Raw genomic sequence first — 224,680 nt, 5'->3', positions numbered from 1 at the left:
GCAATCAGGTGACGGCCGAGGGTGAAAGCCACGGCTTGGATCGCCTGCGGACAGATTGGATCGGCACGGCGAGCGCCTGATCATCCCGCCCGAAGGTTGAGGATGCGGCCACCTGCTTTTAACTGGTCCAGATGATCGCTCCACCATTGGGCCATGCGCACCCGTTCGTCCCAGTGCTTTCCTCGGTGGTAAACACCCCGCACCGCACTGCTGTCGCCATGGGCAAGCGCCCGCTCAATCGCATCCGGATTCCAGAGGCCGGATTCGTTCAAAAGGGTGGAAGCGGTCGCTCTGAGGCCGTGTGCAGTGACTTCGTCCTTCGAATAACCCATCCGGCGAAACGCCGCGTTGAGGGTGTTCTCGCTCATTGGCCGTTTGGGCGTCCGCGCCGAAGGAAAGACGTAACCGTCATAGCCGAGCATTTCAGCCAGATCGGTCAGATGATTGACGACCTGCTTTGACAAAGGGACGGCGTGGGCTCGGCGGGCCTTCATCTTGCCTGCGGGTATCTTCCAGATTCCTTCGATCAGATCGAATTCGTGCCATTCGGCGTGCCGAAGTTCACCAGGCCGGACGAACACGTGGGGGGCGATCTGCAAGGCGAACTTGGTGATCGGATAGCCCGTATAGTCGTCGATCGATCTGAGAAGGCCGCCGAGCTCAGTCGGTTCAATGATCGCCGCGTAATGCGTTGCTCGCGGCGTCACCAACGCTCCTTTCAGCATACTCGTCGGGTCAGCCTGGCAGCGCGTCGTGGCCACGCCATAGCGGAACACGCGACCGGCGAATGATCGACACTTTTTGGCTGTCTCGTGCTTTCCCTGCGCCTCAAGCCGCTTGAGCGGGGCGAGAATTTCAAACGGTTCGATCTGATCGATGGGCCGCTTGCCGATAGCCGGAGCAAGCTGGTCCAGAAAATAGTTCGCCTTGACGACCGTGCCTTCGGCCCGGCCGTTCCGAACCATCATCTGTTCGATGTACTCGCGGGCGACCGCTGCGAAAGTTTGCGCCGACAGGAACTCGGAGCGAATCTTCTGCTTGCGCTTCTCCAGCGCTGGATCGCCTCCCCGTGCGACGGCCTGCCGCGCCTCGTAGGTGGCTTGGCGCGCATCCTTGAGGCTGATGTCTGGATAGTTTCCAATTGAAAGCTTCTTCTCGAGCTTGCCGATGCGGTAGCGAAACCGCCAGAGCTTCCCGCCCGAGGGAGTGACCTCTACGTAGAGGCCACGTTCGTCAGCGACCTTGTAGGGCTTGTCCTTGGGTTTGAGGGCGCGAAGCCGAGTCTCGGTCAGAGGCACGTGCGGGCCTTTTCTCAATGCGGTTTTTGCAAAGCCCGCAAAAGGCCCGCAAAAATGTGCGGAACCCCCGGGAAAACGCGGGACGGTCCGGCACTATCCAAGGGCCAATTCCCTAGGATTTCTGCGGTTTTTATAGACTATTTGGGAGAACGTGAGAAGAACAAATGGTGCCCAGAAGAGGACTCGAACCTCCACGACCTTGCGATCGCCAGCACCTGAAGCTGGTGCGTCTACCAATTCCGCCATCTGGGCACGTTTTTGCAGCAAGCCGGTCGTCTTGGTCCGGTGCCGTCGGTAGGCGCGGGCCACTAGCGAAGGCGGGGGACCCTTGTCAATCGACTTCACGCCGCCTCCCTCTGTTCCCGCCACTCGCCGACCTGCGGTGCGGAACGCTTGCGAGGGCGGCGTGCTTGCGGCTAGAGGCGAGCGCGTCAATCCAACGAAGGACGAGCATGGCGAGCAAGAGCGCGTTGAACGGTAAACTCGTGGTGCTGATGGGCGGGAGCGGCTTCATCGGCAATTACGTCGCGCAGGCGCTGCTTGCACGCGGAGCGCGGCTGCGGATCGCCAGTCGCCATCCCGAGCGCGCCTTCAATCTCAAGCCGCTCGCCAATCTCGGGCAGCTCCAGTTCGCCCGCTGCGATGTCACCGATCGCCGGAACGTCGATGCCGTCATCGCGGGCGCGGATGCGGTGGTGAATCTGGTGGGCAGCTTCTCGGGCGATCTGAAGCGGATCATGGGCGAGAGCCCGGGCTGGATGGCCGAGGCCGCCGCAGCCACCGGCAGCGCCGCCTTCGTCCATGTCAGCGCGATCGCCGAGCAGCCGGCGGGCGCCCGCGAAATCGAATACGCCACGGCCAAGAAGCTCGGCGAGCAGCGCGTGCAGGAGGCCTTCCCGCAGGCAACCATCCTCCGGCCCTCGATCCTGTTCGGCAAGGACGACGCCTTCCTGTCGATGTTCGCCGGGATGATTCGCTTTGCGCCGGTGCTGCCGGTGTTCGGGCCGGATGCCGAGCTGCAGCTGGTCTATGTCGACGATGTCGCCGAAGCGGTTGCGGTGGCGCTGGAAAACCCGGCCGCGCACGGCGGCAGGACTTTCGAGCTGGGCGGGCCCGAGACGCTGACCATGATGGAGATCAACCGCCGGATTGCCGCCGCCCAGCGGCGCAAGCGGCGGTTCCTGGCGATGCCCGACGGCGTCTCGGGTGCCTTTGCGGCGCTCCCCGGCACGCCGCTGGGCAAGGACCAGTGGGAATTGCTCAAGCAGGGCAGCGTGGTCTCGGGCCAGCATCCCGGCTTCGAGCAACTGGGGATCACGCCCAAGCCGCTCGACCTGTTCCTCGACAAATGGATGGTCCGCTATCGCCGCCAGGGCCGCTTTTCGGACCGCGCCCTGCCCTGAACTGCGGCTCGTCCGCTACGGGCGTGAGGCGTCCTCTGGCGTGTTCCCGCCTGTCGTGCCCCCGTCCGTCGGGCTGGAGGGCGAAATCAGCGCAACCGGTTCGACCAGCAGTTCCGAGCCGTCGCTGCCGGTGATCCGCACCCGCTCGCCGACCGGCGTATCGGGGCCGCGCGCGATCCATTCGCTGTCGCCGACCTTGACCCGGCCGCTGCCCGAGACGATCGCCTGCGTGACCAGCGCGGTCTGGCCGGTCATCCGCCCACCCCGGTTGTTGAGCAGCGGGTCAGAGCTGACGATTGGTCGGTCGCGCAGCATCCGCCGCGCGGAGAAGGCGAAGATCAGCGACAGGAAGATGAAGCTGGTGACCTGCACTGCGAGCGAGGGCAGCGCCACCAGTGTAATCACCCCGGTCGCCAGCGCGGCCATCGCCAGCCACATCAGATAGACCCCAGGCACCACCATCTCGAGCCCCGCCAGGATCAGACCGGCGGCGAACCAGAACCAATGGGCCTCGATCCCGTCCACTTGCCCCTCAGCCCCGCGCAGGATCGTTGGAGGAAGGAACGCTGGCGCGCCGGACCGGCTGCGGGCGCTGCGGGCGCGGTTCGTGGATGGGCGTTCCGGTGTTGCCCGAGCCCTGACTGTCGCCGAAACTGCCGCGTACCAGTTCGCCGATTCCGCCCAGCGAGCCGATCAGCTGGGTGGCCTCGACGGGGAACAGGATGGTCTTGGCGTTGGGGCTGTCGGCGAACTTGCCGACAGCCTTGGTGTATTCCTGCGCGACGAAATAATTGATCGCCTGACTGCCCGATTCCGCGATGGCGTTGGAAACCAGCTCGGTGGCTTTGGCCTCGGCCTCGGCGGCACGCTCGCGCGCTTCTGCGTCGCGGAAGGCGGCCTCGCGCTTGCCCTCGGCCTTGAGGATCGCCGACTGCTTGTCGCCCTCGGCGCGCAGGATGTTGGAGGCGCGGTCGCCCTCGGCCTCGAGAATCTCGGCGCGCTTGAGACGTTCGGCCTTCATCTGCCGCGCCATAGCCTCGGAAATGTCGAGCGGCGGGCGGATGTCCTTGATCTCGACGCGGGTGATCTTGACCCCCCAGGGCGAGGTCGCGTGATCGACCACCGAGAGCAGCCGCGCGTTGATCTCGTCGCGCTTGGACAGCGTCTCGTCGAGATCCATGCTGCCCATCACCGTGCGCAGATTGGTCGTGGTGAGCGCCATGATCGCCTGGTAGAGATTGGAGACCTCGTAGGCGGCCTTGCCCGCGTCGAGCACCTGGAAGAACACCACCGCATCGACCCCGACCATGGCGTTGTCGGCGGTGATGATTTCCTGCCCCGGGATGTCGAGCACCTGCTCCATCACGTTGATCTTGCGCCCGACGCGGTCGATCAGCGGGATGATGAGATGGAGGCCGGGCTCGGCCGCGATGGTGTATTTGCCAAGCCGCTCGATGGTGTAGACATAGCCCTGTTTGACGACAGTGACCGCCATCACCAGAAAGATGAACAGCACCAGCACCGCCAGCGCCATGAATATCAGACCACCCATTTGTCTTCGCTCCCCTTGCAGGAGGCAAGCCTACCCCATGCGCCGCGCCTCGCACAATTGAAAAGCCGACCCTGCCCCAATGGACATATCGCGCATCGCGCGGCAGGATGCTCGCCGAGGCAGCCGGGCACCGGCGCCCGGGGGAGAGGGGTGACATGCGAAAGTGGGGATATGCCGCGCTGGCGATGCTCGCGCTGGCCGGCTGCGGCGAGATGGCGGCGCAGGAAGCAGACAGCGGGATCGACGCCATCGAACTGGTCAACGCGGGCGACGACTGGGCGAACTGGATCACCCATGGGCGCACCTATTCCGAACAGCGCTTCTCGCCGCTCGACCAGGTGAACCGCGACACGGTCGGCGGGCTCGGCCTCGCCTGGTTCGCCGACATGGACACCGCGCGGGGGCAGGAGGCGACCCCGCTGGTGATCGACGGCAAGCTCTACGTCACCACCGCCTGGAGCAAGGTGAAGGCCTATGACGCGGCGACCGGAGAGCCGCTGTGGGAGTACGACCCGCAGGTGCCGGGCGAGACCGCGGTCAAGGCCTGCTGCGACGTGGTCAACCGCGGGCTCGCCGCCTGGGGCGACAGGCTGTTCCTGGGCACGCTCGACGGGCGGCTGGTGGCGCTGAATCGCGACACCGGGGCGGTCGAGTGGGAAAAGGTCACCGTCGACCGGGAGCAGTCCTACACCATCACCGGCGCGCCGCGGGTGATCGACGGCAAGGTGCTGATCGGCAATGGCGGCGCCGAATTCGGGGTGCGCGGCTATATCGCCGCCTATGACGTAGCCGATGGCGAGGAGCTTTGGCGCTTCTACACCGTCCCCGAAGGCAATGAGGACGAGGACGAAGCGGCGCCCGAATACCTCAGGGCCGCCGCCGCCACCTGGAGCGGCGACGTGCTAGGCGGCGAGAACGGTATCGGTGGCGGCGGCACGGTGTGGGATTCGATGGCCTACGACCCCGAGCTCGACCTGCTCTATATCGGGGTCGGCAACGGCAGCCCGTGGAACCGCGCCTATCGCAGCCCCGGCCCCGATGGCCGCGGCGAGGGCGACAATCTCTACCTTTCGAGCATCGTCGCGATCCGGCCCGATACGGGCGAATACGTCTGGCACTACCAGACCACCCCGGGCGAGACCTGGGACTATACCGCCACCCAGCACATCATCCTCGCCGACATCGCAATCGACGGCGAGGAGCGGAAGGTGCTGATGCAGGCGCCCAAGAACGGCTTCTTCTACGTGCTCGACCGCGTGAGTGGCGAATTCATCTCCGCCAAGGCCTATATCCCGCAGAACTGGGCCTCGGGGATCGATGCCGAGGGGCGCCCGGTCCAGAACGAGGAAGCGCGGATCGACGTGACGGGCGAGCCGGCGCTGGTGATGCCCGGCCCGCTGGGCGGTCACAATTGGCACCCGATGGCCTTTCACCCCGGCGAGGGGCTGGTCTATATCCCCGCCTTCGAGGCGGCCTCGATCTACGCCCCCGAGGCGGGCTGGAAGCCCGACCGCGCGCGCGGCTTCAACGTCGGCTTCGATCTGGGCGCGGGCGACCTGCCCCCCGATCTGGGCATCCGCCGCGAGGTCTATGGCACGGTCAAGGGCAAGCTGCTGGCCTGGGATCCGGTGAAACAGGAAGCGCGCTGGGAGGTGGAATTCCCCGGCCCGTGGAACGGCGGGCTGCTCGCCACCGGCGGGGGTCTGGTGTTCCAGGGCAATTCCTCGAGCGAGTTCAGCGCCTATGACGCCGCCGACGGCAGCAAGCTGTGGAGCTTCGCGGCGCAGACCGGGATCGTCGCCCCGCCGATCACCTACACCGTCGCGGGCGAGCAATATGTCGCGGTGCTCGCCGGCTGGGGCGGCGCCTATGCGCTCGCCGCCGATGGCGGGCTGGTGAACGACCAGGGGCCGGTGCGCAACGTGAGCCGGCTGCTGGTGTTCAAGCTGGGCGCGGATGGCGCGCTGCCGCCCATGCCCGAGCTCGCGCAGCTGCTCCTCGACCCGCCCCCCAGCCGCGCTAGCGCCGCCACGATCGCCGAGGGCGGCACGCATTACGCGCGCTATTGCGCGGTGTGCCACGCGCCCGCGGCGGTGGGTTCGACGGTGCTGCCCGACCTCAGGCGCAGCGGCACGCTGTCCAACCGCGACGCATTCCTGGCGGTGGTCCACGACGGCGTGCTCTCGCGCAACGGCATGGCGGGCTTCGCGGAATCGCTGAGCAAGGAACAGATCGATGCCGTCCGCGCCTACATCGTCTTTCGCGCCAATCAGGATCGGCAGATGGAGGCGGAGGCGGCTGAGCGCCGGACGGTAGCGGTGCGCTAGCCCGGACCCTTCGGCCACGCGCGCAATCGCCGGCGTCAGCTTAGCTCGGCAGTATAGAGCTCCATTAGCTCCATCCAGGCGCGTTCCGCCGCCGCACGGTCATAGGCAGGCGAGTCGGGTACGGTCCAGCCGTGGTCGGCAGGATAGACCTCGATCTCGGCGCGCACATCCGCAGCCTCGGCCGCCCGGCGCAGCACGGTCTTGACCTCGGGGTCCTTGGCGTCGTCGTTCTGCGCGATCGCGATCAGATAGGCGGTGTCGGGGGTCTGCTCGAACAGATTGTGCGGGCTCAGCGGATTGCCTTCGTCGACCAGCCCGCCACCGTGGAAGCTCGCCGCCGCCGCGACCCGCGAGGGCACCGCCGCCGCGGTCCACACCGTGAAAGGACCGCCCATGCAATAGCCTTGCGTCCCCACGCCGCGCGCGGTGTCGACGCTCGCCTGCCGGTCGAGCCAGCCGATCAGCGCGCGTGCATCGCGCATGATCGGTTCGGCGGTCAGCTTGCCGCGCCACGGCCCGACTTTGTCGAACCCGCCGCCGGCGCGGAACGCGGCGAAGTCCTCGAACTGCTCGCCCGCGACATCGCGGTAATAGGGATTGACCACCAGCACCGCGTAGCCGCGCTCGGCCAGCCGCCGCGCCATCATCCGGAAGGCATCGCGCAAGCCCGCGATATCGGGCCACAGCAGCACTGCAGGATGGCGACCGCTGGCGGGGTGGACGAAGAAGGCGTCGGCCTGGCCGTCCGGGGTGGCGATCGTGACCGAGCTTTCGGCCAGGCTGGGACCGCGCGAGACCTCGCCCATGCTGCCGTTCACCCCGGTACAGGCGGCCAGCGCCGCAGAGCCGCTCAGCACGGCGAATTGCCGCCGGTTGAAGCGCGGCAGGTCCCGCCCGTCGAATTCACCGTCCTTGCACATGCATTCTCTCCCTCGACTAGCTCCGGCCCCTATCTCCGGCTCAGGGCACTTTCGCTCTGTTCCATCAGCTTGGCCATGATGTCAGTCACCGGCTCCTCTTCCTTGAGCATGCCGACCGACTGGCCCGCCATCAGGCTGCCGTTCTCGACATCGCCGTCGATCACCGCGCGGCGCAGCGCGCCGGCCCAGTAATGCTCGATCTGCAATTGCGCCTCGGCCATCGCGATTTCCTCGCGGTCGAGCGTGCCCGCCACCTCGCGCTGCTTGTCGGTGAAGGCCTCGCTGCCCTTGTTCTTGAGCGCGCGCACCGGGATCACCGGGAGGCGCGGGTCGAGCTGGACGCTGGCGACCGCATCGCGCGCATTGGCGCGGAAATAGGCCTTCTTGAAATCGGGATGCGCGATGCTCTCGGTGGCGCAGGAAAAGCGCGTGCCGAGCTGGACCCCGGCGGCGCCCATCTCGAGATAGCCCGCGATCGCCTGTCCGCGCCCGATCCCGCCGGCGACGAAGACCACGTGGTCCTCGGCCAGCTCAGGGAGCATTTCCTGCGCCAGCACGCTGGTCGAGACCGGACCGATATGGCCGCCTGCCTCCATCCCCTCGATCACCAGCGCATCGCCGCCCGAGCGCAGCAGCTTCTTGGCCAGCGCCAGCGTGGGGGCGAAAACGATAACCTTGGCGGGGTTCTTGCCGCCCTTGATCGCCTCGACGCTGCCCTTGGGCGGGATCCCGCCCGCGAGTACGATATGGCCGACCCCGTGACGTTCGCAGACTGCGATCAGGTCGAACAGAGCGGGGTGCATGGTGATGAGATTGACGCCGAAGGGCTTGTCGGTGCGCTTCTTGGTCTCGGCGATCTCGGTGTCGAGCAGCTCGGGGGTCATCGCCCCGCAGGCGATCACCCCGAAGCCCCCGGCGTTGGAGATGGCGGCGACGAGATTGCGCTCGGAAACCCAGCTCATCGCGCCGCACATAATGGCGTATTCGCTGCCGAGAAATTCCGCGCCGCGCTTCATCAACCGGTTCGTTCTGGGATAATCGTTCATGGGCAAGGCCCTAGTGCGGGCCGCCGGGCCTCGCAAGCGTGGGGGCGCGGGATTGCCGGGTGGACCGCCTGCCTACCCGTTCGATCCCCCTTCGTCATTGCGAGCGTAGCGAAGCAATCCATGGACCTGCGCCTTGGATTGCCGCGTCGCCTGCGGCTCCTCGCAATGACGAGGGGGTGGGCGGTGCACCCAACCCGTTCGTGTCGAGCGAAGTCGAGACACCCCGCACCCGCCTCTCGACTGCGCTCGAGGCGACGGATGAGGGAGCAGTCCCCTCCCCCCTCAATCGTAGTGGATCTCCACCAGATCCGCGGCCTTGCGCGCAGCCTGGCGCGCTGCGTCGGTGTCCGCGCTGGTGGCCAGCGCCACGCCCATGCGGCGGTAGGGCCGCGCGTCGGGCTTGCCGAAGATGCGGATGTCGGCGCCCTCGGCCATCGCCTCGGCCAGCCCGCTGTAGCGCAGGCTCGCGCTGTCGCGGTCGGCGAGGATCACCGCGGAGGCGGCGGGGCGCGCACGGATGGGTTCCGGGATCGGCAGCCCCATCACCGCGCGGGCATGGAGATCGAATTCGGAGAGGTTCTGGCTGAGCAGCGTGACCATGCCAGTGTCGTGCGGGCGCGGCGAGAGCTCGGAGAAGATCACCTCCTCGCCCTTCACGAAGAACTCGACCCCGTAGAGCCCGTAGCCGCCCAGATCGTCGACCACCGTGCGCGCCATTGCCTGCGCGCGGGCGATCGCGGCATCGGCCATCGGCGCGGGCTGCCAGCTCTCGCGGTAGTCGCCGCGTTCCTGGCGGTGGCCGATCGGCGGGCAGAAGCTCACACCGTGTTTGTGGCGCACGGTGAGCAGCGTGATCTCGTAGTCGAAATCGACGAACTGCTCGACGATCACCCTGGCGCGGTCGCCGCGCATGTTGGCGACCGCATAGTCCCACGCCGCCTCCAGCCCCGCCTCGTCCTGCACCGTGGTCTGCCCCTTGCCCGAGGAGGACATCACCGGCTTGACCACGCAAGGGAAGCCGGTGTGCGCGGCGGCCGCGCGGACCTCCTCGAGGTTCTTGGCGTAGAGATAGCGCGAGGTCGTGAGCCCCAGCTCCTGCACGGCGAGATCGCGGATCGCGTCGCGGTTCATCGTCAGCTGCGCGGCGCGCGCCGAGGGGACCACGGCGAAGCCCTCAGCCTCGAGCTCGGCGAGCACCTCGGTGCGGATCGCCTCGACCTCGGGGACGATGTAATCGGGCCGGTGGCGCTCGACCGCCTCGCGCAGCTTCACCCCGTCGAGCATCGAGAACACCTCGCGCGCATCGGCCATCTGCATCGCGGGCGCGTGGTCATAGGCGTCGCAGGCGATCACATGGGCGCCCAACCGCTTGGCCGAGATCACGAATTCGCGCCCCAGCTCACCCGAGCCGAGCAGCAGGATTTTGGCGGTGTGGCTCACGTCTGACTCGCCCAGTGACCGAGGGCGAATGCCGCTCGATATACGAAATAGCATAACACTGCCGTACCGAGCAGGCCCACCATCCAATAGACCGCTCGCTTCATCACGCCGCCTCGTCGGGCGCATCCAGCCCGTAGGCGGTGTGCAGCACGCGTACCGCGAGCTCGGTCTCGTCTTCGTCGATCATCACGCTGACCTTGATCTCGCTGGTGGTGATCGCCTGGATGTTGATCCCGCGATCGGCGAGCGAGCGGAACATGGTCGCCGCGACGCCCGCATGGCTCTTCATGCCCACCCCCACTACCGAGATCTTGGCGATCTTGCTGTCGGTGATGATGCGGTTGAAGCCGATCTCGCCGCGGCGGTCCTCGAGCAGCGCCTGCGCGCGCGCCAGATCGGATTGCGGCACGGTGAAGGTGACGTCGGTCTCGCCCTTGTCGCGGCCCACGTTCTGGATGATCATGTCGACATTGATGCTCGCCTTGGCGAGCGGGTCGAAGATATGCGCCACCGAGCCGGGCCGGTCGGGGACGCGGGTCAGGATGATCTTGGCCTCGTTCTTGTCGTGCGCGATCCCGGTCACGTGCTGGCGTTCCATTTCGCCCTTCTCCACCAATGCGTTCATTTCCTCCTCGGAGACGATCATCGTCCCGGGGTAATCGTCGGCCGAGGCCGCATCGTCGTCGACGAAGCTGGAGAGCACCTGGACGCGGACGTTCTCCTTCATCGCCAGCCCGACCGAGCGGGTCTGGAGCACCTTGGCCCCGACGCTCGCGAGCTCGAGCATTTCCTCGTATGTCACCGCGCGCAGCTTGCGCGCCTTGGCGACGATCCGCGGGTCGGTGGTGTAGACGCCGTCGACATCGGTGTAGATGTCGCAGCGATCCGCCCCGACCGCCGCGGCCACCGCCACCGCCGAAGTGTCCGAGCCGCCGCGCCCCATGGTGGTGATCCGGTTGTGCTCCGAAACCCCCTGGAAACCGGGGATGACCGCGATCTCGCCGCGCTCCATCGCCGCGATCAGCCCCTCGCCGTCGATGCTCTCGACCCGCGCGCTGGCGTGGCTCTCGATCGTCCTGAGCGGCAATTGCCAGCCCAGCCAGCTGCGCGCGGGGCAGCCGATCGACTGCAGCGTGAGCGCCAGCAGCCCGGCGGTGACCTGTTCGCCGCTGGCGACCACGACGTCGTATTCCGCCGGATCGTAGAGCGCGTTGGCCTCGCGGCAGAAATTGATCAGCCGGTCGGTTTCGCCCGCCATGGCGGAGACGACCACCGCGACCTGGTTGCCGCCCGCGGCCTGCTTGCGCACGATATTGGCGACCCGGCGGATCCGCTCGGTCCCCGCCATCGACGTCCCGCCGAATTTCATCACGATCCGTGCCAAGCGCGCACCTCTTGCTGGTAAGCTTCGTTGCGCGCTGTTACGGTTCGCGCATGAGCGATGCAACAGCGCGGACGCGAAGCAATCCTATCGCCGCGGCAACGATCCGCCCCGAAGAGGCGGCGCATTTCGGCCGGCTGGCCGAGGACTGGTGGAACCCGAGGGGGAGTTCGGCGATGCTCCACCGGCTCAATCCGGTGCGGCTGCGCTTCATCCGCGACGGGATCGACCTGCACTGGGGCGGCGACATTACCGAGCGGCGCCCGCTGGCGGGTAGGAGCGCGCTCGATGTCGGCTGCGGCGCGGGGCTGCTGTGCGAACCGCTGGCAAGGCTGGGTGCGGCGGTGACCGGGGTCGATGCGGCACCCGAGAACGTCCGCGCGGCCGCGCTTCACGCCGAGGGCACGGGGCTCGATATCCGGTATCTGTCCGGCGAGCTCGCTCAGCTCGATCTCGGCCAGTTCGATCTGGTCACCTGTCTCGAAGTGCTCGAGCATGTCGCCGACAAGCCCGCTTTCATCGCCGAACTCGTCTCGGCCCTGGCGCCCGGCGGGCTGCTGGTCCTGTCGACCCCCAACCGCACCGCGCAATCGCGCGTGCTGCTGGTCGAGGGCGCGGAGCTTCTGGGCATGGTCCCGCGCGGGACGCATCACTGGGAGGATTTCATCACCCCCGAGGAGCTGGAACCGCTGCTGCGCGCTGCCGGGCTCGAGGTGGTGACCACCAGCGGGATCGGCTTCCGCCCCGACCGGGGGCTGCACCTGTCCGAAGACAGGGCGCTCAACTACATCCTCACCGCGCGCCGCCCGGCGTAGCGCAGCCCGGCTGCGCCGCCCCTGCGCGCCAGCCAAGCGCGCGCGCGGGATCGTCGGCAAAGACCCCCTCGACCCCCGCCGCGGCGAGCAGCGCATAGAGCGAAGCATCGCAGCCGATCGCGCTTTCGTTCGTGCCGAGCCGCAGGGATGCGGGCAGAAAGACGTTCTCCTTGCGCAGCGTCCAGGCGTGGACCGCCAGCCCGGCCGCCTTGGCGTCGGCGATCACCGAAGTCGCGCTGCCATCGGGTGCCAGCAGCAGCGGGATCGCCGCACCGATGCCGTCGGCATAGGTCGCGATCTCGGCCAGGCCCGCGGGCGAGACCATGTCGGCATAGCGCATCGCGGGCTCGTCTGCGGGGCCGCCCTCGCCCGCGACCAGCTGGATCAGCCGGAAATCGGTCCGCTGCGCCAGCCGCTTGAGCGGGGCGATCTCGAAGCTCTGCAAGAACACTGGCGCATCGGCACCCGCATAGCCCGCCTCGCGCAGCGCCAGCACCAGCAGGTCGACCGTGTCGATGCCTTCGTACTGGAGCAGGAAATTAGGATGCTTGAGTTCGGGATAGAGCCCGATGGTTCGCCCCGTCTCCGCCTCCTTGGCGCGCACCAGCCGGACGATCTCGGCGAAGGTCGGGATCTGGTAGAGCGTGTCGTAGCGCGTGTTGCCCGGGCGCACCGAGGGCAGCCGCTCGACGACGCGCAGCGTCCGCAGTTCGGCGAGCGTGAAATCCTCGGCGAACCAGCCCGAGACCATCTGTCCGTCGATCTCCTTGCTCCGCCGGCGATCCTCGAACTCCTCACGCGAGGCGACATCGGTGGTGTCGGACAATTCGTTCTCGTGCCGCGCGACCAGCACCAGATCGCTGGTCGCGACCAGATCGGGCTCGATGTAATCGGCGCCCGCATCGATCGCGCGCTCATAGGCGGCGAGCGTGTGCTCGGGCCGCTCGCCGCTCGCGCCGCGATGGGCGATGACGAGCATATCGTCCTGCGCTTGCGCGGAGGCCAGAGGCGGCGCGGCCAGCACGGCCAGCGCGACAAGCTCTGCCGCGGCGGCGATCAGAAAGCGGCGTCCCATTCATCCTCCTTGAATCCGACCAGCAGGACTTCGCCATGCTCGCCCCCATGTTCGACTATCGGGCGCTTGATCATGCTCGGGTGGCTTTGCAGCAATGTGACAGCCTTCGCCGGGTCGATATCGGCCTTCTCGGCCTCGCCGAGCTTGCGGAAGGTCGTCCCGCGCCGGTTGAGCACCGTGTCGACGCCCGCGGTCTCGATCCAGCGCGCGAGCCGGTCGGGGTTCGCGCCCTCTTTCTTGAAATCGTGGAACACATGGTCGAGCCCGCGCGCGTCGAGATATTTGCGCGCCTTCTTTACCGTGTCGCAATTGGGAATGCCGTAAAGATGGATGGTCATGCGTGCTCCGTCAGCCTGGCCGGGTCAGATGCGCGTCGGCGATCGCCACCGCCAGCGCGTCGGCGGCGTCGGCGCCCGCGATCTTGGCGCCTGGCAGCAGGATCTTGAGCATCGCCTGAACCTGCGATTTTTCCGCCGCCCCGGTGCCGACCACTGATTTCTTAACCAGCCGCGCGGCGTGTTCGTTCACCGCCAGCCCCGAAGCCCCGCAGGCCGCCAGCACGCAGCCGCGCGCCTGCGCCAGCTTGAGCGTGGATTGCGGGTTCTTGTTGACGAAGACCTCCTCCGCCGCGGCGCGGTCGGGGGAATGCGCGGCGATCACTTCGGACACTTCGCGATAGAGCTGCGCCAGCCGCTCGGCCATCGGCGCCTTGGGATCGGTCTTCACCTGACCGTTGGCGAGATGCACCAGCCGCGAGCCCTCGGTGCGGATCACGCCCCAGCCGGTGCAGGACAGCGAGGGGTCGAGACCGAGGATGATCATGGTGCCATCCCCGCGTCTTGGTCATGCTGAACTTGTTTCAGCATCCATCCCGCGGAATTGCACTTCAGGCGCAGGTGGAGAAATGGACCCTGAAACGAGTTCAGGGTGACGATTAGCCGGGAGCTCAGCACGAAGGGGCGCTTGCAGTTTCCGTGCAGTCGCTCACCCCACGCGTCACCCTTCGAGCTTTTCCATCACCTCGTCGGAAATGTCGTAATTGCCCCACACCGTCTGGACGTCGTCGTCGTCGTCGAGCGCGTCGATCAGCTTGAGCAGCGTGCCCGCGCTCTTTTCGTCCATCTCGACGGTGAGATTGGGTTTCCACGCCAGCTTGACCGTCTCGGCCTCGCCCAGCGCCTTTTCGAGGTCGGTGGCAACTTGGTGGAGATCCTCCGCCGCGGTCCAGATCTCGTGGCCGTCCTCGGTCGAGGCGATGTCCTCCGCGCCCGCTTCCATCGCCGCTTCGAGGACCTTTTCCTCACTACCGGCATCGACCGGATAAAAGATATAGCCGAGCCGTTCGAAACCGTGCTGCACGCTGCCCTCGGTGCCCAGATTGCCGCCATGCTTGCTGAAGGCGGTGCGGACCGAGGTCGCGGTGCGGTTGCGGTTGTCGGTCAGCGCCTCGACGATGATCGCGCTGCCGCCCGGGCCGTAGCCCTCGTAGCGCACTTCCTCGTAATTGTCCTCGTCGCCGCCGCTGGCCTTGTCGATCGCGCGCTGGATATTGTCCTTGGGCATGGACTGCGACTTGGCAGCGTTGACCGCCAGCCTCAGCCGCGGGTTCATGTCCGGATCGGGCGCCCCCATCTTGGCCGCCACGGTGATTTCGCGGCTGAGCTTGGAAAACAGGTTGGACCGTTTCTTGTCCTGCGCACCCTTGCGGTGCATGATGTTCTTGAATTTGGAATGGCCTGCCATGGGTATCGCTTGATAATTGTGGGAGGGATCAGAAGGTCGCAATAGCCTCATGACAAGCGAGACGACAAGCCTTGGCGAGGCGAATTCCGCCCGCGAGGAATGGCAGCGCTATGCCGGTTTCATCGCGCGCCCCCGGCTCCCGGCGCGCGCGCAGCCGATAAGCGGCGCGAGCCTGCGCGCGGTGCTGCGCATGCTCGGGCTCGATTTCGCGATGATGGCGGTGCTGATGGCGCTCGCCACGCTGGTGGTCGCCGCCGGGGTCGACCTGCCCGAAACCGCGCTGGAGAACATCGATCTCACGCTGGGTATCGTCGCATTGGTGGTGATCGGCGCGCCGCTGCTCGAGGAGGTCGCCTTCCGCGGCTGGCTCTCGGGCCGGCCGGGGCATGTTTTCGGACTGGTGGTGATCGTTATCGGCCTGGGTGCCATCGCCGCGATGGTGGCGTTGGGCAACGCGACCGGCGTCGGAATGGGCATCGTGATCATTGCATGCCTAGTGTTTTTCCCCGGCCTCGCCCTGCTGATCCTGTGGCGCTGGCGGCGACGCCCGGCAATGCCCTGGTTCACCCGCGCCTTCCCGCTGTTCTTCTGGCTGAGCACCGCGGGTTTCGCCTGCATCCACCTGTTCAATTTCGCCGAGGGCAGCCTCTATGTCCTGCTGCCGCTGGTGCTGCCGCAATTCGTGACCGGGTCGATCCTTGGCTATTTGCGCGTCCACTACGGCCTGTGGGCAGCTATGCTGCTCCATGCGCTCCATAACGGCGCGATCATGGCAGTGGCGCTGGGGGCGATGCTGCGCGCCGGCTGATCAGATCTTCACGGCGGTCCCGCTGGCGCTGACCATGAGCATCGAACCAGTGTCGCCGATCACCTCGTAGTCGAGATCGACCCCGACCACCGCATTCCCGCCGCGGCTGCCGCATTCGGCCTGCAGTTCCTGGATCGCCTTCTCGCGCGCCTCGGCAAGGATCCGCTCGTAACTGCCCGAGCGCCCGCCGACGATATCGCGGATGTTCGCGAACAGGTCGCGAAACAGATTTGCGCCGACGATCACCTCGCCGGTCACGATCCCGAGATATTCCTCGATCGGACTGCCTTCGATGGTCGGGGTGGTGGTGACGATAATTCCGCGAGCGTCTTTCCAGGGGCTTGCCATGATCCAATTTCCTCTCGTTTCGCAGTGGCCGACCTGCCGTTAGGCGTGACGGCGTGCACTGTATTGCTATGGCAAACCACGTGGGCGATCAAGATCACCCGTTGACCACGATCCCGCCGTTGGGGTGCAGCACCTGCCCCGACATGTAGGAGGAATCCTCGCAGGCGAGGAACAGGAAGGCGGGTGCAACCTCGTTGGGCTCGCCCGCACGGCCCATCGGCGTGCCTTCGCCGAAATGCTCCATCTTTTCCTCGCTCGATCCGCCGAAGGGGTTGAGCGGCGTCCAGATCGGCCCCGGCGCGACGGCGTTCACGCGAATTCCGTCCTCCGCGAGATTGGCGCTCAACGAGCGGGTGAAGGCGGTGATCGCCCCCTTGGTCGCGGAATAGTCGAGCAGCTCGCCCGCACCCCTGTACATCGTCACGCTGGTGCAATTGACGATGGTCGAACCCTTTTGCAGATGCGGCCGGACCGCCTGCGCCAGATAGAACATCGAGAAGATGTTGGTCTGGAAGGTGCGCTGCAGCTGCTCTTCGGTGATGTCGGTGATGTCCTGATCGGGGTGCTGTTCGCCCGCAATCTGGATCAGCGTGTCGATCCTGCCGAAGGTCTCGAGCGTCTGCGCGGCGAGCTTGTCCGCCTCGCTCTTCTGGCCGAGGTCGCCAGCGAGCGAGAACACCTTCGCGCCTTCGGCCTCGCACAATTCGCGGGTCTTCTTCGCGTCGTCGTGTTCGCACAGATGGGACATCGCGATATCGGCGCCCTCGCGCGCGAACAGCACCGCCGTCGCACGGCCGATCCCGCTGTCGGCCCCGGTGACGATCACAACCTTGCCCTTCAACCGCCCCGATCCAGGGTAGCGGGGTTGCCATTCGGGCTTGCGCTCGAGATCGGATTCGCGGCCCGGCATTTCGGGCTCCTCCGCGATCGGCGGGATGTAGCTCGCGCCCTGGGTGCGTTTGAGTTCGTCGGCCATGGTCGAATTTCCTTTGCAAAGAGAATGCTTTGCAAAATCCAACCTATCGGCCTGCGGGCCGGTTCCGCGGCAGGGCGATGCCGCGGAACCGTTGGTCGCATCAAGGCCGGCGCATCAAGTCCGGCGCATCAGGCCATTCCGAGCGCGTTCTTGTAGGTCTCGAGAATCGTTTCCTGTTCGGAGCGGTCGTCGGGCTTCATCTTCCTGAGGCGAACCACCTGGCGCATGATCTTGGGATCGTAGCCCACCGCCTTGGATTCGGCATAGACGTCGCGGATATCGTCGGCGATGCCCTTCTTCTCCTCTTCGAGGCGCTCGACCCGCTCGATCAGCAGGCGCAGGCGGTCGTCGGTGGCTTCGGCCATGGTTGAATGCTCCAATAAATTGAAATGAGAATCGGTTGGCCGCCTGCTAGCCGACCGCGCCGGATGGGTGAAGGCGCGGCCGCGCTATTCCACGCGATTCTTCGCCACGCTCTCTTCCATCCGCCGCAATTGTTGCTCGGTCGCGGGTGTCTGGCGAGTGGCTTTCCAATCCTCCGCCGGCATTCCGTGGATCAGCGCGCGCGACTGCGCCTTGTGGCCCTCGTAGCCCGCATCGCGGATCCAGTCGGCCAGGCAATTGCGGCAGAAGCCCGACAGCCCCATCAGATCGATGTTCTGCGCATCGTGACGGTGCTGCAAGTGCCGCACCAGCCGGCGGAAGGCGGCGGCGGCGACATCGTCGGGCAGAGCATCGAGGGGATCGTTATTCGTGGTCATAGCGCGGCTTGGTCCTTGAGTTGCAACGGCGCCCTGTCATAGCAAGGCGCATGAGAAAATTCGATCCGCGCGGCCGCAAGGTCAAGATCCTCGCCACCCTCGGCCCCGCCTGCACCGACCCCGACGTCATGCGCCGGCTGTTCGAGGCCGGGGCCGACGCCTTCCGCGTCAACATGAGCCATGGCGAGCACGAGACCCACGCCGAATCCATCCGCAACATCCGCGCGCTGGAAAAGCAGTTCGGCCGCCCGATCCCGATCTTCGCCGATCTCCAGGGCCCCAAGCTGCGGGTCGGCAAGTTCAGGGACGGCAAGGCGGTGATCCGCCATTCGGGCCACTTCACCCTCGACCGCGATCCCACCCCCGGCGACGAAACCCGGGTGGAGCTGCCGCATCCCGAACTGTTCGGTCTGCTCGAGAAGGGCCAGCGGCTGCTGATCAACGACGGCAAGATCCGCCTGCGGGTGATCCGCGCCGATGCGGACGCGATCCTGTGCTCGGCCGAGGTCGGCGGGGTCATTTCCGATCGCAAGGGCGTCAACGTCCCCGATGCGGAGATCCCGATCCCCGCCTTGACCGAAAAGGATCGCCGCGACCTCGCCTTCGCGCTGTCGCAGGGGGTCGACTGGATCGGGCTGAGCTTCGTCCAGCGCCCCGAGGATATCGCAGAAGCGCGCAAGCTGATCGGCGGCAAGGCGGCGCTGTGCGCCAAGATCGAGAAGCCGATGGCGATCCGCCGGCTCGACGAGATCGTCGAGCTCTCCGACGGGATCATGGTGGCGCGCGGCGACCTCGGGGTCGAACTCGAACCGCAGGAAGTCCCGCCGCTGCAGAAGCGGATCGTCAACACCGCGCGGCTGGTCGGCAAGCCGGTGATCGTGGCGACGCAGATGCTCGAATCGATGATCGAGAGCCCCGCGCCGACCCGCGCCGAGGTCTCCGATGTCGCCAACGCAGTCTATGACGGCGCCGATGCGGTGATGCTCTCGGCGGAAACCGCTGCGGGCGAATGGCCCGAGGAAGCGGTCACCATCATGCACCGCATCGCGGTCCAGGTCGAACGCGACGAGGGCTATATCGAGCGGGTGCGCTTTCTCGACACCCCGCCCGACCGGACCACGGCGGATGCGCTGGCGCATTCCTGCATGACCGTGGCCGACACGGTGGCGATCAAGGCGATCACCGTGTTCACCGGCTCGGGTTCGACCGCGCGCCGCGTCGCCCGCGAACGCCCCTCGGTGCCGATGATGGTGCTGACGCCCTCGCACGACACCGCGCGGCGGGTCGGGCTGCTGTGGGGCGCGCATGCGGTGGTCACGCGCGACATCGGCAGCTTCGAGGAGATGATCGCCAAGGGCAAGCGGATGGCGCTGCGCCACCGTTTCGCCACCGGCGGGGACAAGCTGATCGTGCTCGCCGGGGTGCCCTTCGGCACGCCGGGTTCGACCAATCTGCTCCATGTCGTCACGCTGACGGGCAACGAGCTGGAGAAATACGAGAGCTGAGCCGCGCCGGGCGCTAGCCTCGCGCGGCGCGCTCCAGCCTCGCGCGCGCTTCGCTCTCGCCGATCAGCGGCAGCAGCTCGCCCATGTCGGGGCCGTGGCCCTTGCCCGTCAGCGCCAGTCGCAGCGGCAGGAACAATTGCTTGCCCTTGCGCCCGGTGCCCTCCTTGAGCCGCGCAGTGAGCGCCTGCCAGGGATCCTCGCCCCACTCGAGCGCCTGAGCCGCCTCGGCGAGAAACGCCCGGTCCTCCGCCGAGAATTCGCCCGCCTCGATCGGTCCGGTGACCAGCCGCCACCAGTCGCCCGCCTGCGCCAGGGTTTCGAGATTGGGGCGGATCGCGTGCCAGCCCGCCTCGTCCATTCCCGCAGGCAGGCGATCGGCGATCCGCTCGTAGGGCAGCTGGTGGACGATGGCCGCGTTGACCCTCTCGAGATCCGCCTCGTCGAAACGCGCCGGGGCGCGGCCGAAGGTGCCGAGATCGAAGCCCGCGATCAGCGCCGCGCGGTCGGCGATCGGCTCGACCGGGAGCGAGGTTCCGAGCCGGGCGAGCAGCGCGATCAGCGCCTCGGGCTCGATCCCGCGCTCGCGGAAGGCATCGCATCCCAGCGAGCCCAGCCGCTTGGAGAGCTTGCCCTCTTTGCCGACCAGCAAGGCCTCGTGCGCGAAGGCGGGATGCTGCAGATTTGCTGCAGCATCGGCGCCTGTCGTCCCTGCAGCATGGAGCGCAGCAAAGATCTGGATCTGCACCGCGGTGTTGGAGACGTGATCCTCGCCGCGCAGCACATGGGTGACCCCCATCTCGATATCGTCGACCGCGCTGGGCAGCATGTAGAGCCACGAGCCGTCGGCGCGCCGGACCACCGGGTCCGACAGCTGCGCGGGATCGAATTTCTGCCTGCCGCGGACCCCGTCCTCCCATGCGATCGGAGCTGAATGGTCGAGGCGGAAGCGCCAGTGCGGCGCCACGCCCCCGGCCTCCTTTTCCGCGCGCTGCGCATCGGTCAGAGCCAGCGCGGCGCGGTCGTAGACCGGCGGCAAGCCCCGCCCGAGCTGGATCTTGCGCTTGAGATCGAGCTCTTGCGCAGTCTCGTAGGCGGGATAGACCCGGCCGGCCTCGCGCAGCCTTTCGAAAGCCGCCTGGTAGATCGTCAGCCGCGCCGACTGGCGCTCCTCGCCATCGGGATCGAGCCCGAGCCAGGCGAGGTCCGCGCGGATCGCCTCGACATACTCCTCGCGGCTGCGCTCGGCATCGGTGTCGTCGATCCGCAGCAGGAAGCGCCCGCCCGCCTTGCGCGCCAACATCCAATTGTGGAGCGCGGTGCGGATATTGCCGACGTGGAGGCGGCCGGTCGGCGAGGGAGCGAAGCGGGTGATCACGGTCATGGCGGTGCGATTAGCCGAGCCCGCGCGCTATTGCGAGAAGAGCGTCACGCTATGCCCCCCGCCCGATAGCTCGATGCCATTTGTCGGCGTCCGCGTGATCTGCTGCGGGTCGTCGAACACCGCCATTATCGCTTCCTCGGCGGGATGGAGCCCTCGCTCGCAGATGGGCTCGGCGGTCGCTTCGGTGCGGAGCCGGCCATCGACATAGCGATAGGCCCAGCGGGGCGTGACGCATTGCGAGGCGAGAGCGATCGTGTCTTCGCTGACCGACAGGCTGATCCCGTGCCCGAGGTCGATATCCGCGCCATCGGCACCCGCCACGCGGTATTCGCCAGCCGGCAGAAGCTGCTGCCGTTCGCCACCGGGCGGCGCAGGTGCCGGGTTAGGTGTCGGAACCGGGGCACCGGCAGGCGGCGCGGGTTCTTCTCCAACAACGGCGGTCGGCTCATTGTCAGGGCCCGGCTGACAGGCGGCGAGCGCCAGAGCGGCAATGGAGGCGATACTCTTTCTCATGACGCTGCCAACGCATGAGGCAACAAAAAGCCCCGCCGGAATCTCTCCCGGCGGGGCCTCTCGTTTCGCATCGGAGCGCGATGAAGGAGAGAACTACTCCTCCTCGTGCTTCACGATCGCCTCGGGCGTATCGGCTTCGTCGCTGCGCAGGTAATCGCCCGCATCCGCGTCGGTGCCATGCGTCTCGCCTTCCATCGTGGCCAGCGGCGAATCGCCGGTAGCAGCCTCCGCCCCGCGTGCGAGTTCGGCCTTGTGCTCTTCCTCGGCGGTCTGGGCGGCGATGATCGCATCCTGCGCCTTCTTCCACTGCGCCCGCAGCGCGACATCGCGACCCGAAGCGGTAACCCGCATCCGGTTCATGCCCGCGCCGGTGCCGGCGGGGATGAGACGGCCCACGATCACGTTCTCCTTGAGACCGACCAGCGTGTCTTTCTTGCCCTCGACCGAAGCCTGGGTGAGCACGCGAGTGGTTTCCTGGAAGGACGCCGCCGAGATGAAGCTGCGGGTCTGCAGCGACGCCTTGGTGATGCCCAGCAGGATCGGAACGCCCGCGGCCTTCTTCTTGCTGCGCGTCAGCTTCGCATTGGCCTCGTTCATCTCGTCCAGATCGACCTGCTCGCCCGGCAGCAGCGTGGTGTCGCCGCCATCGGTGATCTCGACCTTCTGCAGCATCTGGCGAACGATCACCTCGATGTGCTTGTCGTTGATCTTCACGCCCTGGAGCCGGTAGACCTCCTGGATCTCGTTGACCATGTATTCGGACAGCGCCTCGACGCCCATGACCTCAAGGATGTCGTGCGGGTTGGGCGAGCCCGAGATGAGCGTATCGCCCTTCTTGACGAAATCGCCTTCCTGCACGTCGATCACCTTGGTCTTGGGGACCAGATATTCCACCGGTGCGCCCTCTTCCGGGACGATCGCGATCTTGCGCTTGGCCTTGTACTCGCGGACGAATTCGATTCGGCCCGAGATCTTGGCGATGACCGAAATGTCCTTGGGCAGACGCGCCTCGAACAGTTCCGCGACGCGCGGCAGACCGCCGGTGATGTCGCGGGTCTTGGCGGCTTCGCGGCTGGCACGCGCGAGAATGTCGCCCGCATCGACCCGCTGGCCGTCCTCGACCGACATCGTCGTGCCCGGAGCGAGCATGTAGCGCGCCGCCTCGGTCTCGTCGCCCGCATCGTTGAGCAACGTAAGCCGCGGACGCAGATCCTCGTTGCGCTTGCGACCGGTGGCACGGTTCTCGGTCACCACGCGCTGGGCGATGCCGGTGGCATCGTCGACGCGCTCTTCCAGGGTCGTCCCTTCGACCAGATCCTGGAAGCGGACCACGCCGCTCTGCTCGGTGATGATCGGCAGCGAGAACGGATCCCATTCCGCCAGACGATCGCCCTCGGTGACCTTGTCGCCATCCTTGTGCATCAGCACGGTACCATAGGGCACCTTGTGGATCTCGCGCTCGCGGCCTTCGGCATCGATCACCGCCAGCTCACCGTTGCGGGCGAGACTGAGGATCCGGCCCTTCTTGTCGACGATCGTGGGCATGTCGCGATAGACGATGTTGCCCGAGGAGATCGATTCGAGGTGGCTAGTCTCGTTGAGCTGCGCCGCGCCGCCGATGTGGAAGGTCCGCATCGTCAGCTGGGTGCCCGGCTCGCCGATCGACTGCGCCGCGATGACGCCGACGGCTTCGCCGATGTTGACCGGCGTGCCGCGGGCGAGATCGCGCCCGTAGCACTTGCCGCAGACGCCCTGATCGGCCTCGCAGACCAGCGGCGAACGAATCTTGGCGACCTGCGTTTCGGCAGCCTCGATTTCCTTCACCATCGGCTCGTCGAGCAGCGTGCCCGCCTTGACGATCACTTCGCCGGTGGCCGCATTGACGATGTCCTCGGCAATGGTCCGGCCCAGGATGCGCTCGCCGAGCGAGGCGATGACCGAGCCGCCCTGGACGATCGCACGCATGTCGAGCGCGTTCTGCGTCTTGCAGTCCTCCTCGACGATGACGCAGTCCTGCGACACGTCGACGAGGCGGCGGGTCAGGTAACCCGAGTTCGCCGTCTTCAGCGCCGTATCCGCGAGACCCTTGCGGGCGCCGTGGGTGGAGTTGAAGTATTCGAGGACGTTGAGGCCTTCCTTGAAGTTCGAGATGATCGGGTTCTCGATGATCTCGCCCGAAGGCTTGGCCATCAGCCCGCGCATACCGGCGAGCTGCTTCATCTGCGCCGGGCTACCACGCGCACCGGAGTGGCTCATCATGTAGATCGAGTTGATCTGCGCCTGCTTGCCGTCGTCGCCGATCGGCTGCGAGCGGATTTCCTCCATCATGGCCTCGGCCACCACGTCGCCGCAACGGCTCCAGGCGTCGATCACCTTGTTGTACTTTTCCTGCTGGGTGATCAGGCCATCCTGATACTGCTGTTCGTAATCGGCGACCAGGTTCTTGGTGTCCTCGACCGTCTTGATCTTGGAATCGGGGATGATCATGTCGTCCTTGCCGAAGGAGATGCCGGCCTTGAACGCGTGGCGGAAGCCCAGCACCATGATGGCGTCGGCGAACAGCACCGTGTCCTTCTGACCGGTGTGGCGATAGACCTGATCGATGACATCGCCGATTTCCTTCTTGGTCAGAAGGCGGTTGACGATGTCGTAGGGAACCTTGTGGTTCTTGGGCAGGCATTCGCCGATCAGCATCCGGCCCGGAGTGGTCTCGAAGCGGGTCATCGACACATTGCCCTTTTCATCGGCCTGCGGAACGCGGGCGATGACCTTGGTGTGCAGCGTGACCGCTTTGGTCTCGAGCGCCTGGTGGACCTCGGCCATGTCCGAAAACATCTGCAGCCGCTCGACCTTGGTGCCGTCCTCGTTCTCGATGAACTCGGGGGTCTTCTCCTGCCGCTCCATCGAGAGATAGTAGAGACCCAGCACCATGTCCTGCGAAGGCACGATGATCGGCTTGCCGTTGGCGGGCGAGAGGATGTTGTTGGTCGACATCATCAGCACGCGCGCTTCCAGCTGCGCCTCGAGGCTCAGCGGAACGTGGACGGCCATCTGATCGCCGTCGAAGTCGGCGTTGAAGGCCGAGCAGACCAGCGGGTGCAGCTGGATCGCCTTGCCCTCAATCAGCACGGGCTCGAACGCCTGGATGCCCAGGCGGTGAAGCGTCGGGGCGCGGTTGAGCAGCACGGGGTGTTCGCGGATGACCTCGTCCAGGATATCCCAGACTTCCTTGCGCTCCTTCTCGACCCACTTCTTGGCCTGCTTGAGCGTCATCGACAGACCCTTGGCGTCGAGCCGGGCGTAGATGAACGGCTTGAACAGCTCGAGCGCCATCTTCTTGGGCAGGCCGCATTGGTGCAGCTTGAGTTCGGGACCGGTCACGATCACCGAACGGCCCGAATAGTCGACGCGCTTGCCGAGCAGGTTCTGACGGAAGCGGCCCTGCTTGCCCTTGAGCATGTCGGACAGCGACTTGAGCGGACGCTTGTTGGCGCCCGTGATGACGCGGCCGCGGCGGCCGTTGTCGAACAGGGCGTCAACGGCTTCCTGCAGCATGCGCTTCTCGTTGCGGACGATGATGTCCGGCGCGCGCAGCTCGATCAGCCGCTTGAGGCGGTTGTTGCGGTTGATGACCCGGCGATACAGGTCGTTGAGATCCGAAGTCGCGAAGCGGCCACCATCGAGCGGCACCAGCGGGCGCAGCTCGGGCGGGATCACGGGGATCACCTCGAGGATCATCCACTCAGGGCGGTTGCCCGAATCGATGAAGCTCTCGACGACCTTCAAGCGCTTGATGATCTTCTTGGGCTTGAGCGTCGACTTGGTGGTCTCGAGCTCCTGCAGCAGATCGGCGCGCTCCTGCTCGAGGTCGAGATCCATGAGCATGGTCTTGACCGCGGCAGCGCCGATATCGGCGGTGAAGGCGTCCTCGCCATATTCGTCCTGCGCGTCGAGGAGCTCATCCTCGGTCATCAGCTGGAACTTCTCGAGCGGGGTCAGGCCCGGCTCGGTGACGATGTAGCTCTCGAAATAGAGCACGCGCTCGAGCTGCTTGAGCTGCATGTCGAGCAGCAGACCGATGCGGCTAGGCAGCGATTTCAGGAACCAGATATGGGCGACCGGCGCGGCGAGCTCGATATGGCCCATGCGCTCGCGGCGGACCTTGGTCACGGTCACCTCGACGCCGCACTTCTCGCAGACGACGCCCTTGTATTTCATGCGCTTGTACTTGCCGCACAGGCACTCGTAATCTTTCACCGGACCGAAGATGCGCGCGCAGAACAGCCCGTCACGCTCGGGCTTGAACGTGCGGTAGTTGATGGTCTCGGGCTTCTTGATCTCGCCGAAGCTCCACGAGCGGATCCGCTCGGGTGAAGCGATCCCGATCTGGATCTGGTCGAAGGTTTCCGGCTTGGCGAGCTGGTTGGTGAATTTGGTCAGTTCGTTCATGACAATTCCCTAGCGGGTGAATTTCTTAGCAGCGGCAAGGAGTTGGGTCGGCCCGGAAGCCGACCCCGTTCCTATTGCGCCGCGATCTGCAGCCCGTCGTCGTCGTCCTCGTTGATCGAGGAGAGTTCGACATTGAGGCCCAGGCTGCGCATTTCCTTGACGAGCACGTTGAAGCTCTCCGGAATGCCGGCCTCGAACGTGTCGTCACCCTTGACGATCGCCTCGTAGACCTTGGTCCGGCCGATCACGTCGTCCGACTTCACGGTAAGGATCTCCTGCAGCGTGTAGGCGGCGCCGTAGGCCTGGAGCGCCCAGACCTCCATCTCGCCGAAGCGCTGGCCGCCGAACTGCGCCTTACCGCCCAGCGGCTGCTGGGTGACGAGGCTGTACGGCCCGATCGAACGCGCGTGGATCTTGTCGTCCACGAGGTGGTGCAGCTTGAGCATGTAGATGATGCCCACGGTGACCTTGCGGTCGAAGGCCTCGCCGGTGCGGCCGTCGTAAAGGACCGACTGGCCCGAGCTGTCGAGACCGGCCTGCAGCAGCTGACTGGTCACGTCACCCTCGCGGGCACCGTCGAACACCGGGGTACCCATCGGGACGCCCAGATAGAGATTGCTGGCGAGCTCGACCACTTCCTCGTCCGACCTGGTGTCGATCGTCTCGTGGTAGTTCTCGCCGTAAACCTCCTTCAGCTTGTCGCGGACCGCCTCGGGGGGCTGCGCCGCCTCGGGATCCGGATTGGCTTCGCGCCACTGCGCCAGCGAGGCGGTGACCTGCTGGCCGAACGCACGCGCCGCCATCCCGAGATGCGTCTCGAAGATCTGGCCGACGTTCATGCGCGAAGGCACGCCGAGCGGGTTGAGCACGACATCGACCGGGGTCCCGTCCTCGAGGAAGGGCATGTCCTCCTGCGGCAGGATCCGGCTGATGACGCCCTTGTTGCCGTGACGGCCGGCCATCTTGTCGCCCGGCTGAAGCTTGCGCTTCACCGCGACGAAGACCTTGACCATCTTGAGCACGCCCGGGGCGAGTTCGTCGCCACGCTCGAGCTTCTCCTTGCGGTCCTCGAACTTGGCATCGATGATCTTGACGGCTTCGTCGTATTGCGACTTCACCGCCTCGATCTGCGTCTGGCGCTGATCGTCGGCAACCGCGAACTTGAACCATTCGTGCTGCTCGATCCCGTCGAGCAGTTCCTCGTCGATCTCGACGCCCTTCTTGACGCCCTTGGGCGCGGCGGAAGCGGTCTGGCCCATCAGCATGTCGCGCAGGCGGTTGTAGGTCGCCCGGTTGAGGATGGCGCGTTCATCGGCGGCATCCTTGCGCAGATGCTCGATTTCCTCGTTCTGGATCGCGCGGGTACGGTCGTCGATCTCGATGCCGTGACGGTTGAACACCCGCACCTCGACCACCGTGCCGGCGACGCCGGGGGGCAGACGCAGCGAGGTGTCGCGCACGTCGGAGGCCTTCTCGCCGAAGATGGCGCGGAGGAGCTTTTCTTCCGGCGTCATCGGGCTCTCGCCCTTGGGCGTGATCTTGCCCGCCAGAATATCGCCCGGGTGCACTTCGGCACCGATGTAGACGATGCCCGCCTCGTCGAGGTTGCGCAGCGCTTCCTCTCCGACATTGGGGATGTCGCGGGTGATGTCTTCCGGGCCCAGCTTGGTGTCGCGCGCCATGACTTCGAATTCCTCGATATGGATCGAGGTGAAGACGTCGTCCTTCACGATGCGCTCGGAGATGAGGATGGAATCCTCGTAGTTGTAGCCGTTCCAGGGCATGAAGGCGACGAGGCTGTTCTTGCCCAGCGCCAGCTCGCCCAGATCGGTCGAGGGGCCATCGGCGATGACGTCGCCCGGCTCGACCGCCTCGCCCACCTTCACCAGCGGACGCTGGTTGATGCAGGTGTTTTGGTTCGAACGCTGGAACTTCTGCAGCGTGTAGATGTCGACGCCCGACTGGCCGGGTTCGACATCGCCGATCGCCCGGATGACGATACGCGTGGCATCGACCTGATCGACCACCCCGCCGCGCACGGCGGCGATGGCGGCGCCGGAATCGCGCGCCACGGTCTCTTCCATGCCGGTGCCCACGAAGGGCGCCTCGGCCTTGACCAGCGGCACGGCCTGGCGCTGCATGTTCGAGCCCATCAGCGCGCGGTTGGCGTCATCGTTTTCCAGGAAGGGAATGAGCGATGCGGCGACCGAAACGAGCTGCTTGGGGCTGACGTCCATCAGCGTGATGCTCTCGCGCGGCGCCATGAGGTTGTCCCCGTTCTGGCGCGAGGAGATCAGCTCTTCGGCAAAGCTGCCGTCCTCGTTGAGTTCGGCCGAGGCCTGCGCAACGGTATGCTTCTGCTCTTCCATCGCGGACAGATAGATCACCTCGCTGGAGACCTTGCCGTCCTTCACGACGCGGTAGGGCGTCTCGATGAAGCCGTATTTGTTGACGCGGGCAAAGGTCGAGAGCGAGTTGATCAGACCGATGTTCGGGCCCTCAGGCGTCTCGATCGGGCAGATCCGACCGTAGTGGGTCGGGTGAACGTCGCGGACTTCGAAGCCCGCGCGCTCGCGGGTGAGACCGCCCGGGCCCAAGGCCGAAACGCGGCGCTTGTGCGTCACTTCGGACAGCGGGTTGGTCTGATCCATGAACTGCGACAGCTGCGACGAACCGAAGAACTCGCGCACCGCAGCGACCGCAGGCTTGGCGTTGATCAGATCGTTGGGCATCACGGTCGAGACATCGACCGAGCTCATCCGCTCCTTCACGGCGCGCTCCATCCGGAGCAGGCCGACGCGGTACTGGTTCTCGAGCAATTCGCCGACCGAACGCACCCGGCGGTTGCCGAGATTGTCGATGTCGTCGACGTCGCCCTTGCCGTCCTTGAGGTTCACCAGTTCCTTGACGACCGCGAGGATGTCTTCCTTGCGCAGCGTGGTGACGGTGTCCTCGGCATCGAGCTCGAGCCGCATGTTGAGCTTTACGCGGCCGACGGCGGAGAGGTCGTAGCGGTCGGCGTCGAAGAACAGGCCTTCGAACAGAGCTTCGGCGGTTTCCTTCGTCGGCGGCTCGCCCGGACGCATCACCTTGTAGATGGCTTCCAGGCCTTCTTCGCGGTTCTCGGCCTTGTCGACCTGGAGCGTGTTGCGCATCCAGGGGCCGACATTGACGTGGTCGATGTCGAGCAGTTCGATGCTGTCGATCCCGGCCTTGTCGATCGCCTCGAGGTTCTCGGCAGAGACTTCCTCGCCCGCCTCGATGTAGATGCGGCCGGTCTTCTCGTCGATCAGGTCGTGCGCCGAATAGCGCGCGAAGATTTCCTCGGTCGGCAGCAGCAGCGTCTCGAGACCATCCTTGGCGGCCTTGTTGGCGGCGCGCGGGCTGATCTTCTGGCTGGCGGGGAAGACTTCCTCGCCGGTCTTGGCGTCGATGAGCGGGAAGGCCGGCTTCTGGCCGCGCCACTGGTCGGGCTGGAACGGAATTTCCCAGCCGTCCTTGGCGCGCTTCCACGTCACCTTGTCGTAGAAGATGTCGAGGATTTCCTCGCTGTCGAGGCCCAGGCCGAACAGCAGCGAGGTGACGGGCAGCTTGCGCTTGCGATCGATCCGGACGTTGACGACGTCCTTGGCGTCGAACTCGAAGTCGAGCCAGCTACCGCGATAGGGAATGATCCGCGCCGCAAACAGCAGCTTGCCCGAGGAGTGGGTCTTGCCGCGATCGTGGTCGAACAGCACACCGGGCGAACGGTGCATCTGGCTGACGATGACGCGCTCGGTGCCGTTGACGATGAAGGTGCCGTTGCCGGTCATGAGCGGCATATCGCCCATGTAGACGTCCTGCTCCTTGATATCGAGCACGGAGCGGGTCTCGGTTTCCTGATCCACCTCGAACACGATGAGGCGCAGCGTCACCTTCATCGGCGCGGCATAGGTGATCCCGCGCTGGCGGCATTCGGTGGTGTCGTATTTCGGCGGCTCGAGTTCGTAATGGACGAAGTCGAGTTCGGCGGTGCCGGCGAAGTCGCGAATCGGGAAGACCGAGCGCAGCGTCTTTTCCAGACCGGAGACGTAGTCCTTCTCCTTGTCGGAGCGCAGGAACTGCTCGTAGCTCTCGCGCTGGACCTCGATCAGGTTGGGCATCTCGACGACTTCGTGCGCATCGCCGAAGATCTTGCGGATACGGCGCTTGGCCGTGCCCGAGGTTGCCGAACGGGTCGTGGTCTTGCCGGCGCGCTTCTGGGGCGCATTCGCCTGGGTAGCCATAAGGGGGGTATCACCTTTGCCTGGATGCCGGACCTGCGCAGGATGCGCGGCGGCCGATTTCATGTCTCGTGGGCGTTGAGAACCATAGCGACGTCATGCGGCCGCAGCGAAGGCGCACCGGCTCGCGGTGCTGCTGCAGCTTCCTTGTGGACGTCGCGATATGGAAACGCCGCTTCCAATCCCGTGGCCGATCCCCGCGCAAGAATCGGCCCTGCTCGAAGCGGGCGGTCGAGGGTGCATATAGGGGCGGAGGGGGGCAGGGTCAACTCCGCGATTGGGCCGGGGCTCCGGACCGGGGTTGACTATGTTGACGCCGGATCGCGTCGCTTTTCGATGCGACGCACATCGTTTTTCGATATTATCGATTGACAATAAGATTGACCGCTCATATTCGCTCCTTATCGAATAACGATAATGCTGTTCGGTGAGCCCACTTCGCTGAGCCCACAAGGAGACCGACCATGAACCACCCTCTCGATAACGTCCTCGCCGGACTGGCTGCCCTGATGATCGTCGGGACGGCGATGACCGCGGTGGTCTCGGTTCCGCCCGCACCCGCGCCCGCGCAAACCGGTGCCGCCGCGCTCGCCGTACCGGTTCTCGCCTGACACCTTCGCCAGAGCCGAAGTGTCACCTTTCTAAGTGTCACCTTCTCCAACATCACTTTAGGAGCCTCGCCATGTCCACCGATACACCACGCGCACCTGCGCGCGACCCGCTGCTCGCTGCCGCCAAGCTCGTGATCGCCCTGCTGATCGGACTCCTGATCCTCGTCATGACTGCGGTCGCGATAGCCTTGGGCGCCGCGCTCGTGTTCGGCCCCGCGGAGGTGCTCGCAGAAATCGGCGGAACCGATGCGCCATTGCAGGCCTATTGGGCGATCCTGGCGCTGATGCTGCTGTTGGAAGGCGCGCTGTTCCTCGGCATTCGATTCCTGCTCGAGCTGCGCCGCATCGTGCTGTCGGTCGAGAAGGGCGACCCGTTCCACCCCGCCAACGCCGAACGGCTCGGGCGGATGGGCTGGCTCGCGCTGGTGATCTGGCTTGCGGACATTCCCATCGCCCTGACGGGCGCGTGGCTCACTCCCTATCTTACCGCTGCGGAAGAGGATTTGCAGATCTCGGGCGATTTCGGGGTCGAAAGCCTGTTCCTAATCCTCACCCTGTTCATCCTCGCCCGCGTGTTCCGCCAGGGCGCGGCGATGCGCGACGATCTGGAAGGGACGGTCTGATGGCGATCCATGTCAAGCTCGACGATCTGCTCCACGAGCGGCGCATGACGCTGACCGAGCTCGCCGAACGGGTCGGGCTCACGCTCGCCAATCTGTCGATCCTCAAAACCGGCAAGGCGCGCGCGATCCGCTTCTCCACCCTCGAGGCGATCTGCCGCGAATTGCAGTGCCAGCCGGGCGATCTTCTCGCCTACGAGGAGGGAATTCGCTAGATTTCGGGAACCATCGGAAATTGTGGCCATTTTGTGTTGAGTCACAAGGAGCCAAACCCATGAAGAAGATCGCAATCGCCGCCGCCCTGCCCTTCGCGCTCACGCTCGCAGCCTGCGACAGCAACGAGGAAATCGACGGCACCGACACCACCTCGATGGAAGCCGAAACTGTTAACCCGATGGATGTCGGCACCAGCGATCCGGTCGTCGCCGACGACACCATGATGGCCGACGATACCATGATGGCCGAAGAGCCGATGACCGATGACGTCGAAACCGATCCCATGACGATGGAACCCGTCGAAACTCAGTGACCCAAAGATGTGGGCCGGGCGCGCCCGCGCGTTCCCGGTTGACAAACCCCGGCAATCCCCTAGAGGCCCGCCATTGATCGGCGGGCCTCTTCGTATGTGCGCCGATCTTCCGTCCGAGACAGTTGGTGCTCCGGGGTTCATCCGGAGCTTAATTTCCAGCCGAGACGGGGAAACGAGATTTTCGCGCCGCCATCGGCGGCGTTCCGGCATGTTTCGCATGCCCTCCTTCCCCATCAACGGACTGCCCTCATGTCGATGTTCGGCATGGGGAAACGTGAGCCGGTCGCGGTGTCGCCTATGCGGCGCGCGGCCATAGTGAAGGAGTAAGGCATGGATCGTTCGCAGAAAGCCGATTCGGTCGCCCAGCTCAACGAGGTCTTCAACGAGGCAGGCGTGGTGGTCGTCACCCGCAACCTCGGGCTTTCGGTGGAACAATCCACCGCATTGCGGACGAAGATGCGTGAAGCCGGTGCGTCCTACAAGGTTGCGAAGAACCGCCTCGCCAGACTCGCCCTGAAAGACACCGATTACACCGGTATCGACGAATATCTCGTGGGCCCGACCGCCCTCGCCTATTCGGTCGATCCGGTCACGGCTGCCAAGGTCGCGGTGGATTTCGCCAAGACCAACGACAGGCTTGAAATCGTCGGTGGTTCCATGGGCGCGACTGTGCTGGACGAAGCCGGAATCAAGGCACTCGCCTCGATGCCCAGCCTCGATCAGCTGCGTGGCACGATCGTGGGTCTCGTCAATGCCCCGGCGACCAAAATCGCCCGGGTCGTCAACGAGCCCGCATCCAAGCTTGCCCGCGTCTTCGGCGTCTACGGCGCCAAAGAAGCGGCATAAGCGGTTCGACGCGATTGCACGAATTCAAATGGGGCCGATCCGGAATAGTCCGCGGCCCCGCCATATAATTGGAGTGAAACATCATGGCCGATATCGCCAAGCTGGTTGAAGAACTGAGCAAACTGACCGTCATGGAAGCCGCCGAGCTTGCCAAGGCGCTTGAAGAAGAATGGGGCGTTTCCGCTGCCGCAGCCGTGGCTGTGGCCGGTCCCGCCGCCGGTGGCGGCGATGCCGCCGCTGCCGAAGAGCAGACCGAATTCGACGTGATCCTCACCGGCGACGGTGGCAAGAAGATCCAGGTCATCAAGGAAGTCCGCGCCATCACCGGTCTGGGCCTGGGCGAAGCCAAGGCGCTCGTCGAAGGCGCTCCCAAGCCGGTCAAGGAAGGCGTCAACAAGGCGGAAGCCGACGAGATCAAGGGCAAGATCGAAGCAGCCGGCGGCACCGTCGAGCTCAAGTAAGCTTTTCAAGCTTTTGCGGGTGTCTTGAAGCATCCGTGATCGGGAGGGCGGTGCCGCAAGGCGCCGCCCTTTCTCGTGTGGCCGGGGCATGACCGGGGTCCCGCCGCCGCCGCGATGCGGTGTCGGGCCCTTCCTCCTCGTCATTGCGAGCCGCCGCAGGCGGCGCGGCAATCCATGAACCACCCTCGCTGCCTGACACCGCGCCAGAGCCGACCCGCGACGCTGCGCCCTGGATTGCTTCGTCGCTGCGCTCCTCGCAATGTCGAGAGGGGAAAGATTGCCGCCCCGGCCCCATTCGCGGAAGCCGGACCCAAATTCATTACTTCCCCGCCAGACCAAAGCCCGACATAATCACCCGACCGGATCGAAGCGCGAGGACGAGGCCATGGCACTGCCGCATTTTCTCAGGCGCAGCCCGCAGGGCGTCGGGGTTGCATGTGCTATCGGCGCGACCATGCTGGGCGGTGTGTATCTCGCCCTGGCGGGTGCCCCGGCGCAGCTAATCGGGGTCAATCTCGCCGCGCTGGTACTGGGGCTGACTGGCCTGGTTGCGCTGCGCCATTCGGCAAACGCGCTTCGCGGGATGGCGGGATTCGCGATGCTGCTGGCCGCGCTCGTCATGCTGGCGACACCGGCAATCGGCGAGACGGCGGAAGGGGCGAGCCGCTGGGTCGCGCTCGGCCCGCTGTTCGTCCAGCCGAGCCTGATCCTCCTCCCGCTCATGGTGGTGGGCTTCCTGCACCGGCGCAGCGTCGTTGCGACGCTGGCGATGCTGGTCGCGGCGCTGGCCATGGCGCTCCAACCCGATCGCGCGATGGCGGGCGTCCTCGTCGTCGGCCTGGCGGCGCAGGTGTTTGTCCGGCCCGATCGCCATGCGACGGTTGCGCTCGCCGGCAGCCTTGCGGCCTTCCTTGTCGCCCTAATCCGTCCCGATACCGTGCCGGCCATGCCCTATGTCGAGCAGATCTATTTCACCGCCTTCGAGGTCGGCCTGCTGGCAGGGTTCGCGGTGATCGGCGGAACGGTCCTGCTGCTGGTTCCTCCTCTGGCGATCGCGCATCTGGCTCCGGAGCAGCGTCCGACGGGCCTGGTATTCGCAGCGGTGTGGCTGGCGACGATAGCGGCTGCCCTGCTGGGGAACTATCCGACCCCGGTGGTGGGATATTCGGGCGCGGCGGTGCTGGGGTATGTCCTCAGCCTGTTCGCCTTGTCCGGCACGCCATCCCCCTCCACCGGCTTTGTGCCGGAACGGGATCAGGGACAGCATCGCGGCCAGCAAGACAGCGGCGATGAGGGGCTGAACCTCGCTCCAGTTTCTCCGTGACCCCCCGCGCGGTCAAGTTCTGCTGCGCGAATCCGCGATGCGGTAGAAGGTCTCGCCGTCCTCCTCGACCCGGTGGAGGATCACGTAGCTCTCGGGCAGGCGATCGTCGTCATTGCGAGCCGCCGCAGGCGGCGCGGCAATCCATGAACCACCCTCGCTGCCTGACACCGCGCCAGAGCCGACCCGCGACGCTGCGCCCTGGATTGCTTCGTCGCTGCGCTCCTCGCAATGACGAGATGTCTCAACCTGCGGTCCGCGAATCCGCGATTCGGTAGAAGGTGTCGCCGCCCTCCTCGACCCGGTGGAGGATCACGAAGCTCTCGGGCAGGCGGTCCCCGCCGACGCGGGCAAGCCCCAGCGCCTTCGCGGTCTCGCGGTCGGGATCGGCCAGCGCGCGCGATTCCAGCCCCTCCTCGTCCGCATAGACGATCGCCGCGGGGGCCGCGCCGTCTATCCGCGCCATGAAGGTCTCGAACGGCTCCGACTGCATATAGCCCGAGAGCTGGAGCATGCAGGTGTGGGCGTGATTGAAGGCCTCGTCGTCGCGCGCGGTGCTGTTGTGCCAGGAACACAGCGGCATCAGATAACATACGCCGCCCTTCTTCACCTTCCCGCTCGGATCCGTGGTCACGTGCCCGCCGACCGAGAACTTGGCGTGGCTCGAACCGGAATCCGCCTTGGGAGTATCGGCGTAGCAGGCCTGGGTGATCGTGCATCCGGTGGATTTCGCCGACATGGTGATCAGCAACTGCTTCCACTTCAACTTGTCGATCTTCGGATCGTCGGTGCTGTCCTTGACGTTGTACATGATGTCCGGAATGTCGAGGATCGCTGCACCGGTCGAGGTGATCCGCAAGGATGCGAAACGATCCGCAAAGCTAGCCAGCCGCTTGGCGTGGGATGCCATATCTCCGCCTGTCATGGCGGGTCCTCCATCTTGTCCAGACGTCGGGGAGTATCGCTCCCGCGCTCGAAACACGCCTCGAACCGGGTCCGTTTCGGGGCGATAGGACCGGGCCTGGACAGCCTTATCGTTTGCCAGGAATTGGCGCTGCCCCTATCCGGCCTGCGCCCGGTCCGGCTGCGAAGGCAGCCAAATGTCGGATCCGGACCAATTCGTATCGATGACCCAGGAACATCCCCCCAGGCCCCTGCCCACGGCACGCGAAGGCTGGAGCGGCGAGATCCGCGCCACGCTGCGGCTGAGCTGGCCGCTGGCGGCGGCGAACCTGTTGCAGATGCTGACTTATGCGGTCGACGTGATCTTCATCGCGCGGCTGGGCGAGGCGCAGCTTGCGGCCTCGGCGCTGGCGGTGGCGCTGTTCGGCATGGTGCTGTGGGCGCTGTCGGGGCTGACCGGCGCGGTCGCCCCGGTGATCGCCGCCGAGCTGGGCGAACGCGCCCCGGCGCTGCGCACGGTGCGCCGCGCGACGCGGATGGGGCTGTGGATTTCGGTCATCAGCGGGCTGCTGGGGATGGGCGTATGCCTGCTGCTGGGGCCGCTGATGCGCGTCACCGGGCAGGATGCGGACATCATCGCTCTGGCGAACCAGTACAACGGCGTGATCATCTTCTCGATGATCCCGATGCTGTTCAACAATGTGCTGCGCAATTTCGTCTCGGCGCTGGGGCGGCCGGTGTTCGCCACCGCGATCACCGCGCTGGGCATCGGGGTCAACGCGCTGGCGAACTACGCCTTCATCTTCGGCAATCTGGGCGCGCCCGAGCTGGGGCTGCGCGGCGCGGCGATCGCCACCATCCTCACCGCGCTGTTCACCTTCGGCGCCTATGTGCTGGCGATCAGGATGGACCGCCGGCTGCACCGCTACCATGTGTTCGGGCGCTGGTGGGCGCCCGACTGGCCGCGCGCCTGGACCATCACCAAGATCGGCACCCCGATCGCGCTGACCATCACCGCCGAGGCCGGGATCTTCGGCGCGGCCGCCTTCCTCATGGGCAATATCGGCGCCAGCCAGCTCGCCGCGCACACGGTGGCGCTGCAGATCGCCGCGCTCGCCTTCCAGGTGCCCTTCGGGATCGGCCAGGCAGCGACGATCCGCGTGGGCTATTTCTACGGCGCGCGCGACACGGTGGGGATGCAGCGCGCAGGCTGGTGCGCGATCGTGATCGGCACCGGCTTCATGGCGCTGACCGCGCTGGCGATGGTGCTGGCCCCCAAGCCGCTGATCGCGATCTATCTCGACCCTTGGGATCCGGCCAATGCGGTGCTGGTGGGGCTGGCGCTGCAATACATCGTCATCGCCGCCGGTTTCCAGCTGTTCGACGGGATGCAGGCGGTGGCCGCGGGCGCACTGCGCGGCCTGCAGGACACGCGCATCCCGATGTGGATCGCCGCCTTCTCCTATTGGGTGCCGGGCTTCGGAACCGCGATGGTGCTCGGCTTCGCCACCCCGCTCGAGGGCGTCGGCGTGTGGATCGGGCTCGCCATCGGGCTGACCTGCGCGGCGCTGCTGCTGACCTGGCGCTGGCACCGCCGCGATGCGTTGGGGCTGACCGAGCGGCCTCTGCGCGAGGCGTGACGGCCGCCTTCACCGGGGCCCGCAAAAACTCCGCACGGGCCGGAGTTTTTTACCTGAACCCCCGTTGACTAAGCAGGGGCGCATACACATATGCGGCTCGCTGGCACTCCGGCACCGTGAGTGCCAGCTTGCAATTCAACCCTCTTAAAGGAAGGTCACACTATGGCATTTCGTCCGCTGCACGACCGCGTACTGGTCCGTCGCATCGAAGCCGATGAGAAGACCGCAGGCGGTATCATCATCCCCGACAGCGCCAAGGAAAAGCCCAGCGAAGGCGAGATCATCGCCGTCGGTGAAGGCGCCTACAACGAGGACGGCGACCGCATCAAGCCCGACGTCAAGACCGGCGACCGCATCCTGTTCGGCAAGTGGTCCGGCACCGAGGTCAAGCTCGATGGCGAAGACCTGCTGATCATGAAGGAAAGCGACATCATGGGGATCATTTCCTGATCCGCTGCCCGGTGCGCTGATCGCACCGCTTTCCATTACGAAACCAAATTCCAGGAGAAAACACAATGGCTGCCAAGGACGTGAAATTCTCGCGTGACGCACGCGAAGGCATCCTCCGGGGTGTCGATATCCTCGCCAACGCCGTCAAGGTCACGCTGGGCCCCAAGGGTCGCAACGTCGTGATCGAGAAGAGCTTCGGCGCGCCGCGCATCACCAAGGACGGCGTCACCGTCGCCAAGGAAATCGAACTGGCCGACAAGTTCGAGAACATGGGCGCGCAGATGATCAAGGAAGTCGCATCGAAGGCGAACGACGCCGCCGGTGACGGCACCACCACCGCCACCGTGCTCGCGCAGTCGATCGTGACCGAGGGCATGAAGTCGGTTTCGGCCGGCATGAACCCGATGGATCTCAAGCGCGGCATCGATCTCGCGGTGACCAAGGTCGTCGCCGATCTCAAGAGCCGGTCCAAGGACGTCTCGGGTTCGTCCGAGATCGCCCAGGTCGGCATCATCTCGGCCAATGGCGACCGCGAAGTCGGCGAGAAGATCGCCGAGGCGATGGAGAAGGTCGGCAAGGAAGGCGTGATCACCGTCGACGAGAGCAAGGGCCTCGAATTCGAGCTCGAGACCGTCGAAGGCATGCAGTTCGACCGCGGCTATCTCAGCCCCTACTTCATCACCAACCCCGAGAAGATGTCGGTCGAGCTCGACAACCCCTACATCCTGATCTTCGAGAAGAAGCTCGCCAATCTCCAGGCGATGCTGCCGATCCTCGAAGCGGCGGTGCAGTCGGGTCGTCCGCTGCTGATCATCGCGGAAGACATCGAAGGCGAGGCTCTGGCCACGCTGGTGGTCAACAAGCTGCGCGGCGGTCTCAAGGTCGCTGCGGTCAAGGCTCCCGGGTTCGGCGATCGCCGCAAGGCAATGCTGCAGGACATCGCGATCCTGACCAAGGGCGAGATGATCTCCGAGGACCTCGGCATCAAGCTCGAGAACGTCACGCTGGGCATGCTCGGCGAAGCCAAGCGCGTCACCATCGACAAGGACAACACCACCATCGTCGACGGCGCCGGTGACGAGGCCGACATCAAGGCCCGCGTCAACGAGATCCGCACCCAGATCGACAACACTTCGAGCGATTACGACAAGGAGAAGCTCCAGGAGCGTCTTGCCAAGCTCGCCGGCGGTGTTGCCGTGATCAAGGTCGGCGGCGCCACCGAGGTCGAGGTCAAGGAACGCAAGGACCGTGTCGACGACGCGCTCCACGCGACCCGCGCCGCGGTCGAGGAAGGCATCGTCCCGGGCGGCGGTACCGCGCTGCTCTATGCCGCCAAGTCGCTCGACGGTCTCGAAGGCGAGAACGAAGACCAGACCCGCGGTATCGACATCGTCCGCCGCGCGCTGCAGGCGCCGATCCGTCAGATCGCCGAGAACGCCGGTCACGACGGTGCGGTGGTCGCGGGCAAGCTCAACGACGGCAACGACCAGTCGATGGGCTTCAACGCGCAGACCGACACCTATGAGAACCTGGTCACCGCCGGTGTGATCGACCCGACCAAGGTCGTCCGCATCGCGCTGCAGGACGCCGCCTCGGTGGCCGGCCTGCTGATCACCACCGAAGCGGCCATCGCCGACAAGCCCGAGGACAAGTCCTCGGGCGGCATGCCCGACATGGGCGGCATGGGCGGTATGGGCGGCGGCATGGGCTTCTAAGCCAGCCACGGCCTGCGCTCCCGCTCCGGCGGGACTGCACAAGAAACGAGGCCCGGCGGGAGCGATCCTGCCGGGCCTTTTTTCATGCAGGCCGTGTGCGCCGGCCAGCACTGCAGTCGAGCACCGCTCTTGGGCGCTGCTTGCTTGCAATACCCCTCACGGGTATCTAGATCGCACCTCCATGAAGCTCGATCCGATCCTGTCGCCGCAGTTTACCCGCCGCTCGCTGCTCGGATCCGCCGGTCTGCTGGCAGGCGCGGGGCTGATGATGCCTTCATGGGCGCGCGGTGCCTCGCTCAGCCATGCGCGCAATGGCTTCGGCGAACTTTCGGGCGACGTGATCGACCTATCGATCGCCGATCATCACTTCACCACCGGCGGGCGCAGCGGCCACGCGATCGCGGTCAACGGCAGTGTCCCGGGCCCCTTGATCCGGCTGCGCGAAGGCCAGAATGTCCGGCTCAACGTGACCAATCGGCTGGCGGAGGACAGTTCGATTCACTGGCATGGGCTGTTGCTGCCGTTCCAGTTCGACGGCGTGCCCGGCGTAAGCTTCCCGGGGATCAAGCCCGGTCAGACCTTCAGCTACGACTTCCCGATCCGCCAGAACGGCACCTATTGGTGGCACAGCCATTCCGGGCTGCAGGAACAGGCGGGGCTCTATGGTCCGATCGTGATCGAGAGCGCCGAGCCCGACCCGCGCTACGACCGCGACTATGTGGTGCTGCTGAGCGAGTTCTCGCCGCTGCATCCGCATGAAATCGCGCGCAAGCTGAAAGTCGGCGAGCATTATTTCAACCGCCAGATGCTGACCGCGACCGAGGGCGAAATGCCGGGCGAACAGCGGCGGATGTGGGCGCAAATGCGGATGAACCCGCGCGACATCGCCGATGTCACCGGGGCCACCTACACCTATCTGATCAACGGCCACGGCCCGGCGGAGGCGCTGGAATACCTGTTCACACCCGGCGAGCGGATCCGGCTGCGGATCATCAACGGCTCGGCCATGACCTTCTTCAATGTCCGCATCCCCGGCGTGCCGATGATTGTGATCGCCGCCGACGGGCAGGAGGTGACGGAGGTCGAGGTGGACGAGTTCCAGATCGGCACCGCCGAGACCTACGACGTGATCGTGACGCCCGGCGATGGCAGCCACGCGCTGGTCGCCGAAGCGATGGACCGCTCGGGCATGGGCGTCGCCAGCCTGACCTCGCACCCCGGCCATCGCGCCACGCCGCCGCCGCTGCGCGAGACGCCGACGCTGACGATGGCCGATATGGGCATGGGCCGTTCGATGGAGAGTGGTCCGATGGACCACGGCGCGATGAACCATGACGGCGTCGATCATGCCGCCATGGGGCACGATTTGGGCGGCACTGGTGCGGACGCAGGAGCGGGCGCGGCGATGGATCACTCCATGCGCGATCTCTCGAAACTGCCGCCCGACGTCAAGACCGGCCCCGGCATCGACATGGTCAGCCCCATGCCGATGGACCGGATGGATTTTCCCGGCCTCGGGCTCGACAAAGTCGGCCACCGGGTGCTGCGCTACACCGATCTGGCGGCGAAGACCGCCAATCCGCACCGCATGCCCGAGCGCCAGATGGAGATCCATCTCACCGGCAATATGGAACGCTACATGTGGTCCTTCGACGGGAAGAAGTTCTCTGCGGTGACCGACGATCCGATCCGCTTCGCTTTCGACGAGCGGGTGCGGGTGAAACTGGTCAACGACACGATGATGGCGCATCCCATCCATCTGCACGGCCATTTCTTCGAACTGGTCAACGGCGCGGGGATGATGAACCAGCCGCTCAAGCACACCGTCATCGTCCAGCCGGGCGGCACCGCCCCTTTCGACCTCACTGCCAACGAGCCGGGCGACTGGGCCTTCCACTGCCACCTGCTCTACCACATGCACGCGGGCATGATGCAGACCGTGACCGTGCGTCCCTTCCCCGAGCCGGGGTCCGAACGGGGGACGGGCGCATGATTGTGCGCGCGACATCGCTCGCCTTGGGTCTGGCTCTGTGGAGTCAGCCGCTGGCCGCCCAGGACCATTCGGATCATTCCGGCCACGAGACCCCGCCCACGCAGGCCGAACCGACCGACCATTCGCAGCACCAGATGCCGCCCGCTGCGACGCCCGCCGCCGCGCCCTCGGCACAGCCCGCGATGGACCATTCCGCCCATGCGACGGACCATTCCACCGATCCGATGGACCATTCGGCGCACGCCATGGCATCCGTCCCGGCCACTCCCCCGCCGCCTGCGGCCTTCGAGGGGCCGCGCCATGCCGCCGATGTCATCTTCGGCGAGCGTGCCATGACCGAGGCCCGCGCGCGGAACCACGCCACCCATGGCGCCATGAAGACCGGCATGGTGCTGATCGAGCGGCTGGAGGCGCGAATCTCCGACGGCCATGACGCCTACCTTTGGGACCTGCTGGGCTGGTATGGCGGCGATATCGACCGGCTGGCGGTCAAATCCGAAGGCGAAGGAGAGTTCGGCGGCGCGCTCGACGATGCCGAGGTACAGGCGCTGTGGAGCCATGCGATCGGTCCCTGGTTCGACCTGCAGACCGGTGTGAAGCTCGATATCGAACCCGAATTGCGCAGCCATCTCGTCCTCGGGGTGCAGGGGCTGGCGCCCTATATGTGGCATGTCGATGGCGCGCTGTTCCTGTCGGATCGCGGCGATCTCACCGCGCGGATCGAGGGCGAGCACGACTGGAAACTGACCCAGCGTCTCATCCTCCAGCCCCGCGCCGAATTCGAACTGGCGGCGCAGGACATTCCCGAGCGCGGCCTCGGTGCCGGGCCGACCAAGCTCGAAGCCGGGCTGCGGCTGCGCTACGAAATCGTGCGCGAATTCGCACCCTATCTCGGGGTCGAATACGAGACCAAGCTGGGCCAGACCGCCGATCTTGCGCGCAACGCGGGCGAGGACCCAGACGGAGTCGCCGTGCTGATCGGGTTGCGCGCCTGGTTCTGACGACGCGCCAAATTCAGAACGACGGTTAGGCCATGAAGAGCGCGATCCATGTGGCGAGCACGGTCAGCGCAACGAGGACGATTGCGATCCTGAGCTGCAGCGAACGGCGCCGGCGACGCTTTTCCGCGCTGCGCCGCTTGATTTCTTTTGTCATTTGAATGTCGTGCTTGGCCATGACGTATTTCTACAATTCAAACGCTTAGGGTCAAGCTGGCAAGGTCGGGTATGCACAAGACCCGCTCCATAGGACGGTCGCCGGAATGAACCGACCGTCGGTTCAGGGCGCCGTCTGCGCCGGGGTCGGGACGATGCCGGCGTCGTCGGGCAGATTGCCATGGGTGGGCATCGGAGCGACGCAGACCCGGGCGAGCAACGGACGGTGGTCCGAGCCGACATCCTCGCCGATGGTGAGGCTCTCCACCGTGACACCCTGTTTGACGAAGATCTGGTCGAGCGGCCAGCCCAGCAGGACATAAGGCGCAGGGAAGGTGGCGAAGCTGCCGCGGCCCGCGCGCGGATCGGCATAGCCGCCCTCGCGGATGAATGCCTGCGTCGTGCTCGACCAGGGGACGTCGTTGAAGTCGCCGATGGCAAGCACATTGCCCAGCCCTTCGGGCGTCTGCGCGCCGGCCCGGGCGATATTGGCATCGCGCGAAGCGGTGGACTGCCCCGGCAATGGCGGGTGCGGATGCAGGCCGACCAGCTCGAACCGGGCGCCCTTGTCGGTGCGCAGGGTTGCGTAGAGCGTGGGCGTATCTGCATCGATGGTGTCCACCATCTGCGCGCGCTCCACCTCCAGCCGGGTGGCGAAGGCCATCCCGTATCTGTTGTCGAGCGGACGGGTCAGCGTGTAATCATAGCGCGCCAATTGCGGCTCCAGCGCATCGAGCCACGCCTGATCGGTCTCCATCAGCAGCAGGATATCGGGGTCGCTCCGCTCGATCAGCGCCGCAGTCTCTGCGTAGCGATCATTGCTCTGCAAGACATTGAGCGACAGTACGCGCGCGCAATTCATCGCGTCTCCGGCATCGGCCATCGGAACGCTCGAACCGGCGAGGAAAGTATAGGGCCAGATCCGCCACAGGTTGATGGCGATGGTGGCAACCAGCATGCCGATCACCAGCAGGCGACGCGGCCTGGCCCAGAACAGCGCCAGCACCGCGAGCAGCGCGGCCAGATAGATCGTCGGCTCGCGGACGAAATCCAGCACCCGGACCACGCCGCGATTGGTCCCGATGAGCGAGACCAGCGTCGCGAGCAGCAAGATCGCGGCAAGGACGAGCAGGATCCACCCCGCCCAGGACAGGGATCGGGCTGACCGGCCTGCTCGTCTCCTGCGCATCAGCCGCCCTGGCGGCTCGCCACGGCGGCTTCGACCACTTCGGCGGGCCAGGTGACCTGCGTCTGGGTCTGCGGGTTGAAGACATTGCCTTCATATTGCGCGGCCTCGGCGGCGGCGATTTCCGCTGCGGTGAGGAATTCGCTCGGCTCGAGCGCGAAGATGTCGAGCCCGCGGCTGATCTCTGTCGCGTAGATCCGGCCGTTGTACCAATAGGCGGACCAGTAGCCGCCGGTGACCAGCTGGTCGGCATCGACCGGGCCGCGATCGAAATAGGCGATCTCGAACGGGTTTTCCGAATCGGTGAAATCGATCACGCTGATCCCGCCCTGATACCAGGCCTGGACGAAGATATCGCGGCCCGGCACCGGAATGATCGAGCCATTGTGCGCGACGCAGTTCTCCATGTCGCTCTGCGGTGCGGGCAGCTTGTAGAGGCTGCGGAACTCCAGATTGCCGTTCTCGATCTCGTAGATCGCATTGGCGCCCCAGTTCATCGGATCGCCCGCCTGACAGCGCGGCCGCCCGCCGCCGCCCCATTCATCGGTGAACAGCACCTTGGTGCCGTCGTTGTTGAAAGTGGCCGAGTGCCAATAGGCAAAGCCGGTGTCGGTGACATCGTCGATCCGGACCGGCTTGAGCGGGTCGGAGATATCGAGGATGATGCCATTGCCCGAGCAGGCGCCTGCGGCGAGCTGCTTGGCCGGGAAGACGGTGATGTCGTGGCATTGATCGGTGCGGCTGGTGTCCTGCGTGCCGTCGCCGTGATCGCCGCCGCGCCACAGCCCGGCGATCTGGCCTTCCGCGGCGAAGATGCGCGGGCGGTCGACGATCCGCGCTTCGGCGGGGTTCGCCACCGGGATCTCGATCACGTCGATGCTGAACAATGCGGTGCGATCGTCGCCCGGCGCATCGATGCAGCCGGCGAGTTCGTCGTCCTCGCGCACGTACGAAGTGCCCGAATTGTAGAGCACGATCCGGTCCGCATCGGCCGAGACGATCGAATGGGTGTGGCTGCCGCGGCAGGTCTGCACCTGGCCGACCTGCATCGGCCGCGCGGGGTCGGAAATGTCGAAGATGCGGATGCCGCGGAAGCGCTCCTCGCTGACCCGGTCGGCGACGCCCTGCAGACCGCAATCGATCCGCGCGCGGCTGTCCTGCACGCTCATCACCAGCAGCTCGCCGACGATCGAGACGTCGCCCTGCCCGCCCGGGCAGACGGTCGAACTGACCAGTTGCGGCACGCCGTCCTCGCCGAGGCGATAGGCGTTGAAGCCGTGGTAATTGCCCGCCACCAGCAGATCGCCCGAGAAGGCCATGTCGGTGTTGGCGAAGGACAGCAGCGAGCCGCGCTGGCCGAAGCGGGGTTCTTCTTCCTCGTCGCCATCGCTGCGTGTCGTGGCCGCGGCGTCCTCGTCCTTTTCATCCTCGTCCTCATCGACGATGACCGGCTGGAGCTGCGCGGGGTTCTTCGGATCGAAGAAGCCTGCGGGCTTGGGCATCGCGCTGACCAGCCGCAGATTGCTGATCGCCTCGCCCGCATCGCGGAAGCCCGCCGCCAGCGTCGCGCGCGGATCGGCCGAGAGCCCGGCGGCGACCTCGTTCATCCGCTCGATCTCGGTCTTCTGGTCGCTGACGATGTCGTTGGAGAATTCGAACATCACCGGATCGTAGGCGGTGCCCGGCTGGCGATGGAGCTGCTCGACCATGTCGATCGCGCCCATATGGTGGGCGATCATCAATTGCAGGAACTGGCGGTCGAACTCGGTCCCCTTGGCCGCCGCCAGCGCGTCCATCTGGGCGCGGGTCGCCATGCCCTTCATCATCGAATGGCCGGCATGCGGGTCGGCGCCGGGCGCCATGCCGTGCTCGGCGTGGTCGCCCATCGCCATCGCCGCGGCGGCTTTGGCGGGCTGGCCGCGCGCCACCAGCCAGTCGCGCATGAACTCGATCTCGTCGGCCTGGCTGGCATCGATCCGCCCGGCGATCGCGACGATATCCTCGTTGTTGGTCCGCCCCTCGACCAGCGCGGCCATTTCGACCGCCTGCGCGTGATGGATCATCATGTCCTGCATGAAGCGAACATCGCCCGGAGCATAGCTGGTGTCGGAGAGCTGCAGCGCCTCCTCCGCCCCGATCACCCGGCTCTGCTGGCCCGGCGCGCCCGGCAGCACGATCTGTGCTTCCTGCGCGAACGCCCCCGACGTGAACGCGACGGTGGATGTGCCGAGCAGCAGCGTAGCGCCCAAGGCGCGGGCGAAGGTCGATGTCATGGCTATCTCCGGAAAACCCCAATTCTTCTGGCGGCTATCGTCGCCATCCGGGTCGCCGGGTCAAGCCAAATCGCCGCGACGCGAAGTCACTGGTCTAGTTGAAAACGACCTTGGTCGATCCGGCCTCAACGGCAGCAGCCAGATTGCGGGCATCCCAATTGGTCAGGCGCACACAGCCGTGGCTGGCGTTTTTGGCGATCGAGGACGGATCGCTGGTGCCGTGGATACCGTAGCCGGCCTTGCCCAGATCGATCCAGACTCCGCCGATCGGATTGTTGGGGCCGGGCGGGATGATCAGCGTCTCGTCCCCGCCCCAATCCTGATCGGACGGATCGAAGGTGTAGTTCGCCTCCGGCGCGACCGCGTTCACCTCCATCGCTCCCGAAGGGGAGGGAAATTGCGAACTGCCGACCGTCGCCGGGAAGGTTGCGAGCAGATTGCCGTCGTCGCCGTAGGCGCGCACCTCGCTGGCCGATTTGTCGATCTCGATCCGTGCGACCTTGCCCTCCAGAGCCGTGTCTCCGGTCTGCGCGACGAGGATTTCGGTACCCGCAGTAAAGCTCTTGCCGGGGTTGAGCGCCTCGAGCAGCCCTTCGGTCATGTGGAACTTCTCGGCGAGCTTTTCCGCCGGGCTGGAATATCCGATCCAGTCGCGCTTCGCCATTTGCGCCATGCTGGATGGCACCGGGCGGAACGGTCCGGACACGTCTTCGCTGGTAACGGTATAGGTCCTCACCAGCGGGTCGGAGCCGAACCGGCTGCGCAGCGCCGACAGCACCTCGTCATCCATCTCGCCATCGGCATCCATTCCGTTCGCCTGCTCGAAGGCGGCGAGAGCCCGGCTGGTGTTGCCACCGCTGTAGCCATCGATGACGCCCGGCGAATGGCCGGCGCGATCGAGCAGGACCTGCACCGCCATGATCTGCCTGCTGCGTTCATCGGAAAACACGGCACCGGGTACATCGGCTTCGAAAGTCTGCGCGGTCGCGGGCATGGCGAGGGACAGGAGCGGGGCGCTGGCGAGCAGGCCGGCGGCGAGGGCAGGACGGAATAGAGCGGGCATGGAAATCCTCGGGTCGAGTAGTCTCGGAGACCGGCCCGACATCGTCGGGCCGGTCGGCTGTTCCTGTAAAAACCCCTGGAGCCCTGCCGTGTTCCGGAAATCCCTTAGCCGAACATCCCCTTGCGCGGGCCGAGATAGCCGAACAGGTAGGCCCCCACCTTGCGCATCTGGATCTCCTCCGCGCCCTCGGTGATGCGGTAGCGGCGGTGATGGCGGTAGATGTGTTCGAAGGGCTTCTCGCGGCTGTAGCCGATCCCGCCATGGACCTGCATCGCGCGGTCGGCCGCCTCGCAGACCAGCCGGTTGGCCCAGTAATTGCACATCGAGACCTTGTCCGAGAGCGCGCTCTCGATCTCCTTGTGCGGGAGCCGGTCCATCTCCCAGGCGGTCTTGTAGATCAGCAGCCGCAGCATCTCGCACTGGGTGGCGAGCTCGACCAGCGGGAACTGGATCGCCTGGTTGCGCGCCAGCTCCTGTCCGAAGGGTTTGCGGGTGCGGGCGTAGCGCACGCTCTCCTCCACGCAGAACTGCGCCGCGCCGAGGCTGGATGCCGCCTGCCGGATGCGGTTCTGGTGGACGAAGCTCTGCGCCAGCGCGAGCCCGCGGCCCTCCTCGCCCAGCAAAGCCTCATCGGGGACCCAGACCCCCTTGAGGAAGAACCGCGCGTGGTCGGTGGGCATGTTGAAGGTCCAGACGTATTCGTCGATCTCGAGCCCTTCGGCGGGGCTGGGGACGAGGAAGCAGCTGATGCCCTTCGCGTCCCCCGCCCCGCCCGAGGTCCGCGCGAACACCGCGACATGGGTGGCGTGGTGCATGCCGGTGATCCACATCTTGGCCCCGTCGATCCGCCAGCCGGGTGTGCCATCGCGGGTCTCGCGCACCGCGACGGTGTCCATATGGGTGGCGTCCGAACCGTGCTCGGGTTCGGTCAGCCCGAAGGCGACGCGCCGTTCGCGCGCGAAACCGCCCTTGATGAACTCCTCCTTCTGCGCCTCGGTGCCGAAGGTCTCGAACATGGCGACGAAGGGGAAATTGCCGACGATCGAATGCTCGTTCTGGAGATCGTTGTGCAGGCCCAGCCCGCGCTGCGCGAAGCGGTCGCGGATCACCGCCATCCACAGGTTGGAGCCGTCCTTCCCGCCGTATTTCTTCGGCGCCGAAAAGCGCCAGTGGCCAGCCTCGTCGGCGCGGGTCGCGGCCTCGACCAGCAATTGCTCCCATTCGCGGTTGGGCAGGCCCTGGCGCTCCCAGTCGGTGCGCGCATCCTCGCGGCGGTGGTCGAAGAAGCGGATGTTGTCGCCCTGCGCCACCAGCGGCTCGATCTCGGCCGCGATGAAGCGTTCGAGCTCGGCGTAATAGTCTTCCAGGTCCTGGGGTATCGCGAAATCCATCAGCTCTCTCCGGTCCATTGCGCCTTCGCCGATGCGAGAGCGGGGTATTTGGGTATGTCGGCGGCCAGCTTGACGAGCGCACGGCGGCGCAGCTTCGCCAGCAGCCTGGGTTCGGCCAGATCGCGCTCCCCCGCCAGCAGCGCCTGCGCGAGGTCGCGGTCGGCGACCGCGACGCCTGCAGCTTCCTCGCGCGCAATCATGCCCAGCGCGTTGCGCGCCACCGCCAGCTGGAAGCGGTCGTGGCCTTCCATGCGGTCCTTCACCGTGGCGAGGAATTCGGCAATGGCGGTGGCGATTTCGCCGGTGGAGGCTTCGCCCTCGCGTTCCCTAGCGGGTGTCTCGGGTGGCAGGGGCCGGTCGCGTTCTGCCTGCGGGGCCTCTTCTTCCAGCAGCATCAGCAGGTCGAGTTCCTGCTCGCTGGTCCGGCGCGAGATGACCACGCGTTCGAGCATCCGGTCGTGCCCTTCGCGCCAGACCCGCGCCATCCTCAGGCATCCCAGCGCCCACCACACCGTGCGATAGACCAGCCAGTAGCGGAAGCGGTCGCGGTCGACCGTCACGCCGCTTTCGGCCTCGTAGGCCGCGAACCAGTCCTCGAGCGACCCCAGCCCCAGCGCCGGGCGGTCAATCCGCGAAAAGCGCCAGACCGTCATACAGGCGAAGGCGAGATCCTCGTGGCGATCGCCCCGATGCGCCAGCTCCCAGTCGAGCACCCCGGTGAGCGCGCCATCCTCGACGAGGATGTTGCCCAGCCGGTAGTCGCCATGCACCAGTACCGGTTCGGCCCGCGCGGGCAGGTGGTCGCCGAGCCATTTCAATCCCAGCGCGATAATCGGCCGGTCGCCCCCCGCCTCTTCGAACTGGACGCGCAGGCCGTCGAGCGCCTCGGCATAGTCCATTTCGGGGATGTCCGCGGGCAGCGCCTCGGCGTCGAGCGCGTGGATCCGTGCCAGATCGCGCGCGCATTGCGAGAGCAGCTCTCCGGGGCGCTCCATCGCCAGGATCGCGCCGGGATCGGGAGTGCCGGGCAGCGCGCGCATCACGAAACCGCTGCCGATCGCGTCTTCGGGCTCGAGCTCGACCACCACTTCGGGCGCCGTCACCCCCGCGGCCTGCGCGGCGCGGATAATCGCCGCCTCGGTGCCGTGGCCGAAGGGCCGGTCGGCCATGAAGGCGAGGCTGGGGGCGCGGCGCAGCACGAAACTGCCCCCGCCGGACCCGCTGTCGCCCGCTTCGAAGCGCCAGCTTTCCATCGTCGCGCCGCCGGTCAGCCGCGCGAGTTGCTCTGGCGGCGGCAGGCCGACGCGCGCGAGCGCCCGCGCCAGCCCGGCGCGCAAATCCTCCATGTCCCTTGCCTCTCCCATCGCGCGCACTGTCGCACCGGTGCGGCTTTTGCTCAAGTCCCGGAGCAAAGCGCGGCGCGGCGCATTGATGGGGCAAGAATAACCACTCCAAGGAGATGCCGATGAAACTGCCGCACAAGGCCCATGTCGCCCTGATCGACGGAACGACTTTCACCGTGATGCGCAACACCGGAACCCCGTTCGAGCCAAAGCTCGAAGGTGCAAACAAGCCCGACCTGTCCGCGACCAATTTCAGCGCCGGCGTGCGGCATCAGGACAATGGTGGACGCGAGAGGGGCACCAGCACGCAGCTCGACGAACTGGCCCATGCGGCGGCTGCGACCGAATGGATCAACGCCAAGGCGATCGCCGGGGAGATCGACGATGTGCTCATCATCGCCGACCCCAAATCGCTGGGCGAAATGCGGCGCCATTATCACACCGAGCTCAAGCAGCGGCTGGTCGGCGAGATCGACAAGACGCTGACCGGCGAGACCACCCAGCGCATCGAACAGGCGATCGCCGCTGCCTGATTCTTCACCATGAGCAATGCGGGCCGGGACTTGCCGATCGCGAAAGCGCCGGCGGGTTCCCGGCCTGCGCAATCTTCTGTCGCTTCGTCGACACTTGTCGTCGCAAATCAGCTTGTTGCGCAATCGCGAGACGCGTTAAGCATCTGCCAACTCAAGACGTGATAGGCAGGTCGCATGCGGATCAGAACATTAGCAACGACTGTCGGCGCGGCCCTGCTGGGAATGGCAGCCCCCGCCCTCGCCAACACCGATTCGGCCCAGACCACGCCGCTCGAAGCGACCTTCGATGCGACATTGGGCACGCAGGTCCGCCCGCTCCCAACCTATCAGGCGGTCTACGAGACCGGGTTCGAGCGCCGAATCGCCCAGCTTGCGGATGGCAGCAACGGCCGGATCGGCGTAGCGGCGATCGACCTCACCACCGGACAGCAGATCGCAATTCTGGGCGACCAGCGGTTCCCGCTCGCCAGCACCAGCAAGATCGCCATTGCCGCCACCTTCCTCGAGGGCGTCGAACAGGGGCGCTGGAGCCTGACCAGCGAATTCCCGCTGCTGTGGGCGCGCAAATCGGCGCGCTTTTCCTCGCCCGTCGCGCCGGTGAGCGAGGGCAAGCACATGAAGGCGATCGATCTGATCGAGATCATGATCACCCGCTCGAGCAATCCCGCGACCGATGCGCTGCTGCGGGTGGTCGGAGGTCCCGATGCGGTGAATTCCTGGATGCGCCGCAACGGCATGACCGAGTTCAGCATCGACCGCGACATCGCCACGCTGGTGCGCGACGATGGCGAGTTCGACCCTGCGCATCATATCGACCGCCGAGACAGCGCGACTCCGGGCGAAATGGTCGAATTGCTGACCGGGCTCTATCAGGGCAAGTTCCTCACCGCCAAGAGCCGCCGCGTCATATTGAGCGCGATGAGCCGGACCCGGACCGGCACCCGCCGCATTCCGGCCATGATGCCCGCCGGCGTGCGGGTCAGCCACAAGACCGGCTCGCTCAACAACACCTCGAGCGATGTCGGTGTTCTCGAAATGCCCGACGGGCGCACCGTGGCGCTGGCGATCTATGTCACCGGCCAGGGTTCCCGCCCCGCGCGCGAAGCCAAGATCGCGGCGATCGCCCGGGCGATCCACGATGGCTACGATGCCCAGGCTAAGGTCTGGACCAACGCGCAATACGGCGGCCAGTAAGCCGGCGCGGCGCTAGCGTCGGCTCCTGACATCCACACACGAAAAAGGGCGGCACCTCGCGGCGCCGCCCTTCGTTTCAATCCGTTAAAGGGATCGAATTAGTCGACCTGAGCTTCAGTGACGGTTTCGTCCTGAAGCTCGGCTTCGGCGCCGGCAGCAGCGGCGTCGGCTTCGGTCACGACTTCTTCAGCACCGGCTTCCATCTCGGCACCCATGGTGTCGACTTCGGCGCCCATGGCGTCCATGTTGGTCTCGGTGTCGGCCACGGCGCTTTCGGTGGTGACTTCGGCGCTGTCTTCGGTGGCTTCCGAGCAAGCGGCGAGGGTCAGAGCGGCGGCCGAAGCGGCGGCGACGAGAGCGATCTTACGCATAGATGAATTCCTTGATCGGAGAGTTCTGAGCGGCCCTGCTAAGGCACCGCGCGAGACCTCAATGTGGCCTCACAATGTCCAAATAATGGCGACAATGTGACCGCGCAAGCGAATTCGACTCATTGCGGCCTTATTTGGCCGTGTTGGCCTAAACTTCCCTAAAGTTCCGTGCGCTCAAACCGCTCCCCAATCGGGCGACCCGCTGCTAGACCCCGCGCCATGTCAGCAAAGCAGCATCTCTATCTGGTCGACGGGTCGGCCTATATCTTCCGGGCCTACCACCGCCTCCCGCCGCTCACCGATCCGCAGGGGACTCCGGTGGGCGCGGTCTATGGCTACACCACCATGCTGTGGAAGCTGGCGCAGGATCTCGACGACGCCGAGGGACCGACCCATCTGGCGGTGATCCTCGACAAGGACAGCAAGTCGTTCCGCAACGACATCTACCCCGCCTACAAGGCCAACCGGCCGGAACCGCCCGAGGATCTGCGCCCGCAGTTCCCGCTGATCCGCGATGCCACCCGCGCCTTCAGCCTGCCCTGCATCGAGGAGCAGGGGCTCGAGGCAGACGATCTGATCGCCACCTATGCCCGCGTGGCGCAGGCGCAGGGCTGGGATGTCACCATCGTCTCCTCCGACAAGGATCTGATGCAGCTTGTGGGCGAGCGCGACGGCGCCCGGATCGACATGCTCGACACGATGAAGAGCCAGCGGATCTATATCGAGGAGGTCGAGGCCAAGTTCGGCGTCGCGCCCGAGCTGGTCGGCGACGTGCTCGCACTGATGGGCGATTCGGTCGACAACATCCCCGGCATCTACGGGATCGGTCCCAAGACCGCGAGCAAGCTCATCGCCGAACACGGCTCGCTCACTGCCGCGCTCGATTCGGCGGAAGGGATGAAGACCTCCAAGCTCAAGGAGCGGCTGATCGAGCATCGCGGCGATGCCGAGATGAGCCGCGTGCTGGTCACGCTCAGGGAAGATTGCGACCTTCCCCAGCCGCTCGCCGAGTTCGAGCTCGATGGCGTGCCCCCCGAACCGCTGGCCGCCTTCCTCGAGAAGCACGGTTTCACCAGCCTGCTGCGCCGGCTCGGCGCGGGCAGCGGCAGCCCCGACCGGCCCAACAATCTCGACCGCGAGAAGGCGCAGACTGCCGGCGCGCAGGGCGATGCCGGCGGCAATCGCCAGCCGCCCCCGGAATTCCCCGAGCTCGACCGCTCGGCCTACGCCACCGTGACCACCCGCGCCCAGCTCGACGAGTGGATCCACCGCGCCTTCGCCGCGCGGATCATCGCGGTCGATACCGAAACCAGCAGCCTCGACGCGATCCAGGCCGATCTGGTGGGGGTCAGCCTCGCGCTGGGTCCCAACGACGCCTGCTATATCCCGCTCGGCCACGGCGGCAGCGACATGTTCGCCGAGCGTCCCGAGCAGATCGACCGCGCCGAAGCGCTCGCCGCGCTCAAGCCGCTGCTCGAAAGCGATGCGGTGCTCAAGGTCTTCCAGAACGCGAAATACGATCTCAACGTGCTCGCCAAGAACGCTATCGACGTCGCGCCGATCGACGACACGATGATCGTCAGCTTCGCGCTCGACGCCGGGCGCTCCGAACAGGGGATCGGCGGCGGCCACGGGATGGACGAGCTGGCCGAGCGCCACCTCGGGCACACATGCCTGACCTTCAAGGAGTTGTGCGGCACCGGCAAGAAGGCGATCCCCTTCGGCGAGGTCCCGCTCGACAAGGCGACGCAATACGCCGCCGAGGATGCCGACGTCACCTGGCGGCTGCACAGCCTGCTCAAGCCGCGGCTCGCGGTCGAGGGCGGGACTCGGATCTACGAACGCGTCGACCGGCCGCTCATCCCGGTGGTGGCGCGGATGGAGCGCCGCGGCATCAAGGTCGATCGCGCCCAGTTGTCGCGCCTGTCGGATGAATTCGCCGGCGAGACCGCGCGGCTCGAGGGTGAGATCCACCAGCTGGCGGGGCGCGACTTCGCGGTCGGCAGTCCCAAACAGCTGGGCGACGTGCTGTTCGAGGAAATGGGCCATCGCGGCGGGCGCAAGGGCAAGAGCGGGCAGTATTCGACCGATCAGGCGGTGCTCGAGCGGCTCTCCGCCGAGGGCGCGCCGATCGCCGCCAAGGTGCTCGAATGGCGCCAGCTGGCCAAACTCAAATCGACCTATACCGACGCGCTGCAGCAGGCGATCAACCCCGACACCGGCCGGGTCCACACCAGCTACAGCCTCGTCGGAGCGCAAACCGGGCGGCTGTCCTCGACCGATCCCAATTTGCAGAACATCCCGATCCGCACCGCAATCGGGCGCCAGATCCGCGAAGCCTTCGTGCCCGAGGAAGGCCATGTCCTGCTCGCAGCCGACTATTCGCAGATCGAACTGCGGCTCGCCGCGCATATGGCCGATGTCGGCGCGCTGAAAGAGGCTTTCGCCGCGGGCGAGGACATCCACAACCGCACCGCGCTGGAAATGTTCGGCAGCGTCGACCGCGAGACCCGCGCGCGCGCCAAGACGATCAATTTCGCCATTCTCTACGGCATTTCGCGCTGGGGGCTGGCGGGCCGTCTCGGGGTCGAGCCCGACGAGGCGCAGGCGATGATCGACACCTATTTCCAGCGCTTCCCCGGGATCCAGCGCTATATTCTGGAGACGCTCGAACAGGTGCGCGGCTGCGGCTATTCGCAGACGCTGTTCGGGCGCAAGACCTGGTTCCCGCGGATCAACGCCAAGAACCAGGCCGAGCGTCAGGGTAGCGAGCGCGCGGCGATCAACGCCCCGATCCAGGGCACCAGCGCCGACATCATCAAGCGGGCGATGGTCCGGATGGAGCCTGCGCTCGAGGCGGCGGGCCTGGGCAGGGCCCGAATGCTGCTGCAGGTGCACGACGAACTGGTGTTCGAAGTGCCCGAGGGCGATGTCGAGGCCGCCTCGCCGGTGATCGAGCGGGTGATGGCCGAGGCCGCCCTGCCCGCGGTCGAGCTGTCGGTCCCGCTGGGGATCGATATCGGCAGCGGCATGAGCTGGGATGCCGCGCATTGAAGCGTTACGTTGCCTTCGCCCGCCAGGATCGCACCTTCCGCTGGGCCAATGTCGCGCTGCTCGGGATCACCGCTGCGGCGATGTTCGGAGTGATTTTTTCGGTCTACCAGACGGTAGAGAGCGAGCGCGAGACCCGCGAGCAGGTGCGGATGACCAACGAGGTGCTGACCGATCTGCGCAGCGTCAGCCAGGCGGTGCTCAACGCCGAGACGGGGCAGCGGGGCTATCTGATCACGCTCGATCGCCGCTATCTGGAATCCTATCTTGCCGGACGCGAGCAGATCGATCCCACGCTCGGGCGTCTGGAAGTCTCGCTGGCCGAGGACGCCACCGCGCGACAGAAGGAATTGTACGACCGGATCGAGACGCTGACCGCGGCCAAGTTCGCCGAGCTCGATTCCTCGGTGCGGCTGCTCGACAACGGCCAGTTGCTCGATGCGCGCCGCGCGGTCCTCTCGGACGAGGGGCACGAGACGATGGCTCGGCTGCGCCGTTCGATCAACGAGATGGAGCGGATCGAGCTCGAACTGCTCGCCCTCGCCACCGCGGAGACCGCGCGCGCCGAGGCCCGCGTCCTGCCGCTGCTGGGCGGGCTGGTGCTGCTGCTGATCCTCGCCATGGTCTCGACCGCACGGCTGGTGGCGCGCACCGCGCGCGCCGAGGCCGAAGCGGCGCAGGCGCTGGTGCTGGGCGAGGCGCGCGACCGTGCCGACCTGCTGGCACGCGAACTCAATCACCGGGTCAAGAATCTGTTCGCGGTGGTGCTGGCCATCGTCCAGCTCAGTGCGCGCGACAAACCCGAAGCGAAGCCGGTCACCGATGCCATCGGCGAACGCATCCGCGCGCTGCTGACCGCGCATGAGGTGTCGCAGGGCGAACTCGACCGTCCCGTGGCTTCGCTGCGCGCTCTGGTCGAGACCAGCCTCGCCCCCTATCGCTCCGAACGGCTGCAGGCGAAGATCGAAGGCGAGGAGATCCTGTTGCCCGCCGCGCAGGTCACCCCGCTGGGTCTGGTGCTGCACGAACTGACCACCAATGCGGTGAAATACGGGGCTTGGTCGCAGGGCGGCACGATCGAGGTTGATTGGAGGCGCGAGGGCAGTGAATTGCGGCTGGTCTGGCGCGAGCGCGGTGTCGCCGTGGAACAGCAGCCCGAGCGGCGCGGCTTCGGCAGCATGCTGATGATCAGCGCCGCCCGGCAGTTCGGCGGCTCGCTCGAGCGCGACTTCCACGCCGACGGGCTCGAAGTGGTGATTGTGCTTCCGGTCAAGGACTAGCGCGCTGCGTCCGGTTGTCTTCGCGCAGGCGGGCAGCTAGGCGGCGTGATGTTCGACCGCTACGATCCGCGCAATTGGGACCTTTCCTGGGAAGCAGTGGCCCACACTGCGATCGCGATCGGCGTCCCGGTGCTGATCGCGCTGATTCTCCACGCCGTCCTTTTCAAGATGCTGCGCCGCATCGCCCGCATGTCGAGCACCTGGCTGGACGATGTCATCCTCGATACGGTGCGTCGCCCTTTGCGCTGGGCGATGGCCGGCTGGGCGATCTCGATCGCAGTGCATGGCGACCCGCAGATCGAGGGCGGCTGGGAAACGGCGATGAGCTATATCACACCCGCCCTGATGGGCTGGGTGCTCTATGCGCTGGTCAAGGGCGTCGCCGCCGGCCTCGAACGAGAAGCCGAGGACGCCGCGGATCCGGTGGCGATGCGCACCCGGCGCACGCGCATCTCGATCCTCAGCCGCACGGTCGGTTTCGCGATCATACTGGTCACGATTTCGCTGATCATGCTCAACATTCCCGGTGTGCGCGATGTCGGGGTGACGCTGATGGCCTCGGCCGGCCTGGCTGCGCTCGCCGTCGGCGCAGCCGCGCAGCCGGCGCTCAAATCCTTGATCGCCGGACTGCAGATGGCGCTCACCCAGCCGCTGCGGCTGGGCGATATGGTCAAGGTCGATGGCGAGGTCGGGCGGGTGGAAGAGATCCGCATGAGCTTCGTGACGGTCCGGATCTGGGACGAACGGGTGCTGGTGGTACCGACGATCCGCTTCCTCGACGAGAGCTTCGAGAACTGGTCGCGATTGAGCGAAAGGCTGACCGGGCCCGTGTATCTGCATCTCGACCCCGCGTCCGAGGTCCAGCCGATCCGCGAGGAGTTCGAGCGCTTCGTCACGGCGCACGACCTGTTCGACGGGCGCAATCTGGCGCTTTTGATGACCGAAGCGCACCCCGAAAGCATGGAACTGCGGCTGTCGGTAAGTGCCGCCAGCATTGGCGACTTGTGGAACCTGCGCTGCGCCACGCGCGAGCACATGGTCTCCTGGCTGCAGAAGCACATGCCCGACGCGCTGATCCGCCACCGGCTGGAAGTCCAGGCGGCGAACGAGCGCGCCAACGCCTGACGAGCGGCGCTGGGGGGACCCGTGCCCCGCCCAGTGCGCCGTCAGTCGTGCTTGGCGTCCCGGGTGGAAGACACCATGCCGTCGTGGATAAAGCCGATCGGGATCCCCTCGGCCGCCCGCTTCTTGAGCTCGCCCTGCATCTTCTTGTATTCCTGCTCCATCTGCACCGTCACCGTGGCACGCGAATCGCCCAGCGCTTCCTCGAAATCGATCGCCGAGACCTGCGTCACGTCGTTGCCGACGCGGCGCAGCGCGTTGAGTCCAGCGCGGCGCACGACATCCTCGAGGTCCGCCCCGGTAAAGCGCTCGGTCTTGCCCGCGATCGTGGCCAGTTCGACATCCGCGGCCATCGGCATGTCGCGGGTGTGGATGCTCAGGATGTGCTCGCGGCCTTTCTTGTCCGGGGTGCCGACATAGACCAGTTCGTCGAAGCGGCCCGGACGCAGCAGCGCCGGATCGACCAGCGTCGGGCGATTGGTGGCACCGATTACCACCACCGATTGCAGCTCCTCGAGCCCGTCCATCTCGGCGAGGATGGTGTTGACCACCCGGCCGGTGACCTGGGGCTCGCCGCTACCGCTGCCGCGCGCAGGGACCAGCGAATCGATCTCGTCAATGAAGATGACGCAGGGCGCCACCGCGCGCGCGCGGCGGAACATACGCGCGATCTGCTGTTCGCTCTCGCCGTACCATTTGGACAGCAGGTCGCTCGACTTCATCGAGATGAAATTGGCTTCCGCCTCCTTGGCAACCGCCTTGGCGAGCAGAGTCTTGCCGGTGCCGGGCGGCCCGTAGAGCAGGAAGCCCTTCGCCGGGCGAATTCCGAGACGGTGGAACGCCGCGGGGTTCTTCATCGGCAGTTCGATGCCCTCCTTGAGCTTGTCGACCGCTGCGGAGACCCCGCCGATATCGCTCCATGCGACATTGGGCACTTGGACCATGACCTCGCGCATGGCGCTGGGCTGGACGCGCTTGAGCGCCGAGATGAAATCCTCTCGGCTGACGTAGAGATCGTCGAGCACTTCGGGTGGTATGGTGCGCTCGTCGAGATCGAGCCGGGGCATAATCCGGCGTACCGCATCGATCGCCGCCTCGCGCGCCAGCGCGGCAATGTCCGCGCCGACGAATCCGTGCGTGGTGCGCGCCAGCTCCATCAGATCGACCTTGTCGCCCAGTGGCATACCGCGGGTGTGGATGCCGATGATCTCACGGCGGCCGTTCTCGTCGGGGACGCCGATCACGATCTCGCGGTCGAAGCGGCCCGGACGGCGCAGCGCCTCGTCGATCGCATCGGGACGGTTGGTCGCGGCGATCACCACCACATTGGTCCGCGCCTCGAGCCCGTCCATCAGCGTGAGCAGCTGGGCGACCAGCCGCTTCTCGGCCTCGCCCGGCACGCGGTCGCGCTTGGGCGCGATCGAATCGATCTCGTCGATGAAGATGATCGCGGGCGCATTGCGGCTGGCCTCCTCGAACACCTCGCGCAGGCGCTTCTCGCTCTCGCCATAACCCGAGCCCATGATTTCGGGGCCGTTGATGATTGTAAAATAGGCGTCGCTCTCGTTGGCGACAGCCTGGGCCAGCCGGGTCTTGCCGGTGCCGGGCGGCCCGTGGAGCAGCACCCCCTTGGGCGGATCGACGCCGAGCCGGGTGAACAGTTCGGGATAACGCAGCGGCAGCTCGACCATCTCGCGCAATTGCTTGATGGTGTCCTCCATCCCGCCAACGTCGTCGTAATTGACTGTCGCGCGGCCGCCGGCAGGCTCTTCGAATTCGGCGCGCAGCTCGACCTCGGTGTTCTCGTCGATATGGACGATGCCCTTGGGCGCGGTCGAGACCACGGTGAGGCGGATCTGGGTGAGCGCGTAGGCGGGCGCATTGAACATGCGGCGCACTTCGGGCGGCATGTTCTGGACCGGCTGCTGCCCTGTGGTGGCGACCAGATCGCCCGCGACCAGCGGCTTCTGGAAGAAATTGCGTTTGAGCGCCTGGGTCGGCCCCTGCAGCCGCATCTCGCGGCTGGCGGGGGCGAACACCACCCGCGTGGCGGGGCGCGATTCGGCAACCGCGATATGGACATGCTCGCCCGAGCCGACCTCCGCATTGCCGCGCTGCAGCCCGTCGAGCCGGACCACGTCGAGCGACTGGTCCTCGTCGTAGGCGGGCATGGCGAGCGCGGCGGTCACGCGCTTGCCGGTGATCTGGACGACGTCGCCCTCGGTGATGCCAAGCGCCTGAAATGCGGTCCGCGGGATGCGGGCGATGCCCTGCCCGCTTTCCTCCTGCCGCGCCGCCGCAACCTGGAGCCGGACGGTCTTCTCGTCGATCGCTGCTTCCGCTTCTGCCATGCCCGGTCTCGTTCCTTTGCGTTCTGTCGACAAGGGGCAGATTGGGTGCGCCCTTCACAGATGCAACCGAGCAGGAGGCCGATGGGGTCCGAAAAGCTTGCGCGAGGAAGGCCCGGCATGCGGCCCTGCATGCGGAACGCGGGCAGAAAAAAGCCCGGCTGGATAAACCGGCCGGGCTTGGAAGTCTTGGGAGAGGATGCCTAAAAGGCAGGGAGGCATATGCAGTTGCAGCAATTTTTGTGCAAGTGCGAAAAGAACATTGTTAGTTGCAAGAAGCGCAATGATCCGTTGCAAATGGCGCCGTGCCAAGCGCCGCGATCGCCCCCGTGACAGCGCCCCCGCACCTCGCTAAGCGAGCGGCATGAACAAGCTCTATCCCGATGCCGCCGCCGCCCTCGAGGGGTTGCTCAAGGACGATATTTTGATCGCCAGCGGGGGCTTTGGCCTGTGCGGCCTGCCCGAACGTCTGCTCGACGCGATTCGCGACAGCGGAGTGAAGAACCTCACCTTCGCCAGCAACAACGCCGGGATCGACAATGAGGGCATCGGCAAGCTGCTGCGGACGCGACAGGTGCGCAAAATGATCTCCTCCTATGTCGGTGAGAACAAGGAGTTCGAGCGCCAGTTTCTCGCCGGCGAGCTCGAGGTCGAATTCTGCCCGCAGGGGACGCTGGCCGAACGGATGCGCGCCGGCGGAGCAGGAATTCCCGGCTTCTACACGAAGACCGGCGTCGGCACCCAGGTGGCCGAGGGCAAGGAGGTCAAATCCTTCGATGGGCCCGGTGGCACCGAGGACTACATCCTCGAGCACGGCATCTTCGCCGATCTCGCCATCGTCAAGGCATGGAAGGCCGACGAAACCGGCAATGTGGTATTCCGCAAGACCGCGCGCAATTTCAACGTCCCCGCGGCGACCTGCGGCAAGGTCTGCGTGGTCGAGGTCGAAGAGATCGTCCCCGCCGGAAGTCTCGACCCCGACTGCATCCACCTGCCCGGCGTCTATGTTCAGCGCCTGATCCTGGGCGCGCCCTACGACAAGCAGATCGAGTTCCGCACCGTACGCGAAAGGGAGGCGGCGTGATGCGCCTCTCTCGCGCAACCGCTGTCGCCACAAGCGCCGCGGCCTTGCTGCTCGCCGGTTGCGCCACCACTGCGAGCGAATACGCGGCACCGATCAGCGAAGCGCCGCTGCCGGCGACGCTGGCTGCCGAGGCGCCCGACAGTGTGCGCTGGCTCTATGGTTCGGGCGAAGCGGCAGGCGCCTCGATCCAGGCGTTCCGCGCGCTGGCCGATTATGCGATCACCAAGGCGCGCCAGCGCAGCGTTCCGCAATCGGTGCCGATGGGCCTGCCCGGGGCGAGCGGCGGGGTCGGCCAGCCGGCTTGTCAGGAGGACGACCGGATCAAACCGCTAGCGGTGGTCTTCGATGTCGACGAGACGCTGCTCCTCAACCTCGGGGCCGAATATCAGAAGATCATGTCGGGCGGCTCTTTCGATCCGGAGCTGTGGGACGAGTGGGAGCGCAGCGGTTCTCCGGGCGCGGCCCCCGTGCCCGGCGCCGTGACCGCTCTGAGAGCCTTGCGGGAAGCCGGAATTACGCCGGTCTTCAATACCAATCGCGAGGCCGCCAATGCCGAGCAAACCGAAGCGGCGATCGCGGCCATCGGACTTGGCCCGGCAGTGCACGGCGAGACGCTGTTCCTGCGCGGTGACGACGCGACCGGCGGCCGCAAGGACACCCGCCGCGCCAGGATCGCCGAGAGCTATTGCGTGATTGCACTGGCGGGGGACAATCTGGGCGATTTCGCCGATGTCTTCAACGAACCCGCTCTGGGCGTGCAGGAACGACGCCGGCTCGCCGGGCGCGGACAGTTCGCCACACTCTGGGGCAATGGCTGGTTCCTGCTGCCCAACCCGGTCTACGGCGCGTCGATCCGCGGAACATTGGGCGAGGTGTTCCCGCCCGAAGCGCGCTGGACGCCCATAGAAGAGCGGGCCGCGCCCGCCATCATGAACGAAGGCAATTGAGATGAGCGACACGAACACCGCCAGCGGGTGGACGCGCAACCAGATGGCCGCGCGCGCCGCGCAGGAGCTCGAGGACGGCTATTACGTCAATCTGGGCATCGGCATTCCGACGCTGGTCGCGAACCATATCCCCGAGGGCATGCATGTTACGCTCCAAAGCGAGAACGGGATGCTCGGGATCGGCCCCTTCCCCTATGAAGGCGAGGAGGACGCCGACCTGATCAACGCTGGCAAGCAGACCATCAGCGAATTGCCCCATTCGGCCTATTTCGACAGCGCCACCAGCTTCGGGATGATCCGCGGCGGGCATATCGACCTGACCGTGCTCGGCGCGATGGAAGTGGCCGAGAACGGCGATATCGCCAATTGGATGATTCCGGGTAAGATGATCAAGGGCATGGGCGGCGCAATGGATCTGGTCGCGGGGGTCAAGAAGATCATCGTGGTGATGGATCACACCGCCAAGGACGGCAGCCCCAAGTTCATCCCCCAGTGCACGCTGCCGCTGACCGGCACCGATGTGGTCGATATGGTGGTCACCAATCTCGGCGTGTTCCGCCGCCCGGACCATGCCAGCCCGTTCCGGCTGGTCGAACTCGCGCCCGGCGTGACCGAGGACGACATCGCCAGGAGCACCAGCGCGCATTACGAGGTCGCGCTCGAGGCGAACTGATGAAGGGAGCCATGGCGGTCGTCGCGCTGATCGCGATCGTGGCGCTTGGCGTCGCGATCGCCGTCACCTCGCCGCCCAGGCTTCTCTCGCTGTTCGATGCTGCGGCCGGGGGCGGCGCGGGCACCGAGCAGACGGGTTCCGCAATCGCGTTTGGCGAACACGGCCAGACACTGGACGTATGGGCACCCGATCGGGGGAGCGAAGCCGCGCGCCCGGTGGTCGTGTTCTTCCACGGCGGCGGCTGGGTGAAGGGCGACCGCGAGGCCTATGCCTTCGCCGGGCGGGCCTTCGCCAGGAAGGGCCTCCTCGTGGTCGTGCCCGATTACCGCAAGGTGCCGGACGTACGCTTTCCCGCCTTCATAGAGGACGGAGCCGACGCGGTCCGCTGGACGCGCGACAACATCGCCAGATTCGGCGGCGATCCGGAGCGGATCGCGCTGGTAGGCCATTCCGCCGGTGCGCATACCGCGGTCACGCTGGCGCTCGACCCCCGGTGGTTGCAGGCGGCGAATGTCGCACCCGACACCGTCAAGGCCGCGATCGGCCTGTCCGGCCCTTACGATTTCTACCCTTTCGACAAGAAGCGTTCGATCGATGCGATGTCCCGCTGGCCACAGCCGCGCGACACCCAGCCGATCGCGTTCGCGCGAGCCGACGCTCCGCCGCTGCTGCTCATCACCTCGAGCGAGGACGACGTGGTCAGGCCATATAACGCGATCAACCTCGCCGAGCGTCTGCGCGAGGTCGGCGCACCGGTCGAGTTCGAGAACTACCGGGGGCTCGGCCATGAAGACGTGGTCATGGCACTCTCCAAGCCGTTTCGCGACAAGGCGCCAGTGCTCGATCGCAGCGCCGCGTTCCTCGAGGACGCGCTGCGCTAGCTCCCGGGTTGACCGATGGAACGCTCTGGCCCAGCGAAGCGGCCATGTGGCTCGATCAACCCCGCAATCCCAATGCTCCGCTCGCCGGGCTCAAGGTCCTCGAACTCGCGCGCGTGCTCGCCGGACCGTGGACCGGGCAGATCCTCGCCGATCTGGGCGCCGACGTGATCAAGGTCGAGAGTCCCGAGGGCGATTCGACGCGCCAATGGGGCCCGCCCTGGGTCGAGCATGAGGGCGAGCGGACCGCCGCCTATTACCATGCCTGCAACCGCGGCAAGCGCGGGATCGTCGCCGATTTTCGCAACGCCGAGGACCTCGCGCGGCTCAAGAGTCTGATCGCCGAAGCGGATGTGCTGATCGAGAACTTCAAGCCGGCCACGCTGGACAAGTTCGGGCTCGATTACCCGGCGCTCGCCGCGGCGAACCCCGCGCTGGTCTATTGCTCGATCACTGGCTTCGGGCAGGACGGCCCGCGCCGTGACGAGCCGGGCTACGACTTCGTGGTCCAGGGGATGAGCGGGTTCATGGCGCTGACGGGAGAACCCGAGGGTGCGCCGATGAAGATGGGGATCTCGGTCAGCGATCTGTCCTGCGGGGTCTGGGCGGCCAATGCGGTGCAAGCGGCGCTGCTGATGCGGTACCGCACCGGCAAGGGCCAGTGGATCGACATGGCGCTGATGGACTGCTCGGTCGCGATGCTTGCCAACCAGGCGCTGAGCCATTTCGCCACCGGGGAGAACCCGGAGCGGATGGGCAATGCGCATGCACAGGTCGGGCCTTATGGCGTTTATCCGGTCGCGGACGGCCATGTGATCTTGGCCCCGGCGAACGACGGACTGTTCCACAAGCTGATGACGCTGCTCGGCCGCGCCGAACTGGCGCAGGATCCGCGTTTCGCCAGCAATGGCGGGCGGATCGAGCACCGCGCGCCGCTCGAAAGCGCCATCGCCGAGGCGACGTGCGGCTGGAGCCAGGCCGAGTTGCTAGCCGCCTGCCGCAAAGCGGGCGTCCCGGCAGGGCCGATCAACGATCTCGACGCGGTCTTCGCCGACCCGCAGGTTCAGGCGCGCGGGCTGAAGATCGAACTCGACGGGATGCCGGGCGTGCGCAGCCCGTTCAACTTCTCAGGAGCGGAACTGGCGCTCGATCGTCCCAGCCCTCGCCACGGCGAGCACCGAAGCGACTGACCCGACCTAGAGGCCGGGGCGGCCGCGTCAGGACTTCACCGCAGCCTTCAGCGCCTCGACCAGATCGGTCCGCTCCCACGGGAACAGATCGCCTTCGGGGGTGCGCCCAAAATGACCATAGGCCGCGCTCTGGCGGTAGATCGGCTTGTTGAGCCCCAGATGCGTACGGATCCCGCGCGGGGTCAGCCCGCCCAGCGTCTCGAGCGAGCGGATCGCGTCCTCGAGCGCGGGCTCGTCCACCGTGCCGGTGCCATGGGTGTCGACATAGAGCGACAGCGGCTGCGACACGCCGATGGCGTAGGACAGCTGGATCGTGCAGCGCGTCGCGAGCCCGGCGGCGACGATGTTCTTGGCCAGATAGCGGGTGATATAGGCCGCCGAGCGATCGACCTTGGTCGGATCCTTGCCGCTGAAGGCGCCGCCGCCATGCGGCGCGGCGCCGCCATAGGTGTCGACGATGATCTTGCGCCCGGTCAGCCCGGCGTCGCCATCGGGGCCGCCGATCTCGAAGGCGCCGGTGGGGTTGATGTGCCAGACGGTTTCGTCGCTCAGCCAGCCCTTGGGGAGGATTTCGCCCACCACGCGCTTCACGTAAGCTTTGAGTTCGGCTTCCTTGTCGCCCTCGTGATAACCCTTGGCGTGCTGAGTCGAGACCACCACCGCAGTGCAGGCGACGGGTTTGCCGTTGCGATAGCGCAGCGTCAGCTGGCTCTTGGAATCGGGCTCGAGGAAGGCAGCCTCGCCGCTCTTGCGATCGCGCGCGAGGCGGTGGAGGATCTTGTGGCTGTAGTCGAGCGGGGCCGGCATCAGATCCGGAGTCTCGTCGCAGGCGAAGCCAAACATGATCCCCTGGTCGCCCGCGCCCTCGTCCTTGTTGCCGCTGGCATCGACGCCTTGCGCGATCTCGCTCGACTGGCCGTGGAGCCGGTTCTCCAGCACCAGAGTTTCCCAGTGGAACCCGTCCTGGACGTAGCCAATCTCGCGCACGGTCTCGCGCACCACCCGCTCTATCTCATCGCGGGCGCCTTCAACCCAGTCGCCATTTTCGAACACGCCGCGGCAACGGATTTCGCCCGCCAGCACCACGCGCTGAGTGGTCGTCAAAGTCTCGCAGGCGATCCGCGCTTCGGAATCCTTGGACAATAGCAGATCGACCACGGCGTCGGAGATCTGGTCGGAAACCTTGTCGGGATGGCCTTCCGAGACGCTCTCGGAGGTGAAGAGAAAATCACTGCGCATTGAATTCTCGATATAAGGAAAGCTTTATGTCTGGCTTCCCACCTAGCCCCGCCGCCGCCGCGTCGCAACCAGCCAGATCAGGAAAAAGCCCAGCGCCCAGATTGCCGTCAGCCAGTGGTCCAGGCGCGCGAAGGGCGTTGCGGACAGGGCTTGCGGCACCTGGGTGTCGATCCGGTCGGCGCGGTTCATGCCGATATGGCTGCGCACCACGCCCCGGGCGTCGATCACCGCGCTGATCCCGGTCGTGGTCGAGCGCAGCACCGGCAGCCCCTCCTCGATTGCGCGCATCCGCGCCTGCGCGAGGTGCTGCGGCGGGCCCCAGAAGCCGAACCAGCCGTCGTTGGAGGGATTGAAAATATAGTCGGGGCGGTTCGCCGGATCGACCGTCTCGCCCGAGAACACGATCTCGTAGCAGATCTGCATCCCCGCCTCGCCCCAGGCGCCGAGGTCGACGGTCTGCGCGCCGGGACCGGGAATGAAATCGAGCGTCCCCGCCACCAGCCGGGTCAGGCCCAGCGGCTCGAGCAGCCCGCGCATTGGCAGATATTCGCCGCCGGGCACCAGATGGGCCTTGGCGTAAGAGCCGACGATGGCGCCCTCTTCGTCGATCGCGGTGATCGAATTGTAGGCGCCGAGGGCGCGCGGATAACCGGGCTGCTCCTCGCCGATCTCGAGATCGACCGCCCCGGTCAGCAACAGCGAATCGGGCCCGATCACCCGCGCGATCCGGCGGCGCGAGAGCAGCGGATCGCCGCCCGCGGTCATGCGGTCGTAATAGCGCTGCGGATAACCGGGTTCGAGATAGTCGGGGACTGCGCTTTCAGGCCACAGCACCAGCCGCTGCGCGAAGCTGCGCTCCGGGCGGCTGAGCCGCGCCAGCCGCAGAAACTGTTCTTCGTATTTGCTGGCGTCGTTCATCTCTTCCTGCCGCAAATCGGGCTGGACCAGCGTCAGCGCCAGAGGTCCAGGCCGGGCGGCGGGTTGCGGGAGATACATCGCCAGGACGGCAGCCAGAGCGGCCCCGCCCAGCGGCAACCACTTGCGCGTCGCCACCAGCCATAGCGCCAGCCCCGCGAGCAGGATGACCAGCCCCGATAGCGCGTAGGTTCCGGTGTAGGGTAAAAGCAGGGCGATTCCGGGCCGCTCGTAGGGTCCCAGCAGCATCAGTGACAGCGGCCCCCAGGCATAACCGGAGAACACCCAGCTTCTCAGCCATTCTCCCAAAATCCAGGCCGCAGCGAGCAACAGCGTGAAAGGGAGGGCGCCAGGTCTGCGGGCCAGCGCTTTTGCAACACCTGCAGCGAGCGCGGGATAGATGGCGAGATAGAGCGAGAGCAGCGGCACCGCGACCCAGCCGAGCGCCGCGGGCATCTCCGCCTGATGGGTGAAGGCGGTGGCTATCCAGTTGTTGGTAAGAGAGAAATGCGCGACGCCGAACAGCCAGCCGCGCATCGTCGCCTCGCGCCAGCCCTGCGCGCCGAGCAGCAGCCATACCAGCCCCGCCACTCCGGCGATCCCGACTGGCCAGAGGCCCAGGGGCGGATAGCCCAGCGCCGCGAGGACGCCGCACAGCAGCGCAGTCCAGCGCGGGTGTTCGCTCGAGATGCGGACGATCCGCTCCATCGCCCTGCCGGTCTTGCGAGGCGCCGGGCCTAGCCCGCCACGCTCAGCTTGGTGCTGCTGCCGTCGGCCGCCGGTTTGCGGCGGCGGCGCGGAGCCGGCTTGTCTTCGGACGAGGTGTCATCCTCGGCCGAGAAGGACGGCGGGAGCGCCGCGGCGTCGATTTCGCCGCCGCCAGTCTTGGCATCAGCCTTGGCCCCGGCCTCCGCTTCGGCAGCGGCTTCGGGCTTGCGGCGACGCGCAACGCGCTTCTTCGTGCGCTCGGCCTGCTCTTCCTTCTCGTCGCGGGAGAAGGGGTTGTCGTCCGCTTCATAGCGGTCGCCTTCATTGCCCTCGCTGGGGCTGCGGCCGTCGCGATCATTGTCGTTGCGATCGTCGCGATCGTTGTCGTTGCCGTCGCTGTTGCCGCGATCGCCGTCGTTGCGGTCCCGGCCGGAGCGCGGCGAACCGTCCTGATCGTCCCTGCGGGCCCGCGGGCGGCGAGGATTGCTGGCGGCATTGCCGCCCGCGGTGTTGCGGCGGCGGTTGTCGTTCTCGCTCTCGGAATCGTCGCTGTCGTTGTCGCTGTCGTCCGACTGGCTGCGCTCTTCGGAGCGCTTGCCGCGCGCCTCGTCCATACGCGCCTTGTTGTCGGCGATAACGCGGAAATAGTGATCGGCGAACTGGAGGTAATACTCCGCCTGGACGCGGTCGTCGTTATGCTGGGCGTCCTGGGCCAGCTTCTTGTACTTGTCGAGCATCTGCGGCGCGTTGCCGCGCGCGCGATTGTCGATCCGGTTGGACTGGTTGCCGCCGCCACCGCCGCCACCGCCCTGGCCGCGGTTGGGACTGTTGTTGCGACCGCGGCGCCGATTGTTGTTGTTGTTGCGGTTGGTGTTGTGATTGCTGTTCAAGGGTATCCGTCCTCAATTGTGGCGCGGCGCGAACCCCCGGGTTCGCCTATGGCCGCATGCCCCCTCGCGCACTTGCCCCGGGGCAAGCCGCCTGCTCCTTTCTCATGCATGGTATGCGGGGCCTGAACCTCGCACCAGAACTGCAATTTAGGAGCTTGGACCACCGGGACGGACATGCCGCGCTCCGGAGGTCTGGTCAGAGAGGTAAGGACTGCAGTCGGCTTTGCCAAGCCTTTTATGTCAACAACAGGGCGCGGGGTCGGTCGGCGAGATCGCGGTGGAGCGCAGCGGCGAATCCGGCGGCACCGGCAAGCTCCCCCACCGCAGCGGCCTGGCCCGAACCGATTTCGAGAATCGCGGGCGCTCCCGGGGCCAGCAACCCGCGCAGAGCGGGGATCAGCACGCGGTAATCGTCGAGCCCTTCCGCGCCGGCGAACAGCGCAAGCGCCGGTTCGTGGTCGCGGACCGAAGGCGCGAGTTCGGCATCCTCCTCGACATAGGGCGGGTTGCACAGCAGGAGATCGAAGTTGCCGAGACCCTCGGCCCAGCGCTCCTGGCGCCAGTCGGCCAGCCGCATCGCGGCCCTGTCGCCCATCCCCAGCGCCGCAGCGTTCTCCTGAGCGACCGCGAGCGCGGCTTCGCTCGCATCGATGCCGAGGCCCTCGGCCCCGGGCCACAGCGACAGCGCGGCGAGCAGCAGCGCGCCCGTGCCGGTGCCGAGATCGAGGATCCGCACAGGCTGCGGGCGATCCGCGAACCATTCGCGCGCCGCCTCGATCAGCGTCTCGCTGTCGCCGCGCGGGATCAGCGCGTCGCGGGTGACCTTGAGATCGAGCCCGTAGAATTCCTGCCGCCCGAGGATATGCGCCACCGGCTCGTGGCGCGCGCGGCGTTCGACCAGCGCTGCGAAACCCATCGGCGCAGGATCGCGCATATGGCGCAGCAGCAGGTCGGAGCGGGTGACCCCGAGCGCGTGGGCCATCAGCAGTTCGGCATCGAGCCGCGCGGTGTCCGAACCCGCCGCCAGTCCCTCGGCGGCACCGCGGATCGCCTCGCCCACGCTGGCCCCCTCTTGGTTCACTCGCTCATCGCCGCCAGCCGCTTGGCCTCGTCCTCGCCGATCAGCGCATCGATCAACTCGCCCAGACCCGGCCCGGCGATGATCTCGGGCAGCTTGTGCAGCGTCAGCCCGATCCGGTGATCGGTGACGCGGCCTTGCGGGTAATTATAGGTGCGGATGCGCTCGGAGCGGTCGCCGCTGCCGACCATCGCCTTGCGCGCCTCGGCCTCGGCCCCCTGCGTCGCCTCGCGCTGCGCCTCGTAGAGCCGCGCGCGCAGTACCTGCAGCGCCTTTTCCTTGTTCTTGTGCTGGCTGCGCCCGTCCTGGCAGGTGACGACGGTGCCGGTGGGAAGGTGGGTGATGCGGATCGCCGAATCGGTAGTATTGACGTGCTGCCCGCCCGCCCCGCTGGCGCGGTATGTGTCGATCTTGAGGTCCTTGTCTTCGAGATGGACATCGACCTCGTCGGCCTCGGGGAGCACCGCGACGGTCGCCGCCGAGGTGTGGATCCGCCCGCCGCTCTCGGTCTCGGGGACGCGCTGGACGCGGTGGACCCCGCTCTCGAACTTGAGCTTGGCGAAGACGCCGGTGCCCGCGACATTGGCGACGATTTCCTTGAACCCGCCGACCTCGCTGGCGCTCATGCTGACCGGCTCGACCTTCCAGCCGTTCTCGGCGGCGTAGCGCTCGTACATGCGGTAGAGGTCCCCCGCGAACAGCGCCGCCTCGTCGCCGCCGGTGCCGGCGCGGATCTCGAGCATGGCGGGCTTGGCATCGGCGGAATCGCGCGGCAGCATGGCGAGCGCCAGCTCGCGCTCGGCCTCGGGCAGCCGGGCGCGGATCGCCTCGAGTTCCTCTTCCGCCATCGCCTTCATCTCGGGATCTTCCAGCATGGCCTGCAGCCCGGCGATCTCCTCGCGCGCGGCGCGGACCTCGGCGGCGACCCGGGCGATCGGCTCGAGCTCGGCGTAGTCGCGGCTGGCGGCGACGAATTCATCGCCCGCCAGTGTCCCCGAGGCGAGCCGCGCCTCGATCTCGGCCAGGCGGCGACCGATCTGGTCGAGCCGTTCGGCGGGGATACTCATGCGCGGGGAGCCCGATGAGGGTAACACAGGGTGACAGCGGTCTCACCCGCATCCAACAGTGCCGGAGACTTGTAAAACAGGAACATAGGCGGGATTTTCATGGGTGTGGGTGACACATTGGGGGGTAGGAACTCCTGCACCAGCAAGCGCGGGCCGAACCGATGGACCGAAGAGCCGTCCGGTTCGGCATGCCAAAACTGCGGCCTATAGGAAAGGTCTTTCACCGCCTTCCGCATCATCCCCGGCCCTCGAGCGGGGATCCCGCTACCTTCGGTGCTGGGACGCAAGAAGCTGGGCCCGCGGACCAAGCCCGCGATGACAAGCGGGTTGGGCTGGAGAGGGATAGCAAAATGCGCATGAGGTGGGTGGCGTCGGGAAGCGCCCAACTCCGCCAACCCGTCATGCTGAACTCGTTTCAGCATCCAGCTTGCCCAACGCTCGGTTGGTGCGGGAGGAGAGATGGACCCTGAAACGAGTTCAGGTGACGGGTGGAAAGGAAGCGCCTCGTTCGCCCCTTTCGTCATCCCGGCCCCCGAGCCGGGATCCCGCTGCCTTCGGCGCTGCGCCCAGCGAAGCTGGACCCCGGATCAAGTCCGGTATGACGGTTGAAGGTTCAGGGTGACGCTCGAAAGCTCAAGCCGGCGGCCTGCCGATCGCCGCGAGGATCCGGGCGTCGTCGCCCTCGCCCGACATGCCGTGATAGCCGCGCTCGTCGACGCGCAGAATATGCTGCGGATTTTGCTTTACCGCTTTGTCGTAGCGCTTCTTCGGCGAGCCGGTCGCCATGATATCGGCGCTCACGCCGCTATTGCGCAGCCGCGAGAGCAGCTCGATTGCCGCCGCCATCCCAGCGTCGTTCTCGACCAGCACCATGGCTTCGAGAAGGTCTGGCGCCCTTTCCCCCACCAGCATCGCCAGCCGCTCGATCCCCGCGGCCCAGCCCACCGCGGGCGTCGCCGGGCCGCCGAGGCTTTCCATCAGCCCGTCGTAGCGCCCGCCGCCCAGAACCGTGCTCTGGCTGCCCAGCGCCGCTGCCGCCGCCGAGCCTGCGTCGGGGACGAATTCGAAGGCGGTGTGACGGTAATAGTCGAGCCCGCGGACCAGCGACGCGCTTCGCTTATAATTCACACCTGCAGCTCGAAGCCCATCGGTGACGTCGTCGAAAAATTCAGATGCGGCAATCGACAGGAAGTCGTCAATCCGGGGCGCATTTGCAGCTATAGTCTGGTCTCGTGGGTCCTTACTGTCGAGGATACGCAACGGATTCCGATCCAATCGATCCTGGCTGTCTTCTGACAAATCGCTGCGATAGCGGTCAAAATATTGAACCAGCGCGGCGCGCCAGGCGTCGCGGCTGTCGGCATCGCCGAGCGTGTTGAGCTGGAGCGTAACGCCGGCGATCCCGAGCTCGCGCAGCAGCTGGTCGGCCATCGCCAGCAGCTCGACATCGGCCTGCGGCTCGCCCGCGCCGACGATCTCGGCGTCGATCTGGTGGAACTGGCGGTAGCGGCCCTTCTGCGGGCGCTCGTAGCGGAACAGCGGGCCGTGGGTCGCGAGCTTGAGCGGGGCGTGCTGCTGCCAGCCGTTGGTGAGGTAGGCGCGCGCGATCCCGGCGGTGAATTCGGGGCGCAGCGTGAGCGAATCGCCGCCGCGGTCCTCGAAGGAATACATCTCCTTGGAAACGATATCGGTGGTCTCGCCGATCGAGCGGGCGAAGACCTCGGTCTTCTCGAACACCGGCATCTCGGCGCGGCGGAAGCGGTAGAGCTTGCGGACACGCTCGAAGGTCTCGGTCACGAAGGCGAAGGCTTCGGCGTCGGGCCCGAAGATGTCCTGCGTGCCGCGGATCGCCTGAGGAGTATTGGAAGATGTTTTCGCCATGGCGCGCGATTAGGCGGCGATTGGTTCTTTCGCAATCCCGCTGCGCCCGCTAGAGGCGCGGCGATTCAGCAGCCATGTCGGCTGGGGGGCGGCTCCGGCCCACTCCCCCCTCCCAATCATCCGAAATGGCCAGCCACCCGAGACGGTCCCGGTCGTGCGATCGGGTCGCCAGGCGGGCGGGCGGGCCGGTACCGAGCGAGCAGAACCATGCGTATCGACAAGATTTCCACCGGCGACAACGTGCCCGACAGCCTCAATGTTATCATCGAGGTGCCGACCGGCGGCGAGCCGGTGAAATACGAATTCGACAAGGATTCTGGCGCGCTGTTCGTCGACCGCATCCTCCATACGCCGATGCGCTACCCCGCCAATTACGGCTTCGTGCCGCACACTCTCTCGCCCGATGGCGATCCGCTCGACGCGCTGGTGATCGCGCGCAGCCCCTTCATCCCCGGCTGCGTGGTGCGAGCCCGGCCGATCGGTGTGCTCCACCTCGAGGACGAGCATGGCGGCGACGAGAAGCTGATCTGCGTGCCGGTCGACACCACCTTCCCCTATTACACCGATGTCGCCGAAACCAAGGACCTGCCCTCGATCATCTTCGAGCAGATCGAGCACTTCTTCACCCACTACAAGGATCTCGAGAAAGAGAAGTGGGTTCGGGTCGGCAAATGGGGCGATGCCGCCGAAGCCAAGCGGATCGTGCTGGAATCGATCCAGCGCGAGAAGGATGCCAAGACTGCGCAGGCCGGCAGCGAGAGCTGACCGGGCAGGCGGTTATTCGACCGGGCGGGAGGAATCCAGCAGGTCCGTCTCGCCCGCTCCCGCCGCGCGTTCGGCCTCGACCATCTGCGCGACCTCGTCTGCGGGGCGCAGATCCTCGTGGGGCAGCGCCGGCGCGGCGGCGGGTTCGCTCGCGGGGCCGGACGCCGGCGAGCGGCGCGGCTGTGCGGGACGCTCGGCGGCGTTGATGTTCTCGAACGGCACCGTGGCGGAGCGCGGGTCGAGGCGCAGCCGGTAAATCGGCTCGGGCAGTGCGAAGCCGCCTGCCTCCAGCGCCTGCTTGACCGCGGGGATCGCCTGGCTCTGGGTCTTGAACCAGTCGCTTTCGTTCTGGTCGATCCAGCCCAGGAAGCGGATCACCACATTCGATTCGCCGACCTCGACGATCCGCCCCTCGGGCGGCGGGTCCTCGAGCACGAAGGGCAGTGCCGCCAGCGTGTCGCGGCCCAGGATCCGCGCCGCGCTGGCATCGTCGTCGGCATCGACCCCGAGATCGAACTGGAACCGGCGCTGCGGGTTGCGGGTGAAATTGGTGATCACCGCCTTGAACACCTGCGCATTGGGAATGCGCAGATGGTTGCCGTCGAGCGTCATCAGCACGGTGGCGCGGCTGGTCAGGCGGATCACGCGGCCCTCGAGATCGTCGATCATCACCCATTCGTTGGCGCGAAACGGCTGGCGCAGGCTGAGCATCAGCGAGGCGACGTAATTCTCGATCGTGTCGCGCATCGCGAAACCCAGCGCGATGCCGATCACGCCCGCGCCGCCCAGCACCGCACCCATCAGCGTCCCCGCGCCGATCATGTCGAGCGCGACCACGATGCCGAGCACCACCGCGGCGAAGCGGATCGCGCTGGCGATCAGCTCGGCAAGAAAGGAATTGGGGGTGACCCGGCGCCACAGCGCGGTGAATCCCGCCAGCAGATAGCCGAGCGCGACGATCGCCAGCGCGACCCCGACCGCAATGGCGAATAGCGGAAGCAGGCCGGCCAGATCGTCGATCCGCTCGCCGATTCCCGCCAGTCCGTCCAGCGAGGCGCCGACCGAAACATCGCGCTCGATCGCATTCTCGACCGTCACCACACCCGAGACGCGTCCGGCGATCGCTTCGGCGCGGGCGATGTCCTCCTGCGTCGGGACCGTCCCCGAAAGCGCCACCACGCCCTGGCTGGCGGCGACATCGACGCCCGCGAAGGCGGGGAGTTCGCGAAAGATGCCGCGAATCCGCGACGCGATCCGTGCATCCGAGCCGCTGTCCTGCGTGTCCTCGATCGTCTGCGGCGGCGCGGAGGCCTCGGCGGCGGGGGTCGCAGGGGTCTCCAGCGTGGGCAGCATCGCCCAGGCCGGGTTTGCCGCCAGCAGCAGCAGCAGCGGCGCGAACAGCCGCGCGGGCAGCAGCTTCGGCAGGCGGCGGATCATCCGCCTGCCACCGTCATCCCGTCCACGCGCAGCGTCGGCACGTTGACCGAATGGATCATCTCGAGGTCATCCGCAGCCACCAGCGCGCGGAACATGGCGAGCAGATTGCCGGCGATGGTGATCTCGGCCACCGGCCCGGCGATTTCGCCATCGATGATCCGGAATCCGTTGGCGCCGCGGCTATAGTCGCCGGTAACCATGTTGACGCCTTGCCCGAAGACGCTGGTGATCAGCACTCCGTCGGCGATGTCGGCGATCAGCTCGCCGCGCGTGAGCTTGCCGGGTTCGAGATGGATATTGCTCGCCGAGACGCCGGGCGAGCCGCCCCCGCCGCGCGCGGCGTGGCCGCTGAGCGGCGCGCCGAGCTGGCTCGCGGAGGCCGAATTGGTCAGCCAGCCGAAGATCCACCCGTTCTCGACCAGCGCGCGCGGCACGGTGGGCAGGCCCTCGCCGTCGAAGGGGCGCGAACGCAGGCCCCGCAGGCGATGCGGCTCCTCGAGGATGCGTATCGCCGGATCGAACAGCTCGTCGTGCTCTTTGCCCAGCAGAAAGCTCGATTTGCGCGCCACGGAGGGCCCGCTCATCGCGCCCAGCAGATGGCCGATCAGTCCGCCGCCGACTCGCGGATCGAACACCACCGGGAGCGGCCCGCTGGGCATCGAGACCGGGTCGAGCTTGGCAACGGCGCGCCGCCCGGCCTCGGCGCCGATTTCGGCAGGTGCGGGCAGATCGGCGCGGTGGCGCGCGCTGCGATAGTCGTAATCGGTCTGCATCCGGCTGCCTTCGCCCCCGATCACGCTGGCGGAGAGGCTGTGCCCGGTGGCTTCGTAACCGCGCGCGAAGCCGTGCGAGGTGACCAGCGCGGCGACCGAATGCGAGAAGCCGGCGCTGCCGCCGTTGGAATTGGTGACCCCCGAGATCGCGCGCGCGGCATCCTCGGCCTCGAGCGCGGCTTCGCGCAGGGCCTCGGGGCTCGGCTCGTGGGGGTCTCGCAGATCGAGATCGGGGGTCTCGCCAGCAAACAGGCGATCCTCGGGTGCGAGGCCGGAGTAGGGGTCCTCGGGCGCCAGCCTTGCCATCGCCAGCGCGCGCTCGGCCAGTTCCGCGAAGCTGCCGGGCGAGAAATCGCTGGTGTTGATCGAGGCCGAGCGCTGCCCGACGAAAACCCGCAACCCGATCGACTCGCTCTCGGAGCGCTCGACCTCCTCGAGCTTGCCGAGCCGGATCGAGACGCTTTCGGACGCCTGGGCGCTTGTCATCGCATCGGCGGCATCGGCGCCCAGTCGGCGCGCGGTTTCGACTAGATCGGCGCAGCGCGCGATCGCGGTTGCGGCGTCGATCATGGGGTGGGAATTCCGGAACCTGTCATGCCGGTCCGGGTAGGTCGCCGCGCCGCGCTTGGCAATTGCGGGCGCGTTCAGCCCGCAGGGGGCACGGTCAGAAGACCGCCTTGAACGCCGCGGTCATCGCCACCGGCAGGCCGATCGCCAGCACCCACAGCGCGATCTGGTCGCGGCGGAACGCGCCGGAAAGCTGCGGATCGTGAGCATCGGCATCGCCGAGATTGATCCAGCGCCGCTCGAACCAGCGGCAGGCCGGGATGATCGCGGCGACGAGCACCACCAGCGCGAGATAGGGCAGGATCGAGGAGACCCCGGCCTTGAGCGCATTGACGGTCATGAAGATCTGCAGACCGGTGTAGACGATCAGCGCCAGCGCGACATTGTCGCTCATGGACTTGCGCCAGTCGCGCGCGTGTTCCGCCTGCTGGCCGGTGGTATGCGCGCGGACCTTGGGGTCCTCTGCGCGGTTCTCGATCGCCCTGTTCATCGTGCGACTCCCATTTTTTCCTGTCCCGCCGGGATTTATTCCAGAATTGCGGGCGCGGCGCAAGTTGTGGTGCCGCGCCCTGCCCCGTTCCGACACGATCTTGCGCGCGCGGTCGGGCGGCGCTGTCCGCAGGGTCGCTTTCCTGCCAAACGCGCCGCCCGCACGACCAGCGGGGTTTTCACCCCCGCCTGCCATGCTAAAGCTGTCCCATGGCCGCCGACACCGCCCCCCCCGCCCTGGAGCCCGACCACCTCGCCGAGGAGGCCGCGGTCGAGGCCGCACCGCCGCTGCCGAATGGCGGGCTCGAGGTGGTCTCGATCGCCAAGAGCTACGACAAGACCGTCGTGCTGTCGGATATCTCGCTGACCGTCGCCAAGGGCGAGGTGCTGGGCCTGCTTGGCCCCAACGGCGCGGGCAAGACCACCTGCTTCTATTCGATCATGGGCCTGGTGCGCCCCGATGCCGGGCGCATCCTGATGGATGGCGAGGACGTCACCAGGCTGCCGATGTACCGCCGCGCGATTCTGGGGCTGGGCTATCTGCCGCAGGAAACCAGCATCTTTCGCGGGATGACGGTCGAACAGAACATCGCCTGCGTGCTCGAGATGGTCGAGCCGGACAAATCCGTGCGCCAGCAGGAGCTCGAGCGGCTGCTCGACGAATTCGGGCTGGCCCGGCTCCGCTCCAGCCCCGCCATGGCGCTGTCGGGGGGCGAGCGGCGCCGCTGCGAGATCGCGCGGGCGCTGGCTGCCAAGCCGTCGATCATGCTGCTCGACGAGCCCTTCGCCGGGATCGATCCGCTGTCGATCAACGACATCCGCGATCTGATCAAGGACCTCAAGACCCGCGGGATCGGCGTGCTGATCACCGATCACAACGTGCGCGAGACGCTCGAGATCGTCGATCGCGCCTGCATCATCTACGGCGGGCAGGTGCTGTTCGCGGGCACCCCCGAGGCGCTGGTCGCCGACGAGAACGTGCGGCGGCTCTATCTGGGCGAGGGCTTCACCTTGTGAGCGCTTCATCGCCCCTTGAGCTTTAGGGCGCGGCCATGGCGTTGAGCCCGCGTCTCGATCTGCGCCAGACGCAATCGCTGGTGATGACGCCGCAATTGCAGCAGGCGATCAAGCTGCTGGCGCTGTCAAATCTGGAAATCGAGACTTTTATCGGCGAGGCGCTGGAGAGCAATCCGCTGCTCGATATCGGCGAGACCAGCCACGAGCGCGGCGATTCCGACGGTAGGGGCGATAACGGCGACGGGGGCGACGGCCCCGCCGAACCGAGCGAACACGGCAGCGACGGCGGCTTCGACGGCACCGAAGCACTCGATATCGCGCCGGGCGCGCTCGACCCCGATGCCGGGCCCGGCGACCCGGGCGATCAGGGCGACTGGGGCCGCGCGGCCAGCTCGGGCGGAATGTCCGAGGAAGGCCCGCCCGATCTCGAGAACCGCGCCAATGGCGACCCCACGCTGGCCGAATATCTCGCCGACCAGATCGGCGCGGCCGCGCATGACGAGCGCGAGGCCTTCGTCGCGGCGCGGCTGATCGGCGAGATCGACGAGGCCGGCTATTTCACCGGCGATCTCTTCGCGCTCGCCGAAGAACTGGGCATCGCGCCGGCAGAGGTCGAGCGCGCGCTCGAACTGATCCAAACGCTCGACCCGACGGGGGTCGGCGCGCGCACCCTGAGCGAATGTCTTGCGCTGCAGGCGCGCGAGGCGGATCGCTACGACCCCTGCATGGCGCGGCTGATCGACAATCTCGATCTTGTCGCGGCAGGCGAATTCGCCCGGCTCAAGCGGATGTGCGAGGTGGACGACGAGGATTTCGCCGACATGCTGGCCGAGCTTCGCAGCTACGACCCCAAGCCGGGCTGCCGCTTCGGCGGCGCGGCGCAGTCCTCGGTGGTGCCCGATGTGCTGATCGCTCCGGACGGCGCCGACGGCTGGACGATCCGGATCAACGAGGCGAGCCTGCCGCGGCTGGTGGTGAACCGCGAGTATTTCCTCGAATTGAAGGGCGGCGCGCGCGACAAGCGCTCGCAGTCCTGGCTCAACGAGCAATTGTCCGAGGCCGACTGGCTGATCCGTGCGCTCGACCAGCGGCAGAAGACCATTCTCAAGACCGCCGCCGAAATCGTGAAGCGCCAGGAAGGCTTCTTCCGCCGCGGGGTCTCGGCGATGAAGCCGCTGACCCTGCGCGAAGTGGCCGAGGTGATCGAAATGCACGAGAGCACGGTCAGCCGGGTGACCAGCAACAAATATCTCTCCTGCCCGCGCGGCACTTTCGAGCTGAAATATTTCTTCTCCAGCGGAGTCGCGGCGGCCGACGGCGAAGGCGCGTCCTCCGAGGCGATCAAGGCCCGCATCCGCGCGCTGTGCGACGGCGAGGACAGCAAATCGGTGCTTTCCGACCAGAAGCTGGTCGATCTGCTCAAGGCCGAGGGCTTCGACCTTGCGCGCCGCACGGTGGCCAAATACCGCGAGGCGATCGGCATCGGTTCGAGCGCGCAGCGCCGCCGCGCCAAGAAGCTGGCAAATTACTAGATGCACGCCGGTCCAGGGCGCCGCCGCGCCCGATCGCCTGCCTTCAAACCGCCTGCTTGCCGGGATAGAAGCAGTGCGAACGATACAGAAAAGTTAACGCGTTTTACCCCTCGTTAACCTTTTCCGTTCAGAGCTTGTGTGGTTAATGAGGCGCAACACACCTTACCGCCAGGTTGCGAAATCTTTGGGGCCAAGCCGGGGGACCACCCATGCGTGTATTGCTGATCGAAGACGAACCCACGACCGCCAAGGCGATCGAACTGATGCTCACCACCGAGGGGTTCAACGTCTATCAGACCGATCTGGGCGAAGAAGGCCTCGATCTGGGCAAGCTGTATGATTACGACATCATCCTGCTCGATCTCAACCTGCCCGACATGCATGGTTACGATGTGCTCAAGAAACTGCGCGTCGCTAAGGTGCAGACGCCCGTCCTGATCCTGTCGGGTGTCGCCGAGATGGATTCCAAGATCCGCAGCTTCGGCTTCGGCGCCGACGATTACGTCACCAAGCCGTTCCACCGCGAGGAACTGGTCGCCCGCATCCACGCCGTGGTGCGCCGCTCCAAGGGCCATTCCCAGTCGGTCATCCGCACCGGCAAGCTGGCGGTGAACCTCGATGCCAAGACCGTCGAGGTCGATGGCGCGCGGGTCCATCTGACCGGCAAGGAATATGCGATGCTCGAGCTGCTGAGCTTGCGCAAGGGCACCACGCTGACCAAGGAAATGTTCCTCAACCACCTCTATGGCGGGATGGACGAACCCGAACTCAAGATCATCGACGTGTTCATCTGCAAGCTGCGCAAGAAGCTGAGCCATGCCTGCGCCGGCGAGAACTACATCGAGACCGTCTGGGGCCGCGGCTATGTGCTGCGCGATCCCGACGAGGAGGCCGAAGCGGCCTGATCCGCCGCGCCACCGAATTTACATCGTCGCCTGGACGAGAACAGACGCCCGGAGCCGCAAGGTCCCGGGCGTTGCCCGTTGTGCCGGGCTGCCGTGCCCGGGCATGGATGGCGTCGTCGCTGCGCTCCTCGCCATGACGAGGCGGGGAGTGCGAGGGCTGCCCCTCCTTCGTCATTGCGAGCGAAGCGAAGCAATCCATGGTGCAACCCAGCCTCACTGGACGGCCCCGCCCCGACCCAGCTAGGGGGCGCGGCATGACGGCATTCAAGGAAGGCGACCCGACCACGTTGAAGCGGCTCTACGGCCGTTCGATCGGCAAGCCGCTGCGCACCCACCAGCAGAGTCTGGTCGACAATCTGCTCCCCCGGATCGCGGTGCCCGAGGAAGGACCGGTGACCGCCGAGCGCCTGTTCGGCGCGGATCGGCCGCTGCATTTCGAGATCGGCTTCGGCGGCGGCGAGCATCTCGCCTACCGCGCCGACCTGCTCCCCGACCACGGCTTCATCGGCGCCGAGCCCTATATGAACGGGGTGGCGCAGGCGCTGGCGCAGATCGACGAGCAGAAGATCGGCAACATCCGGCTCCACGCCGGCAATGCACTGGAAGTACTCGAGCGGGTCCCCGATGGCGCGCTGACCATGCTCTACCTGCTCCACCCCGATCCCTGGCCCAAGAACAAACACGCCAAGCGCCGGATGATGAACGACGGCCCGGTGCAGATGATCGCCGATAAGCTGAAGCCCGGCGGCGAGTTCCGTTTCGGCACCGATCACGCGATCTATCTGCGCCACGCGCTGATGGTGATGCGGCGCTTCAGCGATGTGTTCGAATGGGTGACCGACGGGCCGACCAGCTGGCAGCAGCGGCCCTCGGGCTGGCCCGAGACCCGCTACGAGAAAAAGGCCCGCAACGTCTTCGAGCACGAGGTGTGGTACTTCCGCTTTCGTAGGCGCTGAGACGGGGTTCTCGCGCCGGGAAGCCGGACAAACGGGTTTCCCTTGCGCGGCGAGGCGAGCGAAGGCACGATCCGCGCGGATCATTTCGGAAGGGATCGAAACAGTCATGAGCATGAGTTCGCGGATCGCGATCGGGGTCGCCCTCGCCCTGGCCGCACAGCCCACCCTCGCGCAGGAAACCCCCACCCCCATGGCCGACGACGCCGCAGCTTCCGAGCCCTTCGAGGGCGAAAACGACCCCTTCATCTGGCTCGAGGAGGCGCGCAGCGTCCCCGCGCTGTCCTGGGTGCGTTCCGAGAACACGCGGGTCGACCAGACGCTGGGCGCCGATCCGCGCTTCGCCGCGCTCAAGACCGAAGCGCTCGCCATTCTCGATAGCGAGGACCGCATCCCCTATGTCGGCTTCACCCCCTACGGGCTGGTCAATTTCTGGCAGGACGCGAACAATCCCAAGGGACTGCTGCGGCTGACCACGCTCGAGAGCTACCGCACCGACAGCCCGCAATGGGAGACGGTGCTCGATATCGACCAGCTCGCGCGCGACGAAGGTCGCGAGTGGGTGTATCACGGGATGAGCTGCCTGCCTCCCGAAGGGCGGCGCTGCATGGTCGGCCTTTCCGACGGCGGCAAGGATGCCGACGAACTGCGCGAATTCGACATGGAAAGCCGCAGCTTCGTGGAAGACGGGTTCTTCCTCGCCGAAAGCCAGGGCGGTGTCAGCTGGATCGACGAGAACACGCTGCTCGTCAGCCGCGATTTCGGCGCGGGCACGCTGACCGAGAGCCTCTATCCCTTCACCACCCGCGAATGGACTCGCGGCACCCCGATCGAGGATGCCCCCGAGGTGTTCCGCGGCGAGGCCTCTGACGTGTCGGCGGGCGCGATCCTGCTGCGCGATGCCAGCGGCACGATCCAGGCGCGCGCCGCCTATCGCGGGCTCTCGTTCCACGAACGCGCCTATTACCTGCAGCGCGGCGCGGAATGGGTGCGGCTCGACATGCCCGAGAAATCCGGCCTGTTCGGGATCGTCGACGGGCATATCCTGTTCAGCACCGATGTCCCTTGGACCACCGGCGGCACCACCTATCCCGCGGACTCCATCGTTGCCGCCGAGCTGGAAGCGTGGAAGGCCGATCCCAACGGCGCGGCCAAGTCGCTGGTCTGGGCGCCGGGCGAACGCCAGACCAAGCAGGGCGCGTCGATCACCGCCAATTCGATGTTCGTCAACCTGCTCGACAATGTGCGCGGTCAGGTGCTGCGGTTCGATTATCAGGATGGCGAATGGGTGAGCCGGCGCGTGGCGCTGCCCGATAATGCCACCGTGGGTGTCGCCGCCTCCGCCGACGACAGCGACGAGATCATGTATTCGGTCACCGACTTTCTGACCCCCAGCACGCTCTATTATTCGGACGGCAGCTCGGCGCCCGAGGTGCTCAAGACCAGCCCGGCGCGGTTCGACGGCGAAGGCATGGAGGTCGAGCAGTTCGAGGCGGTCAGCAAGGACGGCACGCGGATCCCCTATTTCCTCGTCAAGCCCAGGGGCATGGTGATGGACGGGACCACCGCGACGCTATTGTCCGGCTATGGCGGCTTCCAGGTCCCGCGCCTGCCCGGCTATCTGGGCACCACCGGCAAGCTGTGGCTCGAGCGCGGCGGCGCCTATGTGCTGGGCAATATGCGCGGCGGCGGCGAGTTCGGGCCCGAGTGGCACCAGACCGCGATCCGCGAGAACAAGCAGCGCACCTGGGACGATTTCATCGCCATCGCCGACGATCTGGTCGCGCGCGGGATCACCAGCCCCGAGCATCTCGGCATCCAGGGCGGCAGCCAGGGCGGTCTGCTGGTCGGCACCGCCTTCACCCAGCGCCCCGACCTGTTCAACGCCGCGATCGTCCAGATCCCGCTGTTCGACATGCTGCGCTATCACGAGATCGGCCGCGGCGCGTCGTGGATCGGCGAATATGGCGATCCGCGGATCGCCGAGCAGCGCGGCTGGATCGAACCCTATACGCCCTATCAGAAGCTGACCGCCGAGACCGACTTTCCCACGCCCTTCTTCATCACCAGCACCGCCGACGACCGGACGCATCCCGCCCACGGCCGCAAGGCGGCGGCGCGGATGAACCAGATGGGTCAGGCCTATTACTATTACGAGGACATGACCGGGGGCCATTCGGGCGGGGTCGACAACGACCAGCGCGCCAAGCTGCTCGCGCTGCAGAATGTCTATCTGATGCAGCAGCTCATGGATGACGACGGCGGCTACGACGAGGAATAGGCCGGTCTCGCATCAGAACCGGACCGCGACGAACAAGACCACCGTTATCACGAACCCCATTGCGCCGGAGCCGAAAGCGTCGCGGTTCCGGATCCACCAGTCCCGCCTTTTCATGCCGGATCCTCCGCCTGCGCGCTCCAGCCGCCGCCCAGGGCACGAAACAGGGCAATCTGGCGCTGCGAGACGATGGCGTCCTGCTGGGCGAGGTCCGCCTGCGTTTCGGCCAGCGTGCGTTCGGCATCGAGCGTCTGGAGCGAATCGACCAGCCCCTCGCGGTTCTGCGCCCGGACGATGCGCGCGGCGCGCGATGCCGATGCCAGCGCCCGATCGAGTTCGCGCCGCCGCTCCAGCGCCCGGGCATAATCCGACAGCGCGGTTTCCGTCTCCTGGAGCGCCGTTAGGATCGCACCGTCGAAGGCGGCGAGCGATTCCGCCGCATCCGCGTTCGCCGCATCGATCCTGGCGTAGACGGGCTCGCGATTGGGAAATGCCCAGTCGACCAGCGGGCCCAGCAGGAAGCCAAGCGGGTTGCCGGAAAACAGATTGCCGACGCTCGAGGCGGCCGTGCCGATCGAGCCGCCCAGCACGACACGCGGATAGAGATCGGCGCGCGCCACACCGATCCGGGCCGCATCGGCCATCACCCGGCGCTCCGCCGCGCGCACGTCGGGGCGGCGGGCGAGCAATTGCGCGCCGTCGCCGACCGGGATCGGGACCGCGATCTCGAGCGGAACCGTCCGCTCGCCGGTGATGGGAGGGAGCTGCGCAGGGGTTCGCCCCGTCAAGGTGGCCAGCGCGAAGAGCGCGGCGCTGCGATCGGCCGCGATGGCCGGGATCGTCGCGGCGCGCTGATCGCGCAGGGTCTCGATGCGGGCGACGGCAAGCCCGTCGGTCATCCCGGCATCGTGGCGAAGCCGGGTGAGGCGCAGGCTGTCGTCCAGCAGGGCGACGATCGACTCGGCGACCCGCAGGCGCGCCGCGGCGCTGGCCGCATCGGCATAGGCCAGCGTCGTATCGGCCACCACCATCACCCGCACGGCGTCGGCATCGGCGCGCGCGGCGGCCTCGTCGTTCGCTGCCGCCTCGATGCCGCCGCTGACCCGGCCGAACAGATCGACTTCATAGGCCAGATCCGCTCCGAGCGAGAACGAGCCGCCGCTTCGGTCCGCTCCGGGCAAGGTCTGGTCTGCGGGCGTGCGGCCGTATCCGCCCGATGCGCTGAGGCCGACCCGGGGCAGGCGATCCGATCCGGCACCCCGCAGGGCAGCGCGCGCGCGGTCGATCCGCGCCACCGCCTGGCGGATATCCGTGTTGGCGACGAGCGCGTCCGCGACGAGCCCGTCGAGCACCGGATCGCGGTACAGCCGCCACCAGTTCTCGGGAAGCGGGTTGGCGGTGACCACACCCGCTTGTGCGGAAGAAAAGGGGCCGGAACGCGCGTCGAGCGACGGGGGAGAGGACGAGACGCGATCCGGCCCCGCCGCGCACCCCATCAGGGCGAGCGCGGTAGCGGCGGAGATCAAGAAATTGCGGGGGATCATGGAAATGGCTCCTATTCGGCCGGCTGCACGGCAGGGGACCGCTGGTTCCCGCGCGGCGATCCGCGAAGCGCGGCGATGCGATCGCCGAGCGCGCGGCAGACGACGTAGAATGTCGGTGTGAAGGCGAGGCCGAAGCCGGTGACGCCCAGCATGCCGAAGCACACCGCGGTGCCGAGTGCCTGACGAAGTTCCGCACCCGCGCCGGTCGCCACCACCAGCGGGACCGAGCCGAGGATGAAGGCGAAGCTGGTCATCAGGATCGGGCGAAGCCGCGTCCGCGCTGCCTCGACCGCGGCATCCACGGGGGAAAGCCCGTGCAGCCGCTCGCCCTGGCGGGCGAATTCCACGATCAGGATCGCATTCTTCGCCGACAGGGCGATGAGGACGACGAGGCCGATCTGCGTGAGGACATTGTTGTCCATCCCCATCAGATTGACGCCTATCATGGCGGCCAGCAGGCACATCGGCACGATCAGGATGATCGCCAGCGGCATGATCAGGCTTTCGTATTGCGCCGCCAGCACCAGGAAGACGAGCAGGACCGCGAGAGCGAAGACGTAGATCGCGGTGTTGCCGGTGCCAGCCTGCTGGTACGCGATCCCGGTCCATTCGGTGGAATAGCTCTGCGGTACGGTCTCCGCCGCCACCTTTTCCATGGTCGTCAGCGACTGGCCGGTCGAACTGCCGGGTGCCGTATCGCCGTCGATCGCGACGGCCGGCGCGAGATTGTAGCGCGAGACGCGGTACGGACCGGTCGTATCGCTGAAACTGGCGACCGAACTCAGCGGTACCATCGAGCCATTGCCCGAACGGACATGGAGATTGCCGATATCGGCGACATCGTCGCGGTAATCCGCCTCGGCCTGCGCGGTCACGCGGTAGGTTCGGCCCAGCAGGTTGAAATCGTTGACGAAGGCGCTGCCGAGATAGACCGAGAGAGTGTCGAAGATATCGCCCGGCGCGACCCCCAGCATCTGAGCCTTTTCCCGGTCGATATCGCTGCGCACGCGCGGCGTTCCGGTGTCGAAGAAGGTGTAGACGCCCGCCAGACCCTCCTGCCCGTTCGCTTTGGCGATGACGCTGTTGGCGACCTCCTGCATCGCGCGATAGCCCTGCCCCGAATTGTCCTTGAGCATCATCCGGAAGCCGCCGGCGGACCCGATGCCCTGGATGACGGGCGGCTTGACGATCATGAGCCGGGCTTCGCTGATGTCCACAGTCGCGGCCTGCGCGGCGGCGATCAGCTCGTCCACCGACTGGCCCTTGCCCTGCCGGGCATCGAAATCGTCCAGGACCCAATAGGCGGCGGCCGAACTGGCCGATTGCGTCTGGGTCGTGCCGTCGAAGCCGGAGAGCATCACCGCGCCGGTGATCCCCTCGATCGGCAGGACGCGATCCGCCACCTTCTTCATCACGTCGTCGGTGCGGGTGGTGGCGGAGCCGGGGGGAAGCTGGATGACCGACACGAAATAGCCCTGGTCCTGCTGCGGGACGAAGCCAGTCGGAGTAACCGCCAGCGTTACTCCGGTGAGACCGATGAGGATGGCGTAGGCGACCATCATGCGCCGGGGCATGCCCACCAATGTCGCGGTCAGGCGCGCGTACCAGTCGCTGAAACGCTCGAAGGACGCATTGAAGCGCTGCCCCGCGCGGTCGATCCCGCGGCGCCAGGCCGGAGCATCGGCAGGCAGATCCTCGTGCGGCCGCAGGAGCAGTGCCGAGAGCGCCGGCGAGAGGGTGAGCGACACGAACAGCGAGATCACGGTGGCGGCCGAAATCGTCACGGCGAACTGCTTGTAGAATTCGCCCGACAGGCCGCCCATGAACAGCGTGGGCACGAACACCGCGCACAGCACCAGAACGATCGCCACCAGCGCCGAGCCGACCTCGTCCATCGAACGCCGCGCCGCCTCGAGCGGACTGTAACCCGCTTCCAGATTGCGCTCGACGTTCTCGACCACGACGATCGCGTCGTCCACCACGATCCCGATCGCCAGCACCAGTCCGAACAGCGACAGATTGTTGAGCGAATAGCCGAGCATCGCGAGCACCGCGAAGGTTCCGACCAGCGATATCGGGATCGCCAGCACGGGAATGAGCGAGGCGCGCGCCTTCTGCAGGAAGACGATGATCACCAGCACCACCAGCACCACCGCCTCGAGCAGCGTATGGAGCACCGCGTCGATGCTCTGCGCGATGAATTCGGTGGGATTGTAGACGATCCGGTATTCCATCCCTTGCGGAAAGGATGCCGACAGTTCGTCCATGGTCGCCTTGACGCCCTCGGCCGCGGCCAGAGCGTTGGAGCCCGGCTTCTGGAAGACCGGCAGGATGACCGAATCCATTCCGTTCAGATAGGCGGAGGTCGCGTAGTCGGCGGCGCCGATCTCGACCCGTGCGACGTCGTTGACATGGACCTGACGACCCTGGTCGTCGGTCCGGATCACGACCTCTCCGAACTGTGCGGGATCGGTGAACCGGCCCTGCGTCTCGACATTGAGCTGGAAGGCGGATCCGGGGCTCGGCTGCTGGCCCAGCGTGCCGGCGGCTACCTGGACGTTCTGCGCCCGCAGTGCGCGCACCACATCGCTGCCGGTGAGGCCGAGCGCGGCGGCCCGGCCGGGGTCGATCCACACGCGCATCGCCAGTTCGCGCTGGCCGAACATCTGGACGTCCCCCACGCCCTCTAGCCGGGCGAGCCGGTCCTTGATCCGGGTCTGGGCGTAATTCGAAATATACTCGCGATCGAGCGAGCCGTCCGGCGAGACGAGATTGACCACCATCAGGAAGTCGGGGGTGGTCTTGCGGGTGACGATGCCCAGACGCCGGACTTCTTCCGGCAAGCGCGCTTCGGCGATGGCGACGCGGTTCTGGACCAGCACCTGCGCCTCGTCGAGATCGGTCCCGGGGGCGAAGGTGACGGTGATGGTCATCCGGCCATCGCCGGTGGATTCGCTTCCCTGATAGAGCATCCCGTCGACGCCGTTGATCTCCTGCTCGATCGGATTGGCCACGGTATCGGCCACCGTTTCGGCAGAGGCGCCCGGATAGACGGCGGTGACGGTAACCGTCGGGGGCACGATGTCGGGATATTGGCTGATGGGCAGGAAGAAGTAGGAAATTGCCCCGACCAGCGTCACCAGCACGGCAAGCACGCTGGCGAAGATCGGGCGATCGATGAAGAAACGGGAAATTCGCATGGGCGCACTCCGGGCGTCGTTGGACGCGTGGAACTCGGGATCGGGCGGTGTCGGGTAGCGGCTAATCGGCCAGCGTGGCGAAGGCGGAGCGGCTGGCATCGGGCGCCTTTGCCGGCACCTCGCTCCGCTGCCGTGCCAGGGCGATCCGGCCCGCTTTGGCGGTGACCTTCTGGCCGGGCATCGCCATCTGGACGCCCTCGATCACCACCCGCTCGTTGGCCTCCAGGCCCTTTTCGATCACCCGCAGGCCTCCGACCAGCGGGCCGAGTTCGACGGCTCGCGCCGCGACCGTCCCGTCCTTCCCGACCACCAGCAGGAGCTTGCGCGTCTGGTCGGTGGTGACGGCCGCATCGGGCACCAGCAGCGCCTCGCGGGTGCCGCCGCTGGCCAGCCGCATCCGTCCGAACAGTCCCGAGGCGAGGAAACCGTCGGGGTTGGGGACGACGGCCCGGGCGCGGATCGTTCCGGAATCGCCGTCGATCCGGTTGTCGGTGAAATCGAGCCGACCGCGCCGGCTGTAGTCGGTCTCGTCCTGCAGCTTGATCTCGACCGCAGCGCCCTTGCCGAGCCCCTCGCGCCGCGACTTGAGGAACAGGGCTTCCGAACCGGCGAACTCGAAATGGACCGGATCGATGGCGTCGATGGTGGTCAGGAGCGTGGCGGCGGCACCGCCGCCGCCCGAAACCAGATTGCCCGCATCGACCCGGCGATCCGATATGCGGCCCGAAATCGGTGCGCGAACGGTGGCGAACTCCACGTCGAGCGACCGCGACGCTACGCGAGCCCTCGCCGCGGCGAGACCGGCTTCATCGTTGCGCACCCCGGCTCGCAGACGATCGATTTCGTTCGCCGCCACCGCGTCCTCCGCCACGAGCCCTTGCGCACGGGCGAGATCGGCGCGCGACAGAGCCAGGGCGCTCTGCGCGGCGGCGACCTCGGCCTTGGCCTCATCGAAGGACGCGCGGTAGGTGCGGGAATCGATGGTAAACAGCGGCGCGCCCTTCCGGACCATCTGCCCGTCGGTGAAATGCACCCGGGCGATCTGGCCGGAGACCTGCGGGCGCACTTCGACGCTGCTGCTGGCCTCGAAGCGCCCGATGAATTCGTCCCACTCGCTGATCGAACGCTGGAGCGGCTGCGCGACCGTCACCACCGCCATCGGGGGCGCGGCGGGCGCGGGGGTCGCCGCACCGAGGAACCACCAGGTCGCGGCGAGGGACAACACGATCAGCGCGCCAACCCAGAGCCGAAAGCGCTTCGGCTTCGCGGAAGGCTGGCTGGCTTGCTGCGGGGCGTAATCCGCGTCGTCGAAATGATCGTCGGCCCCGAATTCCACCCTCTCGCGGTGGTCGGCGGCGGGCGCGTCGTTCAGGCGGTCGATGGGCGTATCGAACATCGGTTGGGCTGACCTTATACTGGCGAGTGCCATCGCCTCCGGAAGCGCGGTGCTTTCGGAACCGGACAATCGGTTCATCACTGGCTGGACGCATCATGCGGCCGATCGAACCGGCTCCTGCCCGTTCGACCTTCTGTACCGCTAAGTATGTAATGCGCCGTTCAGGTCAAGCGCTTTTTGTGTACCGACCGATATTTATTACCCGGTCGGGCGAGCCACCTCTATCGCGAGGGCCAGGATCGCATTGCCGAATCAGCGACTTGCATGAGTTCGTCGCGCGTCGCGCCCGATTGGGCCTGGACCGACACGCCCTGCATGATGGCGAGCAGATATCGGGTAATCGCATTGGCTTCGGTCGGCGCAGTGAATTCGCCCGCGTCGATCGCGCGCTGCATCCGATCGACCATCGCCTGCTTGGACGATTCGGTCCGGCTGTTCACATCGTCGCGGATCGACGGCTCGACGCTCTGGCACGCGACCGAGGCGATCACGCCCATGCAGCCCCGAGCCACGCCCTGGGTCGCCACGTCGACCGCACCCAGCAACAGGTTCTCCGCGACCGCGCGAGCCGTGGGCGCTGCAATAGCCTCGCCGATATAGGCGAGCTTGTCCCTCTCGTAGAGATCCAGAGCCTGGCGAAACAGCGCCTCCTTGTTGCCGAAGGCGGCATAGAGACTCGGGCGGGTGATCCCCATCGCTTCGGTCAGATCGGACAGCGATGCGCCCTCGTAGCCCTTCTGCCAGAACACGCGCAGCGCGGCGGCAAGGGCATCCTCGAGATCGAATTCGCGCGGGCGTCCTCTGGTTGCGACTTTTTCCATACCATAAGGTATAGAACGGATGGGCGAATTTTCAAGCGAAGACAGCCCGCCGACGCCTACCTCTTCTCGCCTCGTATGGTCTCGCTCAGCCAAGGGGCTCAAAAAGGAGTGGCCCCCGTGGCCTCAAGCGGATTACGGGCAGCTATGCAAGACGAGCACCCGAACGGCGGATTGCAGGGGGTCCTGCTGGACAACCGCGACCGCGTGCTCCGGTTTCTGCTCGCGCGCGGTGCGGGGGAGGATGCCGAGGACCTCTATCACGAGCTCTGGCTGCGCATGGGCAGCCGCCCCGCGGGACCCATCGCCGCGCCGCTCTCCTATATCTTCAGCGCGGCCAACGCCCTGATGGTCGATCGCTATCGATCGGTGTCGCAGGCCCGGCGCCGCGAGCGGGACTGGGTCGAGACGACATCCGATGCGCGTTCGGGCGTGTCGGACCAGCCGTCCGCCGACCGGGTCGTCATGGGTCAGCAGCATGCCCGGTTGGTCGATGAAGCGCTGGCCGGGCTTTCGCCCCGCGCGGTTGCGATCTTCCGCCGCGCCCGGATCGACGAAATTCCGCAGGCACAGATCGCCCGCGAGTTCGCCGTCAGCATCAGCACGGTCGAAAGCGATCTGCGCAAGGCCTTTCGGCTGCTCAGCGGGTTCAAGGAGCGCTTCGATGAGGAATGAGCGCAATGTCTCCGTCATACTCGAAGGAGCACAAACCCATGGCGATTGACCCGAACATGCAAGAGGAAGCTATCGGCTGGTCGGTGCGGACGAGCGATCCCGCGTTCGACGATTGGGATGCCTTCACGCAATGGCTCGAGATCTCGCCCGCTCATGCGGAGGCCTATGATTTCGTATTGGCCGCGGTCGCCGACGGGGCGGACGGCTTGCGCGCGGCGCCCGAGGCGGCGAACGATGCGGCGCAAGAACCGGCTGCGACCGCCGCGCGCGGTCGCTGGCTGGGACCGGCGATCGCCGCCTGTCTCGTAGCATTTCTCGCGATCGGGTTCTGGCAGTTCCAGTCGCCGGGCCAAACCTATCAAACGGCGCCCGGCGAGATGCGCACGATCCAGTTGGACGATGGAAGCCAGGTCGCGCTCGCAGGAAACTCGCGGATCGAGATCGTCGGCGAACGCTCCGCTCGCCTTGAGGAGGGGCGCGCACTTTTCACGGTCATCCATGACAGCAGCAATCCCTTCGTGGTCGAGGTCGCCGACCGGACGCTGGTGGACGCCGGCACGATCTTCGACGTCGATCTGTCGCTCGCGAGCGTCGATGTCGCCGTCTCGGAAGGGCTGGTGATCTACGATCCGGCGGAGCAGCGGGTGCGCGTGGAGCCCGGACAAGTGCTGAGCTTCTCGCAAACCTCCGGCGATTACGTGGTGTCGCAGGTGCCCGTGGATCAGGTCGGCGAATGGACGAGCGGACGCCTGACCTTCCGCCGCGCACCGCTGGAAAAGGTGGCGATCGACCTGAGACGCGCGAGCGGGATCGACTACACCGTGGGGCCGAACAGCGCGTCGCATCTGGTATCGGGCAGCATCATGGTCTCCGCCCTTCGCCAGTCTCCCGCCGAGCTCGGCCCCCTGCTCGGCGTCGAGGTGAGCCGCGAAGCCGGCTCGTGGGTTTTGACGGCACCCTGACGATGCGCTTCGGGATCTACGCTCTGGCGCTGGGCTTTCTGGCGCTTCCGGTCTCGCTCGCGGCGCGCGATGTCGCGATCGACGTTCCGGCGGGGACCGTCGCCAATTCAGTGATCTCGATCGCTCGCCAGACCGGCAGCAGCATCGTCGTGTCCCATCCGGTGCTGGCCGAAAGGCGCTCGCCGCGCATCCGCGGCAGGATGGGCGCGGAGGAAGCGGTGCGACGACTGGCCCGGTCGGTCGGCGGCGAAGCCGTCCGGGTCGGGAAGTCGTCCTGGAAGATCGTGCCGCGGCCCAAGCGGTCCGCGCTTCGCCCATCCCGGCCCAAGCCCTTGCCCGCCCCCGCGCGCCCGGCCGCACCCGATCCGCTTCCGATCCCGGAGCCGGGGCCGCCCATCGTCGTGACCGCGAGCAAGCGCGACACGCGCCTGACCGAACTGGCAGCGCAGGTGGCCATCATCGACGGAGAATCGCTCGAACTGGGCGGCGTCGGCGGCACGGAAAAGATCACCCAGCGGATAGCGACGGTATCCTCGACCCATCTTGGCAGCGGGCGCAACAAGCTGTTCATTCGCGGGATCGCGGATTCCAGCTTTACGGGCCCCACCCAGGCGACCGTCGGGCAGTATCTGGGCGATCTGCGGCTGAGCTACAACGCTCCCGATCCCGATCTGCGGCTGTCCGACCTCGAACGGGTCGAGGTGCTCGAGGGCCCTCAGGGCACGCTTTACGGGGCGGGCTCGCTGGGAGGCATCATCAGGCTGGTTCCCCACGCTCCGGAACTCGATGTCGCCTCGATCCGGGGAATGGCGGGGGCCGCGCTGACCCAGCATGGTTCGCCCGGCGGCGATCTGAGCGCGACCGCCAATATCCCGCTGCGAAGGGAACGGGCCGCGCTGCGCGTATCGATCGATGCGAGCCGCGAAGGCGGTTATATCGACAAACCCAATCTCGGCCGGATCGACGTCAACCGGGCGGACATTCTGGCGGGCCGCGCATCCGTGCATGTCGAGCTGGACGAGGACTGGACGGTAGAGCTTCTCGGGCTGGCCCAGTCGAGCAAGGCCGAGGATAGCCAGTACGCCGATCGCGGCGGAGCACCGCTCGAGAACTCGGCGCAGGTCCAGGAAGGCTCCGAAGCGGAATATCTGCATGGCCAGTTCGTCGTCTCCGGCCTGTTCCGCGATATCGAGATCCGCTCCACGAGCGGTTTCGCTCGCCAGGAACTGCAGGAGCGTTACGACGCCACTGCCCCGAATGGCCCCGACCGGCTGTTCCTGCAGCGCAACGACACGCGCATGCTCGCCCATGAAACGCGGTTCTGGGTTCCCTTGTCGAAAAGGTTCGGCTGGCTTGCGGGGCTCAGCCTCATCGACAACCGCACGCGTCTGACGCGATCGCTCGGTTCCCCCGATAGCCGCAGCGCCTCGCCGGGCGTGCTCAACACCATCACCGAGGCCACGATTTACGGCGAAGCGAGCTATCGGCTCCGCGACGGCCTGATCGCGACTGTCGGCGCGCGCTATACGCACGCATGGCTGGGGGGCTCCGGGCAGGATGTCGCCGAGGCTTTCGTCCGCACGGAAATTACGGCCAGCCGCAAGCAGGGGGCGTTCCTGCCTTCGGCCTCGCTGCTCGCCGAAGTCGCACCGGCAACCAGCCTTTTCGTCCGTTATCAGGAGGGGTTCCGGCCCGGCGGTCTCGCGATCCAGGGCAATTTCGTCAGCCGGTTCGAACAGGATCGCGCCGCCACGCTGGAGTTCGGCCTGCGTCACGGCCGCCCCAAGCGAGATCCCTTCGATCTGACGCTGAGCGTGTCCCATACGAGGTGGTCCGACATCCAGGCAGATTTCATCGACGAGCTTGGCCTGCCCAGCACGGCCAATATCGGCGACGGGCGCGTCTGGACCGCCAGCTCGGTTCTCGGGGTCAATCTGCTGCCCGAACTTCGGCTCGATGCGGGCGTGACCTTCAACGAGAGCCGGATCGACGAACCGAGTCTGGCGCTCTTCTCGCGGACGAACCACGTCCCGAATATCGCCCGCTTCTCCGGCCGTCTGGGGCTCGAGTACTCCGCGAGAATTGCGCGCGATCTCGATCTGCGGATCCAGGCCTGGTCAAGCTACATCGGCAAGTCGCGCCTCGGTATCGGCCCGGAGCTGGGAGAGCTGCAGGGAGACTATCTCGACAGCGGGCTGATTGCGCGCATCGCTCGGGATCGGCTCGGCGCGACGATCTCGGTCACCAATCTCGCCGACGTGCGGGGCAACAGATTTGCGCTTGGCACCCCCTTCGTGGTGGGCCGCGACCAGGTCACCCCGCTGCGCCCGCGCACGATCCGGTTCGGGCTGGACTTCTCCTTCTAGGCCCAAGCAACCCCGGCGAAGCGGTTTTCTCGATCGCGCATCAAGGTCGCGGTCGATCGGCTCCGTCCTCCTCTTGATCCACGAGGAGGACTTTATGAATCGCTATTTGCTTGCCGGGACCGCCATCGCCGCATTGGCCACGCCGCTTGCCGCCCAGACCACCGTCGACAGCCGGCGGACCACACCGGTCGCCACATCGGCGCTCAAGAACGGCGCAGGCGATTCGGTGAGGGTCACGGACAAGGGCTCGGTCGAACTGACCTCCGGCGCGGCGATCACGCTCGACAGCAACCACGCGGTCGTCAACGAAGGCAAGATCGTGGTCACCAATGCCGAAGGAGGCAGCGGGATCGTGGTGGCGGGCGATCGTACGGGCAATATTACGAACTCGGGTACGATCACGGTCGATGAGACCTACGCCCCCACCGACAGCGACAACGACAAGGATCTGGATGGTCCCTTCGCGGTCGGAAGCAATCGCGCCGCGATCCGCGTCCAGGGCAAGCTTGCGGGGCAGATTTCCCATACGGGCACGATCTCGGTCGAGGGCAACAATTCGGCGGGCATCCTGGTGCAGGACACGCTGACCGGCGGACTGGTCCACGACGGCAAGACGACGGTCCTCGGCGACAACAGCGTCGGGGTCGATGTGCGCGCGGTCACGGGCGACGTGCGGCTTGCGGGCACCGTCGCAGCCAGCGGAGCGGGGGCGACGGGAGCGCGGTTCGGCGGCGACATCGGCGGCGGCCTCACCGTACAGGGCGAGATTGCCTCCACCGGATATCGCTACCCCGCGCCTCCAACCGACGCCTCGAAGCTCGACAGCGACGATCTGCTGCAGGGGGGTAGCGCTGTGCTCGTCGAGGGCAGCGTCGCGAAAGGCATCATCTTTGCCGTCGCGCCCAAGGATACCAAGCCCGACGATGCCGACGAGGACAAGGACGGGCTGGCGGACGCCAAGGAAGGCAGCGCCAAGGTCACCTCCTACGGAGCGGCTCCGGCCGTCCTGATCGGCGCGAGCGATCGCGATATCGTCATCGGCGCGGTGCCCGGTACGGGGACGGGCTTCGGCATCGTCGTCGACGGTGCGATTGCGGGCCATGGCGTCTACGCCGGCGTCGCGGGCAATGGCATGGTGATCGGCGGGCGCGGCGGTGCGGTCAGCGTCAACAACGGGATCGCCGTTTCCGGCACGATCACCGCCACCTCGAAGGATTCCAGCGCCACCGCGCTGCGTCTCGGCAGCGGCGCGGGCGTGCCCGAGCTGCGCAATTCGGGCACCATCAGCGCTGCAGGCGGCAAGGCGGCGGCAGCAAGTTCGATCGCCGTGCTCGTCGAAGCCGGGGCCGAGGTTCCGCTTGTCCGCAACAGCGGCACGATCAAGGCTACGGCAGGCGGCAATGATGCCTTCGCCGGCGCCATCGTCGATCGCAGCGGCTCGCTGAAGCTCGTCGAGAACAGCGGCAAGATCATCGCCACCGGCGCCAGCTCCGCCGCGGGGCGAAACGTCGCAATCGATCTGTCCTCGGCGGCGTCGGGAGCCACCGTCCGCCAGACGGCGGTCGGCGCGGGGATCGAGGCACCGCTGATCGAAGGCGACATCAGGTTCGGCGCGGGCGCGGATGTGCTCGAAATCGCCGACGGCGCGGTAAAGGGCGGCGTCACGTTCGGCGCCGGGGTCGACCGTCTGGCCTTGAGCGGCGATGGCCAGTTCGTCGGGACCGCGGTCCTCGGCGGCCAGGCGGATCTTCTTTCGCTTGCGGGGACTTCGACCTTTGCCGGCACCGCCGATTTCGGTGGCGGCAACGGTTCGCTGACGATCGCCGACAAATCGGTCTTCGCCGGAAAGCTGCAGGGCGGTCAGAACCTGGCCGTCGCGGTCAATGGCGGCCTGCTCGATATCACCGCCCCGACCGCAATCGGGTCGCTGGCGGTCGGCGCCAATGGCGTGATCGGAGCCACACTGAGCAAGCAGGCCAATGCCGCGACCGCCATCTCCGTCGCCGGTACCGCGAGCTTCGAGAAGGGCTCCAAGCTCAAGCTGCGGCTGACCGACATCGCGCAGGCCGAAGGCCTGTATCAGGTGATCGAGGCCGGCACTCTCGTGGGAGCGGGCAATCTCGCCGCCGACAGCGCCCTCGTTCCCTTCATGTACAAGGCTGCCCTGGCCGTGAACGAGGCGGCGGGCACGATCAGCGTGGATATCGATCGCAAGGAAACCAAGGATCTGGGCCTCAATCGCTCCGAGGGAGCGGCCTACGACTCGCTCTACCGCGCGCTCGCCGCTGACGCGGAGGTGGCGGGGGTCTTTCTCGGCATCACCGAGGCGAATGTCTTCAAGGCATCCGTCGCGCAGACCCTGCCCGATCACGCCGGCGGCGCTTTCGACGGCATAAGCCTCGGGCTCCGAACCTTTGCGCGCACCCTCGCCACTCCGGACACGCCGATCGAACAGGAAGGTAAGCTGAGCGTCCTGTTCGATTTCGCCGGCTGGGATTCGACCAGAGGCGAAGGCGACACCGCCAGCTACGATCTCGACGGCCTCGGTTTCTCGGGCGGACTCGAGCTTGCCACCGGGGTCGGCAAGCTCGGCGCCACCGGCACCTGGCTGTGGAACCGGCATGACTCGGGTATCGACAACAATGTCATCTCCAACACCTATGAAGCGGCCGCCTATTGGCGGGGCGACTGGGGCGCGTTCTCGGGCTTCGCGCGCGGTTCCTACGGCTTCTCCGACTTCGAGGGCTCGCGCTATTTTGTCGGAATGAACGGCGACAAGAAGATCGAGCGGACGATCGATGGCCAATGGTCGGGCAATGTCGTCTCCTTCGTCGGCGGGGCGTCGGTCGAGGGCGGCTCGCAATTCTTCTTCATCAGGCCCTCGATCACCCTCGACTATATCCGGCTCAGCGAGGACGGCTACACCGAAACCGGCGGCGGCAAGGCGCTCGACCTGACGATCGAAAATCGCACGAGCGACGAGACCGGCCTCAATCTGGCCATCGCCACGGGTGTCGATCTGCTGGGGATGCGCAGCCGGGACCGGAACTGGGCCAGGATCGAGGCCGAAGGCGGACGGCGCGAGATACTCGCGGGCGATATCGGCGCCACCACCGCCCGCTTCGGGACCGGCGAGAGCTTCACGCTCCTGCCCGACCAGCAATCGAGTGGCTGGTTCGGCCGCCTGAGAGGCGTGGGCGGCGACGAGTTCTACACCCTCTCGGGCGAACTCTCCGCAGAAGAGCGCAACAGCGAGATCGGCTACGGGCTGCGCGCATCGATCAGCTTCAAGCTGTGATCGAGCGCAAGTAGACATCAGTGTCGGAGCCTGTTCGTCTCCCCCCTCATCCCCCATGACGAACAGGCTTCGCCGTCCTGGGGGCTGGATTTCGTAACCCCCGAACCATCCAGCCCCCTTTTTTTTGAGCGTTTTTCGTTCGGGCGGGTCGTATCCGCCCGAGCAGTAACCCGGTTCAACCGTATCCGGACCGTCGCCGCAACACCGGCTTACTGCAATTGACATTCACTCGCATCCCCGCGAGGGGCGATAAGCCGTCGTATATCGCTCGGGTCTGCATGTATCCCATCCAGTCGCGAGAGTTTCGGAACGGGCGATGGCGCTCCTCGCCCGGCAGCGCTGGAAGGATGAAGAACGCATGATGGTTCGCGTGGAACGGGTGCTCGACGAAGCGCAGGTGCTCGAGCTTCGCCGGTTGATCGAGAGCGGCGAGTGGGTCGACGGCAACGAGACTTCGGGCCATCAGTCGCGCTCCGCCAAGCGGAACCGGCAATTGCGCCAGGGTAGCCAAGCCGAGAAGACCGCGGGCAGAATGGTGCTGGATGCGCTCGGCCACGCGCCCGAATTCATCGCGGCTGCGCTTCCGCTCAAGGTGTTTCCGCCGCTCTTCAACCGCTATGAGGGCGGAGAGGCGTTCGGCGCCCATGTCGACAATTCGATCCGCCGTCTCGAGGGGACCGATTTCCGGATCCGCAGCGATCTGTCGGCGACCCTCTTTCTCGCCGAGCCGGACAGCTACGAGGGCGGAGAGCTCGTAATCGAGGATCTGTTCGGGGAACACAGGGTCAAGCTGCCGGCCGGGGACCTGGTGCTCTATCCCGCCTCCAGCGTCCACCGCGTCACCCCGGTGACGTCGGGCGTGCGCCTCGGTTCGTTCTTCTGGCTGCAAAGCATGGTCCGCGATCCCGGCGAACGCGAGCAGCTTTACCGCCTCGACAGGACCGTCCGGGTGTTGAGTGCCGAACGCGGGCCCACCGACGACGCGGTCCTGCAATTGACCAATCTCTACCACAATCTGATGCGCCGTTGGGCCGACGCCTGAGGCCGCAATTGCTCATGCCTACCGCCCAACAACGCTATTGCGACTAAGTTGCATTTGCATTGACAGCGGCGACCCGGCCTCCCATAGGCGCGCCCAGAGCAGAACAGGGAGGCCAGCACAGCCATGACACGATCGAAATTCACCCGCACCGCACCATTCCTCGCGCTGGGATGCGTCGGCTTCATCGCCAGCGCCCCGGCGGCAGCCGAAAACGGCATCGACCCCGACGGATCGATCGTGGTGACCGGCGATCGTCCCGACGAGCTGAGCATCGATCAGGCCACCGCGCCGATTCTCGACACGCCGCGCACGATCAACGTGGTGACCGAGGAGACCCTTGAGCAGACCGCCTCCTATTCGTTCGAGGAAGCGCTGCGGATGGTTCCGGGTATCACCCTGGGTGCCGGCGAAGGCGGCACGGCCGCGGCAGACATCCCTCTTATCCGCGGCGTCGATGCGACGGGCGACGTGTTCGTCGACGGGGCGCGGGACATCGGGTCGCAGACGCGCGAAACCTTCGCGGTCGAGCGGATCGAGGTCTTCAAAGGCCCCAGCGGCGCTCTCGGCGGTCGCGGCGCGGCAGCCGGCGGCATCAACTTGGTCAGCAAGACCGCGCGCGAAGGAAATTTCGCCTCGGCGACCGGATCGGTGGGAACCTCGGACCTCTACCGCGTCACCGCGGACGTCAATCGCCAGATCGGCGACCGGGTGGCAGTGCGCATCGTCGGGCTGTTCCACGATTCCGAGACGCCCGGCCGCGACGCCGTCTACGACGACCGCTGGGGCATCTCCCCTTCGATCGCCTACGGGATCGGGACCAACACCGTCGCCAGCCTGACCCACTACCATTTCGAGGGCGATCAATTGCCCGATTACGGCATCCCGCTGACCTCGCGCGGCCAGTTGGCCGACGGTCGGCGGGTTCCTGCCGATGTCGATCCCGACAATTTCTACGGGCTGCTGGTCCGCGATTTCCAGAAAACGCGGGTCGATACCACGACCTTCCAGTTCGATCATGATCTGGGCAACGGCTGGAGCGCATCGGCGCTGCTGCGGTACTCCGATTCGGACATGGACTATATCGTCACCAATCCGGACGACAGCGCCGGCAACGTGGTCGACGGCCAGGTCTGGCGGGCTATCAAGAGCCGCAATTCGAACACCGAATCCATGACCGGCAATGCCAACATCTCCGGCGAGTTCGCGACCGGTTCTATCCTGCACAATCTGTCGATCGGCGCCGAGTACAGCTGGGCCGACACAAGCAACCTCACCTACAGCGTCGACACCGGCGACCGCAATTGTCCGGCCGAAGCGATCGCCGCGTTCAATTGCACCGATCTGCTCAACCCCGACCCTGCGGATCCATGGAACGGCGCGATCGCGCCCGCGACCACGCCGAGCCTTTCGCAGGCCGAGGATATCAGCTTCTACGCCTTCGATTCGATTACCCTGATCCCGCAGCTCATCGTCAACGCGGGCATCCGCTACACCGATTACCGCGCGTCGGGCTCGGGCCGCGGCCGCGGCGGGCCCTTCCGCGGCAGCGTCGAGACCGATTTCGTCAGCTGGCAGGCCGGCGCGATCTACAAGCCCGTCCCCTGGGCGAGCATCTATGCCTCCTATGCGAATGCCAAGAACCCTCCGGGCACCGATGTCGGCGCGGGCTCGGGCAATATCGCGATCAGCAACGACACCTATGCTCCCCAGGAAACCGAGAATTACGAAATCGGCGCAAAGGCCGATCTGTTCGGCGGAGCCATGCAGCTCTCCGCCTCCGCGTTCCGGGTGGACCGCAACAATATCATCAACACCGATCCGCTGGGCGAAGTGACGGAGATCATCGCTTCCGCCCGCATCGAAGGTTTCGAGATCGGGGCTACCGGACAAGCCGGCCCGCTCTCGCTGTTCGGCGGCTACACCTTCATCGACAGCGATCAGGGGGGTGGCAATCTCTTGCCGAACACTCCGGAACACAATCTTTCGCTGACCGCGAATATGGCCGTGGGCGAACGCTTCAGCTTCGGCGGAGGTGTCTATCATCAATCCGAACGCTTTGCCGATGCGGGGAACCTGATCTCTGCCGATGGCTACGTCCGCGTCGATGCCTTCGCGGCCTATGAGTTCAATCCCAACCTGGCCCTGCGGGTGAACGTGAAGAACGTCGGCGACGAGCGCTACATCACCAAGCTGCGCAACCCGCACTTTGCGGTCCCCGCCAACGGGCGCCAGGCGATCGTCTCGCTGACCGCTCGATATTGAGCCACTAGAGCGGGCGCGGATGAGAACCGCTGCGCCCGCTCGGCCTTCCGCCCGGCACCCATCGTGCCGGGCGCCAGCCGGGGCGGATCAGAGCGCAGACCGAGGGCATGGCAAGGCGCCGAAATCAGGGTGCCATATTTCTGTGCTTCCTGGAGCGACACATCCGTCTGTTGCTAGGGAATACCCATGCTCCTGCTCTCGCTGCTGCTTGCCTGTACCCCAACCGACGACCTGGCCGACGATCGGGCCGGCGATCGGGCCAACGAACAAGCCGTAGCCCCGCTGCGGGTAAACGACATCAGCGCTGTCGGGACGCACAACAGTTACAAATTGCCGATGCCGCTCGAGGTGATGGAGACGATCCGGAAGAAAGATGCCCGCGCCGCCGAAGCGCTGGATTATGCCCACCGTCCGCTGAACGAACAGCTCGATCGCGGTGCGAGGCAGATCGAACTGGACGTCAATCGCGATCCGGAAGGCGGCTATTATTCGGTTCCGGGCGAAGCGATCCCGGAACTGGACGCGCCGGGGTTCAAGGTGCTGCACATCGCCGGAATCGACAATGGCAGTACCTGCCTACAGCTCAAACAATGTCTTCGCATCTTGCGCGACTGGTCCGACGCCCATCCCCGCCACGTCCCGATCCTGCTGATGGTCAACGCCAAGGAATCGGACAATGAGGCTCTGGGCCGGCCCGCCCTGCGGTTCGACGAGGCAGCGTTCGATGCGCTGGACGCCGAGATCCGCTCGGTCCTGCCGCCCGAGAAGCTCATCACTCCGGATGACGTGCAGGGCGATTATGCCAGCTTGCGCGAGGCCGTGCTCGCCAACAACTGGCCTGGGCTGGACGAGGCGCGGGGCAGGTTCCTGTTCGCGCTGGACGAAGGACCGGAGAAGGTTGCGATCTATCGCGGCGAGCGCGCCTCGCTCGAGGGGCGGGTGTTCTTCATCAACACCGACGAACACTCGCCAGCAGCAGCCTATCTCACGCTCAACGATCCGATCGCCGAGGGCGACAGGATCCGCGAGGCCGTGGAGGCGGGGTTCCTGGTCCGCACCCGCGCCGATGCCGACACCCGCGAGGCGCGGGCCGGCGACGACACGCGCTTCCAGGCCGCCCTGGCGAGCGGCGCCCAGTATATCTCGACCGACTATCTGTGGAGCGACCCGCGCTTCTCCGACTATCGGGTCGGCCTGCCCGGCGGCGTGGCGGCGCGGGCCAATCCGGTACGCCGCGACGCCGCCTGCAGCATCACCGAATAGACCGCGCGACGCAGGCATTGCGGCAAAGCGAGAGGCGAAATCGCCGAGGCTCTCCGCTCGAACGAATAGGGGCCCCCTCCAGCAGGAGGGAGCCCCACTTGCATCAATTTTCTTAAACTTCCGGATCAGAACTGCGCGCGGACGCCCAGGCTGATCCGGCTTCCCGAGAACTCGTAGGTGGTCGGGAAGGAAGGATCGATCGTGTACCCCGATGTCTTCTCGTCGGTCAGGTTGATCGCCTGCAATTCGACGCGGAAGTTCGGCGTCAGCTGGTAGCTGGCAGCGAAGTCGAACTGGCCATAGGCGTCGCGGTAGACCGGGAACATGTTGCGCTCGATCCGCTCCACATAGGCGCCCTTGTGGTTGTAGGACACGCGCAGCTGCACCGGGCCGTCATCGTAATAGACGGTGGCGTTGTAGGTGCTGTCGGCCAACCCGACCGGCGAGGTGGGCACGTCGATGTCGGATTCGCCGGTCAGCGAGCTGTCGAGGAAGGTGTAATTGGCGTTGATGCCGAACCCCTCGAGCGCGCTGTGCAGCATTCCGAACGGAACCACGGCCACCAGTTCCACGCCGCTGACATCGTAGGATCCTTCGGCGTTGACCGGCTGGTAGACGTCGAAATCATAGACGCCGTCGATCGTGCCATTGGCGTTGTACTTGGTGACATGCCGGACCACGCCGGTCAGCTCGTTCTGGACCACGCCCTGGATGTTCTTCCAGAAATAGGAGGCCGACAGCAGACCGCCGAAGCCGAAATAATATTCCAGCCCGACTTCCCACTGGTCCGCATAGGTCGGCTTCAGGTTCGGGTTGCCATCGGTGTAGCGGAAGTTGTTGAAGCTGGCGGTGCGCTTGTAGGCGAGATCCGTCAGCGCCGGGCGGATCAGCGTCTGCGAGGCGGCGCCGCGCAGGATCAGCCCGTCGATCAGTTCCGCATTGGCGTTCACCGCGGGCAGGATCTTGTCGTACTCGCCTTCGCTCGACACGGGCTCGTCCGAAAAGCCGGTCGTGCCGTCGGGGTTCTGGATCTGGAAGTAGCCCGCCGACAGGACGCTGGTCTTCACATAGCGCGCACCGGCATTGATGAACACCGGCACCGAGGCGATGTCGAAGTCGAAATCGGCCATCGCGTAGGCGGCCCAGGTCTCTTCCTGCACCCGGTAGAACTGCCCGTCATCGAAGGGCGAGAGGAAGCCGTCGGGGCGGAAGAAATCGCGGGCATAGTCGTTCGATATCTGCTGCCAGGCGAGGTCGCCGGCCTGATATTTCTTGCCGCCCGCGATATCGATCACGTCCTGCAATTCGCTGTCGGCCAACGTGCGCTTGTTCACATAGGAACTGTCGCCCCGGGTCGGACCCTGGATCTTCTCCTCGCCGTAATTGCGCTCCTTGGTCTTGTCGGTGAAGCGCCCGCCAACGCGGATTGCGCTCAGGCCGAGCAGGCCACCGCTCGGGAAGGTGTAAGCGAGATCGACCTGGGCCGCATATTTGTCGTCCTTGATCGCTTCGTAAGACGTTTCATACGCTTCGAAGAGATAGGATTGGGGCGAATTGTACATGTCGATCGTAGTGGGATCATCGCTCGGGATCGTCTCGCCGCCGGTCTCGGTGTAGCGGGTGCGCGACGGCGCGTAGGCGACGTGTTTGAGGTTGGCATAGTCGAGCGTCTTTTCCGCGCCCGAATAGCCGCCCAGCACGTTGATCGACCAGTTTCCGGGGGTCCAATCCAGCTCGCCGCCGAACTGGCGGTAATCGGTTTCGTTGACCCGTTCCTTGCTGAGGAATTCGTGCTGGGTCGCGGTGTAGGACACGTCGCGCAGGACCGCGATCCCGTATTCGGACAGGGTGGTGTCGTCATATTCGTGGATAGTGTCGAGCGTGGAGCGGCTCGAAGCCGAATAGGCGGCGATGTCGTATTCGTCCTCGACCGTGTCGTAGGAACCGAGGAAGCCGTCGAAGGTCAGGCTGAAATCGTCGTTCGGCTGGTATTGCAGCGAGCCGGAAAAGCCCAGCTTGTCCTGATCGTTGACGATCACGCGGTCGCCGACCTTGTCGAGGAACACCACTCGGTTGACCTGGTCCTCATTGTCCGGCTCGAGAATGATCCCCGCGTCCCGCTCGAGCACCGCGACCGCCTGATCGGTCTGCGCATTGCCCCGGTCGGTCCAGCGGGAAATGGGCCGGAAATTGATCCCGGAATTGGAATCGGTGCGATTGCTGCGCTGGCCCTTGGCGACCGAAATCAGCACCCCGAACGGGCCCCAGGTGTTGCTCGCCAGCAGCGAGGCCTGCGGGTCGATCTTTTCGGAGATCGAATTGTAGGCGCCTTCGACCGAGCCGACCACGCGCAGGCCCGAGAAATCGAACGGCCGCGCGGTGCGGATCGCCACGCTGCCGGCGATGCCGCCCTCTTCCTGCGCCGCGGTCGGCGATTTGTAGACCGTGACGGTCTGGATCAGTTCCGATGCGAACATGTCGAATTCGACATCGCGTCCACCCGATCCCGACGCGGTGGCCAGATCGTTGATCGTGACATGGGTGAATTCGGTCGGCAGGCCGCGGACGTTGACGCGCGTGCCGAGACCCTTGTCGCGCTCGATTGTCACGCCGGGAACGCGCTGCAGCGCCTCGGACAGGTTCTGTTCGGGGAAATCGGCGATGTCTGTCGCGACGATCGAGTCCGAAAACCCGATCGTCTCGCGCTTCAGATCGATCGCGCGCTCGAGGCTCTGCCGGTATCCGCTCACGACGATCACATTGTCATCGGCCGCCGTCTCCTCGGCGGCATCATCGGACACGGGCATTTGCTCCTCGCTCTGCGCGGCGGCGGGGACGGCGGCCAGGGCGGCGATCGCCGCACCGAGCATGAAGGGTGTCGAACGGCCGAGGCCATGGCGTGAAGTTCTCATCTGGATTGGTCCCTCATAAAAATGACTTGGTCGGTGCTGTCGCGCTCAAGTTCATCCCCCCGCCGGATCCATCGTTTCGCCCGTGCCGTTGTGGCCGCGGCGGTTATGCGCATGCTGCTGAAGTCGGTCGCATCCGTCCGGGGCCCCGGCTGCGGCAGCCACGGGTGACCGGACGGCTGCTGCAAGCGGCAGCGCAATCCGGCGAACCGTGAATGCATATCTCCCCAGCCGGACCCCCTCGGTAGGGCGGCATTGGAGGAGCGTTGTGACGCCCGAATTACGGCTTGGTGTCAGCCGTGTTAATCGGCGAATATCTCGGGCGAGCCGGTCGGTTTCGAGAGTCTCGCCCTCGCACGCCCTGCCCGAGGCCTCGCGAACTGGCGTAGGAACGCGAGGATTTCTTCCTGCGTTTGAGCTAGGAGCGGGATCGCTGGCCGTTCAGCCCATCGTACCGCGATTGCGGTTCTTACAATTGAGGTTTGCCATTCTCGATCGATTCAAAGTTCTGCCCCAGTACCTGCTCCCCAAGCAGGCGCTGACCGTCCTGGCCGGCCGCATCGCCGGCGCGCGGGCGGGCACAAGGACGACGCGGCTGATCCGCTGGTTTGCGGGCAAATACGGTGTCGACATGAGCGAGGCCGGGAATGCGGACATCGCGAGCTACCAGACCTTCAACGAGTTCTTCACCCGGTCGCTGAGGGCGGGAGCGCGCCCGATCGCCGAGGCCGATTTCGTCTCTCCGGTCGACGGCACGATCAGCCAGTTCGGCGGAATCGACGATCACCACATGGTGCAGGCCAAGGGGCACCGGTTCACCACGACCGAGCTGGTCGGCGGCGACGCCGAACTGGCGGCGCAGTTCCGCCACGGCAGCTTCGCCAATCTCTACCTGTCGCCGAGGGATTATCACCGTCTGCACATGCCCTGCGAGGGTAGGCTGACCCGAATGATCCATGTGCCCGGGGCGCTGTTCTCGGTGAACCCCGTCACCGCGCGCGGCGTGCCCAGGCTGTTCGCCCGCAACGAGCGCGTGGTCTGCGTGTTCGACTCTCCCGCGCACGGCCCTTTCGTGATGGTGCTGGTCGGCGCGACCATCGTCGGCAGCATGGCGACGGTGTGGCACGGGGTGGTGAACCCGAAACGCAGCGGCAAGCTGGCCGAATGGACCTATCCCGACCGGGATATCGTGCTGGCGCAGGGCGATGAGATGGGGCGGTTCCTGCTCGGTTCGACGATCGTCATGCTGTTCGGCTGCGGCGCGATAGAATTCAATCGCGACTGGAAACCCGAAGGACCCGTGCGTCTGGGCGAACGGATGGGCGACGCTCCGGCATAGGCCGGCCCCGTTTCAGGCGGCCGGCCCGCAGCGAATGCCGCGCGCCCGAGGCTACCCCACGACCCCCGCGCTCGCCAGCACCGCGAGCGTGAGCATATCGGGAGCGATCGCGGTCATCGGCGCGATCTGGACGGGTTTTTCCATCCCGATCATCATCGGTCCGATGGTCGCCTCGCCGCCCAGCTCGCGCAGCAGCTTGGCCGAGAGATTGGCCGACTGCAGCCCGGGCATGATCAGCACATTGGCGGGGCCAGAGAGGCGGCTGAAAGGATAGAGCTTCATCACCTTGGGGTTGAGCGCGGCATCGGGGGCCATCTCGCCCTCGTATTCGAAGCCCGGATCGCGTTCGTCGAGCAGCGCCACCGCGGCGCGGATATTGTCGAGCCACTGGCCGGAAGGGTTGCCGAAGGTCGAATAGGACAGGAAGGCGACCCGCGGCTCGTGTCCCATCCGCCGCGCGACATAGGCGGTCTCGGTGGCGATATGCGCCAGTTCCTCGGCGGTCGGCCGCTCGTTGATGGTGGTGTCGGCGAGGAAGGTGGTGTGGTTCTTGCCGATCATCATGTGGATGCCGAAGGGGGTCGCACCCGGCTTGGGATCGAGCACCCGGCCCACTTCGCGCGCGCTCTGGCTGAAGGTCCGGGTCAGCCCGGTGATCATCGCATCGCCATGCCCCAGCGCCACCAGCAGCGCGGCAAAGACGTTGCGCTCCTGATTGACCATCCGGGCGACATCGCGCTCGGTGTAGCCGCGCCGCTGCAGCCGCTTGTAGAGATAGGCGTTCATCGCCGGGACCTTGTCCGACAGCGCCGAATTCTCGATGATGTAGCTGTCGGGATCGTCGACCGCGAGCTCGACCAGCTTCTCGCGCACCTTCTCGGTGCGGCCGACCAGGATCGGTTCGCCATAGCCGAAATCGCGGAACTGGATCGCGGCGCGCAGCGCCACTTCCTCTTCCGCCTCGGCGAAGACCATCCGGCTGGGGTTGGCCTTGGCGAGGCTGTAGATATTGGTCAGCGCGGCGGTGGTCGGGTTGAGCCGCGATTTGAGCCGATGCGCGTAGTCCTCGAAATCCTCGATGTGCTTGAGCGCGACGCCCGAATCCATCGCCGCTTTCGCGACCGCGGAGGAGACCACCTCGATCAGCCGCGGGTCGAAGGGCGCGGGGATGATGTAGTCGCGCCCGAAGGTGTGGTTGACGCCGTAGGCGGCGGCGACTTCCTCGGGCACGCGCTCGCGCGCCAGCCGCGCGATCGCCTCGGCGGCGGCGATCTTCATCTCCTCGTTGATCGTGGTCGCCTGGACGTCGAGCGCGCCGCGGAAGATGAAGGGGAAGCCCAGGACGTTGTTGACCTGGTTGGGATAGTCGCTGCGCCCGGTGGCGATGATCGCATCGGGGCGCACGGCCTTGGCCTCTTCGGGCATGATCTCGGGGACCGGGTTGGCCATCGCGAAGATGATCGGCTGGTCGGCCATATGCGCGACCCATTCGGGCTTGAGCGCCCCGGCGGCGGAAAGGCCGAGGAAGATATGCGCGCCGACCAGCGCCTCTTCCATGCTGCGCGCGTCGGTGTCGACCGCATGCGCGCTCTTCCACTGGTCCATGCTTTCCTCGCGGCCGCGATAGATCGGGCCGTCGCGGTCGCAGACGATGACGTTTTCGTGCGGCATCCCCATCGCCTTGACCAGCGCGGTGCAGGCGAGCGCCGCGGCGCCCGCGCCCGCGACCACCATCTTGCAGTCCTTGAGCGCGCGCCCGGTCAGCTCGCAGGCGTTGATCAGCCCCGCGACCGCGATGATCGCGGTGCCGTGCTGGTCGTCATGCATCACCGGGATGTTCATCCGGTCGCGCAGCGCGGCCTCGATGATGAAGCATTCGGGCGCCTTGATGTCTTCCAGATTGATCCCGCCGAAGGTCGGCTCCATCAGCGCGACCGCGTTGATGAAGGCTTCGGGATCCTCGGTGTCGAGCTCGATGTCGATCGCATCGACATCGGCGAAGCGCTTGAACAGGACCGCCTTGCCTTCCATCACCGGCTTGGCGGCGAGCGCGCCGAGATTGCCCATGCCCAGGATGGCGGTGCCATTGGTGATCACCGCGACGAGGTTGGAGCGCGCGGTGTAGCGCGCGGCGTTGGCGGGATCGTCGGCGATCGCCTGGACCGGATGCGCGACGCCGGGCGAATAGGCGAGGCTGAGGTCGCGCTGGGTGGCCATCGGCTTGGAGGCGACGATCTCGATCTTACCCGGGCGGATCGTCTCGTGGTAGAACAGGGCCTCGCGCTCGGTGAAACCGGTCTGCTTCTCTTCGGCCATCTGGCATCTCCATTCGCTTTCGGCCCCGCCCTAACCCCCGATCCCGCGAAGCGATAGGGGAAAGGCCGGGCCCCGGCGCTTCCCGAATCGCCCCGCGCTTGGCACTCGGGCAGCATGGCCGGCGGCGACACCCCGATGATGCAGCAATACCACGCACTCAAGCAGCAGGCGGGGGATGCGCTGCTGTTCTATCGGATGGGCGATTTCTTCGAACTGTTCTTCGACGACGCCAGGGTCGCTGCGGGCATCCTCGACATCGCGCTGACCAGCCGCGGCGCCCATGACGGCGAACCGGTGCCGATGTGCGGGGTGCCGGTGCACGCCGCGGAAGGCTATCTCGCGCGGCTGATCCGCGGCGGTTGCCGGGTGGCGATCGCCGAGCAGGTCGAGACGCCCGAGGAGGCGAAGAAACGCGGCGGCTCCAAGGCGCTGGTGGCGCGCGACATCGTGCGCTTCGTCACAGCGGGCACGCTGACCGAGGATGCGCTGCTCGACCCGCGCAGCGCCAATCTGCTGGTCGCGATCGCTCCCTTGCGCGATGCGGTGGGGATCGCCGCCTGCGATATCTCGACCGGGCGGATGGAGCTGGAACAATGCGCGCCCGAGGCGCTCGAGGCGGCGCTGGCGCGGCTGGGCGCGAGCGAGCTGGTGGTGCCCGAGGATTGGGGCGCAAGCTCGACGAGTCCCCGCTTAGGCGGGGACCTCAGGCCACAAGCGGATCGCCAGCGGCCCGAGACCCCCGCCTACGCGGGGGATCAGAGCGCCACCCTGCGACCGCGCGGCGAATTCCGCAGCGAGGATGGCGAGGCGCGGCTCAAGCAATTGCACGGGCTCGCCACGCTGGACGGTTTGGGCGATTTCACGCGGGCCATGCTGGCCGCGGCGGCCGGGCTGCTGGCCTATCTCGACCATGCCGGGCGCGGCGAGATGCCCTTCCTGCTGCCGCCGCGCGCGCGCGGGGCCGCGGCGCATCTGGCGATGGATGCCGCCACAAGGTCCAGCCTCGAGATTCTCGCCGCGCAATCGGGCGGGCGCGAGGGCAGCCTGCTGGCGACGGTCGATCGCTGCGTCACCGGCGCGGGCGCGCGGCTGCTGGCCGAGGATCTGGCCGCACCGCTCGCCGAACGGACCGCGATCGTCGCGCGGCTGGCGGCGGTGCAGCATTTCCAGGCCGACCCGCTGCTGCGCGCCGATCTGCGCGCCCTGCTGCGCGGGGCGCCCGATATCGGCCGTGCGCTGGGGCGGGTGGTCGCGGGCCGCGGCAGCCCACGCGATCTCGGCCAAGTACGCGACGGACTGTCCGAGGCGCGGCGGATTCGCGATCTGCTGCAGGCCGGCACCGATCTGCCCGAGCTGCTCGCGCGGACGACCGCGGCGCTGGGCGGGCATGCCGAGTTGGTCGATCATCTGGGTCTGGCGCTGGTGCCCTCGCCCCCGACCGAGCGCTCGCAGGGCGGATTCATCGCCGCGGGCTACGACCACGCGCTCGACGCCTTGCGCGAGACAAGCGGCAACGCCCGCCGCGCGATCGCCGCGCTCGAGGCGAGATATCGCGACGAGACCGGCACCCCCTCGCTCAAGATCAGACACAACAAGGTGCTGGGCTATTTCATCGAAGTGCCCGCCAAACACGCCGACCGGCTGATGGCGGCGGACAGCGGCTTCAGCCATCGCCAGACCATGGCCGGCGCGGTGCGGTTCAATTCGCTGGGGCTGCACGAGGAGGCGACAAGGATCGCCGAGGCGGGCGGGCACGCGCTCGCGGCCGAGGAGACGCATTTCGAGGCCTTGGTCGAAGAAGTGGTGGCCCGCCGCGAGGCGATCGCCGCGACCGCCGAGGCATTGGCGCGGATCGACGTCACCGCAGGGCTCGCCGAACGCGCGGTCGAGGGCGGCTGGTGCCGGCCCGAACTGGTCGACGAGCCCTGTCTGGAGATCGAGGCGGGGCGCCATCCGGTGGTCGATCAGGCGTTGTCGCGCGGCAATGAGCGCTTCGTCGCCAACGACTGCGTGCTTTCGCCCCAGGACCGGCTGTGGCTGATCGGCGGGCCCAATATGGGCGGCAAATCGACCTTCCTGCGCCAGAACGCGCTGATCCTGCTGCTGGCGCAGGCGGGCAGCTTCGTCCCCGCGACCAGCGCCCGCGTGGGCATCGCCGACCGCTTGTTCAGCCGGGTCGGCGCTTCGGACAATCTGGCGCGCGGGCGCTCGACATTCATGGTCGAGATGGTCGAGACCGCGGCGATCCTCGCGCAGGCGACCGAGCGGAGTTTCGTCATCCTCGACGAGGTCGGGCGCGGGACCTCGACCTATGACGGGATGGCGCTGGCCTGGGCGGTGGTCGAGGCGGTGCACGAGACCCTGCGCTGCCGCTGCCTGTTCGCGACGCATTATCACGAGCTCTCGCGGCTGGCCGAGACCTGCGATTCATTGAGCCTTCACCATGTCCGCGCGCGCGAATGGAAGGGCGATCTGGTGCTGCTCCACGAGCTGGCGCAGGGCGCGGCGGATCGCAGCTACGGGCTCGCGGTGGCGCGGCTAGCGGGGGTTCCGCCGCCCGTGCTCAAGCGCGCGAAGGCGGTGCTCGACAAGCTCGAGAAAGGACGCAGCGAAACCGGCGGGCTGGCGGCCGGCCTGGGCGAGCTACCGCTGTTCGCGGCCAGCATGGCGGCGGCGAAAGAGCCTCGAAGCGATGGCTTGCGCGACCGCTTCGAGGCTCTCGATTTAGACCGGCTCAGCCCGCGCGAGGCGCTCGACCTGCTTTACGAACTCAAGCGGGAAGCGGCCGAACCCGGCGATCCCGCCTGACCGCCCGCGAGACCACCGAGATCAGGTGCCGTCGCCGCGCAGCCCGTCGGGCTTGTGCTCCTTGCCGAATTTGTCGACATTGTCGTCGTGATTGGGCTCGCCCTTGAAGGCATCCATATCCACCCTTCCCGAACTTTCCATGTCGCGCATGTGATCGACCAGGTCCTGGGTCGAATCGTTCATCAGCCCGGAGGAATTGCCGCTCTTGACGCTCTCGGTGGGTGAACCGGTATTCGGCGTCAGCTGCTGCGCCTCGGTGGCGACTTCCTGCGCCTGGTTGCGGTGATCGTCCTGCTCGTCATTGTGCATTTCGGGGGCCTGGTCGGCCATCCGCTCTTCCTTGCTCTCGCCGACGTCGGGCTTGGTGTTCTTGTTGTCGCTCATTGGAACCTCCTTCGGAGCCAGAACGAGCAGCGCAGGCCGAGGGTTCCACCTAGCGCGTCGGAACCGGTTCCTCGCCGGTGTAATCGTAGAAGCCGCGCCCGGTCTTGCGACCCAGCCAGCCGGCCTCGACATATTTCACCAGCAGCGGCGCGGGCCGGTATTTGGAATCGCGGGTGGTCTTGTAGAGCACCATCAAGATGTCGAGACAGGTGTCGAGCCCGACGAAATCGGCGAGCTGCAGCGGCCCCATCGGGTGGTTGAGCCCCAGACGGCAGCCCTTGTCAATATCCGCGATCCCTGCGGTCGCCTGCCCGAGCACGAACACCGCCTCGTTGATCATCGGCAGCAGGATGCGGTTGACCACGAAGCCGGGCTGGTCCTGGCTGAGCACCACTTCCTTGCCCAGCCCCTCGGCGAAGGCCACGGTGCGCTGCGTGGTTTCCTCGCTGGTGGCGAGCCCGGGGATGACCTCGATCAGCTTCATCACCGGCACCGGGTTGAAGAAATGCAGCCCGATGAAGCGCGCCGGATCGGGCGAGAAATTCGCCATGCGGGTGATCGGGATCGAGCTGGTGTTGGACGCCAGGATCGCCTCGGCGCCCAGCAGCTTGCCGACTTTCTCGAAGATCGCCTGCTTGATTTCCTCGCGCTCGGTGGCGGCCTCGATGATGAGATCGGCCTGCGCCATGGGCGCGTAGTCGCCGATCGGGGTGATCCGCGCGAGCGTGGCCTCGGCCTCGGCGATCTCCAGCTTGCCCTTGCCGACAAGCTTGCCCAGCGCGGCGTCGATGCCCTTGTGCGAGGCCTGCGCGGTGGCGAGATCGACATCGGCGAGCAGGACGTCGACGCCATGCATCGCCACGGTCTGGGCGATGCCCGAACCCATCTGGCCCGCGCCGATCACGGCCACTGTCTCGGTCATCGGCTTGGTCATCGATAATCCCTTCGCACTTGCAGCAAAGTGCGGCTGTTATCCGCCAGAGCCGTGCTTGGCTAGCGGTTCGCGCCCGGGACCCATTTCACATCGTCCGCGCCATCGGCGTTGGCGACCCGCGCGAGGACGAAGAGATAGTCGGACAGCCGGTTGATATAGGCGAGCGCCTGCGGGTTGACGGCTTCCACCGCAGCGAGCGCGACCATCGCGCGCTCCGCCCGCCGCACCGCAGCGCGCGCGATATGGGTGCGCGCCGCCGCCTCGCTGCCGCCCGGCAGGATGAAGCTGGTCAGTGGCTCGAGCCGGGCATTGGCTTCGTCGATCCGCGCCTCGAGCCAGTCGACCTGCGCCGCGACGATCCGCAGCACCATCTGCGAGGGCGCGAAATCGTCGCCCTCTGCCGCCGGGGTTGCGATATCGGCGCCCAGATCGAACAGGTCGTTCTGAATTCGGAACAGCGCTTCGCTCAGTTTCCCGGCATCGACGCTGCGATGAGCGGCAGCGCGGGGAAGCTCGGCCGCAAGCCCGATGGCGCTGTTGGCCTCGTCGACCGCGCCGATCGCTTCCATCCGCGGCGCGTGCTTTTCCAGCCGCGAGCCGTCGACCAGCCCGGTGGTGCCGTCATCGCCGGTGCGCGTGTAGATCTTGTTGAGCTTGACCATCGTCCATCCCTGTCGTCGACCGTATCGGCGAATGCCGGGGACGTCCCTCGATCATGTGGGCCGTGAAAGCAACCGGGGCGGCGCGCCCCGGCAGCGGCGCTATTGCGCCATCATCAGCATCACCGCGACGACCACGACCGCGAGCGCCTGGTACTTGATCCGGGCGAACATCATCTTGTTCTGCATCGCCTGCATGTCGGTCGAGGTTTCGCCCCGCCCGGTCTCCAGATCGATCTTGGTGGTCTTCATGAAGGCCACGATCCCGCGCACCAGCGAGACGACCACGAAGAGACACAGGATGACGAGCAGGATGATGAGGAATGTGTTCATAGCCCAAGCAATCTAGGCGCTGCCGAGCGAAATGCCAGCCGGTAATCGGTGCAAGCGCAGTTGCGCGGCAAGCAAGAGGCCATCCTCGCCCCTTGTCCGCCGGTCCGCCAGCGAGGGCGAATTGCGCCGCTTGGCGAGCTTCCTGCCCTCCGCATCGAGCAACAGCGGATGGTGGTGCCAGCGCGGCACGGGCAGGCCGAGCAGCGCCTGCAGCAACCGGTGGACATGGCTGGCACTGAACAGGTCCTGCCCGCGGGTGACCAGCGTGACGCCGTCGGCGGCATCATCGAGCGTGGCGGCGAGGTGATAGCTCGCGGGCTCGTCCTTGCGCACCATCACGACGTCGCCAAGCAGTTCGGGCCGCGCCGCCTGCTCGCCCGCGAGCGCGTCGGTCCAGCTCAGCGGGCCGGTGACGGCGAGCGCTTTTGCGACATCGAGCCGCCAGGCAACGGGGCGCCCTTCGACGGGACCCTCGCGCCGGCAGCGCCCGCTATAGACCGGGCCCTCGGGGCCGATGCTCGCGGCATCCTCGGTGATTTCTGCTCTCGTGCAGCTGCAGGGATAGAGCAGGCCTTCCCCGCGCAATGCCTCCGCCGCGCGCGCATAGTCGGCCAGCCGGGTCGATTGCGCCGGCACCTCGTCCCATTCCAGCCCCAACCAGGCCAGATCGAGCCGGAAGTCTTCGGCCAGTTCGCTCCGCGAGCGCGCGCCGTCGATATCCTCGATCCGCAGCAGGAAGCGCCCGCCCGCCGCGCGCGCGAGATCATGCGCGACGATCGCCGAATAGGCGTGGCCGAGATGCAGCGGACCGTTGGGGCTGGGAGCGAAGCGGGTGACGGTCAAAGTGGCGCCTCGGTCACTGGGTGGCGGGACAAGTTTGTGGATAGGCTGTCTGTAACAGGCTTGACGCTTTTTCTTGCAAGTGCATTCTCGCTGCATCGGAGGAACGCTCGACGTGCTGAGAGCCGAACTGATCGAACGGGCCGCAAGGTTCCGCACCAGCGACGAGGACCCTTCTCGGGATCTCCAGTCCTGCCCCTCGCTTGTGCTCAATGCGGACTACACCCCGCTGTCCTATTACCCGCTCAGCCTGTGGCCGTGGCAAACCGCGATCAAGGCGATCTTCCTCGACCGGGTGGACGTGATCGAAAGCTACGATCGCCACGTCCACTCGCCCTCGCTCGACATGAAGATCCCCAGCGTGATCGCGCTCAAGCAATATGTGAAACCGAGCGAATTTCCCGCCTTCACCCGCTTCAACCTGTTCCTGCGCGACCGGTTTTCCTGCCAGTTCTGCGGCAGCCAGAGCCATCTGACCTTCGACCACGTCCTGCCGCGGCGGCTGGGCGGACGGACGACCTGGGAAAACATCGCCACCGCCTGCGCCCCCTGCAACATGAAGAAGGGCGGGCGCACGCCCCAGCAGGCGGGGATGCAGCTCTACGCCGAACCGATCCGCCCGACGCACTGGCAATTGCAGCAGCACGGCAAGCAGTTTCCGCCCAACTATCTGCACGAGACGTGGCGCGACTGGCTTTATTGGGACATCGAGCTGGAGGCCTAGACCGCTTGCGGTGCGAGGGTGGCGAGGCCGGGCCATGGATTGCCTCGCTTCGCTTGCGATGACGGGTTAGTCGGGTGGTGACCACAAACCTTCGTCATGGCGAGGAGCGCAGCGACGACGCCATCCATGGTGCTATCGCTGCAGTTCGAAGAACAGGTCGCGCCATTCCGGGTTCGCCGCCTCGATCAGCGCGATTTTCTTACCTCGCGATCCACCCTTGAGCTGCTTCTCGCGGGCTATCGCGTAGTCCATCGTCGCGTGGAGTTCGAACCATACCAGCCGCTTGCACCCGTAGCGCTGGGTGAAACCCTCCACCTCGCCTTCGCGATGCTGCCAGGCTCGCCGGGGCAGATCCGAAGTCACCCCGCAGTAGAGCGTCCCGTTGCGGTGATTGGCCATGAGGTAGACCGCGGGCTGGAAATAGCGGTGTTGGGCCATGGATTGCTTCGCTTTCGCTCGCAATGACGAGGGTGGGTTGGGCAGTCCCTATCCCTCCCCTCCCTTACCACCCTTTCGTCATGGCGAGGAGCGTTAGCGACGACGCCATCCATGGTGGGGCGCCCGCTAATGGCTCGCTTCCCGTCGTGGATTGCTTCGCTTCGCTCGCAATGACGAATTACGGCTAGGTGACCGCCGACCGCTGCGAATACTCGGGCCGCTGCCACTCCCCGCTCGCGAAAACTTCCCCCAGATGCCGCGCCGCCTCCGCCATATCCTCGAACCGCAGATAGGCGGGCGCGAAGCCGAGCCTCAGGATGTCGGGGTCGCGGAAATCGCCGATCACGCCGCGGGCGATCAGCGCCTGGCTCAGCGCATAGGCCTCGGGGTGGCGGAAGGAGAGCTGGCTGCCGCGCTGCGCGGGATCGGTGGGACTGACGAGGTCGAGATCGAGCCCGTGGGCGGCAAGACAGGTACGGAAGAATTCCGATAGTGCCTGCGATTTGGCGTAGAGCCGGTCCACCCCGATCTCGGCGATCAGCTCCACCCCGACCTCGAGCGCCGCCAGTCCGAGGATCGGCGGGGTGCCGCACAGCAGCTTCTCGATCCCCGGGGCGGCTTCGTAATCGTCGCTGAAGGCGAAGGGCGCCCGGTGGCCGAACCAGCCGGTCAGCGGTTGCCGGGCCTCCTCCAGATGCCGCTCGGCGACATAGGCATAGGCGGGCGCGCCGGGTCCGCCGTTGAAATATTTGTAGCCGCAGCCGACCGCGAAATCGGCCCGGCAGGCGTCGAGACCAACCGGCAGCGCACCGCCCGAATGCGACAGATCCCACAGCACCAGCGCGCCCGCCTCGTGCGCGGCGCGCGTCAGGTCGACCATGTCGAACAATTCGCCGGTCTTGTAATGCGCATGGGTGAGCATCAGCAGCGCAACGCCGTCGTCGAGCGCATCGACCAGCTTGCCGCGCTCCGCCAGCCGGCGCTCGGCCAGCCCCTGCTTTTCCAGCCCGGCGATCATGTAGAGATCGGTGGGGAAATTGCCCGGTTCGCTGAGGACCACCTTACGCCCGGGTTGCATAGCAAGCGCGGCGGAGATCAGCTTGAAGAGGTTTACGCTGGTGCTGTCGCAGGCGATCACCTCGTGCGGCTGCGCGCCCACCAGCGGGGCGATCTTGCCCCCGACGCGCTGGGGCATGGTGATCCAGTCGGCGCTGTTCCAGCTGCGGATCAGGTCCTGGCCCCATTCCTGCGCCACCACTTCGGCCAGCCGTGCCGGGGTCGCCTTGGGCAGGCAACCCAGCGAATTGCCATCGAGATAGATCACCCCCTCGGGCAGGACGAAGCGCTCGCGATAGGTCGCAAGGGGATCGGCGGCGTCGAGTTCGCGCGCGCGCTGCTGCATGTCGGCGCTCATGCCAGCTCGCGCAGAATAGCGCGGCACAGCCCGGCATCGCCGCCCGCCACCTTGAGAGGCAGCGAGATCAGCTCGTAGCGGCCTTCGGGCACCTCATCGAGCACCAGCCCTTCGAGGATCCGCATGTCGTGCTCGAGCACCGCCTTGTGCGCCGCCATGGTCTTGCTCTCCTGCGGATCGACCGAGGGCGCGTCGGTGCCGATCAGCTTGACCCCCTGCAGCGCCAGCCATTCCACCGTCTCGGGCGCGATCGGCAGCCAGTCGCTGCGCCATTCACCGTGCGGGAAGGCGTCCCAGGTGCGGAACAGCACGCGGTCGGCGCTGTCGATCGAGGGCAGGTCGGCGACATCCACCGCGCCGCGCACCCCGCGCGCATCGACCACCAGGCAGGTGCCGATATAGGGATCGAGTTCCATCCCCGCGGCGTCGAGCCCGCCTGCCGCGTAATGCAGCGGCGCATCGGCATGGGTGCCCGAATGCGTACTCATGCTCATCCGGCCGACGTTGACCGGCGAGCCCTCCTCCATCTTCCAGCTCCGCTCGAACCCGAACTCGGTGTCGCCCGGCCAGACCGGCAGCCCCGGGCGCAGCACCTGGCTGATATCCCAGAGGCGGCGCGCGGATTTCCAGCTGGTCAAAGCGCGGTCCTCACGCTCAGGAGTTCGGGGAAGAAGGCCTGTTTGAGCACCCCCGCGAGATAGGGCACGCCCGGTGTGCCGCCGGTGCCCCTCTTGAAGCCGATGATCCGCTCGACCGTCTTGAGATGCCCGAAGCGCCAGCGCTGGAAGTGGTATTCCAGATCGACCAGCTTCTCGGCCAGTTCGTAGAGATCCCAGCAGTCCTGCGGGTTGCGGTAGATTTCCGCCCAGACCGCCTCGAGCGCGGGCGAATGCTCCCAGGTGAGCCCGTGGTTGCGCTCGAGCACATCGGCGGGCAGGTCGAAGCCGCGGCGCGCGAGCAGATGCACCACCGCGGCGTAGATGCTGGGCCGCTCCAGCTCGGCGCGCAGTTCCGCCGCCACGGGCGGCACCGCCTCGTGCATGGTGATCATGTCGGGATTGCGCCCCCCGAGCAGGAATTCCATCATCCGGTACTGCGCCGACTGGAACCCGGAGGATCCCCCCAGATGCGGGCGCAGGGTGGAATAATCGTGCGGGGTCATGGTCGAGAGCACGTCCCAGCTCTGGATCAGCTGCCCCTGCGCGCGCGCGACCCGGGCGAGCATCTTGAAGGCGGGGCGCAGATCGTCGGCGGCGATGCAGTCGCGCGCGGCCTGCAGCTCGTGGAGGCACAGCTTGAGCCACAGCTCGCTCGCCTGATGGACGATGATGAACAGCATCTCGTCATGCGCATCGGAGGCAGGATGCTGCGCCGCGAGGATGCGGTCGAGATCGAGATAGGAGGCATAGGTTACGTCTGCGGTCATGCCGGCTGCCCTAGCGCGAACCGCACGGTTGCGAAACTACCCGTCGATCACCCGCGCCGCGGGATGGTGCTTGTCGAGATGCTTGCGGATGATCCGCAGATTGCGCGTGTTGGAGCGGAACACCAGATCGAAGGCGTCGCCGACCAGCGGCACCGCGCCGATCGCGGTGTCGACCGCGACATTGCCCGCCATGCGCCACAGTTTCCACTTGGGCATGCCGAGGTTCTTGCCCTCCCAGACGATATAGGCGCCCATAGCCGCGGTGATCAGATCGCCCACTACCGGCACCAGCCCGACGATCGCATCGAGCCCGACCGGATAGTTCACCCCCGGGATCCGGAAGCTGCGCTCGAGCACCTGTTCGAGCGCTTCGACCCGGCGGCGGATCGCGACCGGATCGTTGCCGGTCGGCAGGTCGAGCCCCATCGGGATCGGGCGCTTGGGGTCTTGCGGTTGCATCGGCTCTACATGGGCGCGCGCGAAAGCGGGAACAAGGGGTGGAAGTTCCAGGGGTTCTCGGAGAAGCCGACCACTTCCGCGCGCGCCAGCGACCAGCGGATCGGTGCGCCGATGGGGATGTAGCCATTGAAGGCGGCAAAGGCGGTTTCCGCTTCGGCGAGATAGCTCACCTGTTCGGCGGGATCGCGCGATTCGGCGGCGAGTTCGACGAGGAAATCGACATCGGGGGAACACAGCGCGCGCGACACTGCGCAGTTGAACTGGTTCAGGAACCAGCGCGCCCCGGCGTAGCGCGCCACCCGGTCGCGCAAGGCCAGATCGCTGCGATCTTCCATCCCGACGCGCTCCAGCGCAACTCCGATCTCGCCATATTGCCCCGCCAGTTCATCGAACAGGATGTCCGACCCCGGCCCTTCGGGCAGCGCGAGCCGCAGCGAGACCTCGGCATCGTTCTGCGCCTCCCAGGCCGCCACTCGCCGCGCCGCCTCGGCGCGGCGTTCCTCGATCGACAGCGCGATCCAGCGTTCGGGAACCGAGCCATCGTCATTGGGCAGGCCGGGCGCGACCACCCGGGTGGTCGGAATCCAGCCGCCGATGTTGAACGGCTCGATCAGCGCTGGGCGGTCGAGCGCCATCGAGAGCGCCTCGCGATTGGTGGGGGCGCTCAGAAATCCGGTGGCGCGGCGGATATCGAGACCGAACAGCCCCCGAGCGGCATCGAAACGGATGGTCCCGCGCGCCAGAGCACCGATATCCGCCAGCGGCAGATCGACCAGCCGGCCGTTGAGCACCAGATCGTAGCGGCCCGAGGAAAAGCCGTCGGTCGCCTCGCGGGCATCGACCGCATAGACCCGCACCGGGTTCACTGCCTCCTCCCAATCGGGTTGCTGGGGCAGGCCGCGTTCCTCGGGCCGCAGCGGGGTGAGATCGGCGGCTGCGCCATCGCGGGCGAAGCGCATCGGGCCGACCTCCGCTTCGCCGAGCACCAGCCCCATTTCGGGCTGGGCGAGCAATTGCAGCAGATCGGGCATCGGGCTGTTGAGGCGGATTTCGACCACGCGCCCGGTCATCGCCCGCACGTCGCGAATCTTGGCGAGGTCGAGCCCCATGGTGGTGCCCTCGAGCGCGGCAAGCGTACGGTTGAGCGAGGCGCGCACCGCTTGGGCGGTCAGGCGGTCGCCATCGGGGAAGTCGAATTCGCGGATCCGGAAGATGTAGCTTTCGCCATCGTCGGTCACGATCCAGCGTTCGGCTATGGCGGGCACGACCTGTCCCTGCTCGTCGAGCGCAACCAGCCCCTGCCGCGTCGCAGCACGCAGGTGCTGGCCTTCGAAGGGCAGGCGCAGTCCGTCGGCAAAGAGGCCCTGTTGGGTGCCGATGATCGCCACATCGGTCACGCCGTCGCCCTCGCTCGCGCTGCAGGCGGCCAGCGCCATCAGGAGCGGCGCGATCAGAAAGGACGATGCAAAAAGGGGGCGCATGATTGGCGCCGAGGCCTAGCAGGTGGCCGACCGTGCGTCAGCAGCAAGCTGCAGGCGCGCGCCTAAATCCGGCGGATGCTGCGATCCGTGCCGTCATATCTCGGAGCGTCGAGCACCGGGCGGGCAAAAGAAGGCACTTCCGATCCCTTGGTGCCGACCGGGGCGCGGGCGAGCTTGGGATCGATTTCCTTGTCGAAAGCCACGCCGATGCGCGAACCCTGGACCCAGGCGACATTGCCCTTCACCTTGCCGACATTGCGCAGTTCGGCGGTGAGGCGAGTACCGCGTTCGACCTCGAATTCACCCTCGACCATCATTCCGCCGGCCGAAAGATTGCGAACCTTGCCGCGCACGGATTCGCCTCTCCCGTCGAAGCTGATCTGCGCCATCAGGAACAGGCTGTCGCGATCCAGATTTCGCGTATCGACAGCGGACATGGTGGTGAATTCCTCTTGTGCGCTCGCGCCGGATGTGATGCCCGCGCTATTTGTGCGACCGGCTTCTGGCTAGCAACAAAGGCTGAACAAAGAGTAAGCAGTAGCGCGATTGTCCGCCCCTTTGCGGGCCTTGCTTCAGTCGTCGCGGGAAATCTTCTCGCGGCGCTCGTGCGCCTCCTGCGCCTCGACCGTCATGGTCGCCACCGGGCGCGCGATCAGCCGCTTCAGGCCGATGGGATCGCCGGTCACTTCGCAATAGCCATATTCGCCTTCGTCGATCCGGCGCAGCGCGGCGTCGATCTTGGCGGTGACCTTGCGCTGCCGGTCGCGGGTGCGCAGTTCGATCCCCCAGTCGGTCTCGCTCGACGCGCGGTCGGCGACATCGGGCTCGCGGATCGGACCGTCCTGGAGCGATTGCAGCGTGTGCTCGGCGGAATTGCGGATCGATCGCTTCCACTCGAGCAGCAGCATCCGGAAATAGTCGAGCTGGCGCTGAGACATATACGGCTCGTCCTCGCCGGGCAGATAGTCGTTGCCGACCGTCTGCCTGATCCGGACCAGCTCTTCCTTGTCTGCTTTTTCTGCGGACGCCGTCCCGACCATCGACCTCTATCCCGTTGTTTCAACCCTCTATTCGTACCGGACCACCGCCGACCCACTCGCCCCGGATCTTTCCGGCGGCGCCCACGAGTATCCGTTGGGCGCGGCCTATAGGCTCGGCTCAGGGGCGGCACAAGCGGCAATGCCGGGACCGCCCGCGCCGGCACCCCAGCTGTTGCGGTTTCCCCTCGCTTGCCACGCGCGCCGGCCCGCTTTTCGAGCGCCGCGTTAACCTTTTCTTGACCATAAGTTGGGAGGCATGGAGCGTCGGCTGAAGAGGGTGCCGGCCCGAACGGGGGAAATTCGATGCAATTCAAGGCAATCGAGGGCGGATGCGCCGAAGTGGTTCAGGGAGGAGAGGCGGATGCGCTGATCGCGGAATGTCTCGCAGCCTTCACCGGCGGCAGCGTGGATGCGCTCTACGATCTGGGGGTCGCGTTCTCGACCGGCAGCCACGGGGTGGTCTGCGACATGGTCGAGGCGCACAAATGGTTCAACATCGCCGCCTCGCGCGGTCACGACGAAGCCGCCTGGTGCCGCGCCGATATTGCGGACGAGATGACCGCGCGCGAAATCGCCGAAGCCCAGCGCCGGGCGCGCGAATGGCTGGGAATGGAAGGCCGCTGCGCCGCCTAGTTCGACCGCGCGGCCCTAGCCTTTGCGAAAGGGCGTCCGCTCGCCGAGAAACATCTTGTCCTGCGCCACGCCTTCGCGCTCGCGGGCGAGGAAATCCTCCACCGCCGCGCGAAATCCGGGTTCGGCGATCCAGTGCGCCGAGACGGTGGTGACGGGTTCATAGCCCCGCGCCAGCTTGTGCCCGCCCTGCGCGCCAGCCTCGACGCGGGTCAGGCCAAGTTCGATCGCCGCGTCGATCGCCTGATAATAGCACAGCTCGAAATGGAGGAAGCGGATGTCCTTCGTGCAGCCCCAATAGCGGCCGTAGAGCGCGTCGCGCCCGATGAAATTGAGCGCACCCGCCACCGGCTCATCGTCCTCGAAGGCGAGCACCAGCAACAGCGCATCGCCCATCCGCTGCTGGAACAGGTCGAAGGCCTCGCGGGTGAGATAGGGCGTCCCCCATTTGCGCGCGCCGGTGTCCTGATAGAAAATCCAGAACGCGTCCCAGTGCTCGGGCCGGATCTCGGCACCGCGCAGGCGCCGGATGGTCACCGCGCCCTGCGCCGCGGCGCGCTCCTTGCGCAGATCCTTGCGCTTGCGCGAGGACAGGTCGGCGAGAAAATCGTCGAAACCCGCGTAATCGCGATTGTGCCAGTGAAACTGGACGTCGTGGCGCAGCATCCAGCCCGCCTGCTCGAACAGCTTGTGCTGGCCCGCCTCGATGAAGGTCGCATGGGCGGAGGAAAACCCGTTCTGCGCGCAGAGCTGCTCTGCAGCCGCGAGCAGCGGCCCGGCCAGCGCCTCGTCCGTCATCAGCAGCCGCGGGCCGGTGGCGGGGGTGAAGGGCGCGGCAATCTGCAGCTTGGGGTAATAGCGCCCGCCCGCGCGCTGATAGGCGTCGCCCCAGCTGTGATCGAAGACATATTCGCCCTGGCTGTGGCTCTTGAGATAGGCGGGCATGGCGGCGCGCAGGGTTCCCTGCGCATCCTCGATGACGATCGGTGCCGCCTGCCAGCCGGTGCCCGCGCCGACGCTGCCCGAATCCTCCAGCGCGGTCAGGAAGGCGTGCGAAACGAAGGGATTGCCCGAGGGGTCGAGCGCGTCCCAATCGGCCCGGGCGAAAGCGCCCACCGAGCCACCGACTTTTGCAACCAGCGAGGCGTCGCTCATGCGAAGCCCTCGCCCTCGGCGATGGGGGCATCGGCGTGGAGCGCGGCGTGGCGCGCCTTTTCGGGCGTGTCGACGGTCCAGCTCGGCAGCGGGAAACCGCGCGCGCGCAGGCTGACCGACAGCGGATTGGGCAGCGCGCGGATGTCGTAGGCGACGAATTCGGGCTGCGCGTGCCAGAGCGCGAGGTGGCGCTGCCAGCGGTGCGGCGTCGGACCGTCGGCGGTCTCCTTGATGACCAGCCCGCGCACCGGCTCTGGCGCATGCTTCGCAAACCATTTCGGCACACGCGGGTCAAAACTCATAACCGCAACCGCACCCTGGTAGCCTTCCAGCGCCCGCGCAACCGCACGGCACGAGCGCTTGACGTCGTAGCCGGCGCGCGACTTGAGTTCGATCAGGATGGGCACCTGGCCCGCGACCAGTTCAAGCAGGTCTCCCAGCCGGGCGATGCGGTGCTCGGTATCGAGAAACGCGATCTGTCCCAGTTCCTGCGCGCTGTGCGCCGCCAGCGGCCCATCCACCCCGGTCAGCCGCTCGAGCTCCCAATCGTGGAGCAGCATCGCCTCGCCGTCGCGGCTGCGCTGGATATCGCATTCGACGCCATAGCCGGCCGCGATCGCGCCCGCGAAGGCGGCGAGCGAGTTCTCGGGCACGCCATCCGAATGGAGCCCGCGATGCGCGAAGGTCCAGTCGCGCAGCCAGCCGACCCGCGCGGGGTCGGGCGGCGTGGTCAGCAGGCGATCAAGCGTCGCGAACGGCAAGGATGGCGTCCACTTCGACCGCGGCGTCGAGCGGCAGCACGGGCACGCCGACCGCGCTGCGCGCGTGGCGGCCGCTCTCGCCGAACACCTCGAACATCAGGTCCGAGGCGCCGTTGACCACCTTGGGCTGGTCGGTGAATTCGGGCGTCGAGGCGACGAAGCCGCCCAGCTTGACGACCTGCGTGACTCGCTCGAGCAGGCCTGCGGCCTCGAGCTGCGCGAGGATCATCAGCCCGCAGGCGCGCGCCGCCTGCTGGCCGCGCTCGAGGCTTACATCCGCCCCCAGCTTCCCGGTCACCAGCGCGCCGTTGATGAAGGGCAATTGCCCCGAGACGAAGCACCAGCCGCCCTGCACCACCAGCGGCTGGTAGCTGGCGACGGGGGCGGCGGCTTTGGGGAGGTCGATGCCGAGGGTTTCGAGGCGGGCGGATATGCTCATGAGGGTTTTCCTTCGATACGGTCGAGCAGCCAGGGCAGCGCGGTGGCCCAGTCGTCGATGCGGGCGTCGGCGTGGCCGGCCTGGTGCGCGCAGTCGATATGCGGCGCCAGCGCCGGCTCGCCGCACAGATGCAGCGTGGTGATATCGGCGGCGAGCGTTTCGCGCGCCGACTGGTGGTGCTGCGGCAGGTCGTCGATGAAGATCGCCCGGCTGGGCTCGTATTCGGCGAGGATGCGCTGCAGCGCGGGACCCTTGGGGCCCTGGTTGGTGTAGACCTTGGCGTTCACGCCATGCTTGGCGAGCTGTTCGACGCGATGCAGCTGGTGTTCGTCGGTGAGATTGGTGAGGATCACCACATCGGCTTTCTCGGCGAGCGTGTTGATCCCGTCGATCGCGCCGATGATGGGCAATTGCCGATCCATCTGGGTGTCGAAGAACTGGCCGAGATAGCGCCAGATGTCCTTTTGCTCGAGCGGCTCACCGCTGTCGCGCCAGCGCATCGCGGTGCCGAAATCGGCGCCATCCATCCGGAAATCGACCTGCGTCTCCTCACCCAGCCAGTCGCGGAAATGCGCGACCATGTGCAGCAGCACCTCGTCGCAATCGGAAATTACCAGCGGGCGGTTCATGCGGAAAGGCTCCGTTGCGCGGCAATGATCCGCTGGGGGGGAACGCCAAGCGCCTCGGCGGCGGCAAGCAGGTCGGGTTCGTGCGCGGCGAGGAAGTCGAGCACCGCCGAAAGCACCGCGGGGTCGGTCAGCCCGTCGCGCAGCTGGTCCGGCGTGAGACCCGAGAGCGTCAGCAGCCGTTCGGCGCGGCGCTCGTCCTCGAGTATCCACACCAGCGCGGCCAGGGCCAGCGCTTCGGCTTTACCCGTGCCCGAGCCTGTGCCTGTCTCGCCGGCCTGTCTGCGCTCAAGAATTGTCAGCCTCCCGTGAAAGCCCTAACGCCCGCCGGATAGCGAGCAGGAGCGTGGTCCGTGGCAAAGAGAATCATGGTTGTCGAGGACAACGACCTCAACCGTAAGCTGTTTTGTGACGTGTTGAAGGCCAATGGCTATGAAGTGGTGCCGGTGGCCGACGGGCAGAACGTGGTGGAGACCGCGAGGAAGTACGATCCGCAGCTGGTGATCATGGATATCCAGCTGCCCAATATCTCCGGCATCGACCTGATCGCACAGCTCAAGCAGGATCCTGCCTTCGCGCAGACACCGATGCTGGCGGTCACCGCCTATGCCGGCAAGGGCGACGAGGAGCGGATCCGCGATGCCGGCGCGAGCGACTATCTCGCCAAGCCTGTCTCGATCGGCCCTTTCATGGCGGCGGTGAAGGCGCTGCTGGGCGATTGAGCACTTCAGCCGCGCTTCATCCGCTTGCCGCCATCGCTCGCCGCAGAGGAGGCGGACGCTTGACAAGCGGGCGGTCGAGCCGCTTTGACCCGCGCCTATGCGGCGGGGGATATCGTCTCCGCCGCCAGACAGAATTGGACCATGGATAATGGACAGAGCCGAAGTCGACAGTCGCATCCGCACGCAGGTTGCGCCCTTCAACACCAAGGGCGTCGCCATCGCCGAGGACACCTCGTTCCAGAATGATCTCGAGTTCGACAGCCTGACCGTGATGGATTTCGTCGCCGCGATCGAGGACGAGTTCGATATCATCATCACGATGAACGAGCAGGCCGAAATCGAGCGCTGGGGCCAGCTTATCGATGCGGTCCACCGGCTCGAGGCCGCGCGGGAGGCGGGCGCATGAGCGAGGGCATCATCCAGGCCGACCAGCCGCCCGAGCTGACCGGCGAATCGCCCGATCTGTTCAGCAAGTTCGACGATTTCATCGCGATGCGCCAGAGCGTGCTCGACACCGGGATCGAGGACCCGTTCAACCTGGTGATGGAGAAGGTTCTCTCCCCCACCCGCGCCATTTGCAACGGGCGCGAGACCATCCTGCTCGGCACCTACAATTACATGGGGATGACCTTCGATCCCGACGTGATCGAGGCCGGAAAACAGGCACTTACGGACTTCGGCAGCGGCACCACCGGCAGCCGGGTGCTCAACGGAACCTACCAGGGCCACCGCGAGTGCGAGGATGCCTTGCGCGAATTCTACGCCATGGATCACGCCATGGTGTTCTCGACCGGCTACCAGGCCAATCTGGGGATCATCTCGACCATCGCCGGCAAGGGCGATTACGTGGTGCTCGACATCGACAGCCACGCCTCGATCTGGGACGGCTGCGCGCTGGGCAATGCCGAGGTCGTGCCGTTCAAGCACAATGACGTCGCGGCACTGGAAAAACGGCTCAAGCGGATCCCCGCCGGCGCGGGCAAGCTGGTCGTCCTCGAAGGCGTCTATTCGATGCTCGGCGATGTCGCGCCGCTCAAGGAGATGGTCCGCATCTGCAAGGAGAACGGCGCGATGGTGCTGGTCGACGAGGCGCATTCGATGGGCTTCATCGGCGAGCACGGCCGCGGGGTCTGCGAGGACCAGGGGGTGATCGACGACGTCGATTTCATCATCGGCACCTTCTCCAAGAGCGTGGGCACGGTGGGCGGCTTCTGCGTCTCAAACCATCCCAAATTCGAGATCATGCGGCTGGTGTGCCGCCCCTATGTCTTCACCGCCAGCCTGCCCCCCAGCGTGGTCGCGACGGCCGCGACCAGTATCCGCAAGTTGATGCATGGTTCCAACAAGCGCGCGCATCTGTGGGAGAATTCGCGCAATCTCCACGCCGGGCTGCGCGAACTCGGCTTCTCGCTGGGCACGCCCGAGGCGCAGAGCGCGATCATCGCGGTGATTATGCCCGATCTGGAAAAGGGCGCGACGATGTGGGAGGCGCTGCTGAAAGAGGGGCTCTACGTCAACCTCGCGCGCCCGCCCGCGACCCCTGCGAATATGACGCTGCTGCGCTGCTCGCTCTGCGCCGAGCACAGCGAGGAAGAGGTCGCGACGATCCTGCAAATCTTCGAGCGCGCGGGCAAGGCGGTGGGAATTATCTGAGGCAGAACGGGGAGCGGCAACCCCGCCCCCGGAACATCGCCCCCCACCGGGGCGTCTCTCCTGTGAAGGAGACGCATTATGAAGACCACCAACACCGCCAGCGCCAGCTATCAGGGGCTCGGAAAAGAGGGCAAGGGCCATATCTCGACCGGATCGGGGGCGCTGTCGGCGCAGCCTTATGGCTTCGAGACCCGCTTCGAGGACAAGGCCGGGACCAATCCCGAGGAGCTGATCGCCGCAGCGCATGCGGCGTGTTTCACCATGGCGCTGTCGTTCAAGCTGGCCGAGGCCGGGTTCGAGGACGGCTCGGTGGCGACCAGCGCCGAGGTCACGCTGGAAAAGGACGATGCCGGGTTCAAGGTAAACAGATCGGCGCTGTCGACCAAGGGCAAGGTTGCCGGAATGGCTCGCGACAAGTTCGACGAGCTGGCGCAGGAAGCGAAGGCCGGCTGCCCGATTTCGCGGCTGCTCGACACCGAGATCACGCTGGAAATCAAGTTCGAGGGCTGACCGGGCGGCGCGGCCGGGCCGTGGATTGCCGCGCCTCCTGCGGCGGCTCGCAATGACGAGACCGGAGGGCATGCCCTCCGCGCGTTACGCCAGCGGGTTCACCTCGGTCGCCTGCGAGCAGGGGCCGGACGCGCCTTCATCATCGCCGGTGTCGATCATCGTGACCGCGAGGATCCCGCCGACCAGCAGCAGCACGAACAGCGTGGTGAGCAGACCGAGGTATTTGTCGATGAACAGCTTGATTGGCGCCCCGAACAGGCGGAACAAGACACCCACGGTCATGAAGATCAGCCCGCGTCCGACGATGCTCGCGAGCACGAAGGTGACCAGGTTCATCCCGATGAAGCCGGCGGTGATGGTCAGCAGCTTGAAGGGTACCGGGGTGGCGCCGGCGATCAGGATCGCCTCGAAATCATATTCGCGCAAGTGGCAGGCGGCGACGGGGAAGGCCTCGGTCAACCCGAGCGCGCCGATCAGCCAGGCGCCGATCGTGTCGTAGAGCCCCCAGCCGATCAGATAGCCGAACAATCCGCCCAGCACCGAGGCGCCGGTGCAGACTGCGGCGAAGCGGATCGCCTTTTTGGGCTCAGCGAGACACATCAGCCCGAGCAGCGGGTGCGGCGGGATCGGGAAGAAGCTCGATTCGATGAAGCTGAAGGCGGCAAGCCACCACAGCGCATGCGGATGCGCAGCCTTCTCGAGCGTCCAATTGTAGAGACTGCGCAGCATCCGACCCGGCCCTTCATCCCGCAAGATAGCGCGCCGGTTACGGGCTGCGGAGAGTGCTGGCAAGCGGGATCGATGGCCCCACTGACCGCGCTCTCTCTAACCTATTTGGTTTTTAATGCTTGACATTGCGACGCTCTAAGGTTAGAGATCCGGAACATCGCGATAGTGTGATTCGATTTCGGGCGGGCCGGTCATTCCGGCGCCGCCCGTTCGCGTGTCTGGCCCAAACCCCTCGGTCCGGACGCATCGGGTCGCCCCGCTCGCCCCAGCTTCCGGAAACCCCAGCCATGACCGACACCAAACCAGCCAAGGACCAGCCGCGCCCGTGGGAGCCCGAATTCTTCGCCGCGCTGCGTAGCGGCCTGTCCGTCGCCGCTGCCGCCCGGTTGACCGGGATCCACCCCACCACCGTCTACAGCCGCGCGAGCACCAATCCGGCGTTCCTGCAGCGCTATCAGGACACCAGAACCGCCACCGGGCGCGTGGTCCGCAGGCGGCGCGGGGCGCGAACCGTCGCAACCGAATGGCCGGATCGCTTTCTCGAAGCGCTGGCCGAGACCTCCAACGTCACCGCCGCGGCGTGGCGCGCCCGGGTGGTGCCGGGCAAGGCCTATGCGCTGCGGCGCGAGGATCCGGGGTTCGCGGCGCGCTGGCTGGCGGCGCTGATCGAGGGCTATCAGCATCTCGAGATGGAGGTGCTGGGCTATCTTCGCGACCCCGAACCCAAGCACAAGATGGATGTCGCCTCGGCGCTGCGGCTGCTCGCCGCGCACCGCGAGACGGTGGCCCGCGAGCGCGCCTTCCGCGAGGAAGAGGAGGACGAGCAGGCGGTGTTCGACCGGATCGACACCTTCATCGACGACATGCGCAATCGCCGCGCGGCCAATGCGCTGATCCTCGCGCACGACACCGCGCCCGAGATTGCCCCGGAGAGCACGCCCGAACCCGTTCTCGAAAGCCGCGACCATGAGCCGGTCTGACCGCGCCGAGACGCTGCTGGGGCTGGAGCCCGAGCAGCGCCGCGAGGAACTGCGGCTGCTGTCCCATGCCGAGCGTGCCGCGCTCGGGCGCCACTGGCGGCTCTGGGCGCATCCCGGTCAGTTGCCCCCGCCCGAAGCCTGGCATCTGTGGCTGATCATGGCGGGGCGCGGGTTCGGCAAGACCCGCGCGGGCGCCGAATGGGTCCGCGCCATTGCCGAGGCCGATCCGACCGCGCGGATCGCGCTGGTCGCCGCCTCGCTGGGCGAGGCGCGGCGGGTGATGGTCGAGGGCGAGAGCGGGCTGCTGGCGATCGCCTCGCCGCGCAAGCGACCGCGCTTCGAGCCCTCGCGGCGGCAGCTGGTCTGGCCCGGCGGCGCGCGCGCGACCTTCTATTCTGCCGCCGAGCCCGAAAGCCTGCGCGGGCCGCAGCACAGCCATGCCTGGGGCGACGAGATCGCCAAATGGGACCAGAGCGGCGGGCGGGCCGAGGCCGCCTGGAACAATCTGCTGCTGGGATTGCGGCTCGGGCGCGACCCGCGCGTCGCCGCAACCACCACCCCGCGCGCGGTCCCGCTGCTGCGGCGGCTGATCGCGCAGGACGCCATCGCGCTGACCGGCGGGCCGACCGCGGCCAATGCCGACAACCTCCCGCCGGGGTTTCTGGACGCGGTGCAGCGCGACTTCGCGGGCACCGCGCTGGGGCGGCAGGAGCTGCTCGGCGAACTGCTCGAGGATGTCGAGGGGGCGCTGTGGTCGCGCTCGCTGCTCGAGCGCTGCCGCGCGGAGGACGCGAAGGACGAGCGGCCCGCGCTGCTGCGCGTGGTCGTCGGGGTCGATCCCCCCGCATCGAGCCATGGCGACGAATGCGGCATCGTGGTCGCCGGGCTGGGCGCGGACGGCGTGGCGCTGGTGCTCGCCGATTGCTCGCTGGCGAAGCCTTCGCCCGAGCGCTGGGCGCGCGGCGTGGCCGAGGCGGCGCGGGCGTGGCACGCCGACCGCGTCGTCGCCGAAGCCAACCAGGGCGGCGCGATGGTCGCCAGCGTGCTGCGCGCGGCGGAATTCTCGCTGCCGCTGAAGCTGGTCCACGCCAGCCGCGGCAAGGCAGCCCGCGCCGAGCCGGTGGCGATGCTCTACGAAGCGGGCCGCGTGCGCCACTCCGCGCTGTTCGCCGCGCTCGAAGACCAATTGTGCGGGCTGATGGCGGGCGGCGGCTACGAGGGGCCCGGCCGCTCGCCAGATCGCGCCGACGCGCTGGTCTGGGCGCTGACCGAACTGATGCTTGGGAGAAGGGTTAGGCCGCGAATACGTAGTCTTTAAGGCCCAATCGGTTCGAACGTATAAGTGGGGTAGCCCGCCACCTCCCAGATCAGGCGTTGCTCCAAGATTTCCTCCGCAAAGAATGTCGGCGGGATATGTGGGAATAGCCGGCAGGTCTCTTCGCGACCAATGAACTTGATCGACCACAGACGGGCAGCATTGTCCGCTCGCTCAGGGCTGTTCACTCCGCTTCGGAAAGCCAAACTGGGGGGCAGATCATCCGGAAAAGCCTCTCTCGGCGTCGGGTGACGACCCTCGAAGAAGGCGTTCCATTCGAAATCCGAAGCCCACGAACCTTCTATGACCTTCGGCTCCGAGTGTGGGACGCAGGCATACCACATCGCTTCGAAACCGAGGGAGGTGCTTCCCTCGCTCTCGATATACTTTTCGTAACAACTCGGAAATTGCGCCTTCGCTAGCGCACAATCGGCAGGCGGGCCGTGAGGCTCAGCAGTGCAAGCCTGCAACGAAAAAACAAATGCGAGACAGAGCCCAAATCGCATCGAGCCATCCTAACCACAGTTTCGACAACGAGCCACCGTCTCGTTCCAGCGAAAGGTACCCCCATGTCCTTCCTCACCACTCTGGCCTCCGCCTTCAAGGGCGCGGGGCCCGTTCGCGTGCCTTTGACGCGCGGTTTCGTCTCGCCCTGGGCGAGCGTCTTTGCCGGCGAGCCGCGCGAGAGTGCGTTCGACTATGCGCAATCGGTGCAGGCCGCCTATCTCGCCAATCCGGTGGCGCAGCGCGCGGTGCGGATCGTCGCCGAGGGGGTCGGCGGCGCGCCGCTGGCGGTGGCCGATCCGGCGCTGGCGAAGCTGGTCGACCGCTCCTGCACCGGCCAGCCGCTGCTCGAGGTGCTGGCGGCGCAGATGCTGCTCCACGGCAATGCCTATGTGCAGGTGCTGCGCGACGGCGCGGGCGCGCCGGTGGAGCTCTACCCGCTGCGGCCCGAGCGGATGAGCGTGGTCGCGGGAGAGGATGGCTGGCCCGCGGCCTATCGCTACCGGCTCGCCGAGCACAGCCGGACCATCGCGCTCGAGGACGAGGCGGGCTGGCCCAATCTGCTGCACCTGAAGTGCTTCCACCCCGCGGACGACCACTACGGCGCGGGCTGCCTGAGCGCCGCGCGGCAGGCGGTGGCGGTGCACAACGCCGCCTCGGCCTGGAACCGCGCGTTGCTCGAGAATGCGGCGCGGCCCTCGGGCGCGCTGGTCTATGACGGCGGCGAGGCGGCGGGGCTGAGCTCCGAGCAGTTCGAGCGATTGAAGAGCGAGCTGGCGGATGCCTTCCAGGGCTCGGCCAATGCCGGGCGGCCGATGGTGCTCGAGGGCGGGTTGTCGTGGCAGGCGATGGCGCTCTCGCCCGCGGATATGGATTTCGCCAATCTCAAGGCTGGCGCGGCGCGCGACATCGCGCTCGCCTTCGGGGTGCCGCCGATGCTGCTCGGGCTGCCGGGGGACAACACCTATGCCAATTACCGCGAGGCCAACCGCGCGCTGTGGCGGCTCACGCTGCTGCCGCTCGCCAAGCGCGTGCTCGACGCGCTCTCGGCGGGGCTCTCGCCGTGGTTCGCGGATGCGGCGATGCATGTCGATCTCGATCATGTGCCGGCGCTGGCGGAAGACCGCGAGACGCTGTGGAGCACGGTGACGGCGGCGGATTTCCTGTCCGCCGACGAGAAGCGGGTGCTGCTGGGGCTGCCCGCCGCCGCCACCACCGCCGCATCGGGAGACGCGCGATGAGCACCGAGGAGATGCTCGCCCGGCTGCTGGCGCAGGCGCGCGCCGAGGGCGCTACGATCGTGACCCTGCGCGCCATGGTCGAGGAGGCGAGCGAGCTGGGGGCGCAGCGCGCGCTCAAGCGGCTGGGCCTCGGGGATGACGAGGCGCAGGACGATATCGACGAATTGCGCGAGCTGCTCTCGGCCTGGCGCGATGCCAAGGCGAGCGCCTGGAAGGCGGCGATCGAGTGGCTGGTGCGCGGGGTGCTGGCGCTGCTGCTGGTCGGGATCGCGATCCGGCTGGGCGCGGCGGAGATGCTGGGATGAGCGGGGGGATCGCGACATCGCTGCCCTTCCAATCCCCCTCCCAGTCCCCCTCCCTGGGGGGAGGGGTTAGGGGTGGGGGTTCGGCCTCAACTACTCGCGCCGTACACCCACCCCCGGCCCCTCCCTCAAGGGAGGGGAGAAATGGCGCTTGCGGGTCAGGAATCCGCATCGCCGGGTATGCCGCGCTGTTTGGCAAGCCCGATGCCGCGCGCGACACCATCCTGCCCGGTGCCTTTGCCGCCACGCTCGCCGAGCGGAACACGCCGCTGGCACTCTACTGGCAGCACCGTCCCGAGCAGCGCATCGGCTGGGTCGAGCACGCCCGCGAGGATGCGCGCGGGCTTCGGATCATCGCGACGCTCGGCCAGCCGCACAGCCGCGCTGCCGCGCTGCTGGCGCTCCGCCAGGTCGACGGACTGAGCTTCGGCTACCGCGCCCGCGGCTATCGCCTGACGCCCGCGGGGCGGATCCTCGCGGAGATCGAACTGCTCGAGGTCAGCCTTGTCACCCACCCGCTCCAGCACGGCGCGCGGGTCCATTTGGTTCACTCCTGAGACCCAAACTGAGTCCCCGCGAAGGCGGGGACCTCGTGCCTCCGGCGCTCCGCAACTGCCTTGAGAACGACCGCCCGAGGCCCCCGCCTTCGCGGGGGCTCACACCGCTTTGACGCTCCAACCCCGACCACCTCCCCAACGAAAGGTGAACTGCCCCATGGATATGCCCCTCCCCCAAACCGATCCCGCCACCGCGCCCGACCCGCTCGAAGCGAGCTTCGACCTGGTCGCCCGGCAGGACCGCGCCGAGAGCGCCATCGCGACGCTACGTTCCGATGTCGATGAGGTGAAGGCGCGCGTCGACCGGATCGGCCGCGCCGCCGTGCGGCCCGCGCTGGCGGGCGGCGAGAGCGAGAGCCCTGAAGTGAAAGGCTTCGTCGACGGCTATCTGCGCCGCGGCCGCGAGGCCGAGGTCAAATCGCTGAGCGGCACGGTGCCCGCCGACGGCGGCTATGCCGTGCCGCGCCAGATCGACGCCGCCATCGCCCGCGAACTGACTGCAATCAGCCCGATCCGCGCCATCGCGCAGGTGGTCCAGACCGGCAGCGCGGGCTATCGCAAGCTGGTCACCACCGGCGGCACCGCCAGCGGCTGGGTCAGCGAGACCGCGGCGAGGCCCGAGACCGACACGCCGAATTTCGCCGAAATCGCTCCGCCGAGCGGCGAGCTCTACGCCAATCCGGCGGCGAGCCAGGCGATGCTCGACGATGCCGGGTTCGATCTCGAGGCCTGGCTGGCGGCCGAGATCGCGATGGAATTCGCCCGCGCCGAGGGCGCCGCCTTCGTCAACGGGACCGGCTTCGACCAGCCCGAGGGCTTTCTCAACGCTCCCGCGACCAGCGCCGCGGATGGCGTGCGCCCGTTCGGCACGCTGCAATATATCGGCTCGGGCAATGCCACGGACCTTGGCAGCGAGCCCGAGGTGCGGCTGATCGACCTGGTCCACACGCTCAAGGCGGGCCACCGCCAGGGCGCGAGCTTCGTGATGAATTCGGCGACGCTGGCCAGCGTGCGCAAGCTGCGCACGCTCGATGGCGGCTTCCTGTGGCAACCCGGAATGGTCGAGGGCCAGCCCGACCGGCTGCTGGGCTATCCGGTGGTCGAGGCCGAGGACATGCCCGATGTCGGTGCGGGCGCCTGCCCGATCGCCTTCGGCAATTTCCGCCACGGCTACCTGATCGCCGAACGCAGCGCGACGCAGATCCTGCGCGATCCCTTCACCAACAAGCCCTTCGTCCATTTCTACGCCACCAGGCGAGTGGGCGGACAGGTGCTCGACGGCGCGGCGATCAAGCTGCTCAAGATCGAGGCCTAGGCCGCTTCACGAAGACCCGATTGGCGGGCGGACCCCCTGCCGCGCGCCTGGCCCGCCTGCGTCCCGTCCCCCTGCGGGGCGCGGGCGGGCCACCCATTTCCATCGAACCCGAAGGAGCTTCGCCATGACGCGCTCTATCGTGGCGCTTCCCGATCTGTCGGGAGCGCCGCTCGACCAGTGCCGGCAATGGCTGGCGATCAGCACCGCGCGCGACGACGCGCTGCTGCTGCAACTGCTCCACGCCGCCTGCGCGCTGTGCGAGGGCTTCACGCGGCTGGTGCCGCTGGCGACCCAGTTCGAGGAGCGCCTGCCCGCGGTGCCGGGCTGGCAGCCGCTCGCCACCCGTCCGGTGCGCGAAATTCTGGCGGTCGAGGAGGTCGCCGCCGACGGTACGCGCACCGCGCTGACCACCGGCTACGAGACCCGGATCGACAGCGAAGGGTGCGGGTATCTCCGCATCGTCCAGCCGACCCCCAGCACGCATCTGGCGGTGCGGTTCGAGGCGGGGCTCGAGGCCGATTGGGCGGCGCTGCCTCCGGGCCTCGCGCAGGGCGTGATCCGGCTCGCCGCGCATCATTACCGGACCCGCGACAGCGGCAGCGACGCCTCGCCCCCTGCCGCGATCGCGGCGCTGTGGCGCCCGTTCCGGGTGCTGCAGCTGTGAGCGGCGGTTTCGAGAGAATCGCCGCCGCGCTGACCGCGCGCGCTGCACGGCTCGCCGAGGCGCATGCCGAGAAGCGCCGCGCTGCCCGCCGGCACGGCACCGCCTGGCGCTCCGCCCAACGCCTGTGGCCGCTGTTCACCAAGGGAGGCTGACCTATGGAAAGCCGCTTTCGCACCGATCTGATCGCCTGGCTGCGCGCCGATGCCACGCTCGTCGCCGCGCTCAACGCGGTCGAGGAGGAAAGCCCCGTCGCCGCAAGCCCGCCCTGGCTCGGCATCGCCGCCAGCGCCAGCGCCGACTGGAGCACCAAGACCCACACGGGCCGCGAGGTCCGGATCGCGCTCGAACTGGTCGAGCGGCAGGACGATGTCGAGTCCCTGGCCGCGACCGTGAACGCGATCGAACGCCGCATCGCCACGCTCGCCCCGGTCCAGCCGGGCTACCGCGTGGTGGTCACCCAGTTCCTGCGCAGCCGCGCCGAACGCAGGCCCCGCGGTCTTCGCGCGGTGCTGCTCGAATATTCCTTCCGCCTGCTCGCACATCCAGAGGAGTAATGCCCATGACCGCCCAGAAAGGCGCCGCCTTCCTGCTCAAGATCGGCGATGGTGCCAGCCCGCCCGCCGGTTACGAGACCGTCGCCGGCCTCAGGACCACCCAGATGTCGGTCAATGGCGACACGGTGGTCGTCACCCACAAGGAATCGGGGGGCTGGCGCGAGCTGCTCTCTGGCGCCGGCACGCGTTCGGTCTCGGTGAGCGCCAGCGGGATATTCCTCGGCAGCTCCGCCGAGGCGAGCTTGCGCACCCATGCGCTGGCGGGGACGCTCGACGATTACGAACTCTCCTTCGAGGACGGCGCGCGGATGCGCGGGCGCTTCCTCGTCCAGCGGCTCGACTATGCCGGCGATTTCAACGGCGAGCGCACCTATGCGCTGCAGCTCGAAAGCTCGGGCGCGGTAGTGCCCGCATGAGCGGCGCGGCGAACCCCCTGCGCGGCGAAGCGACGTTGGAGCTGGAAGGGCGCAAGCTGCTGCTGCGTCCGACATTCGCGGCGCTAGTCGCGGCCGAGGAGGAGCTGGGCCCGCTGTTCGCGCTGGTCGAGCGCGCGGGCGAAGGACAGCTTCGTATCGCCGAGATCGCCGCGTTGTTCTGGCACTGCCTTGCCGAGCGCGAGGCCGCGAGCCGCGAACAGGTCGGCGAGGCGGTGGTGGCGATGGGGCTGGCGCGCTGCGCCGCGCCGCTACGCGCGCTGCTCGGCGAAATCCTGCGCGGCGCGACGTGAGCGAGCACTTCGCCGAGAGCGCGGCGCAGCTTGCCGGGCTCGCTGCACAAGGCCTCGGCTGGCGCCCGGACACTTTCTGGGCCGCCACCCCCGCCGAGCTGGCGCTGTCGCTCGCCCCGCTCGCCGGTGCTTCCCCCGCCCCGCCCAGTCGCGCCGAGATCGTGCGGCTGATCGCCAAGGATGCCTCCCATGGATGACGAGTTCGACACGCTGATGGTCGAAGTGCGCGCGAGCACCGCAGGCTTTTCCGCCGATATCGCCGCGATGCGCAGCAGTTTCGACAGCCAGTTGCTCGACGGGTTCGACCGCGCGGGCGGGGTGCTGGAGAGAAGCCTGCTGGGCGCGATCCGCAAAGGCAGCCTGGGCTTCGACGACCTCCAGCGCGCCGCTGCCCGGGCGCTCGACCAGATCGCCGCGCAGGCGCTCCAGCTCGGGCTCGATTCCATCTTCGGCGGCGCGGCTACCGGCGGCGGCGTGGGCGGATTGCTGGCCGGGACGCTGGGCGCGCTGTTCGGGCTGCCGGGGCGCGCCACCGGCGGGCTGGTTTCCCCGCAGCGACCCTATCTGGTGGGCGAACGCGGGCCTGAGCTGTTCGTCCCCGCCAGCGCCGGGCGAGTCGAGCCGAATATGCAGGCCGCAGGCAGCGGCCCGCGCGAGGTCCGCGTGGCGATCGCGCTCAACGCCGAGCGGGGGGCGAGTGCTCCGGCCGCCCTGCGCCGCTCCTCGCGTCAGATCGCCAGCGCGGTGCGCCGCGCACTGCTGGAGTGACCCCGCCGCATTGGAGTGCGCTGTTGTGGAATGGAGTCTCCCTCTCCCCTCCCCGCGGGGAGGGGTCGGGGGTGGGGGAGCGCGCCGCAGACGCGCGTCCTCCCCATCGGCCAGGCCATCGGCGTCGTACACCCCCACCCGGCCTCCCCCTCAAGGGGGAGGAGCAATTAGGGTCCATAGAAGATCATCATGCTCCAACAGAAAGGCACCGACCATGGCATTCTGGCTGGCCCGGACCCGCGACGGGCAGGAGAGCGACGCGATCCAGCGCTTCGATCCGCGCTTCTGGACGATCAATTTCCCTCGCCCGATGATGGCCAGCGTGGTCACCACCGGTCCGCAATCGCTGCGGGTGGATTGCGAGTTTCACCTGGCGGGCGAACTCGCGGGGCTGATCTGGGCGAGCGAGGATACGCTCGACCATCCGCTGCTCGCCTATGAGACCGGGCGCAATTACGCGCACACGGTGCTGGCCTTTCGCTGGCGTTCGGACGGAGTGATCCCGCTCGACCAGCCCAATGGGCCGACGCTGACGATCGAGGGCCGCGACGCCGCGGGCACCGCGCGGGTGTGGTATGTCCGGCTGTGGAACTACGCCAGCGGCACCCCCGAGGACGCCGCGGTGGTGCTGCCCTTCTCGCAGCTACAATCGGGCTACGGCCTGCCGGGCGAGCCGATCCACCCCGCGGACATCGACCGGATGTTCATCTCGCTGGTGCCTCCGGGCTATATCGGGGGGAGCCCCGCCCCCTTGCCGCAGCGCACCGAGGGCTGGGCCGAGCTTTCCGCCATCACCTGCCACGGCGACCACGCGATGCTGGTGCTGGGTGATGCCATCCTGCCCGCGCATGGCGAGCGGATGGCCAGTGCCTATGACGATGCCTTCAACCAGACGCCCGCGCGGCTGGTGCGGCAGATCGAGCAGCTCGGCTATCGCGACCGCGTGGTGCATTATCTGGGGATGAGCCATTTCTTCCGGCTCGAGCCCGGCGAGGGCCGGCTGGTGGTCGCCGTCGACGGCGCGCTCTGCACCCCGGCGCGGCGCTGGCACGAGGCCTATTTCGCCGCGCTCGCGGAGGCCGGGCTCGCCCCGATCCTGTCGCTGTCCTACGAATTGTTCGCCGAGCATTGCCCGGCAGCGTGGCGGCAGACGAGTTTCGAGGGCGTTCCCGCAACGACAGGTTGGGATCCGCCCTCCAACTTGCTCTCGCCCGCCAACGATGTCGCGATGGGCTGGCTCCACGCGGTCGCGGCGCGCTTCGTCGCGCTCGCAGAGGACGCGGGTCTGCCGGTGCTGTTCCAGATCGGCGAGCCGTGGTGGTGGGTGATGCCGGGCGGCACGCCGTGCTTCTACGACGATGCGGTGCGAGCGCTGCTGCCCGAGCCGCCGCCGCAGATCGCCAATATGACGCAGCCGCTCGATGCGGCGCAGCGCGGCTTTCTCGACTGGCTGGGCGAGCGGCTGGCGCAATCGACCGCGGCGCTGACGCAGGCGGTGCGCGCGGCGGCGAACGGACCCGCCGAAGTGCTGCTGCTGGCTTTCACCCCGACCATTCTCGACCCGGCCATGCCAGAATTGAAGCGCGCGAACCTGCCAATGGGCTGGGCATGGCCCGCCTTCGATCGCTTGCAGCTGGAGGATTACGACTGGCTCACCGCGGGCGCCGCGGCCGAGCGCCGCCGCGGCTATGCCGAGGCGCAGGTGCGGCTAGGCTATCCGCTCGACCGGCAGGACTACCTTTCGGGCTTCGTGCTCGATGCCGCGGATGCCGATTCCTACTGGCGACGCATCGATGCCGGGCTCGACGAGGCGCGTCAGCGCGGGGTGACCCAGCGCTACGTCTGGGCGCTGCCGCAGGTCGCGCGCGACGGATACACCCGCCTGCCCCCCGATCCGGAGACCGATGTGAACGCTTTCGACGATATCGCCTATCCGCTCGCGCTCGGGCGCGACGCCGCGGTGAGCCCCGAGTTCTCGACCGCGGTCGCGGTCACCGCCTCGGGCCACGAGCGCCGCAACGCGCTGTGGTCGGATGCGCGGCTGACCTTCGATGTCGGGCCCGGGATCCGCTCGGAGGAGGAGCTGGCGCTGCTGCTTGCCTTCTTCCGCGCGCGCCACGGCCCCGCCACCGGCTTCCGGCTGCGCGATCCCTTCGATCACAGTTCAAATGGTATGTCCGGTGTGCCGACGCCGACCGACCAGCCCTTGGGCAGCGGCGACGGGCTGCGCGCCGACTTCGCGCTGGTGAAGCGTTACGGCGAGCAGCGGCGGCGGATCACCCGCCCGGACCCCGAGACCCTGCGGGTCAGCGTGGGCGGGATCGAGCGCTTCGACTGGACGCTGGGCGAGAAGGGCCGCGTGGTCTTCGCCGCCGCGCCCGGCATCGGCGAGGAGGTCGCGGCAGGCTTCCTGTTCGACGTGCCGGTGCGCTTCGCCGAGGACCGACTGAACGTCTCGGGCGCGGGCTTCGCCGCCGGCGAGGCGCCCTCGGTGCCGCTGGTCGAAATCCGCGAGGAGGAGGCCCCATGACGCGGGTCTTCTTCGACCGGCCGCTCGATACGGTGGCGAGCTTCTGGCGGATTCATCGCCGCGACGGGGTGACGCTGGGTTTCACCACCCACGACCGCGATCTGTGGTTCGATGGCGTGCTCCACCGCGCCGCGCCCGGCATGGTGCCCTCCTCGATCCGCCGCACCAGCGGCTTCGCCGACGACGGGGTCGAGGTGGAGGGCGCGCTCAGCCACGAGGCGATTTCCGCCGCGGATATGCAAAGCGGACGTTACGAGGGCGCGCGGATCGCGATCGGCGCGCTGGATTGGGAAAGCGGCGACGCGGCAGTGCTCTATCGCGGTCGGATCGCCGGGCTGGTAGAGGAGGACGGCGGCTTCGTCGCGCAATTGCAGTCGGCCAAATCCGATCTCGCGCGCGATCCGATCCCGCGCACCAGCCCCGGCTGCCGCGCGCGCTTCTGCGACGTGGGCTGCACACTGTCCGCGCCGCGCTTCACCCGCCGTGCCGTCGTGAGCGCAATGGACTACGAGGCCAATCGGGTGCGTTTCGCCGGGATCGACCCGGCCCTCTTTGCGCAAGGCGAGCTGCGCTGGCTCGACGGACCGCTGAGGGGCCTGCGCGCCACGGTGCTCTCCGCCGATGCGCAGGGCCTTGTGCTCGACCGACCGCTCGAAGAGGCCAGCGCCGTGGGCGACGGTGCGAGTTTGCGCGAGGGCTGCGACCACACCGTCGCTACCTGTAGCGCCCGCTTCGGCAATGCGGCGAACTTCCAGGGCGAACCCTTCCTCCCGGGCAACGACCTGCTCGCGCAATATCCGATGCCGCGATGAGCCCGATGCCCCGAGATTTCAATCGCGCCGCCTTTCTGCGCGAGGCCGAAGCGCTGGTCGGCACGCGCTTCCGTCTGCACGGACGCCATGCTGCAACCGGGCTCGACTGCATCGGGCTGGTGGCGCTGGCGCTCGCGCGCAGCGGCGGACCCGAGCTGGCGCCAGCGGGCTACCGTCTGCGCAACACCGATATCGCACCCTGGCTGGCCTTCGCGGGGACCGCGGGTCTCGAGACGGTCGAGGGCGCGGTCGAGCCCGGGGATGTCCTGTTGCTGCTGGTCGGACCCGCGCAGCACCATCTCGTCATCGCCGGCGACGCCGACACCATCATCCATGCCCATGCGGGCCTGCGCCGCGTGGTCCGCCAGCCGCGCCGGTACGGCTGGGCGCTGCTGACACACTGGCGCTTCGGCCCAGACCGATAGGAACCGACCATGGCCACACTCATCCTCGGCGCGCTGGGCACGGCATTGGGCGGACCGCTGGGCGGCGCTATCGGTGCGCTGGCCGGAAACCAGATCGACGGGCAGATATCGGGCGGCGGCAGGCGCGAAGGCCCGCGGCTCAAGGATTTGGCGATCACCACCTCGACCTATGGTCAGCCGATCGCGCGCCCGGTGGGAAGGATGCGCGTCGAGGGGACCATCGTCTGGGCGACCGATCTGCAGGAGCGCAGCGAGACCAGCGGCGGCAAGGGCCAACCCAAGACAACCGCCTACAGCTATGCCATCTCCTTCGCGGTGCTGCTCGCCAGCCATCCCATCGACGGCGTGGGGCGGATCTGGGCCGACGGCAACCTGCTGCGCGGCGCGGCGGGCGATCTCAAGACGGGCGGTGCGATGCGGCTCCACACCGGCCATGGCGATCAGCCGCCCGACCCGCTGATGGCGGCCGCGCTCGGCAGCCTATGCCCCGCCTATCGCGAGCGCGCCTATGTCGTATTCGAGGATCTGCAGTTGGCGGATTTCGGCAACCGCATCCCCGCGCTCTCATTCGAGGTCTTCGCCGGAAGCGGCGGTGATCTGCTCGGCGCGCTGCTCGATCCGGTGGGCGGAGTGGCGGCGCCCGAGGCCGCGATCCCCGGCCTGCAGGGCTTTGCGCTCGAAGGCGGCGCGATCGCGCAGTCGCTGGCGCTGCTCGATCGCGTCGAACGGCTGATCCCCGATGCCACCGCCTCGCCCCTGCAGTTGCGGAGCATCGCGACTGCTGGCGCGATTCGCCGGCTGCCCGAGCCGGTCGCCGCGCCCGAAGGGGATTTCGGACGAGCCGGGGGCACCCGCCGCCAATGGCAGGGAGAGGATGCCGAGGCGATCGCGGGCCTGCGCTATTACGATGTCGAAAGCGACTATCAATCCGGCGTCCAGCGCCACGCGGCTCGCGCGCCGACCGGGCCAGAGAGACTGCTGGAATTTCCCGCCGCGCTGTTGCCGCAAGCGGCGCGCGCTCTGGCTGAACGGGTTGCGGGCCGGCGCATCGAGACGCGCGAACAGTTGCACTACCGGATCGCCGAGCTCGACCCCGAATTGCGCCCCGGCACCCGCGTAAGCCTGGCCGGGAGTGCCGCGCAGTTTCTGGTCGAGGCGTGGGAATGGCGCGAGACCGGGGTGGAACTCGAACTTGTCCGCCATGTGCCTCGCAACGTCGCAGACCAGCCCGCCAGTCCCGGCACGCCCTGGTCGCCAGCCGATCGCCTCCCCGGCAAGACGCTGTTCGAGGCCTTCGAGCTGCCTTGGGACGGGCGCTCCACCCCGCAACGCGGCACCGTCTACGCGGCGGTTGCGGCAGAAGAGGGTCGATGGTCGGGCGCAACCGTCTATGCGGATCGCGGCGGCGCGCTGATCCCGCTGGGCACCGCCGGTCCGGCACGCGCGGTGATGGGCAGCCTGCTCGCCCCGCTGGGGCCGTCGCCTTCGCTGAAGATAGAAGAGAAGGCGCAGCTTTCGGTGCGTCTCGCCAATTCTGACATGGTGCTGGCGCCGACGACCCGCACCGGCATCGCCAATGGCGAGAACCGTCTGCTGGTCGGCGGCGAAATCCTCCAGTTCCTCGATGCGATCGAGCTCTTGCCTGGCGAATGGATCGCGACCGGCCTGCTGCGCGGTCGCGGCGGGACCGAGGGCACGGCGCTGGGCGGCCATAGCGCGGGCGCTTCGGTCATCCTGCTCGACGAGCGGCTGGTGGCGATCGATCCGGCCGTGCTGGGCAGCGACGATACACTCGCCGCGATCGGCCATGCGGATGAGCAGCCGGTCTTCTCGCCCATTGCGCTGCGCGGCATCTCCGACCGCCCGCCGACGCCGGTTCACGCCCATGCCGAATTCGCCGCAAATGGCGCGCTGGCGCTGCGCTGGACCCGCCGTGCCCGCGGCGGCTGGCGCTGGCCCGACGCGGTCGACGTCCCGCTGGTCGAAGAGCGCGAACGCTACGAAGTGGGCTTGGGACAGGTAAGCGATCCGCTGGGACTGTATGAGACTCCGGTGCCGCAATTCGCGCTCGACCCCGCCCTGCTCGCTGCCGTGCCCCCCGGCACCCCCATCTGGGTCCGCCAGATCGGCAGCTACGCCCGCTCGCCAGCGCTGTTGCTTGCGACCCTGCCTTGAACCCCGTTTCCGGAGATAATCCCATGCCCGAACCCTACGCCCTTGGATCCAGCTCTCCTCGCCACGGCCTTCCCTATCTTCATCCCGGTCAAGCTCAGAAGGAGTTTTTCGTCAACGAGGCGCTGGCGAGGCTCGATGCGCTGGTGCAGGCGAGCGTACTCGACGAACGCGCGCAGCCTCCGGCCGACCCGCAGCCGGGCGATGCTTATCTGGTCGCCGCCGGCGCGACCGGGGATTGGCAGGGGGCGGATGAGGCGATCGCGGTGTTTCAGGGGTCAGCCTGGTTGTTCCAGTCACCCACGCAGCGCGCCAGCGTGAGACGGATCGACACCGGTCAAATCTCTATCTATTCGAATGGATGGAGCGTGGCCGCGGAGCCCGCCGAGCCGGCCGGCGGAACGACAGTCGACACCGAAGCCCGCCTCGCGATTGTGGCGCTTATAAGCGCTTTGCGGCATTCGGGAATTTTTCCTTCGACCTGACGGGAACCACCACCGGACATCAGCGTTCCAATCGCCGGACGGACGGAATCCATCGCAATGTTTACAAGATGAGCCATATAGCGGCATTCTTGCAACAGTTCCGGACATTGTCCGCTTGCCACCCAAGTGGGTAAAAGTTAGATATCGCGCCACTCGGTGGCTTTAAATACGCAATAAGGGGAATTTATAATGCGGAAACTCGTCATAGGAATGGCGATGGCTTCGACGGCTCTGGCTTCGCCGGCCCTCGCACGCGACGGACAATGGTACGTCGGCGTCGAAGGCGGTGCCATGATCGTCGAAGACACGGATTTCGACATCGGCGCGACCGGTGACACACTCATCGTCGAAGCCGACAAGGGCTACGACGTCGGCGGCTTCGTCGGTTATGACTTCGGGGCGTTCCGTCTCGAAGCCGAAGCCAGCTACCGCGATGCCGACCTCGAGTCGGTTACCGTTGGCAACACCGGTGTCGGCGTTGGCGCGGGTGTTGCAGCTCCCGGCTTTTACGCCGCTGGTGGCAACCTCGACGTCCTGAGCTTCATGCTCAACGGCATGTTCGATTTCGGTCCCGATGACGGCCTTCAGGGCTTCGTCGGCGGCGGTGTCGGCGTTGCGCGCACCGGCATGGAAGGCTTCATCGACCGCAGCGAGCCCGCTTCGTTCGACGATTCGGACAGCGGCTTCGCTTGGCAGGTCCTGGCGGGCGTTCGCGCTCCGTTGAGCGACAATGTCGATGTCGGCCTCAAGTATCGCATGTTCACTTCGGACAATGTCGAGCTCACCGATGCGCTCGGTCGTACGCTGCAGGGCGATGTGCGCACGCACTCGATCCTCGGTACGCTGAGCTACAACTTCGGCGCTCCGGCTGCGGTCGTTCCGGTGGCTCCGCCGCCCCCGCCCCCGCCGCCCCCGCCGCCTCCTCCGCCCCCGCCTCCTCCGCCCCCGGCGCAGGTCTGCGAAACGGGTCCGTACATCGTCTTCTTCAACTGGGACAAATCGGACATCACTCCGGAAGCAGCGACGATCCTGGACAACGCGGTTACGGCTTACGCCAACTGCGGGACGGCTTCGGTCATGCTGGCCGGTCACACCGACCGTTCGGGTACGCAGGACTACAACCAGGGTCTCGCCGAGCGTCGCAACGCTTCGGTCCGCGACTACCTTGGTGCACGTGGCATCCCGAATGCGCGGATCAACAGCCAGGCATTCGGCGAAACGCAGCCGCGCGTCCCGACTGCCGATGGTGTTCGCGAACTGCAGAACCGTCGCGTCGAAGTGACCTACGGTCCGGGTTCGGGCATGTAAGTCTGACGCACAGCGTCAATAAGTTAGAGGGGCCGGAGCAATCCGGCCCCTTTTTCGTTGGATGATCGAGTGCCGACCCTTCAACCACTTTGGGAGACAAACGATGTCCATCCGCTTTCCGATCATCCTGCTGGGCGCGACCGCGCTGTCAGCCTGCGCAACCGTCGAAAACATGGCTGACGACGTGGCCAATGAATTGACCACCGAGCAGGTGGGAACCGCTACACTCAGCTTCGCCGACGGTCGGACCGCGGGAACCGCGCGGCTGCTGTCCGATGACGACCAGCTTTCATTGGCAGTGACCGTCAACGGCATGGAACCGGGCCCGCACGGGTTCCACCTGCACACCACGGGCGCCTGCAACGCACCCGACTTCACCAGCGCCGGCGGGCATCTCAATCCCTACAATCGCAGCCATGGTCGGCTATCGCCCGATGGCAGCCATCTGGGCGATATGCCCAATCTGCAGGTCAACGCCTCGGGCAGCGCCAGCGCCACGGTCGATGTCAGCGATAACCCTTCATCCGCGCTCGAGGAGATCTTCGACGCCGACGGGACGGCCGTGGTCGTCCATGCCGGTGCCGACGATTACCGCACCGACCCCGCTGGCGACGCGGGTTCGCGGATTGCCTGCGGGGTCCTTCAGCGCAGCTAGTCGACCGGCTCTCCGGCAGCGCGGGCGCGATCGAGCAGGTTCTCCATCGCGGGCGGGACAAGCTTGATCGCGGCGATTAGCACCGCGAGGCCTATGGGCACGATCCACAAGGTGGCGAGCACCCCTGCGCTCAGATCGCCGCCGTTTCTGGCCGATACGTAGCCTGCCGTATACGGCCCCAGGGCCAGACCGACCAGGGTCGTGGCGAGGAAGAACGTGGCGGTCGCCAAGCCGCGCATCCGGGGCAGAACGAGCGCCTGGCTGGTCGCCGCCGCGGCGCCCAGCGCGCTTGCTGCCAAGGCGCTCACCACCACGTTCAGGATCATGAATAGCACGACACTTTCGGTCGTGTACTGAACGATTGCGAACGGTACCGGCGAAAGCAGCCCGAACAGGATCACCCAGACTCGGCCGGAGAGATGGCGTGTAAAGAGGGCATCGGCCAAACGCCCGCCCAGAATCACACCGAGGAAACCACCGGCTGCGCCGCCGCCGCCGAGCCAGAAACCGAGCTCGCTCTTGGTCAGATCGAACACCCGCTCTGCGTAAGGCGCTCCCCAATAGGATGCCGAGTAGGCCATGAAGGCGACCGTCCCATAGCCCAGGATCGTGCACAGGAATGCGGGCGATCCCCACGTCAGGCGGAAGGTCGGCGGATCGCGCTGTCGCAATGCGCTCGCCCAGCAGAACACCGAATAATAACCGATCGCCAGAAGAGTCCACTGATCCGTAATTGCGGTGAAAATAACCCCCTCGCCGGACTCCAGCAGGTTCGTCAAAGCATAGGCAGCCACGAATGCCGCGATCAGCACGGCGATATTGACGGCCAACGCTCCTACCCCGCGCTTGGCGGCGCCCAGGAAAGTGAAGGGCGGAATGACCGTATAGAGTTCGCCGACGAAGCCCCGAAACGGGTGGGGATCTTCCTTTGTGGGGAGGCCGTCGATTGCCCCGCGCACCGGCTCCTTAAGCGTCGCGACCCAGATCGCCAGCAACAGCCCGGGGACGCCCACGGCGATAAATGCCGCCTGCCATCCGGCCAGGCCGAAGGTGCCGCCATCGGGATAGGCTTCGTTCCACTGATCGACGACCAAGCCGCCGATGGCGAGCGAGATGCCGCCGCCGATGTAGATGCCCGAGGAGTAAATCGCGAGCGCGGTGGCGCGCAGGCGGGCCGGAAACCAGTCGGAAATCAACGAATAGGCGGAGGGGCTGGCGGTCGCTTCGCCGACGCCCACGCCGATGCGCGCGGCAGTCAGCGTGGCAGCATTTTGTGCGAAACCCGACACGGCCGTCATCGCCGACCAGACCGTCAACCCGATCGTCATGAGCCGCACGCGCTTCCAGCTATCGGCCAGCCTGCCGAGCGGAATGCCGAACAACGCGTAAAAAATCGCGAATGCGGTGCCGTAAAGGAAACCCAGATAGGCATCGTCGACGCCCAGATCGGCCTTGATGTCATTGGCGAGGATCGAGAGGATCTGCCGGTCGATGAAGTTCAGGACGTAGATCAGCACCAGCACGCTCAGCGCGTACCAACTGTAGGCCGGGACGTTGGCGTCGGGGGCCACGCTCGGCACTTCGGTCGCTGGCGCGGTCTTCGTATCCTCGGTCAATGTCCACTCCCTATACCCGGGTTATGTCCCGGTCGTAGCGGGTGGTATCGGCAAGCCCCGCTTCGGCAAAGCCTTTTCGCCGCAAGCGGCAGGAATCGCAGGTACCGCAGGCGAGGCCTTCGGGCGTCGGGTCGTAGCAGGACCAGCTCCACGCCGGATCGAGCCCCAGACGGGCGCATTCGCGGGCAATATCGGCCTTGGTCATGTGCTGGAGCGGCGCATGGATGGTGAAGGCCCCGCCCTCGACGCCCTGCTTGGTCCCCAGACGTGCAGTCTCGGCAAAGCTGGCGATGAATTCGGGGCGGCAATCCGGATAGCCCGAATAATCGAGAGCATTGACGCCGATGAAGATGTCGCGCGAGTGGACGGTCTCGGCGAAGGCGGTGGTCAGCGCCAGGAACACGAGGTTGCGCGCTGGCACATAGGTGACCGGGATCCCCTCTTCGACGCCCCCCTTGGGAACGTCGATGTCGTCGGTCAGCGCCGATCCGCCGAAGCGGCGCAGATCGAGCGGGAGTTCGACATGGCGCGCCGCGCCCAGCCGCCTGGCGATGTCGCGCGCCGATTCGAGCTCGCGGACATGACGCTGACCGTAATCGATCGTGAGGGCGTAGAGTTCGTACCCGGCTTCGCGCGCGAGCGCGGCGGTGACCATCGAATCGAGCCCGCCCGAAAGCAGAACCACCGCCGGGCCCAGGCTAGTCTGTGTATGATCGCTCATCCACGCCGCGCTAGGGCGGCGGCCGCATCGGCGCAAGCGTCAGCGGCAGGAACCCACGCGGCGCGCCTCGGCGGAGAACTGGAACGGCCTGCCCCCGGCGATGCCCTGGCTCTCGATTTGGGCCAGCGTCGCGCTTTCGCGCCGCACGCTGGTCCGGCCGTAACCATTGCCGCGGCAGGTGTACTGCACCGTTACCTGGTTCGCGCCATTCTCGACCACCAGACGGCTGCAATTGGCCCCGCGATGGCGAAGCTGGATCAGCTCGGTGCCTTCGCGCAGGCAAATCCGCTGGCTGGGCTCGCCATCGCGGAAACGCAGTTCCCACTCGCCCCGATCCAGCTGGCCGAACAGGGCGAGGTTGGCATTCTGTGCCGCGGAAGGCGCAACCGCCAGCGTCAGCGCTCCGACTGCGCCAAGTCCCGCCAAAGACGTCAAAAGAAACTTGCGCATGTCACACCTCGATTGCGTGCCGAAACTAGCAGCGATGCCGCTGTCATATTCATTACCATAGATGAACCGTGTCTTTCCATCGACCAAACGTTCATGCCGCGATAGGAAATTTGCGCGAACAGAAGGCGCAATCGACTACGATCATGCCATCCTCGTCGCGCATCTCCTGGCGCTCGGACTCTGGAAATCGTGTCAGCACCGACTGATAGTGTTCGGCGGTGCAGCGGCAACCACGGGTTACGGGAGCCCCGCGCGTGACTCGGACTTCTTCTTCCTCGTGGAACAGCCGCCAGACGATCGCCTCGAGCGACAGCGCGGGATCGAGCAGTTCGTCGTGGCGCAAGGACCCCGCCATCACCGCGACATGCTCCCATTCGGGATGATCGAGCCGGACATGCAGCCGCTCGCGGCCCTCCTCGCCATCGGCGAGATGCTGGACCAGCATCCCGGCGGCGCGCGAGCCCTGCGGCCCGTTCGTCACCGAGGTGCGGATCAGCGTCGGGAGCTGTTCGGACTGGACGAAATAACCCTCGCAGGCGCGCGCCAGGCTGTCGCCCTCCAGCGGAACGATGCCCTGAGAGCGCCCGCGGCCGTCGGTCATGTCGAAGGTCAGCGCGAGATAGGCCTTGCCGAATAGCGCGTAGAGCGTGGGATTGGCACCCAGTTCGGCCAGCGCGTCGGCATCGAAATCGACATAGCCGCGCAGCGCCCCGGCGCGGTAGTCGCACACGAAGAGATTGACCGCGCCGGTCTCGGTCTGCGCCTGCATGGTGACCTGCGAGCCATCGTCCTTGAACAGGCTGCCGATCAGCGCGGTCAGGACCAGCGCTTCGGCGAGAAGATTGGCGATCGGCGGCGGATAAGCGTGCGCCGAGAGGATTTCGTCGACGGTGCTATCGAGCCGCACCAGCCGCCCGCGCGCGTCGCGCGAGGGGATGCTGAAGCCCAGCGTACGCTCGGAAAAGGTTTCTTCGAGATCGGTCATCCGCGCCATATGGGGCTGGGATGCTGCGCTTTTAAGGCCCCCTCGCGCCCGAACCCCCTCAGCCCGCCGCGAGCTTCCCGTGGCACCACAGCAGAATCGATTTCTGCGCATGGATGCGGTTCTCGGCCTCGTCGAAGACCAGCGATTGCGCGCCTTCGAAAACCTCCTGCGAAACCTCCTCGCCGACATGCGCGGGGAGGCAATGGAGAAAGCGCGCATCGGGCTTGGCCAGCGCCATCAGTGCCGCATCCACCTGGAACGGCGCCATCGCCGCCAGCTTGGCCTCGGCATGCTCCTGCCCCATCGAGACCCAGGTGTCGGTGACGACGACATCCGCGCCGCGCGCCGCTTCGGCCGCATCGCGGGTTAGCGTGACCCGGCAACCGGCATCGTGCGCCATCGCGAGGAATTCGTCTTGGGGATCGTAGCCCTCGGGCGCGCCCACGCGGATGTTGAATTTCATCAGCGCCGCCGCCTCGAGCAGCGAATGCAGCACATTGTTGCCATCGCCCAGCCAGGCGAGCTCGAGCCCGGGGAGCGGCTTGCCGTGTTCGATCACCGTCAGCAGGTCGGCGACGATCTGGCAGGGGTGCGAGCGGTCGGTGAGGCCGTTGATCACCGGCACGGTGGCGTGCTCGGCGAGCGCCTGCGCCTTGGCGTGATCGTCGGTGCGGATCATGATCGCATCGACCATCCGGCTGAGCACCCGAGCGGTGTCGGCGATACTCTCGCCCCGGCCGAGCTGGGTGGTGGCGGCATCGAGGATCAGCGCGGAGCCGCCGAGCTGGCGCATGGCGATGTCGAAGCTGACGCGGGTGCGGGTCGAGTTCTTCTCGAAGATCATCCCCAGCACATGCCCCGCCAGCGGCGCATCGGCATCGGCGCGCCCCTTGGGCCAGTCCGCGCGCGCCGCCTTGCGGGTCTGCGCATCGCCGATCATTGCCGCGATCGCGTCGCCGCCGGCATCGGAGAGGTCGAGGAAGCTGCGCACCTGCATCTCAGCACTGGTGCCCCCACCAGCCATCAGGCGGGCTCGGGCATGGTGAAGCTGGCTGCGCCGGCGGAGAGCTTGTCGAAGAATTCTTCGAACTCGGCATCGCCCGCCACCAGCGGGGGCAGGACGCGCAGCGTCTGGTCGCCCGCTGCGACAGTCATCAGCTGATGGTTGTCGCGCAGATGCACGAAGAAGGGCCGGCTCTCGATCTTCATCCGTAGGCCCAGCATCAGCCCCTTGCCGCGCACGCTGTCGAACAGCTCGGGGTAATTGCCGATGAACTGCTCGAGCCGGGCGCGCAGCCGCTCGCCCTTCTCGGTGACCTCGGCGAGGAATTCCTCGTTCGCCACGGCGTCCATCACCGCAGTGCCTGCGGCCATCGCCAGCGGGTTGCCGCCATAGGTCGAGCCATGGGTGCCGAAGGTCATGCCGCGGGCGGCCTTCTCGGTGGCGAGGCAGGCGCCCAGCGGGAAGCCGCCGCCGATGCCCTTCGCGGTGGCGAGGATATCGGGATCGACGCCGTAATGCTCGTGCGCGTAGAATTTGCCGGTGCGCGCGACGCCGCACTGGACTTCGTCGAGCACCAGCATCAGATCGTGTTCGTCGGCGAGATCGCGCAGGCCCTGCATGAAGGCCTGGCTGGCGGGGCGGATGCCGCCCTCGCCCTGGATCGGCTCGACCAGGAAGCCCGCGGTGCGCGGCCCGACCAGCGCGCGCACGGCCTCGAGATCGTCGAACTCGCAATAGACGAAGCCGGGCAGCAGGGGCTCGAAGCCCTTGTGCATCTTCTCCTGATTGGAAGCGCTGATCGTGGCCATGGTGCGGCCGTGAAAGGCGTTGGTGAAGGTGATCAGCTCGGTGCGGTTGGCATCGCCATCCTCGTGCTGATGATAGGCGCGCGCGGTCTTGATCGCGGTCTCGACCGCCTCGGCGCCCGAATTGGTGAAGAACACGGTGTCGGCGAAGGTGACATCGACCAGCCGCTGCGCCAGCGCCTCGCCCTGCGGGCTGCCATAGAGGTTGGAGACATGCATCAGCGTCTCGGCCTGGCGCTGGATCGCGCCGATCAGCCCGTCGTGGCTGTGGCCGAGCAGGTTCACCGCGATGCCGCTGGCGAAATCGAGATAGCGCGTGCCGTCCTCGTCGATCAGATGGCAGTGATCGCCGCGCACGGGGCGAACCCCGCAACGGGGATAGACGGGCATCAGCGGCGAAATCGACATGGGACCTCCGGAAGCGAACGGGCGCGTTGAAACTGGCAAAAGGGACGGACGGACAGGTGGGCAAATGCAAATGGCGGCCCCGTGAGGGAACCGCCATTCACGTCTGCTTCGGGGTCTATTGACCCGCGCGCGCCTGGTCAAACCATGACGGTCAAACCGTGGCCGTCAAACCGTTGGCGCGGCTCGCCTCATTCCGGCGCCGGAACGAGATTGACCGCCGAATACTTGCCTCGTCGGTCGACCTCGAGATCGAACTCGTAACGCTGGCCTTCGTCGATGCCCGACAAGCCCGAGCGTTCGACCGCGCTGATGTGGACGAAGGCATCGGGCTGGCCGTCATCGCGGGTGATGAAGCCGAAGCCCTTCATCGAATTGAAGAACTTGACCGTGCCGCTGGCCTTGTCGCCGGTCAGCTCGCGCTTGGGCGGGCCAGCGTCGACCGGGGCTGCGACCACATCGCCGAGGATCTGGAGATCCTGCGCGGAGACCTTGCCACCACGATCGACGAGGTTGAATTCCAGCTCCTGGCCTTCGCCGAGGTTTTCGAGACCGGCGCGTTCGACCGCGCTGATGTGGACGAACACGTCCTCACCGCCGCCATCCTGCTGGATGAAGCCGAAGCCCTTTTGCGCGTTGAAGAATTTGACCTTGCCCTTGCCGGTGCCGACGACCTGCGCGGGCATGCGGCTTGCTCCGCCCGCACCGCCGGCGCCGCCGCCCGGTCCGCCGCGACCGGGAGCACCGCCCCCACCGCCGCCGCGATAGCCGCCACCGCCGCCGGAGCCGCCGCGATCATTGTTGAAGCCGCCCCGGTCACCGCCGAAGCCGCCCCCAAAACCGCCCGACGATCCGAATCCTTCCGACGGGCCGCCCATTGGCTCGAAACCGTCTTCTCCAAATCCGTCGCGCTTGTCCCGTCCCCGACGGCGGCCTCTATCGTAACCCATGATTCAAATCGTACCTTATCGCGCCGCCCCGCAGTGAAACGCCGGATCGCGGGCCGCATGGCAAACCCGGCGCAAGCGGAGTCCGATCGTGATTCGTTCGGAAACTCCCGCCCATTACAACACCCTACATAGCCACAAAACCGCGACCAAGCGAATGTTTTAACGTTGAACCCCGGTCTGAAGCCGAAATATGACATTTTCGCATGGTGTTTCAGGCGGGTATTTGCCTCAGGTTCATGTTGCGAAATGTCCGTCAGCGCGGCAAGGGCGCACGATGGACATCCTCGCTCTGCTTTCCGACCCGGCCGCCTGGCTCGCGCTGCTCACCCTGATCGCGCTCGAAGTGGTGCTGGGGATCGACAATCTGATCTTCATCGCGATCCTGTCGAACAAATTGCCCGAACACCAGCAACAGCGCGCGCGGCGAATCGGGCTGATGCTGGCGCTGGTGATGCGGATCGGCCTGCTGATGCTGATCGGCTGGCTCGTGACCTTGCAGACCCCGCTGTTCGACCTCGGCATTCAGGGCCAGCCCGGCGCATATGGCGAGCCCAGCTTCGACACCGCCTTTTCCGGACGCGACCTGATCCTGCTGACCGGCGGGCTGTTCCTGCTGTGGAAGGCGACCAAGGAAATCCATCATTCGATGGAGCCCGAGGACGATTCGGGCGATCTGCTCGACAAGACCCCCGGCGTCGCCAAGGCGGCGACCGCCACCTTCGGCGCGGTGATCGCGCAGATCGTGGCGATCGACATGGTGTTCTCGGTCGATTCGATCCTCACCGCGGTGGGCATGACCGACGATATCCCGATCATGGTCGCCGCAGTGGTGATCACGGTGGGCATCATGCTGGTCGCGGCCGACCCGCTGGCGCGCTTCATCGAGCACAACCCGACGCTGGTGATGCTGGCGCTGGCCTTCCTGGTGATGATTGGGGTGGTGCTGATCGCCGACGGCTTCGGCTTCCACGTGCCGAAGGGCTATATCTACGCCGCGATGGGCTTCTCAGTCGGGGTGGAAATCCTCAACATCGTCCAGCGCAACCGGCGGCAGAGAATGCGCCAAACTGAGGTAGCCGAAGCATGAGCGAGTTCAGGACGCTTTCCGACACGGTCTTTGCCGCGGGCCAGATCGCGCCCGAGGATATCGCAGGGGCCGAGGCGCAGGGCGTGACGCTGATCGTTAACAACCGCCCCGACGGCGAGGCCCCCGGCCAGCCCGACGGCGAGACGATCGAGGCCGCGGCGCGGGCGGCGGGGATCGACTATGCCGCGATCCCGGTGGACTCCTCGGGCTTCGACGACGCGCGCATTGCAGCGATGCAGGCCGCGCTCGACAATGCCGAGGGCAAAGTCCTCGCCTATTGCCGCACGGGCACGCGCTCGACGCTGCTCTGGGCTCTGGCGGAAGCGCGCGGTGGCCGCGACCCCGCCGCCATCGAACGCGCGGCAAACGCCGCCGGCTACGATCTGACGCCGGTTCGTGCGGTTATGATCGAGCTCGCCGAACAGGCGCAGCAATAACCGGGCGACAGCATAACGACGGTTGATTGACCCACCTCGCTCCTCCCCCTTGAGGGGGAGGCCGGGTGGGGGTGTACCACGCCACTGGTCTGGACGCGCGCCTGCGGCGCGCTCCCCCACCCCCGACCCCTCCCCGAGGGGAGGGCGGAATGCAGCTTATGGCATCGCACCCTAGCGGCGGAAATCCAGCGGCGGATCGCGGTCGCCCAGCAGCGAGCGGTAGACGTAGTCCGCCCCGCGCGAGGCATCGAACTCCGCCCGCGCCGCCCGGCGCAGCTCCTCGTTCTGGAACAGCTCGGCCGCCATCAGCGCCATCGATTTGGCCGCGACCTGCGCGCCCTTGGCGCCGATCGACGTGCCGCTCGCCGCGACCGCCTGCCAGCTGTGTGCGCTGGTGCCGGGGACCCAGCCGGCGGCGGTGACGCCCACGGTCGGGGTGGTCCAGGAGACATCGCCGACATCGGTCGAACCATAGCCCAGCGTCGTCCCGTAGGGCTGGATCTCGCCCGCGCTCTCCAGCGGCCGCGCCTGCTCGCCGAAGCTCTGCGCGATCTCCTCCGCCCAGGCGCGTTCTTCCGCGGTATATGTCACCCCGCCGACCTCGCGCAGCTTGGCATCCATCATCCGCGCCAGCGACTGGTTGACCAGCAGCGGATTGTTGCCGTGGATGATCTCCCAGCTGACCTCGGTCCCGGTCCCCAGCGCGGCGCCCTCGGCGGCCGCCTCGAGCCGCTCCCACAGCGCGCGCACCTCGTCGGCATCCGAATGGCGGACGTAATAGAACACCTCCGCGCTGTCGGGGATGACGTTGGGCGCCGAGCCGCCCTCGGTGATGACGTAATGGATGCGGGTGTCCATGCTGGTGTGCTCGCGCATCATATTGACCATCATGTTCATCGCCTCGACCCCGTCGAGCGCCGAGCGGCCGCGCTCGGGTGCGGCGGCGGCATGCGCGGAGACGCCCTTGAAGCGGAACTTGGCCGAACGGTTGGCGAGACCTGTGCGCGCCGCGGCGCTGTTCTCGTCGGCGGCATGCCAGTGAATCGCGGTGTCGACATCGTCGAACAGTCCGGCGCGCGCCATATAGACCTTACCCGAGCCGCCCTCTTCCGCCGGCGTGCCGTAGAGCCGGATCCGCCCCGGGGTGCCCGTCGCCTCGAGCCAGCGCTTGACCGCGATCGCCGCGGTGAGCGAGCCGGCGCCGAACAGATTGTGCCCGCAGGCGTGGCCGGCGTGCTTGTCGGCGAGCGGCTCGCGGCTCGGCGAGGCGGATTGCGAGATCCCCGGAAGCGCATCGAATTCGGCCAGGATCGCGATCACCGGCCCGCCCTCGCCCCATTCGCCGACGAAGGCGGTGGGGATGTCGGCGACGCCTGGGGTGATGGTGAAGCCCTCCGCCGCCAGTTCGTCCTGCAGCAGCCGGGTCGAGCGGGTCTCGAGATAGCCGAGCTCGGCCCAGTCCCACAATTGCTTCGCAACCCGGGCGGTGCGTTCGGCCTCGCCCTCGACGATCGCGGCCGGGTCGGCACTCTGCGCGAAGGCGGGCTGAACCAGCAGCGGCTGGACGGCGAACAGGGCGAGCCCTGCGAAAAGGGCGGATCGTTTCATAGTGTGCTTCCCCTGTTGAGGCCCCTGCTTGCCGCAATCCGCCCGCCGTGCCAATCCGTCGCACGATGGAAATCCCGCCCGCCCTCCTGCAGTTCGTGGGATCGCTCGCCGCGATCGTGGCGCTGGCGGCGCTCGCCTGGTGGCTCAAGCTGGGCGCGCCGCGGCGGCTTGAGAGCGAGGCCGATGCACGCCGCGAAGCGAGCGAGGCGGCCGACAGCTTCGAGCCGGTCGAAATCGCGCTCGACCGCGCAGGCCGCGCCGCGCTGCTGCGCGATGACGCGGGACAGATCCTGCTGCTGCGCCAGCACGGCACCCATTTCGCCGGGCGGGTGCTGACCCCGGCAGCCTACGCCCGGATCGACGGCGACGCGCTGGTGGTCGATACGGCAGAAAAGCGCTACGGCGGGGTCCGGCTCGAGCTCGACGATCCTTCGCTCTGGGTTCGGCATATCGAGAGTATCAAACCGCACTGACATGCCCGAATTCGATCCCGTCGCCTATGCCGTCCCCGGTTTCGTCCTGCTCGTGCTGGCGGAGATGCTCTGGGCGCGGCGCAAGCGCCCGCATGCCTACGAACCGCGCGACACGCTCACCAGTCTCGCCTTCGGGCTGGGCAGCACGGTCGCGGGCGTGGTCTTCGGCGGGGCGATCCTGGCCGCGGCGCTGTGGCTCTACGACTACCGGCTGTTCGACTTCGGCGAGAGCTGGTGGGCGGTGTGGTGGGCCTGGCCGCTGGCCTTCGTGCTCGACGACCTGCTCTATTACGTCTTCCACCGCATGGCGCACCGGGTGCGCTGGTTCTGGGCGAGCCACGTCAACCACCATTCCAGCCAGCACTACAATCTGAGCACCGCGCTGCGGCAGACCTGGACGGGCTTCTTCGCGCTGTCCTTCGCCTTCGGTCTGCCGCTGGTCCTGCTCGGCTTCCACCCGGCGATGCTGGCGATCGTTTCGGGCTTCAACCTGATCTACCAGTTCTGGATCCACACCGAGGCGATCGGGCAAATGCCGCGCTGGTTCGAGGCCGTGATGAACACGCCCAGCCATCACCGCGTCCACCACGCCACCAACCCGCGCTATCTCGATCGCAATTACGCCGGCGTGTTCATCGTCTGGGACCGGATGTTCGGCACATTCGAGCAGGAGCGCCCCGAGGAGGAGGCGATCCGCTACGGTATCGTCAAGCAGCTCGGCAGCTTCAACCTGCTGTGGGCGGTGTTCCACGAATGGATCGGGATCGCGCAGGATATGTGGCGCGCGCCGTGGAAGCACAAGCTGTCCTACCTGCTGCGCGAGCCCGGCTGGAGCCACGACGGCAGCCGCGAGACCAGCGCCACGATCCGCGCGCGCTGGGAAGCGCGGCGCGGCGACGTGACCGGCAAACCGGTTGCAGAGGAAAACCCGATTGCCGGATCGGGCGAGCCTGCGTAACCTCTCCCGCGGAAGAGGAGAGAACATGGACGAATTCGATGTGATCGTTGTCGGCGGGGGCAGCGGCGGCAGCGCCGTGGCCGGGCGGCTGGCCGAAGCGGGCAAGCGCGTGTGCCTGCTCGAGGCGGGGCCGCGCAACAACACCGTGCTGATCAAGACCCCGGGCTTCATGCCCTTTCTGCGCCAGGGCTCGAATTATCGCTACGAGACGGTGCCGCAGAAGGGCCTCAACGGGCGGGTCGGCTACCAGCCGCGCGGGCGCGGGCTCGGCGGCTCCTCGGCGATCAACGCGATGATCTATATCCGCGGGCACCGCTGGGACTACGACCATTGGGCCGAACTCGGCTGCAGCGGCTGGGGCTATGACGACGTGCTGCCCTATTTCAAACGCGCCGAGAGCAACGAGCAGGGCGCCGATGCCTTTCACGGCGGCGACGGACCGCTGCATGTCTCGGACCAGCACTGGCCCAACCCCGGCAGCAAGGCGTTCGTCGAGGCGGCGACGCAGCTGCAACTGCCGCACAACCGCGATTTCAACGGCGCGCGGCAGGAGGGTTTCGGCATCTATCAGGTGACGCAGAAGGATGGCGAACGCTGGTCCGCGGCGCGCGCCTATGTCGAGCCCTTGCGCGGCAATCGCAATCTCGATGTGCGGATCGGGGTGACCGTCCAGAAGATCGAGATCGACGAGGGCCGGGTGACCGGGGTCACCTATTCGGTCGGCGGCAGGCAGCGCACCGTGCGCGCGCGCGGCGGGGTGGTGCTGTCGGCGGGCGCGTTCAACTCGCCGCAGATGCTGATGCTATCGGGGATTGGTCCGGGCGGGCATCTGGCCGAGCACGGGATCACGGTGAAGCGCGATTGCGAGGCGGTCGGCTCCGACCTCCAGGACCATGTCGACTATGTCTCGAGCTGGCAGACCGAGAGCACCGATTTCATCGGCGACAGCCTCGCGGGGACGGTGCGGATGGTCAAGGCGATCGTCGAGCACCGCCGCAAGCGGACCGGGATCATGACCACGCCCTATGCCGAGGCGGGCGGGTTCTGGAAGGTGATGGAGGATGCGCCCGCGCCCGATGTGCAATGGCACTTCGTCCCCGCCATGCTCGAGGATCACGGGCGGATGAAGGTGAAGGGACACGGCTTCTCGCTCCACGCCTGCGTGCTGCGGCCCGAGAGCCGCGGAACCGTCCGGCTCGGCTCGCGCGATGCCGGGGATGCGCCGGTGATCGATCCCAATTTCCTCGATGACGAGCGTGACATGGAAGTGCTGCGCAAGGGCGTGCGCCTGTCGCACCGGATCGTCGAGGCGCCCGCGATGGCGCAATACGCGCCCAAGGATCGCTATCCCATCGATCTCGAGGACGATGCCGCGCTCGATCACCTCATCCGCGACCGCGCCGACACCGTCTACCACCCGGTCGGCACCTGCCGGATGGGGGGCGATGCGGACAGCGTGGTCGATCCGCAGCTCCGCGTGCGCGGGATCGAGGGCTTGTGGGTCGCCGATGCCAGCGTGATGCCGCGGCTGATCGGGGGCAACACCAATGCGCCGAGCATCATGATCGGCGAACGCTGCGCCGATTTCGTGAAAACGGCACTCGACTAGCGCGGGATCACATAAGCTGAAAACCCCCCTCCCCTCGGGGAGGGGTCGGGGGTGGGGGAGCGCGCCGCAGGCGCGCGTCAAGGCCAGTGGCCCGGCACACCCCCAAGGCGCATATTCATGACAAAAAAGGGGCCGGAACCTTTCGCAAGGTTCCGGCCCTTCGCAGTCGGTGTTCGCAGGAGGAACACATTAAGACGGGGGCGCCGAGAGGAGAGAGAGAAGCGCCCCCGCCGAACTTTAGGACCCCGAGGTTCGGGCGAACTCCGGATAGGCCTCGATGCCGGTCTCGCTGAGATCGAGCCCCGCCAGCTCTTCTTCCTCGCTCGGGCGCACCCCGATGGTGGCCTTGAGCGCGAACCAGACGATAGCCGACAGCGCGCAGACGAAGACCCCGGTGGCGACCACGCCGGTCAGTTGGGCGAGAAAGGGCACCGCAGGGTTGGTCAACGGCACCGCGAGCGTGCCCCAGATGCCGGCAACGAGGTGGACCGGGATTGCGCCGACCACGTCGTCGATCTTGAACTTGTCGAGGATCGGCACGAAGATCACCGGTAGCAACCCGCCGATCCCGCCGATGATGATCGCCATCCCGACATTGGGCGTGAGCGGTTCGGCGGTGATCGCCACGAGCCCGGCCAGCGCGCCGTTGAGCGCCATGGTCGTATCGGCCTTCTTGTAGCGCAATTGCGTGGCGATGATCGCGACGACCACACCGGCGGCAGCCGCCATATTGGTGTTGACGAAGATCTTCGACACATCGGAGACATCCCCGATCGTACCCATCGCTAGCTGCGAGGCGCCGTTGAAGCCGAACCAGCCGAGCCAGAGGATAAAGGTGCCCAGCGTGGCGAGCGGAATGCTCGATCCCGGGAACACCGCAACCTTGCCGTCCTTGCCGTAGCGGCCCAGCCGCGGGCCGATGATCAGCACGCCCATCAGCGCCGCCCAGCCGCCGGTCGAGTGGACCAGGGTTGAACCGGCGAAATCGGAAAAGCCCATCGCGTCGAGCCAGCCTGCGCCCCATTCCCAGCTGACGATCACCGGGTAGATGAAGCCGGTCAGCACGGTAACGAAGATGAAGAAGGGCACCAGCTTGACCCGCTCGGCCACCGCGCCCGAGACGATCGAGGCGGTGGTGGCGCAGAACACCATCTGGAAGAACCAGTCGGACGCAATCGAATAGCCGGTTTCGGTATCCGCCTCGCCCACACCCTGCATCGCATAGGGGAAATCGCCGATCCCGAAAAACCCGCCCTCGAAGCCCGGATAGGCGATCGAATAGCCGATCACCCAGAACATCAACCCGGCGATCGAATAGAGACCGATGTTCTTGAGGCACTGAACCGAAACGTTCTTCGACCGGACCAGCCCCGCTTCGAGCATGGCGAAACCCGCCGCCATCCACATGACGAGAAAGCCCCCGATCAGGAACAGCAGCGTGTTGAGAATGTAGGCCGTTCCCCCCGAAACGGCCTCGGCTGCGGCGAGCGCAGCGGGATCGGCGACGTCCTGCGCCAGGGCGGGTGCTGTCATTCCGACCCCGGCCAGCGCTAAGGCCGCCAGCGCCGGGGCGGCGGAGCGTGAAAGTGTGCGTTTCATGGTGTTGTCCCCTCGGGTCATAGCGCGGTGTCGCCGGTCTCGCCGGTCCGGATGCGCGTGGCGCTGGCGAGATCGAAGACGAAGATCTTGCCGTCGCCGATCGCCTCGGTGCTCGCGGTCTGCTGGATCGTCTCGACCACCTGGGCAGCGAGATCGTCGCTGGCGGCGACCTCGATCTTCACCTTGGGCAGCATGTTGGTCGAATATTCGGCCCCGCGATAAATCTCGGTCTGGCCTTTCTGGCGTCCGAAGCCCTTGACCTCGGACACGGTCATTCCCGCAACCCCGATCGAACCGAGGGCTTCACGCACCTCGTCGAGCTTGAACGGCTTGATGACGGCGATGATGTATTTCACGCGGCCCCCCCTGAGCTATCGCTGCCGGACCCGTTCCCGGCGAGGAAGAGCTTTGCAATTGCTGTGCCAACACAACAATCGACGCAATTTGGCGTCAATCGGAGGCTCGTGGGGATAATCTTTATTAAACTTCCGCCCAAGGATTGGGCGGCTGCCTAGATTTAAGGCAGATCGAGCTCCGCATAGACGGGCAGATGGTCCGAGGCCACGCTGGCGAGCGGGCTGTGGTGGACATGGGCATCGCGGCAGGTCCAGCTGGGCGAGGTGACGATCCGGTCGAGCCGGGCGATCGGGCCGCGGCTGGGGTAGCTCGGGCCCGGCGAGATCGCGTGCCAGTCGTCGCCGAATTCGCGCATCGCGCCGGTGAACCGGCCCCACTGGTTGAAGTCGCCGCCGATGATCGTCGGACAATCCTCGGTGGTCTTGGCGACGAAATCGAGCAGCGCGCGCACCTGGTCGCGGCGGCGCAGGCCCGAGAGGTCGAGATGGGTGCCGATGATGCGGATGTTCCGCCCCTCGATCCGGACCACCGCATTGGCGGCGCCGCGCGGCTCGAGCGTGGGCAGATGGAGCGCCTCGGCATCCTGCACCTCGCATTCGCGGCGGACCAGGATCGCATTGCCGTGCCAGCCGATGCTGCGCGGCCGGCGCGCGACATCGACGACCTTCCAGGGGTAGTCGTCGAGCAGGGCGCGCGGCAGCACGCTGGCGCGGTCGCCGAAGCGGCGATCGGCCTCCTGCAGGACGATCACGTCGGCATCGATCTCGCGCAGCACCGCCATGATCCGCTCGGGATCGCATTTGCGATCTCGGCCGATCGCCTTGTGGATGTTGTAGCTGGCGAAGGTGAGCCGCATCGGCGTCAGAGGAAATCCGCCAGCACCGCCATGAAGCGGTCGAACTGGTCGTGGTGGAGCCAGTGACCGGCCTTCTCGAATTCGATCACGCGCGCGGTGTTGAAATGGTCGAGCCGTCCGTCGCCCTCGGGGTTGGAGGCCCAGCTGTCGGCGCCGTAGAGCAGCAGCGTGGGCGCGGCGATCGCGGCCCAGGTCTGGTAAAGGAATTCGTCGGCGACGTCCTCGACCGGCCAGACGTTGAGATGCGGGTCGAACTTCCAGGTGTAGGTGCCGTCCTCGTTGCGGTTGACCCCGTGGATGGTGAGATGCCGCGCCTGTTCCTCGGTGAGGTAGGAGTTCTCCTCGATCATCCGCTGGAACGCAGTCTCGATGCTCTCGTATTTGCGAGGGGCTCGCGCGGAGGCGGCGCGCTTCTTGTCGATCCATTCGCGCGCGCGTTCGGGATAGGGCGTCTCGCGCATTTCGGCCTGGCGCTTGGGGCTGGGCCCGAGCCCTTCGATGGCGACCAGCTTGGTGACCATCTCGGGAAAGGTCCCGGCGTAGCGCAGCGAGACGTTTCCGCCCATCGAATGGCTGACGATCGTCACCGGCCCGACGCCCAGCTGGTGGATCAGCTGCGCGAGATCGTAGACCATGTCGCTGGTTTGGTAGTTGCCGTCGCTGACCCAGTCGGAATCGCCGTGACCGCGGTGATCCATCGCGATCACATGCCAGTCGTCGCGTAGCTGCTCCGCGACCCAGTCCCAGCTGCGCGCATGGTCGCGCCCGCCATGGACCAGCACCAGCGGCGGCTTGCCGCGATTGCCCCAGTCGACGTAGTGCAGCCGCAGCCGCTGCGAGATGAAGGTTTGCGAAGTGGGTCCGGAGTGGGTCATGTGTGCGGCCTAATCGCATCGGAGCGCGCTGTGCAAACCTCAATTTCCTGGTGATCCTCCGAGAAGGCGGGGATCCCAGGCGTTTCGCGCCTCCGCCCGAGGTCCCCGCCTGCGCGGGCACTCACGATCCTAGCGCTCCTTGGTCGCCGAGAAGGTCAGGCCGGGGTTCTTTTCTTCCTGATAGTTCACGTCCCACGGGCTCTTGGCCATGAACACCAGATCGCCGTCGCGGTCGCGCGCCAGATGCGCGCGGTTGAACTTCTCGAAATCGTCGAGCGCCGCGGGTTCGCCCTTGAGCCAGCGCGCGGTCGAGAAGGGCGCCATCTCGAGCCCCGCCTCGACCTTGTATTCGGCCGAGAGCCGCGAGACGAGCACCTCGAGCTGGAGCTGGCCGACCACGCCGACGATCCACTGCCCGCCGATCTCGGGATAGAACACCTGGATCACGCCCTCCTCGGAGAGATCGTCGAGCGCCTTCCTGAGCTGCTTGGTCTTGGTCGGGTCGCGCAGCTGGACGCGGCGCAGGATCTCGGGCGCGAAATTGGGCAGGCCGGTGAAGCGCAGCTCGTTCTTCTCGGACAGCGTGTCGCCCACCCGCAGCGTGCCGTGGTTGGGAATGCCGATGATGTCGCCCGCTTCGGCGGTGTCGGCGATCTCGCGATCCTGCGCGAAGAACAGGATCGGCGAATGGATCGCGATCGGCTTGCCCAGCCCCGAGGGGGTGAGCTTCATGCCGCGTTTGAAGGTGCCCGAGACCTGGCGCATGAAGGCGATCCGGTCGCGATGGTTGGGGTCCATATTGGCCTGGACCTTGAAGATGAAGCCGGTGACCTCGTCGCGATCGGGGCTGATTTGTTCGTCGCCTGCGGGCTGCGGGCGCGGCGGCGGGGCGATCCGGGCGATCGCGTCGATCAGCTCGGTGACCCCGAAATTCTTGAGCGCGGAGCCGAACAGCACCGGGGTGAGATCGCCGTTGCGATAGGCCTCGAGATCGAATTCGGGATAGCCGATCTGCGCCAGCTCGATCTCCTCGGCGAATTGTGCGGGGATTTCGGCGTCGGAATCGCGCTTGCCCTGGAACTCCTTCGACGGACCCTCTGGCCGCGCGATGCAACCGGTGGCGAAATCGAGCACGCCTTCGAACTGGCCGCCCATCCCCACCGGATACATTTGCGGCGAGACATCGAGCGCGAGCATGTCGGCGATCTCGTCGAGCAGCTCGAACACCGGGCGGCCCTCGCGATCGACCTTGTTGACGAAGGTGATGATCGGCACGCTGCGCAGCCGGCAGACCTCGAACAGCTTGCGCGTCTGCGGCTCGATGCCCTTGGCGGCGTCGATCACCATGATCGCCGAATCGACCGCGGTCAGCGTGCGGTAGGTGTCCTCCGAGAAATCCTCGTGCCCGGGCGTGTCGAGCAGGTTGAAGGTGATCCCGTCGCGCTCGAAGGTCATCACCGAGCTGGTCACCGAAATGCCGCGCTGCTGCTCGATCTTCATCCAGTCCGACCGCGCGCGCCGCGCCTGCCCGCGCGCCTTGACCTCGCCCGCGAGATGGATCGCGCCACCCTGCAGCAGCAGCTTCTCGGTCAGCGTGGTCTTGCCCGCATCGGGATGCGAGATGATGGCGAAGGTGCGGCGATTGGAGATCATGATCTGTCTTTCTCTCTCCGCGCCCCCGCGAAGGCGGGGGCCTCAGCCGGCGGCTCGCAACCGCCTGAGGTCCCCGCCTTCGCGGGGACTCGGGGAAGGTTCAATGGTGCTCGCGCGCGATCCGGAAGCCGGCGGTGCTCTGGCTCACCGGCATCAGCTCGAGCGTGTTGATGTTGAGATGCGGCGGCAGTTCGGCGACCCAGCGGACGGTCTCGGCGATATCCGCTGCGGTCATCGGCTGCGCGCCGCCGTAGAGTTTCTCGTGCGCGTCCCGGTTGCCACCGGTTCGCACCAGGGTGAATTCGGTCTCGACCATGCCCGGCTCGATCGCGGTCACGCGCACCCCGGTGCCGTGGAGGTCGGAACGCAGGCCGAGCGTGAACTGGCTGACGAAGGCCTTGGTCCCGCCATAGACATTGCCGCCGGGGTAGGGATAGTTCGCCGCGACCGAGGAGAGGTTGATCACCGCCCCCTTGCGCGCGATCAGCCCCGGCAGGAGCTTGTGGGTGAGCGAGACCAGCGCGGTGACATTGGTCGCGATCATGGTCTTCCAGTCGGCGAGATCGCTCTCCTGCGCGGGCGATGTGCCCAGCGCGAGCCCGGCGTTGTTCACCAGCAGATCGATTCCGGCAAACGCTTCGGGCAGAGCATCCAGAGCGGCGTCGCGTGCAGCTTCGTCGGTGACGTCGAACGCCGCCGCGTGAACCTTGTCCGCGCCCAGTTCGTCGACCAGCGCCTGCAGCCGCTCGGCGCGCCGCCCGGTGGCCACGCAGCGCCAGCCGCTCGCGACCAGCGCGCGCACCGTGGCTTCGCCGATCCCCGCGGTGGCGCCGGTGACGAGCGCGGTCCGGCTCATGCCCGCAGCTCCGCGCCGAGCCTGGCGGCACCCGCGATCACCTTGTCCGAGATCGCCTTGATCTCCTCGTCGGTGAAGCTCTTCTCGCCGGGCTGCAGCGTCACCTCGATGGCGAGCGATTTGCGGCCCTCCGGCACGCCCTGCCCGGTGAAGACATCGAACACCCGTGCGCCGACGATGGCTTGCTTGTCCGCCCCGCCGACCGCGCGCAGCAGATCGCCCGCGGCGAGCTCCGCAGGCACGAGGAAGGCGAAGTCGCGCGTGACCGCCTGCAGCGCCGGCGGCGCATAGGCGGGGCGCGCGAAGGTCGGCTTGCCCTTCTTCGCGGGGATCGCGTCGAGGAAGATCTCGGCCGCCATCACCGGCCCGTCGAGATCGAAAGCCTTGAGCGTCGCGGGATGCAGCGCGCCGAAGCGTGCGAGCACGTTCTTGGGTCCGAGCCGCAGCGTGGCGGACTGGCCGGGGTGGAACTGGTCGCCCGCCTCACCCATCACCATCAGATTGGCGGTGGGAGCACCGGCCGCCTCGAGCAGCGCGAGCGCCTCGGCCTTGGCGTCATAGGCGTCGAAAGCCGAAGTCTTGCCGCTCGACCAGCCGCGCGCAGTCTTGTGGCCCGCCAGCACCAGGCCCAGCGTCGCGCGCTCGTCGCTGGCGCCGTGTTTGCCGCGCAGGTAGCGGCGGCCGATCTCGAACAGCCGCGATCCGTTGAGGCCCCGGTCGGCGTTGCGCGCGGCGGCGGCGAGCAGTCCGGGGAGCAGCGAGGGGCGCATTGCCTTCATGTCCTCGCTGATCGGATTGTCGAGCACCCAGAGCACGTTGCCGTCGGCGAAATGCTCGGCCTGCGCAGTGGGGAGGAAGGACCATGTCACCGCCTCGTTGAGCCCGCGCGCGGCGGCAGCGCGGCGCAGCCTGCGCTCGAGCTGCTGCGCCGGTGTCGCGGTCGGCCGCGCAACGCCATCCGGGCGCGGCAGCGGCACGCTCGCCACCTTGCCGAGCCCGTGGATGCGGACCACTTCCTCGACCAGATCGGCAGGGCCTTCGATGTCGTGGCGACGCAGCGGGACACCGACGTGCCAGTCGTCGGCCACGGCGAAATCGAGCGCTTCGAGAATGCGGCGCTGCTCGGCCTCCGCTACCTCGACGCCGCCCAGCCGCGCGGTCAGCGCGGGGTCGAAAGCGATGTGCTTGGCCTCGGCGGGCGGCGCTCCGGCGCGGACCACATTGCTCGGCTCGCCGCCGCAGCACTTGAGGATAAGATCGGTCAGCAGCGCCAGCCCTTCGTCGAGGAAGGCGGGGTCGACCCCGCGCTCGAACCGCGTGCGGGCATCGCTGGCGAGGCCAAGCCTGCGCCCGGTCACCCCGATCCGCTCGGGGTCGAAATAGGCGATCTCGAGCAGGACGTCGGTCGTGCCCTCGCTCGCCCCCGAATGCGCCCCGCCCATGATCCCGGCGATGTCGTGGACGCGGTGCTCGTCGGCGATCACCGTCATGGTCTCGCCCAGCGTATAGGTCTTCTCGTTGAGCGCCTCGACCCGTTCGCCCGCAACCGCGCGGCGCGCGACCATCGCGCCCGAGAGCGTCGCGAGGTCGTAGACATGCGCGGGTCGCCCGCAGGCGAGCATCAGGTAGTTGGTGCAATCGACCAGCGCGGAGATCGGGCGCTGGCCCGCGGCGAGCAGCCGGCGCTGCATCCATTCGGGCGAGCTGCCGTTGGACACCCCGCGGATGACGCGGCCGTAGAAGGCGGGGCAACCCTCGGGATCCTCGGTGCGGATGTCGATCGGGCAGTCGTAAGCGCCCTCGATCACAGGCACCTCGACCGGCCTGAACGTCCCCAGCCCTGCTGCAGCGAGATCGCGCGCGATCCCCATAACGCCCATGCAGTCGGGGCGGTTGGGGGTGATCGCGACATCGAACACCGGCGACGCGGCGTGGTAATCGGCGAAGCTCGCACCGACCGGCGCGTCCTCGGGAAGCTCGATGATGCCCTCATGCGCATCGCCCAGCTCGAGCTCGCGCACCGAGCACATCATGCCGTTGGATTCCTGCCCGCGGATCGCGCTCTTGCGCAGTTCCATCCCGTTGGACGGGACCACCGCGCCCGGCAGGCCGAGCACGCCCTTCATCCCCGCGCGCGCATTGGGCGCGCCGCAGACGACCTGGAGCGGCTGGCCGTCACCGGCATCGACGGTGAGCACCTGAAGCTTGTCGGCATCGGGATGCGGCGCGGCGGTGAGCACCTGGGCGACGCGGAAACCCGCGAGCCTTTGCGCCGGGTCCTCGATCCCCTCGACCTCATGGCCGATGGCGTTGAGTGCGGCGGCGATTTCGGCGGTCGAAGCCTCGGTGTCGAGGAAGTGGCGGAGCCATTCGAGCGAGAATTTCATGCGCGCGCTCCCACACCGCCCGAAAGCGTCGGCTGATCGAAGGGTGAGAAGCCGTAATGCGCCAGCCAGCGCTGGTCGCCGTCGAAAAAGGCGCGCAGATCGTCCATCCCGTATTTGAGCATCGCCAGCCGGTCGACCCCGACCCCGAAGGCGAAGCCCTGCCATTGCTCGGGATCGAGCCCGGCGAATTCGATCACCCGGGCGTTGACCATCCCGCTACCGAGCAGCTCCATCCAGCCGTGGCCGGGCGCATCGCCATCGCCGCCGAGCGCGCGGCGGCCATCGACGTCCTGCCAGCCGACATCGACCTCGACACTGGGTTCGGTGAAAGGGAAATAGGAGGGCCGCAGCCGCAGCACGATATCGTCGCGCTCGAAGAAGGCCTTGAGGAAGGTCTCGAGCGTCCATTTGAGATGGCCGAGATGAATATCGCGATCGATCACCAGCCCCTCGATCTGGTGGAACATCGGCGTATGGGTCGCATCGCTGTCCGAGCGGTAGACCCGGCCCGGGGCGATCAGCCGGATCGGCGCACCGTTCTCCATCATCGCGCGGATCTGGACCGGCGAGGTGTGGGTGCGCAGCAGCATCCGGTTGCCCTCCGCGTCGCGGTCCTGCTCGCCGAAATAGAAGGTGTCGTGCATCGCGCGCGCCGGATGCGTCTCGGCCATGTTGAGCGCGGTGAAATTGTGCCAGTCGTCCTCGATCTCGGGACCGGTGGCGACCGAGAAGCCGAGGTCGGCGAAGATCTCGGCGAGCTCGTCCATCACCTGGCTGACCGGGTGGACCGAGCCCATGGGCGTCTCGGGCGCGGGCAGCGTCAGGTCGATGACCTCGCTCGCCAGCCGCCGTTCCAGCTCGGCAGCCTCCAGCACGGCCTTGCGGTCGTCGATCGCCTCGGAAATACGCGCGCGCATGCCCTGCAGCCGCGGGCCTTCGACCTGGAGTTCCTCGGGGCTCATCTTGCCCAGCGTCTTCATCAGCTGGTTGAGCCAGCCCTGCTTGCCCAAAGCCTCGACCCGGATCGCTTCGATCCCGGACAAGTCGTCGGTGCGGTGGAGCCGCTTGAGCGTGTCGGCGATGGTCTGTTCGTGATCACTGGTCATATGGGTGGGCTCGCTAGCCGAAAGCCGGGCAAAGAAAAAGCGCCAACCCCGGGAGGGGCGGCGCTCTTTCCTTTCGCTTATGCGAAGGATCAGGCGGGAAGCGCGCCCTTGGCCTGCTTGATGATCGCACCGAAGGCGGCGCTTTCATTCATGGCGAGGTCGGCCATCACCTTGCGGTCGAGTTCGATCCCGGCGAGCTTCACGCCGTGCATGAACTGCGAATAGGTCAGACCTTCGGCCCGGACCGCCGCGTTGATGCGCTGGATCCACAGGGCGCGGAAGTTGCGCTTCTTAACCTTGCGGTCGCGATAGGCGTATTGGCCGGCCTTTTCGACCGCCTGACGCGCAACGCGAATGGTGTTCTTGCGACGACCGCGATAGCCCTTGGCCTGGTCGAGCAGCCGCTTGTGCTTCTGGCGTGTGGTCACGCCGCGTTTGATGCGAGGCATATCTCTTTCTCCTTAAACCGAGGGCTCATCCGAGCCCGTAGGGGGCCCATTTCTTCACCGCGGCGTTGTCGGCCTTGGAGAGAACTTTGGTCCTGCGGTGTTGGCGGATATACTTCGCATTGTGGCTGATCAGCCGGTGGCGCTTGCCAGCGACGCCGTGCTTGATCTTGCCGGTGGCGGTGATTTTGAAGCGTTTCTTCACACCGCTCTTGGTCTTCAGCTTGGGCATTTTCATCTCCTTGCAGAGACACGTCGAACCAGCCCTGGCAGCCCTTGTCGCCAGGCCGGCACATGAATCACGTGTCGTTGAAGTTCGCGCACATAGCCTTTTTGCCCGCAAAGGCAAGCATCAGAAGTGGCTGAGGTAGCCCCCGTCGACCGCCAGCGTCTGCCCGGTGACGTAGCTGGCGGCGGGCGAAGCGAGGAAGACCACCGCTCCGGCGATCTCCTGCGGCTGCCCCCAGCGCCCCAGCGAGGTGCGCCGCGCGAGGTGCTCCGAGACTTCCGGATCGGCGACCATCGCGGCATTGGCCTCGGTCGCGAAATAGCCCGGCGCGACCGCGTTGACGGTGATCCCGGCGGCGCCGAGCTCGGCCGCCAGCGCGCGGGTCAGCGCGGCGAGCCCGCCCTTGCTGGCGGTGTAGAGCGGATCGCCGCGGGAGATTTCCGCGGCGATCGAGGTGATGTTGACGATCCGCCCGTAGCCGCGCGCCCGCATCAGCGGTGCGGCGCGGCGCGCCAGGTCGAAGGGGGCGACCAGATTGGTGTCGAGCAGCGCGCTCATGTCGCCGCGGCGGAGATCCTCGAGAGGGCGCCGGTCGCGCTGCCCGACATTGTTGACCAGAATGTCGAGCCCGCCCTTCCCGGCGACGTGCGCGAAGGCCGATTCGCATGCCGAATCGTCGGCGATGTCGAAGGCCAGTGCGTGCGCCGCCGGGCCGATCTCCCTCGCCGCTGCGGCCAACGCCGCCTCGTCGCGCCCGTTGAGCCAGACGCGCGCCCCGCCCTCCGCCAGCCCGCGCGCGATGGCGAAGCCCAGCCCGCGCGCCGCCCCGGTCACCAGCGCGGTGCGCTTGTCGAGGGGGCCCGCCGCAGCCATCAGTGCTCGTAAATCATCTTGCCGGTCATGCCGCCGTCGATGTTGAGATGCTGCCCCGTCACGAAGCCGGCGTGATGCAGATAGGCGACCGCCTCGGCGATATCCTCGCAGCGCCCGACCCGGCCGACGGGGTGCTGGTCGCGGTCGCGCGGACGGTGCGCGGGCTGGCTGCGGCGGCCGGTCTTCTGCCAGGGTCCGGTCTCGATCCACCCCGGACGGACCGCGTTGACGCGGATCGCGGGGCCGAGCGAGACCGCCATTGCATGGGTCAGCGCATCGAGCCCGCCCTTGGCGGCGGCGTAGGCGAAGCACTCGGGCTCGCTCATCACCGCGCGGGTCGAGGAGATGTTGACGATGCTGGCTGGGGCCCCCGCATCGGCGGTGCGTTCGAGCAGCGAAACCGCGGCGCGGCTGCACAGGAAGGCGGCGGTCAGACTCGCATCGATCCATTTCTGCCAGTCGGCGAGCGAAAGGTCTGCCAGCGGCCCGCAATAGGGATCGGCGATCCCGGCATTGTTGACGAGGCAATCGAGCCCCGCCCCGCCCAGCCAGTCCTCGATCCGGGCGAAGGCGCGGGCGACCTCGCCTTCCTTGCCGACATCGCAGGTCAGCAGCAGCGCGTCGGTCGAGGGGAGCGCCGCGCGCAATTCGGCGAGCGCCTCGGTATCCGTGTCGAGCCCGGCGACGCGCCAGCCGAGCCCGTGGAAATGGAGAAGTGTGGCACGGCCGATGCCATTGCCCGCGCCGGTTACGAGGATGGTGCTCATGCCCGTCGAACCGGCCGCCGCGCGCTCAGTGCCCGTGGTCATGGTCGTGGTCGTGGTCGTGGTCGGTTGCTTCGATGCGCCCCATCGCCTCGAGCACATCCTCGAGCCGCGCCGGTTCGCCCAGCGCCAGCACGCGCCCGTCGCTCTCGGCGTGGAGCGGTTCGCCCGACCAGTCGCACATCATCCCGCCCGCGCCCTCGACGATCGGCACCAGCGCGGCGAAATCGAACAGCTGGAGCCCGGCCTCGCAGACCACATCGAGATGGCCCGAGGCGAGCAGCCCGTAATTGTAGCAGTCGCCGCCATAGACGATCATGCCCTGCCGCTTGTCCTTTGCCACCGCCTGCGCGAGCGCCATATAGTGATCGGCCTCCTCGCTGGAGAAGTAATGCGGGCTGCTGGTGGCGAGCACCGCATCGCCCAGGCTGCGGCACGAGCGGGTGCGCGCGGCTCGCCCGTTGAAGGTGGTCTCGTGCCCGATCCGCCCCACCCAGCGCTCCTTCGCGATCGGCTGGTCGATCACGCCCAGCACCGGCCAGCCGCCTTCCATCAGCGATATCAGCGTCCCGAAGATCGGCCGCCCGGCCATGAAGCTGATGGTGCCGTCGATCGGGTCGAGCACCCATTGGCGCGCCGCGCCCTCGTTGCTTGTGCCGTATTCCTCGCCGATAATGCCGTCGCCGGGCCGCTCGGCTTCGAGGATCGCGCGCATCGCCGCCTCGGCGGCGCGGTCGACCTCGGTCACGGGCGAGGAATCGCTCTTGCGCTCCTCGGTCCAGCTCCCGCGGAACAGCGGCCGGATCGCCTCGCCCGCCGCATCGGCGAGGCGGTGGGCGAGCGCGAGATCGGCGCTGCTCGCCATCTCAGTCGAACAGGCTGGAGACGCTGCTTTCGTCGGCGATGCGGCGCACCGCCTCGCCGACCAGCGGGGCGATGGTGAGGATCCGGATCCGGTCGGAATCGAGCACATCGTCGGTGGGACGGATGGTGTCGGTGATGACCAGTTCCTTGAGCGACGATTTGTTGATCCGCGCCACCGCGCCGCCCGAAAGTACGCCGTGGGTGATGTAGGCGGCCACGCTCGCGGCGCCCTGCGCCAGCAGCGCCTCGGCGGCGTTGCACAGAGTCCCGCCCGAATCGACGATGTCGTCGATCATGATGCAGTGCCGGCCCTTCACCTCGCCGATGATGTTCATCACCTCGCTCTCGCCGGGGCGATCGCGACGCTTGTCGACGATCGCGAGCGGCGCGTTGTCGAGCCGCTTGGCCAGCGCGCGGGCGCGGACCACGCCGCCGACATCGGGGCTGACGACCATCAGGTCCTGATCGCCGTAGCGCGCCTGAATATCCGCCGCCATCACCGGCGCGGCGTAGAGATTGTCGGTCGGGATATCGAAGAAGCCTTGGATCTGGGCGGCGTGCAGATCGACCGCCAGCACGCGGCTGGCCCCGGCCTCGGTGATCAGATTGGCGACCAGCTTGGCCGAGATCGGGGTGCGCGGACCGGGTTTGCGATCCTGCCGCGCGTAGCCGAAATAGGGCACCACCGCGGTGATCCGCTTGGCCGAGGCGCGGCGCAGCGCATCGATGCAGATCAGCAGTTCCATCAGATTGTCGTTGGCGGGGTAGCTGGTCGACTGGACCACGAAGACGTCCTCGCCGCGGACGTTCTCGTGGATCTCGACGAAGATTTCCTCGTCGGCAAAGCGGCGAACACCGGCGTCGACCAGCGGCATTTCGAGATAGGCCGCGATCGCGCGGGCAAGCGGCAGGTTCGAATTGGCGGCCATGATTTTCATGCGAACGAATCCCTGTCAGCGCGTCGCGCAACGCCTAGCTTAGCGTCACGCGATTGCAACACGCGGGCGGCCGGTTTTCCGGCAGGAACCGGGAGATGCGGGCGAGCCGAATGTGCAGTCTCGTGCGTTAGCGTGTCTTGTGCTCGCCCTTGATCCAGCGCACCGTGCCGCTGCTGGCGCGCATGACCACACTCTCGGTGGTCATCAGCCCGCCGCGGCGGCGCTTCACGCCGGCGAGCAGCGAACCGTCGGTCACGCCGGTGGCGGCGAAGATGCAGTCGCCGCGCGCCAGCTCCTCGAGCTTGTAGATCCGGTCGAACTGATCGTCGGGGATGCCCAGCTTGCGCGCGCGGCCCTTCTCTTCCTCGTTGCGGAAGACGAGCCGGCCGTTGAACTGGCCGCCGACGCAGCGCAGCGCCGCCGCCGCGAGCACGCCCTCGGGGGCGCCGCCCTGGCCCATATACATGTCGATCGTGGTGTCCTCGTCGGTCACCGCGATGACCGCGGCGACATCGCCGTCGTCGATCAGCACCACGCCGCAGCCCAGACCGCGCAGTTCGGCGATGAGATCGGTGTGGCGCGGCCGGTCGAGGACGCAGACGATGATCTCCGATGGCTCGACGCCCTTGGCCTCGGCGACCGCGCGGACGTTATCGCTGGGCGATTTGGCGAGATCGATGATCCCCTCGGGATAGCCGGGGCCGACCGCCAGCTTGTCCATATAGGTGTCGGGCGCGTTGAGCAGATCGCCCTGCTTGGCGGCGGCCAGCACCGCCAGCGCATTCGCGCCAGCCTTGGCGGTGATGGTGGTGCCTTCGAGCGGGTCGAGCGCGATGTCGATCTTGGGGCCCTTGCCCGGTGCGCCGCCGACCTTCTCGCCGATATAGAGCATCGGTGCCTCGTCGCGTTCGCCCTCGCCGATCACGACGGTGCCGTCCATATAGAGCTCGTCGAAGGCCTTGCGCATCGCCTCGACCGCGGCAGCGTCAGCCGCTTTTTCGTCGCCGCGACCGACCAGCTTGGATGCCGCAACCGCGGCGGCCTCGGTCACGCGGACCATTTCGAGGACGAGAATGCGGTCGAGCGGGTTGTCGGCTGGCAGGTTCATAGTCGGTTCAGTCCCAGAAGCGAGTTTGGCGCGCGGATATACAGGGAGCATGGCAATGTCGAGACACGCGGGCGCAGTCGCCGCCTTGTTGGTGCTCGGCATCGGCCAAACGGCACTGGCGCAGGAGTCGGGTCCGCCGCAGCGGATCGACCTGCTGGTTACGCAAGCGGTCCAGGAAGAGGACGAGGAAAGCGCGGCGGTCCCCTGCGTCGAGGACGATCTCGCCACCGTCATTTCGGGCGAGATCGTGGTGTGCGGACGGAGCGGCGAAAACACCGACGGCGTCTGGGACCAAGGTGCTTGGGAACGGCGCTACGCCGCCGAAACCATGAATAAGGACAATCCGCCGCCGGTCGATCCGTGCGGACCCAATTGCGGCATCTTCACGGGCGCACCGACCATCGGCGGGCTTTGCATTCCGGGACTGCAGAAATGCCCGCCGCCGCCGGCGCTCATGATCGACTTCGCGGCGCTCCCCGAAGCGCCGCCCGGATCCGATGCGGACAGGATCGCGCGCGGCCTGGCTCCGCTGGGCAGCGGCGGTGACGCCGGGCGCGCACAGGTCTCGCCGATCATAGCGGAGGAGCTTGGCCTGCCTCCGGCCCCTGACTTCGACGGCGAAGAAGTCAGTCGCGCAGAATCGGAAGGACCAGCGGCGGAGCGGTAAGGCTGGTCGAGCCTTGGAGCAGTTCGAGCGCCTTGGTCACGCAGCGCTCGGGCCCTTCGTGGGTGACCATCGCCACCAGCACTTCGCCGCCATCGGCCGAACGCCCCTGCTGAATCAGGCTTTCGATCGACAGGTCGGCATCGCGCATGGCGGCGGTGATCTCGGCCAGCACACCGGGGCGGTCGGCGACGGTGAAGCGCAGATAGTCGCGGCCCACCCGGTGTCCGGGATCGGCCGCCTGTAGCGGCTGAAGATCGGCGACCGGCACCGAGAACGGCAGTCCGGTGTCGCCGCGGGCGATGTCGACCAGATCGGCGACCACCGAACTCGCGGTCGGTCCATCACCGGCACCAGCGCCCTGAAACAGCAGGCGGCCCGAGAAATTCCCCTCGACCACCACCGCATTGGTGGGTCCCGTAACATGCGCCAGCGGGTGGTTCTTGGAGACGAGGCAGGGCCGCACCCGCTGCAAAAGCCGGGGCGCGTCCGGCCCTTGCGTGTCGCAATCCGCAACTGCGACCAGGCGGATGACAAATCCGAGCGTTTCGGCGCGCGCGATGTCGGCGGCACCGACCTCGGTGATCCCGCTGATCGCGACCGAGCCGAAATCGATCCGCGAGCCGAAGCCGATCGCAGCGAGAATGGCGAGTTTATGCGCCGCATCGACGCCTTCGATGTCGAAACCGGGGTCGGCCTCGGCAAAGCCCTTGGCCTGCGCCTGGGTCAGCACATCGGCGAAATCTGCGCCGCTGCGCTCCATTTCGGAGAGGATGAAATTGCAGGTGCCGTTGAGAATTCCGGATATACGTTCGATGCGGTTCGCAGCCGCGCCTTCGCGCAGCCCCTTGACCACCGGAATACCGCCCGCGACCGCGGCCTCGAATTTGAGCGCGGCGCCATTGGCTTCGGCGATCTCGGCGAGTTCCATGCCGTGGAGCGCGATCATCGCCTTGTTGGCGGTGACGAAGTGGCGGCCATTGGCGAGCGAATCACGAGCCAAGGCGAGTGCCGGACCGTCGGAACCGCCGACCAGTTCGATCACAACATCGACATCATCGCGCATAGACAACGTGGTCATGTCGTCCGCCCAATGATAGCCGCTCAGATCCACGCCGCGGTCGCGTGTGCGGTCGCGGGCCGAGACGGCGACCACTTCGATCGGGCGGCCCGCGCGCCTGGCCAGAACCTCGCCATTGGCCGCGAGCAGCCGCAGCACCCCGGTGCCGACCGTCCCCAGCCCGGCGAGCGCGATCCGCAGCGGCTCAGGCATGGACCGCCTCGGCGACCGGAAAGCCGAAGGCCGCGCGCAGCGAATCGGGGATCGCGAGCGGCCGGCCGGTGGCAAGATCGACATGGACCTGAACCAGCAGGATCTCGGCGCGCAGATCGTCTGCCGCGCCGGTCGCTTCGTTGACCCCGTGAAGCGCGATCCGCATCGCCATGCTGGTGGTGCCGATCCGCTCGACGCTCAGCCGCCCTTCGACCAGCTCTTCCGAGCGGATCGGGCGAAGGTAATCGACCTCGGCGCGGCGGATATGGAATTCCATCCCGTCGGGCAGGCCGTGCGCCCGCCGGTCGCGGAAGAATTCGCTCACCAGGATGTCGGCATATTCGAGATAGCGCGAGTTGAAGACGACCGCCTGCGGGTCGACCTCGGCGTAGCGCACGCGGAAGCGGTGGGTGAAATGCTGGTCCATGGCGCCGCGCCTAGCGCAAGGCATGGGCACGCGGGAACCAGTTTGTCTTGGCGCGGGGCTAGCTGCGGTTGCGCTCGCACGGGCCGAGGCGGGCCATCACCAGCGCATAATCCTCGGCGGCGCGGGCGCGATTTTCCTCGTCGCGTGCCAGGTTCGCGTCGGCCGGCAACTGCTCGGGCAGGCCGCAGGCTAGCCGGTACCAGGCCAGCGTGCCCGCTTTGGGCGGCCGTGCCGCCTGATCGACGATCTCGGTCCAGGATACGCCCCAGCGCGGCTCCATTCCGGGCCGCCGGACGACGGTCACGGAGACCGGACCGTCGTTGGCGGTGTCGAGGAACAGCTGGGTCTCCGATTCCCCGGTCAGCGTCCCGGCGATCGACAGGGCGTCGCGTACTCCGGTGACCACCGGGGGCCGGTCGGCGCTGGCCAGTTGCGCCAGCACGGGGCGCAGCCGGCTCTCGAGCTCGGGAGTGGCCGCAAGCTGCGCACGCGGATCGACCAGCTGCACCTCGCGCGGGCGCCCCGGCACGGGGCGGGCGAAGAGCATCACCTCCTGCTTCTTGAGCTTGGGGAGCTTGCCCCGCGCGTCGAACGGCACGTCGACGAGATAGCGCAGCGATTCCCCGATCGGCACATTGCCCGCGAGCAGCGCCAGCGTATCGGCTTCGATATAGAGCCGCGCGAACCCCGGGGCGAGACCCGGCGCACGCTCGGGCGAAACCTGCGCCTGCTGTTTGATCCTGGCCCGGATGACCAGCGGCGTCCCCTCGGCAAGATCGACCAGATCGGCATAGGTTAGTCCAGAGGCCGGGCCAGAGTTCGGGCCGGCAATCGGGCCGGAGGTGGCGACTGGCGGGGCAGGCGCCGGACGCTCCTGCGCAACCAGCGGACCGGCGACCGCTGCCAGCCCGGCGGCGAGGGAAAGCAGAACCATGCGGGGGGCGTTGTTCATCGAGAGATTTCCAATAGGGACGGCGAAACTGGCCCGCCAGGTAAAATCAGAATGGCGGCGCGCTCTGCCTGTTCCAAGCCGAGGTGCACTGAATCCGGGGTTAACCGATAAAGCGTTTGCGGTGCATCGGCATGATGGGTAAAGACGCGACCAGACCGAAGCGCATGATATAAAATTGCTTTGGCGGGTTCGCGGTGGGTCATTTCGGAAACCTTTTGGGCCTTTGGTCCTTGGGAATACCGATGGGATGCTGACGGATATTTTTTTGGCACCTTGCGACGCTGGTCGTGGCAAGGTGCTTTAATCGCCGGAGCATTCCGGCGTGTACGATGGAGTGATGCGACCGAATGGCTTATGCTGACCAACAGATGAGTGGCAATCGCGTAATCGCGATTATCATCGTTGCTCTGATTCATATTGCTCTCGGTTACGCGCTGATCACCGGTCTCGCCTATGAGGCGGCGACCAAGATGATCGAGCGGGTGACGACGATCGATGTTGAAGAGCCGCCGCCCCCGGAGCCGGAGGAAGAACCGCCGCCCCCCGAGCCACAGCCCGAGGCCGCGGCCCCGCCGCCTCCCGTGGCTCCGCCGCCGCCGATGAACATATCGACACGGCCCCCGGACATCCGGACGACGGTCACGATACCGCCGCCCGCACCGGTTCAGGTAAGGATTCCGCCGCCCGCACCGCCGGCGCCGCGTCCCGCACCGCCCGCACCGCCGCCACCGGCACCTCCGTCCCAGGCGCGCGGCGCCTCGCCTCGCGATCAGGGCAACTGGGCCGGTCGGATTCAGAACGACTATCCTTCCCGCGCTCTTCGTCAGGAAGAGCAGGGTACGGTGACCATGCGCATCACGATCGGCGCGAATGGTCGGGTGGAAGCGTGCTCGGTATCGGGAAGCTCCGGTTCCAGTGCGCTTGACGAAGCCGCTTGCCGAGGAATGCAGCGTTATGCGCGGTACAATCCGGCACTCAATGCGGCGGGCGATCCGATCTCGTCGACCACGACGCAATCGATCCGATATGTCTTGCCGGATTGACCGGCGCACAAACCTAATTTGACCTTTATCGACAAGGACCATTCGCTATGATTACTCAAATTCTTGCCGTCGCGGGCGAAGCGGCACCGCAGAATCAGTTCGGCTTCATGGAAGCCATGGAACAGGGCGGCGTTATCGCCTGGTCCATTTTCGGCGTGCTCGTCATCATGTCGGTCGGCTCGTTCTACATCCTGTTCACCAAGCTCTTCGAGCAGAACAAGATCATGCGCCAGTACAAGGACGTCCAGAACAATTTCTGGAAGACCAACAGCCTCAAGGAAGGCGCCACCAAGCTGGAGAAGAACAGCGCCTGGCGTCAGCTGGTCGACGACACGGTCGACGCTGAAAGCAAGCACGACAAGATGGGCGACAGCCTCGAAGCCCACGACTGGATGCACGGTTCGCTGGCGCGTTCGGAAGCCTATGTTAACGCACGGCTCGCCGGCGGCCTTCCGTTCCTCGCATCGGTCGGTGCAACTGCACCGTTCATCGGCCTGCTGGGTACGGTTATCGGCATCTACCGCGCCCTGATCAACATCGGCCTCGCCGGTTCGGCCTCGATCGACAAGGTCGCAGGCCCCGTTGGTGAAGCGCTGATCATGACCGCCATCGGTCTGCTCGTCGCGGTTCCCGCGGTGCTTGCCTACAACTGGCTGCAGAGCCGCAACCGTCGTATCTCCGAGCACCTTTCGGCATTCTCGACCGACCTGCTGGCCTATGTCAATTCCAAGGGCACGGTGAAGCCGGCGGTGATGACGTCGAACTCGACGACGACCGCTGCCAAGGCTTCGGCTGCTCCGGCGACGGCCCGTCCGGGCACGACCAGCACGGCTACCAAGCCGCTGGCCGGCGGAACGACGACGACCACATCGACCACGATCAAGAAGTAAGCGGGCCGGGGTCGGGCGCGATGCGTCCGGCCCTCCCCTTCTTCACCAACAAGCAATTCAAGCTACGGACAGGATAGGCCATGGCGGTTCAGGTAGGCGGCGGCACCGAAACGCCGATGTCGGACATCAATACGACCCCTCTGGTGGACGTGATGCTCGTACTCCTCATCATCTTTCTCATCGCGGTTCCGGTCGCGATCCAGACGATCGAGAAGCTGCGCATTCCGATCTTCGAATCAGTGGAATCGGCCGACAAGGTCGAAAACCTTTTGCTGACGGTCAGCACGACCGATCAGAGCGGGTTGAGCGCGGGCGAGCCGGGCTTTCAGGGTGCATCCCGCGATGGGGCGTGCCGGGTCTATTTCAACAACATCACCCCGGTTTCGTCCGAGGAACTGTATGATCGGGCGTTCGAACGGCTCGACAATATCGTGCAGCGCGCAGGCGGACCCGAGGCAATCATGGCGGATCCCGAGCTGATCCCGCAGGTTCACATCCGCGGCGACGTGAACGCTCCGTGGTCCTGTGTTGCGGGTGCGATCTACAACGTCCAGGCAGCCGGTTATCCGACCGTGGGCTTCATTTCCAACCCGGTCGATCCGAACGGCTAAGCCGCCGCTCGCGTAAAGATTTCAGGAGTAATCAATCATGGCAATGTCAGGCGGCAAGGACGATGGCGCCCCGATGCTCGAGATGAACATGACGCCGTTGATCGACGTCCTGCTCGTTCTCCTCATCATGTTCATCATCACCATCCCGGTTGCGACGCATTCGGTCGATATCGACCTGCCGCAGCCCAACCCCAACCCTCCGCCGGAGAACCAGATCGACCCGGAGCAGAACAAGATCGTCCTGACCCAGGCCGACGAGATTCTCTGGAATGGTGAGGTGCTCAACGAGAGCGAACTGGTCCGCAACCTCAACATCACGCGCGACATCGTGCCCGAGCCCGAACTGCAGTTCGAGCCCGAAGGCACCGCGAGCTACGAACTCTCGGCCCGCGTGCTCAACGTGATCAAGGCGAGCGGCGTGACGAAGTTCGGCTTCGTCGGCAACGAACGCTACCGCACCTTCGGTGCCGGCGGGGTCGTCGCGCAGTAACGCGACGGCGACATCGAAAAAGACACTGAAAGGGCGGCTTCGGTCGCCCTTTTCTTTGCCTGCCACCCCTTCGCCGGCGGCGGGCCCGGGGCCTCCGTCCCGCGTGGGGGCAGCCCCCTCCCCAGCGGGCGTTACTCGACCCGCATCGCGGCGCCCGCCAGGCTTTCCGCCTCGAGCAGCAATTCGTCGTCTACCGCGCCCTGCGGGGTGGCCTCGCGGCCGATCATCACCATCACCGGCACCGCCAGCGGGCTGACGCGGTCGAGCTCGACATGGACCAACTGCTCGGCGGCGCGGTCGAGCAGGCTGCCCAGCCGGCCGACATCGGTCATCCGGGTGCGCGCATCGGCCCAGGCGGCTTCGAGCAGCACATGGTCGGGCTCGTATTTGCGCAGCACGTCGTAGATCAAATCGGTCGAGAAGGTGACCTGCTTGCCCGTCTTGCGTTTGCCCGGGTGCTGGCGCTCGACCAGCCCGCCGATCACCGCCACCTCGCGGAAGGCGCGGCGCAAGAGGTGCGAATTCTGCACCCAGTCGATGAATTCTTCCTGCAGGATGTCGGGCGAGAGCAGCGGCGCCGGGTCCGCCACCGGCTTCAGCCCCCAGACCGCGAGCGAATAGTCGTTGGCGACGAAGCCGCCGGGCAGCAGCCCGCGATCCTCCATCCGCCGCGTGATCAGCATGCCCAGCGACTGGTTCGCGTTCCAGCCCTCGAAAGTGTAATAGACGGTGTAGAAGCGTCGCCCATGCGGGAAACTCTCGACCAGCAATTGCCCGGGACCGGGCATTTGCGAGCGCCAGTCCTGCACCTCGAGCCATTCGCGGACATCGTCGGGGAAGCGCGCCCAGCCCGCGCGATCGACCAGCATGGTCCGCACGCGCTCGGCGAGATGCGTCGTCAGCGGCAACCGCTGGCCGCCATAGCTGGGGATCATCGCCGAGGCTTTCGCGGCCTTCACCAGCACCTCCATGTCCTGCAGCTTGACCACCTCGAGGCTCATGCCGGCAAAGGCGAAGGTGTCGCCCGGCGAGAGCGAGGCCGCGAAGCGTTCCTCGACCTTGCCCAGCGCGCGCCCGCCGCGCCCGCCGCGCGCGCTGATCCGCACCTCGAGCATCTCGGAATCGATGATGATCCCGGCGTTCATCCGGTGCCGCGCCGCTTGCTCGGGATGGGTCAGCCGCCAGATGCCGGAGCGGTCGCGGGTGATCCGCTTGAACCTGTCATAGGCCTTGAGCGCGTAGCCGCCGGTCGAGACGAAGGTCAGCACCCGCTGCCACACCGCCTCGTCGACCCAGGCATAGGACAGGCTGGAGCGGATTTCGGCCAGCAGCTCGTCCTCGTGGAACGGCGCCGCGCAGGCGCAGGCCATCACGTGCTGCGCCAGCACGTCGAGCCCGCCGGGGCGGAAGTCCTCGCCGTCGCGCTGGCCCTCGTCGACCGCCTCCTTGGCCGCGGTCGCCTCGAGGAATTCGAAGCGATTGCCCGGCACCAGCAGCGCGCGGCTGGGCTGGTCGAGGCGGTGGTTGGCGCGGCCGATCCGCTGGAGCAGCCGCGAGGAGCCCTTGGGCGCGCCCATCTGGACGACGAGGTCGATATCCCCCCAGTCGACCCCGAGGTCGAGACTGGCGGTGCAAACCAGCGCGCGCAGCTCGCCGCGCGCCATCGCCCCCTCGACCTTGCGCCGCGCCTCCTTCGAGAGCGAACCGTGGTGGATCCCGATCGGCAAGGTATCGTCGTTCACGTCCCACAGGTTCTGGAAGATGTATTCGGCGAGAAACCGCGTGTTGGTGAAAACCAGCGTGGTGCGATTGGCGCGAATCTGTTCGTAGAGCTGCGGGATCGCCCAGGTCGCGGCGTGCCCGCCCCAGGGGACGCGCTCTTCCTGCGGCAGGAGGATATCGACCTCGGCGGGGGCACCCTGCTCGCCCTGCACCAGCGCCACGCTGTCGATATCGCCCCAGGGCGCCAGCCATTCGCGGAACGCCTCGGGCTCGGCGACGGTCGCCGAGAGCGCCGAGCGGCGCATGTCGGGGGCGATCGCCTGCAGCCGCGCGAGCGCCAGCGCCAGCAGATCGCCGCGCTTGCCGGTGGCGAAGGCGTGGACCTCGTCGATCACCACGCGTTTCAGGCTGGAGAACAGTTCGAGGCTGTCGGGAAAGGAGAGCAGCAGCGAGAGGCTCTCGGGCGTGGTCAGCAGGATATGCGGCGGGCGGGTGCGCTGGCGCTTCTTGCGGTCCGACGGCGTGTCGCCGCTGCGCGTCTCGACCCGGATCGGCAGGCCGATCTCCTCGATCGGAGTGATGAGGTTGCGCTGCACGTCATGCGCCAGCGCCTTCAATGGCGAGATGTAGAGCGTGTGCAGCCCCTCGGGCGCCGCGGCGCCAACCAGCCGCGAGGGCGCGAAATCCGCCAGCGTGGGCAGAAACCCCGCCAGCGTCTTCCCCGCGCCGGTGTCCGCCACCAGCATCGCGTGCTGGCCCGCATCGCTCGCCGCGAGCATCGCGCTCTGGTGATCGCGCACCCGCCAGTCGCGCGCGGCGAACCACGCGGCAATTTCGGGAGGAAGCGGGCGCGCGGTCACGCTGGCACAGCGCCGGAGGCAGCGCTCAGTGCCCGACGCTCGCCCCACGCTCGAGCCCCGAGAGCGCCAATTGCTCGTCGATCTGCGCCAGCAGGCGGTCGAGCCCCTGCTGGCTGTCGCTCTCGGCGCGCGCGACCAGCACGTCCTGCGTGTTGGAGGCGCGCAGCAGCCACCAGCCGTCGGCGCTGGTCACCCGCACGCCGTCGGTCGAATTGACCTCGGCGGGGCTGGCGGCGAGCCTCGCCTTGACCTCGTCGATGGCGGCGAACTTGCGGCTCTCGTCGACCTGGAAGCGCATTTCGGGGGTGTTGACCATCGCCGGCATCGCGCCGCGCAATTGCGTCACCGAACGGCCCAGCCGCGCGCTGGCGGCCATCAGCCGGGCCCCGGCGTAGAGCGCGTCGTCATAGCCATAATAATCGTCGGCGAAGAACACATGACCGCTCATTTCGCCCGCCAGCGGGGAACCGGTTTCCTTCATTTTCGATTTGATCAGCGAGTGGCCGGTCTTCCACATCAACGGCACGCCGCCGCATTGCGCCACATGATCGAACAGCGCACGACTGGCCTTCACATCGGCAATCACGGTAGCACCTTTGTGACGCGACAAAGCATCCTCGGCGTAGATCATCAGCAGCTGGTCGCCCCAGATCACGCGGCCCTCGCCGTCGATCGCGCCGATCCGGTCGCCGTCGCCATCGAAGGCGACTCCGAAATCGAGCCCCTTGTCGGCCACCAGCGCGCGCAGATCCTCGAGATTTTCCTCGACCGTGGGGTCGGGATGGTGGTTGGGGAAATTGCCGTCGACCTCGGTGTAGAGCAGGTGATGCTCGCCCGGGAGGCGGGCGACGAGCTGTTCGAGCGCAGGGCCGGCGGCGCCATTGCCCGCGTCCCAGCCGATCCGCATCGCGGCGAGCGCGGCCGGATCGACCCCGTCGAGCCCGGCGAGCAGCCGCTCGATATAGGCGGGCATGATTGCGCGCGTTTCGGAGGTGCCGACGCCGTCCATCCATTCGCCTTTGGCGGCGCGTTCCCCGAGCCTCGTGATATCGGCGCCGAAGAACGGACGCCCCTGGAATACCAGTTTGAAGCCGTTGTAATTGGCGGGATTGTGGCTGCCGGTTATTTCAATGCCGCCGTCTATCTGCTCGTCTGACGCCTCGGCGTAATAGAGCATCGGAGTCGCCGCCATGCCGATCCGGACGACATCGCAGCCCGAAGCGTTGAGCCCCTCGACCAGCGCGTGCTCGAGGATCGGCGAGCTGACCCGGCCATCATAACCCACCGCCACCCTGCTGCCGCCCGCTTCACGCAGCATCGAGCCGAACACCCGCCCGATCGCGCGGGCATCGTCGGGCCCCAGGGTTTCGCCGATGATCCCGCGAATGTCGTATTCGCGCAGCACGGTGGGATCGAAAACATGACTCATTGTGGCGACTCCGGTGGTTCTTGCGAGATATTGTCCTGCGGCAGGCGCGCAAGCAAGAGGTCGCGCGCGGCGTTGACCTCGGCGAGCTTGGCGGTGCTGCCGCCTCTGTCGGGATGCAATATGGCAGCCATGCGACGATGCGCCTCGCGGATTTCCGTCCGGCTGGCCTTGGGGCTGACCCCGAGCAGACGCCGCGCCTGGGCGAGCTGTCGTCCCCCGGCGGAGCGGGTCTGGAGATACTCCCACGGCCATTTGCCGAGCAGCAGGCGGCAGGCCAGCGCGATCACCACCGCGATGACCAGGATGCGCATCATGCCGCCGCAGCCTCGGACCCGGCAAGACCCGGGAGCCGCAGATTGGCGACCAGCCCGCGCAATTCCTGCCGCGCGACCAGATGGCTGGTGCCCAGATCGCCCAGATGGCCCTTGTCGAGCAGCGTCAGCCCCGAGGGGAACAGCTCGCGATAGACCACGCGTTCGGACAGGCCCTTGGCGACGCGGAAGCCGACCCGCTTGGCCATTTCGCCCAGCGCCTTCTCGAGCCGCGCCATGTTGCGCGCCTCGGTGTAGCCGCTGCGGTTGCGGACCACGACCCAGTCCATCGGCGGGCGGTTTTCCTCGATCTGCTTGCGCCCGCGCTGGATCCGCGCCTCCCAGATCAGCTCGGCATAGAAGGACAGTTTCTTGACCTTGAAGCTGTCGCCCTCGACCTGGCCGATGAGGTCGAAATCGACGAAACTGTCGTTCATCGGAGTTACCAGCGTGTCGGCCTGACCGGCGCTGTGACGCGCCAGCGGATCGTCGCGGCCGGGCGTGTCGACGAGGATGAAATCGGCGCCCGCCGCCTTCTCCGCGACCAGAGCCTCGAACGCCTCGGCATCGCAATCGCCGACGACATGGCATTCGGCGGAGGGCAGATCGATGCCGCGTTTCTCGGCCGTCCCGGCGCGGTTGTCGAAATAGCGGTCCATCGTGCGCTGGCGGTGATCGAGATCGAAGGCGACCACACGCTTGCCCGAATAGGCCAGCGCGACCGCGACATGGACCGCAGTGGTCGACTTGCCCGTCCCGCCCTTCTCGTTGGCGAAGGTGATGCGGTGCGGACGGGTCGAGGACACTTGCGGGCGTTCCTTATAGCGCGGAGGGCAATCTGGTCGGTTTATCGGTGCAGGCATAGCGGCTAGGGCAGCAGCCCGGTCGCGATGACGGCCATTCGCCTTACGGGAGGGGCATTGCGCGTGCAAACCATCACTCGGCTCGACATGTTGAGAAGCGAAGTGGCGCAATTGCGCCGCGGGGGCGCGAGCGTGGCGCTGGTGCCGACCATGGGCGCGCTGCACGAGGGCCATCTGACACTGATCCGCGCCGCGCGCGGCCAGGCCGATCACGTGGTCGCCTCGATTTTCGTCAATCCACGCCAGTTCGGCGCGGGCGAGGATCTCGAGGCCTATCCGCGCCAGATGGCGCGCGATTCGGCGCTGCTGGAGGCCGAAGGCGTGGCGCTGCTATGGGCGCCAGCGCCCGAGGAGGTCTATCCCGCGGGCTATGCGACCAATGTATCGGTCTCGGGGGTGAGCGCAGGCCTGTGCGGCGCCGACCGGCCCGGTCATTTCGACGGCGTCGCCACCGTGGTCTGCAAGCTGTTCAACCAGGTCCGGCCCGACCTCGCCTTCTTCGGCGAGAAGGACTGGCAGCAGCTCGCTGTGATTCGGCGCATGGCGCGCGATCTCGACCTTACCCAGCCCGAGGCGAGCGCAATCCACGCGGTTCCCACGGTGCGCGAAGCCGACGGCCTCGCGATGAGCAGCCGCAACGCCTATCTCACCCCCGAGCAGCGCGAACAGGCCGCTGTTCTGCCCCGCGCGATGCGTGAGGCGGCGGCAGCGATAGATTCGGGATCGGCGGTGGCAGAGACACTCGACAGATTGCGCGGCGATCTGGTCGCGGGCGGCTTCGACAGCGTGGACTACGCCGAACTGCGCGACGCCGCCACGCTCGAGCGGGTGGGCCAGCGAGAGGATGCGGCGCGGCTGTTCGTTGCCGCCAGGATCGGCGGCACCCGGCTGATTGACAATATCGGCCTGTGAAGAGCTACCTGCTTTAGCACGAAAGCCAAATGAACGGCGCGATCGGATCGAATGGGTGGCGCAGGCTACGGCTGCCCCCGGTCCCGCGTCTCCTCACTCGGCGCCGACGCCTTCCAGACCCAGCACGCTGATCGTCCGCACCCCGCCGAAATCCTCGCGGACCACGATCAGATTGCTGCGCTCGAGATGGTCGAGCAGGCGGCGGATGCGGCCCGGCGAGGAGCTGCCGTAAACCCGCGCCAGCTCATCCTCGTCCGGCCGATTGCGCCCGTGAACCGCTGCGACGGCAATTGCGAGATAGGGAGCGAGCACATCCTCATCCACGCCCTCGGCCAGATGTTCGATCGTCGCGCGCGCATTTGCCGATAGTCTGCCGGCGCCTGAAAGCGCGAAGGCAAACAGCCGCCGGAATTCGGCCATGTCGATATGCGCGCTGACCACGCCGCGCTGGCGGCAGGCGGTCAGGAACTCGCGGAACAGGGTGGCGGGCGATCGGAAGGTGGCACCGTCCTGCCCGGCGAGCTCCTCGACGATCCGCTCGACGCTCACCTCTGCTGTCTCATCCGCCGGCAGGGTTTCGGCATCGTCAACCGGTTCGGTTTCGGCGGCCATTGAGGGAATTGGGCCCTCTTCCGCTTCGACCCGCTGCGGCGGTGGAGGCTGGCTGGCGCGATTTAGGATCGCCTGTTCGATATCGGTCGCCGATTTACGCTTGGCGGCGGCGATACGCGGTGCGTTCCCCTGCGCTTCCTGCGCCAGCTCCACATGCAGCAGCGCTTCCAGCTCGTCGCTACCGGTTTCCGGCAGCGGCATCAGGCCCTGCCCGGCATTCTTCCCGCCCGTCTGCGCCGCGCCCACCTGCACCGCCACCGGACGGCGGCTGATCGCCGGCCCCAGCCCCAGGAATTGTCCGCGCTGAAGGTCGCGAATGCGCTCCGCCTGCCGGCGGTCCATCCCCAGAAGATCGGCGGCGCGCTGCATGTCGATGTCGAGAAAGGTGCGGCCCATCAGGAAGTTCGAGGCCTCGGCGGCAACGTTCTTCGCCAGCTTCGCGAGCCTTTGGGTCGCAACGACCCCGGCAAGCCCGCGTTTGCGACCGCGGCACATCAGATTGGTCATCGCCGACAGCGTCAGGCGGCGCGTATCCTCAGCCATCTCGCCGGCCGCAGCAGGGGCGAACATCTGCGCTTCGTCCACCACCACCAGCGCGGGATACCAATGCTCCCGAGGAGCGTCGAACAGTGCAGTGAGGAACAGCGCGGCGCAGCGGATCTGCTGCTCCACCTCGAGCTCCTCGAGCGCCAGCACGACCGAGGCCCGATGCTGCCGCACTCGCCGCGCCAGCGCCTCGATCTCTGCGGGAGAATGCGCCGCGCCATCGATCACGATGTGATCGAACCTGTCGGCCAGGCTGCTGAAATCGCCCTCGGGATCGATCACCACCTGTTGGACCAGTTCGGCGCTCTGCTCGAGCAGGCGGCGCAGGAGATGAGACTTTCCGGACCCGGAATTGCCCTGCACAAGCAAGCGCGTGCCGAGCAGCTCCTCGATATCGATGGGAACCGGTTGACCTTCGGTATCCCTGCCTATTTCGATCTGCGCCCGCACACTTAGGGTATTAGACGCGCCGACCCGCGGCGGAAAGGCCAGCGAGAAGGTTATCCGACCAGGACCACGGGGCGGTAGTCAGGCTGCGAGGGTGGAATGACTCGGAGCTGCAGGCCTGAACCCGAGCATCGTATCGACGCTCCGCTCGCGCATCGCGCTAGATCAACATGGTCGAATGGATGAGAAACTCGGGTCGGGAATAGCCGCCATTTGCGGAAGCTGGGGCAGATAGCGGGATTCTGATCCGCTTTACCCACACGCCAAGCCCCGCAGAAAACCGTGGGTTTCTGACTGCGTGAAACCGTTTGTAGCCTGCTATGTGGGAAGGTCAATGTGGCGCTGGCGCGGCACTGCATCACACCTCTGAATTTTCTACAGGAATTTTTTTCGAAGCTTGAACGCCTAAAGACAATTGGCTGCGCCGCCACCCCTTCAGAGGTCATATGGATCGGGAACCTGCTCCAAATCGCGGGAGAATCTCGCCACAACGGATGCCAGCGAACACCCACACTTCCTTGGCTCGACCATTGGACAGGTATTCGATTCGGCCTTCGGCATGACGCCGTTCGCTACTGTGAAGCTCGGCGAAATCGAAATGCTGGCTTTCCTCATGATGGCGCTCGTTGTGCCAATTTATGCTGTTGCTAGCTTTGATGCCACGATAGAAAGTTTCGTGTCACGCTGGATTGCGCTCCACATCGTAATTGCCGAAGATGAGTGCGGTCTCTCCCCGGTTGTAATCTTCAACCCAGGCCGCGATCTCGACGCGGGCATGAGCGAGGCTGAGGAACAGCGTCTCGTTCAGCAGTTCATCGCGCATTCCGCCGTTAAAGCTCTCGCAGAAGCCGTTCTGCATTGGCTTGCCCGGCGTGATGTAATGCCACTCCACTCCGATCTCCCCGCACCATGCCAGCACCACATTGCTGTTGAGCTTCGTGCCGTTGTGGCGCTGCGCGCCGTCTGCGACTCCGCTGACGATCATGCCGGGCTTGCCGGGCTCGGCGATCAGTTCGGCTAGCTCACGCACGACACGGCGGCCCGAGATCGATGTGTCCGATACCGATAGCAGGCACTCTCTGGTCACATCGTCGACGATGTTGAGCACGCGGAACCGCCTTCCAGACGCCATCTGATCGTGAACGAAGTCTAGGCCGTGTTGACAAAAGGGATTCCCTAATGGCCCCGCTTCTGATTCAAGACTGCTTTTTTGCGGAGAAGTCATGGGTCGCGGGGATTTGTCGGATGCGGAGTGGGAACTGATGGGGCCGCTGCTACCGCCTGAGCGAGGCCGGTGGGCGCGGCCAGCGGGCGATAATCGGCGCTTCCTCAATGGTATGCTCCACGTTCTGCGGGTCGGCTGTCCCTGGCGCGACATGCACGAGCGATACGGCAAGTGGAACTCGGTCTATGTCCGGTTTCGGCGCTGGGCAGAACAGGGTGTCTGGGATGCTCTCCTGCAAACGCTGGTCGATCTGGGGCTGACCGACGACTGGCAGCACATGATCGACAGCACCAGCGTTCGCGGCCACGTCTCGGCAGCGGGCGGAAGAGGAGGGCTTGTGCGAACGCTCTTGGTCGATCACGCGACGGCTTTACGAGCAAGATCCACGCCCGCTGCGGAGCCGTAGGCGTGCGAAGCACACAATCAAGGACTGCCTGTCGGCTTCATCCTGACCGGCGGTGAGGCTTCCGATTACACCGCCGCCGAGCCGCTGATGGCGATCCCGGTCGCGGCGCCCAAGGCACTGCTGGCGGACGAAGGGTATGATGGCGACCGCTTCTGCGGAAGCCTGCTGATTCGGGGCATCCTGCCGATCATCCCGCCTCGCTCGAACCGCAAGGTGCCCGAACATGCCGACTATCGCCGCTACAAGGACCGCAACCGCGGCGAGCGAATGTCCGGAAAACTGAAGCAACAGCGTCGTATTGCCACCCGCTACGACAAGACCGACATCTCCTTCGAGAGCTTCCTCAACCTCGCCGCCGCAACACGCCTACGGCTGAAGTCTCTTGCCAACACGGCCTAGGCTGACATTATAGCGCGATGCCAGCTTGAGGATTAGCATCAGTTTTTGCTTAAAAAGCGAAGTACTCCAATACGTCTCCGAGGGCTTCCCACTGATTGCCGCGTCGCCTGCGGCTCCTCGTAACTACGAGGTAAATCAGACCTCGTAATAGTCACGATACCAGGTAACGAAGCGTTTGATTCCCTCGCGCACGTCGGTTTGCGGTCGGTAGCCAGTCAGGTTCTCGAGCAACGTCGCATCGGCCCAAGTCGCGGGGACATCGCCCTTCTGCATGTCCATGTATTTGCGCTGGGCCTTCACTCCGCATTCGGCCTCGATCGCATCGACAAATTCCTCGAGCCGCACACGGCTATTATTGCCGATATTGACGACGCGATAGGGCGCGGCAGGGGAGAGCGAATCCCAATCCGGAATATCAGACGCGTTTTCGGGCCGGACGGGTGGGGTATCGATCAGCAGGCGAATGGCGCGCACTAAATCGGTCACATAGGTGAAATCGCGATACATCTTGCCGTGATTGTAAATGTCGATCGGCTCGCCGTTCAGGATACCCCTTGTAAATTTGAAAAGTGCCATGTCGGGGCGGCCCCATGCGCCGTAGACGGTGAAGAAACGGAACATCGTGATCGGCAGGTTCCAGAGATGGGCGTAGGAATGGCCCATCGCCTCGGTCGCCTTCTTGGTCGCTGCGTAGAACGTCAGCGGGGTGTCGGTCTTCTGCAACTCGGAAAACGGCATCTCCTCGTTGGCGCCGTAAACCGAGCTGGTCGAGGCCATCAGCAAGTGAGCGACCTGGAGTTCCCGCGCGCACTCCATCACGTTGAAAGTGCCGACGAGGTTGGAATTGAGATAGGCGCGCGGGTTTTCAAGAGAGTAGCGAACCCCGGCCTGCGCAGCGAGGTGAACGATGGCGTCGGGCTTTTCTACAAGCATCAGCTCGCGCAGACTCTTCGCATCCTCGAGCATGCCCTCGTGGGCCGAGAAACGCTCATTTTGCTGCAGCATCTGGTGGCGGCGCTGCTTGATGCGGACATCGTAATAATCGGTCATCCCGTCATAACCGACGACTGCGAAGCCTTCGTCGAGCAGATGGCGGGCGAGATGAAAGCCGATGAAGCCGGCCGAACCGGTGATGAAGATCTTGCGCATGGCATGCGCGTATAGGCTCCGGTCTGCAGTGCTATCAAGCTCTTTGGCTATCCATTACACTGGCACTCGGTGAAGCCACTGAACCGCGCTAGGATTGCGGGAGACCCAACTCTCGAGAGGAAGGGTCAATGAGCAAGACGACGAACAAGTTTTCACCTGAGGTCCGCGAACGGGCAGTGCGGATGGTGCTAGACAGCGAGAAGGAGCATTCATCGCACTGGCCGGCGGTTTCATCGATAGCAGGCAAGATCCGGCTGCTCAACCTACATGCTGCTTGAGTGGGTGAAGAAGGCCGAGGTGGACAGCGGCATGCGTGACCGGCCCCCACCGAGTGGTCCGGGTTGATTGTTAGTGCATTGTGGCCTCCTGCGCCATTGCCGGCTGGAGGTGGAGCGAAGCGGAACCGGAAGGCGGCAATGGCAATCTTACGGTTTCGGGGGCAGGCGGCCGATAGCCAAGGCTGCTGTGCGGACGGACGGTGTTGGAGTCTTGGCGCCAGGCCTCGATCAGGACCTTGGCCTCAGCGAGACTGTAGAAGATCTCGCCATTGAGCAGCTCGTCACGCAGTGAGCCGTTGACCCGAAGGGCGGCGAAGCCAACCTCTCGTTGTAACCATTCTCCCAAGGCGATCCCGGGGCTATGTAGAGCGTCTTCACCCCGATGCAGGCGAGCCACTCCTGCACGGCAGTAGCGATAAACTCCGGACCATTGTCGGACCTGATATGGGCAGGTGGCCCCCGAGAGACGAACAGGTCAGCCAGCGCCGCCAGCACGTCTGATGCTTGAGCTGGCGCGCCACGACCAGAGCCAAGCATTCGCGGCTGGCCTCGTCAATGATGGTCAGGATTCGGAACTTGCGGCCATCATGGGTGCGCCCTTCGACGAAGTCGTAAGCCCACACATGCCCTGGATACTCTGGCCGCAAGCGGATGCACGAGCCGTCGTTCAGCCATAGCCGCCCGCGCTTTGGCTGTTTTTGCGGCACCTTCAGTCCCTCTTTACGCCAGATCCGCTCAACCCGCTTGCGGTTCACTTGCCACCCTGCGTCACGCAGCAATGCCGTCGCCCGGCGATGGCCGTAGCGGCCATGCCCACGCTATTCCAGGATCGAATGTTTATCAGGGTGACAGGGCTAACCTGAGCCTTTACCGAGCCCCGGTCTTGATGATTATCAAATGGGGATACACTTTGAAAGGCATCATCCTTGCCGGTGGAAGCGGAACGCGGCTCTACCCAGCGACCATGTCGATCTCGAAGCAGTTGCTGCCTGTATTCGACAAGCCGATGATCTACTATCCGCTTAGCGTGCTGATGCTGGCCGGGATCCGCGAGGTTTTGGTGATTTCTACCCCGCGCGATCTTCCGATGTTCGAGGCGCTGCTGGGCGATGGCTCGGCCTTCGGGATCGAACTGAGCTATGCTGTCCAGCCCGAACCCAATGGTCTTGCCGAAGCCTTCATCATCGGGGCGGATTTCGTCTCAGGGGGGCCAAGCGCGCTGATCCTCGGCGACAACATATATCACGGCGAGAAGATCGGCGAGAAATGCCGCGCCGCCGCCGAAGAGGCCGCAGCAGGCGGGGCCAACGTCTTTGCCTACCATGTCGACGACCCTGAACGCTACGGCGTTGCAGCCTTCGATCCCGCCACTGGCAAGGCGACCAGCATTGAGGAAAAGCCCGCCAACCCCAAGTCCAACTGGGCGGTGACGGGCCTTTATTTCTACGACAAGGACGTGGTCGACATTGCCCGAGACGTGCAGCCGAGCGCGCGCGGCGAACTCGAGATCACCGACGTCAACCGCGCTTACATGGAGCGCGGTGATCTCCACATTACGCAGCTTGGGCGCGGCTATGCTTGGCTTGACACCGGCACCCATGAAAGCCTTCACGAGGCTTCGAGCTTCGTCCGCACGATCGAGCACCGCACGGGGATCAAGATTGCCTGTCCCGAGGAAGTCGCTTTTCGGCAGGGCTGGCTCGACGCCGACAAGGTGCTCGAACGGGCCGATGCGATGGGCAAGACAGGTTACGGCGCCTACCTGCGGAAGCTGGTGGAGCAACCGGCATGACCGAGTTCATTCGTCACGCGATCCCCGAAGTGGTCGAGGTAATCCCTCCCAAATACGGCGACAATCGCGGGTTCTTTTCCGAAGTCTTCAGGCGCTCGACTTTCACGGACGAAGGGATCAAGATCGACTGGATCCAGGACAATCAGTCCCTATCCGCCACCGTCGGAACGGTGCGCGGGCTGCATTTCCAAAGCCCTCCGGTGGCGCAGGACAAGCTGGTGCGTGTGCTGCGCGGCGCGATCTACGATGTTGCGCTCGACATCCGCAAGGGCTCGCCGACTTACGGCCAGCATGTCGGCGTGACCTTGTCTGCCGACAAGTGGAACCAATTGCTCGTGCCGATCGGTTTCGCGCATTGTTTCATGACCATCGAGCCTGACACCGAAGTGCTTTACAAGGTGTCCGACCTCTATTCCCCAGACCACGAAGGGGCAATCTTCTGGAACGACCCGGCGCTGGGGATCGACTGGCCCGCGTTCGGTGGCGAGCCGACCCTGTCGGCGAAGGACCTCGAGGCGCCGCTGTTCGCTGATTTCGATACCCCGTTCACTTACGAAGGCTGAAGGCATGGAAACCATCCTCGTTACCGGCGGCGCCGGGTTTATCGGCTCGGCAGTGGTTCGCCAACTTGTCCGCGACGGTAAAGACGTGATCAATCTTGACAAGCTGACCTATGCGGGCAATCCCGAGAGCCTCAAGGTCATCGAGAACGCGAACAATCACCGACTGGTCCAAGGCGATATCCTCGACAACGAGATGGTGTTGAACCTCCTGCGTGAGGAACAGGTCGACGGGATTATGCACCTCGCCGCCGAAAGCCATGTCGATCGCTCGATCGACGGGCCCGGCGCCTTCGTCGAGACCAATGTCGTGGGCACCTTCCGGCTGCTCGACGCTGCGCTCGAATATTGGCGCGGGCTCAAAGGAGCGAGAAAAGACGGCTTCCGCTTCCATCACATCTCAACCGACGAAGTGTTCGGCGACCTCGATTTCGACGAGACGCTGTTCACCGAGGAAACCCCTTACGCGCCCTCTTCGCCCTACTCAGCGAGCAAGGCGGCGAGCGACCATTTCGTGCGCGCATGGCATGAGACCTACGGCCTGCCGGTGGTTCTCTCCAACTGTTCGAACAATTACGGGCCTTATCACTTCCCGGAAAAGCTGATCCCGCTGGTCACGTTGAACGCCCTCGAGGGCAAGCCACTGCCGGTCTACGGCACGGGCGAGAACGTGCGCGACTGGCTCTATGTGGACGACCATGCGCGTGCGCTAATTACCGTGCTGACCAAAGGCGCGGTCGGTGAGAGCTACAATATCGGTGGCAACCAAGAGCGTACCAACCTGCAGGTAGTTGAAGCGATCTGCGACGCTCTGGACGAGCGCCAGGCGCTAGAAAACGGCAAGAGCCGCCGCGAACTGATCACCTTCGTCACCGACCGGCCGGGCCATGACCGCCGCTATGCGATCGACGCCAGAAAGATCGAACGAGACCTGGGGTGGACGCCGGAAGAAACCTTCGAGACCGGCCTTGCCAAGACCGTCGAATGGTATCTTGATAACGAATGGTGGTGGGGTCCGATCCGCTCGGGCAGATATGGTGGCGAGCGTCTCGGCGGCAACGAATGAAAATTCTCGTCACCGGGCGCGAGGGGCAGGTCGCCCGTTCGCTCGCCGAACGCAACGAGGCGCACGAGCTCGTCTTCACCGCACGGCCCGGTTTCGACCTTGCCGATCCTGACAGCATCGTGCGTACCATCCATGGCGTGCGCCCTGACCTCGTTATCTCGGCCGCTGCCTATACCGCGGTCGACCAAGCCGAAGACACGCCGGAACTCGCGATGGCGTTAAACGGCGCGGCGCCCGGCCAGATCGGCCGCGCAGCCGCCGCGATTGGCGCACCGGTACTGCACCTTTCGACCGATTACGTGTTCGACGGTAGCGGCGATCGTGCCTGGCACGAGAACGACCCGACTGGGCCGATCAGTGTTTACGGAAAGACCAAGCTGGCAGGCGAAGAGGCGCTCGCTGCCTCGGGCGCGACCTTTGCGATCTTGCGCACGGCCTGGGTCTATAGCCCTTTCGGCAGCAATTTCGTCAAGACCATGCTGCGTCTCGCCGAAGCGCGAGACGCGCTTGAAGTCGTCAACGACCAGCACGGTAACCCGACTTCGGCGCTCGATATCGCTGACGCGCTGTTTGCTGTGGCCGATCGCTGGAAACACGAACCCCGCCACGGCGCCAATGAGTGCTACCACTTCGCCGGAACCGGCTCGACGAGTTGGGCTGATTTCGCTCGTGCAATTTTCGTCGAGAGCGCCAGACATGGAGGCTCAACCTGTGCGGTGGCCGGCGTCCCCACATGCGAATATCCAACCAAAGCGATTCGCCCCGCCAATTCGCGGCTCAACAGCGCGAAATTTGGCAGCACGTTCGGCTATGAGGCGCCATGCTGGCAAATTTCGCTCGCAAATACAGTCACACGGCTGGCAGCCAAGAGCGTCTAGAAGAATCGCCCTAATTGCTCGTTCGCTTGAGGTTCTCGATTGGCGTGACGGTGGCGCCATTCGCTGTAACTAGCAGGTCTTTCGCATCCAGCGGTTTCGACTTAGCGTTCGCCACGCGGATCGCCCGCTCGCGGGAAACAAGATCCACGAGCGGCGATTGAGGTTGAAATTCGGGGACCAGTGCAATGATCTGGTCTCGCGCTAATGCTGCATCGCCCGCCGCAATTGATTTCCGCAGAGCTTCAAGGGCAGGAGCAAGATCATCCCATGAAAAGAAATCCTCGCGCGAGCGCAATATGCGAGGATGCTCCGTTTGGAGCGGCTTATTGCCGATCAGCAGTTCCTCGTACAATTTTTCGCCGGGCCGTAAGCCGATCGTTTGGATCGCGATGTCGCCCCCAGGATTGCTCTCGTCGCGTAGACTCAGGCCAGACAATTCGATCATGTTACGCGCTAAGTCCACGATCTTCACCGGCTCGCCCATGTCGAGCAAGAACACCTCGCCGCCGTTCGCCATCGCGCCCGCCTGGAGTACGAGCTGCGCCGCTTCGGAAATAGTCATAAAATAACGGGTGATCTTTTCGTCGGTGATCGTAATAGGTCCACCAGCGGTGATCTGGTCGCGGAAAAGGGGTACTACCGATCCGCTCGAACCAAGCACATTGCCAAAACGAACCATCGAGAAGCGCGTGCCCGTGCCCTCTTCAGCAATGGCCTGCACCACCATTTCAGCTAAGCGTTTAGTCGTCCCCATAATGCTGGTCGGGCGCACGGCCTTGTCAGTGCTGATGAGGGTGAAATTGGAAACGCCGTGGCGCTGAGCTGCACGGGCGATCGTAAGTGTTCCGAAGACGTTGTTAGCGATGCCCTGCGTCGCATTGTGCTCTACCAGCGGGACATGTTTGTAAGCGGCCGCGTGGAATACTGTGTCTGGCGCAAATTCGGCGATGACCTCATCCATCCGACGTTGGTCCGTCACAGAGCCGAGCACCGGAATAATGCTATCAGGATTGATTTGACGTGCGCGCTCACTGCCTACTAATTCGCGGTGGATCGCGAAAAGGTTAAATTCCGCGTTCTCCACGAGCACCAACCGGGCAGGCTGCGTCGCTACGATTTGGCGGCACAGCTCGCTTCCGATCGAACCACCAGCGCCCGTCACGAGTACGGTCTTTCCGAAAATATTGCGGCGAATCAGTGCTGGATCGGGCGATACAGTGGGGCGCCCCAGCAGGTCGCCAATTTCCAGATCACGCAGGGCTCCGACGGACACCGAACCCCGCGCAAGGTCCATCAGGCCGGGGAGAGTCCGCACGCGAAGTTTTAGCGGACGGAGTTTGTCGACCACTTCCTTGCGCTGCAACCGCGTGGCCGAAGGTATGGCAAGCAACACGTCAGTCACATTCCTGCGGCTGACCACTTTTTCGAGCTGCGCCGGCGAAAACACGTTGGTGTCGTTGATCGTCGAGCGCCATAAGTCGGGATCGTCATCGAGGAAGCCAACCAGTCGCATTTCCCCGCTCGCGCGAATCGCGCTCGCAAGCTGGCGCCCAGCCCGGCCCGCGCCGTAAATGAGCACGGACGGGCGCTCTTCGCTGACCCACAAGGCACGATAAGATACACCGAGATAGGCTCGCGCAAGGAGGCGAGACGCCGCTATAAAAAGAAACAGCAGCATTGGCTGGATTAGGCCGACAGTGCGCGGCACCCCATAAACACCGACCACTGTATAGATAATGACGTATGGCACCGTGTAGAGGGCGACGGCGCGCGCAACCGAGCGCATCGCGCCGAACCCAGCGTGGCGAAAGATCGCTCTATAGAGCCCCATTATCACGAAAATAGGCAGAGCGATGGCGATCGCACCCATCGTAGGGTGTGGCACGCCGGTAAAGGGATCTACCAACTCACCCATACGAAGGTAAAAAGCGAGATAGACCGTTACGGCACAAATTATTGCATCCATGCCGAGAGCGATTGCGCGTTTGGCCGGTCGCGGTAGCCTCAGCAAAACGTCGACGAGACGCTTTCTAGTTATTTCTTGCATGATTCCTAAGTCGTCCGGTCATGGGGCTGGAATGCGGCCAATAGCCGACTGGCACAGTTTCGCCAATGGAGTTCAGCTCAGCACGCTCTCCTCGTCCGTTGTTCGAAAGATTGCCATTGTGACCATCCGGAGATTGTCCTTGGCTCATTGTTTGCCCTGGCTCGCCGCATCCCGAATGATAGATCAGGCAGCCGACGACACTTGCGGATGCGCTGGGAGTTCCACGCCGAACGGGCCCGCCATTTCTAAATTTCGCAGACACTGGAAGGGTGCCGCTGTCGCGGCCCCAGAAGGGACACTTGCTTTTGGCATGTCGGCCCGTGAGGTCCCGCTTGAGCCGATGGCCACAAGTGAGTACCCGACATCGGCGATCTGACTTGCCTAGGGCGTATCTCGAGGGCCGGGCGACCAAGGAAATGTTCACCGAGCTCATTCAGCACAAGTTGGAAGATCGGCAAACCGTTTGGAGGAGTTGTAAAAACGGGGGCATTCAGACCCGAAGGCAAGCTTTTCTGCACCCACAGCTATCGAGGCGCATACCCATTTTCGGGGAAATTTGTGTGCGGCAGTATAGTCGAACACCTATTTATCTGAAATCATGCCCATATTAGAGCCGCACTTGGAAGGCTCACTCAGTATAGTGAAGGAAAAAGTAGTGGCGCTTTTTTTTGGACGAAAAATATCGCGCTGCTGGCTAAGCCACGCGTGGAACCAGCACCAGAGATCAGTGCAATGAGTATTGTTCGCACTACCTGGTGGACCGGTCTGTCGGTCGGCGTTCGTCTTTCGACGGGATTGTTGCTCAACAAGATCCTCGCGGTGTTGATCGGGCCAGCCGGTTATGCAACCATTGGACAGTTTCAGAACGCAGTGCAACTAGTCTTCACGGTGTGCGGGGGTGCCGTCAACAATGGTGTAACCAAATTTACCGCCGAGTATCAGGGCGACGAGCAACGGCAGGCCTCACTTTGGTCCACAGCTACCCGCATCATTCTCATTGCCTCGATGACAATGGCGGTCCTGCTGACAATCTTCAACCGTTCGCTTGCCGCTTATTTTCTGCGAGACCCGGCGCTCGGCAGTGTCTTTATCTGGTTGGCAGCCAGCATCACGTTGTTCTCGCTCAACACCATGCTGATGGCCGTTCTCAACGGCAAAAAGGACCTACGCACTTACGTGCTCGCGAACATTGGGGGCTCGATTCTGATCCTTGTCGCAATGGCAGTGCTTACCCACTTCTTCGGGTTAAGTGGTGCTTTGATCGCGGTGGCGACGAACCAGGCCGTCTTGTTTTTCCTGACGGTATGGCTTTGCAGGCGGAAGCTTTGGTTTCGGCTAAGCTTGTTTTCTGCACCTTTTTCCAGGACGGTGGCGTTAGGGCTATTCGGTTTTGCCGTGATGGCTGGCGCCAGTGCCTTAGCCAATAACGCAGGACAGATCGCGGTCCGCTTGTTGCTCGTTCGTGAATTTGGCATTGAGACAGCAGGCTTGTGGGACGGCATGATCAAGATCAGCCAGCTAAACATGATGCTGGTCGCGCAGGCGATGGCGTTCTACTTTTTGCCGCGGATCGCCGAGCTGAGTTCCTGGGAAGATATCCGCGCGGAGATATGGCAGGGTAGCAGATTCATCGTACCGCTATTCGCCGCTGCGGCCGTAGCTGCATTTATGCTGCGTGACTTCATCATCCTAACCTTGTTCACGCGCGAATTCCTCCCAATGGAGGAGCTGTTCCCTTGGCAGCTGGCCGGCGATACCGTTCGGGTCGGAAGTTGGTTCCTGGCGTACGTGATGATCGGCAAGGCGATGGTACGCGCCTACGTCGCGACGGAAATCCTAACCGCCGCCCTATTTGTGGGACTCAGCTATGTGCTCGTGGCTCGCGCTGGTTTCGAAGGGGTGGCCATTGCGCATTTTCTGACGTATTCGGCTGCGCTTGTGGGCATGTTCGTAGCGATCACGCGAAGCCGTGCTCTACCCCGTAGAGCGATTCCATCAGGAGAGGACCGATGATTGCGTTGTTCGCTGCCATTCTTGTCAGTGTGGCAGCGCTGCTGATCCCAAATAAGACTCCCTTTGCTCGCATCTGGCGCCCATCATTTTTGATGGGTATCTTCTCCGTTGTCGGACTAGCCGTGACCTATAGTACCTTTGGCTTCGAAACGCTCCATGCAGCTGTGCCCTGGCTCTACGCGGCGGGTCTGACAATGTTTTTGGCGGGTGATGCGTTAACCACATCGATGATGAAGCCGGTTACCTCTCCTGACCCAGGGCGCAGTTTTTTCGTGCTCAGTCTTATTCGGTCCGTGAATCTGGTATACATCTACGCTGTCCTGGCGATAATTGGCGCCGTGCTAATTGCCTTTGTTTATCAAGAGCGCTCGGCGATGTTCAGAATGTTCGAACTCGGCGTCGCATTGCGAACCGCTGAGAGTCAGGACTTCTCTTATTACGGAGCAGGGCACTTTCTTTTATTCTCGGGAGCGCTGGGGTCAGTTCTCATCCTCAATCGGCGTCTCTGGGTGCAGGTCCTTGGTTGCGTTATGTTCATCGCGCCGATCTTCATGTCGTTTGTCGCCGTCGCGAGAACCGGACTCTTTTTCTATATTTCACCTATGGCTTTCCTACTTTACGTCAGGACACGGCGTCTTTGGCCCCTCATAGGGCCGGCCTTGCTCCTCCTCACGGGAACGATCCTGTACGCCGAGTTCGCAAACAAGGACACGGCAGCGACTGGAGAATCATTTATCGTCTGGTACATGGGCTATGCCATACACGCCTTCGACGCCTTTATTTTACCGCTCGCTCATCGGGATTGGGGTTTGAACTCGTTCGGGACGATCGCCAGTCTGCTTGCTGGCGGCATTGAGCCCGAGGATCTCAGCGTCTTTAACACCGAGTACAACGTGTATACTTTCATCGGCTCGCCCTACCGCGATTTCGGGGTGGCGGGAGTCATCCTGCTGCCGTTTCTGTTCTCCTGCGTGTGGTCCTGGGTATGGAACAGGACACCAGACAAACCAATATGCCTGATGATGTACGGTTGGATGGCTTTTCCTTGCATGATTCCCTTCTTCGACTGGAAGTTTTCCCTCACAAGTTTACTCTATTTGTTGGTGGTCTATCTCGTCTTACTGAAACCCATTTTTGGGACGGGCCTCCTTCCGGACGAGAGGCGAGGCCCCTCTTCGCTATCGCCTTCTCCCCGGCGTGCCACCGTCGAGGTATGAGCAGTGACGAGCGTGAAGGCCGATATCGTTATCGTAAATTGGAACGCCGGACCGTTGCTTCGCGAGTGCCTCGAATCGATAGAGGCATTCCCCGAAGGCGTCGGTCAGGTGATCGTGATCGACAATGGCTCCACGGATGGCTCAGCCGATCTCGGCGATCTCAGCACGCGGGCGCGGATCATCTTCGCCGGTGAAAACCTAGGTTTCGCGAGGGGCTGCAATCGCGGCGCTGCCTACTGTACCGCGCCGTACATACTTCTCCTTAACCCGGATGCCAGGCTGCTGCCGGGTGGTTTGCCTTCGGTCCTTGGCTTCATGGAATCGACGGAGGGTCAAGCGGCGGGGATCGCTGGCGTGCAGCTCGTCGGTGAGGAGGGGAAAGTGCAGAAGACCTGCAGCCGTTTTCCGACACTGGGGCGATATTTTGGGCACGCGCTGCGCCTTGATCACCTGCTCCCAAGTATTTTCAAACCGCACTTTATGCTCGAATTTGATCACCAGACTACGCGGCCGGTGGACGGAGTAATGGGCGCGTTCTACCTGATTCGGTCGAAGCTGTATGCCGAACTGGGCGGGATGGACGAGCGCTATTACGTTTATCTTGAGGAGGTAGACTTCTCTCTTAGAGCGAAACAGTCGGGTTGGCTAACCTACCACTTTGCAGATGCTCAAGCCTATCATCTGGGAGGGGGGAGCTCCGGCAACGTAAAGGCGCACCGGCTTTTCTACGTCCTCCGAAGCAGGACATTATTTATTTTCAAATCTCAAGGATTATTGGCAGGGGCAACTTTATTGTTTCTAACTTGGACAATTGAACTTCTGGCACGTTGTGCCGCTTCAGCGCCTAAGAGGCAGATTGGCGATACTCTCAGAGGCTACCGCATGTATCTGGGCAGCCTTCCTGCAATCTTGAGTACAGCGATCTCCCTTCGAAAGCGCGATCAGCGCGAAGCGCGGCGGCTACAGCCGGCGGCGGCGTCGAGAACCGCGACACTTCGGCGCGTGACGCCTCAAGAGCGTGCCTCGAGGGAAACCAACCAGGAAGGTATTGACCTATCGTGATTGACAACCAGCCCAACCGCAATGCCGAGACGGTGGACGGATACGGCGAGGAGTGGTCCGCTTACGATCAGTCCGTCCTCACCCTTGACGAGCAGAAGGCGATCCTTGGGCAGCATTTTGCTGGCTTTCCTTTTGACGAAGGCCGGTCGATGCCGAAGGGTTTCACCTTCGTTGAGGCTCGTGCCGTTCGGCGGTTTTGATGGTCATGAAGCTCGGGAAGCTGCTCTGCATGTATCCCCCGCCAATGGCTTTGGCTGTCCAAGCAGCGCCTAGCGCATGAGCCTAGGGCCAGGTTTGCCGTCGCTGGCGCCCGTCACATACCGCTCGCGGTTGAAGGTCAGGATAATGGCTGTCCCTTCCGGTTGTCGACCACATCCCGCGCCTGCCAGGCGATGGCAGACGGGGGGCGCTGGCTCAGCCCGGCGTGCCATCTCTGGTCGACCTTGTATTACCGCTTCGGCAATCGGTCGGCTTGGTTTCGCAATCTCTGGGATGTGAGCGACCTTAGCCGTTGGGCGATAAGCCGTCTTCCATTTGCGCTCCGCCACATGGTAACGGAGATCATTGCCGCGGGCATTTACCTCTCGCACGCACCGCGTGCCTCATCGAGAAGATTAAGGTGCGCATGAGCAGCTTTTGCTCAGCTCGTACCGGAACAGGACCCACCAAATGATGCGAACAGATTCTCTCGACCGGTGCGGTACCAAGCTTGAGCACCGCGATACGGGAGCTGATATTGTAGAGATGATGGCGGTGTGCGGTTTGGGAGATATCCGCTTCGATGAGTGCGACCGACCCCGGGTGCCGTGCGGTATCAAGAGCTGACCGATGCGTGTCCTAGCATTGACCAAATACGGCCCAGTGGCAGCCAGTGCGCGCCAGCGCTTCCTTCTTTACCAGCCTTATTTGGCCGATCACCAGGTGGAACTTGATCTTGCCCCCCTGATCGATGGCCCGCGACTGCAGCGCACCATGGGCGGAGAGAGAACTGCACCAACTGCAGCTTTACACGCTTATGTCGGGCGGGCGAGGGCCCTGCTTGCGAGCCGTCGCTACGACGTGCTGTGGGTGCATTACGAGTTGTTCCCCTATTTGCCAGGCGTCTTCGAACGACTGATCTATCTTGCAGGCGTTCCAGTCGTTCTCGATTACGACGATGCCATCTTCCACATGTACGATGCCCATCCTAACCGCATGGTGCGGGCGGTGCTTGGCCGGAAGCTTGCACCTCTACTCCGTGGCGCTACCGCCGCCATGTGCGGCAATCGATATCTTCTAGATTATGCGGCCCAATTCTGCCGGGACTCCGTATTGATCCCCACAGTCGTCGATACCGAACGCTTCACTCCACTGGCATCCCGGCGGAACACGGCACCCGTCGTAGGTTGGATCGGTTCGCCAAGTACATGGAAGAACGTTGTCCCCCTGCTCGAGACAATTCTAGATGTGTGCGCAGCGAACGGGGCAAAGTTTCGTGTAGTGGGTGCGGGTCCGCAATCGAGAGGCATTCCCGGAGTGGATGCCGTTGACTGGACCGAAGCCGGTGAATTGGGCGATTTACAAGGGTTTGACGTCGGCATCATGCCGCTGCTGGATCTTCCTTTTGAAAGGGGCAAATGCGGCTACAAGCTGATCCAATACATGGCCTGTGGGTTGCCGGTGATCGCTTCGCCCGTGGGCGTGAACACAGAGATTGTGAGCCATTCCGAAACGGGATGGCTGGCCGCGACTAAAAATGACTGGCGGTTGAGCTTGGAAACCTTGCTTGCCAACCCGGCGAAGCGGGAAGCGTTCGGGCGCCGCGGCCGAAAACGATGTGTCGAGCGATACTCACTTGCCGCGACAGCGCCAACCGTTCATGCGGTCCTGCAAAGTGCCGCGGCTACTCGGGTGCGCTGACGTAAGCTACTGTTTCCTTTCTTTGGGGTTCTATCATCCATGTGCGGTATCACAGGCTTTTGGACAGCGTCGGGAAAGGCATCAGCGCAGCAGCCGCAGCTGCAAGCAATGACGGACGCGATCGCGCACCGCGGCCCTGATGACTACGGCTACTGGTTCGACGATCAGGCAGGTCTCGGATTGGGCCATCGTCGGCTCGCCATCATTGACCTTTCGACCGAGGGACACCAACCGATGGCATCTCCCTCCGGGAGATTCGTCGTGGTCTATAATGGCGAAATCTACAATTTCCGCGATCTGCGCCGCGAGTTGGAGGCGGCCGGTCAAGCGCCGCAATGGCGCGGCCATTCGGACACCGAAGTGCTCGTCGCCGGCTTGGACGCTTGGGGCATTCGCGGAACGCTGGACCGCCTCAACGGGATGTTTGCTTTTGCCGTGTGGGATCGATCGCGGCGGGCATTGGTGCTCGCGCGAGACCGGATGGGCGAGAAACCGCTGTACTTCGGCCGCATGGGGCAGACATTCCTCTTCGGATCGGAACTGGCACCACTTCAAGCGCACCCGGATTTCCAGCGGGAGCTCGATCGCAGCGCTCTCACCTCCTTTCTGCGCTTCGGCTACGTTCCCGCGCCGCACTGCATCTGGCGAAACATCGCTAAGCTCCTGCCAGGCCATTTGGTGGAGGTAAGCGACGGGGGGCGTGCCGTAGGCGAGCCGGTTGCCTATTGGGACTTTGCCGATATTGCTTTGTCCGGCGCGCGCGACCCTCTGCCGCAGGGTCCCGAGCTGAAGGAACAGCTAGCAGCCTTGCTGAGCGATGCGGTGGGACGGCGAATGGAGGCCGATGTGCCGTTAGGCGCGTTCCTATCAGGCGGAGTCGACTCATCACTGATCGTCGCATTGATGCAGGCTCAATCCTCTGAGCCGGTCCGGACCTTCACTATCGGGTTCGCCGATAAATCTTATAATGAGGCCGGTTACGCCCGGGATGTCGCGAGGCACCTAGGCACGCGGCACACGGAGCTGGAGGTCACTCATCAAGATGCGCTCGACATCATTCCGCGCCTTCCCGGGATCTGGAACGAGCCATTTGCTGACTCATCTCAGATACCCACCTTTCTCGTCAGTCAAATGACCCGTCGCGACGTTACGGTGAGCCTGTCCGGCGACGGCGGCGACGAATTGTTCGGCGGGTATAATCGATATTCGGTCGCAATGCGACTGTGGAACGGGGCGTCTCGCATTCCGCGACCGCTTCGCAGCATTATTGCGGGCGCGAGCCGGTCCCCCTGGACAGCAAGAATGGTCGACACAGCTTCGCGACTCATGAGCCCGTCCAAGCGCCCTCCCGGCGTGCGCCAACGTCTTCACAAGATCGGACACGTGCTCGACTCTTCCACCTCGCGCGCCATGTATCGCCGCTTAGTGTCGAGTATCGACCAGCCCGAATTGCTCGTAATCGGCGGAAACCAAGGAGCAAGCGTCGCGGGCTCAAATGTCTCCTTTGACGACTTTCGCAACGAGATGATGTTCCTCGATGCGCTGACCTACCTGCCCGATGACATCCTGACGAAGGTGGATCGGGCCAGTATGGCCGTCAGCCTCGAGGCGCGAGTTCCCTTCTTGGACCACCGAGTGGTGGAGTTTGCCTGGCGTCTGCCCATGGATGCAAAAATCGACAAGGGCGTTGGCAAGACGCTCCTGCGCGACATCCTGTACGACCACGTCCCTCGCCCCCTGATCGAGAGGCCAAAAATGGGATTTGGTCTGCCCGTGGGTGAATGGCTTCGCGGTCCGCTCTCGGAATGGTGCAACGATCTGCTTGCGGAGAGCAACATCCGGGCGGCCGGGATCCTTGATCCTGACGGAGTCGAGGCCCTGAAAATCGAAGGTCTGCGAAACCATGCCGGTACTGCAGGATTGTGGCACGTGCTGATGTTTCAGGCTTGGTGGAACGCGCATGGCCAGTCAGCCCGTGCAACCCCGGGGCCGGCGGAGCTGCTTCAGCATGCCTAAAGCGCTTCGATCGATCGCTGTAATCTCGACTAACGCCGGATCTTTGGTGAACTTCTGCGGGCCGCTGCTGAGTGCCATGGCCGATCGCGGTTGGCGCGTATGGGCGCTCGCTCCCGACTATGATGATGCCCTGCGCGAGCGGCTCTGTGGCTTCGGTACCGAACCGATCGATATCAGGATGGGCCGTACCGGCATTAAGCCGGTTCGTGGCCTCGCCGATCTGGTGCGCGGCTTCGGAGCCGTCGGACACTTGTTTCCCCAGATGCCACCAATCGACGACTTCCGTCAGCACATGTTGCACCTGGATAAGCTTACCTACCTTCCTGACGACATTTTTTCTAAAGTTGATCGTGCCAATATGGCGGCTAGTCTTGAGGCGCGGGTTCCCTATCTCGACCATCACGTTGTCGAGTTCGCCTGGCGGGTGCCGATGTCGGCCAAAATCGCCGGCGGCACCGGCAAGCGCATTCAGCGCGACGCGCTCTACCGCTATGTGCCGCGCAGTTTGATTAAGCGGCTTAAGTCCTGCTTCGGGCTGCTGCTCGCCGATTGGCTGCGAGGTCCGCTCGGCGGCTGGGTGGACGAACAGCTCGACGAGACCGGGATTGCCTCGGAAGGCAAACTCGACCCGGCGGCCGTGCGCCGATTCCGCGCGACCTCGCGAAGCGGGGTGGGAGCGCACGGACTTTGGAACCTGTTGATGTTTCAAGCACTGTGGAGCGAGAACCGGAGCGCCGCCCCCATCGCCGATCGAGCCGGAGTGCGTGTCCATGTCTGAACCTCCGCTCGGATCGGGCGGAGAAGGCTCGGTCCGCTCGATCGCCCTGATCTCAAGCAACGCGCTTTCTCTGTCGAACTTCCGCGGGTCATTGATCCGCGCGATGGTGGCGAATGGAGCGAAGGTCTGGGCGCTTGCTCCGGACTTCGACGAGAACGCGCGCTCGGCGATGCGACAGCTCGGTGCCCACCCGGTCGATATCTCACTGGACCGGACGGGCACGCGTCCGCTACGCGATCTCGCCGACATGTACCGGCTCACCATCCTCCTGCGCCGGCTCCGCCCCGATGCAGCGCTCGGCTACTTCATCAAACCCGTAATCTACGGCAGCATTGCGGCGAAGCGCGCCGGCGTGCCCCGGCGTTTCGCGCTGGTTGCGGGCATGGGCTATGTCTATACGGCTGACGGCGAGCGCGAAGGCCTCGCCCGAAAGGCGCTCCGCTTCGGCGTTTCCTTCCTTTACCGCATTGGCTTCGCTGCCTGCGAACGCGTCTTCTTCCACAATGCTGACGACCGCGAAGAGTTGGTCGAATCAGGCCTTCTCCCGCGGAACAAGACCGTGCTCATCCAAGGCACCGGCATCGATCTTGACCGCTTCCGCCCCGCACCGGTGCCCGACGGTCCGGTCCGATTCCTGCTCGTCGCAAGGCTTCTGCGTGAGAAAGGCATACGTGAATATGCGGAGGCGGCGAGGCTCGTGAAGGCCGCCTGCCCGAACGTCGAGTTCCATCTCGCCGGCGGTCCCGACCCAAATCCCGGCGGACTGCGCGGCGAGGAGGTGCGTGCATGGGAGGAGGAGGGGCTGCTCCTTTGGCATGGCCATGTCGCCGACGTCCGCGACCTGATTGCGCAGTGCAGCGTCTTCGTGCTGCCATCCTATCGCGAAGGCAAGCCGCGCAGCACGCAGGAGGCGATGGCTATGGGAAGGCCGGTCGTCACCACCGACGCGCCGGGCTGCCGCGATACCGTTGCGGAGGGAATGAACGGATTTCTGGTGCCGGTGCGCGACGCCGACGCCCTCGCTGAAGCGCTGCTGCGGTTCGTCAAGGATCCGACGCTCGCCGTTCGAATGGGGATCCAGAGCCGTCGTCTCGCCGAGGAGTGGTTCGACGTCAACCGGATCAATGCGATCATTCTTGCGGAAATCGACATAGCGTCCGCCGCCGCCGGTCCAGCTGCGGATCCCCGCGGTTCCCGACCCGGGGTGGAGGCGCAGTCGTGCTGAAGCGCAGTTTCGAGCTGCTGATCGTGTTTGCCGCCGCCCCGCTCCTGCTGGCGTTGCTCGCCGGGACGGCAATTGGAACGTTGCTGTTTTTGGGCCGCCCCCTCTTCTTTCGTCAGGCGCGGCCCGGTCTCCACGGCCGGATCTTTCACATCTACAAGTTCCGCACCATGACGAACGAGAGAAACGAGAAGGGCGAGCTGCTGCCGGATGCCGATCGTGTGACGCGGTTCGGATCGTTTCTTCGGTCGAGCAGCCTCGACGAGCTGCCGTCGCTGATCAACGTGCTGAAAGGCGATCTGGCTCTGGTCGGCCCGCGTCCGCTGCTGCCGGAATATCTTCCCCTCTATTCTCCCGAACAAGCGCGCAGGCATCTGATACGCCCCGGGCTCACTGGGTGGGCGCAGGTAAATGGCCGCAACAGCTTGCGTTGGGACGACAAGCTCGCGATGGACGTCTGGTACGTCAACAACCGTTCCATAGGCTTGGACGCCAAAATCCTTTGGCTGACCTTGCTGAAAGTCTTGCGGCGGGAGGGCATCAGTCAGGAAGGGCATGCAACGATGTCGCCGTTCCGGGGGCCTGGATCCTGACAAATCCCACTCTTGAAGGACCGAGCGGCCGAGTAAAGTCCGTATCATCGGAGCCGGCTGGAACTTTGCCGCAAAGCGCCCGGTGGCCGAAGGCTGCCGGGGAGTGCCTCTTGCCGGCCACCTAGTACGCTGAGAAACCGAGAGAATCTATGTGAATACACGTCTGGACCATGGCCGGTGACATCGGTATGAGACTCGCCTAAGAGCCCGATCCGAAAGTTGTTGAGCAATACCAGCATCTTGTGATTCAGCGTACTTTGTCAATCAGGACGACCGGCCGGAAGGGGGCATGGTCACGTGCAACGACCCGGAGCTATGCCCGCGGATGTGGTCGTTCAAGGACCACGGCAAGAGCTGGGAAGCGGTCTACGAGCGCGAGCATCCTCCCAAATTTGGCCGGTTTCACGGCAAGCTTCGGCGCAAACTGGCGCATGCTCAAGATGCGAGCCGCGATTGGTCGTGTTCAATTGCAGCGCATGCCGGGCTCGACCGCCCGTCGGCAGGCAAAGACCAAATCTTTTCTATACCTCGTGCATGAGTGTGCTACGAGCGCTACTCGCCAGCAGCGGTACATAACGACGGACTTCTTTTCCTTGCTCCATGACATCAAGCACCCTGCCATTTGCGCCTCGATTCGTGCAATCGCGACGCACGTGCCGGATGGCGTCCTCGACAACGAGACGCTAGCCACCGCATTTCCCGACTGGCCGGCCGAAAAAATCCTGGCGAAGACCGGCATTCGTGAGCGCAGGGTGGCGGCCCCGGGCGAGACTGCTGCCGATCTGGGCTTTCACGCTGCCGAGAAGCTCTTTAATTCGGGCGTACTAGATCGTGAGGACGTAGATTTTCTAATCCTCTGCACGCAGGGATCGGACTACATCCTGCCGACCTCTGCATGCATCCTGCAGGATCGCCTTGGGCTGCGGCGGGACATTGGCGCATTCGACATCAATCTCGGTTGCTCCGGCTTTGTTTACGGCGTGTCGGTCGCTGCAAGCCTGATCGCCAGCGGTGCGGCTTCGAACGTGCTACTGGTGACGGCGGACACCTATTCGAAGTATATTCACGACCAGGACAAGAGTGTTCGGACTTTGTTTGGAGACGGAGCCGCAGCCACTCTGATCACCGCAGGCGATGGCGCGATCGGGCCGTTCGTCTTCGGCACCGACGGGCGCGGTTCCAAGGATTTGATTGTTGAGGCCGGTGGATTCCGCACCCCTTGCTCTCCGGCGACGGGCGTTGCCGCGGATGACGGCGCCGGTAACATCCGTTCACGTGAGAACCTTTACATGAACGGCGGCAACGTAATGAACTTCACGCTGCGCGAGGTTCCCGGCGCATTTACGCAATTGCTCGAGCGATCCGGCGTGGCGGCTGAAGAGGTCGATTTCGTCGTCCTGCATCAGGCCAACAAGTTCATGCTCGACGCGTTGCAGAAAAAGCTGGGGCTGCCTGAGGCGAAAGTGCCTCGACGTTACGAAGAGATCGGCAACACCGTCTCCTCAACGATCCCGTTCGTGCTCGAAGAGCTCCTCGCCCAGGGGCGACTTAGCCGGGGTACGCAAACCTTCCTGATCGGCTTTGGCGTCGGGTTGTCTTGGGCCGGCGCGAGTATAATCTGGTAAGTATTTCGGAGAATGTAATGAGTGAGTTCACGGAAGGCATGGCTGACATCCTCGAGATCGAGCCGGACGAGGTGACGGCCGACGTGCGTCTTGAAGACTTGGCTTGGGATTCGCTCGCGGTCGTCTCGACCATTGCCTTGATAGACGAGATATATAGCGTCGCGGTCAGCCCCAATGCGCTGGTCGAGTGCAAAACAATCGCCGACATCGAGAAGCTTATCGCCGCTGCAAAGGCGGAGGATTGAGCTTGTCCAGCGGCCAATCGGCAATCACGCGGGCAGCCCGTATTGTTGGCTTGGTCTCGGCTGTGCCGAGCCAAGTCGTCCACAACGAGCATTTTCGCGCCGATTTCGGCAGCAAGGTCGACGACATAGCGAAGATGACCGGCGTTCGGGAGCGGCGGTGGTCGGCCACGGGGCAAACCACCGCAGACCTCTGCCAGTTGGCCGGCGAGCGTTTGCTTGAAACGCTTGCCTGGGACCGGGACAGCGTTGATGGCGTAATCTTCGTTTCGCAAACCCCTGATTATCGACTTCCGGCGACCTCGTGCGCGATGCACGGTCGGCTTGGCCTGCGCAGCGGCGCCCTCGCTTTTGACGTGAATCTAGGCTGCTCCGGCTATCCTTATGGCCTTTGGCTGGCGATGATGATCGTTCAGTCCGGCGCCGCCGAGCGCATCTTACTTGGGGTCGGCGACACAATCAGCAAAACCGTTGACATGTCCGACCGCGCCACAGCGATGCTGTTCGGCGATGCTGGGACGGTCACCGCGATTGAGCGCCACGATGGCGACACGACCGTCGCGCATTACATCTTGGGCACCGACGGCCGCGGCGAAGACAAACTGATCATTCCGGAAGGTGGCTACAAGCAGCCGGCCAGCACGCTCTTTCCCGATGTGAGGCGGGATGCCTTGTACATGGACGGGGGTGAGATCTTCAATTTCACTCTCGGCGCGGTGCCAAAGCTGATCAAAAGCACGGTCGAGGAATCCGGAACTACAGCGGAGGCGCATGATTATTTCCTTATGCACCAAGCCAACGAATTCATGATCAAGCATCTCGCAAAGAAGGCCAAGCTTCCAGCTGAGAAGGTCCCGATCAATATCGGCCGCTACGGCAATACGAGCAGCGCCACCATTCCCTTACTCATGAGCGATGACCTTGCCCCGATCCTGCGTGAGCGTAGCTTGCGCCTGGGGCTTTTCGGCTTCGGGGTTGGCTTCTCGTGGGCATCAGCTTCGCTTGAAGTTGGGCCGCTCAGGTGCTGCGAGACGATCGTCGCCTGATCCGCGGCAATTACGGAAAGAGGGGGGTATTTTTTAAATGCGCGACATCGAGGCACTGTGGGACGAACATTGGCACCTTCTCTGCCATCGCAGCGAAGTCACGATCCCTTACGCGTATCTTCGGTTTGACATCGGCGGTCGTGAAGTTGTCGTGTTCAACGATGGCTCCTCGCCGGTCGCTTTTGACAATCGCTGCCCCCACCGCGGCGCGCGAATCTTCGACGGCAGCCACGGCGAGCAGCGATTCGTCTGTCGGTACCACGGTTGGTCTTACCGCAAGGGCCGCCTTCTGGTGGGCCATAAGGAATCCTTTAGTCATTGTCCCATCGAGCAGGCCGACCTCGCTCGGCTGCAGATGGAGTGGCTCGGCGACTTCCTATTCGTCGCCAGCAGTCCGCTGGTTTCGCTCGCTGAGCAGCTCATCGGTGTTGTCGATCTGCTCGCCACAATCTCGACCGGCCTTGATCGCCGCGTCGATCATAACGGCTTCACATACAAGTGCGACTGGCGGATTGCGATTGAAAATGCACTTGAGCCCTATCACATCTCGCTCGTCCATCCGGAGACCCTCGGCAGCCTTCGGCTGGGGCCCGGCCGCAACGATTATCACGGCCGCAATTCAGTGTGGTACAGCGAGGTCGGCGACGAGCGGACCGCGAAGCGGCTCAAACGCCTCAACAGGATGTTTGAACTGCCCTTCCAGTTCGAGGGCTATATGAGCATCTATTTGTTTCCTTTTACGATGCTGTCGTCGACCTACGGTTATTCCTACTCGATGCAGAATTTCCTGCCTGGGATCGGCGAGAATACAAATTTCGTCAGTCGCCTCTACGCCTCTAAGCTCGCCCCGGGCACCAAGCCAGAGCTGCTCGAGCCCTTCTTCGAATCGACCGCCTCGCTCAATCGAGAGACGTTCAACGAGGATCACGAAATCTGCCAGCGCGTCCCCGTGACCAGCTGGTCGCCGGACCCGCCACTCTTCTGGTCCTCAAACGAGGAAAAGGTGCTCCACTTCCGAAGGAGTTTCTCGGAGGTGATGCTGGAGCCAGCCGCGCGGCCCTTGAAGCAGAGGAATTCCCTTGCGGGCTAACCCGAGCGCGTCGGACCCGATAAGTGGGAGGCGTGGATCGGTACTCTTTCTCCCTCTTGCATTAAGGAGCAGTCATGACACTGTTCGATGGCGTCTCAATGGCCGAAAAGACAATCTTCGTGACAGGCGCTTCCTCGGGTCTAGGGCGAGCGAGTGCCCTCCTGCTCGGACGCCTCGGGGCCCGGCTGATCCTGAACGGCCGCGACGCGGTTCGGCTGAATGAGACCGCGGCCATGGTCGGCGGCGACTGCTGTGTCATTCTTCCCGCCACGCTTGAGGATCCCGATCAGGTGACCGATCTAGTTAAGGGCGCGGCCAGCGAGCATGGCGAGCTTCATGGCATCTTTCACGCAGCAGGCGCTGAGCTCGTTCGCCCCATCCGGATGACTAAGCGAGCCCAGATCGACAGCCTGTTCGGCAGCAGCATACAGGCCGCGCTTGGCATCGCCCGCGCAGCCTCGCAGAAAAACGTGGTCGCCGACGGCGGCTCGATCCTGTTCATGTCGTCCGTTGCTGGCTCGCGCGGAACGGCTGGCATGGTAGCTTATTCGGCGGCCAAGGCAGCGATCGGCGGCCTCGTCCGATCGCTCGCTTGCGAGCTTGCGCCGCGCCGCATTCGCGTGAATGACATCGTCGCGGGCGCGGTCGCAACCGAGATGCACGATCGGCTCTCTAAGACCATGAACGAGGAAGGCGTCGCCGATTACGAGGCGCGCCATCTACTCGGCTTCGGAACTCCGGACGACATCGCCAACGCCGTCGCTTTCCTGCTGGGCGAAGGCGGCCGTTGGATCACGGGCACCTCCCTAGTCGTCGACGGCGGCTATATGGCTCGCTAGAAGGTCGCGGCTAACTAGGACCTATTGGACAGCTTGGCTCTTCACGAACGCCGCCCAGTCCGCATTCCGTTCGACCGCGCGATTATGGAAGCGCAGAGCTTCGAACGCTCTTCTTGGGCGAGTGACGTGATGTCGTGGACGGCTCTCGCACCAGCCTAATTGTGGCAAGGTGCAGTCGTTGTAGGTCCACGTCTAGGAGTCGTTCCATGGAGAAAGAGGTTGTCACCGTCGGATTGGATCTGGCGAAGAACGTATTTCAGGTACACGCAATTGGGAGTGACGGTGAAGTCCTTGTCCGGCGCAAGCTGCGGCGAGCTGAGGTGATCCGCTTCTTCACCGATTTGCCGGCGTGCTTGGTCGGCATGGAAGCCTGCGCATCGGCGCATCACTGGGGCCGCGAGCTTATGGCTCTGGGCCATGAGGTGCGTTTGATGCCACCAGCCTACGTCAAACCATACGTAAAGCGCGGGAAGACCGATGCGGCGGATGCCGAGGCGATCTGCGAGGCGGTGACCCGTCCCACGATGCGCTTCGTTGCTGTGAAGACGATTGAGCAGCAAGCGATGTTGATGCTCCATAAGAGCCGAGATCTTCTGGTCCGGCAACGAACGATGTTGATCAACGCACTGCGAGGGCACCTTGCTGAATACGGGATCGTCACCCGCGTGGGTGCCGGAGGGGTCACCGCATCGTTGAAGGCGCTCCAGGACGAGCAAAGCAAACTGCCTGTTCATGCCAGATCAGCGCTTCACGGCATCGCCGCACAGCTGAGAGCGCTCTCCAGCGAGATAGACCGGCTGGAAACACAGATCCTTGCATGGCATCGCAATGATGAGACAAGCCGTCGTCTCGCGACAATCCCCGGCATCGGTCCGATTACCGCATCAGCCATCGCAGCCGCTGTGCCAGATGCATCATTGTTCCGATCGGGACGACAGTTTGCAGCATGGCTTGGGCTCACACCACGACCGCACAGCTCCGGTGGCAAGGAGCGACTTGGCGGGATCACGAAACAGGGCGATGGCTACCTTCGACGACTTCTCGTGGTCGGCGCGACCGCCGTTATGCGCATGGCGCGCAAGGATGCGTCTCGCCAACCCTGGATGGCGAAGCTCCTCGAGCGCAAGCCAACGAAGATCGCGACGGTGGCACTCGCGAACAAGACAGCGCGGATCGCCTGGGCGGTGATGGCGCGTAAGGAGGTTTACACGCCCGCGGCCGTGTAAAAATTATCCTCGCCGCTCGCTCGACTTCGAACGGCAGGATGGCGCAAGGGCAGCTCAGTAGTGATGACGAACCGGTCAGACCGGGGGTTGGTGAAACCCAGGGGGTCACAGCGCTTCGAGCGCGATGACGTGATTAGGGAGCCAATCTGCGGACTTCATCAGGGCCAGCAGCCATGGTGCTGCGCGAACAGGCCGAACACATGGATGCACCCGACCGATATCATCACCGCAGAAAAACTCTTGCGCAGCGGGGGCCGTCCACACATGGACCTACAACGACTGCACCTTGCCACAATTAGGCTGGTGCGAGAGCCGTCCACGACATCACGTCACGAGTCGCGAAACATAGGCGCCATTTCGCTCAATTCCACGATCGCCACCCAGCCAGCAGGTGGAATCAGAAATCGAAACCGGTTGGGAAGCCCCTCGGATTCCTTCTATCTGAAATTGAGACTAGTGTGACTCGCGCCCGCGGCGGGGGCCATCCTAGACGAATATTTAGCCCCCGCCCGGGCGTGTTCTGTTGGCGGGCGAAATTCTTCATTGCCGCGTCATGACCAATTCGACGCTGCCGGAGACATCACTTCAGTTCGCCTCGTCGTCCTGATCGAAAGCAGGTGCCAATCAGAAACGGTTCGCTGATCCTGTCCGGGGTGGCGAGCGGGGGGATGTCGCTTGTCGCCACCGCGCTCTTCCCCGGACGATGTATGCGAGCACCGCCCAATTGCACTCGAGGTGAGGCTACAGGAAAAGCCGATCTACCCGGCAGAGGTCGCGCCGATCGCACCTACTCCGCCTTCTTCATCGCCTTCGCTGGCGGCGTGAACACCGTCGTTCCCGGACGGACTTGGCGATAGACCGTCGACCCTGCGCCGACCACCGCGCCATTGCCGATCGTGACTTTGGGCAGGATTTTGGCGCCCGACCCGATCAGCACTTGCGACCCGACTGAGCAAAAGCCCATGATGTCGACATGCGCGCTGAGCGTCGTGTAATCGCCGACCGAGGCGTCATGGCCGATGCTCGATATTGCATTGACTGTGACGTGGCGACCAACGCGGACATCGGCAGAGGCTAGTGACAGCGGGCAGAAGATTGCGCCCTCACCGATCCGTGCACTGTGAGCAAGGACCGACGTCGGATGGATGAGCGAGGCGAACTTTCCGCCCCGCTCGGCCAGCCTCTCGGCGACCCGCTTCTTGGCCTCGGGCTCGCTGATGGCGAGGAGGAGCTGATCCCCCGGCTGGGGTTGGAAGTCGGCAACGCTGCCGATCTGGCCTACGTCGTATTCATAACCGGCGAGCGCATTAGGATCGTCATCAATAAATCCTGCGACCGCAGGCAGGGTGCCCGCCCCAATGCAATCCCGGGCCCAGCACAGAAGCTCTCTGCCGAAGCCGCCCCCGCCCACGATGATTAGTCGTCCGATTGTCATTTCAACCTTTCCGTCACCCTCTCTGGCGCATGCTAGCCCGAAGTCGCGAGGGCCGCTAGGTGTTTAGTGCCAGTAAGTCATGCGAGGCTGAACAAGCGGAGAAGCGACGACAGACTGACTCTGGACATCGGCGCAAAAAGCGCCCCTGGCAACCTACGGGATCGACAGAAAGTCGGCGAGCGATCAGAAGGAGAGAGTCGGTGCGTGATCCGGCGTGTGACGGCTGAATGACGAGACTTGCGCAGTCGAATTGTCAGTTCCCCTCTCCCAGCAAACCGACCACCTGTCACAAACTTCGGCCGCCGAGGGCCGCCACGGCTTCTCAATCGGCAAGAAGGCCTTCAAGGGCTAGTACTGTGATCGTCCGCAAGCCGCCAAAAATCCTCGCGAACCGCGATCAGACTACTTCGCGTCCAAATGATCGAGCAGCCGGCGGATGCGACCTGATGATGAGCTGCCGTAGACACGCCCCAGCTCGTCCTCGTCAGGCCGATTGCGGCCTTGAAGCGCAGCACATCCTCACCGACACCTTCGGCCAGACGTTCGACTGTCGCGCGTGCGGGTAGCGAAAGACTGCCGATGCCTGAAAGTGCGAAGGCGAGCAGCCGTCGGAATTCGACCATGCCGATATGTGCGCTGACCACGCCGCGCTGGCGGCAGCAGGTCAGAAATTCGCGGAGCAGGGTGCCGGGCGATCAAATGGTGGCGCCATCCTGCCGCGCCAGATCCTCTATGATCCGCTCGATGCTCACCTCAGCCTGTTCCTCTGCCGACCCGGTTTCGGTCTCCTCGGCCCCTGCGGTGTTGATGGCGATCGACGGCGAAGCGTCGGCCGCATCCATTAGCCGCTGCGGAGGCTGGCTGGCGCGATCCAGAATCGCCTGCTCGACATCGATAACCGAACTCCGCTTCGACGCGGCCACAAGCGGCGCGGTTCTCTGCGCTTCCTGCGCCAGCTCGACATGGTGCAACGCCTCAAGCTCGTCGCCTCTGGTTTCGGGCAGCGGCATTAGGCCCTGCGCGGCGTTCTTGCCCCATGTCTGCGGAGCGCCCACATGCACCGCCACCGGGCGACGGCTGATCGCCGGCCCCAGCCCCGGGAATTGGCCGCGCTGGAGGTCGCGGATGCGCTCGGCCTGTCTGCGGTCCATGCCCAGCAGATCGGCGGCGCGGTGCATGTCGATATCGAGGAATGTGTGCCTCATGAGGAAATTCGAGGCCTTGGCGGCGACATTTTTCGCAAGCTTGGCGAGCCGCTGCGTGGCGACCACGTCGGCTAGTCCACGCTTGCGCCCGCGGCACATGAGATTGCTCATCGCCGAGAGCGTCAGGCGGCGCGTGTCCTCGGCCATCTCGTCCGCCGCCGCGGGGGCAAACATCTGCGCCTCGTCCACCACCACCAGCGCCGGATAACAGTACTCGCGCGGAGCGTCGAACAACGCGGTGAGAAACAACGCTGCGCATCGGATCTGCTGCTCCACCTCGAGCTCCTCGAGCGCCAGCACGACCGAAGCGCGGTGTTGCCGCACCCTGCGCGCCAGCGCCTCGATCTCTGCCGGCGAGTGCGCCGCACCATTGGTGACGATATGATCGAACTCGTCGGCAAGGCTGCTGAAATCGCCCTCGGGATCAATGACAACCTGTTGGACCAGATCCGCGCTCTGCCCCAGCAGGCGAGGTAGCAGGTGCGATTTCCCAGATCCGGAATTACCCTACACGAGCAGGCGCGTGCCGAGTAGCTCCTCGATATCGATGTGTACGCTTTGCCCGTCGGTATCCCTGCCTATTTCGATCTGCGCCCGCACAGTGAGGAGAGTTAGACGGGTGGCACCCAGGCAGGAAGACCCACCAGAAGGTTTTCCGGCAGCGATCGAAGGCTGGGCTACCGCAGAAGTAAAACCTCCTGAAACTTTGGGCTTCCGACCGAAGCGGGCATCAAAACGTAACTTTCGGGATTGCGACAGTCCTCGCGTGGACGAATGCGGATGCAAAAAAGGCGGCGGCCGCCGCAACAGCCGCCCCTTGTTCACACCCGCTCGATCGGTTCGTCAGAAAACTTGACCTGCATGAGGTCTTCGCTGAGCGCCCGCGCACCACGCCGGTGAGCCAGCTTGCCCCACACCGGCCAACGATCGATACGCTCCATCAACCAGAGATCCATCCGGTCCCGCGCATACCCTGGGGCCTTAAGCAGGTCCTTCTTCGAAATCGGCGCACCCTGCGCCTCGACCATGGTCGTCGTTTGTTGAGCTCCAGCCAGCAGACGCTGCATGTGGGTGCGCCGCTCGTCCGCTCCCCAGCCCTTGCGGCGCTGGGTCAAAAGGACGAACAACGAGCGCACATCGTCATCATCTCGGTGCGCATTAGCGAATGAGCCATGCTGGGCGAGAAGGTGTTGCTGGGCTCGCTCATCCAACCCGGCCGTCAGCCAATCGATGTCGCGCATCTGCAGCCCTGCGCGGCGTCTTTGAGTTCGGGATACCGCCGCTCCAGCCATCCGATCTCAAACCTCTATTGTGCGCCACGAGCAGGTCGGCTCGTGAGCGCACTCCTACGACTGTTGCAACGGGGATACTCTTCCCGTTCAGATCCTGTGACCTGATCGATGGGAGCATCGTAATCCTGGGGTCGAGGGGAATGCCCGGATCCTCGAACCACGCCATCGGCACGAAATGGCCCACCACTTCGTGAGCATCGTTCAGCCAGACGAGCATCAGCGCCAGCTGTATGATCTTGTCCTTCTCCGGGTTGAGTCCCGATGTTTCCAAGTCAACCAGCGCCACGCACTTTCCATCGGGCGGGCATCCGTTCTCTGGCATTTTACTGAATGACGGCGGCACCGCCCGCAGCACCCGATAGCCGGGATTGCGCTGGAGACGCATCGCTCGTCGCGAGCATAGCCGCGATGGATTGCGGTATCCAAGCGATTTGACCGACCGAGAGTGGTCGGTCACCGCGCCGTTCATCCCGCCTGCGAAGTCCGGCGGGCGGCGGCGCACGACGAACATGCGCGAGGTATTGAATGCGCTGCTCTACGTTGCATCGAGCGGCGGCGCGTGGCGGATGCTTCCCGCCGGTATCGACGGTGCGGCGGTATTTCTATGCTGGCGGAACGCAGGATTGTTCGAGACGATCAACACCGTGCTGGTGATGAACCTGCGGGAAATGAGGGGCGCGAGGCCTCACCATCGGCCGGAGTGATCGACAGCCAAAGCGTCAAAACCAAGGAAAGCGGCGGGGTCTAGGGCTATGACGCAGGTAAGAAAATCAAAGGCCGCAAGCGTCACATCCTCACCGACACCTGCAAATTTCTGATCTTCATCCTCGTGCACCCCGCCGCTGTCCAAGAGCGTAATGGTGCAGTCGATGTACTCAAAGCGGTCCGTTTCCGGTTCCCCTGGTTGCGCCATGTATTCGCCGATGGCGGCTACGCCGGAGACAAGCTCAGGGCTTACGGAAGCTGGACAATCGAAATCATCAAACGCTCCGATACAGCCGAAGGCTTCGTTCTTCTGCCACGCCGCTGGGTGGTTGAGCGAACCTTTGCATGGCTGGGCCGGTGCAAGCGATTGGCCAACGATTGAAAGAAACCATCGAAAGCTCAACGGCATGGGCGCACACCGCCTAAATTCGTACGCTCGCACGGCGCACCGCAAGATACTGGTATGCTTGATGAACTTTCAAATCAGGCTCTTCGGCCAGTTTGACGGCTGCCCGTTCAGCCGCGCAAGAGCGCTGGTTCGAGCTGGAGCAGGTTCTTCGAACGCGGCCTGATCTCGCGAGCCGGATCGCCGCCGCAGATTGTCCACGCGGGAAGCGAACTTGCAACCACGGACATTGCCGTCACCGCAGCGCCCTCGCCGATCTCGACCCCCGGGAGCACCACGCTGCCCGTTCCAACCGGGACGTAGCGCCCGATCCGCACGGGCGCCGCTTGCACTCGGACTACCTCCGGCGGCAACGTGGAATTGGTCATCGCCTGGCCGCTGAAATCGTCAATCGCCGAAAGGATCCGGACGGCATGCGAAAGACTCGAATAATCCTCGAGCCAGATGCTCCCTCTCGCGCCAAGAACGCAGGTAGAGCCAATGTGGACGCGACTTCCAATCCGAAGTGTTCCGCGCGCTGCGACGATGGTCGTGAAGCCGTCGATCCGTACGTAATCGCCGATCGTGATGTTCTCCATGCCGACGATCGTGCAATTCCGTGCGATCGCTACCCCCTCGCCCACTCGGGCAAAGCCGAGAGAGCGAAGTTCGTCGCTTCGGAAGTAGCCGGGATCTAAAAGGTCGGTCACCGAATGATGGTGGCAGACTGACGTTCGCCTGTCCAGCGTTTGAAGAGGTCGACTGAGCTGCCCCCTTCTGAGTGGTCCATCGACTGTTTTAGTCTGGACCATGAAAGAGATGAGGAATGCCATCGAAGAAGCACAAGCCGGAAGAGATCATCGGCAAGCTGCGTGAGGCGGAGATCGTGCTCGCGCAGGGTGGAATCACGCCCGGGGCGTGCCGGCGGATCGGGTTCACGGAGCAGACCTATTACCGCTGGCGCAGGGAGTATGGCGGCCTGAAGGTCGACCAGGCTCGGCGGATGACCCGAAGGGCGGCGTAGCCAACGAGCTGGAGAAGGAAATACTCGGCTTCGCCGTGCGGTGTCGGATCTGACGCTGGACAAGCTGATCCTCCAGGAGGCTGCCCGGGAAAACTTCTGAGCACCGTGCGGCGGCGGCGCTGCATCGATCACATCAGAGGCATGAGGTCAGTATCCGAGCGGCGGGTCTGCCGTGTGCTCGGCCAGCATCGATCGACGCAGCGCAAGGTGCCGTGCGGGGCCGATGATGAGCATGAGCTCACCGATGACATTATTGCCTTGGCGAAGCAGTATGGCCGCTACGGCCATCGCCGGGCGACGGCATTGCTGCGTGACGCAGGGTGGCAAGTGAACCGCAAGCGGGTTGAGCGGATCTGGCGTAAAGAGGGACTGAAGGTGCCGCAAAAACAGCCAAAGCGCGGGCGGCTATGGCTGAACGACGGCTCGTGCATCCGCTTGCGGCCAGAGTATCCAGGGCATGTGTGGGCTTACGACTTCGTCGAAGGGCGCACCCATGATGGCCGCAAGTTCCGAATCCTGACCATCATTGACGAGGCCAGCCGCGAATGCTTGGCTCTGGTCGTGGCGCGCCAGCTCAAGCATCAGACGTGCTGGCGGCGCTGGCTGACCTGTTCGTCTCTCGGGGGCCACCTGCCCATATCAGGTCCGACAATGGTCCGGAGTTTATCGCTACTGCCGTGCAGGAGTGGCTCGCCTGCATCGGGGTGAAGACGCTCTACATAGCCCCGGGATCGCCTTGGGAGAATGGTTACAACGAGAGGTTGGCTTCGCCGCCCTTCGGGTCAACGGCTCACTGCGTGACGAGCTGCTCAATGGCGAGATCTTCTACAGTCTCGCTGAGGCCAAGGTCCTGATCGAGGCCTGGCGCCAAGACTCCAACACCGTCCGTCCGCACAGCAGCCTTGGCTATCGGCCGCCTGCCCCCGAAACCGTAAGATTGCCATTGCCGCCTTCCGGTTCCGCTTCGCTCCACCTCCAGCCGGCAATGGCGCAGGAGGCCACAATGCACTAACAATCAACCCGGACCACTCGGTGGGGGCCGGTCAGGACAGTGAAGGTTCAGCTCGGACCGCCTAAGGTGCCTCCATGCAGCCTGACCCTCCTCCCCGCCTGCACATTCCCCGCATCTCTCGCCGAGATTTGCTGCTTGGCGGAAGCGGCGCCGCGCTTGGCCTATCCGCAACGCTCGCGCTGCCGCGCGGCGCGGCTGGCGCGCCGAGTGTGGGCGCGCTGTCGATACTCGACTTCGGTGCGAAAAGCGGCGGATCAATTGACAATACAGCCGCATTCGCCGCCGCGATCCGGGCTGCGACGGCGCGCCGGACGGGTGTGCACGTCCCCACCGGCAGCTGGAGGGTGCGCGAGGTGCGGCTGCTCCCGGGCCTCGCCTATATCGAGGGCCCTGGCCTACTGGTCGGCACGTCGGCGACGCCCGAAGCAGTGGTCACCGTCGGCGGCCGCGGAAGCAGCCGTCCCGTCGAGAACCTTCGAATTTCGGTTAACATCGATTGCGGCCGAATCGCCCGCCGCGGAATCTTCGCCGTAGGCCTTCGCAACTCCGCCATCGAAGGGTGCCAGGTGCGCAACCTCGTTCACGACGGCGGCGACGCGATCCGGCTGAACTTCCCCCATTCCTACGGCAACCGCATCTCTGGCAACTCGGTACTGTTCCCGGCCGGCGCCGGCGGCGCGGCAGGCCTGTTCGGAATCCATATCGTCGGTGAGACGGCGAGCCCGCTGGGCGGCATCGAGCGCCGCGGCCGCCCGGTCGCGCTGGCGGTGACCACTCGCGACAATCAGGTCCTCGGGAATCGGGTCGAGGGCGGAACCCACGGCATCGCGTTTTTCGGAGCGGACGGGTTCGTCTGCGCGGACAACATTCTCGTCGGCCAGTCAGCCCGGAACATCATCGCCAGTCCGAGCGCGCGGAACGGCAGCATCCGCAACAACCAGTGCCTGGAGGCGGGAAGCTCCGGCATCCATCTCGCGAACGGCTGCAGCGACATCGCGATCGAACATAACGTTATCCGCTCCGACCGCGTGTCGCGCCGCCTCGACGACGACGGAGCGATCCAAGCCTATACCTACTGCACCGGCATTCGGATCGCGCACAATCGTATCTCCGGCGACTGGCGCTACGGCATCTATCTCGCCTTTGTGCGGGACGTCGCGGTGGTCGCCAACGAGATCGATGCCACCGGGTTCACCGGGGCCGGAATCGCGATCGAGAGCGGCTGGGCCCCCGCGCCGCCGACCGGCGCCCGATTTAGCCGCGGCCGCCCGCTGGATTTCGCGATCGATATCGACACCGGCGCGATTCGGTTGGAGGGGAACAGGATCGAGGGCGGCCCCGTGTCGATCGTCCTGACGCAGCTTGGAGAGCGCGCGCTGGAGGGGGTCTCGATCGAAGGCGGGGGGATCAGCGGAAGCCCGCGCCATTACGTCTACGCCTTCGAACAGCGCATTGGACGGCTTAATGGAATCCAGCTCCGTGACCTCGCAACCCCCGGCGAATCTGGCAAGCTATCGTTCCCGCGTGGGCAAGCCCATTTCTCAGTGCTGAAAGGGGTCCCTTCTTTCTGACCGCCGGCGCTCAGCGCGACGCCTGCGTCATCACCGCGGCAAAGGCGGTGCAGACGCGGTTCAAATCCTCGTCCGCTAACGTGGGATGGGTGAGAAACATGAGGCTCGTCTCGCCCAGTTCCCTTGCCGTCGGAAGCCGCTCGGGCGGTGCCCAGACGGTGCCTTCAAATGCCTTTTCAAGATAGACTTCCGAACAGCTGCCTTGGAACAAGGGCACGCCGCGGGCGGTTACCTCCGACACGATCCGGTCGCGGGTCCAACCGTCGCGGAGTCCTTCGGGCTTCACATACGTGTAGAAGCGGTAATAAGCATGGGTGTCCTTCGGGCGTGGCACCGGGGTCCGCAAGGCGCCGGCGTAGCGGTCAGCCACTTCTTTGAAACGTGCCGCGTTGCGCGTCCGCGCCGCGGTCCAGTCCGGCAGACGGCGCATCTGGATGCGTCCGATAGCCGCCTGCACCTCCAGCATTCGCCAGTTAGTCCCGAAGCTCTCGTGCAGAAAGCGGAAACCCGGCGGGTGCTGGCGCTCGTAAACGGCGTCCCATGATTTGCCATGATCCTTGAACGACCACATGGCCGACCAAAGATCATCATTGTCGGTAGTGACCATTCCGCCTTCACCGCCCGTGGTGATGATCTTATCTTGACAGAAGGACCATGCGCCGATCCGCCCGATCGACCCCACTGGGCGGCCGTCATAAAGAGCGCCGTGTGCCTGGGCGCAGTCCTCGATGACGGCGAAGCCATGGCTCTCACCGAGCGCCATCAACCCGTCCATGTCGCACGGCCAGCCGGCGAGGTGTACGCAGATGACTGCGCGGGTGCTTGGCGTCAGCACCGCGGCGACAGTCGCTGGAGAAATGTTGCCGCTGTCGCCATCGACATCGGCGAAGACGGGCGTGGCGCCCGCATTGACGACGCAGGATGCCGATGCGATGAAAGTGCGCGGCGTGACCACCACTTCATCGCCTGGCCCAATACCAAGTGCCTTGAGGGCAAGATCGAGCGCCAGAGTGCCGTTCGCGACGGCGACGGCATGTTTGGTGCCGATTGCCGTAGCGAATTCGCGCTCAAAGGCGCGGCCTTCCTCGCCCGTCCAGTAATTCACCCGGCCGCTGCGCACCACGTTCGCGACAGCAGCCACTTCCTCCTCGGTGAAACTCGGCCAAGGCGCCAAAGGGGTGTTGAGCATGTGCGGCGGTCCTTCAGTTTAGCTCGTGATAACTTTTCTACCAGTACACGAAGCGGGGCATGCCCTCGTCAATCGAGGTTGTCGGAGCAAGGCCAACGTCGTTCTGGATGGCGGTAATGTCGGCGAAATTATCGCGTATGTCCCCTGGCTGCATCGGCTTCAGCTCGACCAATGCCTTGCGACCGCACGCGTAGCCGGAGCCGGCAGTGCCGGTGATGAGAGTATTCATGTCCCCTTTAACAACTTCCTAAAGAGTCCAGCTCTGCACGGCGCTAGGCAACCGGCCGTCGTGCCAGATACCCTTGAGATCGGCTACAATGCCGCCGTCGCGAACGAGACCGGCAATGCGCGCGCCTCCGAGCGTTCGGTAAACGTCATGCGCCACCGCGCATATGGCTAAATCATACCGTTTCGAAAGCGCGTCAGGGTCGAGGGTCAACCCGTATTCGCGCAGTGCCTCGTCTTGGTCGACCAGCGGATCGTGAACGGTAACGTCATAACCGCGTCGGGTCAGGCCGCGCACTAGATCGATGACTTTTGAGTTACGAAGGTCCGGAACATTTTCTTTAAATGAAAGGCCCATAACC

205 protein-coding genes, 1 tRNA gene and 7 pseudogenes (2 of these 213 cut by a window edge) are annotated in these 224,680 nt (G+C 65.8%); 104 read left to right on the top strand and 109 right to left on the bottom strand.

From position 1 onward, the window contains the following. Positions 1–80, top strand: the 3' end of a protein-coding gene (locus ACQ5J0_RS07810) for a DUF5818 domain-containing protein (RefSeq protein WP_462570014.1). It extends 124 nt beyond the left edge of the window; only the last 80 of its 204 coding nucleotides appear in the window; the start codon falls outside the window, past its left edge; its stop codon occupies positions 78–80. On the opposite strand, the gene ACQ5J0_RS07805 is transcribed toward ACQ5J0_RS07810, so the two are convergent. Together ACQ5J0_RS07805 and ACQ5J0_RS07800 are read right to left on the bottom strand one after the other, a co-directional pair. After that, complete coding sequence (locus ACQ5J0_RS07805; RefSeq protein ID WP_462570013.1) at positions 81–1,298, bottom strand: tyrosine-type recombinase/integrase; 1,218 nt, start codon at positions 1,296–1,298, stop codon at positions 81–83. 165 nt (positions 1,299–1,463) lie between these two features. Further along, positions 1,464–1,550, bottom strand: a tRNA-Leu gene (locus ACQ5J0_RS07800). 200 nt (positions 1,551–1,750) lie between these two features. Here ACQ5J0_RS07800 and ACQ5J0_RS07795 point away from each other — a divergent pair. Beyond that, the gene (locus ACQ5J0_RS07795; RefSeq protein ID WP_462570011.1) at positions 1,751–2,701 is read left to right on the top strand and encodes a complex I NDUFA9 subunit family protein; all 951 of its coding nucleotides are present in this window, start codon (positions 1,751–1,753) and stop codon (positions 2,699–2,701) included. 15 nt (positions 2,702–2,716) lie between these two features. Here the strand turns inward: ACQ5J0_RS07795 and ACQ5J0_RS07790 are convergent, their stop codons facing one another. Next, positions 2,717–3,226, bottom strand: coding sequence for an NfeD family protein (locus ACQ5J0_RS07790; RefSeq protein ID WP_462570010.1), 510 nt, complete (start codon positions 3,224–3,226; stop codon positions 2,717–2,719). Between the two features lie 7 nt (positions 3,227–3,233). Next, entirely contained in the window at positions 3,234–4,253 is a 1,020-nt protein-coding gene (locus ACQ5J0_RS07785) for an SPFH domain-containing protein (protein ID WP_462570009.1), read from the bottom strand. A gap of 155 nt (positions 4,254–4,408) precedes the next feature. On the opposite strand from ACQ5J0_RS07785, the gene ACQ5J0_RS07780 reads away from it, so the two are divergent. Beyond that, positions 4,409–6,580, top strand: coding sequence for a PQQ-dependent dehydrogenase, methanol/ethanol family (locus ACQ5J0_RS07780; protein WP_462570008.1), 2,172 nt, complete (start codon positions 4,409–4,411; stop codon positions 6,578–6,580). 35 nt (positions 6,581–6,615) lie between these two features. Here ACQ5J0_RS07780 and ACQ5J0_RS07775 read toward each other — a convergent pair whose 3' ends face one another. From ACQ5J0_RS07775 to ACQ5J0_RS07760, 4 genes are all read right to left on the bottom strand, one after another. Next, the gene (locus tag ACQ5J0_RS07775; RefSeq protein ID WP_462570007.1) at positions 6,616–7,500 is read right to left on the bottom strand and encodes a dienelactone hydrolase family protein; all 885 of its coding nucleotides are present in this window, start codon (positions 7,498–7,500) and stop codon (positions 6,616–6,618) included. A 29-nt stretch (positions 7,501–7,529) separates the two neighbouring features. Next, positions 7,530–8,546 (bottom strand): NAD(P)H-dependent flavin oxidoreductase, encoded by a 1,017-nt coding sequence (locus ACQ5J0_RS07770; protein ID WP_462570006.1) that lies wholly within the window; start codon positions 8,544–8,546, stop codon positions 7,530–7,532. 282 nt (positions 8,547–8,828) lie between these two features. Beyond that, positions 8,829–9,986, bottom strand: a complete 1,158-nt coding sequence (purT, locus tag ACQ5J0_RS07765; RefSeq protein ID WP_462570005.1) for a formate-dependent phosphoribosylglycinamide formyltransferase — start codon at positions 9,984–9,986, stop codon at positions 8,829–8,831. A 103-nt stretch (positions 9,987–10,089) separates the two neighbouring features. Then, a complete protein-coding gene (locus ACQ5J0_RS07760; protein WP_462570004.1) occupies positions 10,090–11,370 on the bottom strand; it encodes an aspartate kinase in 1,281 nt (426 codons plus the stop codon). A gap of 50 nt (positions 11,371–11,420) precedes the next feature. Between ACQ5J0_RS07760 and ubiG the strand changes: the two genes are divergently transcribed. Next, complete coding sequence (gene ubiG, locus ACQ5J0_RS07755) at positions 11,421–12,182, top strand: bifunctional 2-polyprenyl-6-hydroxyphenol methylase/3-demethylubiquinol 3-O-methyltransferase UbiG (RefSeq protein WP_462570003.1); 762 nt, start codon at positions 11,421–11,423, stop codon at positions 12,180–12,182. Here the strand turns inward: ubiG and ACQ5J0_RS07750 are convergent. The 4 genes from ACQ5J0_RS07750 to ACQ5J0_RS07735 form a co-directional block, all read right to left on the bottom strand. Next, on the bottom strand, positions 12,160–13,257 hold the full coding sequence (locus tag ACQ5J0_RS07750) for a glycerophosphodiester phosphodiesterase family protein (protein WP_462570002.1): 1,098 nt from the start codon (positions 13,255–13,257) through the stop codon (positions 12,160–12,162). The genes ubiG and ACQ5J0_RS07750 overlap by 23 nt on opposite strands. Then, entirely contained in the window at positions 13,239–13,595 is a 357-nt protein-coding gene (locus ACQ5J0_RS07745; protein WP_462570001.1) for an arsenate reductase, read from the bottom strand. The genes ACQ5J0_RS07750 and ACQ5J0_RS07745 overlap by 19 nt, the downstream gene beginning before the upstream one ends. A 10-nt stretch (positions 13,596–13,605) precedes the next feature. Then, entirely contained in the window at positions 13,606–14,079 is a 474-nt protein-coding gene (ruvC, locus tag ACQ5J0_RS07740) for a crossover junction endodeoxyribonuclease RuvC (RefSeq protein ID WP_462570000.1), read from the bottom strand. Positions 14,080–14,253: 174 nt separating this feature from the next. After that, positions 14,254–15,000 (bottom strand): YebC/PmpR family DNA-binding transcriptional regulator, encoded by a 747-nt coding sequence (locus ACQ5J0_RS07735; RefSeq protein WP_462569999.1) that lies wholly within the window; start codon positions 14,998–15,000, stop codon positions 14,254–14,256. Between the two features lie 49 nt (positions 15,001–15,049). Between ACQ5J0_RS07735 and ACQ5J0_RS07730 the strand changes: the two genes are divergently transcribed. Continuing rightward, entirely contained in the window at positions 15,050–15,808 is a 759-nt protein-coding gene (locus tag ACQ5J0_RS07730) for a CPBP family glutamic-type intramembrane protease (protein WP_462569998.1), read from the top strand. On the opposite strand, the gene ACQ5J0_RS07725 is transcribed toward ACQ5J0_RS07730, so the two are convergent. The 4 genes from ACQ5J0_RS07725 to ACQ5J0_RS07710 all read right to left on the bottom strand — a co-directional run bounded on the left by ACQ5J0_RS07725 (position 15,809) and on the right by ACQ5J0_RS07710 (position 17,893). After that, positions 15,809–16,156: a heavy metal-binding domain-containing protein gene (locus tag ACQ5J0_RS07725; protein WP_462569997.1), complete on the bottom strand. Its 348-nt coding sequence runs from the start codon at positions 16,154–16,156 to the stop codon at positions 15,809–15,811. A gap of 94 nt (positions 16,157–16,250) precedes the next feature. Continuing rightward, positions 16,251–17,132: an SDR family oxidoreductase gene (locus ACQ5J0_RS07720; protein WP_462569996.1), complete on the bottom strand. Its 882-nt coding sequence runs from the start codon at positions 17,130–17,132 to the stop codon at positions 16,251–16,253. A 128-nt stretch (positions 17,133–17,260) separates the two neighbouring features. Further along, positions 17,261–17,497 carry a DUF2312 domain-containing protein gene (locus tag ACQ5J0_RS07715; RefSeq protein WP_462569995.1) on the bottom strand — a complete coding sequence of 79 codons (237 nt, stop codon included), beginning with the start codon at positions 17,495–17,497 and terminating at the stop codon, positions 17,261–17,263. 84 nt (positions 17,498–17,581) lie between these two features. Then, positions 17,582–17,893, bottom strand: a complete 312-nt coding sequence (locus tag ACQ5J0_RS07710; RefSeq protein ID WP_462569993.1) for a DUF1244 domain-containing protein — start codon at positions 17,891–17,893, stop codon at positions 17,582–17,584. A 50-nt stretch (positions 17,894–17,943) separates the two neighbouring features. On the opposite strand from ACQ5J0_RS07710, the gene pyk reads away from it, so the two are divergent. Next, a complete protein-coding gene (gene pyk / locus ACQ5J0_RS07705) occupies positions 17,944–19,398 on the top strand; it encodes a pyruvate kinase (protein WP_462569992.1) in 1,455 nt (484 codons plus the stop codon). Between the two features lie 13 nt (positions 19,399–19,411). Here pyk and ACQ5J0_RS07700 read toward each other — a convergent pair whose 3' ends face one another. The 4 genes from ACQ5J0_RS07700 to rpoB all read right to left on the bottom strand — a co-directional run bounded on the left by ACQ5J0_RS07700 (position 19,412) and on the right by rpoB (position 30,006). Continuing rightward, positions 19,412–20,779, bottom strand: a complete 1,368-nt coding sequence (locus ACQ5J0_RS07700; protein WP_462569991.1) for a glutamate--tRNA ligase — start codon at positions 20,777–20,779, stop codon at positions 19,412–19,414. Positions 20,780–20,806: 27 nt separating this feature from the next. Next, positions 20,807–21,292 carry a hypothetical protein gene (locus tag ACQ5J0_RS07695; protein ID WP_462569989.1) on the bottom strand — a complete coding sequence of 162 codons (486 nt, stop codon included), beginning with the start codon at positions 21,290–21,292 and terminating at the stop codon, positions 20,807–20,809. A 93-nt stretch (positions 21,293–21,385) separates the two neighbouring features. Beyond that, on the bottom strand, positions 21,386–25,741 hold the full coding sequence (gene rpoC / locus ACQ5J0_RS07690; protein WP_462569988.1) for a DNA-directed RNA polymerase subunit beta': 4,356 nt from the start codon (positions 25,739–25,741) through the stop codon (positions 21,386–21,388). A gap of 71 nt (positions 25,742–25,812) precedes the next feature. Beyond that, positions 25,813–30,006 carry a DNA-directed RNA polymerase subunit beta gene (gene rpoB / locus ACQ5J0_RS07685; protein WP_462569987.1) on the bottom strand — a complete coding sequence of 1,398 codons (4,194 nt, stop codon included), beginning with the start codon at positions 30,004–30,006 and terminating at the stop codon, positions 25,813–25,815. A 461-nt stretch (positions 30,007–30,467) separates the two neighbouring features. Here rpoB and ACQ5J0_RS07680 point away from each other — a divergent pair, with 461 nt between their 5' ends. From ACQ5J0_RS07680 to ACQ5J0_RS07650, 7 genes are all read left to right on the top strand, one after another. Beyond that, positions 30,468–30,614 (top strand): hypothetical protein, encoded by a 147-nt coding sequence (locus tag ACQ5J0_RS07680; protein WP_462569986.1) that lies wholly within the window; start codon positions 30,468–30,470, stop codon positions 30,612–30,614. A gap of 71 nt (positions 30,615–30,685) precedes the next feature. Next, the gene (locus ACQ5J0_RS07675; RefSeq protein ID WP_462569985.1) at positions 30,686–31,237 is read left to right on the top strand and encodes a DUF2975 domain-containing protein; all 552 of its coding nucleotides are present in this window, start codon (positions 30,686–30,688) and stop codon (positions 31,235–31,237) included. Then, positions 31,237–31,449 carry a helix-turn-helix domain-containing protein gene (locus ACQ5J0_RS07670; RefSeq protein WP_462569984.1) on the top strand — a complete coding sequence of 71 codons (213 nt, stop codon included), beginning with the start codon at positions 31,237–31,239 and terminating at the stop codon, positions 31,447–31,449. Before ACQ5J0_RS07675 ends, ACQ5J0_RS07670 begins: the two co-directional genes overlap by 1 nt. A 59-nt stretch (positions 31,450–31,508) precedes the next feature. Next, positions 31,509–31,763 (top strand): hypothetical protein, encoded by a 255-nt coding sequence (locus tag ACQ5J0_RS07665; protein WP_462569983.1) that lies wholly within the window; start codon positions 31,509–31,511, stop codon positions 31,761–31,763. Positions 31,764–32,093: 330 nt separating this feature from the next. Further along, a complete protein-coding gene (gene rplJ / locus ACQ5J0_RS07660; RefSeq protein WP_462569982.1) occupies positions 32,094–32,609 on the top strand; it encodes a 50S ribosomal protein L10 in 516 nt (171 codons plus the stop codon). An 83-nt stretch (positions 32,610–32,692) separates the two neighbouring features. Then, positions 32,693–33,070, top strand: a complete 378-nt coding sequence (gene rplL / locus ACQ5J0_RS07655; protein WP_454597720.1) for a 50S ribosomal protein L7/L12 — start codon at positions 32,693–32,695, stop codon at positions 33,068–33,070. Positions 33,071–33,455: 385 nt separating this feature from the next. Next, positions 33,456–34,394: a hypothetical protein gene (locus ACQ5J0_RS07650; protein WP_462569981.1), complete on the top strand. Its 939-nt coding sequence runs from the start codon at positions 33,456–33,458 to the stop codon at positions 34,392–34,394. 12 nt (positions 34,395–34,406) lie between these two features. Here ACQ5J0_RS07650 and ACQ5J0_RS07645 read toward each other — a convergent pair whose 3' ends face one another. Then, complete coding sequence (locus ACQ5J0_RS07645; protein ID WP_462569980.1) at positions 34,407–34,562, bottom strand: hypothetical protein; 156 nt, start codon at positions 34,560–34,562, stop codon at positions 34,407–34,409. Positions 34,563–34,635: 73 nt separating this feature from the next. Then, positions 34,636–35,316: a hypothetical protein gene (locus ACQ5J0_RS07640; protein WP_462569979.1), complete on the bottom strand. Its 681-nt coding sequence runs from the start codon at positions 35,314–35,316 to the stop codon at positions 34,636–34,638. A 202-nt stretch (positions 35,317–35,518) separates the two neighbouring features. Here ACQ5J0_RS07640 and ACQ5J0_RS07635 point away from each other — a divergent pair, with 202 nt between their 5' ends. The 5 genes from ACQ5J0_RS07635 (at position 35,519) to ACQ5J0_RS07615 (ending at position 42,093) form a co-directional block, all read left to right on the top strand. Then, on the top strand, positions 35,519–36,934 hold the full coding sequence (locus tag ACQ5J0_RS07635; protein WP_462569978.1) for an MATE family efflux transporter: 1,416 nt from the start codon (positions 35,519–35,521) through the stop codon (positions 36,932–36,934). A gap of 162 nt (positions 36,935–37,096) precedes the next feature. Continuing rightward, positions 37,097–37,384, top strand: a complete 288-nt coding sequence (gene groES / locus ACQ5J0_RS07630) for a co-chaperone GroES (RefSeq protein ID WP_067609626.1) — start codon at positions 37,097–37,099, stop codon at positions 37,382–37,384. A gap of 65 nt (positions 37,385–37,449) precedes the next feature. Beyond that, positions 37,450–39,099, top strand: a complete 1,650-nt coding sequence (groL, locus tag ACQ5J0_RS07625; protein WP_462569977.1) for a chaperonin GroEL — start codon at positions 37,450–37,452, stop codon at positions 39,097–39,099. 181 nt (positions 39,100–39,280) lie between these two features. Further along, the gene (locus tag ACQ5J0_RS07620; protein ID WP_462569976.1) at positions 39,281–41,092 is read left to right on the top strand and encodes a copper resistance system multicopper oxidase; all 1,812 of its coding nucleotides are present in this window, start codon (positions 39,281–39,283) and stop codon (positions 41,090–41,092) included. Then, positions 41,089–42,093 carry a copper resistance protein B gene (locus ACQ5J0_RS07615; protein ID WP_462569975.1) on the top strand — a complete coding sequence of 335 codons (1,005 nt, stop codon included), beginning with the start codon at positions 41,089–41,091 and terminating at the stop codon, positions 42,091–42,093. The genes ACQ5J0_RS07620 and ACQ5J0_RS07615 overlap by 4 nt, the downstream gene beginning before the upstream one ends. A 25-nt stretch (positions 42,094–42,118) precedes the next feature. Here the strand turns inward: ACQ5J0_RS07615 and ACQ5J0_RS07610 are convergent, their stop codons facing one another. The 6 genes from ACQ5J0_RS07610 to ACQ5J0_RS07585 all read right to left on the bottom strand — a co-directional run bounded on the left by ACQ5J0_RS07610 (position 42,119) and on the right by ACQ5J0_RS07585 (position 49,523). Then, positions 42,119–42,268, bottom strand: a complete 150-nt coding sequence (locus ACQ5J0_RS07610) for a hypothetical protein (RefSeq protein ID WP_462569974.1) — start codon at positions 42,266–42,268, stop codon at positions 42,119–42,121. 102 nt (positions 42,269–42,370) lie between these two features. Next, a complete protein-coding gene (locus ACQ5J0_RS07605; RefSeq protein ID WP_462569973.1) occupies positions 42,371–43,357 on the bottom strand; it encodes an endonuclease/exonuclease/phosphatase family protein in 987 nt (328 codons plus the stop codon). 77 nt (positions 43,358–43,434) lie between these two features. Beyond that, a complete protein-coding gene (locus ACQ5J0_RS07600; RefSeq protein WP_462569972.1) occupies positions 43,435–45,705 on the bottom strand; it encodes a DUF305 domain-containing protein in 2,271 nt (756 codons plus the stop codon). A 94-nt stretch (positions 45,706–45,799) separates the two neighbouring features. Beyond that, the gene (locus ACQ5J0_RS07595) at positions 45,800–46,768 is read right to left on the bottom strand and encodes a L,D-transpeptidase family protein (RefSeq protein WP_462569970.1); all 969 of its coding nucleotides are present in this window, start codon (positions 46,766–46,768) and stop codon (positions 45,800–45,802) included. Positions 46,769–46,872: 104 nt separating this feature from the next. Continuing rightward, on the bottom strand, positions 46,873–48,159 hold the full coding sequence (locus ACQ5J0_RS07590; protein WP_462569969.1) for an acyl-CoA dehydrogenase family protein: 1,287 nt from the start codon (positions 48,157–48,159) through the stop codon (positions 46,873–46,875). Next, positions 48,159–49,523: a phosphotransferase gene (locus ACQ5J0_RS07585; RefSeq protein WP_462569968.1), complete on the bottom strand. Its 1,365-nt coding sequence runs from the start codon at positions 49,521–49,523 to the stop codon at positions 48,159–48,161. Before ACQ5J0_RS07585 ends, ACQ5J0_RS07590 begins: the two co-directional genes overlap by 1 nt. A 101-nt stretch (positions 49,524–49,624) precedes the next feature. On the opposite strand from ACQ5J0_RS07585, the gene ACQ5J0_RS07580 reads away from it, so the two are divergent. Beyond that, complete coding sequence (locus tag ACQ5J0_RS07580; RefSeq protein ID WP_462569967.1) at positions 49,625–50,035, top strand: baeRF12 domain-containing protein; 411 nt, start codon at positions 49,625–49,627, stop codon at positions 50,033–50,035. A 222-nt stretch (positions 50,036–50,257) separates the two neighbouring features. Continuing rightward, positions 50,258–51,229, top strand: a complete 972-nt coding sequence (locus ACQ5J0_RS07575; protein WP_462569966.1) for a serine hydrolase — start codon at positions 50,258–50,260, stop codon at positions 51,227–51,229. Positions 51,230–51,327: 98 nt separating this feature from the next. Here ACQ5J0_RS07575 and ACQ5J0_RS07570 read toward each other — a convergent pair whose 3' ends face one another. Further along, positions 51,328–51,600 (bottom strand): hypothetical protein, encoded by a 273-nt coding sequence (locus ACQ5J0_RS07570; RefSeq protein WP_462569965.1) that lies wholly within the window; start codon positions 51,598–51,600, stop codon positions 51,328–51,330. A 219-nt stretch (positions 51,601–51,819) separates the two neighbouring features. Here ACQ5J0_RS07570 and polA point away from each other — a divergent pair, with 219 nt between their 5' ends. The 3 genes from polA to ACQ5J0_RS07555 are packed head-to-tail and all read left to right on the top strand — an operon-like array spanning position 51,820 to position 57,056. Next, positions 51,820–54,654, top strand: coding sequence for a DNA polymerase I (polA, locus tag ACQ5J0_RS07565; protein WP_462569964.1), 2,835 nt, complete (start codon positions 51,820–51,822; stop codon positions 54,652–54,654). After that, positions 54,651–55,931, top strand: a complete 1,281-nt coding sequence (locus ACQ5J0_RS07560; protein WP_462569963.1) for a CHASE3 domain-containing protein — start codon at positions 54,651–54,653, stop codon at positions 55,929–55,931. Before polA ends, ACQ5J0_RS07560 begins: the two co-directional genes overlap by 4 nt. A 48-nt stretch (positions 55,932–55,979) precedes the next feature. Beyond that, a complete protein-coding gene (locus tag ACQ5J0_RS07555; protein ID WP_462569962.1) occupies positions 55,980–57,056 on the top strand; it encodes a mechanosensitive ion channel family protein in 1,077 nt (358 codons plus the stop codon). 41 nt (positions 57,057–57,097) lie between these two features. Here ACQ5J0_RS07555 and ACQ5J0_RS07550 read toward each other — a convergent pair whose 3' ends face one another. Beyond that, entirely contained in the window at positions 57,098–59,404 is a 2,307-nt protein-coding gene (locus tag ACQ5J0_RS07550; protein WP_462569961.1) for a CDC48 family AAA ATPase, read from the bottom strand. Positions 59,405–59,765: 361 nt separating this feature from the next. Between ACQ5J0_RS07550 and ACQ5J0_RS07545 the strand changes: the two genes are divergently transcribed. The 5 genes from ACQ5J0_RS07545 to ACQ5J0_RS07525 are packed head-to-tail and all read left to right on the top strand — an operon-like array spanning position 59,766 to position 64,173. Continuing rightward, positions 59,766–60,485, top strand: coding sequence for a CoA transferase subunit A (locus ACQ5J0_RS07545; protein ID WP_462569960.1), 720 nt, complete (start codon positions 59,766–59,768; stop codon positions 60,483–60,485). After that, the gene (locus ACQ5J0_RS07540) at positions 60,485–61,432 is read left to right on the top strand and encodes a 5'-nucleotidase, lipoprotein e(P4) family (protein ID WP_462570077.1); all 948 of its coding nucleotides are present in this window, start codon (positions 60,485–60,487) and stop codon (positions 61,430–61,432) included. Before ACQ5J0_RS07545 ends, ACQ5J0_RS07540 begins: the two co-directional genes overlap by 1 nt. Position 61,433: 1 nt before the next feature. Next, positions 61,434–62,105: a CoA transferase subunit B gene (locus ACQ5J0_RS07535; RefSeq protein WP_462569959.1), complete on the top strand. Its 672-nt coding sequence runs from the start codon at positions 61,434–61,436 to the stop codon at positions 62,103–62,105. Then, positions 62,105–62,986: an alpha/beta hydrolase gene (locus tag ACQ5J0_RS07530; RefSeq protein WP_462569958.1), complete on the top strand. Its 882-nt coding sequence runs from the start codon at positions 62,105–62,107 to the stop codon at positions 62,984–62,986. Before ACQ5J0_RS07535 ends, ACQ5J0_RS07530 begins: the two co-directional genes overlap by 1 nt. A 44-nt stretch (positions 62,987–63,030) precedes the next feature. Continuing rightward, the gene (locus ACQ5J0_RS07525; protein WP_462569957.1) at positions 63,031–64,173 is read left to right on the top strand and encodes a CaiB/BaiF CoA transferase family protein; all 1,143 of its coding nucleotides are present in this window, start codon (positions 63,031–63,033) and stop codon (positions 64,171–64,173) included. 27 nt (positions 64,174–64,200) lie between these two features. Here ACQ5J0_RS07525 and metK read toward each other — a convergent pair whose 3' ends face one another. The 6 genes from metK to hisS all read right to left on the bottom strand — a co-directional run bounded on the left by metK (position 64,201) and on the right by hisS (position 71,951). Then, the gene (metK, locus tag ACQ5J0_RS07520) at positions 64,201–65,412 is read right to left on the bottom strand and encodes a methionine adenosyltransferase (protein WP_462569956.1); all 1,212 of its coding nucleotides are present in this window, start codon (positions 65,410–65,412) and stop codon (positions 64,201–64,203) included. Positions 65,413–65,454: 42 nt separating this feature from the next. Continuing rightward, entirely contained in the window at positions 65,455–67,035 is a 1,581-nt protein-coding gene (gene lnt, locus ACQ5J0_RS07515) for an apolipoprotein N-acyltransferase (RefSeq protein WP_462569955.1), read from the bottom strand. Positions 67,036–67,064: 29 nt separating this feature from the next. Beyond that, positions 67,065–67,925: a DUF4167 domain-containing protein gene (locus ACQ5J0_RS07510; protein WP_462569954.1), complete on the bottom strand. Its 861-nt coding sequence runs from the start codon at positions 67,923–67,925 to the stop codon at positions 67,065–67,067. A gap of 235 nt (positions 67,926–68,160) precedes the next feature. Beyond that, entirely contained in the window at positions 68,161–69,006 is an 846-nt protein-coding gene (prmC, locus tag ACQ5J0_RS07505; protein WP_462569953.1) for a peptide chain release factor N(5)-glutamine methyltransferase, read from the bottom strand. Further along, positions 69,003–70,070: a peptide chain release factor 1 gene (gene prfA, locus ACQ5J0_RS07500; protein ID WP_462569952.1), complete on the bottom strand. Its 1,068-nt coding sequence runs from the start codon at positions 70,068–70,070 to the stop codon at positions 69,003–69,005. Before prfA ends, prmC begins: the two co-directional genes overlap by 4 nt. A gap of 633 nt (positions 70,071–70,703) precedes the next feature. Continuing rightward, positions 70,704–71,951, bottom strand: a complete 1,248-nt coding sequence (gene hisS, locus ACQ5J0_RS07495; protein WP_462569951.1) for a histidine--tRNA ligase — start codon at positions 71,949–71,951, stop codon at positions 70,704–70,706. Positions 71,952–72,158: 207 nt separating this feature from the next. Here hisS and ppa point away from each other — a divergent pair, with 207 nt between their 5' ends. Continuing rightward, positions 72,159–72,716 carry an inorganic diphosphatase gene (gene ppa / locus ACQ5J0_RS07490; RefSeq protein WP_462569950.1) on the top strand — a complete coding sequence of 186 codons (558 nt, stop codon included), beginning with the start codon at positions 72,159–72,161 and terminating at the stop codon, positions 72,714–72,716. Between the two features lie 12 nt (positions 72,717–72,728). Here ppa and ACQ5J0_RS07485 read toward each other — a convergent pair whose 3' ends face one another. From ACQ5J0_RS07485 to ACQ5J0_RS07475, 3 genes are all read right to left on the bottom strand, one after another. Beyond that, on the bottom strand, positions 72,729–74,153 hold the full coding sequence (locus ACQ5J0_RS07485) for a mechanosensitive ion channel family protein (protein ID WP_462569949.1): 1,425 nt from the start codon (positions 74,151–74,153) through the stop codon (positions 72,729–72,731). After that, positions 74,150–75,496: a TldD/PmbA family protein gene (locus ACQ5J0_RS07480; RefSeq protein WP_462569947.1), complete on the bottom strand. Its 1,347-nt coding sequence runs from the start codon at positions 75,494–75,496 to the stop codon at positions 74,150–74,152. The genes ACQ5J0_RS07485 and ACQ5J0_RS07480 overlap by 4 nt, the downstream gene beginning before the upstream one ends. Before the next feature lie 94 nt (positions 75,497–75,590). Then, the gene (locus ACQ5J0_RS07475; RefSeq protein ID WP_462569946.1) at positions 75,591–75,983 is read right to left on the bottom strand and encodes a hypothetical protein; all 393 of its coding nucleotides are present in this window, start codon (positions 75,981–75,983) and stop codon (positions 75,591–75,593) included. Between the two features lie 209 nt (positions 75,984–76,192). On the opposite strand from ACQ5J0_RS07475, the gene lptB reads away from it, so the two are divergent. The 5 genes from lptB (at position 76,193) to ACQ5J0_RS07450 (ending at position 82,670) form a co-directional block, all read left to right on the top strand. Continuing rightward, positions 76,193–76,999: an LPS export ABC transporter ATP-binding protein gene (gene lptB / locus ACQ5J0_RS07470; RefSeq protein WP_462569945.1), complete on the top strand. Its 807-nt coding sequence runs from the start codon at positions 76,193–76,195 to the stop codon at positions 76,997–76,999. Between the two features lie 35 nt (positions 77,000–77,034). Further along, positions 77,035–78,531, top strand: a complete 1,497-nt coding sequence (gene rpoN, locus ACQ5J0_RS07465) for an RNA polymerase factor sigma-54 (protein ID WP_462569944.1) — start codon at positions 77,035–77,037, stop codon at positions 78,529–78,531. Positions 78,532–78,740: 209 nt separating this feature from the next. Next, positions 78,741–79,436, top strand: a complete 696-nt coding sequence (gene ctrA, locus ACQ5J0_RS07460; RefSeq protein ID WP_454597757.1) for a response regulator transcription factor CtrA — start codon at positions 78,741–78,743, stop codon at positions 79,434–79,436. Positions 79,437–79,690: 254 nt separating this feature from the next. Further along, the gene (gene trmB, locus ACQ5J0_RS07455; protein ID WP_462569943.1) at positions 79,691–80,392 is read left to right on the top strand and encodes a tRNA (guanine(46)-N(7))-methyltransferase TrmB; all 702 of its coding nucleotides are present in this window, start codon (positions 79,691–79,693) and stop codon (positions 80,390–80,392) included. Positions 80,393–80,498: 106 nt separating this feature from the next. Next, positions 80,499–82,670 carry a prolyl oligopeptidase family serine peptidase gene (locus tag ACQ5J0_RS07450; RefSeq protein WP_462569942.1) on the top strand — a complete coding sequence of 724 codons (2,172 nt, stop codon included), beginning with the start codon at positions 80,499–80,501 and terminating at the stop codon, positions 82,668–82,670. Positions 82,671–82,780: 110 nt separating this feature from the next. Here the strand turns inward: ACQ5J0_RS07450 and ACQ5J0_RS07445 are convergent, their stop codons facing one another. The 4 genes from ACQ5J0_RS07445 to ACQ5J0_RS07430 all read right to left on the bottom strand — a co-directional run bounded on the left by ACQ5J0_RS07445 (position 82,781) and on the right by ACQ5J0_RS07430 (position 89,628). Beyond that, positions 82,781–84,211: an efflux transporter outer membrane subunit gene (locus ACQ5J0_RS07445; RefSeq protein WP_462569941.1), complete on the bottom strand. Its 1,431-nt coding sequence runs from the start codon at positions 84,209–84,211 to the stop codon at positions 82,781–82,783. 11 nt (positions 84,212–84,222) lie between these two features. Next, entirely contained in the window at positions 84,223–87,411 is a 3,189-nt protein-coding gene (locus ACQ5J0_RS07440) for an efflux RND transporter permease subunit (RefSeq protein ID WP_462569940.1), read from the bottom strand. Between the two features lie 61 nt (positions 87,412–87,472). Beyond that, the gene (locus tag ACQ5J0_RS07435; RefSeq protein ID WP_462569939.1) at positions 87,473–88,807 is read right to left on the bottom strand and encodes an efflux RND transporter periplasmic adaptor subunit; all 1,335 of its coding nucleotides are present in this window, start codon (positions 88,805–88,807) and stop codon (positions 87,473–87,475) included. Positions 88,808–89,028: 221 nt separating this feature from the next. After that, positions 89,029–89,628: a TetR/AcrR family transcriptional regulator gene (locus tag ACQ5J0_RS07430; RefSeq protein WP_462569938.1), complete on the bottom strand. Its 600-nt coding sequence runs from the start codon at positions 89,626–89,628 to the stop codon at positions 89,029–89,031. 144 nt (positions 89,629–89,772) lie between these two features. Here ACQ5J0_RS07430 and ACQ5J0_RS07425 point away from each other — a divergent pair, with 144 nt between their 5' ends. The 7 genes from ACQ5J0_RS07425 (at position 89,773) to ACQ5J0_RS07395 (ending at position 101,493) form a co-directional block, all read left to right on the top strand. Next, positions 89,773–90,300 (top strand): sigma-70 family RNA polymerase sigma factor, encoded by a 528-nt coding sequence (locus ACQ5J0_RS07425; RefSeq protein ID WP_462569937.1) that lies wholly within the window; start codon positions 89,773–89,775, stop codon positions 90,298–90,300. 38 nt (positions 90,301–90,338) lie between these two features. Further along, positions 90,339–91,262, top strand: a complete 924-nt coding sequence (locus tag ACQ5J0_RS07420; protein WP_462569936.1) for a FecR family protein — start codon at positions 90,339–90,341, stop codon at positions 91,260–91,262. Next, positions 91,241–93,628: a TonB-dependent receptor gene (locus ACQ5J0_RS07415; RefSeq protein ID WP_462569934.1), complete on the top strand. Its 2,388-nt coding sequence runs from the start codon at positions 91,241–91,243 to the stop codon at positions 93,626–93,628. The genes ACQ5J0_RS07420 and ACQ5J0_RS07415 overlap by 22 nt, the downstream gene beginning before the upstream one ends. 94 nt (positions 93,629–93,722) lie before the next feature. Next, positions 93,723–96,926 (top strand): autotransporter outer membrane beta-barrel domain-containing protein, encoded by a 3,204-nt coding sequence (locus ACQ5J0_RS07410; protein WP_462569933.1) that lies wholly within the window; start codon positions 93,723–93,725, stop codon positions 96,924–96,926. Between the two features lie 358 nt (positions 96,927–97,284). Next, the gene (locus tag ACQ5J0_RS07405; RefSeq protein WP_462570076.1) at positions 97,285–97,968 is read left to right on the top strand and encodes a Fe2+-dependent dioxygenase; all 684 of its coding nucleotides are present in this window, start codon (positions 97,285–97,287) and stop codon (positions 97,966–97,968) included. A 123-nt stretch (positions 97,969–98,091) separates the two neighbouring features. Continuing rightward, positions 98,092–100,230 (top strand): TonB-dependent receptor, encoded by a 2,139-nt coding sequence (locus ACQ5J0_RS07400; RefSeq protein WP_462569931.1) that lies wholly within the window; start codon positions 98,092–98,094, stop codon positions 100,228–100,230. A gap of 186 nt (positions 100,231–100,416) precedes the next feature. Continuing rightward, positions 100,417–101,493, top strand: a complete 1,077-nt coding sequence (locus tag ACQ5J0_RS07395; protein ID WP_462569930.1) for a phosphatidylinositol-specific phospholipase C1-like protein — start codon at positions 100,417–100,419, stop codon at positions 101,491–101,493. Between the two features lie 125 nt (positions 101,494–101,618). Here the strand turns inward: ACQ5J0_RS07395 and ACQ5J0_RS07390 are convergent, their stop codons facing one another. Then, on the bottom strand, positions 101,619–104,405 hold the full coding sequence (locus ACQ5J0_RS07390; protein WP_462569929.1) for a TonB-dependent receptor: 2,787 nt from the start codon (positions 104,403–104,405) through the stop codon (positions 101,619–101,621). Between the two features lie 472 nt (positions 104,406–104,877). Here ACQ5J0_RS07390 and asd point away from each other — a divergent pair, with 472 nt between their 5' ends. Next, entirely contained in the window at positions 104,878–105,741 is an 864-nt protein-coding gene (gene asd / locus ACQ5J0_RS07385) for an archaetidylserine decarboxylase (RefSeq protein WP_462569928.1), read from the top strand. Positions 105,742–105,792: 51 nt separating this feature from the next. Here the strand turns inward: asd and ACQ5J0_RS07380 are convergent, their stop codons facing one another. Beyond that, positions 105,793–108,057 carry an NADP-dependent malic enzyme gene (locus tag ACQ5J0_RS07380; RefSeq protein WP_462569927.1) on the bottom strand — a complete coding sequence of 755 codons (2,265 nt, stop codon included), beginning with the start codon at positions 108,055–108,057 and terminating at the stop codon, positions 105,793–105,795. A gap of 114 nt (positions 108,058–108,171) precedes the next feature. Here ACQ5J0_RS07380 and mutS point away from each other — a divergent pair, with 114 nt between their 5' ends. Continuing rightward, a complete protein-coding gene (gene mutS / locus ACQ5J0_RS07375; RefSeq protein ID WP_462569926.1) occupies positions 108,172–110,865 on the top strand; it encodes a DNA mismatch repair protein MutS in 2,694 nt (897 codons plus the stop codon). Positions 110,866–110,886: 21 nt separating this feature from the next. On the opposite strand, the gene ACQ5J0_RS07370 is transcribed toward mutS, so the two are convergent. From ACQ5J0_RS07370 to gluQRS, 5 genes are all read right to left on the bottom strand, one after another. Then, positions 110,887–111,249, bottom strand: a complete 363-nt coding sequence (locus ACQ5J0_RS07370; RefSeq protein ID WP_462569924.1) for a hypothetical protein — start codon at positions 111,247–111,249, stop codon at positions 110,887–110,889. Between the two features lie 49 nt (positions 111,250–111,298). After that, positions 111,299–112,183, bottom strand: a complete 885-nt coding sequence (locus ACQ5J0_RS07365; RefSeq protein WP_462569923.1) for a 3-hydroxyacyl-CoA dehydrogenase NAD-binding domain-containing protein — start codon at positions 112,181–112,183, stop codon at positions 111,299–111,301. A 59-nt stretch (positions 112,184–112,242) separates the two neighbouring features. After that, positions 112,243–112,845, bottom strand: a complete 603-nt coding sequence (locus tag ACQ5J0_RS07360) for a cob(I)yrinic acid a,c-diamide adenosyltransferase (RefSeq protein ID WP_462569922.1) — start codon at positions 112,843–112,845, stop codon at positions 112,243–112,245. A gap of 99 nt (positions 112,846–112,944) precedes the next feature. Continuing rightward, positions 112,945–113,175: a hypothetical protein gene (locus ACQ5J0_RS07355; RefSeq protein ID WP_462569921.1), complete on the bottom strand. Its 231-nt coding sequence runs from the start codon at positions 113,173–113,175 to the stop codon at positions 112,945–112,947. A 12-nt stretch (positions 113,176–113,187) separates the two neighbouring features. Continuing rightward, positions 113,188–114,018 carry a tRNA glutamyl-Q(34) synthetase GluQRS gene (gene gluQRS, locus ACQ5J0_RS07350; protein ID WP_462569920.1) on the bottom strand — a complete coding sequence of 277 codons (831 nt, stop codon included), beginning with the start codon at positions 114,016–114,018 and terminating at the stop codon, positions 113,188–113,190. Positions 114,019–114,130: 112 nt separating this feature from the next. On the opposite strand from gluQRS, the gene ACQ5J0_RS07345 reads away from it, so the two are divergent. Beyond that, on the top strand, positions 114,131–114,739 hold the full coding sequence (locus ACQ5J0_RS07345; protein WP_462569919.1) for an HNH endonuclease: 609 nt from the start codon (positions 114,131–114,133) through the stop codon (positions 114,737–114,739). Positions 114,740–114,871: 132 nt separating this feature from the next. Here the strand turns inward: ACQ5J0_RS07345 and ACQ5J0_RS07340 are convergent, their stop codons facing one another. The 8 genes from ACQ5J0_RS07340 to dksA all read right to left on the bottom strand — a co-directional run bounded on the left by ACQ5J0_RS07340 (position 114,872) and on the right by dksA (position 120,997). Then, a complete protein-coding gene (locus ACQ5J0_RS07340) occupies positions 114,872–115,177 on the bottom strand; it encodes a GIY-YIG nuclease family protein (RefSeq protein ID WP_462569918.1) in 306 nt (101 codons plus the stop codon). A 184-nt stretch (positions 115,178–115,361) separates the two neighbouring features. Beyond that, positions 115,362–116,579 carry a kynureninase gene (gene kynU / locus ACQ5J0_RS07335; protein ID WP_462570075.1) on the bottom strand — a complete coding sequence of 406 codons (1,218 nt, stop codon included), beginning with the start codon at positions 116,577–116,579 and terminating at the stop codon, positions 115,362–115,364. An 8-nt stretch (positions 116,580–116,587) separates the two neighbouring features. Next, the gene (gene kynB / locus ACQ5J0_RS07330) at positions 116,588–117,229 is read right to left on the bottom strand and encodes an arylformamidase (RefSeq protein WP_462569917.1); all 642 of its coding nucleotides are present in this window, start codon (positions 117,227–117,229) and stop codon (positions 116,588–116,590) included. Continuing rightward, positions 117,226–118,017 (bottom strand): tryptophan 2,3-dioxygenase, encoded by a 792-nt coding sequence (locus ACQ5J0_RS07325; RefSeq protein WP_462569916.1) that lies wholly within the window; start codon positions 118,015–118,017, stop codon positions 117,226–117,228. The genes kynB and ACQ5J0_RS07325 overlap by 4 nt, the downstream gene beginning before the upstream one ends. Positions 118,018–118,053: 36 nt before the next feature. After that, positions 118,054–118,476 carry a DUF4112 domain-containing protein gene (locus ACQ5J0_RS07320; protein WP_462569914.1) on the bottom strand — a complete coding sequence of 141 codons (423 nt, stop codon included), beginning with the start codon at positions 118,474–118,476 and terminating at the stop codon, positions 118,054–118,056. A gap of 5 nt (positions 118,477–118,481) precedes the next feature. Further along, positions 118,482–119,957 (bottom strand): ABC transporter substrate-binding protein, encoded by a 1,476-nt coding sequence (locus ACQ5J0_RS07315; protein ID WP_462569912.1) that lies wholly within the window; start codon positions 119,955–119,957, stop codon positions 118,482–118,484. Positions 119,958–120,019: 62 nt separating this feature from the next. Beyond that, positions 120,020–120,394, bottom strand: coding sequence for a PilZ domain-containing protein (locus ACQ5J0_RS07310; protein ID WP_462569911.1), 375 nt, complete (start codon positions 120,392–120,394; stop codon positions 120,020–120,022). A gap of 135 nt (positions 120,395–120,529) precedes the next feature. Beyond that, the gene (gene dksA, locus ACQ5J0_RS07305; protein WP_462569910.1) at positions 120,530–120,997 is read right to left on the bottom strand and encodes an RNA polymerase-binding protein DksA; all 468 of its coding nucleotides are present in this window, start codon (positions 120,995–120,997) and stop codon (positions 120,530–120,532) included. Positions 120,998–121,300: 303 nt separating this feature from the next. Here dksA and ACQ5J0_RS07300 point away from each other — a divergent pair, with 303 nt between their 5' ends. Further along, positions 121,301–121,630 (top strand): SEL1-like repeat protein, encoded by a 330-nt coding sequence (locus ACQ5J0_RS07300; protein WP_462569909.1) that lies wholly within the window; start codon positions 121,301–121,303, stop codon positions 121,628–121,630. Between the two features lie 15 nt (positions 121,631–121,645). On the opposite strand, the gene ACQ5J0_RS07295 is transcribed toward ACQ5J0_RS07300, so the two are convergent. The 5 genes from ACQ5J0_RS07295 to ACQ5J0_RS07275 are packed head-to-tail and all read right to left on the bottom strand — an operon-like array spanning position 121,646 to position 124,841. Beyond that, on the bottom strand, positions 121,646–122,782 hold the full coding sequence (locus tag ACQ5J0_RS07295; RefSeq protein WP_462569908.1) for a GNAT family N-acetyltransferase: 1,137 nt from the start codon (positions 122,780–122,782) through the stop codon (positions 121,646–121,648). Next, positions 122,779–123,543, bottom strand: coding sequence for a glycerophosphodiester phosphodiesterase family protein (locus ACQ5J0_RS07290; protein WP_462569907.1), 765 nt, complete (start codon positions 123,541–123,543; stop codon positions 122,779–122,781). Before ACQ5J0_RS07290 ends, ACQ5J0_RS07295 begins: the two co-directional genes overlap by 4 nt. After that, positions 123,524–123,982, bottom strand: coding sequence for a RidA family protein (locus ACQ5J0_RS07285; RefSeq protein WP_462569906.1), 459 nt, complete (start codon positions 123,980–123,982; stop codon positions 123,524–123,526). The genes ACQ5J0_RS07290 and ACQ5J0_RS07285 overlap by 20 nt, the downstream gene beginning before the upstream one ends. After that, a complete protein-coding gene (locus tag ACQ5J0_RS07280) occupies positions 123,979–124,611 on the bottom strand; it encodes an HAD family hydrolase (protein ID WP_462569905.1) in 633 nt (210 codons plus the stop codon). Before ACQ5J0_RS07280 ends, ACQ5J0_RS07285 begins: the two co-directional genes overlap by 4 nt. After that, positions 124,608–124,841 carry a DUF3572 family protein gene (locus ACQ5J0_RS07275; protein ID WP_462570074.1) on the bottom strand — a complete coding sequence of 78 codons (234 nt, stop codon included), beginning with the start codon at positions 124,839–124,841 and terminating at the stop codon, positions 124,608–124,610. The genes ACQ5J0_RS07280 and ACQ5J0_RS07275 overlap by 4 nt, the downstream gene beginning before the upstream one ends. A 120-nt stretch (positions 124,842–124,961) precedes the next feature. Between ACQ5J0_RS07275 and ACQ5J0_RS07270 the strand changes: the two genes are divergently transcribed. The 4 genes from ACQ5J0_RS07270 to ACQ5J0_RS07255 all read left to right on the top strand — a co-directional run bounded on the left by ACQ5J0_RS07270 (position 124,962) and on the right by ACQ5J0_RS07255 (position 127,493). Continuing rightward, the gene (locus ACQ5J0_RS07270; RefSeq protein ID WP_462569904.1) at positions 124,962–125,330 is read left to right on the top strand and encodes a response regulator; all 369 of its coding nucleotides are present in this window, start codon (positions 124,962–124,964) and stop codon (positions 125,328–125,330) included. Between the two features lie 148 nt (positions 125,331–125,478). Next, entirely contained in the window at positions 125,479–125,736 is a 258-nt protein-coding gene (locus tag ACQ5J0_RS07265) for an acyl carrier protein (RefSeq protein ID WP_462569902.1), read from the top strand. Beyond that, positions 125,733–126,983, top strand: a complete 1,251-nt coding sequence (spt, locus tag ACQ5J0_RS07260; protein WP_462569901.1) for a serine palmitoyltransferase — start codon at positions 125,733–125,735, stop codon at positions 126,981–126,983. The genes ACQ5J0_RS07265 and spt overlap by 4 nt, the downstream gene beginning before the upstream one ends. A gap of 78 nt (positions 126,984–127,061) precedes the next feature. Further along, positions 127,062–127,493 (top strand): OsmC family protein, encoded by a 432-nt coding sequence (locus tag ACQ5J0_RS07255; RefSeq protein WP_462569900.1) that lies wholly within the window; start codon positions 127,062–127,064, stop codon positions 127,491–127,493. An 84-nt stretch (positions 127,494–127,577) separates the two neighbouring features. Here the strand turns inward: ACQ5J0_RS07255 and ACQ5J0_RS07250 are convergent, their stop codons facing one another. Continuing rightward, positions 127,578–128,222, bottom strand: coding sequence for a YqaA family protein (locus tag ACQ5J0_RS07250; protein WP_462569899.1), 645 nt, complete (start codon positions 128,220–128,222; stop codon positions 127,578–127,580). Positions 128,223–128,509: 287 nt separating this feature from the next. On the opposite strand from ACQ5J0_RS07250, the gene ACQ5J0_RS07245 reads away from it, so the two are divergent. The 20 genes from ACQ5J0_RS07245 to ACQ5J0_RS07150 all read left to right on the top strand — a co-directional run bounded on the left by ACQ5J0_RS07245 (position 128,510) and on the right by ACQ5J0_RS07150 (position 145,536). Continuing rightward, positions 128,510–129,202, top strand: coding sequence for a hypothetical protein (locus ACQ5J0_RS07245; RefSeq protein WP_462569898.1), 693 nt, complete (start codon positions 128,510–128,512; stop codon positions 129,200–129,202). Continuing rightward, positions 129,189–130,520: a DNA-packaging protein gene (locus ACQ5J0_RS07240; protein WP_462569897.1), complete on the top strand. Its 1,332-nt coding sequence runs from the start codon at positions 129,189–129,191 to the stop codon at positions 130,518–130,520. Before ACQ5J0_RS07245 ends, ACQ5J0_RS07240 begins: the two co-directional genes overlap by 14 nt. A gap of 566 nt (positions 130,521–131,086) precedes the next feature. Continuing rightward, on the top strand, positions 131,087–132,262 hold the full coding sequence (locus tag ACQ5J0_RS07235) for a phage portal protein (RefSeq protein WP_462569896.1): 1,176 nt from the start codon (positions 131,087–131,089) through the stop codon (positions 132,260–132,262). Then, positions 132,259–132,567: a DUF6127 family protein gene (locus tag ACQ5J0_RS07230; RefSeq protein WP_462569895.1), complete on the top strand. Its 309-nt coding sequence runs from the start codon at positions 132,259–132,261 to the stop codon at positions 132,565–132,567. Before ACQ5J0_RS07235 ends, ACQ5J0_RS07230 begins: the two co-directional genes overlap by 4 nt. Beyond that, the gene (locus ACQ5J0_RS07225) at positions 132,564–133,121 is read left to right on the top strand and encodes an HK97 family phage prohead protease (protein WP_462569894.1); all 558 of its coding nucleotides are present in this window, start codon (positions 132,564–132,566) and stop codon (positions 133,119–133,121) included. Before ACQ5J0_RS07230 ends, ACQ5J0_RS07225 begins: the two co-directional genes overlap by 4 nt. A gap of 157 nt (positions 133,122–133,278) precedes the next feature. Beyond that, positions 133,279–134,436 carry a phage major capsid protein gene (locus tag ACQ5J0_RS07220; RefSeq protein WP_462569893.1) on the top strand — a complete coding sequence of 386 codons (1,158 nt, stop codon included), beginning with the start codon at positions 133,279–133,281 and terminating at the stop codon, positions 134,434–134,436. Positions 134,437–134,560: 124 nt separating this feature from the next. Further along, positions 134,561–135,100: a head-tail connector protein gene (locus ACQ5J0_RS07215; RefSeq protein WP_462569892.1), complete on the top strand. Its 540-nt coding sequence runs from the start codon at positions 134,561–134,563 to the stop codon at positions 135,098–135,100. Continuing rightward, complete coding sequence (locus ACQ5J0_RS07210; protein ID WP_462569890.1) at positions 135,097–135,252, top strand: hypothetical protein; 156 nt, start codon at positions 135,097–135,099, stop codon at positions 135,250–135,252. Before ACQ5J0_RS07215 ends, ACQ5J0_RS07210 begins: the two co-directional genes overlap by 4 nt. 3 nt (positions 135,253–135,255) lie before the next feature. After that, positions 135,256–135,654: a tail completion protein gp17 gene (gp17, locus tag ACQ5J0_RS07205; RefSeq protein WP_462569889.1), complete on the top strand. Its 399-nt coding sequence runs from the start codon at positions 135,256–135,258 to the stop codon at positions 135,652–135,654. A gap of 5 nt (positions 135,655–135,659) precedes the next feature. Further along, positions 135,660–136,070: a phage major tail protein, TP901-1 family gene (locus ACQ5J0_RS07200; RefSeq protein WP_462569888.1), complete on the top strand. Its 411-nt coding sequence runs from the start codon at positions 135,660–135,662 to the stop codon at positions 136,068–136,070. Continuing rightward, a complete protein-coding gene (locus tag ACQ5J0_RS07195; protein ID WP_462569886.1) occupies positions 136,067–136,381 on the top strand; it encodes a gene transfer agent family protein in 315 nt (104 codons plus the stop codon). Before ACQ5J0_RS07200 ends, ACQ5J0_RS07195 begins: the two co-directional genes overlap by 4 nt. After that, positions 136,378–136,578: a phage tail assembly chaperone gene (locus tag ACQ5J0_RS07190; protein WP_462569885.1), complete on the top strand. Its 201-nt coding sequence runs from the start codon at positions 136,378–136,380 to the stop codon at positions 136,576–136,578. The genes ACQ5J0_RS07195 and ACQ5J0_RS07190 overlap by 4 nt, the downstream gene beginning before the upstream one ends. Continuing rightward, positions 136,571–137,149, top strand: coding sequence for a tail tape measure protein (locus tag ACQ5J0_RS07185; RefSeq protein WP_462569884.1), 579 nt, complete (start codon positions 136,571–136,573; stop codon positions 137,147–137,149). The genes ACQ5J0_RS07190 and ACQ5J0_RS07185 overlap by 8 nt, the downstream gene beginning before the upstream one ends. A gap of 214 nt (positions 137,150–137,363) precedes the next feature. Then, a complete protein-coding gene (locus ACQ5J0_RS07180) occupies positions 137,364–139,679 on the top strand; it encodes a DUF2460 domain-containing protein (RefSeq protein ID WP_462569883.1) in 2,316 nt (771 codons plus the stop codon). Next, positions 139,676–140,491 carry a DUF2163 domain-containing protein gene (locus tag ACQ5J0_RS07175; RefSeq protein WP_462569882.1) on the top strand — a complete coding sequence of 272 codons (816 nt, stop codon included), beginning with the start codon at positions 139,676–139,678 and terminating at the stop codon, positions 140,489–140,491. The genes ACQ5J0_RS07180 and ACQ5J0_RS07175 overlap by 4 nt, the downstream gene beginning before the upstream one ends. After that, the gene (locus ACQ5J0_RS07170) at positions 140,488–140,916 is read left to right on the top strand and encodes an NlpC/P60 family protein (protein WP_462569881.1); all 429 of its coding nucleotides are present in this window, start codon (positions 140,488–140,490) and stop codon (positions 140,914–140,916) included. Before ACQ5J0_RS07175 ends, ACQ5J0_RS07170 begins: the two co-directional genes overlap by 4 nt. 9 nt (positions 140,917–140,925) lie before the next feature. Further along, positions 140,926–143,091, top strand: coding sequence for a GTA baseplate fiber-binding domain-containing protein (locus ACQ5J0_RS07165; protein ID WP_462569880.1), 2,166 nt, complete (start codon positions 140,926–140,928; stop codon positions 143,089–143,091). Between the two features lie 23 nt (positions 143,092–143,114). Next, the gene (locus tag ACQ5J0_RS07160) at positions 143,115–143,573 is read left to right on the top strand and encodes a DUF2793 domain-containing protein (RefSeq protein WP_462569879.1); all 459 of its coding nucleotides are present in this window, start codon (positions 143,115–143,117) and stop codon (positions 143,571–143,573) included. A gap of 189 nt (positions 143,574–143,762) precedes the next feature. Continuing rightward, positions 143,763–144,881, top strand: coding sequence for an OmpA family protein (locus tag ACQ5J0_RS07155; protein WP_462569878.1), 1,119 nt, complete (start codon positions 143,763–143,765; stop codon positions 144,879–144,881). A 103-nt stretch (positions 144,882–144,984) separates the two neighbouring features. Next, positions 144,985–145,536, top strand: a complete 552-nt coding sequence (locus ACQ5J0_RS07150; RefSeq protein WP_462569877.1) for a superoxide dismutase family protein — start codon at positions 144,985–144,987, stop codon at positions 145,534–145,536. Here the strand turns inward: ACQ5J0_RS07150 and ACQ5J0_RS07145 are convergent. The 7 genes from ACQ5J0_RS07145 to ACQ5J0_RS07115 all read right to left on the bottom strand — a co-directional run bounded on the left by ACQ5J0_RS07145 (position 145,533) and on the right by ACQ5J0_RS07115 (position 152,472). After that, a complete protein-coding gene (locus ACQ5J0_RS07145; protein WP_462569876.1) occupies positions 145,533–147,152 on the bottom strand; it encodes an MFS transporter in 1,620 nt (539 codons plus the stop codon). The two genes, ACQ5J0_RS07150 and ACQ5J0_RS07145, sit on opposite strands and share 4 nt — an antisense overlap. Before the next feature lie 10 nt (positions 147,153–147,162). Continuing rightward, positions 147,163–147,873 (bottom strand): 7-cyano-7-deazaguanine synthase QueC, encoded by a 711-nt coding sequence (gene queC, locus ACQ5J0_RS07140; protein WP_462569875.1) that lies wholly within the window; start codon positions 147,871–147,873, stop codon positions 147,163–147,165. A gap of 39 nt (positions 147,874–147,912) precedes the next feature. Next, on the bottom strand, positions 147,913–148,323 hold the full coding sequence (locus ACQ5J0_RS07135; protein ID WP_462569874.1) for a DUF3617 domain-containing protein: 411 nt from the start codon (positions 148,321–148,323) through the stop codon (positions 147,913–147,915). A 91-nt stretch (positions 148,324–148,414) separates the two neighbouring features. Then, positions 148,415–149,308 (bottom strand): Hsp33 family molecular chaperone HslO, encoded by an 894-nt coding sequence (gene hslO / locus ACQ5J0_RS07130; RefSeq protein ID WP_462569873.1) that lies wholly within the window; start codon positions 149,306–149,308, stop codon positions 148,415–148,417. 58 nt (positions 149,309–149,366) lie between these two features. Beyond that, the gene (argF, locus tag ACQ5J0_RS07125) at positions 149,367–150,332 is read right to left on the bottom strand and encodes an ornithine carbamoyltransferase (RefSeq protein WP_462569872.1); all 966 of its coding nucleotides are present in this window, start codon (positions 150,330–150,332) and stop codon (positions 149,367–149,369) included. Next, positions 150,332–151,525 (bottom strand): acetylornithine transaminase, encoded by a 1,194-nt coding sequence (locus tag ACQ5J0_RS07120; protein WP_462569871.1) that lies wholly within the window; start codon positions 151,523–151,525, stop codon positions 150,332–150,334. Before ACQ5J0_RS07120 ends, argF begins: the two co-directional genes overlap by 1 nt. A 188-nt stretch (positions 151,526–151,713) precedes the next feature. Continuing rightward, the gene (locus ACQ5J0_RS07115; protein ID WP_462569870.1) at positions 151,714–152,472 is read right to left on the bottom strand and encodes a cold-shock protein; all 759 of its coding nucleotides are present in this window, start codon (positions 152,470–152,472) and stop codon (positions 151,714–151,716) included. Positions 152,473–152,746: 274 nt separating this feature from the next. Between ACQ5J0_RS07115 and ACQ5J0_RS07110 the strand changes: the two genes are divergently transcribed. Together ACQ5J0_RS07110 and ACQ5J0_RS07105 are read left to right on the top strand one after the other, a co-directional pair. Beyond that, the gene (locus tag ACQ5J0_RS07110) at positions 152,747–153,559 is read left to right on the top strand and encodes a TerC family protein (protein WP_462569868.1); all 813 of its coding nucleotides are present in this window, start codon (positions 152,747–152,749) and stop codon (positions 153,557–153,559) included. Next, on the top strand, positions 153,556–153,996 hold the full coding sequence (locus ACQ5J0_RS07105; protein WP_462569867.1) for a protein tyrosine phosphatase family protein: 441 nt from the start codon (positions 153,556–153,558) through the stop codon (positions 153,994–153,996). The genes ACQ5J0_RS07110 and ACQ5J0_RS07105 overlap by 4 nt, the downstream gene beginning before the upstream one ends. A 171-nt stretch (positions 153,997–154,167) precedes the next feature. Here the strand turns inward: ACQ5J0_RS07105 and ACQ5J0_RS07100 are convergent, their stop codons facing one another. After that, the gene (locus ACQ5J0_RS07100; RefSeq protein ID WP_462569866.1) at positions 154,168–155,604 is read right to left on the bottom strand and encodes an amidohydrolase; all 1,437 of its coding nucleotides are present in this window, start codon (positions 155,602–155,604) and stop codon (positions 154,168–154,170) included. A 65-nt stretch (positions 155,605–155,669) separates the two neighbouring features. On the opposite strand from ACQ5J0_RS07100, the gene ACQ5J0_RS07095 reads away from it, so the two are divergent. From ACQ5J0_RS07095 to ACQ5J0_RS07085, 3 genes are read left to right on the top strand one after another with little or no spacing between them, the layout of a single operon-like run. Continuing rightward, positions 155,670–156,077, top strand: coding sequence for a hypothetical protein (locus ACQ5J0_RS07095; protein WP_462569865.1), 408 nt, complete (start codon positions 155,670–155,672; stop codon positions 156,075–156,077). Position 156,078: 1 nt separating this feature from the next. Next, complete coding sequence (locus ACQ5J0_RS07090) at positions 156,079–157,035, top strand: sterol desaturase family protein (RefSeq protein WP_462569864.1); 957 nt, start codon at positions 156,079–156,081, stop codon at positions 157,033–157,035. Between the two features lie 25 nt (positions 157,036–157,060). After that, positions 157,061–158,644 carry a GMC family oxidoreductase gene (locus ACQ5J0_RS07085; protein ID WP_462569863.1) on the top strand — a complete coding sequence of 528 codons (1,584 nt, stop codon included), beginning with the start codon at positions 157,061–157,063 and terminating at the stop codon, positions 158,642–158,644. Between the two features lie 237 nt (positions 158,645–158,881). Here ACQ5J0_RS07085 and ACQ5J0_RS07080 read toward each other — a convergent pair whose 3' ends face one another. From ACQ5J0_RS07080 to glpX, 15 genes are all read right to left on the bottom strand, one after another. Beyond that, entirely contained in the window at positions 158,882–160,243 is a 1,362-nt protein-coding gene (locus ACQ5J0_RS07080; protein WP_462569862.1) for an ammonium transporter family protein, read from the bottom strand. Between the two features lie 17 nt (positions 160,244–160,260). Beyond that, complete coding sequence (locus tag ACQ5J0_RS07075) at positions 160,261–160,599, bottom strand: P-II family nitrogen regulator (protein ID WP_462569861.1); 339 nt, start codon at positions 160,597–160,599, stop codon at positions 160,261–160,263. A gap of 161 nt (positions 160,600–160,760) precedes the next feature. Beyond that, positions 160,761–161,456: an endonuclease/exonuclease/phosphatase family protein gene (locus tag ACQ5J0_RS07070; protein WP_462569860.1), complete on the bottom strand. Its 696-nt coding sequence runs from the start codon at positions 161,454–161,456 to the stop codon at positions 160,761–160,763. Between the two features lie 5 nt (positions 161,457–161,461). Next, positions 161,462–162,331 (bottom strand): alpha/beta fold hydrolase, encoded by an 870-nt coding sequence (locus tag ACQ5J0_RS07065; protein WP_462569859.1) that lies wholly within the window; start codon positions 162,329–162,331, stop codon positions 161,462–161,464. 129 nt (positions 162,332–162,460) lie between these two features. Continuing rightward, a complete protein-coding gene (locus ACQ5J0_RS07060) occupies positions 162,461–163,984 on the bottom strand; it encodes a peptide chain release factor 3 (protein ID WP_462569858.1) in 1,524 nt (507 codons plus the stop codon). A gap of 100 nt (positions 163,985–164,084) precedes the next feature. Next, complete coding sequence (locus ACQ5J0_RS07055; RefSeq protein ID WP_462569857.1) at positions 164,085–164,840, bottom strand: SDR family NAD(P)-dependent oxidoreductase; 756 nt, start codon at positions 164,838–164,840, stop codon at positions 164,085–164,087. After that, positions 164,837–167,227, bottom strand: coding sequence for a phenylalanine--tRNA ligase subunit beta (pheT, locus tag ACQ5J0_RS07050; protein WP_462569856.1), 2,391 nt, complete (start codon positions 167,225–167,227; stop codon positions 164,837–164,839). Before pheT ends, ACQ5J0_RS07055 begins: the two co-directional genes overlap by 4 nt. Then, positions 167,224–168,333 (bottom strand): phenylalanine--tRNA ligase subunit alpha, encoded by a 1,110-nt coding sequence (gene pheS / locus ACQ5J0_RS07045; protein WP_462569855.1) that lies wholly within the window; start codon positions 168,331–168,333, stop codon positions 167,224–167,226. The genes pheT and pheS overlap by 4 nt, the downstream gene beginning before the upstream one ends. A gap of 89 nt (positions 168,334–168,422) precedes the next feature. Beyond that, on the bottom strand, positions 168,423–168,782 hold the full coding sequence (gene rplT / locus ACQ5J0_RS07040) for a 50S ribosomal protein L20 (RefSeq protein ID WP_462569854.1): 360 nt from the start codon (positions 168,780–168,782) through the stop codon (positions 168,423–168,425). A gap of 25 nt (positions 168,783–168,807) precedes the next feature. Beyond that, positions 168,808–169,011, bottom strand: a complete 204-nt coding sequence (gene rpmI, locus ACQ5J0_RS07035; protein WP_462569853.1) for a 50S ribosomal protein L35 — start codon at positions 169,009–169,011, stop codon at positions 168,808–168,810. A 120-nt stretch (positions 169,012–169,131) separates the two neighbouring features. Continuing rightward, positions 169,132–169,881 (bottom strand): SDR family oxidoreductase, encoded by a 750-nt coding sequence (locus ACQ5J0_RS07030; protein WP_462569852.1) that lies wholly within the window; start codon positions 169,879–169,881, stop codon positions 169,132–169,134. Next, the gene (locus ACQ5J0_RS07025; protein ID WP_462569851.1) at positions 169,881–170,690 is read right to left on the bottom strand and encodes an SDR family NAD(P)-dependent oxidoreductase; all 810 of its coding nucleotides are present in this window, start codon (positions 170,688–170,690) and stop codon (positions 169,881–169,883) included. The genes ACQ5J0_RS07030 and ACQ5J0_RS07025 overlap by 1 nt, the downstream gene beginning before the upstream one ends. Next, positions 170,674–171,510, bottom strand: a complete 837-nt coding sequence (locus tag ACQ5J0_RS07020) for an inositol monophosphatase family protein (protein ID WP_462569850.1) — start codon at positions 171,508–171,510, stop codon at positions 170,674–170,676. Before ACQ5J0_RS07020 ends, ACQ5J0_RS07025 begins: the two co-directional genes overlap by 17 nt. Position 171,511: 1 nt before the next feature. Next, positions 171,512–172,447: a ribose-phosphate pyrophosphokinase gene (locus ACQ5J0_RS07015; protein ID WP_462569849.1), complete on the bottom strand. Its 936-nt coding sequence runs from the start codon at positions 172,445–172,447 to the stop codon at positions 171,512–171,514. A 127-nt stretch (positions 172,448–172,574) separates the two neighbouring features. After that, a complete protein-coding gene (gene glpX, locus ACQ5J0_RS07010) occupies positions 172,575–173,555 on the bottom strand; it encodes a class II fructose-bisphosphatase (protein ID WP_462569848.1) in 981 nt (326 codons plus the stop codon). A gap of 55 nt (positions 173,556–173,610) precedes the next feature. Between glpX and ACQ5J0_RS07005 the strand changes: the two genes are divergently transcribed. After that, positions 173,611–174,222 carry a hypothetical protein gene (locus ACQ5J0_RS07005; RefSeq protein ID WP_462569847.1) on the top strand — a complete coding sequence of 204 codons (612 nt, stop codon included), beginning with the start codon at positions 173,611–173,613 and terminating at the stop codon, positions 174,220–174,222. On the opposite strand, the gene ACQ5J0_RS07000 is transcribed toward ACQ5J0_RS07005, so the two are convergent. From ACQ5J0_RS07000 to ACQ5J0_RS06985, 4 genes are read right to left on the bottom strand one after another with little or no spacing between them, the layout of a single operon-like run. Continuing rightward, positions 174,182–175,492 (bottom strand): homoserine dehydrogenase, encoded by a 1,311-nt coding sequence (locus tag ACQ5J0_RS07000; protein WP_462569846.1) that lies wholly within the window; start codon positions 175,490–175,492, stop codon positions 174,182–174,184. The two genes, ACQ5J0_RS07005 and ACQ5J0_RS07000, sit on opposite strands and share 41 nt — an antisense overlap. Beyond that, positions 175,485–175,919, bottom strand: a complete 435-nt coding sequence (locus tag ACQ5J0_RS06995; protein WP_462569845.1) for an acyl-CoA thioesterase — start codon at positions 175,917–175,919, stop codon at positions 175,485–175,487. Before ACQ5J0_RS06995 ends, ACQ5J0_RS07000 begins: the two co-directional genes overlap by 8 nt. A 58-nt stretch (positions 175,920–175,977) precedes the next feature. Continuing rightward, positions 175,978–176,871 (bottom strand): hypothetical protein, encoded by an 894-nt coding sequence (locus ACQ5J0_RS06990; RefSeq protein WP_462569844.1) that lies wholly within the window; start codon positions 176,869–176,871, stop codon positions 175,978–175,980. Then, positions 176,868–177,074, bottom strand: a complete 207-nt coding sequence (locus tag ACQ5J0_RS06985; protein WP_462569843.1) for a hypothetical protein — start codon at positions 177,072–177,074, stop codon at positions 176,868–176,870. Before ACQ5J0_RS06985 ends, ACQ5J0_RS06990 begins: the two co-directional genes overlap by 4 nt. Before the next feature lie 144 nt (positions 177,075–177,218). On the opposite strand from ACQ5J0_RS06985, the gene ACQ5J0_RS06980 reads away from it, so the two are divergent. The 4 genes from ACQ5J0_RS06980 (at position 177,219) to ACQ5J0_RS06965 (ending at position 179,905) form a co-directional block, all read left to right on the top strand. Next, positions 177,219–177,914, top strand: a complete 696-nt coding sequence (locus ACQ5J0_RS06980; RefSeq protein ID WP_462569842.1) for an energy transducer TonB — start codon at positions 177,219–177,221, stop codon at positions 177,912–177,914. Positions 177,915–177,961: 47 nt separating this feature from the next. After that, on the top strand, positions 177,962–178,804 hold the full coding sequence (locus ACQ5J0_RS06975) for a MotA/TolQ/ExbB proton channel family protein (RefSeq protein ID WP_462569841.1): 843 nt from the start codon (positions 177,962–177,964) through the stop codon (positions 178,802–178,804). A gap of 80 nt (positions 178,805–178,884) precedes the next feature. Then, positions 178,885–179,415, top strand: coding sequence for an ExbD/TolR family protein (locus ACQ5J0_RS06970; RefSeq protein WP_462569840.1), 531 nt, complete (start codon positions 178,885–178,887; stop codon positions 179,413–179,415). Between the two features lie 37 nt (positions 179,416–179,452). Then, positions 179,453–179,905 (top strand): ExbD/TolR family protein, encoded by a 453-nt coding sequence (locus ACQ5J0_RS06965; protein ID WP_462569839.1) that lies wholly within the window; start codon positions 179,453–179,455, stop codon positions 179,903–179,905. Positions 179,906–180,036: 131 nt separating this feature from the next. On the opposite strand, the gene ACQ5J0_RS06960 is transcribed toward ACQ5J0_RS06965, so the two are convergent. The 4 genes from ACQ5J0_RS06960 to ACQ5J0_RS06945 are packed head-to-tail and all read right to left on the bottom strand — an operon-like array spanning position 180,037 to position 185,033. After that, positions 180,037–182,487 carry a ligase-associated DNA damage response DEXH box helicase gene (locus ACQ5J0_RS06960; RefSeq protein WP_462569837.1) on the bottom strand — a complete coding sequence of 817 codons (2,451 nt, stop codon included), beginning with the start codon at positions 182,485–182,487 and terminating at the stop codon, positions 180,037–180,039. A 25-nt stretch (positions 182,488–182,512) separates the two neighbouring features. Beyond that, positions 182,513–183,916 carry a phosphoglucomutase/phosphomannomutase PgmG gene (gene pgmG / locus ACQ5J0_RS06955; protein ID WP_462569836.1) on the bottom strand — a complete coding sequence of 468 codons (1,404 nt, stop codon included), beginning with the start codon at positions 183,914–183,916 and terminating at the stop codon, positions 182,513–182,515. Then, positions 183,913–184,230: a J domain-containing protein gene (locus ACQ5J0_RS06950; RefSeq protein WP_462569835.1), complete on the bottom strand. Its 318-nt coding sequence runs from the start codon at positions 184,228–184,230 to the stop codon at positions 183,913–183,915. The genes pgmG and ACQ5J0_RS06950 overlap by 4 nt, the downstream gene beginning before the upstream one ends. Further along, on the bottom strand, positions 184,227–185,033 hold the full coding sequence (locus tag ACQ5J0_RS06945; RefSeq protein ID WP_462569833.1) for a division plane positioning ATPase MipZ: 807 nt from the start codon (positions 185,031–185,033) through the stop codon (positions 184,227–184,229). The genes ACQ5J0_RS06950 and ACQ5J0_RS06945 overlap by 4 nt, the downstream gene beginning before the upstream one ends. 120 nt (positions 185,034–185,153) lie before the next feature. Between ACQ5J0_RS06945 and panC the strand changes: the two genes are divergently transcribed. Beyond that, positions 185,154–186,002, top strand: coding sequence for a pantoate--beta-alanine ligase (gene panC, locus ACQ5J0_RS06940; protein ID WP_462569832.1), 849 nt, complete (start codon positions 185,154–185,156; stop codon positions 186,000–186,002). A 93-nt stretch (positions 186,003–186,095) separates the two neighbouring features. On the opposite strand, the gene ACQ5J0_RS06935 is transcribed toward panC, so the two are convergent. Both ACQ5J0_RS06935 and ACQ5J0_RS06930 read right to left on the bottom strand, forming a co-directional pair. After that, positions 186,096–187,610: an ATP-binding protein gene (locus ACQ5J0_RS06935; protein WP_462569831.1), complete on the bottom strand. Its 1,515-nt coding sequence runs from the start codon at positions 187,608–187,610 to the stop codon at positions 186,096–186,098. A 711-nt stretch (positions 187,611–188,321) separates the two neighbouring features. Then, positions 188,322–188,763, bottom strand: a pseudogene (locus ACQ5J0_RS06930) (integrase core domain-containing protein); the annotation flags it as partial. A gap of 67 nt (positions 188,764–188,830) precedes the next feature. Between ACQ5J0_RS06930 and ACQ5J0_RS06925 the strand changes: the two are divergent. After that, positions 188,831–189,637: pseudogene (locus tag ACQ5J0_RS06925) on the top strand (IS5 family transposase). A gap of 135 nt (positions 189,638–189,772) precedes the next feature. On the opposite strand, the gene ACQ5J0_RS06920 reads toward ACQ5J0_RS06925, so the two are convergent. Continuing rightward, complete coding sequence (locus ACQ5J0_RS06920; protein ID WP_462569830.1) at positions 189,773–190,786, bottom strand: GDP-mannose 4,6-dehydratase; 1,014 nt, start codon at positions 190,784–190,786, stop codon at positions 189,773–189,775. 128 nt (positions 190,787–190,914) lie between these two features. Between ACQ5J0_RS06920 and ACQ5J0_RS06915 the strand changes: the two are divergent. Next, a pseudogene (locus ACQ5J0_RS06915) lies at positions 190,915–191,101 on the top strand (transposase); the annotation flags it as partial. Positions 191,102–191,134: 33 nt separating this feature from the next. Here the strand turns inward: ACQ5J0_RS06915 and ACQ5J0_RS06910 are convergent. Further along, positions 191,135–191,876 (bottom strand): annotated as a pseudogene (locus ACQ5J0_RS06910) (IS3 family transposase); the annotation flags it as partial. A gap of 98 nt (positions 191,877–191,974) precedes the next feature. Between ACQ5J0_RS06910 and rfbA the strand changes: the two are divergent. The 4 genes from rfbA to rfbD are packed head-to-tail and all read left to right on the top strand — an operon-like array spanning position 191,975 to position 195,360. Further along, complete coding sequence (rfbA, locus tag ACQ5J0_RS06905) at positions 191,975–192,856, top strand: glucose-1-phosphate thymidylyltransferase RfbA (RefSeq protein WP_462570073.1); 882 nt, start codon at positions 191,975–191,977, stop codon at positions 192,854–192,856. After that, complete coding sequence (rfbC, locus tag ACQ5J0_RS06900) at positions 192,853–193,419, top strand: dTDP-4-dehydrorhamnose 3,5-epimerase (RefSeq protein ID WP_462569829.1); 567 nt, start codon at positions 192,853–192,855, stop codon at positions 193,417–193,419. The genes rfbA and rfbC overlap by 4 nt, the downstream gene beginning before the upstream one ends. A gap of 4 nt (positions 193,420–193,423) precedes the next feature. Next, positions 193,424–194,482, top strand: a complete 1,059-nt coding sequence (rfbB, locus tag ACQ5J0_RS06895; RefSeq protein WP_462569828.1) for a dTDP-glucose 4,6-dehydratase — start codon at positions 193,424–193,426, stop codon at positions 194,480–194,482. After that, positions 194,479–195,360: a dTDP-4-dehydrorhamnose reductase gene (gene rfbD, locus ACQ5J0_RS06890; protein ID WP_462569827.1), complete on the top strand. Its 882-nt coding sequence runs from the start codon at positions 194,479–194,481 to the stop codon at positions 195,358–195,360. The genes rfbB and rfbD overlap by 4 nt, the downstream gene beginning before the upstream one ends. 10 nt (positions 195,361–195,370) lie before the next feature. On the opposite strand, the gene ACQ5J0_RS06885 is transcribed toward rfbD, so the two are convergent. Beyond that, complete coding sequence (locus tag ACQ5J0_RS06885; protein WP_462569826.1) at positions 195,371–197,230, bottom strand: polysaccharide biosynthesis protein; 1,860 nt, start codon at positions 197,228–197,230, stop codon at positions 195,371–195,373. A gap of 909 nt (positions 197,231–198,139) precedes the next feature. Between ACQ5J0_RS06885 and ACQ5J0_RS06880 the strand changes: the two genes are divergently transcribed. From ACQ5J0_RS06880 to ACQ5J0_RS06810, 15 genes are all read left to right on the top strand, one after another. Then, a complete protein-coding gene (locus ACQ5J0_RS06880; protein ID WP_462569824.1) occupies positions 198,140–199,420 on the top strand; it encodes an O-antigen translocase in 1,281 nt (426 codons plus the stop codon). Next, positions 199,417–200,637, top strand: a complete 1,221-nt coding sequence (locus ACQ5J0_RS06875) for an O-antigen polymerase (protein WP_462569823.1) — start codon at positions 199,417–199,419, stop codon at positions 200,635–200,637. The genes ACQ5J0_RS06880 and ACQ5J0_RS06875 overlap by 4 nt, the downstream gene beginning before the upstream one ends. A gap of 12 nt (positions 200,638–200,649) precedes the next feature. Then, positions 200,650–201,699 carry a glycosyltransferase family 2 protein gene (locus ACQ5J0_RS06870; protein WP_462569822.1) on the top strand — a complete coding sequence of 350 codons (1,050 nt, stop codon included), beginning with the start codon at positions 200,650–200,652 and terminating at the stop codon, positions 201,697–201,699. Further along, entirely contained in the window at positions 201,696–201,899 is a 204-nt protein-coding gene (locus ACQ5J0_RS06865; protein WP_462569821.1) for a hypothetical protein, read from the top strand. Before ACQ5J0_RS06870 ends, ACQ5J0_RS06865 begins: the two co-directional genes overlap by 4 nt. A 643-nt stretch (positions 201,900–202,542) precedes the next feature. After that, complete coding sequence (locus ACQ5J0_RS06860) at positions 202,543–203,598, top strand: glycosyltransferase family 4 protein (RefSeq protein ID WP_462569820.1); 1,056 nt, start codon at positions 202,543–202,545, stop codon at positions 203,596–203,598. 39 nt (positions 203,599–203,637) lie between these two features. Further along, a complete protein-coding gene (gene asnB, locus ACQ5J0_RS06855) occupies positions 203,638–205,614 on the top strand; it encodes an asparagine synthase (glutamine-hydrolyzing) (RefSeq protein WP_462569819.1) in 1,977 nt (658 codons plus the stop codon). Beyond that, a complete protein-coding gene (locus tag ACQ5J0_RS06850) occupies positions 205,607–206,392 on the top strand; it encodes an asparagine synthase-related protein (protein ID WP_462569818.1) in 786 nt (261 codons plus the stop codon). The genes asnB and ACQ5J0_RS06850 overlap by 8 nt, the downstream gene beginning before the upstream one ends. Next, positions 206,385–207,617, top strand: coding sequence for a glycosyltransferase family 4 protein (locus tag ACQ5J0_RS06845; RefSeq protein WP_462570072.1), 1,233 nt, complete (start codon positions 206,385–206,387; stop codon positions 207,615–207,617). Before ACQ5J0_RS06850 ends, ACQ5J0_RS06845 begins: the two co-directional genes overlap by 8 nt. Continuing rightward, positions 207,611–208,207 (top strand): sugar transferase, encoded by a 597-nt coding sequence (locus ACQ5J0_RS06840; protein WP_462569817.1) that lies wholly within the window; start codon positions 207,611–207,613, stop codon positions 208,205–208,207. The genes ACQ5J0_RS06845 and ACQ5J0_RS06840 overlap by 7 nt, the downstream gene beginning before the upstream one ends. A 392-nt stretch (positions 208,208–208,599) precedes the next feature. Continuing rightward, positions 208,600–209,832: a 3-oxoacyl-ACP synthase III family protein gene (locus tag ACQ5J0_RS06835; RefSeq protein ID WP_462569816.1), complete on the top strand. Its 1,233-nt coding sequence runs from the start codon at positions 208,600–208,602 to the stop codon at positions 209,830–209,832. Positions 209,833–209,849: 17 nt separating this feature from the next. After that, a complete protein-coding gene (locus tag ACQ5J0_RS06830; protein WP_462569815.1) occupies positions 209,850–210,077 on the top strand; it encodes an acyl carrier protein in 228 nt (75 codons plus the stop codon). Between the two features lie 2 nt (positions 210,078–210,079). Beyond that, on the top strand, positions 210,080–211,120 hold the full coding sequence (locus tag ACQ5J0_RS06825; protein WP_462569814.1) for a ketoacyl-ACP synthase III: 1,041 nt from the start codon (positions 210,080–210,082) through the stop codon (positions 211,118–211,120). Between the two features lie 37 nt (positions 211,121–211,157). Then, on the top strand, positions 211,158–212,210 hold the full coding sequence (locus ACQ5J0_RS06820) for an aromatic ring-hydroxylating oxygenase subunit alpha (protein ID WP_462569812.1): 1,053 nt from the start codon (positions 211,158–211,160) through the stop codon (positions 212,208–212,210). Positions 212,211–212,284: 74 nt separating this feature from the next. Next, complete coding sequence (locus ACQ5J0_RS06815; protein ID WP_462569811.1) at positions 212,285–213,049, top strand: SDR family NAD(P)-dependent oxidoreductase; 765 nt, start codon at positions 212,285–212,287, stop codon at positions 213,047–213,049. A 206-nt stretch (positions 213,050–213,255) separates the two neighbouring features. After that, a complete protein-coding gene (locus ACQ5J0_RS06810; protein ID WP_462569810.1) occupies positions 213,256–214,275 on the top strand; it encodes an IS110 family RNA-guided transposase in 1,020 nt (339 codons plus the stop codon). A 787-nt stretch (positions 214,276–215,062) separates the two neighbouring features. Here the strand turns inward: ACQ5J0_RS06810 and ACQ5J0_RS06805 are convergent. From ACQ5J0_RS06805 to ACQ5J0_RS06785, 5 genes and pseudogenes are all read right to left on the bottom strand, one after another. Beyond that, positions 215,063–215,710, bottom strand: coding sequence for an acetyltransferase (locus ACQ5J0_RS06805; RefSeq protein ID WP_462569809.1), 648 nt, complete (start codon positions 215,708–215,710; stop codon positions 215,063–215,065). 341 nt (positions 215,711–216,051) lie between these two features. Further along, positions 216,052–216,333 (bottom strand): hypothetical protein, encoded by a 282-nt coding sequence (locus ACQ5J0_RS06800; RefSeq protein ID WP_462569808.1) that lies wholly within the window; start codon positions 216,331–216,333, stop codon positions 216,052–216,054. A gap of 345 nt (positions 216,334–216,678) precedes the next feature. Continuing rightward, positions 216,679–217,515: pseudogene (locus tag ACQ5J0_RS06795) on the bottom strand (helicase HerA domain-containing protein); the annotation flags it as partial. A gap of 221 nt (positions 217,516–217,736) precedes the next feature. Next, positions 217,737–218,156, bottom strand: a complete 420-nt coding sequence (locus ACQ5J0_RS06790; protein WP_462569807.1) for a hypothetical protein — start codon at positions 218,154–218,156, stop codon at positions 217,737–217,739. Next, positions 218,119–218,592, bottom strand: a complete 474-nt coding sequence (locus tag ACQ5J0_RS06785; RefSeq protein WP_462569806.1) for a hypothetical protein — start codon at positions 218,590–218,592, stop codon at positions 218,119–218,121. Before ACQ5J0_RS06785 ends, ACQ5J0_RS06790 begins: the two co-directional genes overlap by 38 nt. Here ACQ5J0_RS06785 and ACQ5J0_RS06780 point away from each other — a divergent pair. Next, a pseudogene (locus ACQ5J0_RS06780) lies at positions 218,576–219,338 on the top strand (IS5 family transposase). The gene ACQ5J0_RS06785 and the pseudogene ACQ5J0_RS06780 sit on opposite strands and share 17 nt — an antisense overlap. Positions 219,339–219,428: 90 nt before the next feature. On the opposite strand, the gene ACQ5J0_RS06775 reads toward ACQ5J0_RS06780, so the two are convergent. Beyond that, positions 219,429–220,130: an acyltransferase gene (locus tag ACQ5J0_RS06775; RefSeq protein WP_462569805.1), complete on the bottom strand. Its 702-nt coding sequence runs from the start codon at positions 220,128–220,130 to the stop codon at positions 219,429–219,431. On the opposite strand from ACQ5J0_RS06775, the pseudogene ACQ5J0_RS06770 reads away from it, so the two are divergent. Both ACQ5J0_RS06770 and ACQ5J0_RS06765 read left to right on the top strand, forming a co-directional pair. After that, a pseudogene (locus ACQ5J0_RS06770) lies at positions 220,124–221,333 on the top strand (IS3 family transposase). The gene ACQ5J0_RS06775 and the pseudogene ACQ5J0_RS06770 sit on opposite strands and share 7 nt — an antisense overlap. Before the next feature lie 74 nt (positions 221,334–221,407). After that, positions 221,408–222,904 (top strand): NosD domain-containing protein, encoded by a 1,497-nt coding sequence (locus tag ACQ5J0_RS06765; protein ID WP_462569804.1) that lies wholly within the window; start codon positions 221,408–221,410, stop codon positions 222,902–222,904. A 10-nt stretch (positions 222,905–222,914) separates the two neighbouring features. Here the strand turns inward: ACQ5J0_RS06765 and ACQ5J0_RS06760 are convergent, their stop codons facing one another. The 3 genes in view from ACQ5J0_RS06760 to ACQ5J0_RS06750 are tightly spaced (at most 37 nt apart) and all read right to left on the bottom strand, a layout consistent with a single transcriptional unit that may run on beyond the window. Continuing rightward, positions 222,915–224,093: a DegT/DnrJ/EryC1/StrS family aminotransferase gene (locus tag ACQ5J0_RS06760; RefSeq protein ID WP_462569803.1), complete on the bottom strand. Its 1,179-nt coding sequence runs from the start codon at positions 224,091–224,093 to the stop codon at positions 222,915–222,917. A gap of 37 nt (positions 224,094–224,130) precedes the next feature. After that, positions 224,131–224,322, bottom strand: a complete 192-nt coding sequence (locus ACQ5J0_RS06755) for a hypothetical protein (RefSeq protein WP_462569802.1) — start codon at positions 224,320–224,322, stop codon at positions 224,131–224,133. 18 nt (positions 224,323–224,340) lie between these two features. Next, positions 224,341–224,680 carry the 3' end of a nucleotide sugar dehydrogenase gene (locus ACQ5J0_RS06750; protein ID WP_462569801.1) on the bottom strand. The gene runs 953 nt beyond the window's last position, so 340 of the gene's 1,293 nt are visible here — the last part of the coding sequence; its start codon lies beyond the right edge, outside the window — the gene reads right to left on this strand; its stop codon occupies positions 224,341–224,343.

This window comes from Qipengyuania sp. SM2512 (assembly GCF_054954005.1).
This window is presented reverse-complemented; position numbering and strand designations above follow the sequence as displayed.

What these genes read in the sequence shown, in the direction of transcription:
- ACQ5J0_RS07795 (WP_462570011.1), top strand. Translation starts at nt 1,751, where the DNA reads ATGGCGAGCAAGAGCGCGTTGAACGGTAAACTCGTGGTGCTGATGGGC.
- ACQ5J0_RS07785 (WP_462570009.1), bottom strand. Translation starts at nt 4,253, where the DNA reads ATGGGTGGTCTGATATTCATGGCGCTGGCGGTGCTGGTGCTGTTCATC.
- ACQ5J0_RS07780 (WP_462570008.1), top strand. Translation starts at nt 4,409, where the DNA reads ATGCGAAAGTGGGGATATGCCGCGCTGGCGATGCTCGCGCTGGCCGGC.
- ACQ5J0_RS07775 (WP_462570007.1), bottom strand. Translation starts at nt 7,500, where the DNA reads ATGTGCAAGGACGGTGAATTCGACGGGCGGGACCTGCCGCGCTTCAAC.
- ACQ5J0_RS07770 (WP_462570006.1), bottom strand. Translation starts at nt 8,546, where the DNA reads ATGAACGATTATCCCAGAACGAACCGGTTGATGAAGCGCGGCGCGGAA.
- ubiG (WP_462570003.1), top strand. Translation starts at nt 11,421, where the DNA reads ATGAGCGATGCAACAGCGCGGACGCGAAGCAATCCTATCGCCGCGGCA.
- ACQ5J0_RS07750 (WP_462570002.1), bottom strand. Translation starts at nt 13,257, where the DNA reads ATGGGACGCCGCTTTCTGATCGCCGCCGCGGCAGAGCTTGTCGCGCTG.
- ACQ5J0_RS07745 (WP_462570001.1), bottom strand. Translation starts at nt 13,595, where the DNA reads ATGACCATCCATCTTTACGGCATTCCCAATTGCGACACGGTAAAGAAG.
- ruvC (WP_462570000.1), bottom strand. Translation starts at nt 14,079, where the DNA reads ATGATCATCCTCGGTCTCGACCCCTCGCTGTCCTGCACCGGCTGGGGC.
- ACQ5J0_RS07735 (WP_462569999.1), bottom strand. Translation starts at nt 15,000, where the DNA reads ATGGCAGGCCATTCCAAATTCAAGAACATCATGCACCGCAAGGGTGCG.
- ACQ5J0_RS07730 (WP_462569998.1), top strand. Translation starts at nt 15,050, where the DNA reads ATGACAAGCGAGACGACAAGCCTTGGCGAGGCGAATTCCGCCCGCGAG.
- ACQ5J0_RS07725 (WP_462569997.1), bottom strand. Translation starts at nt 16,156, where the DNA reads ATGGCAAGCCCCTGGAAAGACGCTCGCGGAATTATCGTCACCACCACC.
- ACQ5J0_RS07720 (WP_462569996.1), bottom strand. Translation starts at nt 17,132, where the DNA reads ATGGCCGACGAACTCAAACGCACCCAGGGCGCGAGCTACATCCCGCCG.
- ACQ5J0_RS07715 (WP_462569995.1), bottom strand. Translation starts at nt 17,497, where the DNA reads ATGGCCGAAGCCACCGACGACCGCCTGCGCCTGCTGATCGAGCGGGTC.
- ACQ5J0_RS07710 (WP_462569993.1), bottom strand. Translation starts at nt 17,893, where the DNA reads ATGACCACGAATAACGATCCCCTCGATGCTCTGCCCGACGATGTCGCC.
- pyk (WP_462569992.1), top strand. Translation starts at nt 17,944, where the DNA reads ATGAGAAAATTCGATCCGCGCGGCCGCAAGGTCAAGATCCTCGCCACC.
- ACQ5J0_RS07700 (WP_462569991.1), bottom strand. Translation starts at nt 20,779, where the DNA reads ATGACCGTGATCACCCGCTTCGCTCCCTCGCCGACCGGCCGCCTCCAC.
- ACQ5J0_RS07695 (WP_462569989.1), bottom strand. Translation starts at nt 21,292, where the DNA reads ATGAGAAAGAGTATCGCCTCCATTGCCGCTCTGGCGCTCGCCGCCTGT.
- rpoC (WP_462569988.1), bottom strand. Translation starts at nt 25,741, where the DNA reads ATGAACGAACTGACCAAATTCACCAACCAGCTCGCCAAGCCGGAAACC.
- rpoB (WP_462569987.1), bottom strand. Translation starts at nt 30,006, where the DNA reads ATGGCTACCCAGGCGAATGCGCCCCAGAAGCGCGCCGGCAAGACCACG.
- ACQ5J0_RS07680 (WP_462569986.1), top strand. Translation starts at nt 30,468, where the DNA reads ATGAACCACCCTCTCGATAACGTCCTCGCCGGACTGGCTGCCCTGATG.
- ACQ5J0_RS07675 (WP_462569985.1), top strand. Translation starts at nt 30,686, where the DNA reads ATGTCCACCGATACACCACGCGCACCTGCGCGCGACCCGCTGCTCGCT.
- ACQ5J0_RS07670 (WP_462569984.1), top strand. Translation starts at nt 31,237, where the DNA reads ATGGCGATCCATGTCAAGCTCGACGATCTGCTCCACGAGCGGCGCATG.
- ACQ5J0_RS07665 (WP_462569983.1), top strand. Translation starts at nt 31,509, where the DNA reads ATGAAGAAGATCGCAATCGCCGCCGCCCTGCCCTTCGCGCTCACGCTC.
- rplJ (WP_462569982.1), top strand. Translation starts at nt 32,094, where the DNA reads ATGGATCGTTCGCAGAAAGCCGATTCGGTCGCCCAGCTCAACGAGGTC.
- rplL (WP_454597720.1), top strand. Translation starts at nt 32,693, where the DNA reads ATGGCCGATATCGCCAAGCTGGTTGAAGAACTGAGCAAACTGACCGTC.
- ACQ5J0_RS07650 (WP_462569981.1), top strand. Translation starts at nt 33,456, where the DNA reads ATGGCACTGCCGCATTTTCTCAGGCGCAGCCCGCAGGGCGTCGGGGTT.
- ACQ5J0_RS07640 (WP_462569979.1), bottom strand. Translation starts at nt 35,316, where the DNA reads ATGACAGGCGGAGATATGGCATCCCACGCCAAGCGGCTGGCTAGCTTT.
- ACQ5J0_RS07635 (WP_462569978.1), top strand. Translation starts at nt 35,519, where the DNA reads ATGACCCAGGAACATCCCCCCAGGCCCCTGCCCACGGCACGCGAAGGC.
- groES (WP_067609626.1), top strand. Translation starts at nt 37,097, where the DNA reads ATGGCATTTCGTCCGCTGCACGACCGCGTACTGGTCCGTCGCATCGAA.
- groL (WP_462569977.1), top strand. Translation starts at nt 37,450, where the DNA reads ATGGCTGCCAAGGACGTGAAATTCTCGCGTGACGCACGCGAAGGCATC.
- ACQ5J0_RS07620 (WP_462569976.1), top strand. Translation starts at nt 39,281, where the DNA reads ATGAAGCTCGATCCGATCCTGTCGCCGCAGTTTACCCGCCGCTCGCTG.
- ACQ5J0_RS07615 (WP_462569975.1), top strand. Translation starts at nt 41,089, where the DNA reads ATGATTGTGCGCGCGACATCGCTCGCCTTGGGTCTGGCTCTGTGGAGT.
- ACQ5J0_RS07610 (WP_462569974.1), bottom strand. Translation starts at nt 42,268, where the DNA reads ATGGCCAAGCACGACATTCAAATGACAAAAGAAATCAAGCGGCGCAGC.
- ACQ5J0_RS07600 (WP_462569972.1), bottom strand. Translation starts at nt 45,705, where the DNA reads ATGACATCGACCTTCGCCCGCGCCTTGGGCGCTACGCTGCTGCTCGGC.
- ACQ5J0_RS07595 (WP_462569970.1), bottom strand. Translation starts at nt 46,768, where the DNA reads ATGCCCGCTCTATTCCGTCCTGCCCTCGCCGCCGGCCTGCTCGCCAGC.
- ACQ5J0_RS07590 (WP_462569969.1), bottom strand. Translation starts at nt 48,159, where the DNA reads ATGGATTTCGCGATACCCCAGGACCTGGAAGACTATTACGCCGAGCTC.
- ACQ5J0_RS07585 (WP_462569968.1), bottom strand. Translation starts at nt 49,523, where the DNA reads ATGGGAGAGGCAAGGGACATGGAGGATTTGCGCGCCGGGCTGGCGCGG.
- ACQ5J0_RS07580 (WP_462569967.1), top strand. Translation starts at nt 49,625, where the DNA reads ATGAAACTGCCGCACAAGGCCCATGTCGCCCTGATCGACGGAACGACT.
- ACQ5J0_RS07575 (WP_462569966.1), top strand. Translation starts at nt 50,258, where the DNA reads ATGGCAGCCCCCGCCCTCGCCAACACCGATTCGGCCCAGACCACGCCG.
- ACQ5J0_RS07570 (WP_462569965.1), bottom strand. Translation starts at nt 51,600, where the DNA reads ATGCGTAAGATCGCTCTCGTCGCCGCCGCTTCGGCCGCCGCTCTGACC.
- polA (WP_462569964.1), top strand. Translation starts at nt 51,820, where the DNA reads ATGTCAGCAAAGCAGCATCTCTATCTGGTCGACGGGTCGGCCTATATC.
- ACQ5J0_RS07555 (WP_462569962.1), top strand. Translation starts at nt 55,980, where the DNA reads ATGTTCGACCGCTACGATCCGCGCAATTGGGACCTTTCCTGGGAAGCA.
- ACQ5J0_RS07550 (WP_462569961.1), bottom strand. Translation starts at nt 59,404, where the DNA reads ATGGCAGAAGCGGAAGCAGCGATCGACGAGAAGACCGTCCGGCTCCAG.
- ACQ5J0_RS07545 (WP_462569960.1), top strand. Translation starts at nt 59,766, where the DNA reads ATGAACAAGCTCTATCCCGATGCCGCCGCCGCCCTCGAGGGGTTGCTC.
- ACQ5J0_RS07540 (WP_462570077.1), top strand. Translation starts at nt 60,485, where the DNA reads ATGCGCCTCTCTCGCGCAACCGCTGTCGCCACAAGCGCCGCGGCCTTG.
- ACQ5J0_RS07535 (WP_462569959.1), top strand. Translation starts at nt 61,434, where the DNA reads ATGAGCGACACGAACACCGCCAGCGGGTGGACGCGCAACCAGATGGCC.
- ACQ5J0_RS07530 (WP_462569958.1), top strand. Translation starts at nt 62,105, where the DNA reads ATGAAGGGAGCCATGGCGGTCGTCGCGCTGATCGCGATCGTGGCGCTT.
- ACQ5J0_RS07525 (WP_462569957.1), top strand. Translation starts at nt 63,031, where the DNA reads ATGTGGCTCGATCAACCCCGCAATCCCAATGCTCCGCTCGCCGGGCTC.
- metK (WP_462569956.1), bottom strand. Translation starts at nt 65,412, where the DNA reads ATGCGCAGTGATTTTCTCTTCACCTCCGAGAGCGTCTCGGAAGGCCAT.
- lnt (WP_462569955.1), bottom strand. Translation starts at nt 67,035, where the DNA reads ATGGAGCGGATCGTCCGCATCTCGAGCGAACACCCGCGCTGGACTGCG.
- prfA (WP_462569952.1), bottom strand. Translation starts at nt 70,070, where the DNA reads ATGAGTATCCCCGCCGAACGGCTCGACCAGATCGGTCGCCGCCTGGCC.
- hisS (WP_462569951.1), bottom strand. Translation starts at nt 71,951, where the DNA reads ATGGCGAAAACATCTTCCAATACTCCTCAGGCGATCCGCGGCACGCAG.
- ppa (WP_462569950.1), top strand. Translation starts at nt 72,159, where the DNA reads ATGCGTATCGACAAGATTTCCACCGGCGACAACGTGCCCGACAGCCTC.
- ACQ5J0_RS07485 (WP_462569949.1), bottom strand. Translation starts at nt 74,153, where the DNA reads ATGATCCGCCGCCTGCCGAAGCTGCTGCCCGCGCGGCTGTTCGCGCCG.
- ACQ5J0_RS07480 (WP_462569947.1), bottom strand. Translation starts at nt 75,496, where the DNA reads ATGATCGACGCCGCAACCGCGATCGCGCGCTGCGCCGATCTAGTCGAA.
- ACQ5J0_RS07475 (WP_462569946.1), bottom strand. Translation starts at nt 75,983, where the DNA reads ATGAACAGGGCGATCGAGAACCGCGCAGAGGACCCCAAGGTCCGCGCG.
- lptB (WP_462569945.1), top strand. Translation starts at nt 76,193, where the DNA reads ATGGCCGCCGACACCGCCCCCCCCGCCCTGGAGCCCGACCACCTCGCC.
- rpoN (WP_462569944.1), top strand. Translation starts at nt 77,035, where the DNA reads ATGGCGTTGAGCCCGCGTCTCGATCTGCGCCAGACGCAATCGCTGGTG.
- ctrA (WP_454597757.1), top strand. Translation starts at nt 78,741, where the DNA reads ATGCGTGTATTGCTGATCGAAGACGAACCCACGACCGCCAAGGCGATC.
- trmB (WP_462569943.1), top strand. Translation starts at nt 79,691, where the DNA reads ATGACGGCATTCAAGGAAGGCGACCCGACCACGTTGAAGCGGCTCTAC.
- ACQ5J0_RS07450 (WP_462569942.1), top strand. Translation starts at nt 80,499, where the DNA reads ATGAGCATGAGTTCGCGGATCGCGATCGGGGTCGCCCTCGCCCTGGCC.
- ACQ5J0_RS07445 (WP_462569941.1), bottom strand. Translation starts at nt 84,211, where the DNA reads ATGATCCCCCGCAATTTCTTGATCTCCGCCGCTACCGCGCTCGCCCTG.
- ACQ5J0_RS07440 (WP_462569940.1), bottom strand. Translation starts at nt 87,411, where the DNA reads ATGCGAATTTCCCGTTTCTTCATCGATCGCCCGATCTTCGCCAGCGTG.
- ACQ5J0_RS07435 (WP_462569939.1), bottom strand. Translation starts at nt 88,807, where the DNA reads ATGTTCGATACGCCCATCGACCGCCTGAACGACGCGCCCGCCGCCGAC.
- ACQ5J0_RS07430 (WP_462569938.1), bottom strand. Translation starts at nt 89,628, where the DNA reads ATGGAAAAAGTCGCAACCAGAGGACGCCCGCGCGAATTCGATCTCGAG.
- ACQ5J0_RS07425 (WP_462569937.1), top strand. Translation starts at nt 89,773, where the DNA reads ATGCAAGACGAGCACCCGAACGGCGGATTGCAGGGGGTCCTGCTGGAC.
- ACQ5J0_RS07420 (WP_462569936.1), top strand. Translation starts at nt 90,339, where the DNA reads ATGGCGATTGACCCGAACATGCAAGAGGAAGCTATCGGCTGGTCGGTG.
- ACQ5J0_RS07410 (WP_462569933.1), top strand. Translation starts at nt 93,723, where the DNA reads ATGAATCGCTATTTGCTTGCCGGGACCGCCATCGCCGCATTGGCCACG.
- ACQ5J0_RS07405 (WP_462570076.1), top strand. Translation starts at nt 97,285, where the DNA reads ATGATGGTTCGCGTGGAACGGGTGCTCGACGAAGCGCAGGTGCTCGAG.
- ACQ5J0_RS07400 (WP_462569931.1), top strand. Translation starts at nt 98,092, where the DNA reads ATGACACGATCGAAATTCACCCGCACCGCACCATTCCTCGCGCTGGGA.
- ACQ5J0_RS07395 (WP_462569930.1), top strand. Translation starts at nt 100,417, where the DNA reads ATGCTCCTGCTCTCGCTGCTGCTTGCCTGTACCCCAACCGACGACCTG.
- ACQ5J0_RS07390 (WP_462569929.1), bottom strand. Translation starts at nt 104,405, where the DNA reads ATGAGAACTTCACGCCATGGCCTCGGCCGTTCGACACCCTTCATGCTC.
- ACQ5J0_RS07380 (WP_462569927.1), bottom strand. Translation starts at nt 108,057, where the DNA reads ATGGCCGAAGAGAAGCAGACCGGTTTCACCGAGCGCGAGGCCCTGTTC.
- mutS (WP_462569926.1), top strand. Translation starts at nt 108,172, where the DNA reads ATGGCCGGCGGCGACACCCCGATGATGCAGCAATACCACGCACTCAAG.
- ACQ5J0_RS07370 (WP_462569924.1), bottom strand. Translation starts at nt 111,249, where the DNA reads ATGAGCGACAACAAGAACACCAAGCCCGACGTCGGCGAGAGCAAGGAA.
- ACQ5J0_RS07365 (WP_462569923.1), bottom strand. Translation starts at nt 112,183, where the DNA reads ATGACCAAGCCGATGACCGAGACAGTGGCCGTGATCGGCGCGGGCCAG.
- ACQ5J0_RS07360 (WP_462569922.1), bottom strand. Translation starts at nt 112,845, where the DNA reads ATGGTCAAGCTCAACAAGATCTACACGCGCACCGGCGATGACGGCACC.
- ACQ5J0_RS07355 (WP_462569921.1), bottom strand. Translation starts at nt 113,175, where the DNA reads ATGAACACATTCCTCATCATCCTGCTCGTCATCCTGTGTCTCTTCGTG.
- ACQ5J0_RS07340 (WP_462569918.1), bottom strand. Translation starts at nt 115,177, where the DNA reads ATGGCCCAACACCGCTATTTCCAGCCCGCGGTCTACCTCATGGCCAAT.
- kynU (WP_462570075.1), bottom strand. Translation starts at nt 116,579, where the DNA reads ATGCAGCAGCGCGCGCGCGAACTCGACGCCGCCGATCCCCTTGCGACC.
- ACQ5J0_RS07325 (WP_462569916.1), bottom strand. Translation starts at nt 118,017, where the DNA reads ATGACCGCAGACGTAACCTATGCCTCCTATCTCGATCTCGACCGCATC.
- ACQ5J0_RS07320 (WP_462569914.1), bottom strand. Translation starts at nt 118,476, where the DNA reads ATGCAACCGCAAGACCCCAAGCGCCCGATCCCGATGGGGCTCGACCTG.
- ACQ5J0_RS07315 (WP_462569912.1), bottom strand. Translation starts at nt 119,957, where the DNA reads ATGCGCCCCCTTTTTGCATCGTCCTTTCTGATCGCGCCGCTCCTGATG.
- ACQ5J0_RS07310 (WP_462569911.1), bottom strand. Translation starts at nt 120,394, where the DNA reads ATGTCCGCTGTCGATACGCGAAATCTGGATCGCGACAGCCTGTTCCTG.
- dksA (WP_462569910.1), bottom strand. Translation starts at nt 120,997, where the DNA reads ATGGTCGGGACGGCGTCCGCAGAAAAAGCAGACAAGGAAGAGCTGGTC.
- ACQ5J0_RS07300 (WP_462569909.1), top strand. Translation starts at nt 121,301, where the DNA reads ATGCAATTCAAGGCAATCGAGGGCGGATGCGCCGAAGTGGTTCAGGGA.
- ACQ5J0_RS07295 (WP_462569908.1), bottom strand. Translation starts at nt 122,782, where the DNA reads ATGAGCGACGCCTCGCTGGTTGCAAAAGTCGGTGGCTCGGTGGGCGCT.
- ACQ5J0_RS07285 (WP_462569906.1), bottom strand. Translation starts at nt 123,982, where the DNA reads ATGAGCATATCCGCCCGCCTCGAAACCCTCGGCATCGACCTCCCCAAA.
- ACQ5J0_RS07280 (WP_462569905.1), bottom strand. Translation starts at nt 124,611, where the DNA reads ATGAACCGCCCGCTGGTAATTTCCGATTGCGACGAGGTGCTGCTGCAC.
- ACQ5J0_RS07265 (WP_462569902.1), top strand. Translation starts at nt 125,479, where the DNA reads ATGGACAGAGCCGAAGTCGACAGTCGCATCCGCACGCAGGTTGCGCCC.
- spt (WP_462569901.1), top strand. Translation starts at nt 125,733, where the DNA reads ATGAGCGAGGGCATCATCCAGGCCGACCAGCCGCCCGAGCTGACCGGC.
- ACQ5J0_RS07255 (WP_462569900.1), top strand. Translation starts at nt 127,062, where the DNA reads ATGAAGACCACCAACACCGCCAGCGCCAGCTATCAGGGGCTCGGAAAA.
- ACQ5J0_RS07250 (WP_462569899.1), bottom strand. Translation starts at nt 128,222, where the DNA reads ATGCTGCGCAGTCTCTACAATTGGACGCTCGAGAAGGCTGCGCATCCG.
- ACQ5J0_RS07245 (WP_462569898.1), top strand. Translation starts at nt 128,510, where the DNA reads ATGACCGACACCAAACCAGCCAAGGACCAGCCGCGCCCGTGGGAGCCC.
- ACQ5J0_RS07240 (WP_462569897.1), top strand. Translation starts at nt 129,189, where the DNA reads ATGAGCCGGTCTGACCGCGCCGAGACGCTGCTGGGGCTGGAGCCCGAG.
- ACQ5J0_RS07235 (WP_462569896.1), top strand. Translation starts at nt 131,087, where the DNA reads ATGTCCTTCCTCACCACTCTGGCCTCCGCCTTCAAGGGCGCGGGGCCC.
- ACQ5J0_RS07230 (WP_462569895.1), top strand. Translation starts at nt 132,259, where the DNA reads ATGAGCACCGAGGAGATGCTCGCCCGGCTGCTGGCGCAGGCGCGCGCC.
- ACQ5J0_RS07225 (WP_462569894.1), top strand. Translation starts at nt 132,564, where the DNA reads ATGAGCGGGGGGATCGCGACATCGCTGCCCTTCCAATCCCCCTCCCAG.
- ACQ5J0_RS07220 (WP_462569893.1), top strand. Translation starts at nt 133,279, where the DNA reads ATGGATATGCCCCTCCCCCAAACCGATCCCGCCACCGCGCCCGACCCG.
- ACQ5J0_RS07215 (WP_462569892.1), top strand. Translation starts at nt 134,561, where the DNA reads ATGACGCGCTCTATCGTGGCGCTTCCCGATCTGTCGGGAGCGCCGCTC.
- gp17 (WP_462569889.1), top strand. Translation starts at nt 135,256, where the DNA reads ATGGAAAGCCGCTTTCGCACCGATCTGATCGCCTGGCTGCGCGCCGAT.
- ACQ5J0_RS07200 (WP_462569888.1), top strand. Translation starts at nt 135,660, where the DNA reads ATGACCGCCCAGAAAGGCGCCGCCTTCCTGCTCAAGATCGGCGATGGT.
- ACQ5J0_RS07195 (WP_462569886.1), top strand. Translation starts at nt 136,067, where the DNA reads ATGAGCGGCGCGGCGAACCCCCTGCGCGGCGAAGCGACGTTGGAGCTG.
- ACQ5J0_RS07185 (WP_462569884.1), top strand. Translation starts at nt 136,571, where the DNA reads ATGGATGACGAGTTCGACACGCTGATGGTCGAAGTGCGCGCGAGCACC.
- ACQ5J0_RS07180 (WP_462569883.1), top strand. Translation starts at nt 137,364, where the DNA reads ATGGCATTCTGGCTGGCCCGGACCCGCGACGGGCAGGAGAGCGACGCG.
- ACQ5J0_RS07175 (WP_462569882.1), top strand. Translation starts at nt 139,676, where the DNA reads ATGACGCGGGTCTTCTTCGACCGGCCGCTCGATACGGTGGCGAGCTTC.
- ACQ5J0_RS07170 (WP_462569881.1), top strand. Translation starts at nt 140,488, where the DNA reads ATGAGCCCGATGCCCCGAGATTTCAATCGCGCCGCCTTTCTGCGCGAG.
- ACQ5J0_RS07165 (WP_462569880.1), top strand. Translation starts at nt 140,926, where the DNA reads ATGGCCACACTCATCCTCGGCGCGCTGGGCACGGCATTGGGCGGACCG.
- ACQ5J0_RS07160 (WP_462569879.1), top strand. Translation starts at nt 143,115, where the DNA reads ATGCCCGAACCCTACGCCCTTGGATCCAGCTCTCCTCGCCACGGCCTT.
- ACQ5J0_RS07155 (WP_462569878.1), top strand. Translation starts at nt 143,763, where the DNA reads ATGCGGAAACTCGTCATAGGAATGGCGATGGCTTCGACGGCTCTGGCT.
- ACQ5J0_RS07150 (WP_462569877.1), top strand. Translation starts at nt 144,985, where the DNA reads ATGTCCATCCGCTTTCCGATCATCCTGCTGGGCGCGACCGCGCTGTCA.
- queC (WP_462569875.1), bottom strand. Translation starts at nt 147,873, where the DNA reads ATGAGCGATCATACACAGACTAGCCTGGGCCCGGCGGTGGTTCTGCTT.
- ACQ5J0_RS07135 (WP_462569874.1), bottom strand. Translation starts at nt 148,323, where the DNA reads ATGCGCAAGTTTCTTTTGACGTCTTTGGCGGGACTTGGCGCAGTCGGA.
- hslO (WP_462569873.1), bottom strand. Translation starts at nt 149,308, where the DNA reads ATGACCGATCTCGAAGAAACCTTTTCCGAGCGTACGCTGGGCTTCAGC.
- argF (WP_462569872.1), bottom strand. Translation starts at nt 150,332, where the DNA reads ATGGCTGGTGGGGGCACCAGTGCTGAGATGCAGGTGCGCAGCTTCCTC.
- ACQ5J0_RS07120 (WP_462569871.1), bottom strand. Translation starts at nt 151,525, where the DNA reads ATGTCGATTTCGCCGCTGATGCCCGTCTATCCCCGTTGCGGGGTTCGC.
- ACQ5J0_RS07115 (WP_462569870.1), bottom strand. Translation starts at nt 152,472, where the DNA reads ATGGGTTACGATAGAGGCCGCCGTCGGGGACGGGACAAGCGCGACGGA.
- ACQ5J0_RS07110 (WP_462569868.1), top strand. Translation starts at nt 152,747, where the DNA reads ATGGACATCCTCGCTCTGCTTTCCGACCCGGCCGCCTGGCTCGCGCTG.
- ACQ5J0_RS07105 (WP_462569867.1), top strand. Translation starts at nt 153,556, where the DNA reads ATGAGCGAGTTCAGGACGCTTTCCGACACGGTCTTTGCCGCGGGCCAG.
- ACQ5J0_RS07100 (WP_462569866.1), bottom strand. Translation starts at nt 155,604, where the DNA reads ATGAAACGATCCGCCCTTTTCGCAGGGCTCGCCCTGTTCGCCGTCCAG.
- ACQ5J0_RS07095 (WP_462569865.1), top strand. Translation starts at nt 155,670, where the DNA reads ATGGAAATCCCGCCCGCCCTCCTGCAGTTCGTGGGATCGCTCGCCGCG.
- ACQ5J0_RS07090 (WP_462569864.1), top strand. Translation starts at nt 156,079, where the DNA reads ATGCCCGAATTCGATCCCGTCGCCTATGCCGTCCCCGGTTTCGTCCTG.
- ACQ5J0_RS07085 (WP_462569863.1), top strand. Translation starts at nt 157,061, where the DNA reads ATGGACGAATTCGATGTGATCGTTGTCGGCGGGGGCAGCGGCGGCAGC.
- ACQ5J0_RS07080 (WP_462569862.1), bottom strand. Translation starts at nt 160,243, where the DNA reads ATGAAACGCACACTTTCACGCTCCGCCGCCCCGGCGCTGGCGGCCTTA.
- ACQ5J0_RS07070 (WP_462569860.1), bottom strand. Translation starts at nt 161,456, where the DNA reads ATGCGGCTCACCTTCGCCAGCTACAACATCCACAAGGCGATCGGCCGA.
- ACQ5J0_RS07065 (WP_462569859.1), bottom strand. Translation starts at nt 162,331, where the DNA reads ATGACCCACTCCGGACCCACTTCGCAAACCTTCATCTCGCAGCGGCTG.
- ACQ5J0_RS07060 (WP_462569858.1), bottom strand. Translation starts at nt 163,984, where the DNA reads ATGATCTCCAATCGCCGCACCTTCGCCATCATCTCGCATCCCGATGCG.
- ACQ5J0_RS07055 (WP_462569857.1), bottom strand. Translation starts at nt 164,840, where the DNA reads ATGAGCCGGACCGCGCTCGTCACCGGCGCCACCGCGGGGATCGGCGAA.
- pheT (WP_462569856.1), bottom strand. Translation starts at nt 167,227, where the DNA reads ATGAAATTCTCGCTCGAATGGCTCCGCCACTTCCTCGACACCGAGGCT.
- pheS (WP_462569855.1), bottom strand. Translation starts at nt 168,333, where the DNA reads ATGACCAGTGATCACGAACAGACCATCGCCGACACGCTCAAGCGGCTC.
- rplT (WP_462569854.1), bottom strand. Translation starts at nt 168,782, where the DNA reads ATGCCTCGCATCAAACGCGGCGTGACCACACGCCAGAAGCACAAGCGG.
- rpmI (WP_462569853.1), bottom strand. Translation starts at nt 169,011, where the DNA reads ATGCCCAAGCTGAAGACCAAGAGCGGTGTGAAGAAACGCTTCAAAATC.
- ACQ5J0_RS07030 (WP_462569852.1), bottom strand. Translation starts at nt 169,881, where the DNA reads ATGGCTGCGGCGGGCCCCCTCGACAAGCGCACCGCGCTGGTGACCGGG.
- ACQ5J0_RS07025 (WP_462569851.1), bottom strand. Translation starts at nt 170,690, where the DNA reads ATGACCACGGGCACTGAGCGCGCGGCGGCCGGTTCGACGGGCATGAGC.
- ACQ5J0_RS07020 (WP_462569850.1), bottom strand. Translation starts at nt 171,510, where the DNA reads ATGGCGAGCAGCGCCGATCTCGCGCTCGCCCACCGCCTCGCCGATGCG.
- ACQ5J0_RS07015 (WP_462569849.1), bottom strand. Translation starts at nt 172,447, where the DNA reads ATGAAAATCATGGCCGCCAATTCGAACCTGCCGCTTGCCCGCGCGATC.
- glpX (WP_462569848.1), bottom strand. Translation starts at nt 173,555, where the DNA reads ATGAACCTGCCAGCCGACAACCCGCTCGACCGCATTCTCGTCCTCGAA.
- ACQ5J0_RS07005 (WP_462569847.1), top strand. Translation starts at nt 173,611, where the DNA reads ATGTCGAGACACGCGGGCGCAGTCGCCGCCTTGTTGGTGCTCGGCATC.
- ACQ5J0_RS07000 (WP_462569846.1), bottom strand. Translation starts at nt 175,492, where the DNA reads ATGCCTGAGCCGCTGCGGATCGCGCTCGCCGGGCTGGGGACGGTCGGC.
- ACQ5J0_RS06995 (WP_462569845.1), bottom strand. Translation starts at nt 175,919, where the DNA reads ATGGACCAGCATTTCACCCACCGCTTCCGCGTGCGCTACGCCGAGGTC.
- ACQ5J0_RS06990 (WP_462569844.1), bottom strand. Translation starts at nt 176,871, where the DNA reads ATGAACAACGCCCCCCGCATGGTTCTGCTTTCCCTCGCCGCCGGGCTG.
- ACQ5J0_RS06985 (WP_462569843.1), bottom strand. Translation starts at nt 177,074, where the DNA reads ATGACCCACCGCGAACCCGCCAAAGCAATTTTATATCATGCGCTTCGG.
- ACQ5J0_RS06980 (WP_462569842.1), top strand. Translation starts at nt 177,219, where the DNA reads ATGGCTTATGCTGACCAACAGATGAGTGGCAATCGCGTAATCGCGATT.
- ACQ5J0_RS06975 (WP_462569841.1), top strand. Translation starts at nt 177,962, where the DNA reads ATGATTACTCAAATTCTTGCCGTCGCGGGCGAAGCGGCACCGCAGAAT.
- ACQ5J0_RS06970 (WP_462569840.1), top strand. Translation starts at nt 178,885, where the DNA reads ATGGCGGTTCAGGTAGGCGGCGGCACCGAAACGCCGATGTCGGACATC.
- ACQ5J0_RS06965 (WP_462569839.1), top strand. Translation starts at nt 179,453, where the DNA reads ATGGCAATGTCAGGCGGCAAGGACGATGGCGCCCCGATGCTCGAGATG.
- pgmG (WP_462569836.1), bottom strand. Translation starts at nt 183,916, where the DNA reads ATGAGTCATGTTTTCGATCCCACCGTGCTGCGCGAATACGACATTCGC.
- ACQ5J0_RS06950 (WP_462569835.1), bottom strand. Translation starts at nt 184,230, where the DNA reads ATGATGCGCATCCTGGTCATCGCGGTGGTGATCGCGCTGGCCTGCCGC.
- ACQ5J0_RS06920 (WP_462569830.1), bottom strand. Translation starts at nt 190,786, where the DNA reads ATGCGCAAGATCTTCATCACCGGTTCGGCCGGCTTCATCGGCTTTCAT.
- rfbC (WP_462569829.1), top strand. Translation starts at nt 192,853, where the DNA reads ATGACCGAGTTCATTCGTCACGCGATCCCCGAAGTGGTCGAGGTAATC.
- rfbB (WP_462569828.1), top strand. Translation starts at nt 193,424, where the DNA reads ATGGAAACCATCCTCGTTACCGGCGGCGCCGGGTTTATCGGCTCGGCA.
- rfbD (WP_462569827.1), top strand. Translation starts at nt 194,479, where the DNA reads ATGAAAATTCTCGTCACCGGGCGCGAGGGGCAGGTCGCCCGTTCGCTC.
- ACQ5J0_RS06885 (WP_462569826.1), bottom strand. Translation starts at nt 197,230, where the DNA reads ATGGGTGCGATCGCCATCGCTCTGCCTATTTTCGTGATAATGGGGCTC.
- ACQ5J0_RS06880 (WP_462569824.1), top strand. Translation starts at nt 198,140, where the DNA reads ATGAGTATTGTTCGCACTACCTGGTGGACCGGTCTGTCGGTCGGCGTT.
- ACQ5J0_RS06875 (WP_462569823.1), top strand. Translation starts at nt 199,417, where the DNA reads ATGATTGCGTTGTTCGCTGCCATTCTTGTCAGTGTGGCAGCGCTGCTG.
- asnB (WP_462569819.1), top strand. Translation starts at nt 203,638, where the DNA reads ATGTGCGGTATCACAGGCTTTTGGACAGCGTCGGGAAAGGCATCAGCG.
- ACQ5J0_RS06850 (WP_462569818.1), top strand. Translation starts at nt 205,607, where the DNA reads ATGCCTAAAGCGCTTCGATCGATCGCTGTAATCTCGACTAACGCCGGA.
- ACQ5J0_RS06845 (WP_462570072.1), top strand. Translation starts at nt 206,385, where the DNA reads ATGTCTGAACCTCCGCTCGGATCGGGCGGAGAAGGCTCGGTCCGCTCG.
- ACQ5J0_RS06830 (WP_462569815.1), top strand. Translation starts at nt 209,850, where the DNA reads ATGAGTGAGTTCACGGAAGGCATGGCTGACATCCTCGAGATCGAGCCG.
- ACQ5J0_RS06820 (WP_462569812.1), top strand. Translation starts at nt 211,158, where the DNA reads ATGCGCGACATCGAGGCACTGTGGGACGAACATTGGCACCTTCTCTGC.
- ACQ5J0_RS06815 (WP_462569811.1), top strand. Translation starts at nt 212,285, where the DNA reads ATGACACTGTTCGATGGCGTCTCAATGGCCGAAAAGACAATCTTCGTG.
- ACQ5J0_RS06810 (WP_462569810.1), top strand. Translation starts at nt 213,256, where the DNA reads ATGGAGAAAGAGGTTGTCACCGTCGGATTGGATCTGGCGAAGAACGTA.
- ACQ5J0_RS06805 (WP_462569809.1), bottom strand. Translation starts at nt 215,710, where the DNA reads ATGACAATCGGACGACTAATCATCGTGGGCGGGGGCGGCTTCGGCAGA.
- ACQ5J0_RS06800 (WP_462569808.1), bottom strand. Translation starts at nt 216,333, where the DNA reads ATGGTCGAATTCCGACGGCTGCTCGCCTTCGCACTTTCAGGCATCGGC.
- ACQ5J0_RS06790 (WP_462569807.1), bottom strand. Translation starts at nt 218,156, where the DNA reads ATGCGCGACATCGATTGGCTGACGGCCGGGTTGGATGAGCGAGCCCAG.
- ACQ5J0_RS06785 (WP_462569806.1), bottom strand. Translation starts at nt 218,592, where the DNA reads ATGCGTCTCCAGCGCAATCCCGGCTATCGGGTGCTGCGGGCGGTGCCG.
- ACQ5J0_RS06775 (WP_462569805.1), bottom strand. Translation starts at nt 220,130, where the DNA reads ATGGCATTCCTCATCTCTTTCATGGTCCAGACTAAAACAGTCGATGGA.
- ACQ5J0_RS06765 (WP_462569804.1), top strand. Translation starts at nt 221,408, where the DNA reads ATGCAGCCTGACCCTCCTCCCCGCCTGCACATTCCCCGCATCTCTCGC.
- ACQ5J0_RS06760 (WP_462569803.1), bottom strand. Translation starts at nt 224,093, where the DNA reads ATGCTCAACACCCCTTTGGCGCCTTGGCCGAGTTTCACCGAGGAGGAA.
- ACQ5J0_RS06755 (WP_462569802.1), bottom strand. Translation starts at nt 224,322, where the DNA reads ATGAATACTCTCATCACCGGCACTGCCGGCTCCGGCTACGCGTGCGGT.